Origin of the sequence: Lysinibacillus sp. FSL K6-0102, assembly GCF_038003545.1 — a bacterium.
Classification (GTDB): Bacteria; Bacillota; Bacilli; order Bacillales_A; family Planococcaceae; genus Lysinibacillus; species Lysinibacillus capsici.
The window spans coordinates 2,361,659-2,592,344 of record NZ_JBBOPH010000001.1; the positions used below are offsets into that span (position 1 = coordinate 2,361,659).

General features: G+C 37.7%; 228 protein-coding genes, 6 riboswitches and 1 other annotated feature (1 of these 235 only partly in view). Of the genes, 146 read left to right on the forward strand and 82 right to left on the reverse strand.

What is annotated here, in order from left to right; all coding sequences use genetic code 11:
* Positions 1 to 133: 133 nt before the first annotated feature.
* The 3 genes from NYE73_RS11965 to NYE73_RS11975 are packed head-to-tail and all read left to right on the forward strand — an operon-like array spanning position 134 to position 1,637.
* Complete coding sequence (locus NYE73_RS11965; RefSeq protein ID WP_066036847.1) at positions 134 to 721, forward strand: SMI1/KNR4 family protein; 588 nt, start codon at positions 134 to 136, stop codon at positions 719 to 721.
* Between the two features lie 2 nt (positions 722 to 723).
* On the forward strand, positions 724 to 1,206 hold the full coding sequence (locus NYE73_RS11970) for a GNAT family N-acetyltransferase (protein WP_048394606.1): 483 nt from the start codon (positions 724 to 726) through the stop codon (positions 1,204 to 1,206).
* Complete coding sequence (locus NYE73_RS11975) at positions 1,203 to 1,637, forward strand: GNAT family N-acetyltransferase (protein WP_259950666.1); 435 nt, start codon at positions 1,203 to 1,205, stop codon at positions 1,635 to 1,637. Before NYE73_RS11970 ends, NYE73_RS11975 begins: the two co-directional genes overlap by 4 nt.
* Before the next feature lie 14 nt (positions 1,638 to 1,651).
* Here the strand turns inward: NYE73_RS11975 and NYE73_RS11980 are convergent, their stop codons facing one another.
* Positions 1,652 to 2,389, reverse strand: a complete 738-nt coding sequence (locus tag NYE73_RS11980; protein WP_259950668.1) for a class I SAM-dependent methyltransferase — start codon at positions 2,387 to 2,389, stop codon at positions 1,652 to 1,654.
* 343 nt (positions 2,390 to 2,732) lie between these two features.
* On the opposite strand from NYE73_RS11980, the gene ccsB reads away from it, so the two are divergent.
* On the forward strand, positions 2,733 to 3,902 hold the full coding sequence (ccsB, locus tag NYE73_RS11985) for a c-type cytochrome biogenesis protein CcsB (protein WP_259950670.1): 1,170 nt from the start codon (positions 2,733 to 2,735) through the stop codon (positions 3,900 to 3,902).
* Positions 3,903 to 4,152: 250 nt separating this feature from the next.
* On the opposite strand, the gene NYE73_RS11990 is transcribed toward ccsB, so the two are convergent.
* A complete protein-coding gene (locus NYE73_RS11990) occupies positions 4,153 to 5,343 on the reverse strand; it encodes an amidohydrolase (protein ID WP_259950672.1) in 1,191 nt (396 codons plus the stop codon).
* 13 nt (positions 5,344 to 5,356) lie between these two features.
* Positions 5,357 to 6,886, reverse strand: a complete 1,530-nt coding sequence (locus NYE73_RS11995) for an AbgT family transporter (protein ID WP_048394502.1) — start codon at positions 6,884 to 6,886, stop codon at positions 5,357 to 5,359.
* A gap of 150 nt (positions 6,887 to 7,036) precedes the next feature.
* On the opposite strand from NYE73_RS11995, the gene NYE73_RS12000 reads away from it, so the two are divergent.
* The gene (locus NYE73_RS12000; RefSeq protein ID WP_048394501.1) at positions 7,037 to 8,335 is read left to right on the forward strand and encodes a hypothetical protein; all 1,299 of its coding nucleotides are present in this window, start codon (positions 7,037 to 7,039) and stop codon (positions 8,333 to 8,335) included.
* Positions 8,336 to 8,465: 130 nt separating this feature from the next.
* On the opposite strand, the gene NYE73_RS12005 is transcribed toward NYE73_RS12000, so the two are convergent.
* The 3 genes from NYE73_RS12005 to NYE73_RS12015 form a co-directional block, all read right to left on the reverse strand.
* On the reverse strand, positions 8,466 to 8,666 hold the full coding sequence (locus NYE73_RS12005) for a cold-shock protein (protein WP_004230248.1): 201 nt from the start codon (positions 8,664 to 8,666) through the stop codon (positions 8,466 to 8,468).
* 229 nt (positions 8,667 to 8,895) lie between these two features.
* Positions 8,896 to 9,522, reverse strand: coding sequence for a response regulator transcription factor (locus tag NYE73_RS12010; protein WP_048394499.1), 627 nt, complete (start codon positions 9,520 to 9,522; stop codon positions 8,896 to 8,898).
* Positions 9,497 to 11,689 carry an ATP-binding protein gene (locus NYE73_RS12015; RefSeq protein ID WP_259950676.1) on the reverse strand — a complete coding sequence of 731 codons (2,193 nt, stop codon included), beginning with the start codon at positions 11,687 to 11,689 and terminating at the stop codon, positions 9,497 to 9,499. The genes NYE73_RS12010 and NYE73_RS12015 overlap by 26 nt, the downstream gene beginning before the upstream one ends.
* 190 nt (positions 11,690 to 11,879) lie before the next feature.
* On the opposite strand from NYE73_RS12015, the gene NYE73_RS12020 reads away from it, so the two are divergent.
* The 8 genes from NYE73_RS12020 (at position 11,880) to NYE73_RS12055 (ending at position 18,631) form a co-directional block, all read left to right on the forward strand.
* Positions 11,880 to 12,788, forward strand: a complete 909-nt coding sequence (locus NYE73_RS12020) for a hypothetical protein (protein ID WP_115674610.1) — start codon at positions 11,880 to 11,882, stop codon at positions 12,786 to 12,788.
* Between the two features lie 47 nt (positions 12,789 to 12,835).
* Entirely contained in the window at positions 12,836 to 13,813 is a 978-nt protein-coding gene (locus NYE73_RS12025; RefSeq protein WP_115674609.1) for a thymidylate synthase, read from the forward strand.
* Between the two features lie 148 nt (positions 13,814 to 13,961).
* Positions 13,962 to 14,183 carry a hypothetical protein gene (locus tag NYE73_RS12030; protein WP_259955504.1) on the forward strand — a complete coding sequence of 74 codons (222 nt, stop codon included), beginning with the start codon at positions 13,962 to 13,964 and terminating at the stop codon, positions 14,181 to 14,183.
* A 44-nt stretch (positions 14,184 to 14,227) separates the two neighbouring features.
* Entirely contained in the window at positions 14,228 to 14,434 is a 207-nt protein-coding gene (locus tag NYE73_RS12035; protein ID WP_115674608.1) for a thymidylate synthase, read from the forward strand.
* Positions 14,435 to 14,539: 105 nt separating this feature from the next.
* Positions 14,540 to 14,953 (forward strand): Rrf2 family transcriptional regulator, encoded by a 414-nt coding sequence (locus NYE73_RS12040; protein WP_259950677.1) that lies wholly within the window; start codon positions 14,540 to 14,542, stop codon positions 14,951 to 14,953.
* Positions 14,954 to 15,023: 70 nt separating this feature from the next.
* Complete coding sequence (locus tag NYE73_RS12045) at positions 15,024 to 15,653, forward strand: NAD(P)-dependent oxidoreductase (protein ID WP_066036841.1); 630 nt, start codon at positions 15,024 to 15,026, stop codon at positions 15,651 to 15,653.
* 155 nt (positions 15,654 to 15,808) lie between these two features.
* Positions 15,809 to 17,227 (forward strand): aspartate ammonia-lyase, encoded by a 1,419-nt coding sequence (aspA, locus tag NYE73_RS12050; protein ID WP_004230240.1) that lies wholly within the window; start codon positions 15,809 to 15,811, stop codon positions 17,225 to 17,227.
* Between the two features lie 159 nt (positions 17,228 to 17,386).
* Positions 17,387 to 18,631 carry a methyl-accepting chemotaxis protein gene (locus NYE73_RS12055; RefSeq protein WP_259950678.1) on the forward strand — a complete coding sequence of 415 codons (1,245 nt, stop codon included), beginning with the start codon at positions 17,387 to 17,389 and terminating at the stop codon, positions 18,629 to 18,631.
* Positions 18,632 to 18,877: 246 nt separating this feature from the next.
* Here the strand turns inward: NYE73_RS12055 and NYE73_RS12060 are convergent, their stop codons facing one another.
* On the reverse strand, positions 18,878 to 19,156 hold the full coding sequence (locus NYE73_RS12060; RefSeq protein ID WP_255601633.1) for a hypothetical protein: 279 nt from the start codon (positions 19,154 to 19,156) through the stop codon (positions 18,878 to 18,880).
* 101 nt (positions 19,157 to 19,257) lie between these two features.
* Between NYE73_RS12060 and NYE73_RS12065 the strand changes: the two genes are divergently transcribed.
* Positions 19,258 to 19,638, forward strand: coding sequence for a PH domain-containing protein (locus tag NYE73_RS12065; RefSeq protein WP_259418890.1), 381 nt, complete (start codon positions 19,258 to 19,260; stop codon positions 19,636 to 19,638).
* A 162-nt stretch (positions 19,639 to 19,800) separates the two neighbouring features.
* On the opposite strand, the gene NYE73_RS12070 is transcribed toward NYE73_RS12065, so the two are convergent.
* Positions 19,801 to 20,568: a GNAT family N-acetyltransferase gene (locus NYE73_RS12070; RefSeq protein ID WP_054549244.1), complete on the reverse strand. Its 768-nt coding sequence runs from the start codon at positions 20,566 to 20,568 to the stop codon at positions 19,801 to 19,803.
* A 211-nt stretch (positions 20,569 to 20,779) separates the two neighbouring features.
* A riboswitch (cobalamin riboswitch) is annotated at positions 20,780 to 20,963 on the forward strand.
* Positions 20,964 to 21,189: 226 nt separating this feature from the next.
* Between NYE73_RS12070 and NYE73_RS12075 the strand changes: the two genes are divergently transcribed.
* A complete protein-coding gene (locus tag NYE73_RS12075; protein WP_048395717.1) occupies positions 21,190 to 21,945 on the forward strand; it encodes a hypothetical protein in 756 nt (251 codons plus the stop codon).
* A gap of 117 nt (positions 21,946 to 22,062) precedes the next feature.
* On the opposite strand, the gene NYE73_RS12080 is transcribed toward NYE73_RS12075, so the two are convergent.
* Positions 22,063 to 24,000 carry an elongation factor G gene (locus NYE73_RS12080; protein WP_259950681.1) on the reverse strand — a complete coding sequence of 646 codons (1,938 nt, stop codon included), beginning with the start codon at positions 23,998 to 24,000 and terminating at the stop codon, positions 22,063 to 22,065.
* 182 nt (positions 24,001 to 24,182) lie between these two features.
* A riboswitch (cobalamin riboswitch) is annotated at positions 24,183 to 24,369 on the forward strand.
* A gap of 163 nt (positions 24,370 to 24,532) precedes the next feature.
* Here NYE73_RS12080 and NYE73_RS12085 point away from each other — a divergent pair.
* From NYE73_RS12085 to NYE73_RS12095, 3 genes are all read left to right on the forward strand, one after another.
* Complete coding sequence (locus NYE73_RS12085) at positions 24,533 to 25,525, forward strand: ABC transporter substrate-binding protein (RefSeq protein WP_259950682.1); 993 nt, start codon at positions 24,533 to 24,535, stop codon at positions 25,523 to 25,525.
* Positions 25,526 to 25,576: 51 nt separating this feature from the next.
* On the forward strand, positions 25,577 to 26,254 hold the full coding sequence (locus NYE73_RS12090) for a precorrin-3B methylase (RefSeq protein ID WP_259950683.1): 678 nt from the start codon (positions 25,577 to 25,579) through the stop codon (positions 26,252 to 26,254).
* A 71-nt stretch (positions 26,255 to 26,325) separates the two neighbouring features.
* Positions 26,326 to 28,317, forward strand: coding sequence for a S9 family peptidase (locus NYE73_RS12095; protein ID WP_259950684.1), 1,992 nt, complete (start codon positions 26,326 to 26,328; stop codon positions 28,315 to 28,317).
* A gap of 175 nt (positions 28,318 to 28,492) precedes the next feature.
* Here NYE73_RS12095 and NYE73_RS12100 read toward each other — a convergent pair whose 3' ends face one another.
* Positions 28,493 to 29,689, reverse strand: coding sequence for a class I SAM-dependent rRNA methyltransferase (locus NYE73_RS12100; protein WP_048395705.1), 1,197 nt, complete (start codon positions 29,687 to 29,689; stop codon positions 28,493 to 28,495).
* 62 nt (positions 29,690 to 29,751) lie between these two features.
* On the reverse strand, positions 29,752 to 30,669 hold the full coding sequence (locus NYE73_RS12105) for an alpha/beta hydrolase (protein WP_054549237.1): 918 nt from the start codon (positions 30,667 to 30,669) through the stop codon (positions 29,752 to 29,754).
* Positions 30,670 to 30,829: 160 nt separating this feature from the next.
* Here NYE73_RS12105 and NYE73_RS12110 point away from each other — a divergent pair, with 160 nt between their 5' ends.
* Entirely contained in the window at positions 30,830 to 31,306 is a 477-nt protein-coding gene (locus NYE73_RS12110) for a dihydrofolate reductase (RefSeq protein WP_054549236.1), read from the forward strand.
* Between the two features lie 43 nt (positions 31,307 to 31,349).
* Here NYE73_RS12110 and trhA read toward each other — a convergent pair whose 3' ends face one another.
* Complete coding sequence (trhA, locus tag NYE73_RS12115) at positions 31,350 to 31,985, reverse strand: PAQR family membrane homeostasis protein TrhA (protein WP_048395699.1); 636 nt, start codon at positions 31,983 to 31,985, stop codon at positions 31,350 to 31,352.
* Between the two features lie 275 nt (positions 31,986 to 32,260).
* On the opposite strand from trhA, the gene NYE73_RS12120 reads away from it, so the two are divergent.
* The 5 genes from NYE73_RS12120 to msrB all read left to right on the forward strand — a co-directional run bounded on the left by NYE73_RS12120 (position 32,261) and on the right by msrB (position 35,982).
* Positions 32,261 to 33,103, forward strand: a complete 843-nt coding sequence (locus NYE73_RS12120) for a DegV family protein (RefSeq protein ID WP_036080608.1) — start codon at positions 32,261 to 32,263, stop codon at positions 33,101 to 33,103.
* A gap of 396 nt (positions 33,104 to 33,499) precedes the next feature.
* A complete protein-coding gene (locus NYE73_RS12125; RefSeq protein ID WP_233732703.1) occupies positions 33,500 to 34,429 on the forward strand; it encodes a GDSL-type esterase/lipase family protein in 930 nt (309 codons plus the stop codon).
* Between the two features lie 4 nt (positions 34,430 to 34,433).
* Complete coding sequence (locus tag NYE73_RS12130) at positions 34,434 to 35,015, forward strand: YpmS family protein (RefSeq protein WP_048395694.1); 582 nt, start codon at positions 34,434 to 34,436, stop codon at positions 35,013 to 35,015.
* Positions 35,016 to 35,027: 12 nt separating this feature from the next.
* Positions 35,028 to 35,561 (forward strand): peptide-methionine (S)-S-oxide reductase MsrA, encoded by a 534-nt coding sequence (gene msrA, locus NYE73_RS12135; protein WP_048395693.1) that lies wholly within the window; start codon positions 35,028 to 35,030, stop codon positions 35,559 to 35,561.
* Positions 35,554 to 35,982 (forward strand): peptide-methionine (R)-S-oxide reductase MsrB, encoded by a 429-nt coding sequence (gene msrB, locus NYE73_RS12140; RefSeq protein ID WP_048395692.1) that lies wholly within the window; start codon positions 35,554 to 35,556, stop codon positions 35,980 to 35,982. The genes msrA (NYE73_RS12135) and msrB overlap by 8 nt, the downstream gene beginning before the upstream one ends.
* 503 nt (positions 35,983 to 36,485) lie before the next feature.
* On the opposite strand, the gene NYE73_RS12145 is transcribed toward msrB, so the two are convergent.
* A complete protein-coding gene (locus NYE73_RS12145; RefSeq protein ID WP_103118074.1) occupies positions 36,486 to 38,327 on the reverse strand; it encodes a methyl-accepting chemotaxis protein in 1,842 nt (613 codons plus the stop codon).
* 248 nt (positions 38,328 to 38,575) lie between these two features.
* Between NYE73_RS12145 and NYE73_RS12150 the strand changes: the two genes are divergently transcribed.
* Both NYE73_RS12150 and deoD read left to right on the forward strand, forming a co-directional pair.
* Positions 38,576 to 38,794, forward strand: coding sequence for a YozE family protein (locus tag NYE73_RS12150; RefSeq protein ID WP_048395688.1), 219 nt, complete (start codon positions 38,576 to 38,578; stop codon positions 38,792 to 38,794).
* A 111-nt stretch (positions 38,795 to 38,905) separates the two neighbouring features.
* Positions 38,906 to 39,613 carry a purine-nucleoside phosphorylase gene (deoD, locus tag NYE73_RS12155; protein ID WP_048395686.1) on the forward strand — a complete coding sequence of 236 codons (708 nt, stop codon included), beginning with the start codon at positions 38,906 to 38,908 and terminating at the stop codon, positions 39,611 to 39,613.
* A 106-nt stretch (positions 39,614 to 39,719) separates the two neighbouring features.
* Here deoD and NYE73_RS12160 read toward each other — a convergent pair whose 3' ends face one another.
* Both NYE73_RS12160 and NYE73_RS12165 read right to left on the reverse strand, forming a co-directional pair.
* On the reverse strand, positions 39,720 to 40,610 hold the full coding sequence (locus NYE73_RS12160; protein ID WP_066036829.1) for a beta-propeller fold lactonase family protein: 891 nt from the start codon (positions 40,608 to 40,610) through the stop codon (positions 39,720 to 39,722).
* Between the two features lie 566 nt (positions 40,611 to 41,176).
* Positions 41,177 to 41,302 carry a GNAT family N-acetyltransferase gene (locus NYE73_RS12165; protein WP_244205730.1) on the reverse strand — a complete coding sequence of 42 codons (126 nt, stop codon included), beginning with the start codon at positions 41,300 to 41,302 and terminating at the stop codon, positions 41,177 to 41,179.
* A gap of 374 nt (positions 41,303 to 41,676) precedes the next feature.
* Here NYE73_RS12165 and NYE73_RS12170 point away from each other — a divergent pair, with 374 nt between their 5' ends.
* From NYE73_RS12170 to NYE73_RS12185, 4 genes are all read left to right on the forward strand, one after another.
* The gene (locus tag NYE73_RS12170) at positions 41,677 to 42,129 is read left to right on the forward strand and encodes a hypothetical protein (protein ID WP_066036827.1); all 453 of its coding nucleotides are present in this window, start codon (positions 41,677 to 41,679) and stop codon (positions 42,127 to 42,129) included.
* A gap of 104 nt (positions 42,130 to 42,233) precedes the next feature.
* A complete protein-coding gene (locus NYE73_RS12175) occupies positions 42,234 to 42,608 on the forward strand; it encodes a hypothetical protein (RefSeq protein ID WP_066036826.1) in 375 nt (124 codons plus the stop codon).
* An 8-nt stretch (positions 42,609 to 42,616) separates the two neighbouring features.
* Positions 42,617 to 43,120, forward strand: a complete 504-nt coding sequence (locus NYE73_RS12180; protein ID WP_259950692.1) for an NUDIX hydrolase — start codon at positions 42,617 to 42,619, stop codon at positions 43,118 to 43,120.
* A gap of 71 nt (positions 43,121 to 43,191) precedes the next feature.
* On the forward strand, positions 43,192 to 43,746 hold the full coding sequence (locus tag NYE73_RS12185) for a hypothetical protein (protein WP_103118080.1): 555 nt from the start codon (positions 43,192 to 43,194) through the stop codon (positions 43,744 to 43,746).
* A 5-nt stretch (positions 43,747 to 43,751) separates the two neighbouring features.
* Here NYE73_RS12185 and NYE73_RS12190 read toward each other — a convergent pair whose 3' ends face one another.
* Entirely contained in the window at positions 43,752 to 43,895 is a 144-nt protein-coding gene (locus NYE73_RS12190) for a hypothetical protein (RefSeq protein WP_237900703.1), read from the reverse strand.
* A gap of 83 nt (positions 43,896 to 43,978) precedes the next feature.
* On the opposite strand from NYE73_RS12190, the gene NYE73_RS12195 reads away from it, so the two are divergent.
* The 3 genes from NYE73_RS12195 to NYE73_RS12205 all read left to right on the forward strand — a co-directional run bounded on the left by NYE73_RS12195 (position 43,979) and on the right by NYE73_RS12205 (position 46,231).
* Positions 43,979 to 44,548 (forward strand): group-specific protein, encoded by a 570-nt coding sequence (locus tag NYE73_RS12195; RefSeq protein WP_259950693.1) that lies wholly within the window; start codon positions 43,979 to 43,981, stop codon positions 44,546 to 44,548.
* Between the two features lie 495 nt (positions 44,549 to 45,043).
* Positions 45,044 to 45,457, forward strand: coding sequence for a GNAT family N-acetyltransferase (locus NYE73_RS12200; protein WP_259950695.1), 414 nt, complete (start codon positions 45,044 to 45,046; stop codon positions 45,455 to 45,457).
* A gap of 120 nt (positions 45,458 to 45,577) precedes the next feature.
* The gene (locus tag NYE73_RS12205; RefSeq protein WP_259950697.1) at positions 45,578 to 46,231 is read left to right on the forward strand and encodes a DUF2306 domain-containing protein; all 654 of its coding nucleotides are present in this window, start codon (positions 45,578 to 45,580) and stop codon (positions 46,229 to 46,231) included.
* 69 nt (positions 46,232 to 46,300) lie between these two features.
* Here NYE73_RS12205 and NYE73_RS12210 read toward each other — a convergent pair whose 3' ends face one another.
* Positions 46,301 to 47,002, reverse strand: a complete 702-nt coding sequence (locus NYE73_RS12210) for a DUF421 domain-containing protein (protein ID WP_259950699.1) — start codon at positions 47,000 to 47,002, stop codon at positions 46,301 to 46,303.
* 160 nt (positions 47,003 to 47,162) lie between these two features.
* On the opposite strand from NYE73_RS12210, the gene NYE73_RS12215 reads away from it, so the two are divergent.
* Positions 47,163 to 48,182 (forward strand): serine hydrolase domain-containing protein, encoded by a 1,020-nt coding sequence (locus tag NYE73_RS12215; RefSeq protein WP_259950701.1) that lies wholly within the window; start codon positions 47,163 to 47,165, stop codon positions 48,180 to 48,182.
* A gap of 52 nt (positions 48,183 to 48,234) precedes the next feature.
* Here the strand turns inward: NYE73_RS12215 and NYE73_RS12220 are convergent, their stop codons facing one another.
* Positions 48,235 to 48,912, reverse strand: a complete 678-nt coding sequence (locus NYE73_RS12220) for a hypothetical protein (RefSeq protein ID WP_231595642.1) — start codon at positions 48,910 to 48,912, stop codon at positions 48,235 to 48,237.
* Between the two features lie 134 nt (positions 48,913 to 49,046).
* Here NYE73_RS12220 and NYE73_RS12225 point away from each other — a divergent pair, with 134 nt between their 5' ends.
* Positions 49,047 to 49,532, forward strand: coding sequence for a hypothetical protein (locus NYE73_RS12225; RefSeq protein WP_054548636.1), 486 nt, complete (start codon positions 49,047 to 49,049; stop codon positions 49,530 to 49,532).
* Between the two features lie 8 nt (positions 49,533 to 49,540).
* Here NYE73_RS12225 and NYE73_RS12230 read toward each other — a convergent pair whose 3' ends face one another.
* Positions 49,541 to 49,738 carry a hypothetical protein gene (locus NYE73_RS12230; protein ID WP_009371305.1) on the reverse strand — a complete coding sequence of 66 codons (198 nt, stop codon included), beginning with the start codon at positions 49,736 to 49,738 and terminating at the stop codon, positions 49,541 to 49,543.
* A 471-nt stretch (positions 49,739 to 50,209) separates the two neighbouring features.
* Entirely contained in the window at positions 50,210 to 50,515 is a 306-nt protein-coding gene (locus NYE73_RS12235) for a hypothetical protein (RefSeq protein ID WP_259950704.1), read from the reverse strand.
* Positions 50,516 to 50,790: 275 nt separating this feature from the next.
* Between NYE73_RS12235 and NYE73_RS12240 the strand changes: the two genes are divergently transcribed.
* A complete protein-coding gene (locus tag NYE73_RS12240) occupies positions 50,791 to 51,315 on the forward strand; it encodes a GNAT family N-acetyltransferase (protein WP_259950706.1) in 525 nt (174 codons plus the stop codon).
* 32 nt (positions 51,316 to 51,347) lie between these two features.
* On the opposite strand, the gene NYE73_RS12245 is transcribed toward NYE73_RS12240, so the two are convergent.
* Positions 51,348 to 52,505 carry a Ger(x)C family spore germination protein gene (locus NYE73_RS12245; RefSeq protein WP_115673552.1) on the reverse strand — a complete coding sequence of 386 codons (1,158 nt, stop codon included), beginning with the start codon at positions 52,503 to 52,505 and terminating at the stop codon, positions 51,348 to 51,350.
* Between the two features lie 156 nt (positions 52,506 to 52,661).
* Here NYE73_RS12245 and NYE73_RS12250 point away from each other — a divergent pair, with 156 nt between their 5' ends.
* On the forward strand, positions 52,662 to 53,456 hold the full coding sequence (locus tag NYE73_RS12250; protein ID WP_259950708.1) for a PhzF family phenazine biosynthesis protein: 795 nt from the start codon (positions 52,662 to 52,664) through the stop codon (positions 53,454 to 53,456).
* Positions 53,457 to 53,731: 275 nt separating this feature from the next.
* Here NYE73_RS12250 and NYE73_RS12255 read toward each other — a convergent pair whose 3' ends face one another.
* Both NYE73_RS12255 and NYE73_RS12260 read right to left on the reverse strand, forming a co-directional pair.
* Positions 53,732 to 55,108, reverse strand: coding sequence for an MATE family efflux transporter (locus NYE73_RS12255; protein WP_259950710.1), 1,377 nt, complete (start codon positions 55,106 to 55,108; stop codon positions 53,732 to 53,734).
* Positions 55,109 to 55,128: 20 nt separating this feature from the next.
* Entirely contained in the window at positions 55,129 to 55,608 is a 480-nt protein-coding gene (locus tag NYE73_RS12260; RefSeq protein WP_016994140.1) for a DUF6530 family protein, read from the reverse strand.
* A 243-nt stretch (positions 55,609 to 55,851) separates the two neighbouring features.
* Here NYE73_RS12260 and NYE73_RS12265 point away from each other — a divergent pair, with 243 nt between their 5' ends.
* The 7 genes from NYE73_RS12265 (at position 55,852) to NYE73_RS12295 (ending at position 63,936) form a co-directional block, all read left to right on the forward strand.
* On the forward strand, positions 55,852 to 57,483 hold the full coding sequence (locus NYE73_RS12265) for a diguanylate cyclase (protein ID WP_259950714.1): 1,632 nt from the start codon (positions 55,852 to 55,854) through the stop codon (positions 57,481 to 57,483).
* Positions 57,484 to 57,506: 23 nt separating this feature from the next.
* The gene (locus NYE73_RS12270; protein ID WP_054548630.1) at positions 57,507 to 57,869 is read left to right on the forward strand and encodes a response regulator transcription factor; all 363 of its coding nucleotides are present in this window, start codon (positions 57,507 to 57,509) and stop codon (positions 57,867 to 57,869) included.
* Positions 57,862 to 60,654 (forward strand): ATP-binding protein, encoded by a 2,793-nt coding sequence (locus NYE73_RS12275; protein ID WP_259950716.1) that lies wholly within the window; start codon positions 57,862 to 57,864, stop codon positions 60,652 to 60,654. Before NYE73_RS12270 ends, NYE73_RS12275 begins: the two co-directional genes overlap by 8 nt.
* Before the next feature lie 526 nt (positions 60,655 to 61,180).
* Complete coding sequence (locus tag NYE73_RS12280; RefSeq protein WP_259950718.1) at positions 61,181 to 62,374, forward strand: MFS transporter; 1,194 nt, start codon at positions 61,181 to 61,183, stop codon at positions 62,372 to 62,374.
* 117 nt (positions 62,375 to 62,491) lie between these two features.
* Positions 62,492 to 63,028, forward strand: coding sequence for a TlpA family protein disulfide reductase (locus NYE73_RS12285; RefSeq protein ID WP_048392947.1), 537 nt, complete (start codon positions 62,492 to 62,494; stop codon positions 63,026 to 63,028).
* A 99-nt stretch (positions 63,029 to 63,127) separates the two neighbouring features.
* Positions 63,128 to 63,466 carry a hypothetical protein gene (locus tag NYE73_RS12290; RefSeq protein ID WP_048392945.1) on the forward strand — a complete coding sequence of 113 codons (339 nt, stop codon included), beginning with the start codon at positions 63,128 to 63,130 and terminating at the stop codon, positions 63,464 to 63,466.
* A gap of 245 nt (positions 63,467 to 63,711) precedes the next feature.
* Positions 63,712 to 63,936 carry a hypothetical protein gene (locus NYE73_RS12295; RefSeq protein WP_259950720.1) on the forward strand — a complete coding sequence of 75 codons (225 nt, stop codon included), beginning with the start codon at positions 63,712 to 63,714 and terminating at the stop codon, positions 63,934 to 63,936.
* A gap of 50 nt (positions 63,937 to 63,986) precedes the next feature.
* Here NYE73_RS12295 and NYE73_RS12300 read toward each other — a convergent pair whose 3' ends face one another.
* Positions 63,987 to 64,499, reverse strand: a complete 513-nt coding sequence (locus NYE73_RS12300; RefSeq protein ID WP_048392985.1) for a GNAT family N-acetyltransferase — start codon at positions 64,497 to 64,499, stop codon at positions 63,987 to 63,989.
* A 758-nt stretch (positions 64,500 to 65,257) separates the two neighbouring features.
* A complete protein-coding gene (locus tag NYE73_RS12305; RefSeq protein WP_259950771.1) occupies positions 65,258 to 66,133 on the reverse strand; it encodes a DMT family transporter in 876 nt (291 codons plus the stop codon).
* Positions 66,134 to 66,339: 206 nt separating this feature from the next.
* Here NYE73_RS12305 and NYE73_RS12310 point away from each other — a divergent pair, with 206 nt between their 5' ends.
* The 3 genes from NYE73_RS12310 (at position 66,340) to NYE73_RS12320 (ending at position 67,764) form a co-directional block, all read left to right on the forward strand.
* On the forward strand, positions 66,340 to 66,828 hold the full coding sequence (locus NYE73_RS12310) for an Lrp/AsnC family transcriptional regulator (protein ID WP_259950722.1): 489 nt from the start codon (positions 66,340 to 66,342) through the stop codon (positions 66,826 to 66,828).
* A 222-nt stretch (positions 66,829 to 67,050) separates the two neighbouring features.
* Positions 67,051 to 67,329 carry an ArsR/SmtB family transcription factor gene (locus NYE73_RS12315; RefSeq protein ID WP_054548639.1) on the forward strand — a complete coding sequence of 93 codons (279 nt, stop codon included), beginning with the start codon at positions 67,051 to 67,053 and terminating at the stop codon, positions 67,327 to 67,329.
* 51 nt (positions 67,330 to 67,380) lie between these two features.
* Entirely contained in the window at positions 67,381 to 67,764 is a 384-nt protein-coding gene (locus NYE73_RS12320) for a VOC family protein (protein ID WP_048392938.1), read from the forward strand.
* 46 nt (positions 67,765 to 67,810) lie between these two features.
* On the opposite strand, the gene NYE73_RS12325 is transcribed toward NYE73_RS12320, so the two are convergent.
* Together NYE73_RS12325 and NYE73_RS12330 are read right to left on the reverse strand one after the other, a co-directional pair.
* Positions 67,811 to 67,984 carry a hypothetical protein gene (locus tag NYE73_RS12325; protein ID WP_197078723.1) on the reverse strand — a complete coding sequence of 58 codons (174 nt, stop codon included), beginning with the start codon at positions 67,982 to 67,984 and terminating at the stop codon, positions 67,811 to 67,813.
* A gap of 91 nt (positions 67,985 to 68,075) precedes the next feature.
* Positions 68,076 to 68,921: a copper amine oxidase N-terminal domain-containing protein gene (locus tag NYE73_RS12330; protein ID WP_048392936.1), complete on the reverse strand. Its 846-nt coding sequence runs from the start codon at positions 68,919 to 68,921 to the stop codon at positions 68,076 to 68,078.
* A 299-nt stretch (positions 68,922 to 69,220) separates the two neighbouring features.
* On the opposite strand from NYE73_RS12330, the gene NYE73_RS12335 reads away from it, so the two are divergent.
* Positions 69,221 to 69,385 (forward strand): hypothetical protein, encoded by a 165-nt coding sequence (locus NYE73_RS12335; RefSeq protein WP_004230164.1) that lies wholly within the window; start codon positions 69,221 to 69,223, stop codon positions 69,383 to 69,385.
* A 521-nt stretch (positions 69,386 to 69,906) separates the two neighbouring features.
* Here the strand turns inward: NYE73_RS12335 and NYE73_RS12340 are convergent.
* Entirely contained in the window at positions 69,907 to 70,386 is a 480-nt protein-coding gene (locus tag NYE73_RS12340) for a DinB family protein (RefSeq protein WP_054548622.1), read from the reverse strand.
* Between the two features lie 87 nt (positions 70,387 to 70,473).
* On the reverse strand, positions 70,474 to 71,091 hold the full coding sequence (locus NYE73_RS12345) for a LysE family translocator (protein ID WP_004230157.1): 618 nt from the start codon (positions 71,089 to 71,091) through the stop codon (positions 70,474 to 70,476).
* Between the two features lie 212 nt (positions 71,092 to 71,303).
* Here NYE73_RS12345 and fabZ point away from each other — a divergent pair, with 212 nt between their 5' ends.
* The 5 genes from fabZ (at position 71,304) to NYE73_RS12370 (ending at position 73,766) form a co-directional block, all read left to right on the forward strand.
* The gene (gene fabZ, locus NYE73_RS12350) at positions 71,304 to 71,729 is read left to right on the forward strand and encodes a 3-hydroxyacyl-ACP dehydratase FabZ (protein WP_048392930.1); all 426 of its coding nucleotides are present in this window, start codon (positions 71,304 to 71,306) and stop codon (positions 71,727 to 71,729) included.
* Positions 71,730 to 71,746: 17 nt separating this feature from the next.
* Positions 71,747 to 71,929, forward strand: coding sequence for a hypothetical protein (locus tag NYE73_RS12355; protein ID WP_066036806.1), 183 nt, complete (start codon positions 71,747 to 71,749; stop codon positions 71,927 to 71,929).
* Between the two features lie 88 nt (positions 71,930 to 72,017).
* The gene (locus NYE73_RS12360) at positions 72,018 to 72,512 is read left to right on the forward strand and encodes a hydroxymyristoyl-ACP dehydratase (protein WP_259950725.1); all 495 of its coding nucleotides are present in this window, start codon (positions 72,018 to 72,020) and stop codon (positions 72,510 to 72,512) included.
* A gap of 48 nt (positions 72,513 to 72,560) precedes the next feature.
* Positions 72,561 to 72,956, forward strand: a complete 396-nt coding sequence (locus tag NYE73_RS12365; RefSeq protein WP_259950772.1) for a DinB family protein — start codon at positions 72,561 to 72,563, stop codon at positions 72,954 to 72,956.
* 63 nt (positions 72,957 to 73,019) lie between these two features.
* Positions 73,020 to 73,766, forward strand: coding sequence for a polysaccharide deacetylase family protein (locus NYE73_RS12370; RefSeq protein ID WP_066036803.1), 747 nt, complete (start codon positions 73,020 to 73,022; stop codon positions 73,764 to 73,766).
* Between the two features lie 43 nt (positions 73,767 to 73,809).
* Here the strand turns inward: NYE73_RS12370 and NYE73_RS12375 are convergent, their stop codons facing one another.
* Complete coding sequence (locus NYE73_RS12375) at positions 73,810 to 74,088, reverse strand: hypothetical protein (RefSeq protein ID WP_048392921.1); 279 nt, start codon at positions 74,086 to 74,088, stop codon at positions 73,810 to 73,812.
* 131 nt (positions 74,089 to 74,219) lie between these two features.
* Here NYE73_RS12375 and NYE73_RS12380 point away from each other — a divergent pair, with 131 nt between their 5' ends.
* From NYE73_RS12380 to NYE73_RS12420, 9 genes are all read left to right on the forward strand, one after another.
* On the forward strand, positions 74,220 to 74,993 hold the full coding sequence (locus NYE73_RS12380; protein ID WP_259950726.1) for a GNAT family N-acetyltransferase: 774 nt from the start codon (positions 74,220 to 74,222) through the stop codon (positions 74,991 to 74,993).
* Between the two features lie 300 nt (positions 74,994 to 75,293).
* On the forward strand, positions 75,294 to 76,808 hold the full coding sequence (locus NYE73_RS12385) for a lmo1851 family serine protease (RefSeq protein WP_048392917.1): 1,515 nt from the start codon (positions 75,294 to 75,296) through the stop codon (positions 76,806 to 76,808).
* Positions 76,809 to 76,876: 68 nt separating this feature from the next.
* Positions 76,877 to 77,779: a CobW family GTP-binding protein gene (locus NYE73_RS12390; RefSeq protein WP_259950727.1), complete on the forward strand. Its 903-nt coding sequence runs from the start codon at positions 76,877 to 76,879 to the stop codon at positions 77,777 to 77,779.
* A gap of 443 nt (positions 77,780 to 78,222) precedes the next feature.
* Positions 78,223 to 78,912, forward strand: a complete 690-nt coding sequence (locus NYE73_RS12395) for a CAP domain-containing protein (protein ID WP_259950728.1) — start codon at positions 78,223 to 78,225, stop codon at positions 78,910 to 78,912.
* A 102-nt stretch (positions 78,913 to 79,014) separates the two neighbouring features.
* A complete protein-coding gene (locus tag NYE73_RS12400; RefSeq protein WP_259950730.1) occupies positions 79,015 to 79,326 on the forward strand; it encodes a helix-turn-helix domain-containing protein in 312 nt (103 codons plus the stop codon).
* A gap of 241 nt (positions 79,327 to 79,567) precedes the next feature.
* Complete coding sequence (locus NYE73_RS12405; RefSeq protein ID WP_259950732.1) at positions 79,568 to 82,522, forward strand: EAL domain-containing protein; 2,955 nt, start codon at positions 79,568 to 79,570, stop codon at positions 82,520 to 82,522.
* A 121-nt stretch (positions 82,523 to 82,643) separates the two neighbouring features.
* Positions 82,644 to 84,077, forward strand: coding sequence for a spore germination protein (locus NYE73_RS12410; RefSeq protein WP_259950733.1), 1,434 nt, complete (start codon positions 82,644 to 82,646; stop codon positions 84,075 to 84,077).
* Entirely contained in the window at positions 84,074 to 84,958 is an 885-nt protein-coding gene (locus NYE73_RS12415) for a spore germination protein (RefSeq protein WP_259950734.1), read from the forward strand. Before NYE73_RS12410 ends, NYE73_RS12415 begins: the two co-directional genes overlap by 4 nt.
* Positions 84,959 to 85,090: 132 nt before the next feature.
* The gene (locus tag NYE73_RS12420) at positions 85,091 to 86,167 is read left to right on the forward strand and encodes a Ger(x)C family spore germination protein (protein WP_048392902.1); all 1,077 of its coding nucleotides are present in this window, start codon (positions 85,091 to 85,093) and stop codon (positions 86,165 to 86,167) included.
* A gap of 43 nt (positions 86,168 to 86,210) precedes the next feature.
* On the opposite strand, the gene NYE73_RS12425 is transcribed toward NYE73_RS12420, so the two are convergent.
* Positions 86,211 to 87,557 carry an MATE family efflux transporter gene (locus NYE73_RS12425; protein WP_048392901.1) on the reverse strand — a complete coding sequence of 449 codons (1,347 nt, stop codon included), beginning with the start codon at positions 87,555 to 87,557 and terminating at the stop codon, positions 86,211 to 86,213.
* 171 nt (positions 87,558 to 87,728) lie between these two features.
* Here NYE73_RS12425 and NYE73_RS12430 point away from each other — a divergent pair, with 171 nt between their 5' ends.
* Positions 87,729 to 88,805, forward strand: coding sequence for an undecaprenyldiphospho-muramoylpentapeptide beta-N-acetylglucosaminyltransferase (locus NYE73_RS12430; protein WP_048392899.1), 1,077 nt, complete (start codon positions 87,729 to 87,731; stop codon positions 88,803 to 88,805).
* Positions 88,806 to 88,885: 80 nt separating this feature from the next.
* Here the strand turns inward: NYE73_RS12430 and NYE73_RS12435 are convergent, their stop codons facing one another.
* Positions 88,886 to 89,434 carry a GNAT family N-acetyltransferase gene (locus tag NYE73_RS12435; RefSeq protein WP_004230128.1) on the reverse strand — a complete coding sequence of 183 codons (549 nt, stop codon included), beginning with the start codon at positions 89,432 to 89,434 and terminating at the stop codon, positions 88,886 to 88,888.
* A 542-nt stretch (positions 89,435 to 89,976) separates the two neighbouring features.
* Between NYE73_RS12435 and NYE73_RS12440 the strand changes: the two genes are divergently transcribed.
* From NYE73_RS12440 to NYE73_RS12480, 9 genes are all read left to right on the forward strand, one after another.
* A complete protein-coding gene (locus tag NYE73_RS12440) occupies positions 89,977 to 92,004 on the forward strand; it encodes a diguanylate cyclase domain-containing protein (protein ID WP_259950735.1) in 2,028 nt (675 codons plus the stop codon).
* Between the two features lie 111 nt (positions 92,005 to 92,115).
* On the forward strand, positions 92,116 to 92,790 hold the full coding sequence (locus NYE73_RS12445; protein ID WP_048392894.1) for a response regulator transcription factor: 675 nt from the start codon (positions 92,116 to 92,118) through the stop codon (positions 92,788 to 92,790).
* Positions 92,787 to 94,172, forward strand: coding sequence for a HAMP domain-containing sensor histidine kinase (locus NYE73_RS12450; RefSeq protein WP_054548609.1), 1,386 nt, complete (start codon positions 92,787 to 92,789; stop codon positions 94,170 to 94,172). The genes NYE73_RS12445 and NYE73_RS12450 overlap by 4 nt, the downstream gene beginning before the upstream one ends.
* Positions 94,173 to 94,404: 232 nt before the next feature.
* Positions 94,405 to 97,230 carry a 2-oxoglutarate dehydrogenase E1 component gene (locus NYE73_RS12455; RefSeq protein ID WP_048392890.1) on the forward strand — a complete coding sequence of 942 codons (2,826 nt, stop codon included), beginning with the start codon at positions 94,405 to 94,407 and terminating at the stop codon, positions 97,228 to 97,230.
* Positions 97,231 to 97,320: 90 nt separating this feature from the next.
* Positions 97,321 to 98,583, forward strand: a complete 1,263-nt coding sequence (gene odhB / locus NYE73_RS12460; RefSeq protein ID WP_048392889.1) for a 2-oxoglutarate dehydrogenase complex dihydrolipoyllysine-residue succinyltransferase — start codon at positions 97,321 to 97,323, stop codon at positions 98,581 to 98,583.
* 340 nt (positions 98,584 to 98,923) lie between these two features.
* Positions 98,924 to 99,110: riboswitch (Lysine riboswitch) on the forward strand.
* 119 nt (positions 99,111 to 99,229) lie between these two features.
* Positions 99,230 to 100,087, forward strand: coding sequence for a transporter substrate-binding domain-containing protein (locus tag NYE73_RS12465; RefSeq protein ID WP_004230114.1), 858 nt, complete (start codon positions 99,230 to 99,232; stop codon positions 100,085 to 100,087).
* A 170-nt stretch (positions 100,088 to 100,257) separates the two neighbouring features.
* Complete coding sequence (locus NYE73_RS12470; RefSeq protein ID WP_004230111.1) at positions 100,258 to 100,983, forward strand: amino acid ABC transporter permease; 726 nt, start codon at positions 100,258 to 100,260, stop codon at positions 100,981 to 100,983.
* Between the two features lie 12 nt (positions 100,984 to 100,995).
* Positions 100,996 to 101,727, forward strand: a complete 732-nt coding sequence (locus tag NYE73_RS12475; RefSeq protein WP_004230107.1) for an amino acid ABC transporter ATP-binding protein — start codon at positions 100,996 to 100,998, stop codon at positions 101,725 to 101,727.
* A gap of 263 nt (positions 101,728 to 101,990) precedes the next feature.
* Positions 101,991 to 102,188 carry a DUF6501 family protein gene (locus NYE73_RS12480; protein ID WP_048392887.1) on the forward strand — a complete coding sequence of 66 codons (198 nt, stop codon included), beginning with the start codon at positions 101,991 to 101,993 and terminating at the stop codon, positions 102,186 to 102,188.
* A 48-nt stretch (positions 102,189 to 102,236) separates the two neighbouring features.
* Here the strand turns inward: NYE73_RS12480 and NYE73_RS12485 are convergent, their stop codons facing one another.
* Together NYE73_RS12485 and NYE73_RS12490 are read right to left on the reverse strand one after the other, a co-directional pair.
* A complete protein-coding gene (locus NYE73_RS12485) occupies positions 102,237 to 103,304 on the reverse strand; it encodes a toxic anion resistance protein (RefSeq protein ID WP_009371332.1) in 1,068 nt (355 codons plus the stop codon).
* Positions 103,301 to 103,951 carry a 5-bromo-4-chloroindolyl phosphate hydrolysis family protein gene (locus tag NYE73_RS12490; RefSeq protein WP_004230101.1) on the reverse strand — a complete coding sequence of 217 codons (651 nt, stop codon included), beginning with the start codon at positions 103,949 to 103,951 and terminating at the stop codon, positions 103,301 to 103,303. Before NYE73_RS12490 ends, NYE73_RS12485 begins: the two co-directional genes overlap by 4 nt.
* 436 nt (positions 103,952 to 104,387) lie before the next feature.
* Between NYE73_RS12490 and NYE73_RS12495 the strand changes: the two genes are divergently transcribed.
* Positions 104,388 to 104,600, forward strand: coding sequence for a hypothetical protein (locus tag NYE73_RS12495; protein ID WP_115673571.1), 213 nt, complete (start codon positions 104,388 to 104,390; stop codon positions 104,598 to 104,600).
* Between the two features lie 94 nt (positions 104,601 to 104,694).
* On the opposite strand, the gene NYE73_RS12500 is transcribed toward NYE73_RS12495, so the two are convergent.
* The 3 genes from NYE73_RS12500 to NYE73_RS12510 all read right to left on the reverse strand — a co-directional run bounded on the left by NYE73_RS12500 (position 104,695) and on the right by NYE73_RS12510 (position 107,136).
* On the reverse strand, positions 104,695 to 104,961 hold the full coding sequence (locus NYE73_RS12500) for a CPCC family cysteine-rich protein (protein WP_016994024.1): 267 nt from the start codon (positions 104,959 to 104,961) through the stop codon (positions 104,695 to 104,697).
* A gap of 120 nt (positions 104,962 to 105,081) precedes the next feature.
* On the reverse strand, positions 105,082 to 105,363 hold the full coding sequence (locus NYE73_RS12505; protein ID WP_016994023.1) for an acylphosphatase: 282 nt from the start codon (positions 105,361 to 105,363) through the stop codon (positions 105,082 to 105,084).
* A gap of 45 nt (positions 105,364 to 105,408) precedes the next feature.
* On the reverse strand, positions 105,409 to 107,136 hold the full coding sequence (locus NYE73_RS12510) for a globin-coupled sensor protein (protein ID WP_259950737.1): 1,728 nt from the start codon (positions 107,134 to 107,136) through the stop codon (positions 105,409 to 105,411).
* 87 nt (positions 107,137 to 107,223) lie between these two features.
* Here NYE73_RS12510 and NYE73_RS12515 point away from each other — a divergent pair, with 87 nt between their 5' ends.
* From NYE73_RS12515 to NYE73_RS12525, 3 genes are all read left to right on the forward strand, one after another.
* Positions 107,224 to 107,544, forward strand: a complete 321-nt coding sequence (locus NYE73_RS12515; protein ID WP_233732723.1) for a DUF1033 family protein — start codon at positions 107,224 to 107,226, stop codon at positions 107,542 to 107,544.
* Between the two features lie 222 nt (positions 107,545 to 107,766).
* A complete protein-coding gene (locus NYE73_RS12520; RefSeq protein WP_004230088.1) occupies positions 107,767 to 107,967 on the forward strand; it encodes a cold-shock protein in 201 nt (66 codons plus the stop codon).
* A gap of 274 nt (positions 107,968 to 108,241) precedes the next feature.
* Positions 108,242 to 108,733, forward strand: a complete 492-nt coding sequence (locus NYE73_RS12525; protein ID WP_259950738.1) for a YkvA family protein — start codon at positions 108,242 to 108,244, stop codon at positions 108,731 to 108,733.
* A 61-nt stretch (positions 108,734 to 108,794) separates the two neighbouring features.
* On the opposite strand, the gene NYE73_RS12530 is transcribed toward NYE73_RS12525, so the two are convergent.
* Together NYE73_RS12530 and NYE73_RS12535 are read right to left on the reverse strand one after the other, a co-directional pair.
* A complete protein-coding gene (locus NYE73_RS12530) occupies positions 108,795 to 109,610 on the reverse strand; it encodes a S1C family serine protease (RefSeq protein WP_103118108.1) in 816 nt (271 codons plus the stop codon).
* 58 nt (positions 109,611 to 109,668) lie between these two features.
* On the reverse strand, positions 109,669 to 110,307 hold the full coding sequence (locus NYE73_RS12535; protein ID WP_103118109.1) for a hypothetical protein: 639 nt from the start codon (positions 110,305 to 110,307) through the stop codon (positions 109,669 to 109,671).
* A 169-nt stretch (positions 110,308 to 110,476) separates the two neighbouring features.
* Here NYE73_RS12535 and NYE73_RS12540 point away from each other — a divergent pair, with 169 nt between their 5' ends.
* The 4 genes from NYE73_RS12540 to NYE73_RS12555 all read left to right on the forward strand — a co-directional run bounded on the left by NYE73_RS12540 (position 110,477) and on the right by NYE73_RS12555 (position 113,796).
* Complete coding sequence (locus NYE73_RS12540; protein WP_103118110.1) at positions 110,477 to 110,947, forward strand: DinB family protein; 471 nt, start codon at positions 110,477 to 110,479, stop codon at positions 110,945 to 110,947.
* Positions 110,948 to 111,027: 80 nt separating this feature from the next.
* Positions 111,028 to 111,585 (forward strand): TetR/AcrR family transcriptional regulator, encoded by a 558-nt coding sequence (locus NYE73_RS12545; protein WP_048392873.1) that lies wholly within the window; start codon positions 111,028 to 111,030, stop codon positions 111,583 to 111,585.
* A gap of 27 nt (positions 111,586 to 111,612) precedes the next feature.
* On the forward strand, positions 111,613 to 112,848 hold the full coding sequence (gene fabF / locus NYE73_RS12550) for a beta-ketoacyl-ACP synthase II (RefSeq protein ID WP_259950739.1): 1,236 nt from the start codon (positions 111,613 to 111,615) through the stop codon (positions 112,846 to 112,848).
* A gap of 201 nt (positions 112,849 to 113,049) precedes the next feature.
* Positions 113,050 to 113,796 (forward strand): amidohydrolase family protein, encoded by a 747-nt coding sequence (locus tag NYE73_RS12555; protein ID WP_259950740.1) that lies wholly within the window; start codon positions 113,050 to 113,052, stop codon positions 113,794 to 113,796.
* Between the two features lie 57 nt (positions 113,797 to 113,853).
* Here NYE73_RS12555 and NYE73_RS12560 read toward each other — a convergent pair whose 3' ends face one another.
* Together NYE73_RS12560 and NYE73_RS12565 are read right to left on the reverse strand one after the other, a co-directional pair.
* Positions 113,854 to 114,573, reverse strand: a complete 720-nt coding sequence (locus tag NYE73_RS12560) for a metallophosphoesterase family protein (protein ID WP_048392870.1) — start codon at positions 114,571 to 114,573, stop codon at positions 113,854 to 113,856.
* Between the two features lie 129 nt (positions 114,574 to 114,702).
* Positions 114,703 to 116,307, reverse strand: a complete 1,605-nt coding sequence (locus NYE73_RS12565; protein ID WP_004230062.1) for an ABC-F family ATP-binding cassette domain-containing protein — start codon at positions 116,305 to 116,307, stop codon at positions 114,703 to 114,705.
* A gap of 597 nt (positions 116,308 to 116,904) precedes the next feature.
* Between NYE73_RS12565 and NYE73_RS12570 the strand changes: the two genes are divergently transcribed.
* The 5 genes from NYE73_RS12570 (at position 116,905) to recQ (ending at position 125,254) form a co-directional block, all read left to right on the forward strand.
* Positions 116,905 to 118,791, forward strand: coding sequence for an FAD-dependent oxidoreductase (locus NYE73_RS12570; RefSeq protein ID WP_311198633.1), 1,887 nt, complete (start codon positions 116,905 to 116,907; stop codon positions 118,789 to 118,791).
* 81 nt (positions 118,792 to 118,872) lie between these two features.
* Positions 118,873 to 119,092: a binding site (T-box leader), on the forward strand.
* A 44-nt stretch (positions 119,093 to 119,136) separates the two neighbouring features.
* The gene (gene argS, locus NYE73_RS12575) at positions 119,137 to 120,810 is read left to right on the forward strand and encodes an arginine--tRNA ligase (RefSeq protein ID WP_259950741.1); all 1,674 of its coding nucleotides are present in this window, start codon (positions 119,137 to 119,139) and stop codon (positions 120,808 to 120,810) included.
* Positions 120,811 to 120,940: 130 nt separating this feature from the next.
* Positions 120,941 to 122,116, forward strand: coding sequence for an MFS transporter (locus tag NYE73_RS12580; RefSeq protein ID WP_066036784.1), 1,176 nt, complete (start codon positions 120,941 to 120,943; stop codon positions 122,114 to 122,116).
* Positions 122,117 to 122,370: 254 nt separating this feature from the next.
* Positions 122,371 to 123,474, forward strand: a complete 1,104-nt coding sequence (locus tag NYE73_RS12585; protein ID WP_259950742.1) for a TcaA NTF2-like domain-containing protein — start codon at positions 122,371 to 122,373, stop codon at positions 123,472 to 123,474.
* Between the two features lie 7 nt (positions 123,475 to 123,481).
* Positions 123,482 to 125,254: a DNA helicase RecQ gene (recQ, locus tag NYE73_RS12590; RefSeq protein WP_259950743.1), complete on the forward strand. Its 1,773-nt coding sequence runs from the start codon at positions 123,482 to 123,484 to the stop codon at positions 125,252 to 125,254.
* 61 nt (positions 125,255 to 125,315) lie between these two features.
* Here the strand turns inward: recQ and msrA (NYE73_RS12595) are convergent, their stop codons facing one another.
* Positions 125,316 to 125,837 carry a peptide-methionine (S)-S-oxide reductase MsrA gene (gene msrA / locus NYE73_RS12595; protein WP_081011039.1) on the reverse strand — a complete coding sequence of 174 codons (522 nt, stop codon included), beginning with the start codon at positions 125,835 to 125,837 and terminating at the stop codon, positions 125,316 to 125,318.
* Positions 125,838 to 126,011: 174 nt separating this feature from the next.
* Between msrA (NYE73_RS12595) and NYE73_RS12600 the strand changes: the two genes are divergently transcribed.
* The 3 genes from NYE73_RS12600 to NYE73_RS12610 all read left to right on the forward strand — a co-directional run bounded on the left by NYE73_RS12600 (position 126,012) and on the right by NYE73_RS12610 (position 128,693).
* Positions 126,012 to 126,962, forward strand: a complete 951-nt coding sequence (locus NYE73_RS12600; RefSeq protein WP_259950744.1) for an LCP family protein — start codon at positions 126,012 to 126,014, stop codon at positions 126,960 to 126,962.
* Positions 126,963 to 127,026: 64 nt separating this feature from the next.
* Positions 127,027 to 128,226: an AI-2E family transporter gene (locus NYE73_RS12605; RefSeq protein WP_048392857.1), complete on the forward strand. Its 1,200-nt coding sequence runs from the start codon at positions 127,027 to 127,029 to the stop codon at positions 128,224 to 128,226.
* A 101-nt stretch (positions 128,227 to 128,327) separates the two neighbouring features.
* Positions 128,328 to 128,693, forward strand: coding sequence for a cupin domain-containing protein (locus NYE73_RS12610; RefSeq protein ID WP_048392856.1), 366 nt, complete (start codon positions 128,328 to 128,330; stop codon positions 128,691 to 128,693).
* 55 nt (positions 128,694 to 128,748) lie between these two features.
* Here NYE73_RS12610 and NYE73_RS12615 read toward each other — a convergent pair whose 3' ends face one another.
* Positions 128,749 to 129,924, reverse strand: a complete 1,176-nt coding sequence (locus NYE73_RS12615) for an aminotransferase class I/II-fold pyridoxal phosphate-dependent enzyme (RefSeq protein WP_259950745.1) — start codon at positions 129,922 to 129,924, stop codon at positions 128,749 to 128,751.
* Between the two features lie 232 nt (positions 129,925 to 130,156).
* On the opposite strand from NYE73_RS12615, the gene NYE73_RS12620 reads away from it, so the two are divergent.
* Both NYE73_RS12620 and NYE73_RS12625 read left to right on the forward strand, forming a co-directional pair.
* Complete coding sequence (locus NYE73_RS12620; RefSeq protein WP_048392852.1) at positions 130,157 to 131,038, forward strand: aminoglycoside 6-adenylyltransferase; 882 nt, start codon at positions 130,157 to 130,159, stop codon at positions 131,036 to 131,038.
* Between the two features lie 14 nt (positions 131,039 to 131,052).
* Positions 131,053 to 131,868 (forward strand): ATP-binding protein, encoded by an 816-nt coding sequence (locus NYE73_RS12625; protein ID WP_048392850.1) that lies wholly within the window; start codon positions 131,053 to 131,055, stop codon positions 131,866 to 131,868.
* 46 nt (positions 131,869 to 131,914) lie between these two features.
* Here NYE73_RS12625 and NYE73_RS12630 read toward each other — a convergent pair whose 3' ends face one another.
* On the reverse strand, positions 131,915 to 132,709 hold the full coding sequence (locus tag NYE73_RS12630; protein WP_048392847.1) for an enoyl-CoA hydratase/isomerase family protein: 795 nt from the start codon (positions 132,707 to 132,709) through the stop codon (positions 131,915 to 131,917).
* Between the two features lie 367 nt (positions 132,710 to 133,076).
* Between NYE73_RS12630 and NYE73_RS12635 the strand changes: the two genes are divergently transcribed.
* On the forward strand, positions 133,077 to 133,952 hold the full coding sequence (locus NYE73_RS12635; RefSeq protein ID WP_259950746.1) for a tyrosine-type recombinase/integrase: 876 nt from the start codon (positions 133,077 to 133,079) through the stop codon (positions 133,950 to 133,952).
* A 43-nt stretch (positions 133,953 to 133,995) separates the two neighbouring features.
* Here NYE73_RS12635 and NYE73_RS12640 read toward each other — a convergent pair whose 3' ends face one another.
* The 3 genes from NYE73_RS12640 to NYE73_RS12650 form a co-directional block, all read right to left on the reverse strand.
* On the reverse strand, positions 133,996 to 134,850 hold the full coding sequence (locus tag NYE73_RS12640) for a transglutaminase family protein (RefSeq protein ID WP_048392841.1): 855 nt from the start codon (positions 134,848 to 134,850) through the stop codon (positions 133,996 to 133,998).
* Between the two features lie 61 nt (positions 134,851 to 134,911).
* Positions 134,912 to 135,877 (reverse strand): alpha-E domain-containing protein, encoded by a 966-nt coding sequence (locus tag NYE73_RS12645; protein ID WP_259950747.1) that lies wholly within the window; start codon positions 135,875 to 135,877, stop codon positions 134,912 to 134,914.
* The gene (locus NYE73_RS12650; protein ID WP_048392838.1) at positions 135,831 to 137,321 is read right to left on the reverse strand and encodes a circularly permuted type 2 ATP-grasp protein; all 1,491 of its coding nucleotides are present in this window, start codon (positions 137,319 to 137,321) and stop codon (positions 135,831 to 135,833) included. Before NYE73_RS12650 ends, NYE73_RS12645 begins: the two co-directional genes overlap by 47 nt.
* Before the next feature lie 76 nt (positions 137,322 to 137,397).
* On the opposite strand from NYE73_RS12650, the gene NYE73_RS12655 reads away from it, so the two are divergent.
* The 13 genes from NYE73_RS12655 (at position 137,398) to NYE73_RS12715 (ending at position 151,716) form a co-directional block, all read left to right on the forward strand.
* On the forward strand, positions 137,398 to 137,811 hold the full coding sequence (locus tag NYE73_RS12655; protein ID WP_103118120.1) for a hypothetical protein: 414 nt from the start codon (positions 137,398 to 137,400) through the stop codon (positions 137,809 to 137,811).
* A gap of 312 nt (positions 137,812 to 138,123) precedes the next feature.
* Positions 138,124 to 139,086 carry a tyrosine recombinase XerC gene (locus tag NYE73_RS12660; protein ID WP_257960989.1) on the forward strand — a complete coding sequence of 321 codons (963 nt, stop codon included), beginning with the start codon at positions 138,124 to 138,126 and terminating at the stop codon, positions 139,084 to 139,086.
* 57 nt (positions 139,087 to 139,143) lie between these two features.
* The gene (locus NYE73_RS12665; RefSeq protein WP_016992675.1) at positions 139,144 to 139,638 is read left to right on the forward strand and encodes a DinB family protein; all 495 of its coding nucleotides are present in this window, start codon (positions 139,144 to 139,146) and stop codon (positions 139,636 to 139,638) included.
* Between the two features lie 161 nt (positions 139,639 to 139,799).
* Positions 139,800 to 139,949 carry a hypothetical protein gene (locus NYE73_RS12670; protein WP_004230023.1) on the forward strand — a complete coding sequence of 50 codons (150 nt, stop codon included), beginning with the start codon at positions 139,800 to 139,802 and terminating at the stop codon, positions 139,947 to 139,949.
* A gap of 214 nt (positions 139,950 to 140,163) precedes the next feature.
* The gene (locus NYE73_RS12675) at positions 140,164 to 140,334 is read left to right on the forward strand and encodes a hypothetical protein (protein WP_048392829.1); all 171 of its coding nucleotides are present in this window, start codon (positions 140,164 to 140,166) and stop codon (positions 140,332 to 140,334) included.
* Positions 140,335 to 140,725: 391 nt separating this feature from the next.
* A complete protein-coding gene (locus NYE73_RS12680) occupies positions 140,726 to 142,444 on the forward strand; it encodes a putative bifunctional diguanylate cyclase/phosphodiesterase (protein WP_259950748.1) in 1,719 nt (572 codons plus the stop codon).
* Positions 142,445 to 142,812: 368 nt separating this feature from the next.
* The gene (gene proS, locus NYE73_RS12685) at positions 142,813 to 144,249 is read left to right on the forward strand and encodes a proline--tRNA ligase (RefSeq protein WP_048392823.1); all 1,437 of its coding nucleotides are present in this window, start codon (positions 142,813 to 142,815) and stop codon (positions 144,247 to 144,249) included.
* Positions 144,250 to 144,550: 301 nt separating this feature from the next.
* Entirely contained in the window at positions 144,551 to 145,624 is a 1,074-nt protein-coding gene (locus NYE73_RS12690; RefSeq protein ID WP_259950749.1) for a hypothetical protein, read from the forward strand.
* A gap of 14 nt (positions 145,625 to 145,638) precedes the next feature.
* Positions 145,639 to 146,325, forward strand: a complete 687-nt coding sequence (locus NYE73_RS12695) for a Dph6-related ATP pyrophosphatase (protein WP_259950750.1) — start codon at positions 145,639 to 145,641, stop codon at positions 146,323 to 146,325.
* A 288-nt stretch (positions 146,326 to 146,613) separates the two neighbouring features.
* On the forward strand, positions 146,614 to 146,940 hold the full coding sequence (locus tag NYE73_RS12700; RefSeq protein ID WP_048392816.1) for an ArsR/SmtB family transcription factor: 327 nt from the start codon (positions 146,614 to 146,616) through the stop codon (positions 146,938 to 146,940).
* Positions 146,937 to 147,347 (forward strand): SRPBCC family protein, encoded by a 411-nt coding sequence (locus NYE73_RS12705; RefSeq protein WP_048392814.1) that lies wholly within the window; start codon positions 146,937 to 146,939, stop codon positions 147,345 to 147,347. The genes NYE73_RS12700 and NYE73_RS12705 overlap by 4 nt, the downstream gene beginning before the upstream one ends.
* 103 nt (positions 147,348 to 147,450) lie before the next feature.
* Complete coding sequence (locus NYE73_RS12710; RefSeq protein ID WP_259950751.1) at positions 147,451 to 150,621, forward strand: ATP-binding cassette domain-containing protein; 3,171 nt, start codon at positions 147,451 to 147,453, stop codon at positions 150,619 to 150,621.
* Positions 150,622 to 150,765: 144 nt separating this feature from the next.
* Complete coding sequence (locus NYE73_RS12715; RefSeq protein WP_259950752.1) at positions 150,766 to 151,716, forward strand: nucleoside hydrolase; 951 nt, start codon at positions 150,766 to 150,768, stop codon at positions 151,714 to 151,716.
* Here NYE73_RS12715 and NYE73_RS12720 read toward each other — a convergent pair whose 3' ends face one another.
* The 3 genes from NYE73_RS12720 to NYE73_RS12730 are packed head-to-tail and all read right to left on the reverse strand — an operon-like array spanning position 151,717 to position 155,486.
* Positions 151,717 to 152,841, reverse strand: coding sequence for a Ger(x)C family spore germination protein (locus NYE73_RS12720; protein WP_259950753.1), 1,125 nt, complete (start codon positions 152,839 to 152,841; stop codon positions 151,717 to 151,719).
* Positions 152,834 to 153,949, reverse strand: a complete 1,116-nt coding sequence (locus NYE73_RS12725) for a GerAB/ArcD/ProY family transporter (protein ID WP_259950754.1) — start codon at positions 153,947 to 153,949, stop codon at positions 152,834 to 152,836. The genes NYE73_RS12720 and NYE73_RS12725 overlap by 8 nt, the downstream gene beginning before the upstream one ends.
* Before the next feature lie 16 nt (positions 153,950 to 153,965).
* Positions 153,966 to 155,486, reverse strand: coding sequence for a spore germination protein (locus NYE73_RS12730; protein WP_259950755.1), 1,521 nt, complete (start codon positions 155,484 to 155,486; stop codon positions 153,966 to 153,968).
* 418 nt (positions 155,487 to 155,904) lie between these two features.
* On the opposite strand from NYE73_RS12730, the gene NYE73_RS12735 reads away from it, so the two are divergent.
* The 4 genes from NYE73_RS12735 to argH all read left to right on the forward strand — a co-directional run bounded on the left by NYE73_RS12735 (position 155,905) and on the right by argH (position 161,483).
* On the forward strand, positions 155,905 to 156,786 hold the full coding sequence (locus NYE73_RS12735; RefSeq protein WP_259950756.1) for a GNAT family N-acetyltransferase: 882 nt from the start codon (positions 155,905 to 155,907) through the stop codon (positions 156,784 to 156,786).
* A gap of 185 nt (positions 156,787 to 156,971) precedes the next feature.
* Positions 156,972 to 158,267: a hypothetical protein gene (locus NYE73_RS12740; protein WP_259950757.1), complete on the forward strand. Its 1,296-nt coding sequence runs from the start codon at positions 156,972 to 156,974 to the stop codon at positions 158,265 to 158,267.
* A 292-nt stretch (positions 158,268 to 158,559) separates the two neighbouring features.
* Positions 158,560 to 160,131 (forward strand): APC family permease, encoded by a 1,572-nt coding sequence (locus NYE73_RS12745; RefSeq protein ID WP_048392799.1) that lies wholly within the window; start codon positions 158,560 to 158,562, stop codon positions 160,129 to 160,131.
* 32 nt (positions 160,132 to 160,163) lie between these two features.
* A complete protein-coding gene (gene argH, locus NYE73_RS12750; RefSeq protein ID WP_048392798.1) occupies positions 160,164 to 161,483 on the forward strand; it encodes an argininosuccinate lyase in 1,320 nt (439 codons plus the stop codon).
* 254 nt (positions 161,484 to 161,737) lie between these two features.
* Here the strand turns inward: argH and NYE73_RS12755 are convergent, their stop codons facing one another.
* Both NYE73_RS12755 and NYE73_RS12760 read right to left on the reverse strand, forming a co-directional pair.
* On the reverse strand, positions 161,738 to 162,595 hold the full coding sequence (locus NYE73_RS12755) for a PhzF family phenazine biosynthesis protein (protein WP_259950758.1): 858 nt from the start codon (positions 162,593 to 162,595) through the stop codon (positions 161,738 to 161,740).
* A gap of 166 nt (positions 162,596 to 162,761) precedes the next feature.
* Positions 162,762 to 163,970: an MFS transporter gene (locus tag NYE73_RS12760; RefSeq protein ID WP_259950759.1), complete on the reverse strand. Its 1,209-nt coding sequence runs from the start codon at positions 163,968 to 163,970 to the stop codon at positions 162,762 to 162,764.
* Positions 163,971 to 164,103: 133 nt separating this feature from the next.
* Here NYE73_RS12760 and NYE73_RS12765 point away from each other — a divergent pair, with 133 nt between their 5' ends.
* Positions 164,104 to 164,658 (forward strand): helix-turn-helix domain-containing protein, encoded by a 555-nt coding sequence (locus NYE73_RS12765; protein ID WP_259950760.1) that lies wholly within the window; start codon positions 164,104 to 164,106, stop codon positions 164,656 to 164,658.
* A 385-nt stretch (positions 164,659 to 165,043) separates the two neighbouring features.
* Here the strand turns inward: NYE73_RS12765 and qoxD are convergent, their stop codons facing one another.
* The 4 genes from qoxD to qoxA are packed head-to-tail and all read right to left on the reverse strand — an operon-like array spanning position 165,044 to position 168,783.
* Entirely contained in the window at positions 165,044 to 165,328 is a 285-nt protein-coding gene (qoxD, locus tag NYE73_RS12770; RefSeq protein ID WP_036079092.1) for a cytochrome aa3 quinol oxidase subunit IV, read from the reverse strand.
* Position 165,329: 1 nt separating this feature from the next.
* Positions 165,330 to 165,926: a cytochrome aa3 quinol oxidase subunit III gene (gene qoxC, locus NYE73_RS12775; protein WP_048392792.1), complete on the reverse strand. Its 597-nt coding sequence runs from the start codon at positions 165,924 to 165,926 to the stop codon at positions 165,330 to 165,332.
* Positions 165,923 to 167,872, reverse strand: coding sequence for a cytochrome aa3 quinol oxidase subunit I (gene qoxB, locus NYE73_RS12780; RefSeq protein WP_048392790.1), 1,950 nt, complete (start codon positions 167,870 to 167,872; stop codon positions 165,923 to 165,925). Before qoxB ends, qoxC begins: the two co-directional genes overlap by 4 nt.
* A gap of 20 nt (positions 167,873 to 167,892) precedes the next feature.
* Positions 167,893 to 168,783 (reverse strand): cytochrome aa3 quinol oxidase subunit II, encoded by an 891-nt coding sequence (qoxA, locus tag NYE73_RS12785; protein ID WP_259950761.1) that lies wholly within the window; start codon positions 168,781 to 168,783, stop codon positions 167,893 to 167,895.
* A 352-nt stretch (positions 168,784 to 169,135) separates the two neighbouring features.
* Between qoxA and pdxR (NYE73_RS12790) the strand changes: the two genes are divergently transcribed.
* The gene (pdxR, locus tag NYE73_RS12790) at positions 169,136 to 170,566 is read left to right on the forward strand and encodes a MocR-like pyridoxine biosynthesis transcription factor PdxR (protein ID WP_054550146.1); all 1,431 of its coding nucleotides are present in this window, start codon (positions 169,136 to 169,138) and stop codon (positions 170,564 to 170,566) included.
* Positions 170,567 to 171,587: 1,021 nt separating this feature from the next.
* Entirely contained in the window at positions 171,588 to 173,117 is a 1,530-nt protein-coding gene (locus NYE73_RS12795) for a DHA2 family efflux MFS transporter permease subunit (RefSeq protein WP_237900835.1), read from the forward strand.
* Positions 173,118 to 173,245: 128 nt separating this feature from the next.
* Here the strand turns inward: NYE73_RS12795 and NYE73_RS12800 are convergent, their stop codons facing one another.
* The gene (locus NYE73_RS12800; protein ID WP_259950762.1) at positions 173,246 to 174,154 is read right to left on the reverse strand and encodes a C40 family peptidase; all 909 of its coding nucleotides are present in this window, start codon (positions 174,152 to 174,154) and stop codon (positions 173,246 to 173,248) included.
* Positions 174,155 to 174,693: 539 nt separating this feature from the next.
* On the opposite strand from NYE73_RS12800, the gene NYE73_RS12805 reads away from it, so the two are divergent.
* Positions 174,694 to 175,302 carry a DUF4304 domain-containing protein gene (locus NYE73_RS12805; protein ID WP_259950763.1) on the forward strand — a complete coding sequence of 203 codons (609 nt, stop codon included), beginning with the start codon at positions 174,694 to 174,696 and terminating at the stop codon, positions 175,300 to 175,302.
* Positions 175,303 to 175,349: 47 nt separating this feature from the next.
* On the opposite strand, the gene NYE73_RS12810 is transcribed toward NYE73_RS12805, so the two are convergent.
* Positions 175,350 to 175,952, reverse strand: coding sequence for a YczE/YyaS/YitT family protein (locus NYE73_RS12810; RefSeq protein WP_131520219.1), 603 nt, complete (start codon positions 175,950 to 175,952; stop codon positions 175,350 to 175,352).
* A gap of 127 nt (positions 175,953 to 176,079) precedes the next feature.
* On the opposite strand from NYE73_RS12810, the gene NYE73_RS12815 reads away from it, so the two are divergent.
* On the forward strand, positions 176,080 to 176,598 hold the full coding sequence (locus NYE73_RS12815; protein WP_259950764.1) for a GNAT family N-acetyltransferase: 519 nt from the start codon (positions 176,080 to 176,082) through the stop codon (positions 176,596 to 176,598).
* Positions 176,599 to 176,643: 45 nt separating this feature from the next.
* Here NYE73_RS12815 and NYE73_RS12820 read toward each other — a convergent pair whose 3' ends face one another.
* Positions 176,644 to 177,261, reverse strand: coding sequence for an FMN-binding negative transcriptional regulator (locus NYE73_RS12820; RefSeq protein WP_237900843.1), 618 nt, complete (start codon positions 177,259 to 177,261; stop codon positions 176,644 to 176,646).
* A 166-nt stretch (positions 177,262 to 177,427) separates the two neighbouring features.
* Between NYE73_RS12820 and pdxR (NYE73_RS12825) the strand changes: the two genes are divergently transcribed.
* Positions 177,428 to 178,843, forward strand: coding sequence for a MocR-like pyridoxine biosynthesis transcription factor PdxR (pdxR, locus tag NYE73_RS12825; RefSeq protein WP_103118135.1), 1,416 nt, complete (start codon positions 177,428 to 177,430; stop codon positions 178,841 to 178,843).
* 69 nt (positions 178,844 to 178,912) lie between these two features.
* Complete coding sequence (locus NYE73_RS12830) at positions 178,913 to 179,344, forward strand: DUF2935 domain-containing protein (protein ID WP_054550154.1); 432 nt, start codon at positions 178,913 to 178,915, stop codon at positions 179,342 to 179,344.
* Between the two features lie 79 nt (positions 179,345 to 179,423).
* On the opposite strand, the gene NYE73_RS12835 is transcribed toward NYE73_RS12830, so the two are convergent.
* Positions 179,424 to 179,789 carry a hypothetical protein gene (locus NYE73_RS12835; protein WP_048392769.1) on the reverse strand — a complete coding sequence of 122 codons (366 nt, stop codon included), beginning with the start codon at positions 179,787 to 179,789 and terminating at the stop codon, positions 179,424 to 179,426.
* A gap of 347 nt (positions 179,790 to 180,136) precedes the next feature.
* On the opposite strand from NYE73_RS12835, the gene NYE73_RS12840 reads away from it, so the two are divergent.
* From NYE73_RS12840 to NYE73_RS12855, 4 genes are all read left to right on the forward strand, one after another.
* A complete protein-coding gene (locus tag NYE73_RS12840; protein WP_259950765.1) occupies positions 180,137 to 183,184 on the forward strand; it encodes a sensor histidine kinase in 3,048 nt (1,015 codons plus the stop codon).
* Positions 183,181 to 184,287, forward strand: coding sequence for a response regulator (locus tag NYE73_RS12845; RefSeq protein ID WP_259950766.1), 1,107 nt, complete (start codon positions 183,181 to 183,183; stop codon positions 184,285 to 184,287). The genes NYE73_RS12840 and NYE73_RS12845 overlap by 4 nt, the downstream gene beginning before the upstream one ends.
* Before the next feature lie 73 nt (positions 184,288 to 184,360).
* Entirely contained in the window at positions 184,361 to 184,864 is a 504-nt protein-coding gene (locus NYE73_RS12850) for a GNAT family N-acetyltransferase (RefSeq protein WP_259950767.1), read from the forward strand.
* A 48-nt stretch (positions 184,865 to 184,912) separates the two neighbouring features.
* On the forward strand, positions 184,913 to 185,380 hold the full coding sequence (locus NYE73_RS12855) for a DinB family protein (protein WP_259950768.1): 468 nt from the start codon (positions 184,913 to 184,915) through the stop codon (positions 185,378 to 185,380).
* A 27-nt stretch (positions 185,381 to 185,407) separates the two neighbouring features.
* Here the strand turns inward: NYE73_RS12855 and NYE73_RS12860 are convergent, their stop codons facing one another.
* Together NYE73_RS12860 and NYE73_RS12865 are read right to left on the reverse strand one after the other, a co-directional pair.
* Complete coding sequence (locus NYE73_RS12860; protein WP_227744874.1) at positions 185,408 to 185,689, reverse strand: hypothetical protein; 282 nt, start codon at positions 185,687 to 185,689, stop codon at positions 185,408 to 185,410.
* 48 nt (positions 185,690 to 185,737) lie between these two features.
* On the reverse strand, positions 185,738 to 186,148 hold the full coding sequence (locus NYE73_RS12865; RefSeq protein ID WP_227744873.1) for a DUF3888 domain-containing protein: 411 nt from the start codon (positions 186,146 to 186,148) through the stop codon (positions 185,738 to 185,740).
* Between the two features lie 90 nt (positions 186,149 to 186,238).
* Here NYE73_RS12865 and NYE73_RS12870 point away from each other — a divergent pair, with 90 nt between their 5' ends.
* Entirely contained in the window at positions 186,239 to 186,658 is a 420-nt protein-coding gene (locus NYE73_RS12870; protein ID WP_259950769.1) for a hypothetical protein, read from the forward strand.
* 31 nt (positions 186,659 to 186,689) lie between these two features.
* On the opposite strand, the gene NYE73_RS12875 is transcribed toward NYE73_RS12870, so the two are convergent.
* On the reverse strand, positions 186,690 to 188,171 hold the full coding sequence (locus NYE73_RS12875) for an Lsa family ABC-F type ribosomal protection protein (protein WP_048392759.1): 1,482 nt from the start codon (positions 188,169 to 188,171) through the stop codon (positions 186,690 to 186,692).
* 562 nt (positions 188,172 to 188,733) lie between these two features.
* A riboswitch (cobalamin riboswitch) is annotated at positions 188,734 to 188,913 on the forward strand.
* Between the two features lie 174 nt (positions 188,914 to 189,087).
* Here NYE73_RS12875 and metE point away from each other — a divergent pair.
* The 15 genes from metE (at position 189,088) to NYE73_RS12950 (ending at position 203,912) form a co-directional block, all read left to right on the forward strand.
* Entirely contained in the window at positions 189,088 to 191,385 is a 2,298-nt protein-coding gene (gene metE / locus NYE73_RS12880) for a 5-methyltetrahydropteroyltriglutamate--homocysteine S-methyltransferase (protein WP_066036745.1), read from the forward strand.
* Between the two features lie 149 nt (positions 191,386 to 191,534).
* Positions 191,535 to 191,727: riboswitch (cobalamin riboswitch) on the forward strand.
* A gap of 149 nt (positions 191,728 to 191,876) precedes the next feature.
* Positions 191,877 to 193,493 carry a nickel ABC transporter substrate-binding protein gene (nikA, locus tag NYE73_RS12885; RefSeq protein ID WP_066036744.1) on the forward strand — a complete coding sequence of 539 codons (1,617 nt, stop codon included), beginning with the start codon at positions 191,877 to 191,879 and terminating at the stop codon, positions 193,491 to 193,493.
* Between the two features lie 71 nt (positions 193,494 to 193,564).
* Positions 193,565 to 194,518, forward strand: coding sequence for a nickel ABC transporter permease (gene nikB / locus NYE73_RS12890; protein ID WP_115673607.1), 954 nt, complete (start codon positions 193,565 to 193,567; stop codon positions 194,516 to 194,518).
* A 2-nt stretch (positions 194,519 to 194,520) separates the two neighbouring features.
* Positions 194,521 to 195,330: an ABC transporter permease subunit gene (locus NYE73_RS12895; RefSeq protein ID WP_227744871.1), complete on the forward strand. Its 810-nt coding sequence runs from the start codon at positions 194,521 to 194,523 to the stop codon at positions 195,328 to 195,330.
* 13 nt (positions 195,331 to 195,343) lie between these two features.
* The gene (locus NYE73_RS12900; RefSeq protein WP_259950770.1) at positions 195,344 to 196,114 is read left to right on the forward strand and encodes an ABC transporter ATP-binding protein; all 771 of its coding nucleotides are present in this window, start codon (positions 195,344 to 195,346) and stop codon (positions 196,112 to 196,114) included.
* A gap of 9 nt (positions 196,115 to 196,123) precedes the next feature.
* Complete coding sequence (locus tag NYE73_RS12905; RefSeq protein WP_131520206.1) at positions 196,124 to 196,930, forward strand: ABC transporter ATP-binding protein; 807 nt, start codon at positions 196,124 to 196,126, stop codon at positions 196,928 to 196,930.
* 190 nt (positions 196,931 to 197,120) lie between these two features.
* A complete protein-coding gene (locus NYE73_RS12910; protein WP_004229931.1) occupies positions 197,121 to 197,486 on the forward strand; it encodes a DUF2089 domain-containing protein in 366 nt (121 codons plus the stop codon).
* Between the two features lie 12 nt (positions 197,487 to 197,498).
* Positions 197,499 to 197,885 carry an SHOCT-like domain-containing protein gene (locus NYE73_RS12915; protein WP_016991732.1) on the forward strand — a complete coding sequence of 129 codons (387 nt, stop codon included), beginning with the start codon at positions 197,499 to 197,501 and terminating at the stop codon, positions 197,883 to 197,885.
* Positions 197,886 to 197,894: 9 nt separating this feature from the next.
* On the forward strand, positions 197,895 to 198,176 hold the full coding sequence (locus tag NYE73_RS12920) for a hypothetical protein (protein WP_048392756.1): 282 nt from the start codon (positions 197,895 to 197,897) through the stop codon (positions 198,174 to 198,176).
* Positions 198,177 to 198,546: 370 nt separating this feature from the next.
* A riboswitch (cobalamin riboswitch) is annotated at positions 198,547 to 198,724 on the forward strand.
* 117 nt (positions 198,725 to 198,841) lie between these two features.
* Positions 198,842 to 199,066: a glutaredoxin family protein gene (locus NYE73_RS12925; protein ID WP_205443572.1), complete on the forward strand. Its 225-nt coding sequence runs from the start codon at positions 198,842 to 198,844 to the stop codon at positions 199,064 to 199,066.
* Positions 199,063 to 199,422: a class Ib ribonucleoside-diphosphate reductase assembly flavoprotein NrdI gene (gene nrdI / locus NYE73_RS12930; protein WP_205443573.1), complete on the forward strand. Its 360-nt coding sequence runs from the start codon at positions 199,063 to 199,065 to the stop codon at positions 199,420 to 199,422. The genes NYE73_RS12925 and nrdI overlap by 4 nt, the downstream gene beginning before the upstream one ends.
* Positions 199,419 to 201,512 carry a class 1b ribonucleoside-diphosphate reductase subunit alpha gene (nrdE, locus tag NYE73_RS12935; protein WP_054550167.1) on the forward strand — a complete coding sequence of 698 codons (2,094 nt, stop codon included), beginning with the start codon at positions 199,419 to 199,421 and terminating at the stop codon, positions 201,510 to 201,512. The genes nrdI and nrdE overlap by 4 nt, the downstream gene beginning before the upstream one ends.
* Positions 201,500 to 202,468 carry a class 1b ribonucleoside-diphosphate reductase subunit beta gene (gene nrdF, locus NYE73_RS12940; RefSeq protein ID WP_259950137.1) on the forward strand — a complete coding sequence of 323 codons (969 nt, stop codon included), beginning with the start codon at positions 201,500 to 201,502 and terminating at the stop codon, positions 202,466 to 202,468. Before nrdE ends, nrdF begins: the two co-directional genes overlap by 13 nt.
* A gap of 12 nt (positions 202,469 to 202,480) precedes the next feature.
* The gene (gene dut / locus NYE73_RS12945) at positions 202,481 to 202,918 is read left to right on the forward strand and encodes a dUTP diphosphatase (RefSeq protein ID WP_259950138.1); all 438 of its coding nucleotides are present in this window, start codon (positions 202,481 to 202,483) and stop codon (positions 202,916 to 202,918) included.
* Between the two features lie 145 nt (positions 202,919 to 203,063).
* On the forward strand, positions 203,064 to 203,912 hold the full coding sequence (locus tag NYE73_RS12950) for a copper amine oxidase N-terminal domain-containing protein (RefSeq protein WP_259950139.1): 849 nt from the start codon (positions 203,064 to 203,066) through the stop codon (positions 203,910 to 203,912).
* A gap of 82 nt (positions 203,913 to 203,994) precedes the next feature.
* Here NYE73_RS12950 and NYE73_RS12955 read toward each other — a convergent pair whose 3' ends face one another.
* Positions 203,995 to 204,486 (reverse strand): PaaI family thioesterase, encoded by a 492-nt coding sequence (locus NYE73_RS12955; protein ID WP_048392750.1) that lies wholly within the window; start codon positions 204,484 to 204,486, stop codon positions 203,995 to 203,997.
* Between the two features lie 300 nt (positions 204,487 to 204,786).
* Between NYE73_RS12955 and NYE73_RS12960 the strand changes: the two genes are divergently transcribed.
* The gene (locus tag NYE73_RS12960; RefSeq protein WP_259950142.1) at positions 204,787 to 205,383 is read left to right on the forward strand and encodes a hypothetical protein; all 597 of its coding nucleotides are present in this window, start codon (positions 204,787 to 204,789) and stop codon (positions 205,381 to 205,383) included.
* Between the two features lie 109 nt (positions 205,384 to 205,492).
* Here the strand turns inward: NYE73_RS12960 and NYE73_RS12965 are convergent, their stop codons facing one another.
* Entirely contained in the window at positions 205,493 to 205,879 is a 387-nt protein-coding gene (locus tag NYE73_RS12965; RefSeq protein WP_257960965.1) for a hypothetical protein, read from the reverse strand.
* 194 nt (positions 205,880 to 206,073) lie between these two features.
* Here NYE73_RS12965 and NYE73_RS12970 point away from each other — a divergent pair, with 194 nt between their 5' ends.
* The 6 genes from NYE73_RS12970 (at position 206,074) to NYE73_RS12995 (ending at position 211,919) form a co-directional block, all read left to right on the forward strand.
* The gene (locus NYE73_RS12970; protein WP_054550171.1) at positions 206,074 to 206,568 is read left to right on the forward strand and encodes a DinB family protein; all 495 of its coding nucleotides are present in this window, start codon (positions 206,074 to 206,076) and stop codon (positions 206,566 to 206,568) included.
* A gap of 47 nt (positions 206,569 to 206,615) precedes the next feature.
* Positions 206,616 to 207,170 carry a GNAT family N-acetyltransferase gene (locus NYE73_RS12975; protein WP_016991743.1) on the forward strand — a complete coding sequence of 185 codons (555 nt, stop codon included), beginning with the start codon at positions 206,616 to 206,618 and terminating at the stop codon, positions 207,168 to 207,170.
* A gap of 14 nt (positions 207,171 to 207,184) precedes the next feature.
* The gene (locus NYE73_RS12980) at positions 207,185 to 207,946 is read left to right on the forward strand and encodes a glycosyltransferase (RefSeq protein WP_259950146.1); all 762 of its coding nucleotides are present in this window, start codon (positions 207,185 to 207,187) and stop codon (positions 207,944 to 207,946) included.
* 193 nt (positions 207,947 to 208,139) lie between these two features.
* Positions 208,140 to 209,084 carry a serine hydrolase domain-containing protein gene (locus tag NYE73_RS12985; RefSeq protein ID WP_259950148.1) on the forward strand — a complete coding sequence of 315 codons (945 nt, stop codon included), beginning with the start codon at positions 208,140 to 208,142 and terminating at the stop codon, positions 209,082 to 209,084.
* 330 nt (positions 209,085 to 209,414) lie between these two features.
* Positions 209,415 to 209,981, forward strand: a complete 567-nt coding sequence (locus NYE73_RS12990) for a TetR/AcrR family transcriptional regulator (protein ID WP_259950430.1) — start codon at positions 209,415 to 209,417, stop codon at positions 209,979 to 209,981.
* Between the two features lie 57 nt (positions 209,982 to 210,038).
* Positions 210,039 to 211,919, forward strand: coding sequence for an alpha/beta fold hydrolase (locus tag NYE73_RS12995; RefSeq protein WP_259950149.1), 1,881 nt, complete (start codon positions 210,039 to 210,041; stop codon positions 211,917 to 211,919).
* Positions 211,920 to 212,591: 672 nt separating this feature from the next.
* Here the strand turns inward: NYE73_RS12995 and NYE73_RS13000 are convergent.
* Entirely contained in the window at positions 212,592 to 213,479 is an 888-nt protein-coding gene (locus NYE73_RS13000) for a LysR family transcriptional regulator (protein WP_259950150.1), read from the reverse strand.
* Between the two features lie 118 nt (positions 213,480 to 213,597).
* Between NYE73_RS13000 and NYE73_RS13005 the strand changes: the two genes are divergently transcribed.
* The 3 genes from NYE73_RS13005 to NYE73_RS13015 all read left to right on the forward strand — a co-directional run bounded on the left by NYE73_RS13005 (position 213,598) and on the right by NYE73_RS13015 (position 216,266).
* Positions 213,598 to 214,995, forward strand: coding sequence for an MFS transporter (locus NYE73_RS13005; RefSeq protein WP_259950151.1), 1,398 nt, complete (start codon positions 213,598 to 213,600; stop codon positions 214,993 to 214,995).
* An 84-nt stretch (positions 214,996 to 215,079) separates the two neighbouring features.
* Positions 215,080 to 215,355: a hypothetical protein gene (locus tag NYE73_RS13010; protein WP_259950152.1), complete on the forward strand. Its 276-nt coding sequence runs from the start codon at positions 215,080 to 215,082 to the stop codon at positions 215,353 to 215,355.
* Between the two features lie 281 nt (positions 215,356 to 215,636).
* On the forward strand, positions 215,637 to 216,266 hold the full coding sequence (locus NYE73_RS13015) for a tyrosine-type recombinase/integrase (RefSeq protein WP_259950154.1): 630 nt from the start codon (positions 215,637 to 215,639) through the stop codon (positions 216,264 to 216,266).
* 458 nt (positions 216,267 to 216,724) lie between these two features.
* On the opposite strand, the gene NYE73_RS13020 is transcribed toward NYE73_RS13015, so the two are convergent.
* From NYE73_RS13020 to tmk, 10 genes are all read right to left on the reverse strand, one after another.
* Positions 216,725 to 216,898 carry a DNA translocase FtsK gene (locus NYE73_RS13020; RefSeq protein WP_374805551.1) on the reverse strand — a complete coding sequence of 58 codons (174 nt, stop codon included), beginning with the start codon at positions 216,896 to 216,898 and terminating at the stop codon, positions 216,725 to 216,727.
* A 184-nt stretch (positions 216,899 to 217,082) separates the two neighbouring features.
* Positions 217,083 to 218,966, reverse strand: coding sequence for a hypothetical protein (locus NYE73_RS13025; RefSeq protein WP_259950155.1), 1,884 nt, complete (start codon positions 218,964 to 218,966; stop codon positions 217,083 to 217,085).
* Between the two features lie 680 nt (positions 218,967 to 219,646).
* The gene (locus tag NYE73_RS13030; protein WP_259950156.1) at positions 219,647 to 220,618 is read right to left on the reverse strand and encodes a thymidylate synthase; all 972 of its coding nucleotides are present in this window, start codon (positions 220,616 to 220,618) and stop codon (positions 219,647 to 219,649) included.
* Positions 220,619 to 220,655: 37 nt separating this feature from the next.
* The gene (locus NYE73_RS13035; RefSeq protein WP_259950157.1) at positions 220,656 to 221,324 is read right to left on the reverse strand and encodes a 4'-phosphopantetheinyl transferase superfamily protein; all 669 of its coding nucleotides are present in this window, start codon (positions 221,322 to 221,324) and stop codon (positions 220,656 to 220,658) included.
* Entirely contained in the window at positions 221,317 to 222,084 is a 768-nt protein-coding gene (locus tag NYE73_RS13040; RefSeq protein ID WP_259950159.1) for a hypothetical protein, read from the reverse strand. The genes NYE73_RS13035 and NYE73_RS13040 overlap by 8 nt, the downstream gene beginning before the upstream one ends.
* A 2-nt stretch (positions 222,085 to 222,086) precedes the next feature.
* Entirely contained in the window at positions 222,087 to 222,758 is a 672-nt protein-coding gene (locus NYE73_RS13045) for a C1 family peptidase (protein WP_279495079.1), read from the reverse strand.
* Positions 222,759 to 222,775: 17 nt separating this feature from the next.
* Positions 222,776 to 223,732 (reverse strand): ImmA/IrrE family metallo-endopeptidase, encoded by a 957-nt coding sequence (locus tag NYE73_RS13050; RefSeq protein WP_259950161.1) that lies wholly within the window; start codon positions 223,730 to 223,732, stop codon positions 222,776 to 222,778.
* Positions 223,733 to 223,759: 27 nt separating this feature from the next.
* The gene (locus NYE73_RS13055) at positions 223,760 to 224,071 is read right to left on the reverse strand and encodes a helix-turn-helix domain-containing protein (protein WP_259950162.1); all 312 of its coding nucleotides are present in this window, start codon (positions 224,069 to 224,071) and stop codon (positions 223,760 to 223,762) included.
* Positions 224,068 to 224,322, reverse strand: coding sequence for an acyl carrier protein (locus tag NYE73_RS13060; protein ID WP_259950163.1), 255 nt, complete (start codon positions 224,320 to 224,322; stop codon positions 224,068 to 224,070). Before NYE73_RS13060 ends, NYE73_RS13055 begins: the two co-directional genes overlap by 4 nt.
* Positions 224,323 to 224,327: 5 nt before the next feature.
* Complete coding sequence (tmk, locus tag NYE73_RS13065) at positions 224,328 to 224,975, reverse strand: dTMP kinase (protein ID WP_259950165.1); 648 nt, start codon at positions 224,973 to 224,975, stop codon at positions 224,328 to 224,330.
* Between the two features lie 164 nt (positions 224,976 to 225,139).
* Between tmk and NYE73_RS13070 the strand changes: the two genes are divergently transcribed.
* Positions 225,140 to 225,478 carry a hypothetical protein gene (locus NYE73_RS13070; protein WP_259950166.1) on the forward strand — a complete coding sequence of 113 codons (339 nt, stop codon included), beginning with the start codon at positions 225,140 to 225,142 and terminating at the stop codon, positions 225,476 to 225,478.
* A gap of 51 nt (positions 225,479 to 225,529) precedes the next feature.
* On the opposite strand, the gene NYE73_RS13075 is transcribed toward NYE73_RS13070, so the two are convergent.
* The 6 genes from NYE73_RS13075 to arsA form a co-directional block, all read right to left on the reverse strand.
* Positions 225,530 to 226,039, reverse strand: a complete 510-nt coding sequence (locus NYE73_RS13075; protein ID WP_259950167.1) for a DUF1643 domain-containing protein — start codon at positions 226,037 to 226,039, stop codon at positions 225,530 to 225,532.
* Positions 226,040 to 227,259: 1,220 nt separating this feature from the next.
* On the reverse strand, positions 227,260 to 227,742 hold the full coding sequence (locus NYE73_RS13080; protein ID WP_259950168.1) for a GNAT family N-acetyltransferase: 483 nt from the start codon (positions 227,740 to 227,742) through the stop codon (positions 227,260 to 227,262).
* 57 nt (positions 227,743 to 227,799) lie between these two features.
* Positions 227,800 to 229,155, reverse strand: a complete 1,356-nt coding sequence (locus tag NYE73_RS13085) for an FAD-dependent oxidoreductase (RefSeq protein WP_259950169.1) — start codon at positions 229,153 to 229,155, stop codon at positions 227,800 to 227,802.
* Between the two features lie 104 nt (positions 229,156 to 229,259).
* Positions 229,260 to 229,484, reverse strand: a complete 225-nt coding sequence (locus NYE73_RS13090; protein ID WP_054550188.1) for a hypothetical protein — start codon at positions 229,482 to 229,484, stop codon at positions 229,260 to 229,262.
* 59 nt (positions 229,485 to 229,543) lie between these two features.
* Complete coding sequence (locus NYE73_RS13095) at positions 229,544 to 229,825, reverse strand: Fe-S cluster assembly protein HesB (protein WP_103118156.1); 282 nt, start codon at positions 229,823 to 229,825, stop codon at positions 229,544 to 229,546.
* Positions 229,822 to 230,686: the final stretch of an arsenical pump-driving ATPase gene (arsA, locus tag NYE73_RS13100; protein WP_259950170.1), read on the reverse strand. 905 nt of this gene lie beyond the right edge of the window; 865 of the gene's 1,770 nt are visible here — the last part of the coding sequence; its start codon lies beyond the right edge, outside the window; it ends in the stop codon at positions 229,822 to 229,824. The genes NYE73_RS13095 and arsA overlap by 4 nt, the downstream gene beginning before the upstream one ends.

Below are 230,686 nucleotides of genomic sequence, written 5' to 3' on the forward strand. Positions count from 1 at the left end.
ACGTCTACTGCATCTTTCACACTCATAAATCCACCCCTTTTTTTGTGCATACTTCCATAGTAGCATGAGGGACTAAGAGAATGGAAGAAATTATGTTAAAATATGTCATAGTTAAAGAGAGAGAGGGATTAAGATGCGCACAACATATTTTGCGAATTTATTACAATACTTACCACAAGAAGAGCAGCAACAATTACAACAGGCTTTTGGTGCTTCAGAGACACAAATTCAGGCCTTGTTAGAAGTATTTCCGAACTGCCCACAAGCTTTGGTGGAGCTATTACAGGATGTCAATGGTACATATTATTGTCAGCATGGGCAAGAAACGATCTGTGTTTTAGTGCTAGGCTCTGATTTAGGGGATTATCCGTATTATTTAAAATCGGTGGAGCAAATCGTGAAAGATTATCATGACAAGCGTGAAACAATTTATGAGCGCTATCAGGAATTTTTAGCGTATGTGGAAGTAGATGAAAAGATTAATATGCATGTCCCGTTAAATGAACGGCTATGCTTTGCAGATTGTATGAATAATGGGGGCACATCAAGCCTATATATTGATTTTACGCCAAATGAAGCGGGACAAGTTGGCCAGGTGGTTCGTTATGTCCATGATCCTGATAGCTTTGAGGTGATTGCAGCTTCGTTTGAGGATTATTTACAGCAACTTATAGAGGGAGAATATGAATTCACCGCTATTTACGAGGAGGAATTCGAGTGACTATGCAGCTCATGTTCTATGAGGACAAAGCAAAAAATTTAGTAGAACAATATACCCTAACAGAAGAGCAGCTACGCTATACAAAGTCTCCAAAAGAAAGCATTGCACTTGCTAAGCAGGATAATAGTCGGCATGCCATTTTAGCAATGGACGGTAACAAGCTAGTCACGTTCTTTGTCTTACATGAAAAAGAGGGGGTGACGCCGTACTCCTCCAACGAACAGGCGCTATTAATCCGTTCCTTTTCCACTGATTTTTATGAGCAGGGCAAAGGCTATGCCAAGACAGCACTCCAATTATTGCCTGACTTTGTTCGCAAGCATTTCCCATACATCAATGAGCTGGTGCTCGGGGTCAATGTACCAAATAGAGCTGCTCAAGAACTTTATAAGCGATGTGGCTTTGTCGATGAAGGCAGACAGGCAATGGGACTTCGAGATGAGCTAAAGGTGATGAGCTACTATATGAAGGAGGTTGAAAATTGAGCCATCATATAATTGAAGCAAGAATGGAGCATTTACAAGCACTTTGTACAATCGATCAAGAAGTAATTGGAGATTCATCCAGAGCGGAAGAAATTCAGCAAGCTATCAAAGAGAAACGCTGTTTGCTATACCAATCCGCCAATACCATTGGGGGGTTTCTGCTATTTAGCAATGACTTTTTTGGCTATAGCTTTATTTCCTTAGTCATTGTCAAGCCGTCCGAGCGCAGAAAGGGGATCGCATCTGCCTTAATGACCGCTTATATCCAAATGGCTAAAACAGCAAAGGTTTTCTCCTCTACAAATCAGTCCAATAGGCGTATGCACCAGCTTTTTCATAACCTAGGCTTTGTCAAAAGCGGTTTTATCGACAACTTGGATGAGGGAGACCCAGAAATTATTTATATGAAACAAGCCTCACCACAAAAATAGGGTGAGGCTTTCGTTTATTTTTTTGCTTTGATGAATAAAAAGGATGGCCTGCGTAGCTCCTTTTCAATAGAAGGAAGCTGTTGAATGGCTTCTGTGCTTGGAATTGGTTCTAGGATTTTATTAATGGTTAACCCATGGGTAATCAATGTATTGACCAGCGTCGATATGGTGCGATGATATTTGACAACACCATCCACCAACCATGTTTGCTCACGCAAGCCTTCTTCCTGGTAATGATCCACAGCATAGTGCAGACGTTGATGATTGTCATCATATACCCAATTATCATCCGTTGTATGACGAGCTGTAGCAATAGGATGCTCCACAGAGAAAATAAAAACACCGTTAGGACGTAGCATGTGAGCAATTTGACCAATGACCGCAACGAAATCTTTAACATAATGAAGAGATAGGGAGCTGGTTATACAATCAAAGCTATCTGAAGGGGCTTCATAATCCTCTATTGCCTGTAGCTGATAGTCAATTTGTGGGTGGGCATTTGCCTGCTTGGCAATGGTCAGCATATTGCTCGAAACATCTAATGCGGTTACGTGCTTGGCTTGATGGTCGATACAATACTTGGCGAAATCCCCCATACCACAGCCAATATCGAGTATCTGTAAATTTGTCAAAGGTGGAAGTAAAGCCTTCATCGTGGGCTGCTCTAAAAGACGGTTATAATTATATGCTTTTTGTCTCAATGTCTTGTAGTGATGAAAAAATATCGGATTATCATAAATATTTTGTTTCATTAAAAGCCTCCAGTTTATGAAACATAACGTTATGTCATTTGTGCGCATCATTATTGTCCCATGTAGATAGAAAAAGAAATAGACTTTTATTACAATTTTTTGTAAGATGTAGATAGAGGCATACCATTTTTTGATACAGTTATCTTCCATTTAATGGGATATTTTATCGTTCCCTCTACATAATGATTGATCCTACCAAGCACATCCCCATTTCCATGTCATAAAAATGTAACAATTTGAAAAAATAAAAATATTTAAAGGGAAAACATGGCACTTCTTACACGCTATAACGTTCTTACTATTTGGAAGCATATTCCGAAAAAGAGACGTTGGAGGGATTCTATTGAATCAAGAAAGTTTATTATCCATTAGTAGCAATGCCTTATTTATTGCCTTTATTCTACTACTCATTGCTATTGTGCCATTAGGGCTAGCAGTCAAATCAAAGAGAAAAACATTCGGTAAGCTAGGACTATTGCTCACTTATATAGCCTTTGCCCTACAGCTCGTGTACTTTGTTGTCAGATGGGTGGCGGTTGACCATGCACCTGTCAGTAATATGTATGAATTTATGACGTTCTTTGGCATCATGCTTACAGGAAGTTACTTAATTATCCATTTCTTATATAAGCAAATCGTGGTAGGCTTATTCACGATTCCTGTATCCTTAATCATCCTTGGTTATGGAAGCGTTTTCGCGAGGGAAGTATCGCCGCTTGTTCCATCATTACAAAGTCACTGGTTAACAATTCATGTCATGACTGTGGCCTTTTCTAGTGCCATTTTATCTGTATCCTTTGCTACAGGTTTAATTTACTTATTAAGAACGCTGGATGTTTCCAAAAAATCTATCAGTACATACGGGCTTGAGTTTGTGTTGTATTGTTTGGTGGTTGTCATTGGCTTTATTGGCGTATCGACGTTTTTCAGCCTTGCCACAGAAGAGGTGCAGGTACAATTCGATAATGCACAGGGACAGCAAGAAAAAGCCACTTACTCCATGATGCCCCTGATTGTCAGTAAAGGAGCCGTCACCGAGAAGGGTGAATCAATCGGTGGTGTCGAAATCACAAATAAAATAGATGCCAAGAAATTAAACTCGATTGTCTGGGCATTTATCGTGGGTACTATTTTATATGGTGTCATTCGATTCATCACAAGAAAATCAGTGAGTGCCTTATTAAAGCCATGGACAAGCCGCGTACAGCCACAATTAATGGATGAGATTTCCTATCGCGCAGTTGTTATCGGCTTCCCATTATTTGCATTAGGTGGCCTGCTATTCGCCATGATTTGGGCGCAAATTGCCTGGAGTCGCTATTGGGGCTGGGACCCGAAAGAGGTGTGGGCATTAATTACCTTTTTATTCTACGCAGCCTTCCTCCATTTCCGCTTATACAAAGGCTGGGAAGGAGAAAAAACAGCCTGGTTGGCCATCATCGGCTTCGGCATTATTGTGTTCAACCAAGTATTTGTCAATCTAGTCATTGCCGGCTTACATTCTTATGCCTAGTTAGAGGTAGGGGGTCTTGACTCCTAAGTAATCCTGACTGAGTGAGGAGGAGCCCGCTCTAAAGTGAGGAGAGAGCGCCCAAGCTAGTCAGGTAATCGCTCCAAAGTGAAAAGAAAGCGCTCAAACTAGTTAGGTAACTGCTCCAACTAGTGAGAGAACCTCTTAGCTTTGACCATCCTTTTCTTCTTATTAAAATATTCAACCGAAAAAAGCATTACGAAATGCATGTAGCACTTCGTAATGCTTTTTATTAATTATTTTTTGCGAAATAGTCTAGCGTTGCTTGACCTAAAACGTTGGCGGCAATTCGTAATGAGCGCTCGTCGATATCGAATTTCGGATGATGGTGTGGATAGACTTCCTCCCAATCAGGGTTTTTCGCCCCTGTGAAGAAAAACGCACCGGGGATTTCCTCTAAGAAATAGGCAAAGTCCTCACCGCCCATATTGGGATCAACTATTTCAACAGTCTCAACATCTGCAATTTTCTCTGCGGACGCCATTATATGCTCAGTCTTTGCATCATGGTTCACAACAGGCGGATAGCCTCGCACATACTCATACTCGTAATCAGCTTTTGTTAAATAACAAGTTGCCTTTAAAAGCTCTTCGATTTCATGCTCTAACAAACTACGCTCCTCCTCGTGGAAAGTGCGCACCGTACCCTTCATGTACACTTGATCAGCAATGACGTTGAATGGATTTAATGCCTCAATATGGCCAATTGATACTACTGCTGGACGTAATGGGTTGATGCGACGTGCCACAAGCTGCTGTAAATTTGTAATAAACTGAGCTGCAAGGACAATGGAGTCCTTGGTGTCACTTGGGTTTGAACCATGGCCGCCCTTGCCTTTTATCGTTATATAAATACCATCTGCTGCAGCCATTAATGGTCCTTTAGCTGTTTGCACTTTGCCAAGATCAGTGGGTGCCCATAAATGTGTCCCAAAAATAACATCTACACCTTCTAAGCAGCCATCTCTAATCATCGAAATAGCTCCACCTGGCGCAAGTTCCTCAGCATGTTGATGAATAAAGACGATTGTTCCTTCTAAATCATCCTTCATTTGATTAAACGCCTTCGCTAAGATTAAGAGGGAAGCTGTGTGTCCATCATGGCCACAAGCATGCATACGCCCTTTAATTTTCGATTGGAAAGGTAAGCCGGTTTCTTCCGTAATGGCTAAAGCATCAAAGTCTGCTCGTAACGCTACTGTTTTCCCTGGTTTTCCACCAACTAGCTTTGCCACAACTCCATTGCCACCTACACCTTCACGAACCTCATGACCTAATGCACGATGAAAGGCAGCAATGGTTTTTGGCGTTTCAACTTCCTCAAAGGAAAGCTCAGGATTTTCATGGAAATGACGACGAAGCTGTATTGTCTCTTCTTCATAATGTTTTAATAAATCTGCTAACTGTTGTTGTAATGTTGTCATTCTCTAACACTCCTTATTTTAAGTAAATATAATCTCCAGGGCCAAGCGGTAAACCTAGTAGGAACCAAATGGCGAAGAGGATAATCCAACCGATTGCGAAAAACACCGAGAACGGTAATAAAGAAGAGATAAGCGTACCAATTCCGATATTTTTATCATAGCGCTTTGCAAATGATAGTAAAATCGCGAAATACGGTAACATAGGGGTAATTGGATTTGTAATCGAATCCCCTACACGATAGGCCATCTGCGTAACCGCTGGGGAATAGCCTAAGTATAAGAACATTGGTACGAAAATTGGTGCAAGTAAAGCCCATTTTGCAGAAGCACTGGCGATTAATAGGTTGACAAAGGCACATATTAAAACAAAACCTATCATCATTGGTAAACCTGTAAAATTCAATGCTTGTAAAAGCTCTGCACCTTTAATGGCTAAAATAGAACCAATATTGCTCCAGTTGAAAAAGGCAATCATTTGTGAAGCGGCAAATGCTAATACAATAAATGGTGCCATATCTGCAATGGATTTAAAAATTTTCTCTGCAACTTCCTTATCGTTTTTAACCTCCTTCGCTGCTATCCCATAGGCAAGCCCAGGTAATAGGAAGAAGAATAACATGATAGGTACAATGCCTGCCATGAAAGGTGAGTTTAAAAAGCCACCTGTGGCAGGATCTCGTAAAAGACCGTTCGACGGTATGACTGTAAAAGCAATGACTAAAATATAAACTAGCGTTACGATTCCAGCCCACTTTAATCCTCTCTTCTCTAAAGCTGTCAATGGCTCTAGCTTTTCAATTTCACCGTGAAAAGAACCAAAGCGAGGCTCTGTAAACTTCTTTGCAACCCATGTACCAATAATGACTAATAAAAACGTCGAAGCAATTAAGAAATAGTAGTTCATCGTTGCACGACCAGTGTACGCGGGGTCTGCTATTTGTGCTGCTGATTCTGTAATCCCTAATAATAATACATCTAGAGAGCTAATTAATATGTTCGCACTGAAGCCCCCAGCTACAGCTGCATATGTAATAATTAAGCCTGCTAATGGATTTCGACCAATACTCATAAAAATCATGGCTGCAATTGGTGGTAAAATGATAAATGCCGCGTCAGCCGCTAAGTTACCAACTAAACCTGTAAAAATGATAAAAGGTACAATTAATTTTGTAGGTGCTGACATCACAATTTTCTTCATGACAGCTGAAATTAAGCCTGTTTGCTCAGCTAAACCAATACCAATCATGGTCACGATTACTAGCCCTAATGGAGCGAAACCTGTAAATGTTGAAACCATCTGCGTTAAAATTAAGATAAGTCCTTCTTGACTTAGCAGATTTTTTACTTGAATGACATCTTCGGTCCCAGGTTGAACTGCTGAAATACCGAGCATGGATAAAACCCATGATAAAACTAGTACTATACCTGCTAGAATAATAAATAACGTGATAGGGTCCGGTAGCTTATTACCTGCACGCTCGATTTTATCTAACATATTGTCAATCCAAGATTTTTTCTTAATTGTTTGTGAATTCCCTTGCATAAATTTCATCTCCTTTTATACTTTATTAGACTTAACCTTTAAGAATCCAATGTCTCTATTTTAAGACATTGAAAATCTATGTCCTTTATACAAAGAAACCATATTTTCTGACTATTTTCAATATTTATTTTTTATTAAGGAGCTATATGTATGTATAAAATTAATGTTTTTACCGCAAAACGCTCACTTTCATGGGTTCAACAGCTTGAAAAAATTAAACCCTCTTTTTGTGAATTTCATTACTATGCTTATACTGATTTTGAACATTTGAATGAGCTTTTAGAAAAGTATTTGGAGGGGGGAGATGGAGCGCTTTTTAGCGGACAAATTCCATATTTTTATGCTCAAACGCATTTTCAAGAAGCAACGGTACCTATGCATTATTTTGATATTTCAGAGCGTGATTTTTACCGTACCGTTACGGAGCTTTTTTATGAGAAAAAGATTGCTATGAATCGCATTGCCATCGACTTTTGCTATGAGGAAAACGGCTATTTGGGCATTCATGAATGGTCGATAGGAAAAAAACCTTATCTTTTTAGCCAAACGATGAGCGAGTACGCAAGTAGCGATATTGTCGATAAAGCTGCTGAATGGCATCTACAATTGCATAAGGAAAACAAGGTTGATTTGAGCTTTACCCGCATTGCAGAAATACGTGAGCGCTTAGCTGATCAAAATATACCATTTATCGCTTTTTACCCGTCTCAATATGCCATGCAATTAACATTAGATCATTTTCTCAATCAACTGCGAATTCGACAGCTTAACCAAAATAAAGTAGTGGTAGTGCATATTTTAATTCCGATCGATAAATCGAATATAGAAGACCTAGAATATCGGCAAATTGCCTTATATAAAACTATATTAGATTTCAAACAACTGTATGCTAGCTCATTTATCGTACATCGTGAGGCATCGTTTATTGCCATTATCACGACGTATAAGCAATTTTTAAGTACAACGAATCGTTATTCACATTGTCATTTAGTTGATTTTTTAAATGAGAAGCTATCGTTTCCTGTTAGAATAGGGTGGGGAATTGGTGACTCTCTAATTGAAAGTCAGGAGTTTGCTAAAAAAGCCGCAACCCTCTGCTCTTCAAAGGAAACACAGGGATACATTATTGAAAATTCGCGAGAAATCGGGCCTTTACTATATGGAACGATGCTACAGTTTGACGATGAAAAACAACAGCATCTAAAAAATTTAAGTACGACATATGATATTCCCTTATTACAATTACAAAAAATAGAAGCGATGCTGGAAAAACTAACGACAACGATCGTCAGTGGAGAACTGCTCAGTACACATCTTGGCATTACGGTACGCTCTGCAAACCGCATTTTAAAGCAGCTCCATGAGAAAAATTTAGCACACGAATTACCAAGCAACACGTCCACCACGCGTGGACGCCCAAAAAAGTATTATCAAATTCATTTATATTAGTCAGGATGGAATGGTTCATACGGTGGGGCTACCTGTGCAAGTTGATAGGATGAATAAATCCTGACACAGGAAAAAGAGACATCCATTTACGAATGTCTCTTTTTATATGCACGTCTATGTTAAGTGAAGATTATAGTTTCACTACATTCGTTGCTTGAGGTCCACGGCTGCCTTCTTCTACGCCGAATTCAACTTTTTGGCCCTCTTCTAAAGTTTTGAAGCCATCAGATTGGATAGCTGAGAAATGTACGAATACATCATTGCCACCTTCAACTGCGATGAAGCCAAAACCTTTTTCTGCGTTAAACCATTTTACTGTACCTTGTGTCATGTAAACACCCTCCCAAAAAAATTCAACAATCAATTGCTTCTATCACATATAAAAAACGTATTCAAAAGCTCGTATTACTTTTGAATACGTGTTTTTAATCATAGCAATGAAGTAATGTAATTATTACCCTTATTATAGTACAGAATTGTTTGTATATCCAGTAAATTCCGTTTTTAGTAAGGAAAAATTTACATTTGTAATCTAATAGTAAAGAAACACTATTTCCTCATTATTTAATCCATGCTTTTTCCTTCGCAACAATGACCGCCTCTGCCCGCGATTCTACATTCAGCTTGACGAATAGCTTCGATAAATAGTTCTCCACCGTGCGCTGGGTGACACCAATTGCAGAGGCGATGGCTTTATTTGTACAGCCTTGGGCAACGAGCTGTAGTATTTCCTGTTCCTTATCGCTCAGTAGAACCTCCTGCTGCACATTCGGCAGGTTGGTGCGTTGCTGAACAAAGTCTAAGAAATCGGCTGCCAGTAAAATCTCACCTCTTATGGCTGCTTGAATGGTTTGGATCACTTGCTCCTTTGTCGCTAGCTTTGATAATAGACCGTCAATTTTTTTCTCAATCAATAGCTCATAATAATCGGAAAGTTCGTAGCCTGTGTAAAGAATAATCAATGCATCTGCTTGTTTTTTCTTAATCATCTCTGATAGTTGAATGCCGTTGATTGGCTTCATATTAATATCAATGAGAAACAACTGAAAGGTAGCTGTATCCATTCTTGATAAAACGGCTGCGCAATCCTGTTCTGTTTCGATTTGAACATTGGCTAAATCCTGCAACAATGTTTTCGTACCATCTAAAACGACAGGATGGTCATCTATAATAAGTATGTTCATCATATGAATCCCCGTCCTCTTGTATTTGTATATAAATATGCATGCCCTCGTTAAGGCTCGATTGAATGGTAATGTCACCATTAAAAGCACGGACACGTTCGCGAATGCCATTAATGCCCATTGATGCAGAGGACTGTATTAAATCGTCAATGTCGCAGCCTATACCATTATCATCGTATCGAAGGATAAAGCCTTGAGGGATTGCTTGTAATTGAAGCGAAACCTCTGTTGCTTCAGCATGCTTGATTGCATTATTTAACAGCTCCTGAACAAGACGATAGACTACGAGATGCAGGGTGACATCCTGAAATTCTACACGATCAATTTGGGCGCTTAATAAAAAATCAGCCCTTATTTTTACCTTTTGAATGAGTTTTTTTAATGCCATTTGTAAACCAAAGGTATCCAATAGTGGGGGACTTAAGTTCTCGCAATATTCTCGTAAGTCCTTCGTTGCATTCAATAGCTGCTCGCGTATAGCTAGCACTGTCTCCTTCTGAATAGTAGGGGAGCCAGCTAGGACATCAAGCTCTCTGGCTAAATGAAGCTGCTCCTGCAAAATGGTATCATGTAATTCCTGTGCTAAAATACTCTTTTCCTTCTCAATAATATTCCATAGCAATTTATCGAGCCAAGGAAGCGGTGTATCGCTGGTATTTTTTATATGCTGAATTTCACGCACTAAATCCTCAATTTGCTGTAAGTTATTGATAAACATGGACACATACAGTGCAAGCAATTCTAACCAAAGTAGCTCTTCCTTTTGCAGAGCATGGCGTATTTCTAACATAATCTTTTCCTCACCAGCATCATGTAACAGTAATTGCGGATAGTAGCTTACATGCTGTGGAGAATCGTCTGTTATTGTCCGAATATGAAACGCTGTGGTTCCAAGCTTCTCGGTGATTTCATATTTAAAACGATCCAATAATTCTTGTTGGTTTTTTGCTTTGCCCATACGCTGAACGGCTGCATATAAATTATGTACATAATTTCCAGTAGAAGAGAAGATAATTTTTCGATACTTAAAATCAATGCGTTCTTTTATATAAAAGCTTGCAATGATCACCATAAAGACAAGTAAAAAAATACTTGTGACATGGACGATGGATAGCTCCCCCATAAATAACAGGGCAATCCCTGCTGTCAACAGAAGCGCACTGAAAAAGGCTAGCGTTGAATAATAGCGTAATCGTGATAATTGGTATTCAATATCAAATAATCGTTCGTTCACCTGAATGAACAGAAAAGAGAACGGAATAAATAATAAAAACAATGCGGCGATTTCAGCGTGTAATATCGGCTTATGTCCTAATATTTCAGGTGTAACGAAGAATAATAAAAAGGGTAAAAACGGCACGATAAAGGCAAGCGCAATTAAACGAATTTTGGCCAATTTAGTACGTAAATAACTCGTTACTAAAATAAAAATTGCATAGACTACCAGGACAGCAAATAAACTTAGGTTCAATATAGGTGTGAACTCACGTAATGATGGCTCAACTTCCTCCATTAGATAAAAGCCAGGGATGAACAGTATTAATAAGTACAGCCATTTGCTGTGAGGGTAGGTCCACTTAATTTGTAGGTATTTGAAAAAGTGTTGTAAAAAGTGAATAAAGAGAACCATGCATAAAATAATACAGCTACTAATGACAAACATCCCAATCATATTTCCTCTAGCTGATGCGCCGGTACTGATATAGGCGGTCGAACAAGTTAATAAAAATAGGATCAATAAAAACGTTGAAAGATTATTTTGATTGCGTCGCCAAACATAAAGTGCGACACCAAAAGCTAGGAAAAAATAAAAGATAGGGAACAAAATTTGCAAGTATAATTCTTCTGGCATGTCTCGATGTTTGACAGCAATGGTTTGAATACTCTTATCAGCCTTTTGGATCGTTAATGCATTGGCGCTTCTAACGATCATTTGCTGTTGAACGTAGCGATTCTCCATGGCTGGCTGCCCATCGATAGACACAATAATATCCCCTTTTTCAATATTTTTTTGCTCTGCCCATTGAGGGTAATAGCTGTCCATAATAACAGGCTGACCGTTTGTTGTATCGAGAGTGAGACTCACAAAGGGTGTTTTGATGGTAATACCTAACACATAAATACCGAGTATTAAGTATGTAAGAAAAATACAATAAGTACATTTTTTCATTGTAAAACCTCTTATTTGCTTATGATCATAATCTCCTATATATTATCGCTAATTATTGATAAATTTGGAATACCGAAATAACGAGTTTCGGAAAACCACTATTGTTTTTTCGGAATAACGAAATAGTGTTTTCGGACATGGCTATGATAGGGTAAATTTAATCATTAGTGACGAATAGGGGGACTTTTGCGTGAAAAAAGGCATTTTAACACTTATTCTTTTTTTTCTCATCGCTATGATCACCATTCCATTGACCACGAAGGCCAAAACGGTGAATCAGGATAAAGTCGAGGTAGAAATTGGTCTCATAGGTAGTGATCATCATTTTGTTTATAAGATTCCGAAGCATTTACATAAGGATATGCCCTATACAGAAATGAAAAATGGCATTCAAGCTTCCTTAGCTAATCATTGGAAAATTGGTGAGACTCGTTATGAGGCCAATAAATCCGATGTTGCCTATACCTTTTATATTCAGGATTTATTTCAAGAAAAGCAGGATGGTCAGCTAAAAGTAGCCATTCCCTATCGTCATCTAGTAGGGATGTTTGGCGAGCAAGATCCTATTCAATTGCGTATTTTAGCAAGTAAATTATCCAAGTGGACTGTCAATACAAAGGATTGGACAGCGCTTGGCTTTATGGAGCCCTTTACTTTTTTAAGTGAACGTGAATATGTCTATGAGGGGGCAGTCCAAGAGTTATTAAACCAAAGAGTGGGCCATTTTGATGGCACCATTCAAAAAAGTCAGTTGCTTTTATACAGTGTCATTTATTTTTGCTTTATGGCTATCCAACTGCTTGCTTGTCTTATTTTATCCAGACGGTTAAAAAGGAAAATCATTAAAAACCCAGACAATATGCATCAGTTCCGTAAACTCAATTACCTGTATCAATTGGTGCCGATTTTGATCATTGTCGCACAAATCGTGTTCCTTGTATTATCGGGTCTGATTACAGCATTTGGATTATACTTTAGTCCTGGCATTGATTTATTAGTGATTGTTGGACCTGTTTTATTAAATATCATCCTGCTGCCCACTTTTTTCGTCACAACAGAGAGTGAAATTTCAAGGGAGCTCAACAATAATTCGTTGTGAAATGGTATAATGATCAACAGCAAACTTGAAGGAGCTGTTGAAGAAAAATGACGCATCCAGAATTCGCGTACTTAAATTTACTACAACATATATTAGAAAATGGCACAAAGAAAGAGGATCGAACGGGGACAGGTACATACAGTGTCTTTGGGTATCAAATGCGTTTTGATTTAAGCAAAGGTTTTCCTCTTCTAACGACAAAGCGTGTGCCCTTTAAGCTTGTAGCAAGTGAATTATTATGGTTTATTAAAGGGGATACCAATATCCGTTACCTATTGCAGCATAATAACCACATCTGGGATGAATGGGCATTTAAAAAATGGGTGGAATCTGATGAGTATAAAGGTCCTGATATGACAGATTTTGGTCGACGCTGTTTAGTAGACGAGTCATTTAACACATTGTATCAAAAAGAACTTGCCTCATTTTGTGAACGTGTCTTAACAGATGATGACTTTGCACAGCAATATGGAGATCTCGGAAATGTCTATGGCAAACAATGGCGCCATTGGACAACCTCTGATGGCGATAGCCTTGATCAGCTACAGGATGTCATTCATCAGATTAAGCATCAACCTGATTCACGCCGTATCATTGTCAATGCATGGAATCCTGAGGATGTCATTAATGCGGGCGCAAAGGGCAGTAAAGCTGCATTACCACCGTGCCATGTGATGTTCCAATTTTATGTAGCAAATGGTAAATTAAGCTGCCAGTTAATGCAAAGAAGCCTTGATACATTGTTAGGCTGTCCATTCAATATTGCGTCTTACGCCTTATTAACACATTTGGTTGCACATGAGTGTGGCCTAGAGGTTGGCGAATTTATTCATAGCATTGGGGATGCACATATTTATGCAAACCATGTGGAGCAAGTGAAAGAACAGCTATCACGTGAGCCAAGAAACCTACCAACATTGCACATCAATCCAAATAAAGCATCCATCTTTGATATAGAGCTTGAGGATTTATCGATTGAAGGATATGATCCACATCCTGCGATTAAAGCACCAATTGCCGTATAATGCTAACAGCAGCCATTTTGGTTGCTGTTTTTTTCAAACAAAGATCTAGGACTAACTATTTGTTTTACGAAATAGGCAAGTAGTTGGATGACTGGATGAAAAGAAATTAATTATAGTTATTATGGTATAATTAGCATTATTTGGTATAATGGGAATAGTCCATTATATTGTAGGGGTGATAGTTGTGAAAAATACAATGGTACTTCTAGTAGATGAATATGATCGACAGCAAAGCGAGCCAGAACAAAGCATGGGTTCTGTGCAACATGCATATTCTTGTAACAAGATCGAATTGTCGCAGCAGCAAATTCAAGAAATGATGCAAATCATCGAAGAGATTCGTTTGAAAGGTTATAAAGATACACTATAAATGTAAGCGCCTCCTAAGCTATAATGGCTATGGAGGTGTTTTTTATGAACATTATTTTTATCGATTCTTATTCTGGGGAAGAGCTGCTACATATGGTGTCACAAGATGTAGCAGGCATTTTGGCAGCAGCGCAAGGAGAAAGTGTGACATTTCCTGTAGGTCACTTTAAATATGAATTTCATAATTTAGATTTTTATGAGGACAACGGTCAAATACGACAGGAATTAGTCATTTACGTAAAAAAAATATAAGCGATACATTAGCAACAGCATAACGGGGAACAATATATACAGGTGACAGTGCTTGACTTTTTTCTGCACCTGTAACTATAATAGTTACAACAGGTGGTGATACATATGGTGAACAGTCGATTTTCGGTGACGATCCATATTCTTTCGCTCATTGCTACAACCTCTGATAAAAGTCTCCTTACGTCCGATTTTATAGCTGGAAGTGTGAATACCAATCCAGTAGTCGTAAGAAGAATGATTGGTGTGCTAAAAAAAGCAGGCTTACTTTCTTCTCATTCTGGCATGGCTGGCTATGAGCTATTAGTAGAGCCAAAGGATTTAACACTGCTAGCGATTTATCAGGCAATTGATGGGCCAGAGCAGCTATTTGCCATTCATGATGAGCCCAATCCAGCGTGTGCAGTAGGTCAAAAAATCAAGCATACATTAGAGGGTGTCTATACATCTGTGTGGCTGGCAATGGAAGAGCAATTACAAGCACAGACGCTACAGGATGTGCTAGATCAGCTTCGTACTTAGACGGAGATGGTCTTCTTGTATCTAACCTGTAACTAAAATGGTTACAACTAAACCTTAGGAGGAATAAATCATGAAAATTGCCGTAATTGGTGCAACAGGAAAAGCTGGACAAAAAATAGTAGAGGAAGCGGTACAACGTGGTCATGAGGTCACAGCCATCGTTCGTTCAGCAGCAAAAGTGACAGCTGCTATTCCAGTAATTGAAAAAGATGTGTTTGATGTGACGCAAGATGATGTAAAAGGCTTCGATGTCGTTGTCAATGCATTCGGTGCTCCAGCTGGACAAGAAGATTTACATGTCAAAGCTGGTCGTCATTTGATCTCGATTTTCCAAGGTATTCCTACAAAATTAGTGGTTGTAGGGGGAGCGGGCAGTCTATTTGTGGACCCAGAGAAAAAAGTACGTGTGATGGATACACCAGATTTCCCAGCCATGTATTTAGCAACAGCGCAAAATCAAGGACAAAACCTACAGGATTTACAACAATCATCCATTACTTGGACATTTATTAGTCCATCTGCATTTTTCGATCCAGAAGGACCACGTACAGGTCACTATACAGCAGGAGTCGACCACTTATTAGTAAATGGCGCGGGGGAAAGCTATGTCAGCTATGCCGATTACGCAGTGGCTGTCGTCGATGAATTAGAAAACCCACAGCACGTTAATAGCCGTTTCACAGTAACGTCAAATAAATAATAAAATGCAACCGAGCGTAGGAAATGCGCTCGGTTTTTTGTGATTTTTTTGCTTTTTTGAAGGATTTTTTTCGTTTACAGAAAAATGACTGTTTACAATACGACTTTTATTAGCTACTATCAAGTGTGAGTATTACATAAAAGGAGACGACAATAATGTCAACACAACGAATAGAAAAAGATTTTTTAGGTGAGCGCGTATTACCAGCAGAGGCGTATTACGGAATTCAAACACTACGTGCTACGGAAAACTTCCCAATTACAGGCTACACAATTCACTCTTCACTTATTAAAGCAATGGGGATTGTGAAGAAGGCAGCTGCATTAAGTAATATGGAAGTACACCTATTATCAAAAGAAATTGGTGAGGCAATTGTCGAAGCAGCGCAAGAAGTGATTGATGGCAAATGGGATGCTGAATTTATTGTAGACCCAATTCAAGGTGGTGCAGGTACATCCATCAATATGAATGCCAATGAAGTCATCGCTAACCGTGCCCTAGAAATTTTAGGGAAAGAAAAAGGTGACTATCACACAGTAAGTCCAAACAGTCATGTCAATATGTCACAATCAACAAATGATGCTTTCCCAACAGCTATTCATATCGCTGTGTTAAATTTAATAGATGAATTATTAGTAACGATGGATTATATGCAATCTGTTTTCCATCAAAAAGCAGAGCAATTTGCTCATGTCATTAAAATGGGACGTACGCATTTACAGGATGCCGTGCCAATCCGCTTAGGACAAGAGTTTGAAGCTTATTGCCGCGTGATCAATCGTGACATCGTACGCATTCGTCAAACTCGTCCGAATTTATATGATGTGAACATGGGTGCAACGGCTGTCGGAACAGGCTTAAATGCCTTCCCAGACTACATTAAATCTGTTGATGAGCATCTTGCTGAAATTTCTGGTTTACCATTAAAAGGTGCAACGCATTTAGTGGATGCAACACAAAATACAGATGCCTACACAGAAGTATCAGGCGCTTTAAAAATCTGTATGATTAATATGTCTAAAATTGCTAATGACTTGCGTTTAATGGCTTCTGGTCCTCGCGCAGGCTTAGGAGAAATCCTGTTACCAGCTCGTCAACCAGGTTCTTCAATTATGCCAGGCAAAGTTAACCCAGTTATGCCTGAGGTGCTGAATCAAGTAGCCTTCCAAGTAATTGGGAATGACCATACAATTTCTCTAGCATCAGAAGCTGGTCAATTAGAATTAAACGTAATGGAGCCTGTATTAGTGTTCAACCTAATCCAATCGATTAGCATTATGAATAATGTATTCCGTGCGTTTACAGAAAACTGCTTAAAAGATATTGAAGCAAATGAAGAGCGCATGAAAGAATATGTAGAAAAAAGTGTAGGCGTGCTAACAGCAGTTAACCCTCACATCGGTTATGAAGTAGCTGCTCGTCTAGCACGTGAAGCTATTTTAACAGGTCGTTCAATTCGTGAGCTTTGCATTGAAGAAGGCGTCCTCACAAAAGAACAATTAGACTTAATTTTAGATCCATATGAAATGACACACCCAGGTATTGCGGGTTCTAGTATCATGAAATTAAAATAAAACGAGCAATGATGGACTGTAGACATGCCCTAAAAGGCTGTCTATAGTCTTTTTTTGTAGACCTTTTCTCATATAAAATAGAGCGTATCCTTATGTATTTTAGGATTATTCAACTATAATAATGGTATGGAAGACATATTTTAGTTGGGGGAATTTGTAATGAGTTTACGAAAAAAGAGTTTACTTGGCTTTTCCGTTTTAAATGTTTTAATGATCGTTATTTTATTTATCGATTTAGCCAATGTAACGACATTAGATTGGTTTTCTACCGTGTTAACGATTGTAGGCATCGCTATTACACTATCTTACACAGTGTATGTCCACTACAAAGTGATACAGCCTATCAAACAAATCACAGAGGCTGCACAAGGAATTACGGCAGGTCAATTAGATACCGTTGTCATTGAGGTTCGTGATAATGGTGAAATTTCTCAACTAGCACAATCCTTTTTAGAGATGCAGGAACAATTACGAACAATGACACAAAAAATTGCGCACAGCTCTACAGATTTATCAGCAAGCATCGAGGAATTATCTGCGAGTACGAATGAAATTACACTTGCTGTGGAAGAAGTAGATCAACAAATGGAGAAGACGTCAGAGGGCTTGAAGCAAGCAGCACAATCGGCTAATGATAGTGCTAAATCTATGCAAGAAACCGTTGATGGCATTGAGCGAATTACAGTAGCCACACAAGATGTGTTTGTGCATGCGAAAGATGCTAGCGAGATAGCAGGAAATGGTGCAAATATTTTACATGTGGCAAAAGAGCAAATGCAATTTATTTCCTCTTCAACAGAAAAAACAAGTGGATTGATGCAGCAATTATCCCTTAAAATGTCAGATATTAAATCAATGACAGATATGATTACTACCATTACAGATCAAACAAATCTACTAGCATTAAATGCGGCCATAGAAGCAGCACGCGCTGGTGAGCATGGTAAAGGCTTCGCCGTTGTAGCTGAAGAAGTGCGTCAATTAGCAGAACAATCAAAGCACTCTGCTACGCAAATTGTGGATTTAGTTGTAGGAATAGAAAGTGATACAAAACAAGTAGCCTCATCAGTAGAAGATGATTTGAAAAATGTTCAACAAGGAGTGTATGTCATTGACGAAGCGACAAAATCATTTGGCACAATTTCACAGCATGTTAGTCAGATGACAAGTCAGCTGGAGGATATTTCGACGACAGCTGAGCAGCTTTCAAGTAGCGCCAATGAAGTGGCATCCACTGTGACAACCATCGCAGCTGGCATGGGCAAGCTATCGAATTATACAGAAGCTGTTTTACATTCAATGGATGAGCAAACAGCCTCAATGCAAGCAGTTAATCATGTCACACAGGATTTAAGTGTCCAAGCGGATAACTTACAAAAGTTAACTAACCAGTTTCAGGTTTAGGCAATGAAAAGGTATGTTGCTAGGTTTTTAAGCCCTAAATAAGCCTTTTCATCAATACTACGAAAAGCCGCACAATGGCACTAATTGACCATAAAAACACTTTCCTAGAATACATGGAAAGTGTTTTTATGGTCGAACCAGCGCAATTAGTTTCCCAGTGAACTCCTCAGATAGTGTGTAGATCGTATGCGTATCCTAGACATGCATCAAACTACTGTTTTGACCTTTATCACCTAACCAAAGATGCTAGCCATATTTGTTTCCTGCCTTGTCCACTATTTGTACATTATGTTCTGGTGAAGCCATATTGACGGTACCCTCGTTTTTGACAGCTGTTGCAATGGCTTGTTGGAATAGTGTAAGTAATTCTTCATCCTGATATTTTTTACTAAAATCACGGTTTATCTTGCCAAATTCAGCACGATTAGAAATGCTGACCTTAGCTAAATCATCATCTGGTTTTTCATTACATCCTAGTAAAACAACGGCTAGTAGAGACACTAAAGCAACTATCATTATTCGCAACCACTCACCCCCTCAATAGGCAAAATAATACCACCATTTCCTGTCGTAGCCCTCACTTCTTTGTAATACATTAAATAAACGAGAGCGAAAGGGGACAGATAGTGGGCTTATTTGATGGATTGATCGGCAATGCAAGTGAGGTGAATTTAGAAAAACTACAGGAGGAGGTCCATGATTTATTAATTCCAAATGAGACAGTCAAGAACGCCTATAGAATTATTAGAGACACGTTTATTTTTACCAATAAACGATTGATCCTCATCGATAAGCAAGGAGTGACTGGCAAGAAAACGGAGTATCATTCTATTCCCTATAAAAATATCGTGCATTTTTCAGTAGAAACAGCTGGAACATTTGATTTAGATGCAGAGCTCAAAATATGGGTGTCTGGCAGTTCATTACCGATTCAAAAAAACTTCAATAAGGCGACAAATATTTATAAGGTGCAAAGCGTCTTAGCACAGTATGTGTTGGGGACGTAATGAAGGTGCTAATAGTACATGTGCACAACCAAAAGCCCGCAAATATGCGAGGCTTTTTTGTCGTGCCAGAAGAGGACGGCGTAAGGGATTTTAAGTCGGCTTCATGATTACGGTAAGCTCGAAAATACTGTCAAGTGTAAATAAGAGCGCCTTGGCGAAGTCTTATTCAAATACAATCATTTCTCCGACTTCTTTAAACCCGAAGCGTTTATAAATATTTTTTCCATCCTCTGATGCCTGTAAGACTACGGGCTTTTGCTTATCGATTGTTTGACTGAGTAGGAATTGAAACATCTCACTGCCATAACCCTTGCCCCTATACGCATCTTTTGTCATCACATCATAAATCCCATAGCTATGTTTACTGTCGATTAATAATCCCGTAGCGATAGGTACTTCCTTTATACAACCAATAAACATGCGAGCATTTGATGCTAGTTTTTCCTGTGAGAATTGATGAAAGTAAATTTCTAATGCATCTCTTTCTGCTGTTTCTCCAAATAAACTTAGAAAAACTTCCTTATATTGTAGAAGCTCTTCCTTGTTACTTACTTCTGTGATGGTAAGATAATTGGAAATTCGTGGACCTGTGTGAAGTGTATGGTCAAGCTTCATCATCATATTTCGTTCAGCTTCCTGTAAATTGCAGTCTTTTATCAGTTGTAGCCAATCATCGCTTAGATAGTTGGCATCCACCCACGTGCTGAAGGGAAGTTTATTCACAATGAAATGATTAATCCTTTGTTTAAGATGATTTTCCTTATGAATTATAGGCGATTTCGCTACTAACAAATTAAATGTATCAGTTGGAATATTTGTATTGGCTATGACAAAATGAGCTTCCTCTATAATTTGTCCAGAAACGGCTCGAGTAAATAGTTTCATTTTTTCCTCTAAATTACTCGTTACTAATTGTTGACTTGTTTTCATATTTTTCATCCTTCCCCTATTAGAAGTTCACTATCTTTCATTATAAAGTCAATGAAAGATAAAAAATACGCAGTTCACCTTTTTTATATCCCGCTATAACTTTATTAGTAGTTTGGAAAATATTGTGATATTTGACTTTAGAAAAACACTACTTTACAATTGATTTTAGTAATCTAATAGGAATGTGCATATACTCATTCCTATGACAACTGAATAGCGTGTAGTAATAGGTGTAAATTGCGTGCAATTTGCTTAAAAGTGAAGTCGGTGCGAATCCGACACTGTCCCGCAACTGTAAATGTGAGCGACTTTTCAGTATCCACTGTCTTTGGACGGGAAGGAGAAAAGAAGCGATGATCATGAGTCAGGATACCTGCCTGTTACGAGTACACACCATAAACCTACGAGGAATAGGAGGTGGCATGTTGACAAAACAGAATGCTCTGTTCGTCACAGTACGTCAAACGCCCATAGTAAATGAAAGGGTTCACAATCGAACTCGTTCACACATACTTAGGGTTTGTTTGGCATTGTGTGATGAAAGAAGATAAAATGAAGGATTTCCTCAAAAGTAGGGAGTCCTTTTTGTTTTGAAAATATGTACGCAAAGGGGATGCACGTATGACAAATATTCATGTAACGACAACGTTGGAAACGCCTTATGAAGATCTGAACATTTGTAAGCAACCACGCACAGAAGTTGCCAAGAAAGCGAAAACAAGAATGGTGGTCGAGTCTCTGATCGATCAATTATTAGCAACGAAGCTGATTCGTAATGATCGCTTCTTTGAGCAAATCTTATATAATAAAGAAATTATTTGGATACAAAATGGGGATGTGGACGGTCATCTTTTAGCGAAAGCAGCCATAGCAGATGAACTAAAAACAAAGACGAATAGTTTTATGATGTACATGCCGACCAATCCGATTGTCTATGAGGTCAACGGAGAAGCGTATCACTTAATTACGCGCATTGATTCTACACGCGCAAAGCCCAACCTCGACCGTCTATCATTGGAGCCAAAGCCTGTTTTAAGTGCCGCTCGTGTCAATGACTTATTATGCTCGATTGTCATGCGCTTTTACGAAACATATTTATATGATTTAGCATCTCATCATGACAAACTCATTGCATTTGTGCAGCAGGAATATGCCCAATTTATTGAAGCGGTGCAAGCGTTAAATGATTATCATTTCAACTGGCATCCACGTGGCAACGGTCACGAGCTTTTACTGCAATTAATTGATCATCTACAACTATTAAAAAGTCAACCTGGTAAGGTACTAATTGATTTTACGAACAAGCATGACTATGTAATAGTTGAACCCGCATATTTGTTGGACAATCCAACAAAGAAAGCTGTCGGTGCACTATAAAAACAAGCCCTCCATTTTTTGGAGGGCTTGTAATATCTTATGGCAGGGTAGAGATATATTTATGCCCAAGAAAGAAATACCCGCGGAAATACCCGAAGCGAGCAGGCTCATCCCATCCTACAGGCAATGCATGGCTGCCTGTGCTTCTTGCCATGGAACCGAATATCCTTTGCCCTTAGCACAAAAGATACTAGAGGAACTATACTCAGGGTCGGCATTTTTATCGTAGCCAATCTGTGCAATCACATCCTCTGTATTATGGCACACATCATAGCCATCAAATTGGAGTGTGAGTGCACCTTTCCCATTTGTATAGGCGGCAAAGGTTGTGCTGTAGCTCATTAAAGTGGCAACAGGTGCACGACCTGTTAGGATAACATCCGTTTCGGATAAAATCGGGTCATCGAACGTGCCTGCTGCTTGCTGAATATCAGTCATCATACGACCGATAAAGTCGTTTGAAGCTTTCATTTTAAAGCGATAATAGGGTTCAAGTAGAACATTTTGTGCCTGCTCCAGCCCCTGACGCAGGGCACGGAAACTGGCTTCACGGAAATCTCCCCCCGATGTATGTTCATTGTGCCCGCGACCTGTTAGAAGTGTAAAATGAATATCTGTTACAGGGAAGCCTGTCAGTAGCCCATGATGGTCACGCTCAAACAGATGCTTTTCAACAAGGCGCTGATTGCCTACAGATAAATGATCGGCATGACAGGCATTGGTGAAGGTATTACCTGTTCCACGTGGATTTGGCTCCATTAATAAATGAACTTCTGCATAATGCTTGAGGGGCTCGAAATGACCATAGCCCGTTACGGTCGTCGCAATGGTTTCCATGTATAAAATTTGCGGCTCACCAAAGGAGACAGCTAATGAAAAACGCGTCATTAATACCTCTGTCAGGACCTCCAATTGAATGGCACCCATAATATGCACATGGATTTCCTGAAATTTTTCCTGCCAGACCACACGCAAGGACGGCTCTTCTGCTTCGAGTAAACGGAAAATCTGTAGCACTTCCTTGATATGCTGATCACCCTCATATTGAACCTTTGCCTGTAAGGTTGGGACAAGCTCATAGGGCTGTGATAGCATCGTTGTACCGATTCGATCCCCAATGTTTGCCTGGCTCAGTCCTTTGACAGCGAAAATTTCTCCTGCCTCTACCTGTTGAACGGTCTCAAAGCGACTGCCGTTATAAAGGCGAATTTCGGTCACTTTTTCTGTTACTTCGTCAAATGAAAATTCATCTCGTACATGCAACGAGCCCTTGGTTGCCTTCATAAAGGTTAAACGCTGGTGCCCATCATGACGAATCTTAAAAACCTCGCCCTCAAACGGGGCATCCTTGTCAAAATGGGAAGCCGTTAACAGCGGGAGCTGGTCAAGAAATTCCTGAATGCCCTCATCCTTTAAGGCCGAGCCAGCAAAGCAAGGGAAGGCACCTTCATTTTTAATCATTTCCTTTAATTGAGCAAGACACTGTTCATGCTCCAATGACTCATTTAGAAAGGCATCAAGCAATTTTTCGTCGCGCTCCGCCAGCCATTCCATAATATTATTTGATACATAGTCTGCTCGCAGTGGCTCATCGATGAACAATACATGCTGAGAGCAATCTTTGCGAAGCTGTCTGATGACAGCCTCCATATTGGCACCCTCACGATCCATTTTATTGATAAAGAAGAAGGTAGGGACATGGTATTGACGTAAAAGTTGCCACACTGTTTCTGTATGGCCCTGTATCCCTTCGACAGCGCTAATGATAATAATGGCATAATCCATCACACGAATGGCACGCTCCATCTCAGGGGAGAAATCGACATGCCCTGGCGTATCAATCAATGTGTATGTATCATCGCCAATATTCATGCGCCCTTGCTCGGCAAATATCGTAATGCCCCGTCTGCGCTCTAGCTCATGATGATCAAGAAAGGTATCCTGATGATCAACACGCCCCCGTGCTTGAATACTATTTGTATGAAAAAGCACTTGCTCAGAGAAGGTCGTTTTTCCTGCATCCACGTGCGCAAGTACACCGATCGTTTTGTACATAAGAAATCCTCGTTTCTATAGAATGCTATCTTTTTATTGTAACAGAATACTAGCTTCTATATTTCTTGTAAAATAGTTCGTCTTTATGTCGAAATAGTGCTAATATAATGATGATTATACTTTTAGTGTCATACTACTGATTGCGCGATAAATTTTCTTCTGCTAGTCTATCAATAGTATTGACCATTATAGAACGTATTGGTGCAAATGGCATTTGTCATTTGCTTAAAAGGGAAATCGGTGCAATTCCGATGCTGTCCCGCAACTGTAAATGGGGAGTCTATACAGCATGCCACTGTAGTGAAACTATGGGAAGGCGTATAGATGATGAACCTAAGCCAGGATACCTGCCAGTATGTATTTTTTGACTAAGAACCACGAGGATGGGGATAGTGATGAAGGTAATGATACCGTTATTTCACTATGCTACTCTCTTGGCGACAAGAGGGTTTTTTTATGCCCTTCCAACTACCTTAGTAGTAAAGAAGTCTCTGATTTCTTTCTATATTTTAACAGCAAAGGAGAAAAGGACATGAAGAAATGGAAAAGTATATGGCTGATGATGATCATTGCCTTGGTCGCTGTTTTAGGGGCTTGTAACGCAAAGGACAAAACGGAATCAGCTGCACAAGGTGAAAAGGTTGAGCCATCTGAGGCGGCAGCAGAAGTAACCATTAAAAATAATGACACAACTCAAACATATACGGAAGCACCAACAAAAGCGATTAGCTTAAATCAACATGTGACAGAAATTATGTTAGCACTTGGTTTAGAGGATTCTATGGTAGGGACAGCTTACTTAGATGATAAAATCTATGAACCACTGCAAGAGGCATACGATAAGGTCCCTGTTCTTTCCGATCAATACCCAACGAAGGAGCAAGTCATCGATGCCGAGGCAGATTTCCTATATGCTGGCTGGAAAAGTGGCTTTGGCGAAAAGGGTGTAGGCACACCAGAAGAGCTTGAAGAATTAGGCATCCATACGTATTTACATACGGCTTCCAACATGACAAAGCCAACCATAGAGGATATTTTCACTGATATTCGCAATATCGCAAAGATTTTCCGTATTGAGGATCGTGGCGAAGCTTTAATTGAGCAAATGACGAAAGATGTAGAGGCAGTACAAGCTAAATTACCAAAAGATAGCGAAAAATTACGTGTTCTTGTGTTTGATAGCGGTGAAAAGGATGTATTTACAGCTGGTCAAAACTTTATGAATGAGCTTGTGACAATCGCGGGTGGACAAAATATCTTTGGTGATGTGGAATCAGGCTGGACAACTGTGTCGAAGGAAGATGCAGTAGACCGCAACCCAGAGGTAGTTGTCGTGATTGATTACGGTGAAACAACGGCAGACCAAAAGATCCAATTCTTAAAAAATGATCCAGCCTTAAAGGAGATGGAAGCGGTCAAAAATGAGCGCTTTGTCATCCTGCCACTTTCAGCAGCGTCTGAAGGGGTTCGTGCGGCAGAGGCCATTGAAATTTTAGCAAAGGGCTTCTATCCTGAAAACTTTTAATCCATTCGAGCTAGCGTTTTGCTAGCTCCTTTTTTATAAGGAGCGATAAAAATGAACGCATTTCAAAAAAATGTACCAGATCAAACATTTGAAACACTGAACCGTCATGGTGAGTTTACCCGTCTAGCCGTTAGCCCTGGCATTATTAATAAGCATTATACTCCTGCACAATTCCAAAAGATAGCCGAAATTGCTGGCGAAAAGGGGGCGATAAAATATTCTGCTTCCTATAGTATACTCGTATCCATACCAACGTGCGATGCCACAGAAGCGGTGCAAGCCTTACAGGAAGCAGGTCTTTATGTTGCTCCCTCTGGTTCAATCATAGCCATGAAGGCCTGCGATTTTTGTGATGGGGAGAAAATGGAGGCTGCTCCGATAACCGAACAGCTCTATCATGCCATAGAGGGGATGAAGGTACCTGCAAGAGTGCGTGTCAATATTAATGGCTGTGCATCAGCTTGCTACAATGCAGTCTATGATGATATTGGACTCGTTTACCAACAAGAAAGCTTTGATGTCTATTTAGGGGCAGTACCGATGGGAGCAAAGGCACAGGCTGGCACGTTATTCGCTAAGAGGGTAGACGTCACACAAATTGAAGATTTTTTACTGCACCTGATAAACCTTTATAAGGAGCATGCTCGCCCAAATGAGCCCTTTTATAAATTTTATCGCAGAACAAAGTCAGCAGAATATTGGGAACTAGTAAAAAATTCAATTAAATAGCAGGAATATTACTTAGGGTGTCGAAGTATTGTAATAAGGCACAGAAAATTACAATACAAAGGAGCAAGAACATGACATCGAAACAAGGGATTCAACCAGAAGATCTTTATCACTTAAAATCAGTAGCAGATCCACAGCTTTCACCAGATGGGACAGAGGTAGTTTATGTAGAGACTCGTATGGACGAGAAGAAAAATGACTATATATCGAATTTGTTTTACATAAACTTGAAGGACAAAACACCACAGCAATGGACATTTGGTGAAGATAGAACGACGAGTTCCCCTGTTTGGTCACCAGATGGCAGTCAAATTGCATTTTTGTCAACGAGAACAGGTAAGTCGCAAATTTATGTTCTTTCGAGAGCAGGTGGAGAGGCAAAACAGGTGACACATTGTAAAAATGGAGCGACCTCCCCTGTCTGGTCACCATGTGGCAAGAAAATTGCTTTTTCAGTCGTGCTAGGGAAAGATGAAACCATCCTAGATAAAGCGGAGGATGAGAAGAAAAAGGATAAAGAACTAAAGCCACTAGAAATCGAGAAAATGAAACACAAATCGGATGCTGGTGGATTTATTGATATGGAGCAGTTTACCCATATTGCCATTGTCAATGTGGCATCAGGAGAGCTAGAACAAGTGACAGAAGGCAAAGAGTACTGCCATCTGGGTACTTGGTCGCCAGATGGCAAATACCTTACGTACTTAGCAGATAAAGCGGAGGATTTAGATTTCTCATTTAATGTGGATATCTATTTATTGGAGTTAGAATCTAAGCAGAGTCACAAGCTAACAGAAGGTTCGGGTGCTTATTACCAAACAGCTTGGTCTCCGAATAGTCGCTATCTTTCTTTTGTAGGTGGAGAACGTGAATTTGAAAATGCCACACAAGCAAAGCTTTGGATTTATGACATGGAGCAAAAACTACTAAACTGTGTAACAAGTGAATTTGATGCGCCTGTTGGTGATTATGTCATCGGTGATTTCCTGCAAGGTGTAGCGTCACCACGTGTGCAATGGATGAATGATAATCATAGCTTCTACTTCCAAGTCACAGATCACGGCAATGCGGCGATTTATTACGGAAATGTAGATGGCGAAATTTACCCAGCTATCCATGATGATCAATATGTCTATGGCTTCTCACTTGATGCGCAAAATGATCAGGCTATTGCGGCTATTAGCACAACGACCAATCCAGGCGATCTGTTTTATGTGAACCTAAAAACAGGTGACAAAGAACAGTTGACGTCCATTAATGAAGATTTTTTAAAAACCAAAACATTAGCTGTTCCCGAGAGTATCGAATTTGAAGGTGCAGAAGGCTGGAAGGTCAATGGCTGGATTATGAGGCCAGTTGGCTATGAAGCAGGGAAGAAATATCCTCTCATTCTTGAAATCCATGGTGGTCCGCATGCAATGTATGGCAATACCTACTTTAATGAATTCCAAATCCTTGCTGCACAAGGCTTTGCAGTGCTTTATACTAATCCGCGTGGTAGTCATGGCTATGGCCAAAAATTTGTGGATGCAGTACGTGGCGATTATGGTGGTAATGATTATGCAGACTTAATGGCAGCGGTAGACTACGCTCTGGAGCACTATGATTTTATTGATCAAGATCGTCTAGGTGTAACTGGTGGAAGCTACGGTGGTTTTATGACCAACTGGATTGTGGGCCATACAAATCGCTTTAAAGCAGCTGTGACGCAGCGCTCCATTTCGAACTGGATTAGCTTTGCTGGTGTCAGTGATATCGGCTATTACTTTACAGACTGGCAAATTCAAGCAGGACTCGATGATATAGAGAAGCTATGGCATCATTCGCCACTGAAGTATGTAGACAAAGTGGAGACACCATTATTGATTTTACATGGTGAAAAAGACTATCGTTGTCCAATTGAGCAGGCAGAGCAATTGTTTATCGCCTTAAAATATCGTAAAAAACAAACAAAGTTCGTGCGTTTCCCTGAGGCGAATCATGAACTTTCAAGAAGTGGAAAGCCTACATTACGAATTAATCGACTTGAATATATCCGTGATTGGTTTGTGAAATATCTATAATCGGGTGGCCTAAGAAGAGAACAGTCTTCTTAGGCTACTTTTAATAGAAAGGCTCTGTTTGTTTATAACGTTTCAATCTTTTGGAGTCTTTATTGTAGAGATACCGAACCTCCTTAGGTAGAATCAACTTTTCCTTACATAAAAAGAATCACACCTTGGTGTGATTCTCGATTGGTTAGTCGATTTTCTGGATGAACACGACCTTCAGATAATTAAATTCAGGGTATTCACGTGGTACACGGAAATCCTTCGGTAAACCGTATTCCTCGACAATTTTATAGCGTGTACGAGTCTCTTTAAATGCTTGGTCAATAAAGCCTTTGAACTTTTTCATGCCAAAGCTGGCATTATTTGTGGAAGCCACGATGATGCCGTTTTTAGCGGTAATGGCAATCGTGTCCTTTAGTAATTTAGGGTAGTCCTTTGCCGTTGAAAAGGTCATTTGCTTCGTACGTGCAAAGCTAGGTGGGTCTAAAACGACAAGGTCAAACTGTAAAGCATGGCGTTGTGCATATTTAAAATAATGGAAGACATCCATGACTTTTATATCCTGTGCCTCATAATCAATATGATTGACACTAAATTGCTCAATCGTTTTGGCTAGACTGCGCTTTGCCACATCTACACTCGTTGTCTTGATGGCTCCTCCTAGAGCGGCTGCCACAGAAAATGCTCCTGTATAGGAAAATGTATTCAGCATGTCTGTATTGTTGGCATAACGCTCACGAATAGCCAATCGTACCTCACGTTGATCGAGGAAAATCCCTGTCATGGCGCCATCGTTTAAATGCACCGCATAGGTCATACCATTTTCCTTCACCATGATAGGAAATTCTCCTGGCGTGCCCATTACAAAATCATCTTGCTCGATATATTGTCCTTTGCTATCAAAGCGTTTTTTCTCATAAATCGCTTGGTAGTCTACTGTCTCAGCAAGCGCCTCATACACCACTTCTTTAAATGAGTAAATGCCCTCACTATACCAGCTTACCATGTAGTAGCTGTTAAAAAAATCAATCGTAAGACCGCCGATGCCATCTCCTTCACCATTAAACACACGAAAGGCTGTTGTGTTTTCATTGCTAAAAAATGCAGCACGATTGTCGATGGCTTTTTTGAATTTTTTTATAAAAAAAGCTTTATCAATTGTTTCATTCGTATCGGTCGTTAGCACCCAGCCAATCCCTTTGTTTTGGATGCCGTAGTAACCTGTTCCAATAAAACGGTTATGATGATCCATGAGCCTGAGGAGTGTTCCTTGCTCAGCAGGTAAACGTCGTGCATCAACCGCATCCTTTGAAATAAGTGGGAAGCCTTTTTTTAATTGATCAGAAAAGGGCTGTTGTATTTGTAGAGCTATTGTTTGTGTCATAGTGTCATCCTTTAAAAAACGTTTTGCTCTATTATCGCACTGTTTGCGCGGGATAGCCAAACTTATTTCAGGAATTGCGCAATTTTTGTCACGGTTTCAATCGTTGCTTCTTCAAAATAGTTCATTTTACTGAAATAACTATGGATTAAACCTGGCATTGTAATATGTTCCACTACCACACCAGCAGCCTTTAACTTTTGTGCATAGCTTAGACCCTCATCAAAGAGAACATCTGCCTCTGCAGCTATAATGAATGTTTTCGGCATGTTACGGACTTCCTCTAGCTGAAGAGGGGACACAAGTGGATTTGTGAAGTTTGCTTCCTCTGTATAGTGATGAGAGAACCACTGCATGGCTTGTGTATCTAAGCCGTAATCTTCACCATATGCCAGATAAGATACTGTTGAAAAATCGACATTTGTGACAGGATAGATGAGTGTTTGAGCGTGTAACGATGGTCCCTCGAGTGCAGTAGCTAAGTATGCAACTACAGTAGCCAAATTTCCGCCAGCACTGTCCCCAGCAACTGATAATCGACTTGCATCGCCACCTAAGGCTTCCATATGATCGTGCACCCATACTAAGCTATCGTAGGCATCATGTAAGGGTGTTGGGAAAGGATATTCAGGTGCTAAGCGGTAATCCACTGATACCACAATCGCCTGTGCCTGGTCTGCTAATAACTGGCAGCCTGCATCGACAGATTCTAGATTGCCATAGACCCAGCCTCCACCATGATAATAAACAATAACAGGTAATGTTTTACCGAGAACGGGCGTATAAAGCCGAACTGTAATTTGTTCGCCATCTCGCACTGTAATTTTGTGATCCTCAATGGATGCTAGCTTCGGTTTGTGTGCAGATTGCCATTGTGTAACCGTCCGCATGGCTCTCGCTTCCTGCGGTGAAACTTTGTAATAAGGTGTACCAGTACGCTGAGCTTCTAGATATTGAACAGCTTCTTTTCTTAAAGTTATCATCTTCATCATTCCTTTATTGAGAGGTTTGTTATTCCTATTATAAACTATTCATATAATTTTACTAGGATTTAGGTGTAACAAATGTTTATTTATTTAAAAATAGGTGAAATAAGCGCATTATGTTTATAATAAAAGGGACGAAAGTATTTGGAGGGACAGTATGATTTCTTTAATTGTGGCACATGATGACAATCACGTCATCGGATATAACAATGGGATGCCTTGGCATTTACCTGGGGATCTGCAGTATTTTAAACAAAAAACAATGGGCAAGCCTATGATTATGGGACGTAAAACATTTGAATCCATTGGTCGACCACTTCCAGGGCGACGCAACATCGTCATTACACGTGACGAAAACTATCAGGCAGAAGGCATTGAAATTGTGACTAGCTTGGAAGGTGCTTTAGCGCTAGCTGGAGATGTACCTGAGGTGATGATTATTGGCGGCGAGCAAATTTTCCGTTTAGTGATGGAGATGGCTGATCGCTTGTATATCACAAAAATTAATCATGCCTTTCAGGGAGACACCTATTTCCCGAGCTATGAGCAAGATTTTGTTCAAGTCTCTTCAGAGGAGCCTGAAACAGCACCAGAAGGTTATACATTCCAATATCAAATTTTTGAACGTAAATAATCGAAAAAGCAATCGCTCCCTTCACAATGAGCGATTGCTTTTATTATAGATAAAAATAAACACACGCATACATGGAGGCACAGCCAGCTAGCACAAAGAGATGCCAGATTGCATGGTTAAAGGGCAGAGAGCGCCATGCATAAAAGATGGCTCCAATCGTATAGAATAGCCCACCTGCTAGCAGTAAAGCAAAGCCATGTAAACCTAAATACAGATAAACGGGCTTAATGGCAAATATAATTAACCAGCCCATGCCAATATAAAAAATTAATGAAAGTACTTCAAAGCGATTAATAAAGAAACATTTAAACAATACACCAAGCACAGCCAATGACCAAATAATACATAGTAGCGTCAATCCAAGGGAACCACCAACGGCAATTAATAAAAACGGCGTATAGGTGCCGGCAATTAAAATATAAATGGACGAATGGTCCAAAATAGCGAAAAAGTGTTTATATTTTTCTGGCATACTGTGTAGTAATGTAGACATTAAAAACAGAATGATGACAGACGCACCGAAAATGCTGAAGGTTGTAATATGTAGGGCATTTCCTGTTTGTACGGCTGCTAACAGTAGAACAACCAGTGCTGGAATACTAGCAATGAAACCAATACCGTGTGTTATGGCATTCCACAGCTCTTCCCTCCATGATTTATAGTCAAATGAATCAACCATTTGAAACACTCCTTTCGTTCATACATTTACTATACCCCAATAATTTATAGATGAACATTTACATTTGTCATATAGTTCATATCAAAAATGTCATAAGCCTGTCATATTCTTTGAGGGGCATTGATAGACAAGAGGTAGGTGAAAACGCTATAGTATCCAAGGTAGCGTTTACATGCTAGCTAGGACAGAGCTTTGTCTAATGACAAATGTCATGTTTACATAATGATTCATTAGTCTATATAATAAATTTTAATGAAGTAAAAGGATGTGTCGAAGTGAGACGAATTCATATAGTAACGGACTCAACTTGTGATTTAACAAAAGAAGAAGTAGCACAACATGGCATACATATCGTGCCTTTAACGATTCAAATTGATGGTCAAACATATACAGATGGAGTGGACTTAGAGCCACAATCTTTTTTAGGCTTAATGAAAAATGCAAAAAATTTACCGAAAAGTTCACAACCAGCACCAGGTAAATTTAAGGAATTATATGATGAGCTCGGTAAAGATGGCGATCAAATTATCTCCATCCATATGACTGGTGGTATGAGTGGCACAGTAGAATCAGCTCGTCAAGCAGCTCAAATGACAGACGCCGATGTGACAGTCATTGACTCACGCTTTATCGCGATTGGTTTAGCTATCCAACTACGAGAGGCCATCCGCATGCGAGATGAAGGCGCCACTGTGGAGGACATCGTGGCACGTTTAGAAAAGGTACGAGACAATACACATTTATACGTTATTGTAGACACGCTCGAAAACTTAATCAAAGGCGGTCGAATTGGTAAAGGCACAGGCTTTATCGGTTCCCTCCTAAACATCAAAGTCATTGCCAACCTTGAAGGTGGCGTATACAATCCTGTGTCAAAGGTACGTAGTCATAAACAAGTAGTTAATTTTTTATTTAAACAATTCCAAGCAGATACAGCTGGAAAAACAGTTAAGGCAGTCGGCATTTCCCATGCAGATGGCCTAGTAACGATGGGCAACCCATTAAAAGCGCTAATCGAAGAAACTGGCTTTAACGATGTTGAAATTGCCTTTACATCTCCAATCATCTCGACACACACAGGTCCAGGAGCAATTGGTTTTATTTATTTTGCAGAATAACAGGAAGGAGCTACTACATAAGTAAATGTAGTGGCTTTTTTATTATGCGTGGATCTCCTAGCAGGATGAGCAGATTATTCAAAGATGAGCAGTTTTTGTTTAGCTGTGATCAGTTTTCGACTAACTATGAGCGTGAGCGGCTTTAAATAGTAATCGTGTTGAACAGTAGCTTCAATCAAACAGTGATCACGTTGCCACCAAAAATAATCAGACATCCTACTAATTATCATCCCTTCTGCATAAAGGCACACTGTATAAACACACATTTTTCCATACATACACCTGAGGAAATTTGGCAAGCACACAAAATTATGGAGAACTAAGGGGAAGTCACTTTTCATTGCGGCATGAACTATTCTATAATAGAAGTAATAGAAAGGGATGGAAGGTGGTCAAATGGACATTTGGCGATTTATGTTGTCATGTTTGACCGTCTTTGTACTAAGTGGTTGTGCAATATCAATCGATGAACCGAATCCGCAAGCAGAACCTGAAGGTGAGCAAGCAGGGACGGAGCAAGATATACCGCAGGATGAGCAACAAACAGAAGATGAGGAAAAAACATCTAAGAATATGTTGACGCAAATTTTTGAACATTTTTTTGAGCCATCAGCAGAGGATTTATCGCAAATTGATGAAGAACAAGCAAAGCAACTACATTACTTGGCACTGGGAGATTCGTTGACAGATGGTGTCGGTGATGAGTATAGTCAAGACGGTTATGTTGGAAGATTAGCAGATTCATTGCTCGCATGGCCTTCGATTTCGGAAGTAGAGGTTGATAATCGGGGCAAACGTGGCAGACGCAGCGATCAGCTACTAAAATTAGTGAAAAAAGGGCATTATGATGAGGAGCTGCAAGAAGCACAGCTAATTTCCTTAACAATGGGTGGCAATGATGTCATGAAGGTCGTCAGGCAGGATTTATTTAACCTGAAACGTGATGCTTTTGATAAGGAATTACTGGCATACAAGGAACGTTACAGCAAAATCGTAGAAGGCATTCGTGCTAAAAATCCGACAGTGCCCTTATTACTCATTGGTTTTTACAATCCATTTTCGATTGTAACCAATGAGGCGAATGAATTTGATACGATTATCACAGAATGGAATAATGTGATAGAGGAAGTAGCCAGCAAGGATTCCAATGCTTGTTACGTATCAGTAGAAGATTTGTTTGATTCAAATGAAGAGCTCGTCTATCATACAGACTTTTTCCACCCGAATGCAAAGGGGTATGAAAAAATGACAGAGCGTATACTAGCAGCAATGGAGCAGTGTGGTATGGAAAAAAAGATTAACAAGGCAATAGGCTTCGAGGAGTGACAAAATGAATAAATGGAAAGTCGCGTTTTTCGCCTTAGCGGGCACAGTGCTTTTTGCAATCCTCCTCGTCGTTTTTTTAGCAACTAGACCAGTGGATGGCGTCCATGTTGCGAAGAGTTCAGCAGGTGAAAGTGAAAGCAAAGGAAATGTACTCGTGGTGCAAACCACAACAAAGGAATTAGAATCGATCTCAAAAAAATACCTAAAGGATGCAGCGAAAGGCTCACCTTTACCACTTGATTTCACAATTGGGGATGATATTCAACTACGTAGCACACTGACGGTATTCTATACGGAAATCCCCATTTCCATGAATTTTGATCCTATTGTGGATGACAAGGGGAATATTATTTTAAAACAGACAGGCATGAATGTAGGGTTATTAAACATTCCACCAGAAACGACAATGAAAATCATGCGCGATTCGGTGGAATTTCCCTCATGGATTACCGTGAATCCGAATAAAGCAGAAATATATATTGATTTATCGCGCATTAACATTGCCTCTGGTTCACGTGTACGTGCTAAAGAGTTGGACTTACCAAAGGATAAAATCTTATTGGAAATTATTGTTCCTGGTGAATAAGGAGTGAAATAAATGACAAAGCAATATGCAACATTTGCGGGAGGCTGTTTTTGGTGTATGGTCAAGCCCTTTGACGAAACACCTGGGATTGATTCCGTAATCTCAGGCTATACAGGTGGACATGTTGTAAATCCTACCTATGAACAGGTTTGCTCGGAAACAACAGGGCATGTGGAAGCTGTACAAATCACATTTGATGATGAGTTATATAGCTACGAGCAGCTACTTGCGATTTATTGGACTTTAATTGACCCAACAGATGCAGGGGGTCAATTTTACGACCGTGGAGAATCCTACACAACGGCCATTTTTTATCATAACGAAGAACAGCGTGAGCTAGCTGAACGTTCAAAGTCAGATTTACAAGCGTCTGGCAAGTTTGATAAACCAATTATGGTAAAAATTTTACCAGCCACTACGTTTTATCCGGCTGAGGATTATCATCAACAGTATTATAAGAAAAATCCAATGCACTATGAGCGCTATTCGATTGGATCAGGTCGTCGAGCGTTTCAGGAGCAACACTGGGGGAACAAACATGAATAAGGAACAACGTTTAAAAGAACTAACAGAGATGCAATACTATGTCACACAGGAAAATGGCACAGAGCCACCATTCCGTAATGAGTTTGATGACCATTTTGCAGAAGGTATCTACGTAGACATTGTGTCTGGCAAGCCTTTATTCAGCTCACTCGATAAATACAACTCAGGCTGTGGCTGGCCAGCCTTCACAAAGCCGATTGAAAAAGAACAGGTAACCGAGCATTTCGATACATCTCACGGTATGCGTCGTGTGGAGGTACGCAGCAAAGAAGCGGATTCGCATCTAGGACATGTCTTCCCAGACGGCCCAAGTGAGCAAGGTGGCTTACGCTACTGCATTAACTCAGCAGCGCTTCGATTTATCGCAAAAGAAGATTTAGAAAAGGAAGGCTATGGCGAATACCTAGCACTATTTAAATAGTAAAAACCTAGCAAGGTAGCTCCTTGCTAGGTTTTTTTATGGTCATGAGACACAGCAGGTTAGAAGGATAGAAATCTAAAAGTGGAGGATAAACCTGAAAAAGTAGCGGATAGCATGCTCAAAGTGAGGGATAGCCCCACAAATTAGGGGGATAGCCCTCAAATAATTGGATAGAAATCTGAAAGTGGAGGATAAACCTGAAAAAGTAGCGGATAGCATACTGAAAGTGAGGGATAGCCCCGCAAATTAGGGGGATAGCTCTCAAATAATTGGATAGAAATCTAAAAGTGGAGGATAAACCTGAAAAAGTAGCGGATAGCATGCTGAAAGTGAGGGATAGCCCTGCAAATTAGAGGGATAGCCTTCAAATAATTGGATAGAAATCTGCAAGTGGAGGATAAACCTGAAAAAGTAGCGGATAGATTGCTCAAAGTGGGGGATAGCCCCGCAAAGTTAAGGGAGAACCAATAAAAAATTGGTTCTCCCTCTCTCTTTCAGTTCGCTTAAACTTTAAACTCGCTCACGAGGTTGCGTAGGCTATCTGCTTGTTGGGCAAGCTCAGTGGCTGCAGCGTTGATTTCCTGCATGGAGGCGGAGCCTTGTGTGGCTGCTGCCGCAGATGTCACAGTGTTGGCCGCAGATTGTTCTGCGTAGGCATTGACATGAATGAAGTCACTTGCCACCGCATTGCTATTTTCAAGCGTTGTCGCAATTTTATCCACCATGGCCGCGATGATTGACGTTGTTTCTTCGGTATGCGATAAAATGTTGGCTAAGGATTGATTTGTTTCGTTTGTTACTTCAACGCCTCTGATGACCGTTGTCACACCCTCGTGATTTTGAGCAATGATGGATGTGACCTCATCTTGGATAGATGTGACAATCGATGTCACCTCTTTCGCTGCACTTTGAGATTGCTCTGCCAGTTTGCGAACTTCATCGGCTACGACAGCAAAGCCTCGTCCATGCTCACCAGCCCTTGCCGCTTCAATCGCCGCATTTAAAGCAAGGAGATTCGTTTGCTCAGAAATGGCCGTGATCGTACCAATAATAGAGGTAATATCCGCAGATTTACGACCTAACGCCTCCACAGTAGATGTTGTAGAAGCCATTGTTTCTTCAATGGATTGCATGACGAGTGATGATTGCTCCACAGAGCGGCTACCTTCATCGGCTGCTTGCTGCATGGCGATAGAGGCACGATGGACAGCACTCGCTTGCTCATTTAATTGATGCATTGAATGCTCTAAGTCGCTCATTTTTTGCTGCGCACTATTCATACTGGAAATCGTATTGTCACTATCACTCGCAATATCTGCTGTCGCATCCGCAATATCCTGAATTGTACGCGCATTTTCATCTGCTAAGGACATTAGCTCCTGACTGCTGCTTGATACATGATCCGCCAACTCACTTACGCGTCGAATTAAGTTAGAAATCGACTCAATTAACGTATTTGTCGAGGCTGCAATAATCGAAAATTCATCACGATTACGCACATTTACACGTCTTGTCAAATCGCCTCCTGCTTGTGCAATATCAAGGATAGAGTCATTAATCGCTTGTGTATTACGTTTTAATGATTTAAATAGCATAAAGCCAAAAATTACAATCGCTAAAAAGCCAACGATTGAAACGAGAAAGAATGTAGTGATAGAAATATTTACCTGCTGGTTAAGCTTGTCTAATTTTGTTTTATTGGAATCGTCCATGACAGTATTAATGGTCTCAATGTTTTGATCGATATGTGTTTTCATTGTTTCCCCAGTAGCACCCATCATCAGTTTACGAGCCTGCTCAAGACCGAGCTCATCACGCATTGTCATGACTTTATCTGAATAATCAAGGTAATTTTTATAATATTGCTCGATTGCCTGCATATGACCGAGTTCCACTTGGCGATCTTGAAATTGATCTTTCAAAGCGGCTAGCTTTTTATTAATGGTATCTATTTTTAAATGATAAGAAGTAGAATAAATGCCGTTACCCGTAATTAAATACGATTGCTCTAAATTGGTCAGTCTAGCAATCTCATAGGCAAGTTGATTCACCGTTAGTTGCTCCTGCACATTTTTCTTTGTGAAATCTTCCATTTGGTGCTGCAAGTTTTGTATATTGACATAGGACAATATACCCATAATGCCGTTAATTACAATAAGAAGTGCAAACATAATAAGCACTTTACCCCGAATTAAATGGTAAAAACGTTGTCGTTTTTCTTTAATAGGAGGGGGATTTTTCCCAGTTTCCCCTTGTGTAGAAGCTTTCCTCTTCTTAAAAAAGCTAAAAGTAAAGAGAGACGGGCGTTTTTTCGCTGTACCATGGGTTTTTTTAGTCTTTTTCATCGCCATCACCTTCCTATTTTTTAAATAATCGATTTCAATTTTATCTTATTTTGCTAGATTTTTCTATCTTTATTTCTAAAAATTAAAATTTTTCAGATAAAATAACTATGACAAAAGTCAGGATTGACCATGAAAATAGTTCTAAAATCATAAGTGGGTAAAATATAGTAGTAGTGGAATTTATGACGAATGCTATTTTTTTTGATACACTAGCGAAAAGCCAATGCATAAAAAGGGGAATTTGTTCGATGAAGAAAAGTTTTTATTTATATGTCCTAACCTATCGAGGTGGCGATTGGTCTGACCCTAAAGTACGCTTTGCAGAGGAAGTGTTTCATGAGCATAATTTTCCAAAGCAGAGCACAGACTTTAATGAGTTGTCCGACTATATAGAAACCTATGCAACGGAAAACCTAACAATCCAGACCTTTGATACTTTGTGGACACTTTATGAGGAACAAGCATAATTGTACGAAAACTATAAATAATTTTGTAGTTGCTAGACGTCTAGCATTGCGTAAATGACAGAAACACAGTATTATTTATAGTGATAACTGACAGAAAAGAGGGATTGCAGTATGAGTATTCATATTAATGCAAAAAAAGGTGAAATCGCTGACACAATTTTACTTCCAGGAGATCCATTACGTGCAAAATACATTGCGGAAACATTTTTAGAAGATGTAATTTGCTACAACGAAGTACGTAATATGTTCGGATACACTGGTACGTATAAAGGGAAACGTATTTCTGTACAAGGAACTGGTATGGGTGTGCCATCTATTTCAATCTACGCAACAGAATTAATGCAAGAATATGATGTTCAAAAATTAATACGTGTAGGTACTTGTGGTGCAATTCAAAAAGATGTAAAAGTACGTGACGTGATTTTAGCACAAGGAGCAACATCTGATACACGTATGAACCAAATCATCTGGGGCGGTGCTATCGATTTCGCACCAATCGCTGACTTTGATCTTTTATTAAAAGCATACAATGCAGGTAAAGATGCAGGTCTTAACTTACAAGTAGGGAATATCTTCACAGCAGATTTATTCTACTCAGATGAGCACCAAAACGAAAAATTAGCTCAATACGGCGTACTAGCGGTAGAAATGGAATCAGCAGCTCTTTACACATTAGCGGCAAAATTCGGCCGTAAAGCACTTGCTGTTCTAACAGTAAGTGACCATATCATCACTGGTGAAGTAACGACAGCTGAAGAACGTCAAACAACATTCAATGACATGATCGTGGTCGCTTTAGACGCAGCGATTCAAGACTAAGCTAACTTTAGCCATAATTAACTTTATAAAGAATGCAGGCAACCGACAAAAAACAGCCCATTTTCTAAGATGGGGTGGAAGTAGTCGGTTGCTTTTTTTGGTGTAATTATAGACAGATTGTTCCAGTTTTGATACCAGTAGGCCCGTTAAATCCTGGGATTGTGGCAATTACCATGTTTGTTGCTATGTCGATGACAGACACCGTATTGTCTACTTGATTTGTTACATAGGCAAAAGTACCATCTGGCAAGATGGTTACTTGGTCTGGAGATGCACCTACAGGAATAGTTGCAATCACCGTATTGGTGGCTGTATTGATGACAGATACGGTATTATTGCCTTTATTCACAATGTAAACAAGCGTTCCATCAGGGGTAATCGCTGTTCCTACAGGTCCTGTACCAACAGGAATGGTAGCCACTACTGTATTGGTAGTGGTATTAATAACCGATACGGAATTGCTATTTTCATTTGTCACATAAGCAAATTGCCCGCTTGGAGTCAAAACAATGGATCTAGGACGAATTCCCACAGGGATTGTAGCAATCACCGTATTGGTTGCAGTATTGATAACAGATACTGAATTGGAATTCTCGTTGGCAACATAAGCAAACGCACTGTTTGGCGTAAAGGCAATACCTTGAGGTTGTAGCCCTACTGGAATAGTGGCTGTTACGGTATTGGTGGCTGTATTAATGACCGATATAGTGTTCGATCCGTGATTGGATACATAAGCAAGTGTTCCATTTGGTGAAATGGCGACACCAAGGGGGTCAATGCCTACAGGAATGGTAGCGATTGGCAAGTTTGTGGCAGTACTAAAAACCGTTACATTATCCGAGAAGAGCGCTGGAACATAGCCGAAAGCGCCATTAGGTGTAATCGCTACTTCTAGCGGAGCAGATCCTACTGGAATGGTAGCGACGATTGTGTTTGTTGCGGTATCGATCACAGAAACTCTATTATCAGGCGTTGCGAGCTGCCCAGCATCTGTCACATAGACGAGATAATGACAACTTGGTGGTATGGGTAAAAATGGCGGCTTACATTTACAACGACAACAAGGACAACAAGGACAACAACAGCGACAATGACAATTTGGATTTGACGTAAACTTGAATTTTTGAAAATATTTATGTTCTTTCCCCACACAGGACATGCTTTCAGTCATATATGGCTACTTTATGCGTAAAGAGCTAGGCTTGTTGTACGTTTACCTAGCCATTCTCTTTTACCATTTCTACTTGTTATTGGAATAGTTCTAAACTTCTGAGTACGGTTCTTCTAAAAAATGCAGTATGATGAAACTAAAAAGCAGAGGAGACATGAAGATGTTTAGCTTGATTAAAAATGATATAAGATTCATTGAAATTGAATATGATCTTCGTTATAAGGGATCTTCGAAAACATTTTCCTGATTTGACGATAAAAATCAATTTTATTACATTAGCTTTTCAATAGCTTCTTCGTTATCTTTTCATTCTTACACTAACTCTTTCAACACTTTTCCACCAATTGTAATTGCTAAGCTTTGCCCCATAATGTTCATAAAAATAACGTGTTTTATTCTATAGCTAAGACTTCGACAAATATAGTTTGGTAGTTCTTTTGATAAAAGCAATGAAAGATTTCCTTCAACAATTGTTTTCCTATCCCTTTTCCGTGATAGTTTTCTAAAAGATAGAGCATTTCTACATAATTGGAATGGGGAAGGGTTTGAATCTCTTTTACTTGCAGATGTGAAGCCAATAATGTCGTCTAATTCATTTTCAGCTACTAGTACATACTTCGTTTTGTCAGCAATTTGTTGCGTCCATAATTGCGTTTTTGTTCGTAGGATAATTTACTTTAATATTTTGCTGGCACAATATGCTTATAGGTTGTTCACCAACTATCAACATGTACTTTTCCAATACCTTTCGCATCTTTATAGTTGCCTTTCTAATGATCAAATTTATCACCTCCTATTAAATCTTTATAAACAGAATGATAACATCTTCTATAGTTTATTTACTTAATAAGGTAAAATATGAAATGTATAGGTTTATAGAGGGGGTATATTTTTGAAAAATAAGTATATGTGTACGATTAAAATTAATTTAGAGGGTGGTGATATTCAATTTGATGTGTCAAATGATGAACAACTATTTAGTTTTAGATCTGGTTTAGCCTTTATAGCCATCCCACAATTTTTCTCCACGCTCACCAGTTTTTATCAAGGTAATACAAATGAAGTAAAAATAGATTGTCACGGAAACTATGATTACTATATTTTTTCCAGCGATGGTGAATACATATTAATTGAACATAAAAGTCATTATCCTATCGAAAGAATATTTAATTATCAATTTTCTCTTAAGGGGTATATGGAGGCTATAGATCAAGGCTTCAAGAAATATTTGGAGCAGTTAGAGAATGAAGGCATCTTCCCATTGGAAAATCATGCATTTGCTGATCCTTTAGGAGAAGATGTTTTAAATGCTTTCTATAACTTTTCTTCATTATTAAAAGCTTGAAGAGCAATGAAAAAATTAAAGTATGACCGCTTCAAAATAGAAGCTCTCTTTTACAGATAAATTTTAGCAGCCGATTCTTAACCAGACAAGGAGGAGGGTGAACCTTGAAAAAAATAGGTTTACTAATAGTAGCTCTTTTCGTAGTAAGTGGGGTCTTTATTGATAGCAATAAATTATTATATCCTCCTTTGCCAATCGATTCCCTTACACCAAAGGAAGCTATACAAAAATTAAATGCATCCCCCTTTGATTTAGTGGCGCTCTCCAATGATAAGCAGGCAACTTGGTACCTCGCAGCCATTTCAGCTAGGGGCATACAGAAGGTGGACGAGGACATTCAGCAAATGATGGCTAATGAAGGATGGGCATTTCTTGAAAAAGAGGGGAGCGGGTTATTTTTCGAAAAAAATGGGGAACGTTCCATTGTGACAACGGAAATGTGGACGAAGCAGTATGTGCTTGTTCAAATTCAGAAATGAGGTGCTCTATGGAAGTCTGGGATCTCTACGATAAAAATCGCCAAAAAACAAATAAGCGTCATGTGCGAGGGACAAAATTAGCAGCTGAAGATTACCATATCGTTGTGCACGTATGGATTCGCAATAACAAAGGAGAATTCCTTTTAACAAAAAGACATCCCAATAAACATTATCCTCATTTATGGGAATGTCCAGGAGGCTCTATAGTAACGGGTGAAAGTAGTTTGGATGGGGCTGTTCGTGAGGTGGAAGAGGAAATAGGGATACCATTATTGAGGACCAATGGACAATTAGTAAAGAGTGAACGTCGTGATTGCTTCAATGATTTTTACGACGTGTGGTTATTTGACCAAAGCTTTGAAATTAGTGACACAAAACTTCAGGAGGAGGAAGTGACAGCAGTTCAATGGGTCACAAAGCTAGAGCTTGAAAATATGCTTCACGCGAATAACGTAGTACCGACACTTCGCTACTCTACGTTCATTTTTAACGATAAGACTACGCCATGTTAGTGTTATGTGTCAGCATAATTCTGATTCTGTAGGTTAACCTATACCTAAATAGGTTAGAGGAGCGGTAAAATGTGACTAAGCGTATTCTTATTGGACTAGCTTTATTTACGTATGTTTCCACTTTTAATTTGGTTTTTGCAAAGGACAGTGAGTCGCCACAACCTTTTGAAGAATTTCTTCCTGAAATCGGCTATAAAACAGTAGAAATAGCCGTAAAAGAGTTCGAACACCACTATAATAAAGAGCTGAAGCTACCCCTACGAGTACCGCCAATCAGCTTTACGCATCACTTTGGAAGGTTTAGTGATTTAGAAGGAGAAATGAATGATCAGCTGGAGGTGGTAATGATCAGTGATCAATTGCCACAAAATCATTTCAAAATCAAGGTTCGACCAGTTCAGCATAAAATGTCATTTGAAAAATATAAAACAGATGTATTTAAGTTGAAAAATGGCAGTGAGGCAGCCTATATTGAAAATCCACGAATTGGTTTTCATCTACTTGTATTTGAAAGAGACAATTGGCAATATGTCTTTAGTATTGATCGAGATGTGGCAGATCAAGTAACGGCTGAAGTCTTGATTGATATTGCTAATTCAATTGATTATCCAAAGCAAAAGTATTAGCCCCTCTAATTTTTATTCTTACCTTTCAGCTCTTCTCGTAATTTCTTTAGTTCCTCCGTTTGCTCCAAAATAGTATTGTTAACTCGTCTAATCGAATCATATATAGCAAAAATCCCCGCAAAAATAAGAATGATAACTAATAATTCCATCTTGCACCTACTTTCTATTTATACAATGATTGTAACAGGAATTTCTAAATGTTCGAAGAATTAGTTAGGTGGAGGTGCTTGTCATGCAGAGATATGTTTATCATATGGTTCCAAGGGAAATGGTGGGTCTTGAGCTTATGCCATTAAATAGGTTAGGGGCAATGTATCCACATTTATATGAACGATATTCGAAAAAATATTTTGATCATCCTGAGAGACCGAAATTATTCATGAAAGAAATTCCTCACTTAAATTGCTTGTGGAATGATGTTGTTCATTTCCTACCAATCCATCCTAGTCATCTATATAAGGCTTTAACAGAGCTTGGTATTGCAAAGAGAGAAAGCCTAATGTTTTATCAAATTCCAATCCAAAAACTAGCGGCAAATCGTAATGCGATGTACCTGTATTCCAAGGAACACTATAAAGGGCCAGCAGGGGCAATTGCTGCAGAGGATATAAAACTACTGTCGTTACCTGATTATAGAGAACTAGAACAGCTACCATCAGCAACAGTAGACTATTTCCAAACGGAGAAAGAAAAAGGGAAGAACTTTGGGCTTTTTGCGTATATTCCGCATCTCTTCAGCTTAGGCAATGTCAACGTAGATGAAGCGGAAATCATTACATGGAATCACTTCAATCCTAGCTGAGGTGGAAAAAGAAATAGGGTATGCCGAGTAGTTGGCTACCCTTAAATGTCATAATTTCTTCCTCCTACTCATTAGCTATGATTTCTATTAGACTGTCGAAATACTAGTTGAAGCAAATAGACAATCAATCGAAAAATGAGTAGATAAATAAAAGCTTCAATCAAGCTTGTTGCTAGTATCATTACATAACGACCGAAATCTTCTAATTCATGAAAAGTATATGTTTGTATGTGCCAATCAAAAAATAATGCTTTGTAACTCGTCCCCAAAAAGATGGGTATGAAAAGTAGCCAATAAAAGGGCGGTAAACTAAATTTATAGCCTTTAACCAGCAAGGGACTCCCCTCCTCAACTTTTAAGTGATCATAACATAAAAGAAAATATTTTAGTATATTATGGAAGTATTAAATGATAATACGAATACATTATTTACAATTATAGTAATTTAAAGGTATTATTAGTAAGTTGACATAATGCCCAGAAAGGTATAATTCCATGAAAATGATCCATTCAAGCAAGATTCAACCCGAAGTGAAAACATTATTATCCTATGCTACTTCCGAAAAGAAAGTGGATAGGGAATATCCATTGTATATCGAAAATCCTGAAAGAGTGTTGTATGGCTATACCATCGAGCAAGATTTAGTCGGTTGTATAGGAATCGTTAAAGGAGAGGCAAATCGCTGTGAAATTAAACATATTGCCGTATCGCCCGTTTTTCGTGGAAAGGGCATTGGACGTGAGATGATTCGGTATGTAGAAGAACATCATGCTTTTTCTTCCATTTATGCAGAAACAGATCAAGAAGCCGTCCTCTTTTATAAAAATCTCGGCTTTCACATTACAAGTTTAGGAGAAAAATACCCTGGAGTGGAGCGTTTTGGCTGTCTATTAACCTGCACTATCTAATGGTCAATTCGTTGTACTGTCGATAAACGTCCACTTATATGCTTTTTACGCCCTGTTATTTGTCTGTGTTAAAAGATCGGAGATTTGAATGGTACGCTAACATAGAAAGGAGCTATAAAAATGAAACAAAAATTGTGGTGGATTGTATGTGGCTTGGCATTGTTCATAGCAGGCTATTCGGTTGTTCAATATTTACTATTCGATGCACGGCAGGCGGGATTTGTTCAATTAAAGCTTATGCTTAGTGCAACATTGCATTCATTTTGGTATATCATGCTCTATATACATATTGTATTCGGTATATTAGCCCTCGTCATCGGTCCTTTTACGTTGTCATCAAAGTTACGAGAGAAAAATGTGAAACGCCATAGACTACTAGGCAATATCTATATGGTTAGTATTTTGTTTGGTGGCGTGGCAGGACTTTATTTAGCGCTGAACGCAACAGGGGGATGGGTAGCACAGCTAGGCTTTGCTTTATTAGCCATAGGGTGGCTCTTCACCATGTTTCAAGCGCTGGTCCATATTAAAAAAAGAAATATCCAAGGCCATCAGAAATGGATGCTAAGAAATTATGCTTTAACCTTCGCAGCTGTCACATTGCGAATTTGGCTCCCTTTGTTTACGGTAGTATTTGGCTTTGAAAATTTTGAATCTAGTTATGCCTCTATCGCTTGGCTATGCTGGGTACCCAATTTAATCGTGATGGAATGGTATATCCAGCGTAAGCTGCATGCATTTATAGACAATCGACATGTAACAAAAACGACTTGACTTGAATGTCTTCTTCGAGCATTGGGATTAAATAGAGCCTAATGCTTTTTACGTTTGCAATAATTTTAATTAGTATCTAAATACATGCAAATTGTTCTTTTGGTCCATAGTGGCAAGAAGGACATCTTTTATTTCTAGCTTATAAGTTGTTTTCAGTTGACCCATCAACCATTGCTCAGAATGCTTGGTTTTGCTTAACTCATGGTAATCAATTTTTCCCTCTTTAATAAGAACCGTGGGAAGAAAAAAAGGATTAGACTGTACACTTATATCTGCTCGTGTTGGTGTTTGGTAGGGTGTATGCAAAAAACTAGAGATCGATCCGTCTGGTTCCCATAAAGCGAGTGCTACATTTTGAACTTCTTCAATTTTTTCTTTTCTTAACTCTGATAAAAGTAAATCAACAGATATTCTAGCCTTTTGTAAGTTGGCGCTAATAATTTGCCCATTTTTAATCAGGGGAATCGGCGGGGAGTCTATCAAATGACGAAAGGCAACCCATTTTAGGCTCAAAAAAACACCGATGAGGTAGAGCGCAACTAAAACGGCCATGGTAATCATGGAACCCTTCATTCCTAAACCTTCATCAGATAAGGGATGTGCGATAATATTCCCAAGTGTGATAGCCATTGCAAAATCCAGCATTCTTAACTGAGAAATAGAGCGCTGTCCCATAATTTTTGTTGCGAAAAGTAGGAAGAAAAAAGCGACAATGGCTCGGAGAATCCATTGAATAGCAGTAAGTGATTCTTGACTATGAAAAAATTCCACAGCGACACATCCTCTTTTTTCTTATTGTTTCCTTCCGTTACATGATTATGCGAATCCTCAGGATTGAAACGAAATAGACTTGTAAAAATATGTTCAAAACGATATTGTTAAAATAAAAAAGCTATTATTTAGTAATTTTAAGAAAATCAGGAGAATATCTATGCAAACAAAATTACAAAATATTCTTATCGACATACAAGAGAAGGTTAATTTTTCAGGAACGGTGCTAGTGGAAAATCAGGAGAAGGTTGCCTTATTCAGCCAAAGTTTTGGCTATGCGAATCGCTCAGAACAAATCGACAATCATGCAAAAACTCGTTTTGGCATTGCCTCTGGCTGTAAAATTTTTACTGCAGTCGCTATTTGTCAGCTTATTGAAAAAGGGAAGCTAGCATTTGATACGAAATTATGCGATTGTCTGCCTCAACTATTTAAGCACTTCGATGAGCAAGTAACCATCGCTCATCTGCTAACACATACGTCAGGAATACCCGATTATTTTGATGAGGAAGAAATGGAGAATTTTGAAGCGTTATGGGTTGAAAATCCGATGTACCAGCTTCGAACATTGCGAGATTTCTTACCATTATTTCAGAATCGTCCAATGAAGTATAAAGTTGGTGAGCGATTTCACTATAATAATGCAGGATATATTGTATTAGGGTTAATTGTAGAGCATGCAACTGGTATGGATTTTTCCGCTTACATTCAACAACATCTTTTCGATCGGGTGAATATGACGGAATCAGGCTATTTTTCGTTAGATTCTTTGCCAGCTAATACAGCATTAGGGTACATAGATAACCCAGATGGAACTTGGAAAACAAATATCTATTCTTTACCTGTAAAAGGGGGTTCTGATGGGGGAGCATTCGTAACAGGGAAGGATATGGCAAAGTTCTGGAGTGCACTTATGAATTTCGAACTTTTAAATGAAGAGTTAACGAATCAACTGTTAATGCCTCATGTCGAACTGAATGAAAATGATTGTTATGGCTATGGTGTATGGATTAAGAAGAATAGTGAACAAGCAATACTGAAATACCATGTGATGGGGTATGATCCTGGCGTGTGCTTCCATTCAGCCTATTATCCTGCTTCTTCCATCAAAGTTGTCGTATGTTCCAATAAATCTAAGGGCGCTCTTGATATGATGAAAGGAATAGAGGCTATCCTATAAAAGAATAAGGCTTGTCTGTGAAAAAGATTACAGGCAAGCCTATTGCTAGTTATTAAGTAATGCCACCATGTATATTACAATAATACTCGATCTCAATAATATGAGGTGAGGATACACCATTATATGAATAGTAACCACCGATTGCAATATTGTAAGCACTGCCATGATCTTTAATGGAAGGGTCATACCCCGTTTGCGTCCAGTAGCCTTTACCCTGTTCAATTTTAGAAGACAAGGAATGCATAACCGAAAATAACTGTCTTCCACCAGGAATGTCCATGCTTAGTTGGGTGTCAAATGAACCATCAACACGAATGATTGTTCGATGTGCCCCCATATGTAATTCAACGAATTTTGGTACTTTAACTGGAGAAAAAACTTCCTTATTATCGGCCACGACATAAGAAGTGTCTATTCTGCCTTTTAACATGTCTTCAAAATCTTTTAATTCAAGCCAATAATTTGCTGAAAATGTTGTAATGGGATCTAGCTTAAAGCCTGTACCATATTCTTCATTTAGTTTATTGACAATAGCCGAATATTCTTTATAGTAGTATTCTTTCTGTGGTAGCGTTAAAACTAATGGAACAGGTGCCATGACAGATTCCATTGCTATTATTTGTTTATCTACTGATGTAGATAGTGGTGAGGCTGCTTTGTCATCCTTTTCACAGCCTGTTAGGAAGATGGCTCCTACTACAATGCTTGTCACCAAATATCTTTTCAACACCTTCACCTCCCAAAAATGAATAAAATCTATTATACCATACATAAATATGTATAATTTCGTTTTTTTGGTAAAATGATAATTTCCTAGTATATTGTAGAGAGAACAACGATTAAGCAAGTGTAAGGGGCGGTATAGTGGCAATTTTAAAAGATGATTCGAGTCATCCGAGTTGTGAGGTAGAGCTAGATATTTTAATGGTGAACGAGGAAAGTGTAAAGTTTCGTATTGAATTTCGCTTTGGGCCAGCTTTCCCAGCGATAAATACTGAGATTTATTGTTTAAAAAGAGATTTCCTTCAATTATTAGAAGACATAACACAATTGGAGCCTGCTTATTTAAGTATGCTGGAGCCGCATGATCCTGGCCTATGCATCTATCATATCCCTCATTATGGTGAATATTTTTTTCCTGGATACGGTATCTTTCAAATTCCTGAAGAGGAGAGAGAGGAAGCAGAGCAACGTTATAAATTAGTGTTTGTACTAGATGCTTATGAGAAGAATCATCATGGTGCAAGAGAATGTGGGCCTGCATTATGTATTATTGTGACGATGGAACAAATCCGAGTCTTCATAACCACTTTGCGAGAACAAGTAAAGAAATTCAAAAGTAAAAGGTGATACAACGGTCATTCATTCTCTTCTACAACGATGCTATAGGATAGGTTGAGACGATCACATACCCAATTTTTAAATAGATGATCAATTTGTTTTTTTATTTCATCGCTAGGTAATTGCTCATTAATCCCTAATTGTTCAAACGAAAATGTTTCCTGAATTTGATCGGTATATTTCGTATTAAAGGTAAACGTAATGAGTTTAGACACGTTGATTTTCCTCCGTTTTCTAGCGTGTACATTTATGAGCCAATTATTAGAAATTGAATGTCGTTGATATTTGTAAATAAATTTTTTATCTTTGGGTAAAAAGAATAGAAAATGCTGTCGGCTGAATCATCATGAATATAGACAGTGTAAGTAGCATAATTTTCTAGCAATTGTTTTAACGGTTAGATTATTTGTTCATTCGGTGTTTCAGCTTTTGTTTCTTTTGCTAATTCAAGAGTGATTGCTGCCGTCATATTTAGTATATCTAATTGGCTTGCAGGGCGCTTGAATTTTTTCTGTCTAGCTCAAATAGCATTGTTTTCTTTAGGTGTAAGATCTCGTTCAGAAATATTTTTTCCTCCTCTCCAATTCATTGTTTGTCAAAAGGTAATGTAACAAGTATGAAATTTATAAAGTATTTTTGTTGAAATTTAGTATAAGCTTTTGTACATGTAGGTGTAATAGTCACCATTAAGGAGCAGTATACTTCTGTTTTCTTCTCTTCTTTTGCTTATAGGTAAGATAAGAAGTTTTTAAGGAGGCATAACTTCCAATTGCTGCATAGCCATAAAACCAGCCCATGAATAGTCCTGCAAGAAGATTATGTCGGTGGCTGATGAAAATAGAAATGAATAAGCCGACAACTAGTGCAATGGTTGGAACCCAAAAAGGCTTTAGATGACACATTTTCTTAATGAGTTGGGTAATCATCATAACTACAGGGACTGCAACGACGGCATCCCAAAAATTTGTATGTATGAGTGGAAAGTGTTCCATTCAAGTTCACCTCTCATTGACTATTTTGAACTTATTGTGAACATATAGGGAAGTTTTATACAGTAGTGTAGTGTGCAATCATTGGGGATTTGTAGAGAGAATGCTCTGGTAGACTTACTCTGTCGGGATGCACAAGCAAACTAACACGCACAAAAAGGGTAGGACAACTAGCCTTGTCCTTTTAACAAAGTGGCATCAAATGGAAATAGTGATTGCAATAGCTAGTTGACAAATGTAAAATTTGATTAATAAATCTACAATAAAAGAGGTATATGATGTTTCCAATTTTACATACTGAACGATTAGTGTTAAGGGAATTGACGAGTTCTGATGGACAAGCTCTTCTTGCGTGCTTTTCGAATCCTGAAGTTTTGCGCCATTATGGACAACAACCTTTAACCAGCTTAGTTCAAGTGCAGCAAATCATTCAAAATTTTGCCAACAATTTTGCCGAAAAACGTGGTATTAAATGGGGCATTGCATTAAAGGATCACGAAGGAATTATTGGTACAATCGGCTTTCAAGAGTGGTCAATAGAGCATCGAAGAGCGGAAATCAGCTACGCCCTTTTTCCTGAATATTGGGGAAATGGCTATGCTCAGGAAGCTGTTAAACGAGCTATTTCCTATGGTTTTGAAGAAATGGATTTAGTACGTATTGGAGCCATTGTATTTAAAGAAAATGAAGCTTCCAATCTACTATTGCAAAAAATAGGCTTCGAACAAGAAGGATTATTAAAAAAATATATGCATCAACATAATGTGCCCCATGATACTTATATATACTCACTTATAAAATAATAAGGAGACCAGATTCCTATGAGGACATCTGGTCATTTTTTTATTGTTTCTGTAAAAGTTTTTCGACCTGGATTGATTTTGGCTACATCCACATCAATTTTACTAATTGAATCCTCTGATAATGGGATTTTTCCATCTTTCTCAAGCTTTTTCCAAGCCTTGACGTTATCGCGGTAGAGATATTCTGACAATCGATAGATATCCACATCTAATTTTAGACCTTCTTTATAGGTTTCCTGAATTTCCTTTTTCACTTCTTTTACAATAAGCTCTCTCAGCTCCTGTTCGGTTACTTTTCCTTTAAAACCATTGATGGTCGCATTGATTCTCAATTTGACTTCAAATGTAACAGCCTCTTGTTTGACAAGTGGTTCCACATCGACATGTATTTTCTCAATACTAACCGTTAGTTCTTCCTGGTCACTTGTGTTTAATTGAAAGGTAATCTCCCCGCGATTAGTATAGTTATGCATCCATTGACTGCCGCGAGCCGCAGTGTCTTGCACGAACCCCTTAAAGCCATCTTTCGATAGGACACCAACCCCTGAAAAATAGGTTTCCTCAACTTGCTCCTCATCTGTTTCCCAATCGTCTTTAATGGACACATAAGGAATTGTTACTTCATAACTTGGCTCATTTAAGCCAATGACAACATCTCTTAAGTCTTTTGGTTCGATAAATGTTTCTTGTTCTGTTGGGTTGATTGGGTTACTTAATTTTGATGAGGATAACGAATTTCTTAAGATTGGTGTGACAAGCAATATATCTTCAACTGGGTTTTTTGTACAATACACCCAGATTTGATACCTAGTATCACGAAAGCGTATGAATGTATCGATGACAGGAATAATGTGTTCATTTTCCATAGCCTGCTCTGAAAAAATCATATATCGCATATGCCCCCAAAAAATTTCTTGATCCGAGGAGCGATATAATTTGTAAATTGCCTCTTCTATTGTTTTACCAGTGGCACGTCCTACTTCAGCAGGCGCCACCGTTGCGCTAGGTTGTATAGATTTCGCGACATCAGCGAAATTAATCACTTGTAAATAGACAATATACTCGTCGTTTTCGTAGTCTACACCTACTGCATTTATATAGTACATTCTTTGCGGCTCCGTAATATCCCAGCATCCTGCGAGTAATGTCGTCAATCCGATGATCAATAAAAATTTGAAATAAGTTTTCATGGTTTCTCCACTCGAATTGCTCTTCAGTTGTATTTTATAGTGTTAGCTTAGACAAAAGATGGCTTTTTTATAAAGTGCTAGCTGAGGAAATAGTATTTGGAAAATTATATCCAATGAAACAATTTTCAGGTATGATGAGGCAAGGAGGGGAGAACGGTGACTAGTATTTCATATTGGCTAATTAATACATTTACGAATGAGCTATATAAAGGGAATCCTGCAGCAATATGTCTATTAGATGAAGAAGTTTCTGAGGAGACCATGCAAAAAATTGCACAGGAGATACCTGTCCCGACAACACCCTTTATTGAAAAAAGACAGGTTGAATTTACGCTGAAATGGTTTACGCCAAATAGGCAAATACCCATTTGTGGTCACGGCACCCTTGCTAGTGCCTTTGTCCTTTGGCAACAAGGAATTGTGCCAAAGGAGCACACAATTACATTTCATACAGCAAGTGGTCCTTTACATGCCAAGTGGCAACATGAACGAGTGGAAATCGCCATCAAAACGTATCCAATTGCTGAAATGGAATGTCCTTCAGCATTGGAGGACTGGTTAGGATGTAAGCCCATCTTTGTAGGGAGGACCGAATTGGATTATATCGTGGAAGTAGGCAATGAAGACCTAATTGTACAGTTTGAACCTGACTTTTCTGCGATGAAGCAGTTTCCTGTTCGAGGTATATGTCTAACTAGTCAAGCGAAGGAAGAAGACATCGATATCGTATCTCGCTTTTTTTCTCCAGCACAAGGCATTGATGAGGATCAGGTAAATGGATCAAGTCATGGCGCACTAGGCCCTTATTGGTGTGAGAAATTATCTAAACAACAACTTGTCAGCAAGCAGCTTTCTAAACGTGGAGGTGTAATCTATGTGGCTCCTCATCCCAACAAGGTATTGATCGCAGGCGCAGCAGTTACAGCATTGCAAGGAGAATTAAACATCTAGATACGGTTTAGAAGGAGATTTGTATTCAAAGTATACAGTTCGTTTTCTATATTTCGCCTTATTTTGGTAACTGCTAAAAAGTGAGAAAAAAATTCGAAATTTGTTGTAACCTTTTTCAATGTTAAACGACTACTCTATTAGTAGAATACAAAAGAACTAAAGCAAGTAGTAACATTCACTTTTCACAAAATGACCAGGGCTCAATTTTGAGTGCCTGGTTATTTTGTTGCCATAATAAAAAGAGGGCACGCACATATGGCATGCCCTCTTCCATTTTATTCGCTCAGCATAGCTTTTAATGTTCGTTTTTGCCAGCCTAGCTTGAAGTATGCATATTGCATAATGAAGTGGACGCAGAAGGTGATTGGATAGGCTAACCAAACGCCATTTAGTTCTAGTGACGTATGGTGAGATAATAGGAACGCTAATGGTACCTGTACAACCCAAATCGTAATGACTAAGAAGATAGTTGGCCATAATACGACACCAGTGGCACGCATTGTAGCAGAAACAGTTTGTGTGTGTCCGAAAATTAAATAGCTCCAAAAGGCGATATATAAATAATTCTTGGCAATAAGCACAGTCTCATGTGAATCGATAAAGAAAGCCAAAATAGGCTCTGCAAACAGATACATAATGAGTATGATCGCGCCACCTAGAAGATAATTAATGCGCACACCCATTTGACGGATTTTTTTAATCATCTCTGTAGAATTAGCCCCTAACGCCTGTGCTACAAAGACAGATGTTGCAATGGCAATACTCATTGCTGGGACTTGTGCATAGCTAGCTACCTGATTGACAACGCCATAAGCGGCAGTAGCATCCGAACCATAGCCATTCACAAAGCCAATAACGGCAATTTCGGCTACTGAAATGGCAACCATGCTAATACTGGATGGAATGGCTAGCTTTAATAAGGACGATAAAATATCTTTCTTTAATTTAAAATGCTGTAAGATTGTTTTATCAAAACGTAGTAAATGCTTTGTCTTATGCAAATAGGCTAACAACAGAATCATTGTCACCAGGTTTGATAACACAGAAGCATAGGCAGCCCCATTTAAGCCGAACGCAGGCAACCCCAACCATCCGAATACTAAAGGGGGGAGGAAGGCGATATTTAACACAACACTAATTACTAAGAATAGAAAAGGTGTTTTGGAATCGCCGACTCCTCGCATAAAGGTTGTATACACCAAATACCAAAACATAATTGGTAACGTGAAGAAAAGTATTTGGGCATAACTAATACTCATGTCTAAAATATTCGCAGGTGTCTGCATAAAACGTAAAATCCATTCGATGAAAAAGCCACCAAAAATCGCGACAGCGATGGATAAAATAGTTGTAAAGGCGAGTGTTACACCAACAACCTCTTTCATTTTGGCATGATTACCAGCCCCAAATGTTTGCCCGACTAAAATAGAGCTTCCTGAACCAATGCCAATTGCAAAGGCCATTAAAAAGAAGAAAAATGGAAAAAATGCCGAAATGGCTGCTAGGGCATCGACCCCTAAATTGCGTCCGACGATAAACATAGCAAAAACTTGGCCAACAGATTGCAGCACATTCGCTAGCATCACGGGAATTAAGAAATTAAAAAAAGCTTTGCGTAGCTGTTGATCATCCTGTAACATTTGTTCGTTCATTAATAAGTTCCTCTTGAGTTTTAATAACCCATTTCTTTTAAGATTCTTGAAAGTGTGCGTAGGCGTTCACCAATTAGCTCACCATCATTATTAAGTGCTTGCTGAAAAAGCTGAATATCCTCTTTAATCTGTTCATTTTCTGTGCAAACTTCCACTGTCATGGCATCTCCCTGTAAGCCTACACGATTAATTACAGGGTTTTCTTCATCATATAAATGCTCATGACGATAAGCCTCCTTAAAATAAAGTTCCGTTTCACACACTAAAATAGCGAGATCAAGTACGCGGTGTAGGGGAAGTTCTTCTGATTGGCGAGACCACTTGCCACCTGTATGCCGCCAAACCTTCGCAGAAATATCAACCTTTCCTCGATCATTCCATTGTGCCAGACCAAGGGAAAGCCCTTGTGCATCTGTTTGATAAGCCGTGCGCCCATCAATATTGGCATAATTTTCTGCCACGATGACAGGTTTATGTTTTAAATGTGTTGGAATTTTCATGTATCCGTACTCCTTATCATTTCGAATTTAGTAATTTAGTAAATTACTGCTTTAGTAAATTTAACATTAAACGTTTCTATAAGTCAATCCAAAAGAGCAAAGTTTGAACCCTTTCTTTTAAGACCAGCTAAAGATGGGCTTAGAGTAAGGGATTCATTACAATAAACGTTCAAAATCTGCCGTGGTTTTTACAAAATAGTAAGTTATAATTTATAGAAGTATGATTGATTGGAGAGAAATAGGATGGAAACAGCTAAATATCACCGAATGGTTTATACACGTATATGTGAAAATTTACAAAAATGGGATAATAGTGACTTTGTTAGAGAAGACGAGCTCTATTCATTTTTACATACGTTAAAAGGCACCGCTGGATCAATCGGTTTACATGAATTAACGTCGATTGCTCGTGAAAAGCTAGAGCTTTTGAATGAAGACAGTAACAAGCAATGGACCCAATCAGAATGGAGAAAGTTTCTTGCTCCATTTATTGAAAGCGTTCATTTTTATAAAGAAAATGATTCAATGACACAACATATGGAACATCCTACAACCATCATTAAAAATCCAGCAAAACAAGATTTTATTCTGATAATAGATGATGATGTTGTATTTATTTCCTATTTAAAAAATGTTTTAGAGAAAAAGGGCTACTCTGTCATTGCAGCTCATAATGGTAAACGAGGATTAGCGTTAATTTATGAATTGCAACCATCCATCGTATTTCTAGATATCATGCTTCCAGATTCTAATGGCTTTTCTATTTTAGACAATATTAAAAAGACGAAAAAAGAGCTTATGTTTGTGACAGTGATTAGTAGTAATGATTGTAAAGAAAATCGTATTCGCACATTGGAGATGGGTGCTATGGATTTTATGGCAAAGCCCATTGATGAAGAGCTATTAATCGCTTATGTTTCCAATCGCTTAGCCTATAAAAGAGAATTAGAACAGGCTATCGTCATTGACGAATTAACCCAAATTTATAATCGTAAATTTATGGAATCGCAAATGAAGCTTTTCATTAAACACCATCAGCAAAACAAAGAACATTTTTCAATTGCGATGATCGATTTAGATTATTTTAAAAAAGTAAATGATACATATGGTCACCTAGTGGGGGATGAGGTGCTTAAGGGTTTCGCTTCATTGGTGAAGGAGCTAAAAGAAGCTGAAGAAATTGCTTGTCGCTATGGTGGAGAAGAATTTGTAATTTTAATGCCTCGTACAACTAAAAAAGAGGCATTTATTTTTATTGAAAAACTTCGTACCTCCATGGAGAAAAAGACATTTACAGCAAATGGAACTAGCTTCCATGTTACATTTTCGAGTGGAATTGCGGAAGCCACTTCTACCAATTTACATCCTAAAAAGATGCTAGAAGAGGCAGATCAAGCACTTTATACGGCCAAGCAATTAGGGAGAAATCAAACGATCATCTTTGATAACGTAGCTGCTGTGGAGAAAAGAAAGGTGAAAATTAAGATCGTTGTCATTGATGATGTGTATATTATTCGTGATCTGATTACCAATCATTTTAAGCATTTGGAGGAAAATGACGATTATAGGATTGAAACATTATCATTTCCTGATGGCATTAGTTTTCTGGAATCCAATTGGTATGACCCTGCATGCAAATACATTATCTTATTAGATTGGATATTGCCGCAAATGGACGGCATCGAGGTGCTGAGTAAGATAAGAGAGCAGCATGCTTCAAGTAATGTAATCGTCTCCATGCTAACTTCACGTGTGGGGGAAGAATACGTCATGAAGGCTTTCATTAATGGGGCGGATGATTATATTGTGAAGCCGTTTAATGTGGCTGAAGTATCGGAACGTATTGTTCGTTTAATTCATCAAATGTTTCTTTAATGGGAAAGGGAGAAAAAGACAGGATGGCTAGAATTTTAGTAGTAGATGATGAAGAAATATTACGCATGTTAATACGTGAAACATTAGAAGATTTAGAATTTGATATTGATGAGGCAGAGGATGGCGAAGAAGCCCTAAAAAAAATGATGGAAAGCTCCTATGATTTAATGATACTCGACTATATGATGCCGAATTTAACAGGAATTGAGGTGATCGAGCTTCTCCCACAAGAGATTAAAATGTCAATGCCTATTCTCATGCTGACAGCAAAATCACAGGAAAGTGATCGTCAAAAGGTATTTGACTTAGGGGTAGATTACTTTATGTCCAAACCGTTTAGTCCCATTAAGCTAATGAACCTGGTGGAGGACATCTTAAATGATTAAGTCGACACCCTTGCTGAATAAAAGTATACGCAGCCAATTCTTTAAAATGCTGCTTTTTCTAGTTGTTAGCTTTTTAATCATCATTGCTGCCTTTCTTGTCGTAGTCAATGCAAGTCAAAATGCCTTACAGCAGAAGAGAGAGCAAATGTATGAAAAATCAATGCTTGTGGATGAATTGGAAGAAAATTTTAATGGCATATTTTTTCGAGCAAGGGGCTACTATGCCTTTCAAAATGAGCAGGAATTAAAGCTATTGTATGAAAATTTGGAGAATTTCGAAGTTCTATTACAGCAGTTTTCGCAACTGGATTTAACGGAAGAAGAACGAGGGCTCTATAATGAGCTAGTTGATTTTCATTATAATTATAAAACGGTTACTCTCCCAAAAGGGTTAAGCTTTGCGAAGATGGGGGATTATGAGGCTTTGCGAGAGCTTTCGAATAGTGGCGCAAATGACCTTGTCAATAAATTTATTGCCTATACAAAATCCTATAAGAAAAAAACAGACCACTCCTTAAACCAAATTTTTAGCAAGACAGTGGAGCAGGGGCAATTATTTACTTTTATTTCGCTCATGATTAGCGGTCTCATTTTACTATTTGTTGGGGTCATTTTACGAAGAGTGCTGAATAATATGATTCGACCAATTGAACAATTAACACTTGCGACAAACGCTTTGGCGTCAGGGAAATCCATTGATTTAGGTAATCTTGTACAAAAGGAGGATGAGTTAGGCATTCTAGCGAACTCATTTCTTAAAATGATACTCTCCATTCAGGATAAGGAAGAGGTACTGACCACTCAAAATGAGGAGCTTTTAGCGCAGCAGGACGAGCTTCAAGAAAATCAGCTACAATTACAAAATTCATTAAATTATTTAGAAAAGTATAATCAATTAAATCATGTACTAACCTTTACGTTAAATAAACAGAAACTAATCGATAATCTCCATAATTATTTAAACGACATTTATCAATATGATACGAGTGTGCTGTATTGGATGGAGGGCAATGTTTATGCGACAAAAGGTTTATCACACCAATCTGCTGCAGCCCTAGTTGAAAATTTTGACATGGATAAACAAGCACGATTAAAGCAGGAAAAATCCTTTGTTATTACACGTCAATTGACAGCAAATGAAAAAGGAATTGCACAAGAGTCTTATTATGCCTATGACTTGTATTCTTCCGTGTTTAATTCTAAACGAGAGCTAGTCGCTATTTTAATGGCGACACGAGAGGGGCATCCCCATAATGATCGGGATATAGATAGTTTAAACGGACTATTAAATCGTGTGTCCATCGCATTTGAACGTATTCTTATGTATGAAGAGGTAGAAAAATCGAGGACGTTAAATCAAACGATTATTGATAATGTCAACGAAGGAATCCAGTTAGTTTCTGCTACAGGCGATACCGTTCTTATCAATAGAGCGCTATGTGGTATTGTCAACCTCCTTAACTTGACAACAGAAACAAGTATCCCTAAAAAGGATTGGCTACAGCATTTTCAAAAATGTAGTGCCCAACCTGATGAATTAATTGAATTTTTAGAGGCATCTATTATGGAGAGCTTTGAGGAGACACGAAAATGCCGCTATTGTATGACGGCTGAACATGAAATCTTTGTCGAGGTGTATGCAACTTGTCTTTTTGATGGACAGGAAAAAGTAGGCACCATTTTTGTGCATCGTGATATTACAAGAGAATATGAAGTAGATCAAATGAAATCCGAATTAGTGAGTACGGTAAGTCATGAACTGCGAACGCCTTTATCGAGCGTACTTGGCTTTACAGAGCTTCTGTTAACGAAAAATATAAAACCCGAACGACAAAATAAATATATCGATACAATTCATAGAGAAGCGGTACGACTAACCAATCTTATAAATGACTTCTTAGATTTACAGCGAATGGAGTCAGGCAAGCAGCAATATAACATGGAGACACTACAATTAAATGAAATAGCCTTTGAAATTGTCAATCGCTTCCGACATGAGCAAAAGCATAATGTCCATCTAATTGATAAGGCAAGAGAGGTCTATGTCAATGCAGATCAAGATAGACTCGTCCAATTATTTATTAATTTAATAGGAAATGCGATTAAATTTTCTCCACAAGGTGGGGATGTGGAGATTTTGTTAGAAAACAAAAATAATAGCATCCAAGTGAGTATAAAAGATGAGGGCATTGGCATATCTAAACAGGATATTGCTCAGTTGTTCCAAAAATTCAAACGAATCGATAATAGTTTAAGACGTAAAATAGGAGGAACTGGACTGGGTCTTTCCATTTGTAGAGAAATCATCTTAAAGCATGAGGGAGAAATATGGATAGAGTCAGAAGAGGGACAAGGTACTACTGTGTACTTTACTTTACCACTTGCAAATAACACTATCACCTTCGATGAAGAGGATGTAATGGGGGATAGCAATGGCTTAAACATTATGCTTGTTGAGGATGACTTAAGCTTAGCTCTACTGTTGTCTGAAGAGCTAAAAAGCAATGGCTTTACCGTGATTCATCATCATGACCCAAAAAAAGCTTTTGAAGATACACTCAATACGCCTTTACTTGGTATTGTGATTGACATAATGCTGGGCGAAGAAATGAGCGGCTGGGATTTAGTCCGTGCACTAAGAGAAAGAGAGCATACAAAAGAGATACCGATTATTATATCCTCAGCATTAGATGAGGTAAAAGAAATGGTGGACCAATTTCAAATTATAAAATACTTAACCAAACCATATCCGCCTGAAGAAATATCAAAACTGTTTGTGAAATAATAGGATAGCTTGATTCATTGTCCGTAGCATTATATTGTAAGGAAAATGTGAGCAGTAGCTTAAATTCATAAAAACTTTAATAGGTGAAGCCAAAGTGTTTGTCGCAAGTTGCTCCTTACAAGCAGGCATTAAAGGCGAACAACTTAAAACAAGAAAAATAAGTTTCGTGAATTTTTCTTCAAAAATGTGTAACCTTTGCCAAGCTGGCACGACTACTGTACTAGTAGAATACAAAACACTAAAGCAAACTAGTAGGTTTCACTTTTCACAAAAAGACCAGGGCTCAAATTTTTTGAGAACACCTGGTCTTTTTGCGTGCTGGCAACAAAGTGAAAGTAATGCTAAAATAAGATAAATACTTTAGAATTTTCATGAAATTTAATCAAAATCACGCATAGAAATTTGAAAAAAATGAAATCCCCCATCGTTTTTTCAACTAGGCGTAAAAAGGAGTTCAGACATGCAGGTTCGTCCAATTTAAAAATCTCCCAAGAAAAAATAAAATCTTAATTTTGGGGGATAAAACGTGTTTAAAAACCGATCTTTTTCACTTTTATTGACAGGTCAATCTTTAGCGGATATTGGTGATATTCTCTATATAGTAAGCGTGATTAGTATAATTTATCGTTTCACCAACTCGGCGATTGCTACTTCCTTCGTACCGTTTATTATAACTACTTTTATGTTGATTTCCAGTTTGCTAACACCTCTTATTACGACAAAAGTGTCGTTGAATCAATTGCTAACTATTTCTCAAGGCTTTAAAACCGCTGTCATTTTGGGCCTTGCCTTGTATGTACAATGGGTAGGCGACCAGCCGATGATTGGCTTTGTGTTTTTATTGATTGCGATGGTTGCGTTTTTGGATGGTTGTGCCAATCCTATTCGTCAATCCTTGCTGCCTCATTATGTGGAAGAAAAGGATTTATTGCGAGCAAATAGTATTGCAGAAACGGTTATCCAATCCATTCAGGTGGGTTCTTGGTTTGTTGGCAGTTCCTTGCTGCTTCTCTTTACACCATCACAGCTTATATGGGGCGTTGTCGTCCTTTTTTTCATGGCAACATTGCTTTTAAAGCTTTTACCAGATGTGGCACGTATGGAACGTCCAGAAAAAAAGAAATGGGTGTTATTTATGCAAGGGTGGCAATCCATCCATCAAACACCTGTACTAAAGGTAGCTGCACGAATGGATTTACTGGAATCGATGGCAGGTGCAGTGTGGGTCGCAGCGATTTTACTTGTTTTTGTAGAAGAAGCATTACAGGCTTCTTCTCAATGGTGGGGTTATCTCAACGGCATTTTTTTTATTGGCATGATTATAGGGAGTATGATTTGTTTAAAATGGACCAAATTTATTGAGCGTAAGAAAGCTATGTTCATAAGTGGAGGTGCGCTGTTATCCGCTATTTTTACATTATTCTTTGCGGTTAGTATCACACCATTGATGGCTTTACTCTGTTCTTTGCTGATTGGCTTATGTGGACAATTAAAAAACATTCCACAGCAAACTATCATTCAAACAAGTGTCTCAAAGGAGAAATTACCAACGGTGTATACATCGTTGAATGTCATTGTGACAGGGGTATTCGGCCTTTCATCTTTAATGATGGGCATGTTGTCAGAATGGTATGGGATACGAGTTGTTTTTTTCCTTTCAGCTAGTATGCTACTTCTCGTAAGTGTGATTGCCTATAAAAATAAAACATCTTTCACGTAAGAAAGAGTAGCCCTTACTTTTAGAGTAGGGGCTATTTTTTATAAAAAGTTCATATTCTGTTAGTTGATAGTATGGTAAAATATACAAATATTTGTATATTTTAAAAGGAGAGTTAGTATGAATCGTAAAAAAATAAGTTTCATTATCTCTGCACTTATCATAGCAATCTTTATTGGTGTGGCATTAAAAAATGTTTTTTTCCAAGCATCTCTTACACCATCTATGACTGTTTTGGAGGATGGCACCAAACAAATTAATTATGAAACTGCTTTAACAAAGCTAGATCAATCCTCCACAACGTTTGAAGCATATAAGGGCAAAATAGTAGTAGTGAATTTTTGGGCGTCCTGGTGTGGGCCTTGTCAACAGGAAGCACCTGAACTAGAGGCATTCTATCAACAAAAATCAAAGGATGTCGAGCTGCTAGCCATCAATGCCACAGCCTATGATAGCTATAAGAAGGCGGCAGCATTTAAGGATACTTATGCTTTATCATTTCCTATCTTCCTAGACGAAGAGGGAGTACTACAGAAAACGTTTGAAGTGGTGAATTATCCTAGTACCTTTATCTTTGATAAAGAAGGAAAATTACAGCACAGCGTGAAAGGCGAACTCACTCAACAACAATTAATACAATTGATTGATGATCTCTAAGAACAAAATAAGTCTTATAGACAATATATTTAGAAAAATGAAACTTTTTCTAAAAAGATGCGTAGAAGTAGCTAAAGAAAAAATGAAGGGGCTCCTTTAATGCCACGGAAACACATGATTATTATCATCATTGCATGGATTGTAGAAATATCGTTGACGTACTGGGTTGCCACAATATTCTCTGTGCGATTTATCGAAGTGATGTTTTTCACCGGCATTGCCTTTACCTTAGGAACGTTTTACTTTTCGAGTAGCGGTGGAGCGATGTCAAGGCTTTATACATCCCAAGTGAGTGCACAAACAGGGATCATTCATGAGCGAGAACGGTTCAAGGTTAAACTTGGGCCCGTATTTATAGCGTCACTGATATTTTTCCTTATTGGATTGGTATTCTTTATTTTACTTGTAACAGGCATTATTCCACCACAAAAGGTGTGAAAGTTATTGGCTTCCACCTGCAAAAAATCAAGATGGCTAGGTGCTCATTTTGATTTTTTTGCGTTGTATAGAATTTGTAGAGTGCTATATTATAAAATAGGCTTCGATAATTGTATTTTTACAATTATAAAGGGATAAAAAGGTAACTATTATACTATAATTACCCTTCGTTATTAGTAATTTGTCATGCAAAATATGTATATCTATGGAGGTATACAAGATGTTAAAGGAGCTATCAAACCGCAGTGCCCCAAAATCGAAACCAACAAAATAGAGAGAAGAGTAGACACCAAGAACCTGACGTTCAGTATAATGCTATGCTAGAGATTCAAACAATGGAAAGTAGCATAAAAAGATACATAACAGTGCATGGTGATCACTTGAATGCAGCTGAATATCATTCTTTACTGCAAATGATTAAGAGTTTAGAGGAATTGAAAACAGCGATTAAAGAGGTCTCATTAGATTAGGCACATTCTTTTAAATTGGATGATCTGACAATACGGTTTGTCAGATCATCCTAGGAATTAATCCACCGGTAATAAGTAAAAGTGAAGTTTTGACCATTCATTTCAAATGATTCTCCGCTTCTATCCACTTGTTTAAAACCGTTTTTTTCTAATACTTTTTGAGAGGCTATATTGTTCGTTGTTGTTTGTGCCTCAATGATGAGCATGCCTTGCTGGCGCATAAGGTCTAATACTAATTCTAAGGCTGTATGGGCAACCCCTTTCCCACTAAATTCTTGTCCTACTCTATAACCGATATGGCCTAATCGTTGATCCTTATCAATATCGATTACATTGATTCTTCCTATAATTTCTTCAAGTTCATTTTTTATTAGATAGAAATAGGATAGCTGTTGTGCTTGTTCCTCTAAAAGCATGTCATTTTTTCTTATGAAACTTGGTAATTCGTAATAGTCATCCCCTCGACTTGGGACTGTTTTTTCAAAATAGGCCCTATTTTTAACCTCAAATGCATATAAGTTTTCAAAATCACCCTGTGTTAATGTTTCTAATCGAATTTTCATGGCATCTCCAATCAATTTTGGTTTTTCTTTCATTATACCTGTAGTCTAGGGTTAATCTCACCCAGTTTATGGATTGTTCAGATTTTGTAGATGTGCGGATAGACATGAATACTGGTTTGCTTTTTCAGCCATCCACTAAAAAAGGACCGTCATTAAAAAGACCCACTTCCTGTCGGGTTTAGTGAATTAAATAGTGAGCGGACAAGTAAATTAGTAGAGGCATTGAGATTTTTTTAGAGAGTCCAGTAATTTTCAAAATGTGGAAGCACTTGTTCTACTAGAAAATGAACTTAGGTTGGTTCAAGTCTACCTCTATATACAGTAGGAGCGTTTTGGCAAGCGTATTCAGGTTGTATGGCAACTAAAGTCGGAGACAACTGTCCTCATCCCATCACTGACTAACCAGCCATTAATTGAAAATGCATTAAAGCATGGAATGTTAAAGCGTTCTGACGGGGGAACGATACATATTCGTATTATCAATTTTGATACCCATCTCGAAATCACCGTAGCGGATAATGCGTTGAAATGGATGAAGAGCAATTGGCAAAACTACTACAGCCTAAAGAACTTTTATCCATCAGATTGCAACACCATTAAGCCAAGGTTTACGTATGACAAGCAAGCTTCACGAAGGAACGGTGTTTCATTTGTGGTAGTAGCAAAAAAACATCTACATCATTAGATGCATTGCCTCTCGATGAGTTTTAAGAGGGGGAATGCATCTTTTATTATTTGCAAGTTTGAAAAATAGAAATTTAGAGCACAGCCTGAGGCGTCTTCGTTTTAAAATGTGTGAATAAGTAGCATCCCAAAATCACGATGATTCCCCCAATGCCTTGCAGCCAGCTTAGCTGTTCACCGATAAATAAAAAGGCGAGCAATGCTGTAAAAATAGGATTAAAGTTTAGAAAAATACCAGAGGTGGTGGCACCTAATTGTTGAACGCCAATATTCCAAAATACCATACAAACTACTGTAGAGATGACCCCTGTATAAAGAAGCGAAAGGATGAAAGAGGAGTCGATTTCGGAGAAGGTAAAATCCGTAATCGTGAATGGGACTAGGATGAGTACCCCAAACAAACCTGCATACAATGTCGCCATTAACGGAGAGGTTGTTTGCATAGCCCACTTACTACATACAGAATAAAGTCCCCATACGCAAACGGCTGCCACCATCCATAAATCTCCTGTATTCAATTGGAAGTGCCATAACAGCTGCCAATCTCCTTTCGAAAGGACAAGAAAAACACCAATTAAAGAGAGTACCATCGCCAGAAGTTGCCAGCCATTTATTTTTTCTTTCAGAAAGGCGAAGGAAAAAAGGGCGATGGACATGGTATTCATTGTAGAAATAAGACCAGCATTCGTGGATGTTGTTCGTTCCAACGCTAAAAATTGAAATATATTAAATAAGGCAACACCTGTAATGCCCATCAGGAATAATGGCACAAGAGCGGCTTTAGCAGGAACCAATCTCTTCTCTTTCCACCAAACTAACGGTAGCAGGACGATCACTGCGATCAGCCATCTGACCAACGTTAAGGTCATTGGAGAGGCATGAGCCACTAGCGTCTTAGCCACAACAAAATTGCCTCCCCATAGTAAGCTCGTGACAAGCATTAAGCCCATATAAAATTTAACCACAGTATAGGTACACTCCTTTTGCTTTTATGTATAATAAGAATCATAGCACTATTAGTGATTTATCAGTATAATATTTTGTATAATTGAATAAAATCAAAATAATCGAAAGTTATTTAATGAATATCAAAATAATATTTTGAAATCGCATTAAAAACTTCCTTGTCTAAAAATAATCAAAAGAGGAGAAAACAATGGAGGATATAAAAAATAAAGGATTAGATAATGTCGATCTGCAATTATTAGCGATTTTGCAGCGAGAGGTTCAGATTAGCAATGCGGAATTAGCTAGACGGGTGAATTTGTCCCCACCAGCAACCCATACAAGGGTGAAACGTCTAGAAAATGAAGGCTATATTGATCAACAAGTCGCAATTTTAAATCAGGAGAAACTAGGGTTTGATTTATTGTGCTATATATTTATGAGCACAAATATTCATCAGGAGAAGGAAATAGAGGAGTTAGAAAACAGCTTGAAAACAATGACCGAAATTTTGGAATGTCATTGCTTAACAGGTGCCTATGATTATTTGTTAAAGGTCGTAATTCGAGACCGCCAAGACTTAAATCAATTTATTCGAAAATTAAATAAGCTTGGCGTTTCTAGAATTCAAACGAATTTATCCTTACGAGAAATTAAATATTCTACAGTGTTACCGATCGAAGAAAAACAGCAAGTCTGAGTAAGCTAACTCAGGCTTGCTGTTTTTTACTCATGATAGGTAAGCAGCCGCTTTAAACGAGTATAAAGTCGTCCTAAAAAGTTAGTTACCACTCTAAATGAGTAGAGCCCCGCTCCTAAAGATTCACCCTGTTCAAATAAGGAGACCACACGTACAAAAATCATACAACCCACAAGTTGCTTATAGTTGACATGCAACCATAGAGTTGCCTATAATCAAGCTATGAATTGGGATAAAGACGCTGTTTTTAAAGCACTAGGGGACTCGACTCGGAGACTTATATTAGATGAACTGGCTGAGTGTGATGAGATGACGTTGTATGAATTGACGGTGCGTCTTCTAATGAAACATGAACTTTCCATTTCGAGGCAGGGGATTGCTAAGCATCTGTCTGTCTTAGAGAGTGCTGGACTCGTCCTATCACAGCGAAAGGGAAAATATAGAGTCATTCTTTTCAATAAGGAACCACTTAAAGATTTACTGAAAGGATGGGTAGAATAAAGTTTACGTGTGAAGGATGCTTCTTAAACGACTTAAAAGGAGGAAAAGCAATTGAATATTATTGTCAACAGTATCTTTGTACAAGATCAGGAAAAGGCACTGGCATTTTATATGGAAAAGCTAGGGTTTGTAAAAAAGGAGGATGTCCCAGTAGGAAAACATAGATGGCTAACGCTTGTGTCGCCTGATGATTTAGAGGGCACTGAGCTATTACTTGAGCCAGATGAGCATCCTGCAGCAAAGGACTATCAAAGGAGGATTTTCGCTGAAGGCATTCCAGCAACAATGTTTGGAGTTGCTGATTTAGAAAAGGAGTATAGCCGTTTATTGGAGAAAGGCGTTGAATTTACACTTAAGCCGACAAAAGCGGGAGAAGTCACAATAGCAGTTTTTAATGATACATGTGGCAACCTTATTCAGATTATACAAAAATAGTGTAGAAAAGCGTGTTTGATATTTTTTATCAAACACGCTTTTCTCATTACTCAGCCATTACCCAACCTTGATCATCGTTCAAAACGTTTAGATTTTCTTTTGGCTGCGCATTTACGGTCTGTTCTTTGGCTTCTGCTTCCTCGCTGGGCGGAGCTTCTTCCGACGAACAAGCAGATAAAAGGAATAGTAGCGCTATACTTAATGATAGGAATTTCTGCATGAGGCAAACCTCCATCAATCAATCGTTGATATGAATATTTTGCACATCTTTTTACAGAATATGTTGTGTATAGCTGCCATTAAAAATTTTTTTAAGCGACTGTATTACTAATTATTTTGCTAAAGCCATTATTATATGCACTATTAATCAGTTGCTGTATTGACTTCACTGCTTGCTCAGAGAAAATATACCAGTTATCGCCATCGAAATCATGGAGTAAATACTCAGGATAGCCTTGTAATAATTCCTCTGGGAAAGGTTGATTTAATGTATAGATATCATATTGTCGAACACTGTTTTGATCATGGCTCATAAAATCAAATTGACCAAGCTTGTAATAAGATCCAGGAGTTTCTAGATTGAGGTGCCAATAATAATCTTTCGGAGCCTCTACTTTGTCGCCTTTCTTTTCTTGGAAAATTTTGAAAAGTGCTTGGTGATAGGCATTGCCCTTGATGTCCTGAATGACACCACCCATTGTCATATGGTATTCATAGCGTAGTACCTTGATTTTTTCATCTTCAATTAGCAATGGTTCAGTCGTAATATTCACTGTGCCATCATTATAATGCACTTGACTGCCGAATGTTTCAGCAATAAAGCGAATTGGTACATAGGTGCGATTGTTTTTCATGTATGGTTGTACATCCAATTGTTCTTTTTGACCATTTTTAATGACTGTTCGGTTATTAAGATTCAATTTAATGGTTGTTTGATCCATTGAAAGGGTGATTTGTGAATCCTGCCAATGAACTTGCGCACCAAGATTTTCACTGATCACTCGTAATGGCACCATTGTTCGATTGTTTTTTTGCTCGGGTGCTGTATCAGATTTTACCACAACATCGTCGATTTTGATTTGTGTCGTTGCGGCATCAGCAGGTGTTGCTACAAATAATGTAGATGTTAAAAATAGCCCTGTAAAAAATTTTTTCATGGTATATAACCTCCTTATACTTTAACACTTACCACCATCGGAAATTTTACCATAATATTCTTATGTATATAATAAAAACTTTACTATTTTTTCTTTTGGCTGGAAAAGGTTGTGTATCATCATCAATATTTTGGACTTGATTTCGCAGTGTGTCATTTAGATTAAAACCATCGTGTTGCTAGATATCAAAGTAAAGAAGTTGAAATAAAACACAAAATCACCACCGCTATTAGCAACTTTTTGACAGTGTATAATCTGTATTTGTTCTCGAATACTAATGCTGAAAGGAGGTTTTTTAAATGAAGTTTTTGACATGGGGCATTGTTGGTGCAGCATTATTTGCTGTGATGAAAGGCTACGGAAAATCGAATCAAGGACAAAAGGATAGCTTTCAACAAACAACTACGCCTGTACAATTAGTAGCCAATGCAAATCCGCTGACAGCCAATACACCGAAACAGTAGAACAAAAGCTTATAGATTATAGGGATCTATAAGCTTGCTATATTTTTATATAAATAACTATTATTGGCATATAGATGGTGAGAAGAACTCAATTTTACAAACGCTCACGACGATGGCTTGGAAGAAATTTTGTAATTATTTTACGGAACTGTACATAGGTATTCACAGGCCAAATTGTAGGCTTGTGCACCGTTAGCAATGCAACCATTTAAAGTAGCGGCTTTGGCAACAGTCTTTAAGAAATAATAAGACCTATGTCGCAAGGGAGCATCATCGAATTGACAAATTTGGATCAGCCTTCATGTCACATAAGGATTTTCAGGGACAAGGGAATAGAAGCAGACGCAAAAAAGCTTGGTCTAACACATATTTACACGGATGCTGGTCTTACAGCGGGACCATTTTTTGAACGGAAAGGATACCAAAAAACAAATGCATATCGCGTGATGAAAAGGACGGGTGAAAAGCATGAGTTATGTAAAGATTTTTGTTCTATTAAAACAAGAACAACAGACCCAGTATCAAACTCGGTCTGTTGCTTCGTTTAGGCATCGATAAATGGTTAAAATCGCTTGTAAATGCATACCTTCATGAAAGATGGTGCGTAACAGTACTTGTTCAATGGTTTGCATACCCATATCAATAGGAGGGAATTCCTCTGACAATCGATGGCCATACTGTTCCTTTAATTGTTCAGGCTGCTGAGCTAAATACTTCTTTAATTCCTCGAAGGATGGCGTTTCGTCGTCAAAATGCTTTGGCGATGTACCAAAGCCAAACCATTTCTTGAGAGCTTCTAAATCTGTATCCTTTTCCTTTGTTAATGCCTCTATCCATAAATATTGATCGAGATAAACATGACCCATATTCCAGCGAATATTATTATGAAATCCAGCTGGGATGATGTTCGCTTTTTCTTCTGATACATGCTCGAGTAAGTGAAGCAGCTCGCCACGATAATTGGCTAGCTGCTGAAATAGATTTTCTTGACGTTGATTCAAATGTAACCCTCCTTTTTAATATTATTGGCTATTAAAACTCCATTTTCCTGCAAAAAAAGAAGAACACTTTTTGTGTTCTTCTCCAATTTATCTACTTTGTGTCTGTAATGCTAAACGGACACCGAGACCGATATAAACGAAGCCAACTGTCTTTTCGAGCCAGCGTGAGCTACCGCTTGTTTTTGTAAAGATTTTTTCGCCAATGAAGCTTGTAATTACTGCGAGTAGGATTGTATATAAAGCACTCATCACGACAAATGTTATACCGAGTGTTAGCAATTGGCTTGTGACAGATTGCTCGTTATGCTGAACAAATTGCGGTAGGAAGGCTAGGAAAAACAGTGCCGTCTTTGGATTGAGGATTTCTGCTAAAAAGCCTTGACGGAATGAAGTACTAGCAGGACTTTGTTCGACAGTCGGTTGCTCAATTTTCTTTGGCTTTGTGAGGAGCATCTGAATGCCTAAGTAAACAAGGTATGCCACACCAATATATTTCACCACTTCAAAGGCAGTGGCTGATTTCATTAAAATAGCAGAGAGACCTAAAACAGCCGCTAATGTATGAACCAAGTCACCAAGACCGATACCTAAAGCTGTATAAATACCATTCTTTTTTCCGCTTTTTAATGTTTGTGTAATGGTAATAATTACTGCAGGACCTGGAATTAAAAATAATAAAAGAACTATTGCGATAAAAGATAACATGCGAAACCATCCTATTCTAATAAACTAATCATTCTAGGGTGAATGCATGGAATATTATATTCTAGCTATTGTGTGGCTGTCGATAAAGAAATATTGAAAAAATAATGAAAAATAATTCAGAAAACTAATGAATAATACTAATGAAATTTTATTACCTAGTACTAATATTTAGTGTTAGAATAAGATTATAAAAATACGTTGGAGGAATTCATATGTTAACAAGTCAACAATTACAAGCTATTTTGCCACACCGATATCCATTTCTTTTGGTAGACCGTATTGTGGAGTTAGAAGAGGGCAAGCGCGCAGTGGGGTTGAAAAATGTAACGATTAATGAAGAGTTTTTTAAAGGTCATTTTCCGCAGTATCCTGTGATGCCAGGTGTGCTAATTGTTGAAGCATTAGCACAGGTTAGTGCAGTGATTATGCTGACAAAGGCTGGGAATGAGGGAAGATTAGGTTTATTGGCAGGAATCGATCATTGTCGCTTTAAAAAGCAAGTAAAGCCTGGTGATCAGCTACATCTAGAAGTGGAGATTACACGTGTGAAGGGCGCTGTTGGGAAAGGCAGAGGGATTGCAATGGTAGATGGAGAAATAGTTTGCGAGACGGATCTTGTTTTTGCTTTTGGATCTTAGAAAATGGAGGCTCTCGGTTGAATTACACATTTATGCTTTATATCGCCGTTTGTATCATGCAAATAGCGCTATTAGCGAATATTACGATTGCTAAAGGCGCTTGGAATGGGGTGACAATGTGGCTTTGTACGGTAGTTTTTGTTTTCGCAACAGCTATATTTGGATTAAGTAGAGCGCGGCAAAAAGACACTCAAAAATAAACGACTTTGCTTCAATTCGTACTACACGGCTCTCTTTCCTTCATATAGTAAATGGAGTGAAAGTTTTAATATGAGAGGGTGAGGAGGTTTGAGGGTCGCTTTTATAGAACATAAAGAAGAACAGCTACAGCCAGAGCAAGCGTTGGCGCACGATTTCTGTGATCAATTTGTGCAAAAGATGCATAAAAATATATTGCATAAAAAGCTTGATGAGGATGTGTATCAGTCCTATTTTGTTATCCTTCAGCAACAATATACAAGGCAAGAGCTGCGATTTATTGTCCATCTGTTAAAGGTACAGGCAAATGAGATAATACGCATGAAGCCCATGTTTATTACCATGAGTGGTGTTATTTTATCCATGTTTACATTGTTTGCTACAACCATGAATAGCAAGCTCATGATAGGCATGTCGCTTGTCCAAATCGTTGCATTAGCCGTCTTGAGTTTTAATGTCGCCATTATATGGATTTCCTTTAAAATTGAAATCGAACATAAGCGGGTGCAGGAAGTGATTGCATTATTAGATTATTACGTAACAATTGTTTCAAAAGGGAGTGACCTTCGTGCAAAAGACAGTTGAACAATTACATTATTGGCTTATAAAAGTACCAGAAGTATTTCGTGTGTGATGACAGAAGCGGAAATAACACAACGACCTGCTCCAAAAAAATGGTCCAAAAAAGAAGTAATCGGTCATTTATGTGATTCGGCTATTGTCAATCTTGAACGATTTCTTCAAGTTCAGAATGAAGCTTCACCCTATGTAGTGACTACATACGACCAAGTACAATGGGTCGCGTTACAGGGCTATCAGGAATTACCGATAGAAGATATTTTAATGTTGTGGACAAGCATCAACAAAAAAATCATGTATGTACTGAACCACCTTGATGAAGAGACATTGGCCCAGCCATGTGTGATGAATCAACAACAAAGGACATTGGGATGGTTGATAGAGGAGTATATGCAACATCTGGCACATCATATCCACCATCAAATTTTAATGAATGAATGCGAAACATAAGCATTTTTTTAGGAAATCCTCAAATAATAAAGTACGAAAATAATTATTTGGGGACGTGAAAATGTGAAAAAGTTTTTATTGCTTTTACTACCACTTAGTCTAATCACGGTGTCGCTTTTTTATGTAAAAGTGAGTTCTTCTGAAAATAAAGGAAGAAAGTATTATGAGGAAGCAGGTCAAATTCTTTGGGAAATTCAGACAGATGAAAAAATCATTGCCTTAACATTTGATGATGGGCCACATCGCAAATATACAGCGGATATCCTTGATGTATTGGAAAAATATAATGCAAAAGCAACCTTTTTTATTGTCGGTCAAAATGCAGAAAAAAATCCTGAGCTGATTACAAGAATGTACGAAGAAGGACATGAATTGGCCAATCATACCTATACACACCCTTTAAGAACAAATGTTACCAATTTAATGAAAGAAATACAGCAAACAGATGAAGTGATTGCAGGGATTACAGGCTATCAGCCAACATTATTTAGACCAGTTGAAGGACAATATACCGATGCGATGATTGATGCAATTTCAAAAAAAGGCTATAAGGTTGTTATGTGGTCTTGGCATTTAGATACGCTTGACTGGAAAAGCCCAGGTGTTCATCGCATCGTGAATACCGTTTTAAAAGGTGTAAAAGCAGGCAATATTGTCCTATTTCATGACGGTGGGGGAAATCGAGCACAAACGGTTCAGGCAATGGAACAAATCATACCGGAGCTTGAAAAACAGGGCTATCAGTTTGTGACGGTTTCTGAATTATTGGAAATCCAAAGGACACATAAGAAAATGGAAAAAAAACAGTAGTGTTGAAGCAGAAACGTCTTCAACACTTTTCTTTATGTAAAGGTTATTTAAACATTTTTTTGATGTGTTTAAGCTCAGCAATTAAATAATCAATTTGTTTCTGCATATTATCTATTTTAACTGTTTGATGCCCATTTCCATTGCCATTATTCGTTTGAGAAGAATCATTGTTCGCGTTTTGGAGCGCTTCTAATGCGAGTCCCGCTGCAATGGTTTGTAAACCATCCCCTAATGTTGAAATGGCTGTGCCAATATAGGATAGCTTAGCCGCATAAATTTCTATGGATTCATTGCCTTGGCTCGGTTTATTATTTCTCCCCATTGTTTTTCCTCCTTACATTTGTCATTACTTGCATCATATGCGACAACAAGTGAAAAGGCGATTCCGATGATCGTTGAATGATTCACTAAAAATGGTAAAATTAGTACAATTAACGGATTGGGGGACTAGCATTGACACACCATGTAGAGCTGATTGAAATGAATAGTGAGCTGTTAGAGGGGAAGGGCAGCTTTTGTTTACGAAGCAAGAAAAAAACAGAGGGCTATCAGAACAAAAACAAATGGCTTAATCAACAATTTGAAAAGGGCTTACATTACATACAAGTACTTGAAAATCAAAAACAAGTAGGTTTTATAGAATATACAGACGCGGAATACTCTTCAAGAGTTGTACATGCAGATGGCTATGTGGTGATTCACTGTTTATGGGTAAGTGCAGTGGGGAAGGGCTATGGTACACAATTACTGAAGAGGTGCTTAAAGGATGCCAAGGAACGTGGGAAAAAGGGAGTGGTGGTCATTACAAATGACCAAACTTCCTGGACGCCAAGCAAGGATTTATTTTTACAGCACCAGTTTCAACATCTGGCAACAGCACTCAATGATTTTGAATTATGGGTCTTTCCATTTCATGAAAGCGTTGAACGGCCATACTTTCCTGATAATTGGCAGGAACGATTAACGAGATTTCCTCATTTAACGATTTTACGTTCCTTTCAATGTCCATATGTAGACGTCGCCACGGAAAATATTCAATTAGCTGCCGAAAAATTAGGATTGCAGCCAGTGCTGGTGGATCTTCAAACGAGAGAAGAGCTGATGGAGAAATCACCGACACCATATGGTATTTTTTCAGTGGTTTATAAAGGACAATTGATTGCCTTTCATCGATTAACCGTGCATTCCGTATATAAAAAACTGCAAAAACTCATGAATAATTTCTGATAGGATGCAACTTTTTTGGACACTGGCACGTTATATTCTTATAGCATTTCTATGATTCTTTGAGTTTTTTGTTGACTGCTACTAGGAAATGAGTAAAATTAAAAGGCAGTACCATAATATGCCTAAACTTAGTAGTATGATGGCTGAATAGGTGCTGGAATGCTAGTTAGAATGAAGCATGATCGGACAAGGTCTGTCATGAAATTTTGACAGTCTTTTTCTTTTCGTCTTCTGGATAACCTGTTAAGATGGTAGTAGTGTGACAACAAGTTAGTGTAAATGAGAGTGGTGACAATCAAGATGGATGAACAGAAAAAAGAAAGTACAGAACAGCAGCAGGAGCCGACTCCAGCTGAAATAAAGCCGGCAGGACAATTTATACAACTGAAACCGTTTAAATTTATCATGCTAATGTTCTTTACAATTCTTATTACGGCAGGTTTAACAATATTTGCGTTAACCTTTGGTGATAAGAAAGTAGTAGAAGTGAAAGTTCCGATTGAACGAGAGGAATTTACAAAATTATATGAAGCATTTGATTTACTGAAAAATAACTATTACCAAGATATTGACGATGAAAAAGTGGTCGATGGTGCTATCAATGGTATGTTTGATGCATTAGGCGATCCTTATTCCGATTTCATGGTAAAGGAAGAAGCGGATCAATTTAATTCTGGCTTATCTTCAAGCTTCCAAGGAATTGGTGCAGAAATCCAAGAACGTAATGGTTATATTACAGTAGTGTCACCTATCAAAAATTCTCCTGCTGAAAAGGCAGGCTTATTACCAAAAGATATTATCTTAACAGTTGATGGGAAAAGTATTCAGGGCTTAAGTGCAACAGAGGCAGTTGCACTGATTCGTGGCGAAAAAGGAACACCCGTAAAATTAACGGTAAAACGTGGCGAAAATACGGAACCTATTCAAATGACGATTGTTCGTGATGACATCCCAGTCGAAACCGTTTATGGTGAAATGCTGGATGGCAATATTGCCCATATTCAAGTTACATCATTTAGTGAACAAACTGCCCAAGAGCTTGAAAAAATCCTTACTGAGTATGAAGGCAAAGGAATGAAGGGCATTGTATTAGATTTACGTCAAAATCCTGGTGGCTACCTAAAGGCTGCAGTCGATATCTCTAATTTCTTTGTACCAGAAGGAAAGGCGATTGTGCAGGTACAAGAAAAAGATGCGGAGCCTCAAATTACAAATGCCATTGCAGGTAAAAAATATAACCTACCGATTACAGTACTAGTTGATAGTGGCAGTGCTTCAGCCTCTGAGATTTTGGCAGGAGCATTAAAAGAGTCAGTTGGTGCTAAAGTTGTTGGTGAAACATCATTCGGTAAAGGAACTGTCCAAAATGTTACACCATTAAAAGACGGCTCTAATTTGAAATTTACGACAGGTAAATGGTTAACACCGAAGGGCAACTGGATTAATGAAAAAGGAATTGAGCCTGATGTCAAAGTTGCGTATCCATCCTATGCCTCTTTACCATACTTGAATGCCTCTTTAGAAATGAAGACAGGCCTACAATCTGACTCTGTGAAAGCAGCAGAGGAGATGCTTCAGGTGCTAGGGTATGAGCCTGGTGAAGTAGATGGGATCTTTGATGACAATACCGCACAGGCAGTAGAAAAACTACAAGCAGCGAACAACCTTGAAGAAACAGGCATTCTAACAGGTAATACAACGTATGCTTTAATGGATGCATTACGTGCAAAAATGAAAGCCGATGATCCTCAGTTACTAAAAGCGAAAGAGCTTCTTGTAGGAACAGCCGAAAAAACAGAGGAAACAACAAACTAACAATGTAGCTGTCGCAACAGTTGTCTTTCACGGCATCTGCGACAGCTTTTTTTATGGGAGGAACTAATATGAAAGATGTGTACCTATTTAGTGGCTTTTTAGGGAGTGGCAAAACATCCATGCTGACAGATGTCATTCGCCAGCTAAAAGAAAAGAAATTAAAGCCTGCTGTTATTATGAATGAGCTCGGGAAGCTGCCATTTGACTCGCAGGCAGTGGAAAAGGATATCCCGCTAAAGGAGATGCTAGAGGGCTGTATTTGCTGTTCGGGTGCTGAAAAAACAGAGGCACAAATTCAATCTCTTCTATTAGATAGTGATTTTGATGTGCTCATTATCGAGACAACAGGTGCAGCACATCCTGTAGAAGCTTTGGATGCCGTTTTTTCACCGCTTTTTGCAGATCAGCTCAATGTGAAAGGCATTATCACGGTGGCTGATTCTAAGCTCTGGCTACACCGTGATACATTAACACCACAAGTGCGCTCTTTATTTCTGGAGCAAATTCGCCATGCACATCTATTGTTAGCAAATAAAACAGACTTATTAACAGAGGCAGAGCAAGGTCAGGTCGTCTATGAACTGCAGGGCTTGAACCCTCATGCCTTTATATTGCAAACGACAAATGGACGCGTACCACTCAGCTTATTAGAGGGGCTGAAGGCAACAACACAGGTCGATAAAGCAGATATAGTTAAAGCGCCAATAGCCTCAATGCAGCTGGGCTCTCGCTTAGTAGATTTTACAGATCAGGAATTTACACAGGAGCAGTTTGAAGATTGGGTGCGTGCATTACCTGAAACGATTTATCGTATGAAAGGCTATGTACCAATTAAGGGCATCAAAAACCCAATGTTGTTCCAATATGCTTATGGAATGGTGCAATGGCTCCCAGAATATCTGAAAATGCCAGCAAAACTTGTTATTATTGGAGAGAATGTTAGTGCTTTACCTGTTATTGGGATTAATTGAAGAATAAAGCAACCAGTGAATTTCTGCACGTGAACAACCTGTGTAGCTTTACACAGGTTGTTTTATTTTTATGTAAATGAAATGTAACGCTCTTGTAACACAATTGTAATATTAGGCTAACATGAGGCTACGACACTAGCCATCTCTAGGGTGATGCAAAGAAAGTAATGAAGAAAGGCGATGAAAAAATGAGTGTATAAAACATACATTTTTTATTCATATCAGCTGTTTATTTTCTAAAATATTTACGAGTTTAGGAGGGGTGTCAACCCTCTTTCAAACGTAAGTATTTCATAGATTGGTGAAACCTGCTAAAAAATAACGCGAAAAAAACGTGATTTTTCGCGCATTTTCTTCTTCGTTGGCGTAGTTAGCAGATGTTGGTAAGATTTTAATGAAAATCATCCCTTACGATTAGTGGCAGAGAAGGAGGAATTGCAAACATGAAAAAAACACTAACTGCAATTTGTGCAACATTTCTTTTAGCAGCTCCAATTCAAATAGCTTCTGCTGCTGCAAATACAACAGAGGGGAATTCCGTACAGCAATCAACAAACTGTAATGTTTATTATTATAAATGGTCAAACAATAATCATAAGTGGACGATTAAACTTCCACAGGTATCTACACCATCTAATGAGACGCCAACAACAAATAATACAACACCAACAAAGCCAAATAATAATCAATCATCACAAAATGAAAAGCCAGCAACACCACCAACTACTTCAACACCATCAACAACAACTTCAGATGTGGACGCATTTGAACAAGAAGTAGTAAAATTAACAAACGCTGAGCGTACAAAAGCTGGTTTATCACCACTTCAAACAGATGCAAAATTAATGGCTGCAGCTCGTGAAAAATCACAAGATATGCAAACAAATAAATATTTCTCACATACGAGCCCAACATTTGGTTCACCATTTGATCGTATGAAAGCTTTAGGTATCGCTTATAAAGCTGCAGGTGAAAACATTGCTCAAGGTCAACGTTCACCACAAGAAGTAGTACAAGCGTGGATGGAGTCACCAGGACACCGTGCGAACATTTTAAACGGTAAATTTACACACATCGGTGTAGGTTATGTGAAATCAGGTAACTACTGGACACAACAATTTATCCAAAAATAATCATTTATTAATAGAAAGATGCTCTATAAGTCTATAAAGGCTTAGAGAGCATCTTTTTTTATTGAATTAATGGTAAAATTTGATGAGAAAGGGAGGATAGAATTGAAACAATATAGCATAGCAATGGCGATTTTCTCATTAGCCGTGTCGTTTTTAATAGGAAGCTGGCACATCGCCACTAGTTTAAAAGAGCAGCCAAAGGAATCCGTGCAACACCAGCTATTGTCACAACAAGAGGCAGCTGATTATTTAGGAATCAGTTTAGTGGAAGTGCTAAAATTAACAGAAGTGCCAGATGGATCAAATAGTTACATAAGCGAAATCCCTCATGTAAAGGTAGGGGACAAAGTCTATTATCCAAAGCAAGCCATTGATCGCTGGCTATTGGATATGGAATTAATCGTAGTACCTTAAGAAAAACACTTAAACTATTTCTTTGGCTAGAGGCATCCCCTAATAAAAAAGAGCGATTCTCCCTCTTAAATGGAGCGAATGTTCAAATAAAAAGAGCAATCCCCCTAAAAAAAGAGCGCTTCTCCAGCGAAAAACGGTCGATGAAACTTTTCTTTCTCTTTTATAAATAGTAGTTTTTAAACTGTATTTTGGGGGAATTGATAAATAAGTAGTGGGTAAAAAGTAGGGAGAGGTGAGATGGATGAAAAAGCCGAATCTATTAAAGCAGTTTTTTACAAAAGAAGAAAGACCGCATACGTTTGCGCTGGCAACAGCTCAAGACCATCGTTTATTTTCATATGCCATGTCCTTTGCCAAGTATCACCCCGATATGATGATTGTGTTTGCGGCAGATGGCGAAATTATTTACGTCAATCAAGAAGCACTCTATGAACTATTACAATATCGACCTAGTCATGCAGAAGATTTCAAGAAAATTCTGACTGATGTAGATTATAAACGATTAAAAAGAGCGTTCAATCGAACATTACGAGGAAAGTCGGTCAAGATTGATATTGAAAGACTACAGCATCAAGGACAAAACCTAAGCCTCGTACTGACGTTTATACCAATCAAAAATGACGACAATCAGGCCGAGGGGCTCTATTTAATCATTGAAGATATGTCCACGTATTCAGCCATGAAGCATCAGTTAATGCTACATGAGAAGCATTTAAATTACGCCCAGCATATTGCGGCAGTTGGGAGCTGGGAGTACTTTATTCAGCATGACAAACTGTTTTGCTCAGATAACTTTTATCATATTTTTGGCTTTGCACGTTCAGATAACGATGGTATTGATCACGTTTTCCAGTTCATTCATCCAGATGATTATGAAAGGACATATGATGCATTTAATCATGCTCGAAAAGGGACTAATTTTGACAGTGACTTCCGAATTTATCACGGTAAAACCAATGAGCTGCGTTTTCTACAGGCAGCCGCCGAAGTCATATGGAAGGATGACAAGCCCTTTAAGATGATTGGGGTTGTCAAAGACGAAACGGCTTTCAAACTACTTGAGAAAACACTAAATGATACATTAGCCAACTATCATTCTATCTTTGACAATTTAGATGCAGGGATTTGGATGCGAGATTCCATTCGTGGCAATATGCTGTTCGCCTCTAAAGGATTGGAAGGAATTCTTGGTATTCCATTAGCTAAGCTTTATGATGACTCAGAAGTATGGATTAATATGATTCATCCTGCACATCGTGAGGAGGTATTAGCGTATACTGATCATCTCGCTTCAGGCAAAAGCTATCAAGTGATTTATCGTATCCTAACGGGGGAGAATCAGACAAAGTGGTTGCTGGAGCAAATTGTGCCGAGACTAGATCAGCAAGGGGAGGTCAACCATATTTTCGGCTTAGTAACTGATATTACAAAGGAGATTGAACGAGAAAAGAAGCTTAATTATTTAGTGTATTATGATGAATTGACAGGTTTACCAAATCGCTTGAGCTTACATGATAAAGTTGATACCCTATGCTTAGCTGGCGAACCCTTCGCACTATTATATATTTCGATTAACCGCTTTCATATCTTAAATAATGCGCTAGGTACGAAAATCGGTGATGAGCTTCTGCGCACGGTGACCAACTACTTTTCAACACTAACAGATGATCACAGTTACATGGCACGTTTAGACAATCAGCATTTTATCATTGTCATGAAAAAATATGTGAGCAAGCAACATATTTACGCGCTGGCTAGCCGTATACTGAAAACCTTTGATACACCTTTTTCGATAAAAGACTATCGCTTGCACCTATCTGCTAGCATTGGTATTGCTTTTTACCCAGAGGAGGGCTTAACGAGAAACATTTTATTAGAAAATGCATATTCAGCTTTATGCTATGCGCAACAGCAGGGAAGGAATCGTTTTCATATTTATGCCTTTACAGAGGATATTACTTCCTATAAACAGTATGTGTTAGACCGAGATATGCGACAAGCCATGTTAAATGAGGAATTCGAATTATATTTCCAACCATTGGTGGAGCCGCAAAAGGGGGTTATCAACGGTGCAGAAGCGTTAATTCGTTGGCATCATAAAGAATGGGGCCTTGTGTCACCTGGTGAATTTATTCCATTAGCGGAAGAAAACCATATGATTCACATCATTACAGATTGGGTGATTAAAAAAGCATGTGCGTTGTTACAGCACTGGAAGCAGCAAGGGCATGTGCTGCGAACAATTAGTATTAAGATATCGCCAATCCGTCTGATGAAAAAGGGCTTTATTCAGTTTGTCCAAGAGCAATTACAGGTAAATTCGATTGACGCGCATTATATACAGTTCGAGATTAGCGAAAGTACCATCTTAAAAAATAGTACAAGTGTGATGACCGTTCTTAAAGAATTACAAGACATCGGTGTCAAAATTGCTATTGGTGATTTTGGAACAGGCTACTCTTCCTTAGAATCATTGCGAACATTCCAACCAACGACACTCCATATCTATGAAGCGTTTATCCGTGAAATTCGTCATGATCGTCCGATTGAAAATGGACTCATTTCAGCAACGATTTATTTAGCCAAAATGCTTGGTATTCAGGTTGTGGCAAAAGGAGTTGAAAGTTACGAGCAATTTATCTTTTTAAAGCAGCAAGAATGTGATTATTTGCAAGGTAGTATTTATACGAAGGCTGTTCCCTCGAAAGCCTTTGAAAAAATGCTGGCACAAGGCATTTTAACACCACAAAAAGCGATTGTTCATAAAAAACCTGTGGTGGAGCGACGCAAATATTACCGTTTTCAATTCCCGGCCTATGTGAAGGGCTTCATGACAATTATCGAAATGAATGAGCAAAAAATTAATATCGGTCATACACCTATCATCATTGAAAATATTAGCTTAGGCGGCATGAAGATTCGCTCTTCTTTGAAGCTACCCGTTAATCAAACGATGAAATTTAAATTTAGCTTTATTTTAATGAATCAATCATTTAACCTAGAGGGTACTTTTAGATGGACCTTAGAAGAAAAATACCAAATCTATTCTTATGGCGTCGCCTTTAATTTGACGCAGGAGGATGAAGGAAAATTAGCCCCGATCATCAATCGAATGACAGCCTTGCATAATCACCATGAAAAAATAGAGGGAACGCCCTTTATGTATGAGGATATTGAAGCTTATTTTAAAAAATAGCTGATCATGAAGATGCCCAAATGTTCTAGAGGGCATCTTTTTTTCATGGCGTGGAATCACACGAACTAAGCGTTTGAAATACACGAAAAATGCTTATACTCTCCAGTAGAGGAGGCGTTTTATGGATAAAGTGGAGTATATGATCAAAAGCCTACAAAAAGCATTCTACCATTCCTCGGATTTGACCGTCAGACAAATAGATTGGCATGAAGGGGACACGGCTATTTTATGCTTTTACGCTTCTCTTGTTGATGCGAAGGAAGTACAAAAAATACTGGATACCATTTATGCACGTTTAGATACAGAAAAACCTTTTTGGAGTGAAACCCTACTTACAACACTCGATAATTTTGCGCTACCGCAAGCGATTGAACGGGTTTGCCAAGGTGAAACGCTCGTGATTTTGCCTGATACGGGAAAAATGCTGACGTTAGCGATTACCAATGAAGTTCGTCGTAATCTTGAGGAGCCAAACAATGAACATATTCTGCGAGGCTCCCATGAGGGTCTTGTGGAGCGTGCGGATACCAATTTAACATTGATACGAAAACGAGTGAATAATCCCGCTCTTGTGGTCAAATCTTTTACAATTGGACAACAAACTAACACTAAAGCTTATTATCTCTACATGGATGGGGTTATACAGCCTGAAACCTTACAAGAGATGGAAAAGCGGATTGCGGACATTAAAATCGACTATTTTTATAGCATTGGCCAGTTAAGTGATGCACTAGAGGATTCCGTGTTATCGCCATTTCCACAATTGTTAAATACAGAGCATCCAGATCGTGTGGTAGCCCACTTAGTGGAGGGTAAAGTTGTGGTCATGACCAATATTTCGCCGTCTGCCATGATTGGCCCTGTGACATTTTTCTCTTTCTATCAAACACCTGATGACTATAATAGTCGGGTAGTGGTTGGCTCTTTTTATAAAATAGTGCGTTTACTGTCGTTTGTAACGGCGGTTTTTTTACCAGCATTTTATATTGCTGTGATTAGCTTTCACTTTGAGGTATTACCCTTAGAATTAAGTAATCAAGTAAAAAATGATGTTAATGATATACCTTATCGACCGTTAATTGAAGCACTGATACTTGAGATTATTATGGAGCTCATTCGAGAATCAAGTATTCGGTTACCACAATCAGTAGGGCAAACGATTGGGATCGTAGGGGGATTAGTGATAGGAGATGCCATTGTAAGTGCGGGACTCGTGTCGAACTTAATGGTCATTGTTGTCGCCTTAACGGCCATTTCAAGCTATGTTGTCCCGTCCGTTGAATTGAATAGCACGATTCGCATGATCCGTTTTCCGTTTATGCTACTTGCCTCATTATTTGGGTTTTTAGGCATTGTGGTAGGAGTTGTCATCCTATTAATTCATTTAATTAGTTTAACGTCATTGAAACAGCCGTATTTTTCACCTATCGTACCATTTCAACCGAAAGCTGTTTATAAAATTTTTTTACGCTGGCCATTTATTAGACCGACAGTCCAAGTTACTTCCTTTCAACCACCGAAGGATGAAAAGGGAAAAAATGAGGATACACCATGAATTTTTCTCTATCAAAGGCTCAATTTTTTTTACTACTCTTTATCATTCAGACAGGTGTTGTCTACATTGCCTTTCAAACACCGTTAATCATATACAGTCAACATAGTGCATGGTATGTCTTCTTCCTTGCTAGCATCTTCCATTACGGCTTGCTGTTATTTTTTGAACGCTATTATCAATTTTTCTTTTTAAATGGGTTCTTTCGCTGGGTCTATCTGATCTATTGGTTATTAATAACAGCTGTATTAATTGCCTATATGGGGTATGTTCTGGCCTCATGGGTCTTGCCCCGAACACCTGAATGGATTGTTGTCATGATGATTGTAGGGCTATCTTTGTATGCCAATTTAGTTAGACCAGAAACCATCATCAATATTGGTGTCATGCTAATTCCTATCATTTTCCTCTTTGTCATTTTTTTAATGCTGGCTATTCCAGATTTAACGTGGAGTAATCTTTTTCCCGTTGAGTGGAACAATACTAGGCAAATCATGGCGGGCATGATTCATAGCATGTATGCCTTTTTTGGGATTGAAATGTACCTCCTTTATCGTCCATTTCTCAAACAGGATTTACAGGTGAAGGGAAAGCCCTTATTGATTTATCAACTCGTCATTTTTTTCTTTTATTTTATTTCGGTTGTCTTTACACAAATGTTCTTTGCTTTGGAGGAGGTTCAACTAATACCAGAGCCTATTATGTATATTTTAAAATCACAGGAAGTGAATTTTGTAAAACGGCTGGATATTTTTTTCATCTATATTTGGCTTTCTTGGTCCATTGTTACGGTCATGATCTACGGTTTGTCCCTTCGTGTGCTTTATTTGTCAAAAAAACGGAAGCATCCGAAACGAAGTATTGTTTTTTTCATCTTCTCTTAGCCATCCTGCCGCTATTTGTCATGCAATTTCAGCGCATTGAGTTTATCAAAAATTCTATACACTACGTACTCATTGTGTTTACGATTCTACTACCAATGATGATAATTTGTTGGAATAAATGGAGGGGAAAACGTGTATCGTAAAGGGATTATGCTCCTCTTGTCTATGTTACTTTTAGCTGGCTGTTGGGATGAACGACTTTATAAAAACGCTTCCGTTGTGACGCTCGTTGGGGTGGACGGATATATAGGGGCATACAAGGGATATTATGCCTATCCGAATACAGCAGCTCAGCAAAATGAAGTGATTGAAGCGGACGGCATTTCACCAAGAGATGTACGGAATCAAGCCAATTTAAAAGTAGAACAAACACTTGATTTATCTGAGTTATCGACCATCCTTGTATCGGACCAAACGGTAAGAGAGCCTCTTTATGATATTTTGGATATTTATTTTCGTGATCCCCAAAACCCGATTTCGATAAAAATTGCTGTAACAGAAGGGGATGTCAAGCCGTTTATAGAGCTAACAAAGGATTTAGCAGGGGGGGCAGGAGGCTATTATGAACGTTTTATGGAAAGCACAGAGGAAAATACAATTTTTCCAAAATTAGATTTACAGACGGTTGGCTCCATGCTATTTGAACAGACAATTGATATAGCACTTCCGTATATTCAGTTAAGTGAGGATAAAAAGCATGCTGTTGCGGCAGGTGTCGCTTTGTTCTCAGGTCAAACGTTTACGGGTACAATATTAACACCAAAACAATCTCTCACGATGCTTCTCTTAATGAATCAACCTAGCAAACAAGCGCGGATGAGCTATATGTGGAAGCATGATGGAAAATCGATGCCAATCACGGCTGATGTTATTCATATCAAGCGTCAATGGACGGTGAATGAGGAATTAAAAAGAATAGACATGGATTATCTCATAGAGGTAGAAATTGAGGAATTTGCACATGACCATTTATATAAAGACCCCGTTTTCAAGGAGGTTCAGCAGTTGATTCAAGATCATGTGCAGGGAGAGTTTGAGGAGGTTTTGCGGATTCTTCAAGGTCAGCAATCGGATACGTTGGGGATTGGTCGATATATTCGTGCTTATCACCCCAAAATGTTTCAGAAGGATTGGCATGCTGTCTATGCATCCTTACAGCTAGTGCCGTCTGTTCAAGTGAAAATCATTCGCACAGGTGTTTTACGCTAAAAAAATCGCCTTTCTCAAGTTAGAGAAAAGCGATTTTTTGTTGTTAAACAGTGACTCTTTTTTGAACAACCAATAGACGAATTAAAAGAGTAATTGCGCCCATTGTTAAACCTGCCACAAGGCCAATCCAATAGCCAAATGGGCCGAAATCCGTATGTGTGGCAAGGGTATACCCAACTGGCAAGCCAATTACCCAATAAGATATAATGGCCATGATAAACGTGATCATAACATCTTTATAGCCTCTCAATGCGCCTTGTACTGGTGCTTGTATTGCATCAGATAGCTGGAAAATGGCTGCGTAGACTAAAAATTGTACGGCATACTCAAGTACCATCTGATCTGTCGTATACATATGTGCTACAGGTTCACGTAAAATAAACAAGATGCAAGCTGATATAAAGCTAAATAAAATGGCTGTGCCGACACATAGATAACTATACATACGAGCATCTCGCATGCGACCAGCGCCGATCTCAAAACCTACTAATATTGTGACACCCATAGAAATACTGAGCGGAACCATGTATAACAGAGAAGTGAAATTGATGGCAATCTGATGGGCTGCTATGATTTCTGTGCTAAAATTACTCATCATCATGGTCACAGCAGAAAAAATACTTGTTTCTGCAAATAGGGAAATACCGATCGGAACCCCAATCAATAAAATTTCCTTCCATCGAAGCCATTCAAGCTTAGGCCAATCGTGAAACAGACGGAATCGTTCGAACGGTACTCGTTTAGCGATGATCCATACTGTAATCATGAATATTAGCCAGTACGTTATTGCTGTCGCTACACCAGCTCCGACGCCGCCAAGCTCAGGCGCACCAAATTTGCCGAAAATAAAGATATAGTTCAGCACGATATTAATGGGTGTTGTCATTAAGGTAATGATCATCGTGACCCGTGTCTGACCAAGGGCGTCAATAAAGCAACGCATAACAAAAAATAAGAAAAGTGGCAAAAGACCCGCACACATCGCATAGATGTAGCCTTTTGCAATGCTATGTACAGCAGACTCTAAGTTCATCTTACTAAGTATCCAATCAATGCCAAAGAAGAGTCCTGTAAAAATAAGGATCGCCAGCAATATGGCGACATAAATGCCTTGCTGGACTGCCTTTTTTGCATCCATCTCTTTTTTCGCTCCCACAAGCTGTGAGACAATTGGCGTAATAGCTAGGAGTATACCTGAAAGTCCAGTATAAATCGGCATCCAGATAGAGGAACCAATCGAAACACCTGCTAAATCAACCGTCCCGTAACGACTGGACATTAAAATATCAAAAAATGAAATAAGATAAATAGCTACCTGTGTCACTAAAATAGGGACAATCATTTTTAAGAGTAGCACGTATTTTTCCTTAATTGTGGATGTTTGATACATATTTTCTACTTCCTTCATGAACATAATGAACAAGTATAGCATATGTAAAGAGAGAAAAGCTGAAATTTTCATGCTTCATCTATATCTTTTCGTCAGCATATAGTAAAATAGAACACTGTAAACAAAAAGTAGTGCTAACTACAATGGTTTTTAAGGAATAGGAGAATTTGTGTGAAACAACAAACAATCATTTTAACCGGTGGTGGGACAGCTGGCCATGTATCGTTAAATCAGGCGATACTCCCGTCTTTACTAGAACTTGGTTATGATGTCCACTATATTGGCTCAGAGCAAGGTATTGAAAAAGAATTAATTGGCGAGGCGTTCCCCGATGTTCCGTTTTATGGCATTGCGAGTGGTAAATTGCGTCGTTATTTCTCCATGAAAAATTTTACAGATCCATTTAAAGTGCTTGCTGGAATGATGCAGGCTTTTCGTATTATTAAAAAAGTGAAGCCACAGGTTGTCTTTTCAAAGGGAGGGTTTGTCTCTGTACCCGTTGTGATGGCAGCGAAATTAGCAGGTGTGCCAGTCGTCATCCATGAATCTGATGTAACACCTGGTCTTGCTAATAAAATAGCCTTACCTTTTGCTTCGCATGTATTCACAATTTTTGAAGAAACTCTGAAGCATTTACCTCAAGAGAAGGCTACTTGCACAGGCTCCATTATTCGTCCTGAGTTATTTGAGGGAGAAAGAGCAAGGGGGCTAGCTTTCTGCGGCTTTTCTACTTTAAAGCCTGTTTTACTTGTTATGGGAGGGAGTTTAGGCTCTGTTGTCTTAAATGAGGCACTACGTAAAAACTTACCAGAGCTCCTCAAGCAATTTCACATCATTCATTTATGTGGGAAGGGGAATTATGATGAAGCACTGGAGGCAATGCCAGGCTACAAGCAATTTGAGTATGTGACAACAGAGTTACCTGATTTATTGCATGCTGCAGACTTTATTGTGTCACGAGCAGGCTCTAACTCCATTTTTGAATTTTTAGCGCTTCACAAGCCGATGCTATTAGTACCTCTCTCAGCGCAAAAAAGCCGTGGAGATCAAATTTTAAATGCCAACTTGTTTAAAAAACAAGGTTACGCAGAAGTGTTACAGGAAGACGAGTTGACAAAGGAATCTTTTATGAAGTCTGTTCATACACTAACAGAGCGTAAAGTGGAAATGGTGGAGACAATGGCAAAAACGCAAAAACCAAAAACACCAGATGAAATGGCGTCATTAATTTTACGGTACAAGAAATAAGTGCTATTTGAAAAAAGAAAAGAAGCTATGAGGTAGGTCGAAATGACAAAACCTTATAGCTTCTCTTTTATATATACACACTACATTGCTTGCTCTTCGCCTTCTTGCATTTGATGTGCCGTTGTTAGGTAGAATAAATCTTTTGGAATTTTAAATAAATTAAATTGTGCCTCACCGCTATTAACCTGCGCTAATAATGTTGGATGACTTTCATTGGCACTCACCACATAGGGAAGCTTTAAAGCAGCACGCTGTGATTTTAAATTTTCAACACGTATACGGAGAAAGACCGTATGAAAATTATAGTCAAAAAATAACTCGTTCAAAAATAACATTTTTGCTTTTTGATTATAACCTTTACCTTGGTAAGGGAGTCCAATCCACGTTCCTAGAAAGCCTGCACCGTCCTCCACATCGTGAATACTAATGGTGCCGATTGGTTGACCCCAATCATCAGTTATGGTCCTCGAGATAGCGAGTCCTCTCGCTTCCTCTTCAATCAGTTGTTTTGTCATAAACCAATATTCATCAGCGGATGTGGCTTTTTGACGGACAAAAGGGAATACAGAAGGGTGTGATAATAGCTCATAAAGCTCTGTACATTCATGCAGGTCTCGATGTTTAAGCATACGAAACGCCTCCTTTACTAGGGTAGTTAAAACAATTCCGTTGAAGCATAAAGAAGAAAACTAAAATTCGTACTGGAATTAAAACCCAAAGAACTAGACGTTATAACTATGATATTCCATAATCTCCCGCTGTCTTACTGATTTCGACCATACCGAAAAAAGGCTAGTTTTTTAAATATAATATAACATATAAACTGCTTGATGCAATCATTTTGCTCGTAAAAAAACAAAATTTGAGTTTAATAGTCAGTAAATTCTGATAAATGAAATGTGATTATCCATAATATTGTTGTTTTTTAGCATTAAGACTAACCTATCAATTTTAACTAATATTAATCATTTATCTACATCTTTAGTAGGATTGTTGGCTTGTTATAATAGGTAATATATCAAATATTATCCTTAAAAGGATATAATTTTTACGATTCTAGAAAGGTAATTTTTTATTTTTATGTTATAATAGTAGTATTATTTTTAATCTAACAACACATACATACGAACATTTCTATCATGATGGCAATGGCTTTTCTGGAGGTGACAGCATGGAGTATATTTTAAGCGAAGATTTCTTTAACTCATTATTTATTGGCAAGGATTTTGTTTTTCTCGTGAAAAAAGTAGGGGACGATTATCAATATATTCGCTTAAATCAAGCAGCTCAGGATCTGTTATCGAATGAGGCGATTGGCAAAATGATTTCGACCGTTACCTCAAAGCGTAATTTTTTGATCATTCAGAAAAATTACCATGAGGCCATTAGAGAACATAAACAGGTTGACTATGTAGATTATGCATATGTTCAGTCGGAGGTTTGTAAATATGAAACATCCGTCAGACCGTTGAAATATAAGAACGAAGACTATATTTTAGCCATCACGAAGGAAATACTTTATGACCGCAGTATTGAAGATAAATTTTTATTTATGCGGTCCATGTTTGACCATGCCTTTTTCTCAACAGTCATTTTATCGGCTGAAGGAATGATATACGAAGTGAATTCAAGCTTTATGGAAGATTTTCAATTAGATAATGAAACCGTCAAACAGAAAATGTTTGTGGATTTACCGATTATTCCAAAGGAAGAAGTTGAACAAATAAAAATTTGTTTGCAGAAAGCTGCAAGAGGGGAAAACGTTGGCGAGAAGTTTATTAAATTGCATACATTGGACCAACAGGAACGCATGTATTTACTGTCACTATCACCAGTGATGCAGGATGATAATTCATTTGCCATATTTCTTATCATGCAAGATTTTACACAATTTACTTTACAAAAAGCAGAATTACGCTCAAAGTCTCACGGGCTAGAAGTATTTAAATCTGCATTAAATTCAGCTACAGCCATTGCTGTATTAGATCATAATTGTAACATTACCGAAGTGAGTGAGATGTTTTTACAGGCTTCTGGCTACACGGCGGAGGAGTTAATCGGTCAGCCCTACGCATTGATTGAACCACGATTCCGTGGGCAAGACCTTTTTCAAATAATTGAAGATAAGCTGGACACGATGGGAATGTGGCGTGGAGAACTTTGCTATCGAACGAAATATCATGCAGATTACTGGGTAGAAACTACCATCGTTCCATTAAAAGATGAGTTTGGTCAAATCGAACAAATTTTAACCATTAACTATGATATTACGGATAAGAAAAGAATGTTCACAGAATTAAAAAATATTGAACGTACTTTCAGACTCATTACAGAAAATACAAATGATTTAATTGTGATTACAAATGAGGATGGCATCATTATTTATGCTTCCCCGTCCTATGGTATTTATTTAGGTTATGAAAATGTAGAGCTACAAGGACAGTTTTACAGTGACATTATTGATCGAGAAAGTAAAGGCGAATGGCAAACATTCTTGAATAATTATACAGGGCAAACAGATTCACAGTTTGAGCTTTTACTGAAGGCGAAAGATGGAACGCCGATTTGGACAGAAGGAAATGTCACGGTTGTGCACGACCCTGAACGTGAAAAAGTTTCTCAAATTATGATGGTGTCTCGTGAAATTACACATCGCAAAGAAAGGGAAAATGATTTGCTGTATTTAGCCTATCACGACGCTTTAACACAGCTACCTAATCGGCGTTTTTTAGAAAAGGAGTTTCCTAAAATCCTAGCAGAAGCAAATGAAAATCAAACCTGTGTGGCGATGCTCTATATAGATGGTGATGATTTTAAAGAAGTAAATGATCGCTTTGGCCATGAGACGGGCGATGCGTTTATTCAGCGATTCGGCAGTTCCTTGAACAAAACAGTTCGAAGCCATGATATGGTTATTCGAATAGGTGGCGATGAATTTATTGTCATCTTAACTGGCTTAACAAGAGATCAGAAAAAAAGACATCATCAAATTATGCATATTATTCGACGGATTCGCGATGAATTAGCAGAAGGCTGGATGATAGAGGACCATCTTTTTACACCAACTGCTTCAATTGGCATTGCCTATTACCCAGACCATGCTCGAACATTGGATGAGCTAATGGATTTAGCTGACCAAGCATTATATAAATCAAAAGAGTCGGGGAAAAACAACCTCTCCATTTCAGATATACACTAAAAAGTCTGTCCACAAGTTTTCCTTGTGAGACAGACTTTTTATTTGATGTTATGCTATAACAGTATAGGGATAAAAATCCTACATCGTTATTTTGGAATAGAAGGTGATATGATGCCTAAGAAGATATTGTTGGTAGAAGATGAAAAGCATATCGCTCGCTTTGTCGAACTTGAATTACAACACGAAGGCTATGAAGTAAAAACTGCCTTTGATGGTCGAGAAGGATTGGCTTTGGCAACATCGGAAAATTTTGATGTACTTTTACTGGATGTGATGTTACCAAGTATTAATGGGATTGAGATTTGCCGTCGTATCCGAACACAATCACAAGTACCGATCATTTTATTAACGGCACGAGATGCTGTGATGGATCGTGTAGCAGGACTCGATGCAGGGGCTGATGACTATATCGTCAAACCTTTTGCGATAGAAGAGCTGCTGGCTAGGATACGGACGATTTTACGTCGTGTCACGCCAGAGCAGACAAGCAGTGAATCTTTATGCCTACGGGATATTGAAATAGATGTAGCTGCCTATGAAGTTTTCGTTCAGGGGAATAAACTTGATCTAACAAAGACAGAATATGACTTATTGAAACTATTAATCGAGCACAAAAATAGAGTATGTACACGAGAGCATATTTTAACATCCGTTTGGGGCTATGATACGGATATCGAGACCAACGTGGTAGATGTTTATATCAGACATTTACGTACAAAGCTCCCTGGGGCGATGAATGATTATATTGAAACCGTTCGTGGTGTTGGGTATGTGATGCGAGAATGAATAAGTTAAGAAATTATTTACGTCAGCAGTCCCTGCAAAAAAAATGGATGCTGACCTCAAGCAGTGTCATCTTTATTAGCTTTACGATAATTTGTGTAGTCGTCTATCTTTCTCTGCATACATGGTTATTAAATGATGAGGAGAGTAAGGTCAATCGGACAAGTAAGGATATCATCTCTTTTTTAGAGTCCCAAGGTCCTACAATTACCATTCAGCAAATTCAGCAAAATACAGGCTTGCTCAAATCGATTGCGGATCGTGATGAGACGGTCCGAATATTTAATGCTGATGGGGTGGATATTTTACGTATCAATGATACCTCTGCTGCTGCACCACTTAATTCGTTGCAGGAAATTTTTGAGATGACCATTGATAAGCAGGATGTGCTGGTCATCAATGAACCGATTCGGATGGGCTTTTTCCAAGGCTATATTCAGGTGATTCATCCGTTAACTAGTTTTCAATCTCTCATGCATTATCTTTTGACAGCCATGCTGATTGCAGGGTTAGGAGCCTTAGTGTTATCTGGCTCTATTGGCTATTATCTAGCGAACTATTTAATGAAGCCACTACACGAATTGCGTGCATCCATGAAAACTGTGATGGATCAAGGATTTAAGGAGCCTATACAGCTAACCTATACATCACATGACGAAATTGGTGATTTACTGAAGATGTATAATGCCATGATGAACGAGCTGCAAATCTCATTTACCCAGCAGCAGCAATTTGTCGCCGATGCTTCTCATGAGCTGCGTACACCGATTCAAGCAATTGAAGGGCATCTTTCTCTTTTAAAAAGATGGGGCAAACATGATCCTGCCATATTAGAGGAATCCATTGATACCTCCTTAACAGAAATTGCTCGTATGCGCAAAATGATTGAGGAATTATTAGAACTTGCACGGCGTGAAGAAAAAGATGAAACAAGTGAGGCCAATGCATTAGTGGTCATCGAAGCAGTGATGGATGAGGTAAAGCTTGTTCATCCACAAGCGCGAATATCGCTGTCGAAACATGGTGAAATTGGTCCGTTATTTATCACCGAAAATGCACTAAGTCAAATCGTTCGTAATATAATAGAGAATGCCATTCGTTATTGTGAAAAAATTCCTGAGATACAAATTTCTATTTCTGTTGCTGGAAATTATGCATGTTTAGAAATTACTGATAATGGTATAGGAATAGCACAAGACAATATTCCGTTTATCTTTGATCGTTTTTATCGAGTGGATGAAGCAAGAAATCGCCAAATTGGTGGAACAGGCTTAGGGCTTAGTATTTCGAAGATGTTACTTGAAAAATACAATGCCACAGTAGAAGTCAAGAGTGAGGTTAATATTGGAACCGTTTTCTCGCTGAAAATCCCGCTAAAATATTAAGAAAAATACACGCTTTATTTCATTATTCTATCCTTTGCGAAAAAAATTGCTTAATTTGCTAAAAAGAGTTGTATTTTTTGTGAAGAGTAGTAAGATTGAGATGGAAAAAACGTTCTTTAAAATATGGAAAAGTAGTGAGAAACATTCTTTTAAAGAACGGCTAAATATTATATAATTAATTGCAATTTAATTAATGGAACTGCCGAAAGGCAAAATTTGGAGGTCATTTTTCATGTCGAACAACGTTACAACTGTAAGTTCTCCATGGTCAGCTTTCTCTGGTCCTAACCTAGGATATGTGATGGAGCAATACGACTTATTCTTACAGTCTCCTGAAGAAGTAGAACCGGAGTTAGTTTCTTTATTCCAACAATTTGGTGCACCAGTAGTAGTAGAAGGTGAAGTAGCTGTAGCTAGTCATACAGCAGCGGCTCCTGCTGGCGATTACAAAAAAGTGTTAGCCGCTGTAAAACTAGCAGATGCAATTCGTTCACGCGGTCATTTAGCAGCAGATATCTATCCTCTGAAAAACCGTGAACTACAAACAGCTCAAATTGAAGAAAGCGCGTTCAACTTAAGCGCTGCAGATTTAGCTGAAATTCCTGCAGCAATCTTCTTCAAAGATGTGCCAGCAAACGTGAAAAATGGTAAGGATGCAATCGACTATTTAAAAGCTATTTATACAGATAAAGTAGCATTTGAATATGGTCACGTAGTAGCTACTGAAGAACGTGATTGGATTCAAGCGCAAATCGAATCAGGCTCATTCAAACAAGCATTATCTGCGGATGAGAAGAAAGCCTTATTAGATCGTTTAACTCGCGTTGAAAATTTCGAGAAATTTATTCATAAAACTTTTGTAGGACAAAAGCGTTTCTCTGGTGAGGGCTTAGATACGCAAATCGTTCTATTTGATGAAATTATTAAAACGGCAGAAGCAAAAAATGTGGAAAACGTACGTATTGGTATGGCACACCGTGGTCGCTTAAACGTTTTAACACACATTTTAAATAAACCTTATGACATGATGTTCTCTGATTTTGCACATGTTTCCAATGATTTATTTATGCCAGAGCATGGCCGCCTTGAAATTACAAAAGGTTGGACAGGTGATGTGAAATACCACATGGGTGCTTCTTACAACCGTGAATCCGGTATGAATGTAAAATTGGCTTACAACCCATCTCACTTAGAAGTGGGCAATCCAGTAGTACTTGGTGCTACTCGTGCAACACAAGATGATACATCTAAACCAGGGCAACCTATTTTTGACCGTACAAAGGGCTTAGGCATTCTTGTACACGGTGATGCTGCATTCCCAGGTCAAGGGATTGTAACAGAAGTGTTAAACTTCGCTAAAACAGAAGGCTTTACAACAGGTGGAACAATCCATATTATCGCAAACAATATGATTGGATTCACAACGGAACATTATGATTCTCGTTCTTCTGTGTATTCTTCTGACCCTGCAAAAGGCTATGAAGTACCAGTAATCCATGTCAACGCAGATAGCCCAGAGGCAGTAGTGCAAGTTGGACGTTTTGCGGCAAACTACCGTCAAACATTTGGCAAAGACATTATTGTGGACTTAGTAGGTTACCGTCGCCATGGTCATAATGAAACAGATGACCCAACAGTGACAAACCCAGAAACATACAAATTAGTGTCTAAACATGAAACAGTGCGTGCATTATATGGTGCACAATTAGTGGCAGAAGGTCTTGTAACTGCTGATGATGTAGCTGCACTAGATACAGCTATCTATGCAGAAATGCAAGCAGCCTATGACCACGTCAAAGAAATGGCAGAAAAAGATGATCATCATCATTTAGAAATGCCAGAAGAATTAAAAGTAGAGTTCCCACAAATTGATACAGCAGTAGGTGCGGAACGTTTAGAAAAAATCAATGAAGAGCTTTTAGTGTTTGAAGAAAACTTCGAACCACAGAAAAAGCTTGGTAAAATCTTAGAAAAACGCCGTGATGCTTATGCGTCTGCAAAAGTTGACTGGGGTCATGCTGAAACTTTAGCGTATGCAACGATTATTCAAGATGGAACACCAGTACGCTTTACAGGTCAAGATGCACAACGTGGTACATTCTCTCAACGTCACTTAGTACTGCATGATAAAAACAATGGCAATGTCTTCACACCACTACACCATATTTCTGGTGCGAACGCATCCTTTACAGTACACAACTCTCCACTGACTGAAGCTGGGGTGGTAGGCTTTGAGTATGGTTACAACCTAGAAAATAGCCATGTACTAACAGTATGGGAAGCACAATTCGGTGACTTTGCGAATATGGCACAAGTGATGTTTGATAACTTTATTTCAGGGGCACGCTCAAAATGGGGTCAAAAATCTGGTCTAGTTATCCTTTTACCTCATGGTTATGAAGGTCAAGGTCCAGAGCACTCTTCAAGCCGTATGGAACGCTATTTACAAATGTCAGCTGAAAATAACTGGTTTGTAGCGAACTGTTCAAATGCAGGAAACTACTACCACTTATTACGCCGTCAAGCAGCATTATTAGGTACAGAAGGGGTACGTCCACTTGTAGTCGTATCACCAAAATCATTATTACGTCACCCATTAGCTGCGGCGAATGCTGAGCAATTAGCAAATGGTTCATTCCAAGAAGTGATTGAACAACCAGGCTTAGGGGCTAAACCAGAAGCTGTAGAGCGTATCGTTTTAGGTACAGGTAAAGTGATGATCGACTTAGCAGAGCGCGTGAAAGACGGCGAAGGCTTCGATCACCTACACATTATTCGTGTAGAACAACTTTACCCATTCCCAAAAGAGCAAGTAGCTGGTATCATTGCTAAGTATCCTAATGCAAAAGAGATTGTTTGGGTACAAGAAGAACCTAAAAACCAAGGCTCATGGAATTATGCATTAGAAACATTATATGAACTTTCAGAAGGTAAAAAACTTCGCTATGTAGGCCGTCCTGCAATGAGCTCAACTTCTGAAGGGGATGCAGATTCTCATAAAGCAGCACAAGCAGCTCTTATTGAAGAAGCGGTTGCTGAGCCAGTAAAGGTTAAATAACATATATCAATTTTTGAAACCGGGCTACTTGCCCTTAAGCAGTAGCCCTTCTATGTGCGTCATGCACGTTAATCAAAGGAGGAAATGAAAGTGGCTGAAATTAAAGTCCCTGAATTAGCAGAATCGATTACAGAAGGTAGTATCGCACAGTGGGTAAAAAAAGTGGGCGATCGCGTTGAAAAAGGTGAATTCATCGTTGAACTTGAAACAGATAAAGTAAACGCTGAGATCATTTCTGAAGAAGCAGGTGTATTAACACAAATTTTAGCTGAAGAAGGCGATACTGTACTAGTTGGTCAAGTTATCGCAGTAGTAGAAGCAGGCGAAGGCGCAGCAGCAGCTCCAGCAGCGGCAGCACCAACTGAGGCAGCACCTGCACCAGCAGCGCCACAAGCAGCACCTGCACCAGTTGCAGCAGCTCCAGTAGTAGAAGAAACTTCTGGTGAGCGTGTAGTTGCATCTCCAGCAGCACGTCGTCTTGCACGTGAAAAAGGTATTGACCTTGCAGCGGTATCTCCAGTAGATCCACAAGGACGTGTACGTGTACAAGATGTAGCAGCTCATGGTACAGCACCAGCTGTAGCACCAGCAGCAGCACCTACATCCGTAGCAACTTCAGGAGGCCCAGTAGTATTCACACCAGCAGCTAATTCTGACCGTGTAACAATTGAAAAAATGAGCCGTCGTCGCCAAACAATTGCAAAACGTTTATTAGAAGTTAAACAATCAACAGCAATGTTAACAACATTCAACGAAATTGACATGACAAACATCATGGCACTTCGTAAACGTAAACAAGAAGAGTTTGTAAAAGCAAACGACATCAAACTTGGTTTCATGTCATTCTTCACTAAAGCAGTTGTTGCAGCACTGAAAAAATACCCATACGTAAACGCTCAAATCTCTGGCGATGAAATTCATTTAAATAACTTCTTTGATATCGGTATTGCTGTATCGACTGAAGAAGGTTTAGTCGTACCAGTTGTACGCGATGCAAATAGCAAAAACTTTGCAGAAATCGAAAAAGATATTGCTAACTTAGCGACAAAAGCTCGTGATAAAAAATTAGGCTTAAATGACATGGCTGGTGGATCATTCACAATCACAAATGGTGGTGTATTCGGTTCATTAATGTCAACACCAATTATGAACGGTACGCAAGCTGGTATTTTAGGTATGCACTCAATTGTAAACCGTCCAGTTGCAGTAAATGGTGAAGTTCAAATCCGTCCAATGATGTATGTAGCACTTTCATACGATCACCGTATCATCGATGGTAAAGATTCTGTAGGATTCTTAAAAACAGTTAAAGAATTAATCGAAAATCCTGAAGATTTATTATTAAATTCATAATTCCATTAAACCCTGCGAACAATGTTCAGCAGGGTTTTTTGTATGACGAAAGGTATTGACCGATTCTATGCTTGAAAGAGTACGAATGGTACATCGTTTAGAGGAGCAAAGAAAGAAAAATACGCAACTTTTCTCACGTATAGAACATACTCTATAATAAATATTTGTTGTAATTTTCAGAAATATCAACAAAAGTTCAACGATTTAAAGTGGAAGCAGAACGCACAATATCCTAATATTGTCATAAGTCAGAAAAATGTTAAAATCGTCTTGACGAACATATTAGTTTTATAGTAGTATCTAAATATCAATTAAATAAACAAACCTCACGAATTGTTACCAGTGAGGTAGAGGCGCGGTATTTATTAGTTCATTGTTGAGTAAAAGCAAGCGAAGACGCAATGAAGAAGGAAATATCGCCGAAGTATAAAAGGAGCTCGTACTTTTATACTGGGTCTGCAGTGAATAAGTGCAGGACTGTCCTAGTAAATGGATTTCCAGATTTACTAGGTTGTGCTATCTCGGAAACATGGAAATTATAGTGAGGATTTGGGCAACTGTCATAAAAGGTAAGACCTAAGTTCAATAAACTTAGGTCTTTTTTAGTACAGTTGTCTTATTTTTTTACAGAAAAGGGGAGTTTTTCATGAAAAGAAAATGGTTGTTAGTAATGATCTCTATCATGACGGCAATTGTGCTAGCTGCATGTGGCACAAGTGACAAAAAAGAGGGCGGTTCAAGTGATGCTGGAACTGACAAAGAAGAAGGTGGCGGTGAATTCCGAATTGGAATGGAGGCTGGCTACCCACCGTTCAACTGGACACAGCAAGACGATGCGAATGGCGCAGTGAAAATTGCGGATAATGCAGAGTATGCAGGTGGCTATGATGTACAAATGGCAAAGAAAATCGCTGAAGGTCTAGGCAAAGAGTTAGTCATTGTTAAAATGGAGTGGGACGGTTTAGTTCCAGCGCTACAATCAAACAAAATTGATGCAATTATTGCAGGTATGTCACCAACAGAAGAACGCAAGAAAACAATTGATTTTACAGAAAACTATTATACTTCTGATTTTGTTATGGTTATTAAAAAAGGTAGCAAATATGAAGGCGCAAAATCGATTCAAGACTTCTCAGGTGCTAAAATTACATCACAATTAAATACATCAAACTACACAGTTATCGATCAAATTAAAGGCGTAGAAAAGCAAACAGCAATGGAGAGCTTCCCAGCAATGCGTGTGGCGTTAGAAGCAGGTAAAATTGATGGCTATGTAGCTGAACGTCCAGAGGGCATTTCCGCTTCTGCTGCCAACGATAAATTCACATATGTAGCATTTGAAGAAGGCTTTGATACAGACCTATCAAATACTTCAATTGCTGTAGGCTTACGTAAAGATGACGCAAATCGTGAAAAAATCAATGAAATCCTAAAAGGCATTTCAGAAGATGATCGTCAAGCGATTATGGAAGAAGCTATTTCTCAACAACCCGCAGCACAATAATGACATGGCACGGACTAGCAATTAGTCCGTGCATGATCATTTCATCATTATCAAAATGAGAACCTCTCTACATAATGATAATGTCCTAGCGTGACAAATCATAGAATGGTAGAAAGAGCTAGGACACAAAAGAAATAAGCGAGCAAGATGACATTGTTAGGAGGAACATCATGAGTCTTGAATGGATACTTTCAATTATTGAAAACAACTGGCAAATGTTTTTACGAGGTGCGTATTATACGTTACTGATTTCGAGTATTAGTACAATTATTGGTGCATTTATCGGATTTTTCATCGGAATTATGCATACGATTCCAGTTCGTAAAAAAGGTGTGAAATTTTATAGCTTAAAGCTCATTAATTTTATACTAACATGCTATGTTGAATTTTTCCGTGGTACACCAATGATTGTACAAGCTATGGTTGTCTACTACGGATTAGATATCGCATTCGGTATCGATATGCACTTTATTACAGCAGGTATTTTAGTCGTTTCCCTCAATACAGGGGCCTATATGGCAGAAATTGTTCGTGGCGGTATTGTATCCATTGATAATGGTCAATACGAGGCAGCATCAGCAATTGGCATGAACCACTTCCAAATTATGCTTCATGTTGTCTTACCACAAGTAGCGCGTAATGTTTTACCAGCGACAGGTAACCAATTAATCATGAATATTAAAGATACGGCCGTATTAAATGTCATTGGAGTAACGGAATTATTCTTCCAAACAAAATCAATTTCGGGTAACAACTTCCGTTATTTCGAATCATTCTTCGTTGCATGTGTTCTTTATTTCATCATGACATTTACCGCATCTCGCATCCTTCTGTATGTTGAAAAACGTCTAGATGGTCCTGATGCCTATCAAAAAGAACAAAAAGAAGCCGTATAGGGGGACGCACAAATGGCAGTCATTAAAATCGAGCATTTAAGTAAATCATTTGGACGTAACCAAGTGTTAAAAGATGTGAATTTCCAAGTGGAAAAAGGGGAGGTAGTTTGTTTAATTGGCTCATCTGGCTCTGGTAAATCCACATTGCTTCGTTGCATAAATTTATTAGAAACGCCAAGTGGCGGTCAAATTATTTATAAAGGGGAAGACATCCTAGATGAAAAGCACAATATTCAAGAATATCGCACACATTTAGGCATGGTGTTCCAGCAGTTCAATTTATTTAACAACCACAATGTCATAAGTAATTGCACAGTGGGCCAAATCAAAGTGTTAAAACGTTCGAAAAAAGAAGCAGAAGAAACGGCGCTTAAATACTTGAAAATCGTTGGCATGGATCAATATGTGAATGCCAAGCCCCGTCAACTCTCAGGCGGACAAAAGCAGCGTGTGGCCATCGCTCGTGCCTTATCAATGAATCCTGATGTAATGCTATTCGATGAGCCAACATCCGCATTAGACCCAGAAATGGTGGGTGAGGTATTAAAGGTAATGCGTCAGCTAGCAAACGAGGGCAATACGATGCTCATCGTGACACATGAGATGGAATTTGCCAAAGAAGTAGCAGATCGTGTTGTCTTTATGGATAAAGGTGTAATTGTGGAAGAAGGCCCTCCAGCACAAGTATTAGTCAATCCACAACATGAACGTACGAAGGAATTTTTAAAGCGTACATTAAAATAAGCACAAAAAAGTGAGTCCAACCTGTTGGACTCACTTATTTTCTAGAATTCCATTCTGCATAAAGTACAAAGCAGATTGCGAATGCTACAGCAATGATAAAAAACCATTGCGGTACACCACCAAAACTCATCATAACACCTCAAATATTCATTTTTTTTGGATAGAATAGGTATAGTATTTCTTTTTTCTCCACAAAAGACCAAAAATATTATAAAATAAGCAATAGACATTAGCTTTTGCTAGTAAAGAGAGGTAGAGAGAATATGTTACATTTAAAATGGAAAGATGCGCCAACATTACGAACGGTTACTTGCAAACATACAAATGCATCGAAATACTTAGTATCAAACGTATTAACAGTAGGAAAAGAGTATGAAGTGAAAAATGAAACAGAAGAGTTCGTTTTTATCATCGACAACACAGGTAATGTCGGTGGCTACTATAAAGATTATTTTGAATAAAAACAAACAGGGTGGTTCAGAACATTTGCTGAGCCACCCATTTTTTTGTTAATCTCGCTGATAGCTGCTAGCACCCGCCACATCCTGTAGCTGTTGTTTCTCTTGTTCAGTTGCGGTATGCAGGGCAAAGACATCTTTAATTGCTGTTTGCAGCTCTTGCTGTGTTTCTTTAAACTTCGAAACTTGCTGTTCAAACGTGGGACTTGAGAAGCGATCATGAGCCCTTGATAATCGCTCCTCTAAACGTGCATAATGATGATCCATATGCATCGATAGCATCATCGCCAGTTGGTTTTTCCAGAGCGGAATCAAGGTAACGATAGAAAACTCAATTTTTTCAGCTAATGTTTGATTGGCCTGCTGAATCATACGGATTTGAGGAGCTGTTTGCAGAGCGACTTGCTGTGATACTTGTAAATCATAAATACGTTGATCGAGTCTTTCGATTTGAGCAGCAAAGTCATTTAATTGCTGGATCGCAAGTGGCTGTTTGGTAGCTTGGACACTCGTTATTTGTGCAGGTAGCTCTACCTCAATGGCTTGCTGCTTTTTCATTTGACCTGCGGCAATCGCCGTTGCCAATTCCTCAAAAAATCCTCGATTATGGGCATAAAGCGCCTCTAAGTTTTCAACATCTTTTATCAGCTGAAGCTGTGCACGTTCTAGCTGAACGCCAATGCGTTCCACCTGTATACTAATACGTTCAAATTCTGTGAGTGTTTGCTTCACATTAGGCTCGGTTTTGCCAAAGATTTTTTTGAAAAAGGTTTGCTTTTTTGGTTCCAAAGCAGTCGGATCTACTCGATCTAACGTCTGCATTAAAGAATCCAGCATTTGACCAATTTTAGTGACATCCTTTTGCTTTACTTGAGCAAGCATGCGGTCGGCAAATTGAGACAGAGCTCGCTGTGAATCTTGCCCAAGGGACAGCAATGATTCAAAATCAGTCAAATCGATTTGACTGGCATACAGTAATGCGCGACTTTGTGCAAGAGGCGATAGCGTTTCATAAGTCGCCATCGCCTCGTTTTGCGGAGTTGTTTCTAAATAGGATTGGACTAGTGGAGAAAGCCCTGGTATGGTATTTAGTTGAAATGCGTGTTCGTTTGCTGTCATTTATCATCGCCTCGCCAGTCCAATTGTTCTCTACGTCTAAGATTGGAACGATTTGCGAATTCAATCTCCATTTGCAGATGATCGATATCATTTGCAAGTGCATCCTTTAAATCAATTTGAATTGTGTCATTCAAATCAGTTAGGGTTTCACGTGTTTTGGATAAAGTTAATTGAATTTCCTTATCCTTCACTGGCTGCTTGGAAAGCATTGTATATTTATCCGTTAATTCTACAGCAGAAGGTAAGTGTGCATAGAAAAATGGTTCCACATTATAAAATTTACGTGGGTCTGTCTTGACGATTTTGACGATATTTTTGGAGATACGCGTCATTTCAAGTAGTTGTTTAAACGCTGAAACAGAACGTACACGTAAATAGTTTTGACTCAATGTTTGAATATGCTTATTAGCTGTTAATACTTGTGTTTCAATGTGTTTGAATTCTTCTTTTGTGATGCCTGCTATTTGCATGACTTTCTTTTTTTGTCTATGTTTCAGCAACGCTGTACTCGTCGCATAGGAACCCGCAAACAGTAAACCACCAAGGAAGAATCCAGGATTTGCCGCAATTGCTGCGATAGAAACAGTTGTGAGCGAAATAAGAAAGCTGGCACTATGTCTAGAGAAAAACTGTCCGACACTAAGCATTGTTTCATCCTCCTTGCTTTTCAATATGTCTATCTTCTTATACGAAATAATCGACATAAAGTTTCATTGAAAATTAATCCCTTACATAAATTTTACTGCTATTTGTGAACTTTCTCAATGATAATACATAGAATAAGTGAGTTGTTTCGATGAATAAGTCGGTTTTGCTATCCTAAGGAGCCATTCTGACATGGGAATGAGGATTTTTTGCATCTAGGTTACTGAATAGAGGAGTGTAATTTGATTCAAGAGCGGCTTCTGCCTCAAAGCGAGCGGTATTACTCATATTGCGAGCGGTTAAGTGAGATCCATGAGCGGCTCCAACTCGAAAAGGAGCGGTTTATTCTCTAAGAAGAGCATCTTCATCCAAAATGAATGAGTCTTGTATGAAACTTTTTCCAAATGAATTCGTAACTGATACAAAGGGGGATACAGGATGACGAAAATTTTTCTGGTGTCTATTACAAAAAATAGGGATGAACCAGTAAGTGAACAGAAAGTGAAAGAAAAAGTCTTTGAGAAAAAATCAAAATTAAAAGCCTATTTAAACAAAGAAGGCTATATGAAGGAATCCAAAAATCAATATGTGAAAATCACTGATGAATCGATATTAGTTGCTGCCATTCAAAAAATAAAAATCAAAAAATGATGATAGGTCATGTTCTTAAGAGCATGACTTTTTTGATTTCAATAACTAGGAGAGGAGGTATCATTCAAAGAACCCATAGCCCAGTGTCAGCTCTCTAGAAAAACGGCTTCCAATTTGAATCTTTTTCGTCTTTTTCGTTTGGTTTTCTTACAAACGCAATACATCGTTCTTCGCATGCACCAAATATATTAAAATTTTTCTGTGCTTGCCTTAAGGATAGCGTATTAGCTCCACCTCCAAAGTCATAATCATAAAATTGAACGCCGTCATCTTCCCAAAAACAAATTTCACATATCTCGTATGTACCTGGTGGTTTTCCTTTCATTGTCTTATATCCGCAACAAGGACAAGTAAATTTCATTATAATCACTCCCAAATATTTTTCGATAATTTTATCATACTTCCTATATGACAAAATGCAGTGTTAAGATTAAAAATTGTTGAACCCCTCTCTAAAACAACACTACAAAAAAGCCAGACATTAAACAATGTCTGACTCCATACGTATATAGCCTTTTAAATCATCGTATAATTCTAAAGAAAATGAATTGGAATCGGCTTGGGGACTAACGCCTTTTTGGACAAAAAGGAGAAATTCATTGAGTGCCTTTTCTGAGCCCTCCACTTCCACTTCAATTTGCTCTGCGTCATTCAATCGACAGTATCCTTTTAACCCTAATTCAATAGCTTTTTGCTTGATGAAGAATCGGTAGCCTGTGCCATAGACATCACCAAAAAATTTTATACTTGCTCGTTTGTTCAAGGGAATACCTCCTACTTAATAGAGGAGAGGGGCGAACCTCTCCTTTTATTGCATGACACGTTCTTTTTCTAAATAGGCAATTAAGTTATTAATGTGATAAAGTACATGCTTAGATGCCTCATCGACTTCTTTTAGATGAATATCAGCTTGTTCGATATGACCCGCTTTATGGGCTTCAGCCGCAAGCTTCGCTGATTCATGGACGCGTAAATGATAGCCATCTAATTCATGATAGTCCTGTAAATGACCGAAACGTTCGACTGTACGAGACGCAGTGTACCATTTGCCAAGTCGACAGTCTCTATGAGAAGAAACATCGCTTGGATCAACGTTTTCTAGGCCAAGGAACATGTTATAAATGCGCCATTTCCATAAAATATGATCAGCCTTCGATAATTGTAGTAGGGCAATAGATGAAAGCTGTACATTATTGTTAGCAATAAGATCATTACGGAAACGGTTAATTTCTTTCCCTAATAAATGAATATCGCTGGATGTATTATGACTATAATCACGAATATCTTCCTGCAAGCTTGAAATTTCAATCATTCTTGCTGAAACTTCATCAATCGCGGCTGCTTGTTCCTGGGAAATGGCAGCCGTATTTGTCACATCTAAATTAATACCCTCAATCGCTTGAACAATGGCATTTAATAATGGTAACGAATCTTTTGCTTCAACGGTTGCTTCTTTAATAATAGCTGTCGTATCGGTAATCGAGTTAGAAACATCATTCGAATAACTCTTTAAATGATGAACATTTGCGGATACTTCACTTAGCGCAGCTACCGTGTTTTCAGCAAGCTTTCGTACTTCCTGTGCAACGACCGCAAAGCCTTTCCCATGTTCACCTGCACGCGCTGCTTCAATGGAGGCATTAAGTGCGAGTAGATTCGTTTGATCGGCGATTTGATTGATTAATGTGACAACCTGTTCAATATCATTTACCCTTTTTTGTAATTCTGAAAATGAGTCAACAATGGATGTAAAGGTCTCCTCTGTTTTAAAAATCTCCGATAGGGCATGCTCAATAGCGTTTTTACCTTTTGTAGCATGGTCAACAGATTCAGTTGTTTTCTCTGATATATGAGAAGACATGCGTGCAACCTCATTGATAGAAGCTGCAATCTGTTCTGTTGCAGCAGTAGAGGATTGAATCTCTTCATTTTGCTTATCTAGGCTAAAAACTAAATCCTTCATGTACATAATTTTGGCATTGACATCCATTAAAGAAGATACTTCTCCTACCACATTTTCAATAATGCGTTCTGTTAACACTTCCACTAATAATTCTTGATCGACATTGACAGCGGATTGGAAGGATTTCATATATTGAAATGCTTTATTTGGCTTGATACCAAAATTGTATAAAATATATGTAGTAATATAGAAGGCAAATTGGTTGAAGACAACAATTAATTTACCAGGCTCGTATTGATGCTTGCGGAATAGATTGAAAAATTTGACAGTTTCATCTACATAATGATCATCACGAGTTGCTAAGAAAAACTGTGTTAAGTATTGATTAATATTTTCTTCACTAATGATTAATTGAGAGGTAGGGGATATCTCGCTTAAATAATGATGAAAAATGGCATTCATGGAAGGGGTAATGTCTTTGAGCTTTTGATAGAGTGCCTTTAAGTGCTCCTCATCTTGTGAAGTGAAATGATTGAATGCCAGTGTTTGGTAAAATCGGCCTGTTGCATGTAAATCTGTACCACGTTTGAGTAGTTCTTCTAGCTCTGCTTTAGGTCGAATACTTGAAAACATAAAAATACCTCCAAAAAGTATGTATAATAAGGTAATAATAGCATAATTCAGGTGGTTTTAATAGACATTTCAGTTGTGTTTGCTAAAATGAAACTATCTTATGACAGCAAGGAATGGGCAAATATGTATACAATTATTTACATGAAAGCGGACTATGAGCCTTGGTGGAAATTTGAAGGCTGGGAAGCTTATATTCAAACTGAAGATACATTTGACACGAAGGAGCTCTTTGAACGTGCATTACAGCAAAAATTAGCGCATTTTCGTTCCTCTTACGATAATGAGGCAACGAAAGAGGAGCAGTATTGGGCTTTTTGGTCTGAGGATGAGAGCTTTTACTGTGAGGCTTGCGATGATGATGCACAAGTATATCATGGAATAATTGCGTGTAAAATAGAAGAGAAGTAAAAAAATTTTGAAAAAAAGTAAAAAAGATTTTTTCTTTATTTGACAAAATTATGGATGGCAGTTATACTTAACTTAACAATTTAATTGCTTCACCGGAAACATGAATTCACATATTACAAAAAGTGATCGCGTTAGTTCGGTACTCTTTGTAATATGTGAATTTTTTTCAATCGCTGAAGAAATTACATATTGTTCACTTTTATTTTTTGGAGGTTTTCTTAAATGAAACAAGGTACAGTAAAATGGTTTAACTCAGAAAAAGGTTTTGGATTCATCGAAGTTGAAGGTGAAAACGACGTATTCGTACACTTCTCAGCTATCCAAGGCGAAGGTTTCAAAACTCTTGACGAAGGTCAAAAAGTGGAATTCGAAGTTGTAGATGGCAACCGCGGACCACAAGCTGCTAACGTAACTAAACTTTAATTCTCAGTAATTAAAATTACTTTCGTTAAACCCAAGACATCCTATGCAAATAGGATGTCTTTTTTGTATCATTTGCAAGTTTAAGGATTACAAATCCTATTTTAGGTTAAATATATAGTAGTGGCGGATAGCCATGCAAAAGTAAAGGATAGCGCTATAAAAGCAGCGGATAGCCATGTGAAACTGGAGGATAGCTGCACAAAAGTAGCGGATAACCCCATAAAATGGAGGGTAGCCCCGCCAAAATAGCGCATCGCTGTAAAGAAGGAGGCAGATGAATGTGAATAATGAAGAAAAATTGCCTGAAGAACAGGAGCAACAGGATTTTTATCAGAAACTACGTACAAAATTAGTAGCTTTCCTTGGGTCGAAAAAGGGAAAAAGTAACAAGTTTACTCCGTATTTAATGTTTGTGCCTGATTTATTTCATTTGTTAATTAAAACACTAACCGATGCGGGTGTAGATAAAAAGAGTCGTGCATTAATTGGGGCATCCATTGCGTATTTTGTATTACCGATGGATTTAATGCCAGAAGGACTGCTAGGCTTTGGTGGCTATTTAGATGATGTTGTACTAGCAACTTTTGTGGTAAATACCATTATTAATAAGTTGGGTCCAGATGTAGTGGAAAAGCATTGGACAGGGGATGACAAGCTTTTACATGTGCTACAAAAGGTTGCCGAAGTGAGTGATGAGGTTGTCAGTAAAATTCCTGTAAAATCGCCAATTGCTCAGTTCGTCAAGCAAGAAAGTAAAGATAAATAATAATATTATGTAAACCTAAGACACCTTATAAAAATGAACCTGCTTATTACAGGTTCATTTTTTATTGCTCTTCTAATAAATTCCGGAGTTGTTGTACAGGTACAAATAGGCCAACATTTCCAATGGGCTCATATTTCATCGTGGCAAAGATAACCCCAATGACCTCACCATGTTGATCGATTACAGGGCTACCACTATTGCCCCGATAAACAGGAGCTTTTAGCATCCTAACTGGCTCCTGCCAATCTTCTAATTGAATGGCTTCTAGCAATGTTCCTTCATTAGCGATGCCGGTGAAAGCAAGTGGATTTCCAATAAAATAGACATGTTCATTAACAGTGTAAGGTGGATCTTCTGCAAGAGGTAGATAGGGAAGTTGCTCAGCTTGCACCTGTACAAAGGCTAAATCTACGGCTGGATAGCTTTCGATTAATGTTGCTTCCATCAGTCCCTCATCAGGAAAGACGACTGATAATGTTGTGGCATGTTCGACAACATGGGCGTTGGTGACAATCAGACCATCTGGTGAGATGGCAAAACCAGTGCCTTTACTGGAGCCTGTTGAAATTTCAACGACTGCCTTTTTATAGGTTTGTATATCCTCTTGTGCAGAGAGTCGCGTTGAAACCTTGATAAATTCAAGCGCGGGTATGGAGTAGATTTGAAAAATGAGGGCAAATGTATTGAAAAACAGCACTAGTGCCATACCCCACACGATCCAGCGTACAAGAGGCTTTTGTTTTTTGGGCTTTTTTCCATAAATGCGTTCTTCTCGCGCCTGTGCTAAGGCTTTTTGCTGTTCCTCGAGTACAAGTTCAATAAATTCTTCTTCCGTTAATTCATCTTGCTTTGGTGTTGCATTATGTATATCACTCATTGATTGGCCTCCTTTGCTAAAAAACAGACGCCCAAGCAGGACGCCTGTTTTCTTTCAATTATTCTATTTTTTGCAAGGTTGATGTCACAACAAATGGCTCATCTTGCTCTGTTTCCATCGTATCCTCTTTGCGAATTAGACCAATGTCCTTTGCAAAATATTTGGTTGTGGTCATTTGATCTTCAGAGCGACTTAGCTGGATGACATCTTGATAGACTGTTGTACCAGTATCAACAGTAGCAGTCGTTGATTCAATGGTCCAACCTTGAAAGCTTGTCCCGACTTGTAAAGGCTTTTGAAGTACGGTTTCCAGGACAGGATAAGAAGCTGCCTCAGCTGCACTTGGCATGCTTGGATTACTGTCAACAGGTTCTCGATAGACAAGATCAATACTTGTATCCGTTATGCGGTAGATTTTTGATAGTGTCACACCACCATTATCCTCTATTTGTACGATATGCTGTGTATCGAGGTAGGTAGTTTTTAGTGTGAAGCTAGCAAATTCATTTCCTTCCCCTTGAAAAGAAGCAACAGATCCATCAGGTGGAAAATAGGAGAGAAGTGACGTTTGATCTTGTTCCACTGCTTGCTTGTCTTCCACAGATGGTGTTGGAGCTGGCACAGGCTCTTCCTGAACTTCTTCACGACAGCCAGCCAGCAAAAATACTACAGAAAGTACTAGAACAGGGTATCTCATGGGCACACTCCTTCGCTATTTTCTTTCATTATACGTGAACGAGGAGTGTTATACGAATAATATGAGATTGTATAAATAATATTATTATGTAAACTATTTAATGAAAACTTGTAACAGCATGGAAAATTATCTATGATAGAAATGAAGTGAAAAAATGGGGGGCAAAGACATGTATAGACATGTAGATGATTTCTTACAAGAATGGTCAAATGCATCAAACGGGACACTACAGGTATTACAGGCTTTAACAGATGACAAGCTTCAGCAAAGTATTGTAGAGGGTCATAGTACACTTGGTTGGTTAGGCTGGCATTTAGTTGGAGCAGCAGGTTATTTTAGCTATCTAGCAGGCTTAAAAGTACCAATGATTCGCCAAGAAGATCCTGTGCCATCGACTGCGGCTGAGATCGTGACAGCCTATGAAAGCGTAGCAAATGGTATTAAAGAGGAAGTGGCTAAGCTTTCGAATGACGAGTTACTAGAGGTAGTAACAGGCTTTAAAGCGCCGATGCCAAAAGGGGCTTTATTACGTGTATTAATTGACCATCAAACACATCATCGTGGACAAATGACGGTCCTACTACGTCAAGCAGGTTTACCAGTACCTGGCGTGATGGGACCAACAAAGGAAATGCAATAATCACGCAAGCAGCAGATAAATCGTTTATCTGCTGCATTTTTTAGATTGACACTTACCTACTAGTAAGTTAGTATAAAGCCATGACAAATAGAAAAATGCAAATTATAGAATTAACATTGAAGAATATTCAGGAAAAAGGATTCACATCATTTAGTTATGAGCATTTAGCAAAGGAGCTTGGCGTCACGAAAGCCAGTATTCACTATCATTTCGAGAAGAAGGGAGACTTAGGGATTGCTGTTTGCGAAAGAATTCAACAAGGATTAGAGAGAACTTTTACATTGATGAAGGAGTCCACTTTGCCAGCTGAGGAAAAGCCATTTGCCTTTATTATGCAGCGAATAAAATTTCTAGAGCAAGACGGCATTTGCCCTATATCAGCTTTACAGGCGGATTATCAAGAATTACCGCAACCAATGCAAGAAAAGCTTCAGCAGCTTAGTCAAATGGAAATCGATGTCTTTGTTGAGCTATTGAAAGAAGCTAAACAACAGGGCGCACTCCAAGCTACTAATGATTTGGAGGCTCTAGCTGTATTACTTATTTCAAGTACGAAAGGGGCATTACAATATAAACGTGTTGTAGGAGAAGCGTTCTTTCAAAAGATGCTGGAGCAATTAAAGGAACTGTTAAAGTAAGACATGATACGAGAAGGAGCGATGTGCATGGTACGAAGAGTCGTTGTTACTGGATATGGTGTTGTTTCCCCGTTAGGTAATTCGGTATCAGCCTTATGGGAGAATATTAAGGCAGGAAAATCAGGGATTCAAAAAATTCAAGGGGAGGCATTTAGCGGCATTAATACGCAAATTGCTGGGACGAGTAAGGATTTCGATGCAACGCTGTATATGGATAAAAAAGAAATCAGTAAATATGATCTATTTGTGCAATATGCTGTTGCCGCTGCCCAGCAAGCTCTGACACAAGCCAATTTAAATATTGATCAGGTAGATAAGGAGCGTTTAGGCGTTTACATTGGGTCTGGCATTGGGGGCATTGAAACGATTTTAGAAAATCATCAAGCGATGCTCAATCAAGGGCCTAGGAAGGTGTCACCATTTATGGTGCCGATGATGATTAGCAATATGGCTGCAGGAATACTAGCAATCAAAACGGGCTTTAAAGGACCAAGCTTTTCACCTGTTTCTGCCTGTGCGACAGGAAACCAGGCGATTGGAGAAGCTTTCTTAGCGATTCGACATGGCTATGCGGATGGCATTTTAGCAGGCGGAGCGGAGGCACCGATTAATCCACTTAGCTTTGCAGGATTCTCCCGCATGAAAGCCATGTCCACTAGGAATGAAGAGCCAACAAAGGCCAGTCGACCATTCGATAGCGAGCGGGATGGCTTTGTCATGTCTGAAGGAGCTGGCATCGTATTCCTAGAGGAGTATGAACACGCCAAACAAAGGGGTGCTACGATTCTGGGTGAGATTGTTGGCTATGGTGTGACAACAGATGCTTATCATATTACAGCTCCTGATTTTACGGGTGCTGCCAATGCCATGAAGCTGGCATTAAAAATGGGTGCTATCGATGGGTCAGCTATCGATTATATCAACGCACACGGCACAAGTACTCCAGAGGGAGATAAATCTGAAACAAAGGCTATTAAACACGTTTTTGGTGACCATGCCTATCAACTAAAGGTTAGCTCCACAAAATCGATGACAGGACATCTCTTTGGCGCGGCCGGTGGAATTGAAGCCATTATTACATTGAAAAGTATAATGGATGGCATTATTCCACCAACCATCAATTATGAAACACCAGATCCCGAATGTGATTTAAACTATGTTCCTAATGAGGCACTTCATCAAGACGTTAACTTTGCGCTATCGAATGGGTTTGGCTTTGGTGGTCATAATGCTGTGCTAGCATTTAAAAAATTTGAGGAATAAGGCATTAGCTATTAGCTAAAAAGAATGGTATGAATTTAATCGTTCATACCATTTTTTACGTTTGTTTTATCAACTTGAAAAGAGAAGAAGGAACTTAAGCTATTGCAATTCAATAAGTTTTCCTTATGATAAATAGCTAGAAATTCGTATTATAACTTATAGTTAGAGTATGGTAAATTCAAAGGTAAAGGGGGACAAATGATGCGAATCTTTGATGCACACTTTCATATCATTGACTTTAATTTTCCGATTATCGAAAATCAAGGTTATATGCCACCAAGCTATGTAGTAGAGGATTATCAAAAGGACACAGTGAGTCTCCAGATAGCGGGAGGCGCCATTGTATCAGGATCTTTTCAAGGATTTGACCAAGCCTATCTTTTAAAAGCATTGAAACAACTTGGTCCCACGTTTTGTGGGGTAACGCAATTATCTAATACGGTCACGGATGATGAAATTGTACATTTACATAACAATGGGGTACGGGCATTACGCTTTAATAGTAGACGAGGTGGCTCAGAGGATTTATCACAGCTAGAAACCTTTGCACGACGGGTTTATGATTTGGTGGGCTGGCATAGTGAATTATATATCGATGCGAAGGAAATACCGGAGATAGCCTCGACAATTGAAGCATTACCAGCCATCTCCATCGATCATTTAGGGTTGTCGGAAGAAGGGCTGCCACATTTATTAAAGCTTGTTGATAAGGGAGTACGTGTCAAGGCGACTGGCTTTGGTCGTGTGGAGCTGGATGTGAAGCATGCTTTACAAGCGATTTATAATGCTAATCCAGATGCCCTCATGTTTGGAACAGATTGCCCGTCTACAAGAGCTAAACGACCTTTTAATTATGGGGATGTGGAATTGATTCAACAGCTATTTGATCAACAGGCTGCTGATAAAATCCTCTACAAGAATGCGCTGCAATGGTATTTTCAGCGTTGAATATAAAAAAGAATCCATGTTGGCATGAAAATGGATTCTTTTTTAATTATGACGGTACTAAGCATTTCGATAGTTGGCAAACATTATTTCATTATAATACTGATCTAATTGAGGCATACCCAGCTCTTTTGCGATCATTAGCTCAGCCTCTCGGTCATATGCTACTCTAATAAATTGGATGGCATTGTTTGACTGTGTTCCATCTAGAATGGCATAGGAAGCAGAAGTTAGGTCAAGTGAATTACCAACACTCCCTACATTACAAAGAATTCCTTGTTTATATGTATGTAAAAAAGTTGTATGGATATCGCCATAGAACACAATATCAGGATGTTTCTTGTAATGGCTTGAATTGGTTACTGCCGTATTCTCAAACATAGATAAACGCTTTTCAAGTGGATGATTTGGTAGGATACGTTCAAATTCACTTCTTGGAGACGCATGGAAAAATCTTATGAGCTGTTCATTTAATTCAAGATCAATATGGAAGGGTAATGACCCGAGATATTGATAGTCTTTTGCTGTTAATCGATCTTTAAACCATTGGAGAAAATCATTGTCAGTAGGGGATTGAATAAATACGTCCCAATTGCCTCGTACGACTTGTTCACAATTCTGTTGGATAAGTTCTATACAGGCAGAACCTTGAGGGCCCTTGCCGATTAAATCACCTAAACAAAAAATTCTGTCAATCTTTCTTAAGCGAATGTCTTTTAATACGGCCTCTAATGCCGTTTTATTCCCATGAATATCTGATATAATTGCAATTTTCTTCACGAAGATTACCCCCTCATTAATGCTATACTATATAATTCAATAAAAATCCTTTTAATCCTTTAAAAACCATATAAACACGAAAGACAAAAAAATCCTCTACCCACTATGGGTAGAGGATTTTTGTAAAGCTTAGCTTAAGCCTTGGCTATCTTTCCACTCTAGGAATTCATCATATGTTAACTGCTTATCTAAAATAGAGCCGTCTTCACGGATTTCGATGACACGGTTAGCAATTGTTTGGATGAACTGATGGTCATGTGATGTGAAAATCATTGCGCCTTTGAAACGAATTAAGCCCTCGTTCAATGCTTGAATAGATTCAAGGTCAAGGTGGTTCGTAGGTTCATCTAATAAAATAACATTTGCTGTCGCAAGCATCATTTTCGATAGCATACAACGTACCTTTTCGCCCCCAGAAAGAACAGCAGGGGATTTCTTCACTTCTTCACCAGAGAACAGCATACGTCCTAGGAAACCACGAAGGAAGCTTTCTGTTTCATCGTCTGGAGAATATTGACGTAACCATTCTACTAATGTTTTTTCAGAACCTTCGAAGTACTTGTCATGATCGTTTTCGAAGTAGCTTTGAGATGTCGTTACCCCCCATTTAAATGTGCCAGCATCCGCTTCTTTTTCTTCCATTAAAATATCAAGAAGTGCTGTTTTCGCCATTGGGCTACCAAGTAAAACAATTTTATCTTCTTTGTTCATCGAGAAGCGCATGTCCTTGAATAGCGTTTCGCCTTCATGACTTGCTGTTAGACCGTCTACTGTTAGGACATCGTTACCAATTTCACGCCCGATTTGGAAGTTGATGAATGGATATTTACGGCTTGATGGCTTAATATCATCAAGCTCAATTTTATCAAGCATTTTTTTACGAGATGTTGCTTGCTTCGATTTAGAAGCATTGGCAGAGAAACGTGCGATAAACGCTTGTAATTCTTTAATTTTCTCTTCTTTTTTCGCATTTTGGTCTTGTGCCATTTTTTGCGCTAATTGAGAAGATTCATACCAGAAATCATAGTTCCCTACATATAATTGGATTTTAGAGAAGTCCAAATCCGCAATATGTGTACATACTTTATTTAAGAAGTGACGGTCATGGGATACAACAATAACTGTATTCTCAAAGTTAATCAGGAACTCTTCCAGCCACTGAATTGCCTTTAAGTCAAGGTGGTTGGTAGGCTCATCGAGTAATAGTACATCAGGCTGACCAAACAGTGCCTGTGCCAGTAATACTTTAACTTTGTCAGAACCTTCAAGATCGCCCATTAGCATGTAATGAAGATCATCGGAGATACCTAAACCGTTTAATAGTGTAGCCGCTTCTGAATCAGCTTCCCAACCGTTTAGCTCTGCAAATTCACCTTCTAACTCTGCAGCACGCATGCCATCCTCATCTGAGAAATCTTCCTTTGCATAGATAGCGTCTTTTTCTGTTTTCACGTCATATAGGCGTTTATTCCCCATAATAACTGTGTCGAGCACTGTATGCTCATCGTATTCGAAGTGGTTTTGTTTCAGGACAGATAAACGTTCGTCCTTACCCATCGATACATTTCCTTCCTGCGCTTCAATTTCACCAGAAAGGATTTTTAAAAATGTTGATTTACCAGCACCATTTGCCCCAATTAAACCGTAGCAATTGCCTGGTGTGAATTTTATATTTACGTCTTCAAATAGTTTACGATCGCCATAGCGAAGACCTACATTACTAACTTGAATCATGCAAGTTCCTCCTTTTTTCACAATGGCTCTAGTATAGCATGAAATACGTTCCATAGTCTATAAACATTATTAAATCAAGGTTTGGCGTTCTTTCCACATTTTTTGTTAAACATAAACTGAATAAAGATACAATAAAAAATTTAAATTTGGTGTAACTTTCTTGGAGAGTGAGGCGTCTATTGTAGTGTGATTAACTATTTTTGAAAAAGAATAGAAAAATGACATCATTTACCACGGGGATTTTAGTTGCTTATTCATAAAGGTTTCGTCTAAAATGATTCTGACTGTTTATATATCAAGTAAATCATCACTGGTGCCCACAAGCCCATCCCCGTTTTGAATGCCAGCTATTCGTGGCTCTTTCATTTATACTAGATAGATGTTGCTAAAGTTAGACGAAAAACATCACAATCCTCATAAATGATTTCATTCATTTATCTTAATGATAATTTCATAGAGAATGCTGTAAGCTAAAGAATTATTCGTTTGTGGTAATGATATGCTATGCCTGCGTTCAACTAGGACATTCAGCCCTTGTGGCGGGAATGATGATTAAATAAACACATCAATGGAAATTTTAACAATTGGAGGTATATTATGGGTAAGGGCTTATTATGGACAGCCACTTGTGTAATAGTAGTTTTAGTTGGGTTTGGTAGCTACTATTTTATTAAAGAAATAACAAACTCTATGGCATACAATAAATTAGTAGATGAGTATAAAAAGCCAGAACCAATTGAACATATAGAGGAAGAATATGATGTTATTGTCATCGGTGGTGAGCCAGAGGGAGTGGCTGCGGCTGTGGCTGCTGCTCGAAATGGTGCGAAAACATTGCTGGTCGAAAAACGACAAGAGTTAGGTGGATTATTTACATATGGTATGCTGAATTTCCTCGACATTCCTCGTGATGGCCATAACAACTCGATTAGTGAGGGAATATTTAAGGAATGGCATGAGCTTGTTAGAGGGAATGACGCTTTTGGCATTGTAGGTGCTAAGGCAGCCTTTAAAAAGCTAATCGATGAAGAGCCCAACTTAACGTTATCCGTGCAAACCGAGGTTGTGAAAGCAAATGTCAAACAACAACAATTAACGTCTGTGGAATTAAAAAATGAGTACGGTACATATGTTGTGACGGGGAAATCATTCATAGATGCTACACAGGATGCTGATTTTGCAGCCTTGTCGGGCGTTCCTTTCTTTGTGGGCGGAGAAGATATTGGCATAAAGGATAAGCGTATGGCTGTGACTTTAATGCTACATTTAAAAAATGTCAATTGGGATGAAGTCAAAAAAGCGGCTAATTCCGGTGTATTTGGCGGTGCTAATTTAAATCATACGGTGATGTGGGGCTTTACAAAGCTACATGATGAATACAAGCCATTACAAGAGGGTACAAGATTACGAGGGTTAAACTTAGCTCGTGTAGATGATGAATATTTCATCAATGCCTTACAGATTTTTGGTATTGATGGCTTGAATGAATCCTCAAAACAAGCGGCGATTGTCGCTGGGAAGAAAGAAACGTTACACATTCTAAAATATTTACAAACAAACTTCCCAGGGTTTGAAAAAGCTGAAATTGTCAGCTATCCAGAAGAGCTCTACGTCCGAGAAACGAGACATATTTGGGCAGAGTATCAATTACCAATGGCAGACCTGTGGAAAAATAGTGATCAGTGGGATAGCATTGGCATTGCCTCTTATCCAGTCGATGTGCAAGCGCAAACGCCTCATGATTACGGCTATGTGATCGCTTCACCCAAGCAATATGCTATTCCTTTCCGCTCGTTAGTACCGAAGGATATTGATGGCTTATTGGTTGTCGGACGCTCTGCTGGTTATTCCTCACTTGCAGCTGGTAGTGCACGTATTGTTCCAACAGGGATGGTGACAGGTGAAGCGGCTGGGACTGCAGCTGCTCTTGCACAGAAGCACGATGTAACCTTTAGAGACATGAGTAAGGATAAACCATTAATCGCTACATTACGAAAGCAATTGGCTAAGCAAGGTGCCTATGTTGATTCATTTTCAATTGAGTATCCATATCAAGGAGAATGGTATGATGAAGCCATTCAAACCCTCATTAATTACGGCCTTGTTGTGGGCGGCTATGATAATGACCTAAAAGTAGACAGTAAGGCGACGAAAATAAAGTTTGCTAAAATGTTAAAAGAGAGCATGCAACGTGCTGGTGGAGAAAGTGCAGCAGGAATGAAGGACCAGCTCGAAATTGTCATCAATAAAGTTTATAATCAAGGCGATGAAGCTATTGAGCGAGATGAGCTAGCTCAATATTTGGCTGACGTCCTCATGGGTGAATCCAATGCGACTAGCTGGGATACATTAGTAGAAAAAGGAATTGTCACGGAGAAAGTAGCGAAGAAAGTCTCTGATAATAAGAAATTAAAATTAAAAGAGATGTATGCGATTATGGCTGATGTGATTCATTATGTAGAAAAAAAACGTTCCTCCTTGTGAGGAGCGTTTTTTGCTGAAACGGCAACGTAAAAAAGGGTTGACGCCAATTAGAAAGTCCTGTAATATATGTCAAAATCATAAAAAAATTCGATGAAAAAGAGAGTAATTGATGGAATGACTGGCTAGCGAGTTAGGGATGGTGGGAGCCTAATGCAGGAACCATGAACGAAGCGCACTTTGGAGAAGATTCTCGAACAAATAGTAGAGAATAGCGGGGCGTCACCTCGTTAACAACGGAAAGTGGTCATGTTACATGGCAACTAGAGTGGTACCACGGGATTATCATGCTCTCGTCTCTAATTATAGAGGCGAGGGCTTTTTTATTTGAACAGGAGGAGGAGCAAAATGAATCAACAAATCGCCGACAGTATAGCAGTCACATTAAAGCAGCAAATAATAGGAGAGGACATATTGTCATTATTAGAAAAACCCAAAAGCTTGGAGCTAGGGGACGTAGCCTTTCCATGCTTTACTCTAGCAAAAGTGTTGAAAAAATCACCGCAGAGTATCGCGGCACATATAGCAAGTCAATTAAATCATGACAGTATCGAGCGTGTGCAAGCTGTTGGTGGCTATGTCAATATTTTTCTTGATCAACAAAAGGTGACGCAACAGGTGTTACGCAAGATTCTGCGCGACAAGCAACAATATGGTACTACGCCAACAAAGATGGGAACGGTCGTCTTGGATTTTTCCTCTCCTAATATCGCCAAGCCTTTCTCGATGGGACATTTACGTTCAACGGTCATCGGTAATGCCTTAGCAAATATTGCAGAAAAAAATGGCTATCAAGCCATTCGTATCAATCATTTAGGGGACTGGGGTACACAATTTGGCAAGCTTATTGTTGCTTATCAGCTTTGGGGTGATAAACAAGCTATTTCAGCTTCCCCGATAGAGGAGTTATTAAAGATTTATGTGAAGTTTCATGAAGAGGCCGAGCAAGACCCAACGCTCAATGAACAGGCTCGTGCCACCTTTAAAGCATTGGAGGACGGTAATGAAGAGGCACAGGCATTATGGCAATGGTTCCGAGATGTGTCATTCATAGAATTTCAAACAATATATGAGCTATTAGGAATTCATTTTGATGCCTTTATAGGTGAAGCCTTTTACAATGACAAAATGCCGTCCGTTGTAACAGAATTAAAAGAAAAAGGGCTCCTTGTGGAATCAGAAGGTGCGTATGTTGTGGAGATGGAGGAGATGCCTCCATGTTTAATAACGAAAACGGATGGAGCCACGCTTTATGCGACGCGTGATTTAGCAGCAGCCCTGTATCGCCAACAGCACTACCAGCCCCATAAGATGTTCTACGTTGTTGGCAATGAGCAGTCCCTCCACTTTAAACAACTTTTTCAGGTCATCGAAAAAATGGGCTATCCTTGGGCAAAGAATCTGCAACATGTGTCATTTGGCATGATACTGAAGGATGGCAAAAAAATGTCGACGCGTAAAGGCAAAGTGGTGTTATTAGCAGATGTACTAGCAGAAGCTATAACGACTGCAAAGCGTAATATGGAGCAGAAAAACCCTTCTCTACCTAACAAAGAGCAAGTCGCAAAGCAAGTGGGGGTTGGAGCGGTAATTTTTAATGATTTAAAATCCCATCGTCTCAACGATATTGAATTTTCAATCGAGCAAATGATGAATTTTGAAGGCGAAACAGGGCCATATGTACAGTATACATATGCACGTATTTGCTCTATTTTAGATAAAAAGAAAGCTCCGACTCAAGATATGCTCTTCAAATCTTTAGGAGAGCAGGCTTGGCCGATTATTTCATTACTAGAACAGTTTCCTAAAACGGTAGCTATAGCTTTTGAGCAGGCTGATCCGTCCCAAATAGCGAAATATGCCTTACAACTGGCACGTTTATTTAATAAATATTATGCACAGTACAAAATATTAGTAGAAGATGAACAGCAAGCATCCCGTCTTGCATTATGTCAGAGTGTTGCTATTGTTTTAAAAGAGTCATTAGCCTTATTAGGTATTGAATCACCTGAAAATATGTAAGAAGCCTTAGCCATGTAAAGGTAAACTGTCCAATCATTGACCAACCATCGAAAACATGATAAAAGGATAGAGGAATCCATGCAAGCTTTTCATAAATGAAGGCTGCGTAATAACAGAGGGGATCAAACAATTGGTTAAAAAACATTGGACATTATCACTCACCTTCGTGGTCATTAGTATATTTTTTGTCGCTCTTAATATGAGGCCAGCTGTCACGGGAATAGGACCGCTTTTTAATGTCCTCATGACATCCTTACAAGTCTCGAATACAAGCATGAGCTTTCTCACAGCTATCCCCGTTTTTTGTATGGGATTATTCGCACCTTTGGCTGTCCCGCTTCAGCGAAAAATGGGCACGAAATCAGCTATCACCCTTTTAGTGGCCATCCTTGTAATCGCGAATGGGCTACGCTTTTTCCAAGCAAGCTATCTCTTGCTCATCGTGACAAGCTTTGCGGCAGGCTTAGCGATTGCAATGATTGGTCCTATCCTAAATGCTTATATTAAGAAAAAGTTTCCAGAACGTTTTACGACAGTAGTCGGTATCTATTCATTCGGTATAGGCGTAGGGGCTACTTTAAGTGCAGCCTTAACCGTGACTTTTTATCAGAGTTTCAGTAATAGCTGGACAATCGCCCTTGGTATGTGGTCAATCCTTGCTATAATTGCTCTCGTTATCTGGCTAGCGGCAATTCCATCCAAACACAACGAGCAGCTCCAACAAGTAACTACGTCAGAAGAAGTCCGTAATCCGTGGACATCTAGACGTGCCTGGGTAATTTTACTGTACTTTGGTTTACAAACATCACTCTTTTTCTCAATCATGTCATGGCTTACGCCGCTATTGCAGGATAAAGGCCTGTCATTAGAGGCATCCAGTGCTATGCTAACAATTATGTCTATTGTACAAATGATAGGGAATATGGCGGTACCAATTCTCATGGAAAAATGGCCAAGTCGAATGGCCTGGCTACTAGTGTTTAGCTTTGTCGGCATGATTGGATTTATGCTACTCTGGCTGACAGCGGGTATTTACCTATGGCTGGCTGTTTTATTAATTGGCATTGTGCTAAGCGGGCTATTTCCAATCGGACTATTGCTGCCTCTTGATGAAGCCAAAAATGATCAGGAGGCCACCAGTTGGTCATCTATGGTGCTGGCAGGTGGCTTTATGGTAAGTGCCATTATCCCCATTCTAATAGGCATTTGCTATGACCTAACGGGCAACCATACATGGACGTATCTGATCTTTGTATTATTAATGCTCGGCATTCTAGTAACGACTGGACTATTAAGAAAAAAATGATTGTAAGAGACATGTGTCAGGTTGCACATGTCTTTTTATGTGAAAATTATTTTGAGGGTATAATATCCTTCCATCCTCACAGCAAATTTTGTCTTCCATCAATATTAATGGGTAGAAAGAAATGACTTTAGGGAAGTTGCTGCATTTTTCTAATATCAATTATTCAATAATAATATTATGTAAACTTGAAACATTACTAGTCCTTGATTATGATAGAGAAGAGAGAATGTAGAATAGAAAGTTTTGGTGAAGGTATGTATAAAAAAGTGCTCATTTTAGGAGCGACAGCTTTTCTTGTAGCAGGCTGCGACAGTCAAATAGGAACAGGTTGGTTTCAAAATAAAAAGGCAGAGGTGGAAACAGAGGGAGCTGTGACGAAGCAACAGGAGAAAATTGTCCCAGAGGTCAAAGTGATTGGAGAGCATGGTGTTGGAGCAGGCATTATTATCAGGCAGCAGGATGATCAACTGTATATATTAACAAATGGTGCACTAGTGGCATCCAAACCAACTGCCCTTGTTCAATTTGGTCAGGACAAGCTGGTAGCAGCAACTATTCATGTCATGTCAACAGCCTATAATATGGCCCTGCTACGAGTAACCTATCAAGCGGATGTGCAAGTGCCTAATTTATATGAAGGTGAGCTAAATCAGCTAGCTGTTTATGTGAATGGCTTACCCTATACGATTCAAAAATACCAAGATAAAGTAGCGGCTTATTATATAAAAGCGGAACAATCGATACCTCTAGGAAGCCCTGTCATGGAGGCTGAAAACGGAGCTATTGTCGGATTATATTTTAATCGACAACAGCAAGGACAGTCGCAGCCATACATATTGCCTATAAAGGAATTCCAAGCATCCATCGATGAATGGATTGAGGAGGGCATGACAGCCAGTGTACGACTTTCCCAATCGAAAAACTTATATCCCTATATTGAACAAGGGGATAAAGAAGCTGTACAGCAAGCAATCGAACAATATGGAGAAAATATATTTGCGTATAATACCGATGAAATTATGCTATTTTTAGATACGTTTCACAAGCATTTAAAGGGGGCTGTGACAACCCAGGATGCAAGTGTTTTGAAACCGATTGTCGGGACAGAGGCTATACAGGAAACCTTGGCTAGTATGGTTGCCTATTATGCTTCCAAGCAAGCCAAGATTCATTTCTCAGACACGGATATTCAGGCAATTCGCGTAGAAGGGCAGCGTCTTATCGTACAGGCTAAAACGGAATATGTCCTGACGAATGCTGCTGGACAGGAGGCACTTGCCTACTCCAACATGTTGTATGAGTTAGAAAAAAATGAACAGGGCGAGTACAAGCTACTTGGTCTCACAAACAAGGAGTGAATTTTGCATGGAGCAAGCTAGACAAATGCTACAGCATCATTTTGGCTATGATACCTTTCGCCAAGGACAAGCCCAGATTATTGAACAAACATTACGAGGGCAGTCAAGTCTTTGTGTTATGCCAACAGGTGGAGGGAAATCCATTTGCTATCAAATTCCAGCGCTAATCCTTGAGGGGTTAACCATCGTGATTTCGCCACTGATTTCACTGATGCAAGATCAGGTGGAGGCTTTACGTACAGCAAATATTCCAGCAGCCTATATTAATAGTACGCTGACGGCACAGGAAGTGGATGAAACCATGCAGCTTGCTAGTGCGGGTTATTTAAAGCTCCTCTATATTGCACCTGAACGACTGGAAAGTACGACGTTTCTTCAAGCATTGTCGTATTTATCTGTCCCATTACTTGCGATTGACGAGGCTCATTGTATATCGCAATGGGGGCATGATTTTAGACCAAGCTATCGTTCGATCCACAAGCTTTTTACGCTATGGCCACAAAAACCCACTGTTTTAGCGCTGACAGCTACTGCAACGCCAACGGTTTGTGATGATATTCGTCAATTGTTAGCGATTGATGAGCAGGCAACGGTCATGACAGGCTTTTCACGTGAGAATTTGGCACTTTCGGTGTTAATTGGTGAAAATAAAGAACGGTATGTAAAAAATTATGTACAACAAAATAAACAGGAAGTGGGCATCATTTATGCAGCTACTCGAAAAGCTGTGGATGCCATTTATGATGTGCTGAGTCGCTCTGGTGAAGACGTTGCGAAATATCATGCAGGTCTATCAGAGAATTTAAGAATGGCTGAGCAGGAGCGGTTTTTAAAAGATGAGGCACGTATCATGGTGGCAACGAATGCTTTTGGTATGGGTATTGATAAAAGTAATGTGCGCTTTGTGTTGCATTATCAAATGCCTCGTAATATGGAGAGCTATTACCAGGAAGCGGGCCGTGCTGGCCGAGATGGTCTGCCAAGTGCTTGTATTTTATTGTATGCTTCAGGGGACGTTCAAACACAGCGTTTTCTTATCGAACAGTCACAGGATGAGGCTCGTATTACACAGGAGCTAGCTAAACTTCAAACAATGGTCGATTATTGCCATACCGAGGGCTGTTTACAGAATGCGATTTTAGCGTATTTTGGGGAAGTAGAGGAGGAGCCATGTGGGCGTTGTAGTAACTGTATTGACGGGCGAGCAGTGACAGATGTGACAGAGGATGCGCAAAAGGTGCTGGCCTGTGTTGTGCGTATGGGACAAAAATTCGGTAAGACCATGGTGGCACAGGTGTTAATTGGCTCTAAAAATCAAAAGATCGCTGAATTTGGCTTTGCCCGTTTATCGACCTATGGCATTTTAAAAGGACAATATACCTCTAAGGATGTCTCCAACTTTATTGAATTTTTAATTGCAGAGGGCTTGCTGGCTGTGAAGCACGGTACATTCCCTACAATTTATGTATCTGCTGAAGGCAAGGAAGTGCTGCTTGGCAATCGACAGGTCATGCGTAAGGAAGCTGTCACAGTGAAGAAGCTGGTGGATAATGATCCATTATTTGAACACTTACGGGTATTACGCAAAGAGATTGCCGACGAGGAAAAGGTCCCACCATTTGTTGTATTTTCCGATAAAACGTTACGTGATTTATGTGATAAGAGACCAACTGTACTGGAGGATTTACGACAGGTGAGTGGTATAGGGGAAGTAAAATTTGAGAAGTATGGTCAACGCTTCTTTGACGCACTTCAATCGTTTTTAGAAGCCTCTGTTTAATAAATTTGTTGCTATTGTATAAAAGAGAGGTGTCCCACAAGCTGGAGACACCTCTTTTATATTATTTTTCCCAATGCTTCGCAATGAACGTATCACGCCCAGAAACGGCACGGTCTTGCTGATAGTGTGCTGTCTCTTTTTTATAATAATCCTGGTGATAATCCTCTGCTGGATAAAAGCGTTCAGCATCGCGAATTTTGGTTACAATAGGTTTATCAAAGCGTCCGCTATTGGCAAGCTTTTCTTTCGAGGCCTCTGCGATTTGCTTTTGCTCATCTGTATAGGTAAAGATTGCTGTAGTATAGGATTCACCACGGTCATGGAACTGTCCATACGCATCCGTCGGGTCAATTTGCATCCAATAAATGTCAAGGAGCTGCTCATAACTAAAAATAGCAGGGTCGAATTCGATTTCGACTACTTCTAAATGACCTGACGTTCCTTTTTTGACATCTTCATAGGTTGGGTTTTCTAAGTGGCCACCCATATAGCCTGAAGTGACTTTATGTATACCGTCCCACTCGACGAATGGCTTGACCATACACCAAAAACAGCCGCCAGCAAATGTCGCTTTTTCTATCATTTGAATCATCCTTTCTTTTGTGAAAATATTATAGCATTGTTTTACGCCAAACTGTGCAAATGGGTGTAAAATAACGTTTAGATAGAAAAACATGGAATAGATCCTTTTTATAATGAAACTTTCTAGCTAATCAATCGTTACATTAACTATATCAAAATAGAGGAGTTAGTTGTTATGGAAGAGCAAGATTATACGAGACGCTCCCAACGTCCTAAAAAGCGTCGATTACGTAAAGGGAGAGCATTTTTTACACTATTACTATTGTGTATCATTGTGATTGTCGGCTATTCGGTCATGCAATATCGCAGTGGACTAGAGCTAGCCAATGACACGAAAGTAGCACCGGAAGATTTTACGGGTGATAGCATCAAAGGGGATATTGAAAACTATTTGATTTTAGGGGTCGATACACGTGGAGAGGAAAAATCACGTACCGATACAATGATGGTATTATCCTGGAATAAAGCAAATAACAATATTAAACTCGTATCCTTTATGCGTGATATTTACGCGGATATTCCAGGCTATCAATCCTATAAGCTTAATACAGCCTACTACCTAGACGGTGTTCAGCTATTAAAGGATACATTGACAAATATGTTTGGCCTACCGATCCATCATTATGCACTAATTGATTTTAAAAACTTTGAATCCTTAGTGGATATTTTAGCGCCAAATGGTGTGGAAATGGATGTTGAAAAGGACATGTCTGAAAATATTGGGGTAGAGTTAAAGCAAGGTGTTCATCGTTTAAATGGACAGGAGCTACTAGGCTATGCGCGTTTCCGTCATGATGCAGAAGGAGATTTTGGGCGTGTTGCACGTCAGCAAAAAGTGATTGAGGCATTAAAAACAGAGTTATTAACGCCTACGAATATGTTGCATTTACCAAAATTTGTTGGTGCGGCACAGGGCTATATCACAACAGATTATTCATCTACTGAGGAAATGCAGCAAGTGCTTAAATTGCTATCAAAGGGCAAGGTAAACATTGAGAAAGCAACCATCCCTATCGAGGGTAGCTATCAATTCCAAAACTTTAGCCATGCGGGCGATTCTATTGTCATCGATGTGGAGCAAAACAAAGCCTTTTTAAGTGATTTTTTAGGTATTTCACTAGAGTGATGTTTCGCAAAAACCAGCATTATCCTGTAATATAAAGGTAGAGCATTTGGATTGGGGTGGATATATGGAAAAAGAGAGACCAAAAGAGCGTTCAAGCCTGTTAGCAACCAAGTTTATTCGTTTTTTAGGTGGTAGAAACCTATTATTTACACTGGTAATTTTATTACTGGTGGCATGTGTTATTTTTATGTTTAATCAAGTTTCCTTTATCTTTACCCCGCTACAAGTTTTATTTGAAGTAGTCATTTTACCAGGGGTACTAGCCGTCATTGGTTACTATTTATTACGCCCATTGCTGGCGATTCTAGTACGATGGCGCATTCCAAGAATATGGGGTATTTTAATCCTCTATATTGCGGTCATTGGTGTCATTACGTTACTTGTGGTGCTAGTCTATCCGTTTTTACGCGATCAGTTCACGAATTTAGCACAGGAATTCCCAGAGTACTTCATGGCATTTACACAAAACATTGTAGAATTCCTAAATCATTCACGTTTTAATGAGTACTTAGATAAAATTAGTTTTAATTTTGATGAAGTTTTGAATAACTTCACAACGGATATGGTAAAAACAGTGAAGGATATGGCGACCAATGTAGCACAGGGTGTGGCATCTGGTATTACCGGCTTCCTTTCAACGTTAACAGGTATTGTGCTATCACTTGTAACGGTGCCATTCATCCTGTTTTATTTACTAAAAGAGGGCGAAAAATTACCGAAATTTATGCTGAAAGTGTGCCCACCACGTATGCGTAAAGAGGTAACTGACATTTTCCATGACATGGACAAGCAAATTAGTTCGTACATACAGGGACAGATTTTAGTATCCATGTGTATTGGGGCAATGGTAACGATTGGCTTCTTAATTATTGGCATGAAGTATGCTTTATTGCTCGGCTTCCTTGCCATGATTACAAGTGTGGTGCCCTATTTAGGACCCGTTATTGCGATCACACCAGCAGTCATTATCGCTCTTGTTACATCACCATTGATGCTGATTAAGCTGGCAATTGTATGGACAATCGTTCAGTTAATCGAAGGAAAGTTCATTTCACCGCAAATTATGGGGAAATCACTCAGTATTCACCCGATTACGATTATCTTTGTACTATTAACGGCAGGCTCGTTATTTGGTGTCCCAGGCGTTATTTTAGGGATTCCGGGCTATGCAATCTTTAAGGTACTTGTCACGCATTTATTCAAGCTCTTTAAGCAGCGCTATAATCGCTACGAAGATGACGTTCATCAAAAATATGATATCTAATAAACGACCAGCTACTGCTAGCAACGCAGTAGCTGGTTTTTGCTGTAGAAAACGGCATTATGCTATTCTAGTAGTAGAGTCAAAGCAAGGGGGAAAAGGAAATGGCATACATACCGATTAATTTTCAAGAGAAACTGGCTAAATTTCAAGAGCATTGGTCTCCAAAGGTCATTGCTGAAATGAATGATTATCAATTCAAACTCGTCAAAGTTCAGGGGGATTTTGTTTGGCATAAGCATGAGGATACGGATGAGGTATTTATCGTCCTTGAGGGGCAATTAATCATCGAATTCCGAGATGGCCAGGTAAGCTTGCGTGCAGGAGAGATGTTTGTTGTCCCACGCAATGTGGAACATAAACCCTTTGCAGCTTCGGAGTGTAAAATTCTCCTTGTAGAGCCAATGGGTGTCGTGAATACAGGTGAGGAGCAATCAGAGCTTACCGCTGAAAATGATGTGTGGATTTAACCATCATAGAAAAACCCTTCCAACAAAATGTTAGAAGGGTTTTTACATTGACTAATTATTGCTTTGCTAATAATTGTACTTTTGCTAAGCGATCCACGGCTTCTTGCAGAAGTTCCTTTGGTTGAACTAATGCTAAACGTAAATAGCCTTGTCCTGCTGTACCAAATACGGTTCCTGGAACTGTGACAACGCCTACTTGTTCAATCAATTGAAAGGCTAATTCTGTGCAATCGATAGCATAGGGATATTTAGCCCATACGAACATTCCACCATCAGAGGGTGCGGCTTCCCAGCCTAAAGCTTGTAAGCCATTCATCAGCGTTTTATGGCGCTCTGAGAAAGTGGCACGTAAGCTTTCCGTAATTTCCTCTGCGTTATCCAGTGCTACGACAGCCGCATCCTGAATAGGCTCGAAAATACCGAAATCTAAATTTGATTTTAATTGCTTAATAACAGCGATCATTTCTGCATTTCCTGCGATATAGGCAATACGCGTTCCAGCAAGGCTAAAGCTTTTAGAGAGGGAGTTAATCTCCATACCGACCTCTTTTGCTCCTGGTGCAGCTAGGAAGCTAATAGGGCCATCTCCCGTAAAATAGAACTCTGAATAGGCAGCATCATGGAGGACGATGATATTATACTTTTTAGCAAAGGCGATGACTTTTTCAAAGTATGCTAATGACGGCATCGCTGGTACAGGATTTCCTGGCAAGTTTAAAATCAATAACTTTGCTTTCTGTGCAATTTCTTTTGGTACAGCGTCTAAATCAGGTAAATAATCGTTGTCGGCTGTTTGAGGCATGTAATAAGGTGTTGCGCCAGCTAAGTGAATCCCTGCGTCATACGCTACATAAGCTGGGTTTGTGGATAAGACGATGTCTCCTGGATCACAAAAGGCAATTGGTAAATGCACTAAGCCTTCTTGCGAACCAATTGTTTGAATAATTTCTGTCGCGGGATCTAGATCAACATTACTACGACGCTTATAGTAGCGACTCACCGCGTCATAAAAACGCTGTGTGCCAGTCAGTGTATAGCCATAAGATTCGGCTAAACCTGCACGATAGGAAAGATGCTCACGTATTTTGGCATGTGGAGGAAGATCAGGGCTGCCTAAGCTTAGGTCAATTAAGGTCATGCCCTTTGCTTGCTGCTCTCGAGCAAAATTTTTCAAATCTCCGAAAATTGCTGGTGTAAATAATGACATTTTTTTAGATGGTACGATTTTCAAAACTAGTACACTCCTTGTAGTTGTATAACAGAATAGTAGTTCACATTTTATCATACTGAAGCGCAGAAAGGGACAGATATTCTGAAAAAAGAAAATATTTATATAATGGAGAGGATGTGTGCATAGACTAGCGAAAAAAGATTTTCTACCATTGGGAGAAGCTACTATAAATTCCTTCAAAGAGGAAAGTGTATTATACTATGTATAAAGCTTTTCAGGTGGGGTGAGTCTTATGAGAACAGAGCAAGAAATGTATGATTTAATCCTAGCCACTGCACAACAGGACAGTAGAATTCGTGCTGTTTACCTAAATGGCTCAAGAGCAAATCCGAAAGTACCAAGGGATATGTTTCAGGATTTTGATGTTGTGTATGTCGTAACAGATATAGCCTCTTTCTTACAAGATGATAAATGGATTCAAGTATTTGGTGAGCAGCTGATGGTGCAGGAGCCTGATCGATTGGATAAGGGGCTTGGCTTGGACAAAGACTTTTCTTATAGCTATACATATTTAATGTTATTAAAGGATGGGCATCGCATTGACCTTCGCTTATTATCGACACAAGCTATGCTGGATGAATATGGACAAGACAAGCTGACAGTCCCTTTACTCGATAAGGATCAGCTTTTGCCATCTATCTCTCCATCTTCAGATTGTGGCTATCATATTAGTCCACCGACTGTGGGGCAATTTGCCAGCTGTACCAATGATTTTTGGTGGTGCTTACAAAATATAGCCAAGGGCATTTGGCGAGATGAGCTCCCATATGCCAAGCAAATGTTTGAGGAAACGACAAGGCAGTCCTTACATCAAATGCTTAATTGGTGGATTGGTCAGCATCATCATTTTCAGATATCTACAGGCAAAATGGGAAAGTATTTAAAAAACTATGTGCCAGCTAATTATTGGGCATTGTACGTAAAAACCTATGCCGACGCTGATTATGCTAACATGTGGAATGCCCTGTTTGCGGCATGTACACTCTTTCGAAGCATCGCAAAGGAGGTTGCCCATCACTTCCAGTTCTCGTACCCTCACGAGGATGATGCTCGTATGTCAGCCTATTTGAAGCATGTATGTACATTACCACCAGATGCGAAAACGATTTTGTAAGGGGGAAGAGGGCATTGAAGGTTTATTCATTAAGTGGACCAAGCGGCACAGGCAAAAGTACAAGTGCGCTGGCCTTTGCCCATAAATTAGGGGTGGAGGCCATTGTTGATGATGGATTACTCATTGTGAATGGCGTCAGAGTGGCAGGTCTTTCTGCTAAATTCGAAAAGAATACAATTACTGCTGTACGACGTGCCATTTTTACAGATCCAGTTCATCGTGAGGCTGTCCAAAAGGCGCTAGCTCATCATCAGGTACATTCTATTTTACTGATAGGTACATCGACTAAAATGACGAATAGTATTGCCAAGCAGCTAGAGCTGGGTCCGATTGAACACTATTATAATGTAGAAGATGTCCGTTCATTGAAAGAAATTCAAAAAGCACGCTTTATCCGTCAAACACAGGGCAAGCATGTTATGCCGATTCCATATAGACAAGTGGAGCAAAATTTCTTTAAACGATTGGTGCAAAAGGGCATGGAGATTTTTTCTTCGAAACGAGAAAAAATCGGGGAAACGACGATTGTACGTCCTGATTTTCAGCGGGAATATATAGAAATCAGCAAGCATGTTTATGTACAGCTACTGACATACTGCTGTAGCCAACAGGCATTTGTACAAAAGGTCGAGCAAGCACAATTTGTGCTAGGGGATCAGGTTCAAGCTATCCTCACTATTCAAGTAAAGCTGCCGATCGATTATCCATTAGCAGCGCGTTTAGTGGAATTACAACAAGCTGTGCAGCAAGATTTTTATCTACATTTTGGCTATGAATTAGATGCTATTCATGTACATGTAAAAACGGCTTTGCAAAAGAAAAAAGCGTAAAAAACAGGTACTCCGCTCGCACGTTGGCGTTAAGAGTACCTGTTTTTTATTTAGGCTGGCGAGTGAACTGTGGCTGGCGTTTTTCCACAAAGGCACGACAACCCTCCGCGAAATCACTGCCTACAAATGGTGAAGAGCCTTGCCATAAGGTCGGCGCACTATCGAGACATTCTTGAACAGATTGCTTCACGGCAAGTAAGGATTCAGGCGACATTCCTGCAACCAGCTTACCCATTCGAATCATGTATTTATTTAAATCTTTTTCAGCTACTAGGTAGTTAAGCATTCCAAGCTTGAAGGCTTCCTCTGCTTTAAACATTCGTCCTGTAAAGACTAAATCCTTGGTTGTGGCAGGGCCAACAAGCTGAACTAAACGCTGTGCAAATTTGTTATTTAAGGTGATTCCTAATTTACCGACAGGAATGCCGAGCTTGGCCTTTTCAGAGCCAATGCGGATATCGCAGGCTAAGGCTAATTCCAAGCCAGCGCCCATCGCAGGCCCATTGATGACGCCAATCGTTGGAATCGGGAGGCGCTCAATGGTAGAAATGGTTTTTTCCATATGTACAAAGGCTTCTTCAGCTTGTTCAAGAGAAATGGCATTGAACTCTTTAATATCGGAGCCCGCTGTAAAGTTTTGGCCAGAGCCTCGTAAAATTAGTACTTTATTTTTCGGATTATCTAATACTTGTAGGGCAATTTTGGCTAATTGATCCCACATGTTTGCGGTTAATGCATTTTTTGCTTGTGGTCGATGAATCGTAATAATCGCTAGTCCAGCTGTTTCTTGATAAATAATTTTCGCATCTTCTGCTTCCAGTCGAGTCGTTTTTACTTGCATATCGGAAAGCCTCCTACATGTTAGTGTCTATCTTTATTATATAACACAATTAACCATAAACACGAAATGATACGAATTTTCACATAAAATTGTATTGTTATACAAGAATGTAGGGCATAGTAAGCATTTATTGTACTACAACAGGGGAGCGGAATTTACTATTGTAAGAAAGCAAAAATTATGAGAAACTACTTTAGGAACATATGTTTCTTCATTACGTAAAGGGCATTTGAATGGTAGAAGCGGGTTCCTGTTATAGAAATACAGATTATCCGACATTACAATATGATAAAATGAAGTTGAACCTACGCACCCAAAATATAGTAAAATATAAATAACACACGCAAAGTAGACAAGGAGGGGCTGTATGGTTACACTCAAGGACGCATGGAATAGCTATGTATTACTGCTGCAATCATTGAAAAAAAGTCCTGCCACAAAAAAACAATACAATATGGATGGACAGCAATTTTTAACTTTCGCCCATAAGCAAAACTACTTGTATGTAGATCATCAATTGAAAAGTTTATTACAGCTCTACTGCGAGTATTTAAAGGAAACCTACAGTAATATCAATACTTTTAACCATAAAATAGCGACATTACGAGGCTTTGTAGACTTTATTTTTTTACGAGAATGGGTGGAGCCTTTTGATTATCAGCATCTTTTACAGCCGAAAAAAAGACAAAAAGAGGCACTGCAAGCACTGACAAATAAGCAGATCATGCAAATTGCAAACGTATGGCCCACCTATTTTCAATATGCTAAGACAAAGGAGCATGCATGGCTGGCAAGACGCAATGGCTGTATCGTTCAAGTGTTGATGGAAACAGGTTGTAAGCCTGCCGAGCTCGTTCGCATGAAATGGACACACTTTAATGAAGAAAAAGCGACTCTTTTTATAGCCAACCGAAATGGACGTCGAGAAATAAAGTGTTCACCGATCCTCATGGACATGCTCGCACAGTATAAAAAAGAGACGACCAATTTACATGAGCAAGAGGTAGGGGAATGGGTTTGGGTAAGCGAGGCAAGTTTAGCGAAGCCGATTACTACGAAAACAGTTGAACGCATTTTTCAAACGATGTCACAAGATATAGGGAAGAATGTAAGAGCCACTGACTTGCGTTATACTGTGATGCAACGGGCGTTTCAACAGGCAAAAACGCTGGAGCACATTCAACAAGAAATGGGCTATGTACGGAAATGGGTGCTAACAGAAAGACAGCAACGCCTAGAATAAAAGCGTGCAGTAATCGCGATTTATCACCATTACTGCACGCCTTTTATAAATGATTCAATGCTTTGACATTTACTTTGACTGTTAAATCATGCTTGCCTCCTGTATATACCCCTTCCACAGGGCTAATGTCACTATAATCGCGTCCAATACATAAAATAATATGGTTTTCTAATACTTCCACATTATTTGTGGGATCAAGACCGATCCAGCCAATACCTGGAATCATGACTTCTACCCAGGCATGTGTAGCGATATCTCCGATGAGGGCTGAGTTTTCATCGACATATAGATAGCCACTGACATAGCGAGCTGGTATTCCTTTCGCCCGTAAAACAGCAAGCATGACATGGGTGAAATCCTGACAAACACCCCGTTTTAATGCAAATGCCTCACTTGCTATTGTAGTTACATTGGTCGCTGTCGGGTCATACTCAAAGCTAGAATATAAATACTGCATTAAATTAAGCGAAAAGAGCACAGGATTTTCAGCATGACCGATCGCATGATAAACTTCCTCTAGCTGCTGCTCTGTCATAAATGTAAAATGTGTTGCTTTTAAATACGGTAAATAATGCTCATAGAATAGCTGTGAGTGAAAGATGGTCTGCATTTCTGGCGAATATTGAATACGATGAATAAATGGTGCACGCTGAATACTTACAATTGAAGATGTATGAATTTCTAGTATTTGATGTTGCTCTGGTATATAAAAGGAACCAACAGTATTGCCCCAAATATCCGTATGCTCACGGGTTAGGGAGGATGGCGTTATGGCAATTCGATAAGATAATAATCGCTGTCGCTCATCGCTACGCGGCTTTAAACGAATAGTATTCAAGCTTTGATCGACTTCAGACTCATATTGAAAAATATTTGTATGCTGAATTTCAAATTTCATCGTGTCCGCTTCCTTCTGCTTACTGACTTGCCTGTTGAAAGGGAGCTGTGGTGAATTCCTTTCAAGGTTGTACGCTGGGTTCATATAAATGATAGATTGTCGAAAAGGCATCACTAAAAGCCATACATTGAGACAATCTTTCCTCCATCATTTTTAGGGTTTCCTCAATAGTCATTTGCCAAAAATCGATATGATCGATTGCAAGAACCAGGCTACTAATATCCGACTGAAGCGTTAAAAATCGTGGGGATAAAGAATCATGTTCAATAGCCGTTATGGCTTCTTCTATTTTCTTTACACAGAACATCACAGAACATGGGAAATGCGCATCTTGGACTAAATAACGAATGACCGTTAGTAAATTGGTCTGGCGATGCTTCCGCATGAAAGATTCTCTTGCTGCGGAAAGATCCAATAAAAAGATACCATCATCCTCTAACAGTGACGTACCTGTTCGCTTCTGTTGTTCTACGATTATCACGATCATCCGAATGGTTTTTTCTGCTCGTTCAAGCCATTTGCCGACCTGCATAAAATAGAAGGGAAGATCGCGATCCATCGAGCCCTCAATTAACCCTGTCTCCATCCATAAAGTCTTTCGTACATCCTGTAAAAAATCTTGAAGGGCAATGAGTGGAATCGGTCGTTCTCTTTTTAGTATGGACTGTTGCTTTGTTAAATAAAAGGAATTTTGAATTTCCCAAAGTTCCGTTGGCATACTATCACGTGTAACTCGTGCATTTTCCCGATTAGCACGCAATGTGGCATGAAGGGCATTGCCATTTTTCTCAGAAAACAGAAGATAATCAATCAAAGGGTTAACACGAATCGTTGTGTAATTTGCTAAATACTCCTCCTTAGAGGCACAAATATTTAAAACAGCCTCCCAATGATCAATATAATCATGTTCTTGCCCAGATTGCTCCAACATATTCAACAGCTGTACCTGTAATATATGTGCATTTGTTTGTGTACGTTCACTATAACGTGCCATCCAGTACAACGCGTCGGCTACTCGACTTAGCATGCTGCAATTCCTCCTTTAAAATCCACGTATCCTTTGCACCGCCCCCTTGAGAGGAATTTACCACAAGAGACCCTTCTTGTAGTGCCACTCTGGATAAACCACCAGGCAACACATAGCAATCCTCACCCTTCATGACATAGACACGTAAATCAACATGGCAAGGATAAAATCGCCCATTCTGGAAGGCAGGTGCTCTGGACAATTTAATCGTTGGTTGTGCAATGTATTGATAGGGCTGTTCAACAATTTTTTGCTTAAATAAAGCAATCTCTTCCTTACTCGCATGTGGACCAATTAACATGTCATAGCCACCAGAGGCTCCTACGTTTTTAATAACGAGCTCGTGTATATGCTCTAACACCCATTCACGCTGACTGTCATCTCCTAGATGATAGGTTTTCACATTCGGTAGAATAGGTTCTTCCTGTAAATAATAGCGAATCATCTCAGGCACATAGGCATACATTGCTTTATCATCTGCCACTCCATTCCCAACGGCATTCAAGATGGATACATGACCTGCTTGATAAGCAGCCATTAAATGTGGAACACCTAATAAAGAATCCTCACGAAAGACAGTAGGATCTAGAAAGTCATCATCAATCCGCCGATAAATAATATCGATTTGCTGTAGGCCATAAATGGTTTTCATATAGACCTTCAAATCCTGTACAACTAAATCACGGCCCTCGACGAGCTGGATGTTTAAATGCTGGGCTAAAAAAACATGATCGTAATACGCAGAATTGTACATGCCTGCTGTCAGAAGTACAGCTTTAGGCTCTCTTTCTGCTTGCATGGAAGGTGGACGATGGGCAAGAAGTGCTTTTTTCATATAAGCCATTTGTTTATCAAGAGGTCGAATCGTATGCTTGGAGAAAAATTCAGGGTATACTTCCTTCATCACATCCCGATTTTCAAAGACATAGGAAATGCCGGAAGGGTTGCGTAAATTATCTTCGAGTACATGATAATCACCTTTTTCATCCCGAATTAAATCAATCCCTGCTAAAAATATATGATTCGCAATTGGTACTTGAAGTCCTCTCATGGTTGGTTTGAAATATGGATTATTTTCAACAAGCTGTCTCGGAATAAGACCGTCCTGAAAGATCTTTTGCTGTCCATAAACATCCTGTAAAAATTTGTTGAGTGCCTCCACGCGCTGCTTGACACCTGCTTCAATCATGGCCCATTTGGTTTGAGGAATAATAATTGGGACACAATCAAAAGGCATGGTACGTTCTGTTCCATCTTGTGCACCATATACCGTAAAAGTAATCCCTTGTCTGAGAAAGCTCGCCTGCGCTTGTCGGTATTTTTCTTCAAGTTGCTCCCGCGAAAAAAAGGTTAGCTTATGATGAAAAGATCGATAATGAGGCTTTGGCTTATTGCCATCAAACATTTCATCGAAAAACAGACTAGAATCATATAAATTCATCATATGGAACGCCTCCGAATTCAAGTAGTAGTGAAAACATGTTACACTGTGAATAAATACATAAAAGGAGCTAACAACCATGACCATCATTAATTTAATGCAAGCATATGAATTAGATAAACTATCCAAATTAAATTTATCAGACGAGGAAATTTTACGAGCTTTGCGTTCGGGGGATGTATCAGCTTGGCAAGAACAAGTGCCAAACTATGAATTTAGCGAGACAATGGCTCTATATCAGGAAGGGGAACAACAGTTCTTAAATGCATACCATGGCCATTATCGAATCAAGTATGTAACATTACCAGGCATCCAACGTTTATTGCAGCTACGCTTTCAATTAGAAGAAGGGAAGGATTACCAACTATTAGAAACGGGTATCCAGCATTTAACGTGTGATGAGGAAACAGTCACAAGACTTCAGCAAATGTTATCGACAAACTGGTCACTAACAAAACAAGAGGATGGGAATTATTCAGTTTTTGTAAAATAATTCCATGCGTGTTGTGAGACGAATCGACTTGGACAGTTACCCATCTATTGTTTTTTCGAAGCGTCTCACACAGCAAATAAAGTCTACTAGATTTTAATATTCATTTACCGAGAACTTTATGCCTAAAATCCTATAACTGTCACAAAATAGTTATAACAAAAATCCTCTTTTTAAAAAGGGTTTTTTTTATTACCTTCGAACAGAACATTTGTTCTAACGTGCGAAAAAGGGCATTTTTTTTCAATAAAGTTCCCAAATTTATATTTGGGAACGTTTTTTCATGGTAAAATAGAGCAAATAGAGGTGATGAGCATGCAAAAAACAAAACAACCAAAATTCATGAAGGATTTTCTTGTCTATTTAACAACCATCAAAGGAAAGTCTCAGCGCACAAGAAAAGAATATGAATATGACCTGACCTTATTTTTCCGCTTCCACAAAGCTGTCCAGGAGGATTTGGATATAGAGAATTTATCCGCCATTGATATTGGCACTATTACAATAGAAGAAATACGCGAAATGACATTAGAGGATCTTTATTTATTCATGGAATATTGCGAAGTACAGCGAGGCAATTCAGCTGCTGCACGAGCACGAAAAGTGGCCACATTAAAATCCTTTTTTAAATACTTAAAAGGCAAACGTCGACTTATCGAGGAAAATCCTGCAGATGAATTAGAGACACCAAAGATAGGCAGAAAACGACCCATTTATATGAACCTACAAGAAGCTACACAATTTATAGATGGGATTAAAAGCAATCAGGCATCCCCGAGAAATTATTGCATGATGATGTTTTTCTTAAATTTAGGAATACGTGTCACCGAGCTATGTCAGCTTAATAAGACATCCATTCAAGGACGTTATTTAACCGTAATTGGGAAGGGCAACAAAGAGCGCACCGTCTATTTAAATGATAGCTGTATGCAGGCACTTGCTGACTATGAAAACAGTGGGAAGACACCCTATAAAGGCGAAGGTGAGGAGCCCCTATTTGTGTCTCAGAAGGGAACACGCTTTACACGTCAAACCGTTGCCAAAATCGTTAAACGCATTAATCAGCAGTCAGGTCTTCAAAAAGAACGACTTACACCACACAAACTACGCCATACATCCGCAACGATGATGTATAAAGCAGGGGCAGATATCCGTAGTTTGCAGCACATTTTAGGGCATTCTAGCGTCGCAACCACGCAAATTTATACACATATTGAAGATGAGCAGCTACAGCAAGTTTTAGAGAATAATCCATTTAATATTGTTCGTGAAAGATGATTTTCCCCTCTCCATATCGAATATATAGTAGAAGACCTAATGAAAGGGGAGCCAAGGATGTCAAACGTCAAAGAACATCTCGATACCACAAGAACACAATTGCTTCAGGAAATTCACTTATTGGACGATACAACCTTTAATAAGAAACCAGATGCACAAAGCTGGAGTGTGGCACAAATCTGTCATCATCTCGTATTAGTAGAGGAAGCAACAAAGAAAGCCATTACATGGGGATTAAAGGCAGAGGAACAGTCAACACCCGCTCGAAAAAATGTTCATCTCATCTTAGATCGATCAAGAAAGTTCCAAGCACCGCCTATTGTAGAGCCAGCAGAAGAGCCTTTCACTGTTCAAGCGATGCTGGATTTACTAGCTACAACAAGAAAGAACCTCCTCGCCTTTTTGCAAACAATCGAGGAACCTGAAGCATTAGCTAAGCGCGCTGTGAAGCACCCAGCCTTAGGAGAATTACCACTCGACCAATGGATTGAAATGGTCTATATGCACGAGCAGCGTCATATCAAGCAATTACAAGAAATCGTTAGAGAATAACATGTATGAAAGGAATTTGGCACAGGAGAGGAGCTAAATTCCTTTTATTGTTATTCAATTTTTCTGTTATAATCTCTTGACGTGCTACATAATCTGTTATATATTAAATAAAAATAATAACAACTGTTATAAAACAGATTTAGTTAGAGGAGGAAATTTAAATGTCAAAGTATCGTGATGGTTATGAATTTTATTGTGAAATGTGTGAGCGCTATGGATTGGAGCCAATTTCTTTCCGTTACTATGTATTACAATTATCACAGCAACAACTTTCGGCTTACAATATGCAAGCAAAACAATTAGGAATTTAAAAGGAGTGATTATGACGGAAGCCGCCGTGAATATTTTATGAAAAGCCCAGCCATACTAAATAAAATGGTCTGGGCTTTCGTGATTTCAGCAAGAAATTTCAGATAATTCATTGACAAGTACAGTAGTCTGTTATATATTTTTAAACAAATAATATTTCTGTTATATAACAAAAAACTAGACGTAAAATAGGGAATGTGAAAGGAAGTTATGAGGATGACAGATTATCGAGAAGGTTATGAATTTTATCGTCAAGTATGTGAGGAGCATGGGCTAGAGCCTATTAATTTTCACTATTACATTTCAAGTTTATCCCAAGAGCAATTAGATGCCTACAACATGCAGGCGAAATCAATAGGGGGTTCAATAGAATATGAGGTCTCTTAACATTTAAAATGCCTTACTTCCTATGTGGGACAGTAAGGCATTTTACTTTAACAAAAATTTTACAAGACATTCAAACATATTATATAAAACTTTTATATTTTGTATTAAAAAGATAAATAGCCTAAATAAACTATTTAATATAGTTCAAAAGTATTGAATAACAATATATTTAGACAATTACAAGGAGGTTATATCCACTAATTTTTGTCTATTTTATTAAAAACTATCAAATGCAGCTTTGAATGTTTTTGAGATTTGGGTTGAATTAACTGCTTTTCTAAGACTATAATATAATTACATAAAAAAGGGCGATATACCACAACTTTATACCTCGCTGTAAGATAAAGCAAAAGTACCAAACCCTTCATATTTTAATGAATGGAGAATGAAAATGATGAATATCACGCCTAGTAGTGTTAATCAAATGAACTACAGTCTAAAAGAATTACAAGATATCTTTTCCGCCATGAATAGTTCCATCATTGTAGCGATTACAGATCGTACCGGAAAAATTACTTTTGTTAATGATCATTTTTGTAAAATTTCGAAGTATACGCGTGAAGAATTAGTTGGTCAAGATCACCGTTTACTAAATTCAGGCTTTCATCCCAAATCTTTCTTTAGAGAGATGTGGAAAACAATCGGTAATGGCGATATGTGGAATGGCGAGGTGTGCAATCGTGCAAAGGATGGCAGTTTATATTGGGTGAAAACAACGATTTTTCCGTTCCTAGATGAACGAGGAAAGCCTTATCAATATATTGCCATTCGCGTAGACATTACAGCGCAAAAGGACATTAAAAAAATTACTCATATTGCCTATCACGATGAACTAACAGGGCTACCAAATCGTCGCAAATTAGAACAGCGTTTAGAAAATGAATTTCATCAATCTCGACGTACAGGAGAGAAGTTTGCGTTATTTTTCATTGATGTGAATCGTTTCAAACACATTAACGACGGACTTGGTCATATTATTGGCGATATGTTTTTAGTGGAAATGTCCAATCGTCTGCGCAATATTGATCATACTTCGAATTCTTTTTATCGCCACAATAGCGATGAATTTGTCATGATTCTAAATGATGTCAATCGCATTGATGAAATGGCTAAGGAAATTATTGGCGTCTTCAATGAAAGCTTTATTGTCGATACCTATGAATTTTATGCGAGTATTAGTATCGGCATCAGTGTATTCCCAGATCATGCAAACTCTGTGGAAGAATTATTGAAAAATGCGGATATTGCTATGTATGCTGCAAAATCTACACGAGGTAATCAATATCGACTATATCGTGATAATATGGACGAGGCCAATGATAAATGGCTTTTGCTGGAAACGAAATTACATCAAGCATTAAAGCAAGATCGTCTACAATTACATTATCAGCCTAAGATCGACTTAAAAACGGATTCTGTTATTGGTATGGAGGCATTGCTACGCTGGTATGATCCTGAATTAGGTCATATTCCGCCAGATCGTTTTATTCCATTTGCAGAGGATTGTGGATTGATTAATGATATTGGTGTATGGGTTTTACGTAAAGCCTGTGCTCAAGCTCGTCAGTGGAATGAATCACATGATTTATCATTGCGGGTAGCTGTAAATATTTCACCAATTCATATTAGTACAGGTGGCTTTGTAGATATGGTGCGTAGTGTCATTGCAGAAACAGGCATTGACCCTAATTTATTAGAAATTGAAATTACCGAGATGAGTATGCTTGATTATACGGAAGATTTAATTGATACTATCAAGCAATTACGAGAACTAGGTATAACTATTTCATTAGATGATTTTGGGACAGGCTATTCATCGTTAAATTATTTAAAAAAATTCCCAGTGGATGTACTTAAAATTGATCGTGCCTTTGTCCGTGATATCGTACCTGAGAAGTCTGGAATCGCTATGATTTCAGCCATGATTTCATTAGCACATGCCTTAAATCTCCAAGTAGTAGCTGAAGGTGTAGAGGAGGAAGCTGAATTAAATGTTCTGCGTGAGCATGGATGTGAGTATGTGCAGGGCTATTATTTTAGTAAGCCTTTATCTGTAGAAGATTTTACGAATCTCATTGTTAATACTGTCACAAATAAATCCAGTTATTAATTGCTATTCCTGAATGATTTTGCTAAAGTGGGATAAAGTAAAACTGTTAACATGATAAACCATTTGATGATGTGGCCAAGTAAGTAAGAATTGTGAAACAGAAAATATAGCACCTGCTGAGAGCTATATCACCGCTTCTTGACTGAACACCTACCACGGAGATGTTATGCAAACATAACCGAGTCGTTTTCGTTACCAAACGTGAGAGGGCTTTATAATCTACGTAAAGCTAAATCAAGGTGGTACCACGTCATTCCAGCACAAAGACGTCCTTATTCAGAGGACAGCTTTGTGCTTTTTTTCTTGCTTCAGCTAAATCTTTATACGGGTTGAACAAGTATTCATTTAACAAAATTGGAGGAGAAAACATGTCAAAACAACTAGAAGATTTTTCGAAATGGTATATCGAGACCATCCAAAAAGCCGATTTAATGGATTATACACCTGTTCGAGGCTGTATCGCCTTTAAGCCAGACGGCTATGAAATTTGGGAGCATATTCAGGAGGAAATGGATCGTCGCTTTAAAGAGACAGGACATCGTAATGCCTATTTCCCAATGCTTATCCCTGAATCCTTCTTTCAAAAGGAAAAGGATCATATCGAAGGTTTCTCACCTGAGCTTCCTTGGGTAACCGAGGCAGCAGGGGAACAATTAGAAGAACGGTTAGCCCTTCGTCCAACATCTGAGACGATGATTGGTCATCTTTACTCTAATTGGATTAAAAGCTACCGTGACCTACCAGTGCTAATCAACCAATGGGCAAATGTCTTCCGTTGGGAAAAGAAAACACTGCCTTTTATCCGGACATCAGAATTTTTATGGCAAGAAGGGCATACAGCGCACGTGGATGAAGCAGATGCTCGGCAGGAAACAATGCAAATGCTAGACATTTATAAAGAAGTAGTAGAACAGGTGCTAGCAATTCCTGTCTATGATGGACAAAAAACACCTTCTGAACGTTTCGCAGGGGCTGTCGATACGTACTCTATTGAGGCAATGATGAAAAATGGCAAGGCTGTGCAAGCAGGAACATCGCATTATTTAGGAACAAAATTTGCTGAAGCCTTTAATATCAAGTATTTAAATAAAGCGAACCAGCACGAATACGTACACACAACATCTTGGGGTACATCTACACGCTTAATTGGTTCAGTTATTATGGTGCATGGTGATGAGCAGGGACTTGTTTTACCTCCACGCATCGCACCAACGCAAGTCGTTTTAATTCCAGTAGGACCATGGAAAAAGAACCCTCAAATCATGGAGCATTTAGATGAGATTTTTGCAGCCTTAAAAGCGAAGGGTATTCGAGTACGTTTGGATGATTCAGACCAATCGCCAGGCTATAAGTTCAATGAATGGGAGCTAAAGGGCGTGCCTGTGCGTGTTGAATTAGGGCCACGTGACCTAGAAAACAAGCAAGCTTTACTGAAAGCGCGTGATGAAGAAGAAAAACGAACTGTTGATTTAGCTACAATCATTACAGCTATTGAAGAAGAATTAACAACCATGCAAACGCGCTTATTAGAAAAAGCTCGTCAATTCCGTGAAGCAAATGCTCACACAACAATTGACACACTTCCACAATTACAGCAGCACATTGACACAGCAAAAGACAATGGCACAATTCCAGGCTGGGTGCTTGCTGGCTGGTGTGGCGAGGATGCATGTGAGGAAAAAGTAAAGGAAGAAACGAAATACACATCTCGCAATATTCCTTTCAATCCACCAACAACGAAAACCACATGTATTGGCTGTGGAAACGAAGCAAAACATACAGTTTGGTTTGCACAAGCTTATTAATTAACAAAGCATGAACAGAACGCCCGAACAATTATGAAGCACACTAGGTTGTTTTATAATTTAGTTCGGGTTTTTGATGTTCTGCTAAAAAGACTTTATTTCCATTTAGATAGTCAAAATTCTCACTCTTGTTTCTCCATGGCTCCTCCAGATAACCTCCAAATAGGCATTGATCCAACGAGCTGTCTTAATCACTCATAATGGTGTTCCACCTTAGCATCTATCGCCAAGTTCTCATCATGATTGTGATAAAATAAAGGGACGTTCGCTTCTGAAAAATCCTAAAGAAATGGGGATATGAATGACAGTATTACAAGAAGTATTTGATCACTACCTAAATATCAAGTTTAATCGGGGTTTACCAGCTGTTCAAATGAAGGACTTCGAATATGTTTTATTAGAAGATACTAGCGCAGAGCTCTTTTTTATTGATCGCGAACAGGGGACATTTTTGGAATGGGCAGAGGCATTTCAACCACAAAATCCTCATTATGTTCAAAAGCCAGACTGGCAGCCTATGCTTACATCTTGCTTCAAGCAGCTAGATGTTTATGATGAGCAAGTTTGCTATTATTTGCTCTACACAATAAATGCAACGACTAGAATAATTCCACGGAACCCGTATAACAAAATGAATGATTTTATGAAAAACTATTGCTTCTTTCAACTTGCTCAATTAGAGCATGTCACGATACTCAGCAAAGAGCAGAAACAACAGTTAAAGGACTTTTTATTCTTTTTCTATCTGTATAGCCATCCAGTGAACGAGGAAACACTTTATGCTTTTTCGTTCAAAGAAGGAACTTTAATTCATGCTAAAACGAATATCAATATGGAGCAATATTTTTCTCATTATCATGATTATATTTGTCAGCATAAGCATGACAGAGCATTATTAACACCCCATGAGATAAATGCTTGCAAGAAGCTGACAATCGAACTTTTGAGAAGCATCGAAGGAAAATCAAAAAGACTCGTTATGCCTTTTGAAGATGGCATAGAGTACCTACATCTAATTAATAATGTAGATGATTTTTTACATATGTTTAATCAAAATAATAAGGCATTCTATCAATTGCTTCATAGCTTTCTATTCGATCATCAATCGAATCCTTATCGTGAGCATTGCTTTAGTATGCTATTACAGAATTATGTCACTTATATTTTGACTTTTCACTTTGATGACCTTATTCAGTTAATAGCGTATTTCCATGACTTACCATCAATATGTAGGAGGATTATCAATAAAATTTTTGTCGATACCATCTTTATGCAAAAGATATTGAAAGAGGCCAATATTAACATTAATAATTATCCAACGATCATAGAGTTTTTTGACGAGGATGCTAGAAATATATATCTTGATGAACAGTAAAAGGAGACACGGAAATGACCAACACAACAGGCTGGAAACAGAATGCACAAAATCGCACATTTATTGCTTCATTTAGTGGTGGCAAGGATAGTGTTTTAGCTTTATATAAAGCATCACAGGTGGGCCAAGCAATGGGGCTCATAGTGATGCTAGAGGAAGAAGGGAAACGTTCAAGGTCCCACGGGATGCCACCTGCGCTTATCCAGGCACAAGCTGACTCTATTGGGCTACCAGTCTATACTGCTGCAGCAAGCTGGGCGGATTATGAAGAAGTATTTGTAGGTTTATTAGTAAATGCAAAGCAGCAGGGAGCTGAAGTATTAGTAACAGGAGACTTAGATATGCCTGCACATGGCTGCTGGCACGATAAAGTCACTAAAAAGGTAGGTTTAAAGCTAGGCATGCCATTGTGGGAGATGAACCATCGTGAGGCTGTCGATGAATTTATTCACTTAGGATTTATTACAATGATTGTCACGGTCAACCTATCCTTGGGCATGACGGAGGACGATTTAGGGCGTGTGCTTACCCCTGAATATGTAAAGGAGCTTGAAGCCCGTAGCATTGACCCATGCGGAGAAGGCGGCGAATTCCATACGACCGTCATTGATGGCCCTCTATTCAAGCAGTCAATTGCGGTGCGTAAAGGTTCCGTTATAAGAGATGGAGACTACGCCTTTTTACCCTTAGAGCTAGCATAAATTCACATCAGAAAACCTTTATTGGGATGCGCAATTCATGTCAATAAGGGTTTTTCTTTTAAGGCGTATTGTTATTCTGTTACATGAATCCATAACAACTGAAGTTAACAAATGAATAATTACCCGAAAGTACATAGGCTCCTCCTCTGTACTTTTTTGTATTTTAGCTAGTTTTCCTTGTAGGTATAGAACTCCTACCACTTTGACCAAAATAGTATTTGACTGGACACTATTTGGTGTCATATAATTAAGACACCAATCAGTGTCCTATTAGAAAGGGTGGTGGTTTTGAATAACAATCATCAAGAGCGTGACGTTTATGTAGCCATTGCTGACCCAACAAGACGAAAGTTGATCCGTTTATTGGCAGAGGTAGATGAGTTACCGCTTCACGAATTAACCGCTCAATTTGATATGGGGCGTACTGCTGTCTCGAAACATTTAGCCATTCTAAAAGATGCAGGCCTTGTTCTTGCACGCAAGGAAGGTAGAGAGACGAGATATCGATTGAATGCAGCTCCATTGAAAGAAATACAAGATTGGGTATCGTTTTATGAAGGTTTTTGGAAAGAAAGAATCGCGAAATTACATCTATTATTGGAGGAAAAAAAATGAAACCAGATGTATCATTAGATTTTAAATTTACAAGTTCCATCGAACAAGTATGGCATGCTTTAACAGACTCAGATACACTAGCAAAATGGATCTGGAACAATGACTTCCAACCAATCGTAGGACATAAATTCCAATTCCGTGCTGAACCAAATGAATGGTGGGACGGTATTGTAGACTGTGAGGTACTTGAAGTGGAAGAGCCTCACAAATTATCTTATACTTGGACAAGTGCTGGCGAAACAACAACAGTTACATGGACATTAACACAGGTAGCAGATGGTACGACTCAGCTTCATCTTGATCAAGGTGGCTTCAGCGAAGAAACAAAGGCACGTCAAGGTGCAATCGAGGGAGCAAAATATGCTTGGACAAATATGAGTGCACAGCTTGAAAAAGTATTAGCGTAGAATAAATTAAATAACAGCAAGAAGAGCGCAATTCCGTAGCAAGAATTGTGTTCTTTCATGTTCAGTCTCATCTTTTAATTTTCTTAAATGGAAGGATAACTAAATGAAAATTAATGAACTAATTGCCAATAATATTAACCGTCTAGATGTCGTTTTATCCGACGATCAATCTTTAGCCATAGCAGGTTTGTCTGGTTCAGGGAAGACGACATTTTGTCAAACGATTGGAGAAGAATCCAAAAAACGTCTTGTTTCTTTATTGCCAAAGGCTGAATATCAATATTTGTTTCCAAACATTATGGAAACGAACTTCAGTGCCATCAAAATGGAGGACATGCCCCTTGTACTTTTTCTAGGAAAATCCTCAATCTCTAGCAATCCACGTTCCACAATTGGTACGCATACAGGTGTTTTTAAAGAAATTCGTAATCGATTGGCAGATGAGTTTCAGCTATCGCCAGAGATGTTTTCCTTTAACAATGCGTTAGGCTGGTGTCCTGCATGTAAGGGGCGAGGCACGACAAAAAATGTAGAATGTAAAAAATGTTTGGGTAAGCGCTATAGTCCAGAAGTGGAGCAGTATAAAATCACTTTATGGAATGAACTCTATAGTATTTCTGATATTCATCATTTAAGTATAGAGGCCATCTATTCCTTATCAAAAGAATTAAATATCAGTGAAGAAAAACAGCATATTCTGCATAATATTATGCAAATGAATATTGGCTACTTAACCTTAAATCGTATTATGGGGACTTTATCAGGTGGAGAATTAACAAGGCTGTACTTAGCAGAATTCATGGCAACAAGCGAAAACACCGTGATTATTGTTGATGAAATTTCTGTGGGTCTGGACCATAACACCTTACTAAAAATTTTAGAGCAAATACAACAGCTAGGCGCTAAAAACCAAATTTGGTTGATTGATCATTCTGATACTGTGTTAGACACGGCAGACGAGCATCTATTCTTTGGACCAGGTAGTGGAAAATACGGAGGAAAAATCGTTGAAGAATCTCCACGACCAAAGCCTATTTATTGGGAACGAAATCCAGCAGCACCAACATCCTATTATCAATTCGGAGATTTATATTGCCGTAATATCCACATGGATGCAATAGACATTCCACAAAATCGACTTGTTACCTTTACAGGAGAGTCTGGTTGTGGGAAATCAACGCTTGTTAATGAGTGTATTGCTAAAGATTTTATCAAACGCTATCCAAAGGACAAACTCGTGATGGTTGGGCAAGATCGTAACCAATCCATTACGAGTCGTTCCACTGTCGCGACATTCCTTGATATTAAAAAGAAACTAACAAAATATAGTGAGGACATTGATGATATTTTCCAGCGCTCGATTGAAGATATAATCGATGAACTACCTAATGAGGATATCGCACATAAACGCTTAAGCTTATTGATTAAGCTTGGACTGGGCTACTTAACGCTTGAGAGAAAAACGCAATCTCTATCGACTGGTGAATTCCAATGTGTGCATCTAGTCTCAGAGTTATTTGCCAACGCTCGTAATCCCCATACATTATTTATTTTTGATGAGCCTTCTAAAGGGCTATCTCAGAACATTTTAAACCAATTCATCGATAGTGTCAGGGACATCCTAGAGGATGAATCTATCTCCATCATCATGATTGAGCATAATGCCTATATGCTGGAAAGCTCTGATTTTGTTGTTGACTTCGGTAAAAGACAGCAGGAGCCTGTAACACATCTAAATGTAGTTAGCCATGAAGATTATTTTAATCAGGATAATCATTCAATGGGTTCAACTCCATTACAAATCACATCTACACTCGCATTAAGGCAGGGCATTCAATACTTAGAAGACAACCATATTAGCTATTTCAAAAATGCGGAAAATATATATAAGGGTGGCATCTTAAAAAGCTTATCTTCCATGGCTCGTCTGATTTACGGTGAATATGAATCGAACAAAATTGCCCCAGTTGTTGCCATTGATTTGGAAAGACATTTATATAGCCAATATAGCTTCCTGTATGAAATAGGTGGCCTAATCAATCATATTGTGGCTGCTCATCCAACAAATAAGGATACGAGAAGCTTCGATTTTTATAGCCAAGAAAATCATTGCCCTAGCTGCTCTGGTCGATTGGAAATTGAAAAATTCGATTTTGATCTTGTGGTACAAGACAAAAACGTGCCATTTTGGGACGGCCTACTACATCCCGATATAATGGAGGTTTTAAAATACTATCAACATTCTAAATTAGAATTTCTCTTTGAGCAGATTAAAATAGAGCTGGGTCAGGACATTAGTAAAAGCTATCATGATATGACTGAGGAAGAAAAGCATACATTTTTATATGGTTATTGGGACAAGTCCTTTTATGATAAGGCAACAAAATCCTCGAAAAAGTGGGAGGGCTTTAATTTTATCATTGGTCGTTATATCGTGATTTCAAAATCCATTATTAAAGAGCAAATGAAGGAAACAAGAGAAATGGTACCATGCCCAATTTGTCATGGGACTGTGCTCAACCACCAAAAGAAATTACGATTTGGGGACACAGATATTCGTGACTTAATTCGCCAGCCGCTTGATGAAGTCATCAACATTGTAGGCAACTTACCACAATTAGAAAAAATCAAAGCCATCGTGGGCGGAGACATGTCACTGCTACAGGATGTTTCCTTATTGCCAAGGGAAACACAGGTATCCCTAAAAATGCTGGAATTAGAGCTAGCAAGCTTTGTCGGCTATGAAATCGTACTACAAAACGCTTTTCCTTTTTGGGCCAAAATCAAAGATAATCTAGAGCGCATCAGCCATAAAAATCAAGTGACCATCTGTGATTTTGCCAATATACAGGAGACAAGAGAAACCATCATCGATCAATATTTTACGAATGGTAAATATAAAAAACTAACATATGTATATGAAGCATTTGGCTACAAGAAAATCGTAACCCAAATCAATAAAGTCAAAGCCAGTCATTCCTGTCCATTCTGTAAAGGGAAAAAGGTGCTCTCTGAAGATGGACTGCATGATGGAGTCCATAAATTAACCGTGCCCTGTGTAAGCTGTGGCGCAAGTGGCATTAATGAGGAGGGACGCCAGCAAATCGTTGATGGCATTGATGTGGAAACATGGCTAACTGGTACTGTAAGCGATGTTGTTACAGAGGGCTCCCATCTTGAAGCCGTTGCCAATATTCCTATTTTTAATCGTATACGCGAATTGAATAAGCAGGAAATGATGGCAGTCTATCAGTTCCTCCAATCAAATCACTAAATCATCAAACCCATGTGCTTCGGCATATGGGTTTCTTTCGTTGGACTAGAATTACTCACTCATTTTTCCACAAAAATTCATAATTCGTGTCATCTTTGATTACTATAAAGATAACAGTAATGGTAGTAAAAGGGAGGACATGGTTTGGTAAAAAAAGTGCTGTTATTCGGGGATATTGGCATTGATGATACGGTGGCATTGATCTATGCACGGCTTAATCAAGAAATAGAAATTGTGGGACTCGTTGCAGATTATGGCAATGTATCGCGAGAGGATGCGGTATCCAATATTTATTATGTCATGAAATTGTTCGACTTCCCTCAAGGAATTCCTGTGATTTTAGGAGCAGAAGTACCCTTAACAGGAGAGCAGCCGACCTATTACCCAGAAATTCATGGTAAACGAGGACTTGGACCCATCATTCCAAATGATAATCACGAATTAAAAATTGAGAACTTTTTTGAAATCGTCAACATTATTGAAAGGTATAAGCATGATGAGCTAATTATTGTCAATATTGGGCGATTAACTTCACTAGCCACGATGTTTATCCTTTATAAAGAGCTTATGAAAAATATCAAGGAATTTTATATTATGGGTGGAGCATTTTGGGTGCCAGGTAATGTAACGACAGTGGCTGAAGCGAATTTCCATGGTGATCCCTTTGCCGTTAATATTGTGCTTACCTATGCAACGAATGTGACAATCATCCCTTTAAATGCGACACAAAAGGCCATTGTCACACCTGGGATGGTGGACTATATTGACTCCTTTGGCAAAACAAAAATTCTAAAGCCCTTAATGGAATACTATACACGTTTTTATAAAGAACGGGACCCCTCACTTCTAGGAAGTCCCGTGCATGATGCGTTAACACTAATGGCAGTTATTTATCCTGACATGTTTATTTATGAGTCCTATCCTGTAACCGTTGTCGACAAGTTAGAAGGACCTGCAAGGGGGCAAAGTATTGCCGAGACAAGACCTTATGAAAATAATAATGGCGAAAAAAAGCATCGTATTGCCTTTGATATTCATTATGAACATTTTTTCCAAAACTTTTTATCGGTTATGACAGGGCAACCATTTCACTAGTTATTCAAAAACACCATCTCTTAAAATTGTAAAATCAACATGGACATTTACCTTCATGTCTTTATATATTTTTTGCCATTTATCCTTTGTTAGCTTAGAATGTCTTACTTCGCTTCGATATTTCTCACCAAAGCCAAAGATATCAGACTCAACTTCCTGACTATGAGCAATCACTCTACGTATTTCCTTTGACAATTTTTTCTCGATTGCTTTTTCCAGTGCCGCCACACTTTTTGGGTCCCCTTGATTGATATCAGGGTACACCTCTAATACTCTCGATTTGATTTTGATGTTCAGGTCAAATGTTGGCGTATCCGCATCAACTAACATCATTTCTCGTTTCGACTGGATTGCATCAAAAGCTACCGTTATTTTATTGGCAGGCTTTTGAAGAATTTCGGAAGGTACATCTTCGTTTTCCAGAACGGTTTCATATAAACCTACTTTAAAGGTATCTCTGACAATCTTTACGTAAAAGCTATCTTTTGCTGGAAGGGTACTGACCATTTTGCTGCCTTTAAAAAGTGCTATCCCACTTAATTCCACCAGCTCGTCATCTCTTTTAATAATAGGCATGGCAAATTCTTTTCCAGATGAATAATAATCATGGGCAATTTGATGAAGTGTAGAGGAAATCATATATTCCTGCTTGACATTTTGTTCAATCAACCTAAAAATATGCTGCCCAATATCCTCAATATTTTGATATTCGTATTTCAGTAATGTTTCTGTTTCACCTTCCACAATAGCCATAAAGATTCCATTGCTGACACTAGCATTTTCTAGGTTTGTATCAATATAATAGCGAAGGTCTTTTTTTGCCAATTCCTCTCCAAATAGGATGACTCTCATTTGACCAACCATGATTTTTTTCGAAAGCTTACGATTGGCTTCCATCCGATTTCCTTTACTCGTATCGTTTTCTGTAGACAGAACTTCCACATTGCTTTGAAATTCGGGGTTTACTTCACGAATAACAGCTGTTGTCTTTATTTTATCCTCTGTTCCTACATCATAGCCGACTAAAGTAGTTAATCCAACTTTATCCAAAATATTGGTTTGTGCACATCCATATAAAAAAACAAAGGATAGAAGAATCATCCATCTTACTCTAAGTTTATTCATTCTTTTTCACCTTCTTTGATGCGAAGTTCTTCTTTAGTCGTGCTATTGGCCAAAGTAAAATAGGGTAGACAAAAATTACGTAAAAGGCAATTTGTCCAAACACCGTGTTAATTGTATTAATCTGTGTCCGTGTTTGAACCAATATTGTTCCAATTAAAATGATGAATGAAAAGAGCCAAACAAACTTTTTTTCACTTATCGGGAATAAACGAATTGCTCCGCGGTACGCAGCCCATAAGTATAGACATAGATTCGGTAAAATGATTAGCATCCAAAAACAAACCGCTACAAATTCAAAGCGTTCCATAAAGGGGAAGCTAATAAAACTAAATAATGTCAAGGTTGCCCATATCGTTTTCAATAGCTTGCCCTCACTATAATAAGCAATGGACACCAGCATCACGGCTAAATAGATGATGGTTGTAACTAATAGTCCTAAATGAACAGGTTTTCTGATTTTTTTCTTGTCTTTTACAAAGGGGTAAATCACGTTTAGAATTTCAAAGCCGATAATCGTAAAGGTCATTGATTGTGCCCCTTTTAAAATGGAGCGAATATCATTTTCTAAAATAGGGAGAAGACTATCTACTGTAGCGTATTCCATCGGAAATACTAACATTGGAAGAATCCATAAGGAGAGAATGATACTAAAAAAAGACACACCTACAATGACACGAAGCCCTCCTGTAAAGGCATAGATAATAATAATTAATAAAGTTGCTGACAGGAACCAGGTCTCAATGCTAGGAAAAATCCATGCTTGTATAACTTCAATATAATTTCGTAAAACTGAAAAGAACGCTACGGAGCAATAGATGACATAAATTGCATTTAAAAAATTGCCAATCCATTTACCAAAAATATCAATTTGAATTCCGTAAAGATCATCAGAGCCGTAAATTTCTAACGTTTTAATCATACAAAACGTAACAAGATGTGTGGCAATCCCAGCCAGTAGAACAGAAATCCATGCATCCTGTCTAGCATCCTGATAGATAATGCGTTGAAATCCCTGTATACCAACCCCAATTTGAGCACCGTGTACCACAAAAAAAAGCAAATAAGCATTAATCATATCTTTAGGGCTAAGTTGTATAGGTTTTGCCATTTATTTCACCTTCAGTTCAACTTTTATCAGGTTTCACTGGCTCTGGCACAAATTTATGTTCATCTTTTGGTCTTGTCAAAGCAGGTCTTTTTGATGTTAATGGGACAGGCATTCTAATAATACTATCCCGCATTTCCTTCAACCTCGGTGGATAGAAGGGAGACATATACGGAGCACCCAAGCTTGACTGACGTAACAAATGAATCAGAATAAAACAAAAAGCCAACATGATACCATAAAAACCCCAAAATCCTGCAAGTATAATGATAGGGAAGCGAATAAGACGAATCACATTGCCCATCATATAACTTGGCGACGTAAAAGAGGCTAGAGCACTTAACGCAATGATAATCAGCAATATATTACTGGTAATCCCTGCCTGTACAGCTGCTGTTCCAATAACGATACCACCAACGATACCGATTGTTTGTCCAATTTTAGTTGGTAATCTGGCTCCTGCTTCTCTCAGTAGTTCAATAATAAATTCCAGCAGCAAAGCCTCAAATATGGGCGGGAAAGGAACTAAAGCCCTTGATTCACTTAATGGTACGAGAAAGGCTTGTGGAATCACTTCATAATGAAAGGTAAGAGCTGCCACATAAAATGGTGTTAAATAAACAGATAAAAAGAAGGCAGCCAGTCGTAATAAACGAAGAAAAGTAGCAATTTGCCATCTTAAATTTTGATCTTCTTGACTTTGAAAAAACTCAGTAAATCCTTGAGGGGAAACGATAGCCATTGAACTACCATCTACGAGAACCCCAATTTTTCCATCTAAAATGCCATCACAAAATCTGTCAGGTCTTTCTGTCAATAGCATTTGTGGAAAGACAGATAGTGAATTATCATCAATCATTTCAGCTAATACGGCACTATCGATAAGCTCATCGATATTAAGATCTTTGATTCGTTGACGCATTGTTTGAACCATTTGATCATTGGCAATGCCACGCATATATAAAAGAGAAACAGAGGTACTTGTCCGTGTACCAATTTTTACTTTTTCATTACAAAGATTAGGACTCACTATGTAGCGACGAATCAAGGAAATATTGGTAGATAGACTCTCATTAAATCCAACCTGTGTACCAATTACCTGCGATTCATTCTCAGGCGCTGACAATGCTCTAGACTCTCTGCTAGCGATATTGGCTAAAATAGTCTGCGGGAAGCCACCTATGTGAATCACAACATGACCATTGACCATCAATTCTACGGTTTCCCTTAGTAGACTGGATTGACTGACTTCTGCAATAGAAAGGGCCATCTCAATTGCCTCGGGTGTATCGTGAGGCTTGCTCTGTAAATTAGCAATAATATCATTATTTAAAGTCTGATCATCGATCAAATTATCGATGTAAATAAGGGTGACGTTTGGTGGAAGAGATTTAACGATTAAATCTGCCGGATTATTAGTAGCATTTTTAATCGATTGAATAAAATGATCTGTGGCATGTGCAACTCTCACAAGATTTTCTTTAGGCGCCTCTTGAACTGGTTGTTGTTGTTGTTTGTTGAAAGGTAGTTTAAATTTCATAGTAAATGGTAGGCTCCCTTCATTGCTAACTTCGTTTATAGAATAGGCTTTATAGGGGTATTCTATACTTATTTCATTTATTTTCATCATGTAGACATATCTAACAAATAACGGTAATATAATAGTATTCTTAAAAACAGAAGGGAGATTAGCCTTTTTTATGCTAAAGCTAATTATCGCAAATTAAATTCCAATGAATTTAATAAAGGGGTCATTCTATAATTTTTTTAAATTATAGGGTCTATTTAGTAATGCCCTTTTGCGATAAAAGAGAAGCATAATGATGTCTAATCCACAGTTATATTTTATATAACAAAGGACTTTATGAGCTTGTTCTCATAGGGTCTTTTTCTGTTTTTAGGAGGTGATGATTCCCACAAAAATTAGCGATTGAAACATAAAATAGGAGGGAATAGACGTGGCAAAATATGAATTAGTTAGTGATTATCGTCACAATGAAAATTTAAAGGCAAGTTTTAATGATTTAGCAATGAAAACATTTGGTTTGGATTTTCGAGGCTGGTATAACAAAGGCTATTGGAATGACCAATATATTCCTTACTCATTTGTACAAGCAGGAAAAGTAATTGCGAATGCTTCTATTTATAAGATGTCGATTCGCGTAAATGGTGAGCGATTAAAGGGAATTCAGATTGGTACAGTGATGACGGATGAACATTATCGTCATCAAGGCTTGGCAAAGCAGTTGATGCTGCATCTCATGAAAGAGCACGAAGGTGCCTGTGATTTCATGTATCTCTTTGCCAATGAAACAGTACTAGATTTTTATCCGAAGTTTGGCTTTACGCGAATCCATGAAAGTGAATACAGCTTAGATCTTACCACAAGACCTATTCAACCAAAGCAGACCAGCGTCCAACAGCTGACAATTGAGCAGAATCTAGCACTTCTTGAAGAGTATGCAAAAAATCGTTATATCCATTCTAGTATGATTGCTGTTGAGGAAAATGAAAGTTTATTAATGTTTTATTTTACGTTAGTTTTCCCTCATGCTATTTACTATTTAGAAGAATTTGACACAATAGTATTAATGGAGGAGGAGGAAGGGGTATTAAATATTTATGATATCATCTCTTTACAGGCAACCAATGCAGAGACTGTATTAGCAAGCATTATTAAGGATACAACAAAAAAAGTAGTATTCTATTTTACACCTGACTTTACAATCGAAGGCATGACAGCCACCATCACCACAAATGATGACGATGCCTTATTCATTCTCTCGAAAAAGCCCTTCTTTCAAGGGCACTTTATGTTTCCTTTAACATCCCATTGCTAGGTAGGGGTTTCCGAAGGCTGTCTCGGAGCGTTGTGAATTAAAGAATGAGCGCGCTTTTGGATAAAATATGTGCGACTTCTGTCACCTTGTCCTTTACCAAAACAGACTTTTTTAATTGACACTATAAATATTGGGCAATTCTCTATAGAATGGTATATATAAAGTAATTTTACTAGGAGGAAATAATGTATACAGTTGGAGTCATTGGCCCTAATTCATCTGTAGAGCGCATCATTCAATTAGGCAAAGAATACGAAATGACTATGAATTTCGTAGCATTTCCCTATCATGATTTTCATGAAACCGTAAATATCGTAAAGGATAATCATCACGCTGTTGATGCATGGTTTTTTTCTGGCCAAATTTCGTATATGGTTGCGAAAAATACGTTACAATCAGGTGAAAACTTAGTTTATATTCAACATACTGAATCCGGCATTTATAAATGTCTATTGCATATGGGCTTTTATCAGGGAGAATTTTTGAACAAGGTAAGCATTGATGAAATCACGACTTCACACTTGGAGCAAGCCGTCAAACAGCTAGATTTTGCGCCTAAAGAAATCTATGTGAAAACCTTTGATGTAAATACCAGTACAAAAGAATTAATGGATTTTCATATCGACTTATGGAATCAACAAAAAACAGCAGGTGCTTTGACTTGCTTTGAAGCTGTTTATCGCGGGCTGAAAGAGGCAGGTGTCCCTGCTTATCACATTTCCACTACAGATATGGAAATCCGCCAAACATTACGAATACTGGAAGAAAAACTCAGAGCCTTCTATTTTAAGGATACACAGATCGGTGTGCAAATTATCGAAATCGAACATTTTGATAAAATCTCTGAAAAAGCGAAGAGCTCCTATCATTTACAGTATTTAGAATTAAAATTGAAGGAAACGTTATTGCGATTTTGTGAGCAACTAGATGGCTCCTTGTTAGAAAGAGGAAATGGTCGCTATATCATTTTTAGTTCGAGAGGAGCCATTGAACGTAAAATCAAGGATTTACAGGATACCATCTATCAGCTATCACATGAATCCCATACAACAGTCACTGTCGGAATTGGCTATGGGGTAACCGTTCACTCTGCGGAAATCAATGCGCAGCGAGCCATCCAGCTCTCCAAGGAGAAATCGGAGCAACCAATTGTGATTGTCCAAGAAAATGGAACGATTACTGAATCGGCTGGTGAAGAAGATGAAGTGAGCTTTTCATACCGTATTAATGATGACATTTTATTAGAGAAATTAAAGAAAGCAAAAATTAGTTTAAAAAATTACAGTAAATTATACACACTTATTAAAAAAATGAATTGGCAGGAATTCACCATTAAAGATTTAGCAGCACATCTCTATTGGGATGAAAGTAATGCTAGACGCATTTTAGCTAGTTTATGTGAGGTTGATCTCGTCGAATACACAGGGAAAGACGCACAAATATCCAGAGGACGACCAAGTAAAATTTATCGTTTGAAATAACCATCTAAGTGAGATGGTTATTTTTTTTTGTAAAAAAGTGTTGAAAAATTCAAACGATTAAAATAAAATCATTTTAAGGTAAACACCTTTTAATAACCTTTAATTAATGGTACATGAAAAATGTGTGCAATGTTTCATCATCTAGAAAGGAGCACAATCTATATTAGTCACCTACACTACATTGCACTGCAGAGTAAAATATGTAAATTTTTTCTGTCAAAACGTAATTTTATTGAAGCGTCCAAATTAAAAGGGTCATACCAATATTCTCTTTTCAGAGAGGGGAACATTCATGAGTCAAGAACAATATTTGAAAAAGAAAATGGGGTTTTGGTCACTTACAACATTATCTCTAGGGGGAATAATAGGATCTAGTTGGCTCTTTGGACCATGGGTAGCTGCTAAATTAGCAGGCCCGGCAGCCATACTTTCTTGGATTATTGGTGCGTTTGTTATCACACTCATAGCGCTTGTTTATGCTGAATTAGGAAGAGTAAAACCTGAAACAGGAGGCCTAGCAAGATATCCGCTTTATTCTCACGGAAAAATGCTTGCTACCGTTACTAGTTATTCAATCTGGTTTGGCTATTGTGCTACAGCTCCCGTAGAATCATCAGGTGTTATTCAATATGCCAATCAGTTTTGGCCAGGGTTATATGATGTAGGAAAAGAACAACTGACAACATCAGGTATTCTTGCAGCGATGGTTTTAATGATATTCTTTGTTGTTTTCAATTATTTTGGGGTGAAATTATTCGCAGTCACGAACAATATCATTACAACAATTAAGTTTATAGTCCCTGTACTAACAATCATTGCATTTTTTATGACAGGCTTTCATCCAGAGAATTTTTCAAGCCAAGGATTTGCACCAAATGGCTATAGCGCTGGTTTAAGTGCCATTTTAACAACCGGAATATTTTTTGCTTATACTGGGTTTGGCAACGTCATCATGATGAGTGGGGAAGTCGTCAACCCTAGAAGAAATATTCCACTTGCCCTCATTACATCATTAGGTGTTGCGGCAGTATTATATGTGTTACTTCAAATTACATTTATCGGCGCAGTTCCAACAGAAATGTTAGCGAATGGTTGGAGTGGCATTAAATTTGATTCACCATTTGCTAATTTAGCAATGATGGCTAATATGGTTTGGCTATCTTGGATTATTACAGCTGATGCGATGGTTTCGCCAACAGGTTCAGCTCTTACTTATACAGCTGGTACGTCAAGACATGTATTTGGTATGGCGAAAAGTGGATTCCTACCATCTTATTTTGGAACAATTAATAAAAAATTCGGTGTTCCAACACGTGCACTTGCACTCAATTTCCTAGTAGGATTATTATTTTTATTCCCACTGAAAAGCTGGACAGCTATCGTTGCGATTGTAGGAGCTATCGGTATTTTTAAATATGCTTCAGCATGTGTAACGGTTATGGTTTTCCGTAGAGTAGGTCTGACAAAAAATAATGGGCTACCTGGTATGCAATTCATTGCACCAATGGCATTCGTTTTTGCCACACTGCTTATTTATTGGACAAATTGGAGTAAGGTACAGCTAGCCATTACTGGATTAATAATAGGTATTGTTTGTTATTTAGTAATTTTCTTTATTCAAAAACACCAATCAGTTGAATTTTTTGGTGGTATCTACATTATTATTTATATTTTAATGCTTGTATTGATGTCTTTCTTAGGGAATTTCGGTGGGAAAGGTATCATTCCTGACCCTTATATGTCCGTAATTGTCGCTATATTTGGCTTAGCCTTTTACTATTTTGCTGTTTACAATGGTGTCTGGTATATGCGTAAAAGAGGAAATATTGAGGAATTACAGGAAAGCATTTCTGAAATATCATAACGTTTAATAGATTGATTGAAGGAGAATGAATGATGAAGCTTTGGGGCGGTCGCTTTAGAAAAGAAGAAAACAAATTAATGGAAGATTTCAATAGTTCATTAAAGGTGGATCAAAGACTTTACAAAGAAGATATTAAAGGCAGTATTGCCCATGTCCATATGCTAGTACAATGCAATTTATTGACTGAGAGGGAAGGACAAGATATTGAGAATGCACTTCTTTCCATTTTAGAGGATATTGATAATGGCACATTACAAATTGAAGGAAATTATGAAGATATTCATAGTTTCGTAGAGTCGAATTTGACTCAACGGATCGGTGACACAGGGAAAAAACTTCATACAGCGAGAAGTCGTAATGACCAAGTAGCAACAGATATTAGACTTTATGCAAAAAACAAGGCGTTTGAGGTGATTGCCTCAATTGAAGCGTTACAACAGAGCTTAGAACAAAAAGCAAAAGACAATAACGTTATGATGCCAGGATACACACATCTTCAACGTGCGCAGGTTGTAACGTTTCAACATCATTTGATGGCTTATTATCATATGTTAAACCGCGATAAAAAAAGAATTGTGAAAGCGATAGAAATTATGAATGAAAGCCCGCTTGGATGTGGAGCATTAGCAGGAACTACTCATGCGATTAACCGTGAGATGACAGCTAATGAGCTAGGCTTCTCTAAGCCTGTAGATAATTTCTTAGATGGAGTAAGTGATCGCGACTATTTATTAGAGTTAATGTCAGATTTTTCAATCATTATGATGCATTTAAGTAGATTAAGCGAAGAGCTCATTTTGTGGAGTAGTCAAGAGTTTAGATTTATTACGATTGATGATGCCTATTCTACTGGCAGCAGTATTATGCCACAGAAGAAAAACCCTGATGCCGCTGAGCTGATACGAGGCAAAACAGGACGTGTATATGGTTCACTGACTTCACTTTTAACAACAATGAAGGGCTTACCACTTGCTTACAATAAAGATATGCAAGAAGATAAGGAGCCATTTTTCGATGCATTGGACACCGTATTATCTTGTCTACAAATTATGTCAAAAATGATCGCTACGATGAAGGTGAACAGTGAAAACATGAAAAAAGCAGTCAAAGGAGGTTTTCTGAATGCAACAGAGGTCGCTGATTATTTAGTGAGCAAAGGCGTTGCGTTCAGAGATGCACACAGCATCGTGGGTTCTATCGTTATTTATTGTGAAGATCATGACAAAGCCATTGAAGATTTAACAATGGATGAATTGAAAGAATTAAGTTCGTTCATCGATGACGATATCTATGACTATATTGACTATCAAAATATTTTAAATAAGGGGATTAAAGTAGGTTTATTATTATAATGAAGCAGGGAAAACGACTTTGTTGAAATGCATGACGGGCTTCTAGGGTGGAAAAAAGGCAAGGCATTCATTGAGGATGTGCCACTTAAGCAATGGAAACGAATCGGTTATGTCCCACAAGCTCATAAAAGGTAGCAGAAATTGAAGACAAACACATTGTTCAATTATAAAAATGTGTTTGTCTTTTTATCTATTTTTCTATTTTTAAATTAAAATTCAAAAAATCTACAGTCTGAGGTTGAGAAATTAATTGTTTACACCATATCTTCTACATTTAAATATTTTGTTTCACAGTAATAGCCTTTGCCGCCAACATAAACTTTTTCTATTTCATTCTTGCTATTGGTTGCTAATTTCACTAATATTTCGGAAGGAGAGTGTAAAGAATAACCTTGTTCAAATACATAGACTTCTTTTTGCAAGTGGTGCTGTTCATAAAGGTAGCAGGCTAGTGCACCATTTGAAGTTCCAGTTGCTGCTTCTTCATTGATGTCGTATAGTGGAGCAAAATTTCTACATATTATTCGATTGTCATTAAACGTATACAGATGCGTCCCGACAACATGATAATACTCGCTGATTTCTTTTATTTTTTCAAAATTAGGTTGCAGTGCATGTAATTGTGTTTCGCTTGTTATCGGAATTAAAATATCTTTTAAGCCAGTGGAAACAATTTGTATTGGGTAGTTATTGTCTATATCTTTAATGTCAAAACAGTCGATAAACTCGTTTGGAGATATAACATCATAGAATATCGGTTTGTTTTGTTCCATGAAAATGATGTCGTCTTTTATCGTAATAGTAAGAACACCGCTGTTTGTTTCAATCGTATAGCGATCCTTGAAAAGTTTATTTAAATGCATCAGTATCGTGAAAGAGCCTATTGTGGCATGACCACATAAATCAACCTCTTCTTTTGGTGTAAAATACTCAAATTTATAATCAGCCATTTCAGATGCTGATATAAATGCGGTTTCCGCATAGCCCAATTCTTTGGCTATCGCCATTTTTTGAGTAGTGGTCAATGTATTTTCATTCAATACCACTCCTGCTTTATTCCCGCCTTGATGATCCTTGCTAAATGCACTTGCAACATAAACGGATATTTTCATAAAACATCTTCCTTCCTCATTTATAGTGAATTGTAGCATAAAAAGAACTACGTAAAAATGTTGTTGGATAAATCTGCTGTAAAGCAAGAGACAAACTATTTTAGCAACTTAAATCTCCAAAAGTAGATTGTCTACTGTCTGAAAAACGGTTTAAAGACGCCTTACTTCATCTACTAGGAAGAACGCGAATAGTAGCTGATTCCGTCTTTGTTTTAACCTTTAACGTCAGACCCATGATAATGATGATGATCAATAATAAGGTGAAAAGGGCAACGTCAAATGTATTCGTCATATCTTTGATGACACCAACAAGCATTGGAATGATGCCACTAATGATATAGCCACCGAATTGAATCATCGCTGTCCATTCACTTGCCTCTTTTGGTGTAGTCGTAGCATCTAAAGGTAAAATCATTGCTAATGGGAACAAACCACCAGCACCGATCCCTGTCAACGTCGCACAGAAAATTGGCGAGATGCCGCCCATAATTAACATCAAAATGCCAATAAAGGAGCTTGAAGCGCAAAGTAGCATCCAAGGCTTTCTCTTGAAACTATTATTTATTAAGATGGGGATGATAAAGCTACAAATCATTTGCATGACAGAAAAAATAGTGACCGTTGTTGCGGCGTAGGCGTCACTATATCCCATATCCTGTACTTTTGGAGCGAGCCATGTCGCGAGGGAATAATAAACGCCAGATTGTAAACCGAACATGACCATAAGGAGCCAAACATATCGGTTTCCCCAAGGTAGGCGACTTTTTTGACCTGTAGATTTCTCTAATGACTCTTGAGATTGCTTGGATTTTTTGATAATTGGAATCCAAACAATAATACCCATAAAAGCAAATACCGACCATATTGCTAAAGCTGCGTTCCATGATTGATGAAAAGCATGCATAGCAGGCACAACTAAACCAGCACTTAATGACGCTCCAATTCCCATACCCGCAGAATATACACCGATCATCGTAGAAGAATATTTAGGAAATTCCTTTTTGATATAGCCTGAAATCAGTGGACCTGTAATAGCAATACCTATCCCACTAAGAATAGCTGTTACTAATAAAAATAAAGGAAAAGTTGCCACTAACCGTAAAGCTGTTGATACACCAATTAATAAAACGGATAGCCCAATCGTCCATTCGATACCCCATCGTTCACTTAGCTTGCCAGCCAATGGTGCAAAAATCCCCATACAAAATACGGGAAGTGCTGTTAATAAACTTACAACAACACTTGTCATCTGCAAATCCATTTGAATATTTTTCAATACCGGCGAGATAGATGTGATCGAAGCTCGTAAATTCATAGATAGTATAAACAAAGAAAAAACGCTCCAAATAATCGGAAAGTTTTTTGATTTCGCCATCACTGAAAACACCTCTTTTAGTTATTATTTGATATACTATAGTTAACTTTTAAATTTAAAAATAAACTATAATTAATCGACTTGTATACTATAATATACTATTTATACAAAGTCAATGGGAGGGGTGCGCAGAATGCAGGAGGAAAATATCGACTTATCTGGACAAGTTGGAGGAAATTTACGAGAAATTCGAAAAAGCAAAAGGATGAGTTTGGAGGAGCTGGCGAATGTCAGCAATGTTAGTAAATTGACGTTAGGGAAAATTGAACGAGGGGAAACGAATCCGACTGTCAATATTCTTTGGAAAATTTGTAGAGGGCTTAATATTCCGCTTGTCGCTTTACTATCTTTTGAAGAAAATATAGAGGTTCATCGTTTTGGCTCAGACTACCAATTCGCAGGTCATAATAACGACTGGTTTGTCGATCCATTATTCAAAACAAATGGGACTGAGTGGTTTAGAGGTCGTCTTGAACCGAATAGTGAATACAGCGAGTGTCACCTAGCAGGTTCCGAGGAAATTGTGCTTGTATTAAATGGGCAATTGGAGCTAAAGGTCGGAGAGAAAACCCATCAGCTAAACCAATGGGATGTCATTAAATTCAAGGGTGAAGAACTTCACACGTATATCAATCACTCGGATGAAAAAGTACATTTAATACTGTCATTAACATATACAACCCCATGATTGTTCCACAATAATCAAGCAGAAGATGATCCTATTTTGGGGAGGAAAAAAATAATTCTGATTATCGATTTCATCATTGTTTATTATTTTCATGAATATCATTAAAAGCTTGTAAAGGATGTGCTATACGCCAATCATTTAAAAGAAGAAATCGATAAAATTGGCATTATAAAAATAAACATTGATAAAGGCAATCCTATATTTATCCCATTCAATCAATCTCAACAATGATTACTTGATATCACAATGAATGAAAGCGTGGACTCTTACTTTGATGGTGAAAATTTCAAAGAATTGTTTACCCTCATTGTCTTTTGACTATATATCATGCATTTCCATACAAAAATCGTCCTTACTAAGTTAAGTAAGGACGATTTTTTTCTATTTAGATATAACCCCAAATCATACATAATAATGTTCCGAAAATGGTCACGAGCGCAATGATTAAGCCATAATAAATATTGGTATAGATGGCTGGTTTATCATTTGTTTCACCAGCATGCATAAAGACAACTAACTGCAAGCCTGCCTGAATAAATGCTGTGACTAATAAAATAGTCATGGTAATTGGAAAAGATAGATTGAAAAAATATACACATGCCGCAATGATCGTAAGGATTATGGACACACCAAACCCCATGACTTGTTTCATCGGGAATAAATCACTCATGTTACACCATTCCTTTCAAGTAAATGAAGCTGAAAATAAAAATCCAGACCACATCTAAAAAGTGCCAGTATAAAGAGAAGATAAACGATTTATTGGCTGTTTCTGGTGTTAAACCACGTTGGATGAGCTGATAGACGATGAACATTCCCCAAAATACCCCAAAGGTAACGTGTGCACCATGTGTTCCTAATGTTGTTAAAAGGGCAGCCGTAAAGGCACTCGTCTGTAAGCTCGCACCAACATGAATATAGTGCATAAACTCGTAAACTTCAAAACCAATAAATACGACACCGAGTACTAATGTCAAAACATAAAACCATATCATTGCTTTCGTATAGCCCTTACGCATAGCATGTATACCTAAGCCAATGGTAAAGCTACTTGTTAAAAGAATAAACGTTTCAAATAAAACAGGTGTAATTTCAAAAATCTCCGCTCCTGTTGGACCATTCCCAGTACGGTCTACTAAAACAAAATAACCTGCGAATAATGTGCCGAAAAGCATAATTTCAGCACCAATAAACACCCAGAAGCCTAATATATTCAATTGATTTTGCTGAGTACTATATTCTAAAGGAAGTGATTGATCGATTTTCATAATTGACTACCTCGCAATTTCGATTCCGTTGCTTTCACTTTTTCGACAGGTACATAGTGTCCTGGATCTTTTTCCAATGAACGGTGAGCCATGCAGATAAAAATACCAATGGTTGTGAGAATTGTTGGTATCCACATACCAAAAACAAAGGAGAAGCCCCATGCAAAGAAAATACAGCCTAATATAAAAGGTACACCGCTATTATTCGGCATATGAATCTTTTCATATGGCTCTGGGAACAGTTCATGCTGATGATATTTTGCATCCCATAACGCTTCTGTTGAAATTACGTGTGGAACCTTGGCAAAATTATAATAAGGCACAGGGCTTGGTGTAGCCCACTCTAATGTGCGAGCGTCCCATGGATCCGACCCAACATTCCTTGGTGAATAACGAATACTGTAAATAACATTGTAAACAATTAAGATAAAACCAATTGTTAAGCCAATTGCACCGATAAATGAAATCATATTCCACAGCCCAAAACCAGTAGAGGCAGAATAAGTGTACATACGGCGTGCTTGTCCATCTAAGCCAGAGACAAACATTGGCATAAAGGCTAGCAGCGTACTGACGGCAATAATCCAAGCCGTCCACTTGCCGATTTTTTCATTCAACATAAAGCCAAACATTTTTGGCCAATAGTAATGTAAGCCAGCTAGCATAGCAAAGACAACACCAGGAATAATCACCATATGGAAGTGGGCAACCAAGAACATTGTGTTATGGTATTGATAGTCAGCGGCTGACATGCCAAGCATTACACCCGTTACGCCACCTATTGTAAAGGTAGGAATAAATAACATGGAGTAAAGCATTGGCGTTGTAAAAACAATTTTTCCTTTCCAAAGGGTGAATAACCAGTTAAAAATTTTAACCCCAGTTGGGACGGCAATGGCCATCGTTGTAATCGAGAAAATACTATTTGTTAAAGCACCTTGTCCCATCGTAAAGAAATGATGTGTCCATACTAAAAACGAAAGGAAGGAAATGATTACCATGGAGCCGACCATTGATTTATAGCCATAGAGATTGCGTCCTGAAAAAGTAGAAATAATCTCACTGTAGATCCCAAACGCAGGTAAAATCAGGATATAAACCTCAGGATGCCCCCAGACCCAGAAAAAGTTTGCCCACAGCATATCCATACCACCATCGGATGTTGTGAAAAAATTAGTAGCAAATAGACGGTCAAAAGTTCCCATCGTTAAAGCTACCGTTAAAACTGGAAAAGCAAAAACGATAATCACGTTTGCTACTAATGAAGACCACGTAAACATCGGCATTTTCATAAGTGTCATGCCTGGTGCTCTCATTTTAAGTATCGTCACAATCATATTAATACCAGTAATTAATGTGCCAAGACCTGAAATCTGTAAGGCAAATAAATAATAGTTTGTTCCTACAGATTGGCTAAATTCATTATTTGCTAGAGGGAAATAATTCGTCCAGCCAGCATCAGGGGAGCCACCTATAACAAAGGATATATTTAGTAGCATGGCCCCCATGAAAAATAGCCAAAAGCTTAATGCATTCAATCGCGGGAAAGCAACGTCTCTTGCACCGATTTGTAAGGGCACAATATAATTCATAAAGGCCATAATAAAAGGCATGGCCATAAAAATAATCATGACTGTTCCATGTGTTGTGAAGATTTCATTATAATGCTGCGCATCAAGTAATGTATTGTCAGGTACAGCCATTTGGGCGCGCATCATAATCGCATCTGCTCCACCACGGAAAAGCATCAGAAGGGCAGAAATTAGATACATAATACCAATACGTTTATGATCAACCGTTGTTAACCATTCACGCCAAAGGTAGCCCCATTTTTTAAAGTAGGTTAAGCCAACTATAATTGCTATCACCGTCAGTCCAATCGCAACCATCGATGCATAGATAGCTGGGCTTGGATGGGGTATAGCAAATCGTTCGAAGTACTCCATATGACTATGTCTCCTTTTAATTAATGATCGTTTTGTTGAGAAGCATGATCTTTAATGTGTGATGTACCATGCTGATGTCCACCATTCTCACCCTCAGGGGCTGGCAGGAATGTTAAATGTGTACCAGTGTAGGTTGATTGGCCAACGTGTCCTGGTTCTAGCAACGTATTAAATTTTTCTTCTGTTAATGGTTCAGCTGTTGCTTTTACTTCCTTCACCCAATCATCAAACTCATCCTGAGTCACTGCTGTTACGTTAAACGTATTTTCAGCGAACCCTTTACCATTAAAGTTTGCATTTCTCCCCATATACTCCCCAGGTAGATCCGCAGCCAGATGCAATGTATTCACCATATCGGCCATTGCATATTTTTGACCACCCAGTTGAGGAATCCAGAAACTTGTAATTGGTCCGTAAGAATAAAGTTTAAATTCGATAGGACGCTCTGCAGGAATATACAAATAATTCACCGTTTCAATATCTTCCTCTGGATAGCTAAAATGCCATTTCCAGTTCGATGTTGAAGCATAAATGATTAACGGCTCTTCCTGTTTGTATTTCTCTGGTGTAGATTCCACCTTATAGTTACTTTCAACAGAAATAAAGGATAGGTACGCTACAATTAAAACGGGTATACCTACACAAATGATTTCCACCTTTGTACTCCCTTTAATGTGGGGAGGCTTATAGTCAGGGTTTTGCTTAGATGCACGAAATTTCACTAACATATAAGCTAACAACACAAAAACAATGAGTACGATAAAGGACATAATCCCTATCGAAAGCATAATATCTTTGGCTTGCACTTGAGCTTGAGGTCCTTTTGGATCTAATACTAACAATGGGTCACAGCCTGTTAGCATAGTGACAATAGTGGAAAGACCAATTAATCTGAGCCAACTTTTTTTCATAAACAAACCCCTTTAACTGTTTCATTGAAGTGCTATAGGCTACTACGGGTTTGTATGGAATTCGATTCACAATTGATTTTTATAATAGGGGGACTTCTTTTGAAAGACAAGGCGTTTTCCAAGATAACACAGAATGTTCTCAAACGAGAAAAATAATTTCAGTATAATTTTATAGAGGGAAATGCGCATCAAATAAGGGCTTTTATCAAAAAAAATGGATTGAAATTGAAAGTGGATGGTGAAATTAATAAGGAAATGGATGGTTAGTTTCAAATATTGTTATAGTATGATTGTCTTTTTAGCTTATTTACTAGAGCTAAGAAAGGATAAGGCATAACTGAGGTGAGTAAACATGGATTGGAAACCTGATCGAACAGTAAAAAAAGCGATTTATAAGCAGCTCGCAGAATACATTGAAAAGGGGATTGCAGATGGGACATTCCCACCCGATAAACCCTTACCATCTGAGCGCTATTTAGCAAACGCTTTGAGTGTAAACAGAAGTACGGTAGTTAATGCATACGATGAATTGGAAGCAATGGGGCTGATTGAACGAAATCGTGGAAGTGGCACAACCATTAGCAAAGACATCTGGGGCATTACGAGGAAACGAATTCCTAGCTGGAATCGCTATATTGAGGCAGGTTCCTTTTTACCGAACCTTCCTGTTACCCAAAAAATTAGAAAAGAGGCTATTGAACATAAATTAATTAATCTAGCTACTGGCGAATTATCCGAGGATCTTTTTCCCAAAAGCGCCTTGAGAGAAATTACCGCAACGCGTTCATTTATCGGTAGCCTTGGGTATGACCATCCTTTAGGGAGTGACATATTACGGACAACTCTTTCACGGCATATTAAAAAAAGCAGAGGAATTGAGACAAAGCCTTCCTCCATACTGATTACTTCAGGAGCACAGCAAGCCCTACATTTGATTGTCCAATGCCTGTTAAAGCCTGGAGATGCAGTCGCCATAGAAGATCCTTCTTACAACTTTAATCTGCCTATATTTAAAACAGCAGGCTTACAAATCCATTATCTTCCTGTCAATAAGGATGGCATTAACCCGGATGATTTGCAAGTATTATATAAAAAACATCGAATTAAAATGATTTTTCTAAATCCTGATTTTCATAATCCTACGGGATCTTCCTTAGATTTAAAGAAAAGAGAAGCTATTCTAGACATATCCTCTAAACTAGGTATACCAGTAGTAGAAGATGACCCCTATAGCCTAACAGCTTTTTCGGGGGATAAAATGCCTACGCTTAAATCTCTCGATAAGAACGGGAATGTTTTATATATTAGCTCTTTGTCCAAAATTGTAGCCTCAGGCTTACGAATCGGATGGATTGTTGGTCCTACATCTGTAATCGAACGACTATCCGATGCCAAGCAACAAATTGACTTTGGGCATTCTAGTTTCACGCAATGGATTGCCAATGATTTTTTAGAATCCCCTAATTTTAATTTGCATATTAAGCACTTAGTGAAGGAATTAGAAACACGACGAGATACCATTGTACAGAGCCTCGATATGTATTTAAAGGACGAAGTGACGTTTTCCATTCCTCAAGGTGGGATACATTTATGGTGTCATGTTCTCAAGGAATATAACGAGACGCAATTACTTGAGGAATCCATTAAGCGAGGCGTCATTTATGTTCCTGGATCTACGATGGGCTCCAAAAAGGGTTTTGTACGCTTCACTTATGCGAGGGAGGATGTTCATTCAATCAATGAGGGGATTAAAAGGTTTGCACAAGCTCTAAATAGCTTCTAGTAATTTTGTAAATTATAGCCAAGTGGATGGCTGAGAAAGTGCTTAAGTGGATGGTTTAAATTCGCTAGAAAGTATTTAAGATAGAGTCATGGATAACAACTATCCATCAAGGCTAACTACTATCATGGCAGTGTGGATTGATTCACAATTATTCACACAAGTAATGAAATTTTTTATGATCTGGAAGGTGATAGGACAAACCTATTAGTAGCAAGAGAAAGATATCAGTGAAGAGGTAGTTCACTTGATTCGCTATAAAAATAGGCAAACACTTTAATCAAGAGATTTAAAAAATTCACAACAAGTATCGTTGGTTTTCTCAGTTTTACCTGTTCAAACAGTCTCAATCGTTAGCTTTAGGCTGCTGATGAGAAAACATCAAGGCAGTCACACCTTATTATATTTTAATTCCCACAAAGGTATAGTGGGGAAATAGGCACCCCTTCTATACGGACACTTAAATCTTAGTTAAAAAAACACCATCCAGCCACTTAGTCTCGATATTCAATCGATGCTAGGTGGCTGCTTTTTTTCATTAAAAGTAGTTGAGTAGTGCAAGAAGACAATTTGGTGGAGCTATCATTAGTGTTTTGCATAATCGCCGCTACACTACAAGAAGCCGCCACTACATTATGAATTAACACTAGGGTAGGATTATTTAAAAAATAACGACAACAAAAAAAGTCGCATTCCTGTAGTTCAGGGATCGACTTTTTGGGAAAAAATTTATGAGAAATACATTGAAATATGTATAGTCTTGTGATAAATTTATAGAGATAGACACTGTATAATTATTATACCGCGCATTATCCCTATTTTAATTATACAATACAATCTATTGTGTCGTCAACAATTTTAATTTTAATTTTTTTGAGGGGTGGTTGCGATGAAATCAGCAGGGGCAAAACAGCAGATTGGGGGAACAAACACACGAAGAAGCTCCATTGTTTGAGACAATCAAATGGCTTCCTAAACATGTGAATGAAATTGAAAAAGATAAAGAAAGTAGGACTGATACTATATGTCAGAGAAAACCATTTCAGTTGAGACAAAAGCGCCTTATGGCATGATTGCCATTTTATTTATCGGGGCCTTTGTTGCTATTTTAAATGAGACCTTACTCAACATTGCACTACCAGCCATTATGGACGAATTCGATGTGAAAGCCACTGCAGTACAATGGCTTTCAACAGGCTATATGCTAATTAACGGTATTTTAATTCCTGCCAGTGCATTCTTCATTCAACGATTTACAGATAAAAAATTATTTATTACAGCGATGGCTCTGTTTACATTAGGTACATTTCTAGCTAGTATTGCACCTGCATTTGGTGTGTTATTAGCAGCACGTATGATCCAAGCTGCAGGCTCAGCAATCATGATGCCTTTATTAATGAATGTGATGCTAACTGCATTTCCAGTTGAAAAGCGAGGAGCTGCAATGGGGATGTTCGGTCTTGTCATGATTACAGCTCCAGCGATCGGGCCGACGCTTTCTGGTTGGATAATCGAGCATTATAGCTGGAGAATGTTATTTGATCTTGTGCTACCAATTGCCATTTTAACTTTAATTTTTGCAGCCTTTAAATTAAAGGATGTGACACCACAACGTGCCATTAAGCTCGATGTAATTTCTCTTATTCTATCAAGCATTGGATTTGGCGGCTTGCTTTATGGCTTTAGTTCCGCAGGTGAAAAAGGATGGGATCATATCCTTGTATATGGAACAATTATTATTGGGACAATTGCTTTAATTACGTTTACCCTTCGTCAGCTACGAATGGATGAGCCCATGCTTGAGTTTCGGATTTTCAAATATCCAATGTTTGCCTTATCCTCAGCCATCTCCATCGTTATTTCGGTGGCGATGTTCTCGGCTATGATTTTAATGCCTATTTACGTACAAACCATTCGTGGTATTTCCCCAATGGATTCAGGTCTACTCATGCTGCCTGGTGCCATAGTGATGGGAATTATGTCTCCGATTACAGGGAAGCTCTTTGATAAATACGGGGCAAGAAGCTTGGCTGTATTTGGCTTGATCATTACCATTGTTACGACATATTACTTCAGTAAAATTAGCATGGATACAGCTTATTCTACATTGGTGCTGCTGTATACATTACGTATGTTTGGGATGTCTATGGTAATGATGCCCGTGATGACAAATGGTTTAAATCAGCTACCAGCACACAATAATCCACACGGTACAGCTATGAACAACACATTACAACAGGTTTCTGGTGCGATTGGTTCTGCGGTGCTGATTACGATTATGAACAATAAAACAACTGCCAAGGCAGAGGAACTGGCTGCAGGTGCGATGAACAATATGAGTGCCAATGCAGCACAGGCTACGACACAGTCTGCCAGCGAAGTAAAACAGCAAATCTTAAACGAAGCCATGCTGCATGGCATCAATTATACGTTCTTCCTTTCCACATTGATTGCGGCCATCGCACTCATACTTGCCTTCTTTATAAAGCGAGTTAAGCCTAACTATGATAATCACACAGGTGGGGAAGTTGCTGGAAAACAGGTAGAGGAATAATAGTAGACGGGTGTTGCTTCAGTTTAGCAACGCCCGTTTTTTCTTAAGAAATTTTATATAGAGGTGGGGAAACCTAGTAAGAATAAAAAAAGGCATTCCATCCATAGATGAAATACCTATTCTAGTAGTTATTGAGCTAATCGTTGGATAAAGGCTTCTAATTGGACCAATGTGACATTGTCGTTCACACCGAATGTGCCGTCACCTTTACCTACGGTTACTTTATTCGAAGCAAGGATCCCTACATAATGATTTGCCCAATGTGAGCCTGGAACATCAATAAATTGTTCAGCTGTTCCTTGTTGTGTTAAATGAAATGCTTCCACTAAGACTTTAGATAGTTGTCCACGTGTCATTGGAGAACCAGGATTGAACTTTCCATTATCATCACCCGTAAAAACGCCAATTTTTTTAAGTGCCTCTGCAGCACCTGCATATTTAGACGATGGCTTAATATCTGGGAAACTTGAATTCGTATTACTCGTATCTAAATGTAATTTATTAGCTAATCGAAGAGCTACCTCTCCACGCGATGCATATAAGCTAAAATCAATTTCCGCATCTTTTACTTCTCCATAATCTGAGAAGTTGGCAATACGTTTTGCCCCTACATAACGTGAACCCCAATAGTATGGGTCATTCACTGTATCTACCTTAACTCCAGAACTTGTAGTAGCTGAGATAAAATTATTGTCACCTATGTATATACCAACGTGTGAAACACCGCTTCCAGATGTATTAAAAAATACGAGATCACCCGTTTTTAAATTGTCTTTTGCGATCGAAGTACCTTGTTGGTATTGAGCTTTAGATGTACGCTCTAATGAAATGCCTAGCTTAGAAAAAACTAACTGTGTATATGCTGAGCAATCCACACCTGTCTTAATATCCGTTCCTCCATATTTATAAGGAGCTCCTATATATGCTTTGGCTGTATTTGTTATATCTGCTATTGTTGCCGCTTTCGCATCATGAATACCCATACCTGTAAAGAACATAAACGATGCGAAAATGGGTAGTAACCATTTTTTCTTCAAATCAATCTTACTCCTCTCAAAAAGCTTTCGCCTTTGAACTAAAGTAAGAATAGCATGAAATAGGGCAGAGTTATTTTTCAATAATATTACCAATTACCCCTAATCACCAAAATTGAAACCTTAATTTTAATTGTGTAAAACTTTTGCAATAATAATGGGCAATTTTACTAAAAATATATGAAATTAATGGATTTATAGGGACATAAGTGTTAATTTAAACGTTTTATCCAATTGAAAAATCGTTATTGTAATAGTGGCTTTCCAGCATAACGGTTATTTAAACATTATTATTTTTTGGTGATACTACGTTATGACACTAAGGATAGTGGTAGGAAATTCTGCTTTTATGTAGCTCCCGTAACTGCAAAGTCGTTTACTGTTAGATAGGAAAAGTTAGCCTTAATTTATGTTTTTGAGCAATGGATACGTTAAACTATAATAAAATAAGTAGGTTCAACATGAAGAAATACAGCTGCGAGCTAATGAAATAATAAGGAAACATAAATCGAAAGAATACTAAACGAGAAGGAGGTATTCCATTGCAGCAAATTTTTAATGAATTATTAAAACAGGACATCAAGCCATTTCTAATCAAGCTAGGCTTTAAAAAGAAAGGATTGAATTTCTATCGAAAAACCGAAAACCTTATCTATCTGATCAATTTCCAAAAATCTTCTGGTAATACAGTCGATACTATGATGTTTTATGTGAACTGTGGGATATACGCGGCAGAGCTAGCACGACTACAATCAAGAGAAATGGTGACAGCACCCAAAGAAGCAGAATGTCACTTCCGAGCAAGGATTAACTCCATTGTCGAAGATGCACCTGATCGATTTTCCATCACAGCCACTACAAATTTGGACGAATTAACAAAATTATTGCTGCTGGGGTTAGAGGAGGTTCATAATTTCTATGAAACGATGATTTCTGCAAGATCCATTGTTGATTATTATATAGCAGGGCCATTTTTGCACTTGGGCGAAGAAAGTTTTCATTTGTTATTACAAGCCAATGATGTAACAACAGCAAAGCTCTATTATAATGCATTGCAGAAGAAGCATGGAACCGAACAGAGGTGGTCCATTTTTCAAAATAAATACCAAGCCATTTTCAATCAATACGGTGTGGAACTTGGGGAAAATTAGTCATCAAAACCAGAGCTCATTCTTGAACGAGAATCTGGTTTTATATTTTAGGAGTTGTTCAGTATATTATCTAGTATTCTTCCAGTTATCGGCATAAAAAAATGGAGGATATAACCACCTAAGCAAACTGTTAATAATGTCCCGACACCGATGGGGCCATTAAAAATGATAGCTAACATTAAAAATAAAATATAAATAAGGGTTCTTGAGAAGAAAACCGTTTTTCTTGTTAATTCTTTGATGATCAAAGTAAGTCGATCTACAGGAATTGGTGCAAAATTTGTATGTAAATAAGTTGCCGTTCCTAACCCAACCACAACTAATCCAGTGGTAAAACAGACAGCTTGGCTAAACCAAAGATCTGGGGATACTATATCATGTAATAAAAATAACCACATATCAATCCCTATGCCAGTGATCAATGCAGTAACCAACCCTAAAATTTCAGGTCTTTGTCTAGCTAATAGGGAATTACTACCTATTAATAGGAGAGCTAAGATGATTTCCCAACTACCTACAGTTAGCCCCACATTTTTAGATAATCCTACTAGAAGCGCATCGAAAGGTGATGTGCCGAGTTTAGATTGAATCGTGAGCGAAATACCTAGCGTTAAAATTAAAATGCCCACTACATAAAAGACATATTTCAACAAAAAGACCTCCTCCTACTATTTTTATTGCAAATACAACAAAATTGCGTTAAATTGACTATATACTCTTTTTATTGCATTTGCAATATAAAATCCAGAAAGAGTTTACAACAAAGGAGTGGAATCAATGTCTGTTAAATTAGAGAAGTGTGAGCACGCAGATTTAAAACAGCTTCAAGCAATAAGTATTGAAACATTTAATGATACATTTAAAGACCAGAACTCCCCTGAAAATATGAAGGCTTATTTAGAGCGTGCCTTTCATAAGCAACAGCTAGAGAAGGAATTGGCCAATTTGGATTCAGCATTCTATTTTATCTATTATGAGGAAGAAATAGCTGGTTATTTAAAAGTAAATATCAACGAAGCACAATCCGAACTAATGGGGGATGAGTCATTAGAGGTGGAGAGAATTTATGTTCGACATCAATATCAAGGAAAAGGGCTTGGCAAATACCTTATGAATAAAGCAATAGAGGAGGCTGTGTCTCAAAACAAAAAAAGCATTTGGCTAGGGGTTTGGGAGAAAAATGACAGTGCCATCGGTTTCTATCAGAAAATAGGCTTTGTCCAAACAGGCGCCCATTCATTTTATATGGGTGATGAAGAACAAATTGATCTTATCATGACGAAAACACTTGCCTAAATTTTATGGCAGAAACGTTGATTCACAACATTTCTGCCTGCTATTTTAATGGCTTCTATTTTTCTTCATCGCCTCAGCTAAAGCATCAGCATGTGGATTTTCCTCTTTATAAAGTTCCTTTATTATGTTGGCGTAATCACTAGCATTTCGATTTTGACTTAATTTATAGGCTGCCTGCACTTCTTCCACCTTTATTTTAAACCCTTTTATTCCTTTCATTTCTTGCTGCAAAAGCTCAGGAGATAGTTTATCCCACAACACAGGATTTTCACGGAATGACTCATATTTTTCAAGTAAGCTAGTCAAATCTTGTTCTAAAGCTATTCCTTCAATCAGACTTGCCTTTCCATATACATGGACAGCTTGATAATTCCAGGTTGGCACATTTTCATGCTCATACCAAGAAGAAGAGATATAGGCATGTGGACCATTAAATATCACGAGAATGTCTTGTACTTCCTCAAAGGTCTTCCATAAAGGGTTACCATAGGCTAAGTGTCCTGTCAGATAATAGTCATCCTCGATTTTTTTCAGCAACACGGGTATATGGGCTGCAATAGGCTTACCTTTTCGAATTGAAACGATTGTTGCAAAGGAATTATGTTGAATAAATTCTTTGATTTCTTCTAAATCCGATACTTTGTAATACTTAGGAACATACATGGAAACCTCTCCTTATACATAAAATCATCGTGAGTTTTTCGAATAAACAAATAATTGCGTAGGCACGTCTTTACATTTTCTACTCAACAATGTAGATTTTATTATAATCAATCACTGGCACCTCATAAAAGTGCCAATAACGCTATTTCTAAAGGAGCCAAGAATCATGCTCGAAATGACACCAAACCTGAATAATGAGGAACCACTTTACCTTCAATTATATAACTATATAAAAGCAGAAATTCAAAATGGAAAGATAAGGGCTCAAAGCAAATTGCCGTCTCAGCGTAGTCTAGCTAAACATTTACAGATTAGTCGCAACACTGTAGATGCAGCTTATCAGCAGCTCCTTGCAGAGGGCTATGTGATAAGTAAAGAGCGAGATGGACTATATGTGGTTGATCTTGAAAAAGGTTATTTTCAAGGAGGCCCTCATCATTTTGAACCACAATTAGCGACTCAGCAGAAACAAGAACGACCAGCAATTAAGTACGATTTTAATTATGGAGATATTAATTTAAAAGATTTTCCCTTTAAAATATGGCGTAAATTATCAATGCAGAGCCTTGATGAAGAACAGGCTCAACTCCTTTTATATGGAGATCCACAGGGAGAGCTGGAATTAAGAAATTATATGGCAAGCTATCTTTATGAATCAAGAGGGGTGCAATGCAGTGCAGAGCAAATCGTTATAGGAGCAGGCTTGCAGTTTCTTCTTGGTATCGTATGTAACCTAATTGGACGGAATGAGCTTTTTGCTATGGAAGATCCAGGTTATTATCGCGTTCGTTACTTGTTTAAAGATAATGGTATAAAGGTGAAACCAATCCCACTTGACGAGCATGGTATTCATATCGATCCCTTAAGAAACAATAACATCAAGGCTGTTTATGTCACACCCTCCCATCAATTTCCCCTTGGAACGGTTATGCCTATCTCAAGAAGATTAGCATTACTAGAGTGGGCTAAGGAAGAAGATGCTTATATCATCGAGGATGATTATGATGGGGAATTTCGATATGCTGGAAAACCGATTCCTGCACTACAGGGATTAGATTCAAGTGATCGCGTCATCTATATGGGCACCTTTTCAAAATCTTTGATTCCAGCCATTAAGCTAAGCTATATGGTATTACCTAGAAAATTAATGGATTTATTTCATCAAAACAATTACTATGTTCAAACTGTGTCTAGACTCCATCAGCATACATTACAGCTATTTATAGAGAGTGGGTATTGGGAGAGACACTTGAATAAAACACGAAATAGTTATAAGCGAAGATATGAGGCATTACTAAAGTCCATTCAACAAAAGTTCGGGGAAAATGGGAAAATTTATGGAGCCAGCAGTGGCTTACATATTTTACTTGAACCAAAAAATAAGATGACTGAAGAGGAATTGATTGATACAGCAAAAATGGCTGGTGTTAAGGTCTACCCAACATCTATTTTTTATGAAAATCCATTGGTTGTTCAGCCTGCAAAGGTATTACTTGGATTTGCTAATCTAGCGGAAGATGAGATTGACACAGGCATTAAGCTATTAAACAATGCTTGGTTTAACAGTTCTACTATGACGTGAATCTCTTTCAAAGTTCTATTTCCACATTTCTTGTATATACATAATAGAGATAAGTGGGAGGGGATTTTTATGCAATTTTACTATGGCCATCAAATGCCATTACGTGTATTAGATGAAGCTGAATTTTGGAAACATCAAGAAGAGGAGCATACAGTAGTAATAAGAGAGCTTGTGAAAGATTTGGAGCAGCAATATGTCGATGCGTTAAAGGAATGGGAAAAAGCTTTCGCTCAAACACATCAGCAAGTTGTGAGATATATAGAAACCGTCAATCGTTCCCAGGGACAAGTTTCTCCAGCTCTGTTTCAGGATATTTTACAGCTTACTTCCTTCTGTTTGCAACAGAGTGATCAATTTATCCAGTTTTGCCAAACGCTTATGCAAGAAAGTCAACCGATAAGCGCAAATCCTACAGCTAAAGTTGTATTAAATCATATCATTGTAGAATCCGAATATTTTATCGGAATTGCCCAAACCATTTTATATCAACAGAAATACTAGGTCTAGCGTCTGGAAAATGGAGTTTGGAGAAAAAACACTTGCCACACTCCATTTTTTGGACGTTTTCACCACCACAATATTAACTATTCGGAATTTTCTCTTTATATTTAAAGGAAAGGAGACTTAAAGAATAATTTTTAAGTGTATCTGTGTGAACAAAGTCATTTAGAATACTTTCAATTGAATGACAATGTTGATTGATTAAATTAATTTCTTCTATATAATTTGAATCAATCAATACTTCTTTTAATGTTTTAAACACTACTTTCTGCTCGTTAAATAAATAAACCAGTTCAAACCTAGTGTTCAATATTAAAGTGGTAATCTCAGGGAAAATAATTCGATCCTTTAGTACTTCAAGAATGGAATTCACGGATTTTACTCCATCAATAGTTTGTAAAGATGAAAAAACACCATTTAATAACTCTTCAAAATCAACCTTCATCAAAATCCTCCATCAATCAAAATCCTTTCTGATAATAACATTTTTTTAGAAAAATTTTAATGATTAATATTTTCCTTCAATAATGTGGAAAGTCTATTTAGACAATAGTAATTTATTGAAAACAATTCACTTCACATGTTTCCAGAGGTTAATAAAAATTTTTAATCCGCTCACAATCATTTTTTTAAAATAACAACAAACAAAACATCAAGAAAGGTATTATTATTGTTTGTTTAGATTTTGTTCAAACACAGTATGCTACTATCTCAAAAAGGGTTGATTGTAAAAACAGTGAGCAATATGATGTAAAGATACATCATAAATGATCGATCTTTGGGGGCACGAAAATGAAAAAAAATATCATAATTATTGTAAGTATAATCATGCTTTTTGTGATTGTTTTTTTTATTGGTAATTGGCATTATTTCTCCACTAATCAGCCAAAAATTATACATAAAGGTATAGGAAAGTTAGAGGAAGAGCAATTATTAAAGCCTGTAAAGCTAGAAGGAGAATGGGCCTTTTATCCAAATGTATTAATTTCTTTGGGGGAAAATTTTGATAGCTATCAACATAAAAAACTGGATTTAAATATACCCTTTAATTGGCAAGCATATGTAGAGCCAAATGAAGAGGGGCTTTCGGTGGGAACCTATCACGTCAACATAGAGGTACCATCAGATGGAGTTTACGGCCTATATATTCGAACGATTCGTCAAGCTAGTCGTGTATTCATTAATGGCGTTGAGGTGGGGGCTAAAGGAAATCCAAGTACTGTTTTAAGCGCATATGCATCTGAAAATGATGATAAATATACCGTTTTTTCTCCTAGTGTCAATAAAAGACTAGACATTGTCATCCATGTTGCAAATTACAATTATCCTCAGGCTGGAATTGTTTATCCTATTGAATTTGGTACGATGAAGGCTATTCAAAAGCATTATCACTGGAAAGTGTTTTTAGATATAGTAGTGAGTATAGGTCATATTATAGTTGGTGCGATCTATGTCTTTACATTTTTACAGAATCGCAAGCGTAAGGAAGAGTTATTCTTTGGTCTATTTACTATTTCATTAGGATTTTATATGTCGTTTATCAATCAAAAGGTGTTTTTCCTTTTATTCACTGATCTATCGACGGTCAATCAATTACGTCTGCAATTAGGAATCATTCCACTCGCACTGCTTGCTTTAACATTTTTTATAAATGCGATGTATCCACAATTACTAGAAAGAAAAATTTTATACACGCTTGCCATATTACTTGGTATCGTGTTTGTTATGTACGGTATCTATAATCCCTTTACAAAAAATGAAAGGGCCTCCTCAGAATTTGAAATGATTATGAGAAAAATAATCTATATCAGTGTCACGGCTCCAGTTATTTTCTATAATATATGGTTGCTTATAAAGGTCATGCTAAAACGTTTAGAGGCTGTGCGTTATGTGCTAATAGTTATTACAGCGATTAGTTGTTATTCTATTTTACTCATTTGTAACTTTTTATTTGGGATGCCTTTTGACTATACAGAATTTATGTTATTTTTACTAATATTATTTGGCTTTGCCTCATTATTAAATTATCGTGCCAATAAAGCTGTTTTAAAAATAGCAGCATTGTCAGAAGAATTGCTTGAACATAATCAAATGAAGAATGAATTTCTTCTGAAAACTTCGCATGAACTCCGTGCCCCCCTAAACGGAATATTAAATATATCCAGATCCTTAATGGAAGGTGCTCAAGGACCATTAAAACGATCTCAACAGGAGCAAGTTATTCTAATTCACAGCGTTACACAGCGCATAGGTCATTTAGTAGAAGATTTATTGTTTTCTTCTAATCAAATGACAGGGGAAGTAAGGATTAGTCTACGCAGTGTATCTCTATCTGTTATACATGAGGTAGTAGCCGAAATTCGTAGTCTTATGCCCAAAAATAGTCAAGTAAGGGTAACAGCAGAGATAAACTTAGATTTGCCAAAGATCTACACGGATGAATTACGCTTTAAACAAATTTTATATAACTTGCTGCATAATGCAATTAAATTCACACAAAATGGAACAATCATAGTCACTGCGCATGTTGAACAGGAGCAGATGGTCATCCAAGTAAGTGATACAGGCTGTGGAATTCCGACACAAGAATTAGATCGTATTTTTAACGCCTTTTATCAAGGAAACAATCATCATAATAAAGAAGGGCTAGGTTTGGGACTAAGTATCACTAAAAATATTGTTGAAAAATTAAATGGTAACATTTATGTGACAAGCACTGTAGGGGAAGGGACAACATTTACATTTACAATGCCCCTCTCAACACTAGAAAACGTAAGTAATGAACAAGCTACCATTACATCACATACAGATACAGAAATACAGCTTCGACTGCCCCTTATTTATAAAGGAAGTGATAAAAAAATACTGGTGGTAGATGACAACCATGTCAATATAAAAACTTTAACGGAAGCACTAAGTTTAAAGGGATATACAGTGATCGCCTTAGATAACGGCTTTGATGCGATCGATTATATTAAAACCAATCATGTAGATTGTATGTTAATCGACCTAATGATGAATGGGATGTCAGGTTATGAGTTATGTAAACGTGTACGTAAACAATATGATATGCTGGAACTACCAATAATTATCTTAACTACAGTTATGAAGCAATCTGACTTACTGCAAACGTTAAAAGTAGGGGCGAATGATTATCTACAAAAGCCGATTTCTACCGATGAACTTTTTATTCGTATTGAATCTTTATTGGCTGTTCGACAATCATCAATCGATGCAATCGAAGTAGAAATGAACTATTTATATTCACAGGTCACACCACATTTTGTATATAACACACTTAATACGATTATTGGTTTAAGTTATACAGATATGGAAAACACACGTGAAGCTCTTTATTGTTTAGCCACTTATTTCCGTGCAAAACTGAATGTTCATTATCGAAATAGCATTGTCCCCATTGATGAGGAGATGGAGCTTGTAAAAGCCTATTTATCAATTGAAAAAATGCGCTTTGGAGATCGTTTACGTATTAAATATGATATTGACGAATCGATACAATTAGGAATCCCTGCATTGTCCATTCAACCTTTAATTGAAAACGCAGTGTTCCATGGGATCTCTAAGAAAGTAGAGGGAGGGACCATAGAATTAAGCCTACAGAGAGAGGGACAATTTGTAAGAATTAAAATCTATGATAATGGTGTAGGAATTTCAGAAGAAAAATTGCACCAATTGCTAAATGAAGAAAGTACAAGAATTGGCTTTATGAATCCATTAAAAAAATTTAAATTAATAAAAAATGCTAGTTTACGAATTTACAGCGAAGAAGGAAAGGGAACAACAATTGTCATTTTATTACCAGAGGGTGGTGTCACATGAATATAATGATCGTTGATGATGAAAAATTGGCCATTGATGTTTTATCTATTATGGTTAAACAACTTGCCCAATTTCAGATTAACATTAAGGGAACATTTACAAATCCAACTGAGGCCCTCCAGTTTCTTGAAAAAGAAATAATTGATTTAGTGTTTTTAGATATTGAAATGATTGACACACACGGTATGCAACTTGCAAAGCATCTCCTACACAAGCAACCATCCTTACAAATCATTTTTGTTACAGCTCATACACAATTTGCCGTGGAGGCTTTTGAAGTTGAGGCAACAGATTATTTATTAAAGCCAGTACAGGAAAAACGACTGATTAATGCGTTAACAAAAGCACAGAAAAAAATGGTCGTGACGGTGGCGCCGAGGGATGAGAAGAAAAACTCATTATATGCGCATACATTAGGCAGCTTTTATCTACTGGATGTTCAACATAATGTGATTAAGTGGCGAACAAGAAAAGTACGTGAACTATTTTTATATTTACTATTTCACCAAAAACGGCCTATGTTAAATGCAGTTCTTTTAGAGGAATTGTGGCCAGATTTGAACTTTGAAAAGGCAGCTAGTAATTTACATACAACTATTTATCATTTAAGAAAGATATTAAAGGACAATGGTATTCAAGATCCCATACTCTTGGTCAATAATCACTATAAATTAAATGCGGAAATTCAAACTGATTATGATGAGCTGAATCAACTATTGGAGCAGGATCAACATGATGAGAAATCCATTCAGCAGTTATTGAATTGCTATGAGGGTGATTTTTTAATAGATGAGGAGTATTTATGGGTTAATCAAATCAGGCTCCGCTTAAAGCAATCTGTATTACATGTGCTTGAACAGTATATTGCACGTACAGACGTTGCCCACACTTTATTAAAGTATAATTGCCTACAAAAGCTTTTAGAGCTAGACGAATACAATGAACAGTATATGTTTCAATTGTTAGAATTCTTAATTCAACAAAATAGGAAACAAGAATGTATAAAATTATTTGAATCTATAGAGGCAAAATTAGCTGAAATTGATCTCCCCGTGCCAGAAAAATTTTATAGAAAATACAACGAGTTCTTACTCAACGTTTAGAAACGATTTCGGAAAAGTAATTTCTGTTTTAATAGTAGGTAATAATTTTATAAAAAGGAGATGCTCTTTCGGCATGCAAAAGATTGAAATAATTGAGCTTCACCATATTGAGCAAGATTTGGAGAAGCTTACTGAATTATTGATTATGGTCGTAGATGAAGGAGCATCCATAGGTTTTTTACCTCCACTCACACAAGAACAAGCGATAAAATATTGGCAATCTGTCTTAGCGTCAGATGTCTTACTATTCATTGCGAAAATAAATAATGAAATTGCAGGTAGTATTCAATTGCATTTAACTAGCAAACCAAATGGCATTCATCGTGCTGAAATTTGCAAGTTAATGACACATCCCAACTTTAGACGCAACGGTATTGGACGAGCGCTGATGCAACAAGCAGAGGAACGAGCAAAACAAGAAAACCGCTCCTTGCTAGTTTTAGATACGAGAGAAGGGGATCCTTCCAATAAATTATATAAATCATTAGATTATCAAGAAGTGGGGAAAATTCCTCAATATACTATTTCACCAGATGGAGAATTAGAAGCAACCGTAATTTACTATAAATTAATTTAATCCATGGTATTGAATATAACTGAAAACGTGTAGAAAGGGAGCTAGTATATGAACGAAGCACAATTATTTATGCAAATGAAAATGTGGCGTAATTGGACTGTTGAATTTCTACGTACGATCCCTGAGAATATTGCTGATCAGATACCCGCAGGACATCATAACAATATTCGTTGGAATGCTGGTCATCTATTAGTTGGTTGGGATCATACCATTTTTCCAGCTGTTACACAAGAAAGGCATTTGCCTCTATCCTATCATGTAATGTTTCCTAGTGGCAGTAAACCAGATAACTGGACTGAGCAACCGCCAACAATGGATCAAATTATTATACTCCTAGAGGAACAACCAATTCTGATTGAACAAGCTTGTGCAGGACATCTACATGAACCGCTTAAAGAACCTTTTTTAGGTATGAAAACATTAGGTGATATGGTTGTCTTTCATATGAACCATGAAAATTTTCACATGGGAATTATAAAAAGTATGATGCAAACGCTCTTAAAGAATGAAGCCTAACTGATGGAATCAGTTGGCTTCATTTTTCTATATATACCACGGTAACAGATCCTCCATTTTCTTACCTGGCTTACTTGTTTTATCTGTTACGATCCATGTGCCGTCTTTCTTTTGCAGCTGATAGCTTACATTTGTACCATCCGCTCTTTTAAAGAGCATATAACCTATATTACCCTTGATAAAAGTGACAGGGTCTATGACATTTTTGTAGGGAATCTTTCGCTCAGGAAATAAAATATGGGTCACTATTTCCTCTGCAATCATAGCAAGGGATTTCATATCATTATTAATTTCAGCTTGATATTGCAATTGATCGTATCGGTAGGAAGTATAAGATGCTAAGTCCAGCTTAAAACTCTACTGTATATCTAACAGTGTTGCCCTATAGAATGCGTTTATTGCCTTTTCTACATCATCTGCCTCATGTATATAGCGAAGTGTGATGACACCAGTTGGACTGACTTCAAACGTAATGATTTCCTTACTGTAGGGTGGGGAATGCGCATGCTCAAAGGTCGTAACTTCCACGCTAACTTTAAAGCTAAACTGACTTTCTTTGACAATTTTTAAAATTTTCACATCATACAAGCCATACTGCTTAGGATAGCCATAGTAATGATCAATTTCCTTTTCAATAAATGGATTAAGGATTGTAATGAATGTGTCCCTGATTAGTTGCTCATCAGCTTGTTCACTTTGCGCATAAATCTTACATGGCAGAATGAACATAGTGAAGATAAACATTAAAACATAAGCAAATTTTTTCATGGAATAGTGACCTTTCTGCAGGATGATACTTTATAGAGTGCACCAATCACAGCAAATTATCGAGCATTTTTAAAGAAAGGGAATTGAACAATGGGAAAAATAATACTGCCCTTTTTATGTATGCTTTTGTTATTTCCAACAGCTACTTCGGGGTCAGAACCTGAAGGCTTAAAATGTCCAAATCCAGATGTATTGATGAAAACAACGGTGAAAGACAAAGACGAGCTTAGTCAAGCATTAGCTGACATCATTCCAAAAGTATATGGCTCAAGCCCTGATTATCAGGAGTGGCAAATTGAGGTGATAAAGCCCATGCCCATATTAACTGGCATGGAGGAGAATTACTATAAAATGGCGGTGAACTTCTGTGGAGAAAATGTGGCTAATCACTCCTGGTTTGTTCGATTAAGGTTTCCAAGATTACTGCCAGCGCAAAGTGCATCACTAGGTGAGCTATATATCGTGAAAGAGACAAATTCTAAATGGATCCATTGGTTTCAATATCATTAAAAAGGAAGAATCCATAAATGGATTCTTCTCTTTATGACATAGCTATCGTTTTCGTTGCTACAGTTTGTTGAAATGCCTGATCATGCTCAACAATCACCATTGTGAGATGAGAGCTTTTTATGAGCTCTTCAATCTGCATGCGTGAATAGATATCAATAAAATTGAGTGGTTCATCCCAAATATATAAATGAGCCTTCTCACACAAGCTTTTAGCAATCAGCAGCTTTTTCTTTTGCCCACCAGAATAATGAGAGATATCCTTCTCAAATTGAATACGCTCAAAATCCATCTTGCGCAGGATTGATTTAAATAACGTCTCATCAATACCATGCTCTTCAATAAATTCCGATAGCAATCCCTTTAAATGGGATGTATCCTGCTGAACATAGGAAATGACTAGACCTGAAGCTAACTTTATCGAGCCTGTATGTTGGATGGGATTACCTAGAATAAGTTTTAACATACTACTTTTTCCGCTTCCATTTTTGCCATCTAAAACAACTCGATCCCCTTGTGCCACTTTGAAGCTAATAGGCTTATTCACGATATGGTCATCGTACCGAATCGATACATCCGTGACAACAACCATTTCTTTTGATGGATATGCCAATGGCTCTACTTTCAATGACTCGGTTTTTTCAACATTTTTTAGCAGTTTTGATTTTTCCTCAATAGCTCTTTGTTGTCTGGATTCTAGGTTCTTCGCTCGTTTCATCATCTTGGCTGCTTTATGTCCAACAAAGCCTTTGTCCAGTTTGGAACCTGAATTGGTTGTGCCGTTTTTGGAGGCTTCCACTTGATTAGACCAACCTGACGAACGCTTTGAGGATTGTTTTAATCGGTCGATATCTTTTTGCAGTCGTTGATTGGTTACTTCTTCGTGTTCCTGCTGACGATCAAAATTTAACTTCCAAGAAGAATAATTTCCACTTTGAACGTCAATATTGGCTCTATTGATCGATAGGATATGGTCAACACAGCCATCTAAAAAGCTTCTGTCATGTGAAATTAAAATAAATCCTTTTTTCCTGCGAAGATAATCGGAAACCGTCTTTCGTGCATCCGTGTCTAGGTGATTGGTTGGTTCATCAATTAATAAAAATTGACCCTCTGTCAAAAACAACGCAGCAAGCAGCACCTTTGTTTGTTCGCCATTGGATAATGTTTTAAAAGGACGATACATGACCTCCGCATCTACATGTAGGTAAGCTATTTCACGTAGACATTCCCAATCTTCTGCCTGAGGACAAATTTCCTCAAATATTTCATGGGTATATTTATTTGGATCAGAAACTGGATAGGGGAAATAAGTGAAGTCTACAGAAGAGATGATTTTTCCGCTATACTCATAATTTCCTAATAACAACTGAAAGAATGTTGTTTTACCTCGTCCGTTTCTACCGATAAATCCAAGTTTCCAATCCGTATCGATTTGAAAGTTGACATTCTCAAAAATATTGTCAAAGCTGCTTGGATAAGAAAAAGTTAGGTTTTGTACTTGTATCATGGACATGATAATTCCTCCTTTGTATTGCAACAGTTTACTTTTCATACAAAGTCGGTCTATCCATCTATGGTTGATTTCTCCGTATAAGCAGATGGATATTAACGACTTATACGGAGTGTTACATGCGTTACAATAGTTTTTGAATCGCTCATATTTTTCCTCTCCTTTATGGGTAAATGAAAGGTACAAAATCAACTATGAAAGCAAGAAAAAATCCCTCCAATTGTGCATTGGAAGGATTAGTCTTTCTCTGAATAAATGTGATTTGCCATTTGTCATGACAAATAAAATGCAAACTGATAGTTAAAAATGGATAGACTAACCCTATATTTTGTGTTTGAAATCATTCAATTCAAATAAAAATATAGTTTAGTTCTTCATTGTCCATTCATCAGTCCTCTCATAATTGTCTTTTTATAGTAACAAATTTTTTTACAGAATACAATGTAACCTTATTTTCACTTAGTACTATACAATAATTCCTATAATATTTATAGAAATAATTTATATAATAGTTGAAAAATAATTTCTACTATTCTGAAATATGTGCTATAGTAGGAGCATAATTGAATATTGTGTAAGACTTGGTGCCAAATGAAAGTTTGGCTTAAAAGGGAAGTCGGTGCAAATCCGACGCTGTCCCGCAACTGTAATTCGGAGCAAATCACAAATGCCACTGGGGAAACTGGGAAGGCTGTGAGGCGTGTTGATGGAAAGCCAGGAGACCTGCCAATTTCTAGTACACACCAAATACCTACGTGGAAATAGGTGGTGAAAAGTGACCAAATAGGCACTGTGCGATAACGTTTATGCGAAAGTAGATACTTTTTCGTATTGTTTTAGCATTATTAATTTTAACATGCAGCCATTTTCCTAATAGGAGAATGGCTTTTTATTTTTTCTAAAAAAGGAGCTTAAAAACATGAACTATACAAGTACATTGATCGGTTATCCCTATATAGGGGAGGAACGCGAATGGAAAAAAGCACTAGAAGCATTTTGGCGCAATGAACTTTCTGAGGAGGACTTTGAGGAAAAATTAAAGAAAATCCGTTTATCAAGAATAAACAAGCAGCTGCAACTTGGAATCGATATGGTGACAGTTGGCGACTTTACGTTTTACGATAGAATGTTAGATACAGCTTTGATGTTTGGTTTAGTTCCAAAGCGCTTTAACTGGCAAGGTGGTAAAGTCGATTTTCATACCTACTTCAGTGTAGCAAGAGGAGACAAAACAGCCGTAGCTAGTGAAATGACAAAATGGTTTAATACAAATTATCACTACATTGTTCCAGAGTATGAGGGACAAGCCTTACAACTAACAGAAAATAAAGTGTTAGCCGACTTTTTAGAGGCGAAGGAAACTTTCGGTATCATTGCGAAGCCGACACTAATTGGTCCCTATACATTTTATAAGTTAACGAAAGGCTACAACAAATTAACACAGGTTGAGTACTTATTAGCTTTATTACCACTCTATACGCAGGTATTAAAAGAATTAGTGGATGCAGGTGCCACTTGGATTCAGCTAGAAGAGCCATCCCTCGTCTTAACACTTGATCCAGCAGAGATAAAGCTGGTGAAAGAAATGTATGACCAGTTAGCCACTGCCGTTCCTGAGGCTAAAATAATGCTACAGACTTATTTCGAAGCTTTAAGTGCCTATGAAGCATTAAGTACATTGCCTGTTCAAGGATTCGGTTTGGACTTTGTTCATGGCTATAAAGGAAATATGGCGTCACTTCGTCAATTTGGTTTCCCGCAGGATAAAGTATTAGGAATAGGGGTAGTGAATGGCCGTGATATTTGGCGTTCAAACCTGGCGGAGGTCAATGCGACAATTCAAGCCATTGAACAGCTAAGTCATGCTGCTGAACTATGGATTCAACCATCAAGTAACCTACAGCACGTTCCAATCACAACCTCTCTTGAAAATGAACTTGACCCTGTTTTAAAGCAGTCTCTGGCCTTCGCAGATGAGAAAATCGTAGAAATCACGGGGCTGACTAAATATAGACGAGATAAAGATGGTTCCTTACAACATAATTTTTCAGAAAGTATGAAGGCGATTGAGGCTCTAAAAAATCATCCAATCCGCCAAAATAAGTTAATTCATCAAGCCGTTCAAACTGTGACAAAGCAAGATTTTGAACGACACAGTAATTTTACGAAGCGACAAACGATCCAACAACAAGCCTTAGGATTACCGCTGTTTCCAACAACTACAATCGGTAGCTTCCCGCAATCAGATGAAGTGAAAAGAAATCGTAATGCGTGGCGAAAGAATCAATTATCGAATGAAGCCTATGAAACATTTTTAGAAGACGAAACAAAGCGCTGGATCTCCATACAAGAGGAATTAGATATCGATGTACTTGTTCATGGTGAATTTGAGCGTACAGATATGGTCGAATATTTCGGTGAAAAGCTGACTGGCTTTGCCTTTACAGAGAAAGCGTGGGTTGTTTCATATGGATCACGCTGTGTGAAGCCTCCGATCATTTATGGAGATGTTGCATGGGCTTCACCAATTACCGTAAAAGAATCCGCCTATGCCCAAAGCCTAACGAAGCGATTTGTAAAAGGCATGCTGACAGGGCCAGTAACAATATTAAATTGGTCCTTTGTGCGAGATGATTTGTCCCGTAAAGATGTCGCTTATCAAATTGCATTAGCACTCCGTAAAGAGGTGGAAGCACTAGAAAACGCAGGTATATCAATTATTCAAGTGGACGAGCCAGCGTTAAGAGAAGGTTTACCGCTTAGAAAGGAGGAATGGGGGGCTTACTTAGAGTGGGCTGTCAATTCCTTTAAGCTTGCGACATCTAGTGTCAAAGATGAAACACAAATCCATACACATATGTGTTACTGCGAGTTTAATGATTTCATCGAACCAATTAGCGCACTAGATGCAGATGTGATTTCCATAGAAACATCACGAAGTCATGGGGAACTTATTACCTCACTACAAGCACAGCCCTATAAAAAAGGAATTGGCTTAGGCGTCTATGATATTCATAGCCCTCGTGTACCAAGCGAGGATGAAATGCTCGCTATTATGAAAGATAGTCTACAGGTGCTGGACCGTTATCAATTCTGGGTGAATCCAGATTGTGGCTTAAAAACGAGAAAAGAAGATGAAACCGTTGCAGCTTTAGCGAATATGGTTGCTGCTACTAAAACGTTGCGTCAAGCTGTACAACAATCTACATCAAGCTAACGAAATGATTTTTAATCTACTACATCTACTCTCCAATAACGAAGACTAGGGTAAATCCCTAGTCTTTTTATCTTACGTCGATATATATATATTATCTTCAGAAAGTAAAATTGACGTGAACATGCGAGCATGTTATGTTTATTACTAATTTCATAGCAATCATTACAAGTTTGAGTGAAATCGTCTTTCATTCAATTAAAAGGAAAATGGGTGAAAATCCCATGCTGTCCCGCAGCTGTAAATGAGGAGTTTTGTTTCAAATACCACTGAGTGAGTACTTGGGAAGGTGAAACAAAATGATGATTCATGAGCCAGAATGCCTGCTTGTAAGAAGATTCATTGATGATCTACGAAAGATAGGGAGATGGATGGAGACTTGCTCATCGTGGGTTTTTCTGTCCTTATTCTTTTTTAGAATAAGGTTTTTTTATGCCTTCTCTTCTTCAACAAGTAGATGTATTTGTACTACGAATAGAGATAGGAGACAGAAAATGAGATTGACAAAGTATTTACTTCCTTTCCTGCTTGTCCTGACGTTCAGTTTACTTGCTGGCTGTACAGGCACGGATGAAGAAAAGGAAAAGACCTCAGCAAACCAAACAGATGAAAAAATAATAACGATTGGCTGGCCATTAGATGTCGGTCCATTGAATCCTCATACATATTTACCGAATCAAATGACTGCCCAAGCAATGGTTTATGAATCCTTGGTGGAATACAATGATGATGGTACTGTTACGCCTAAGCTCGCCGAAAGCTGGGACATCTCTGAGGATAAAACTTCGTATACTTTCCATCTAAGAAAAGACGTGAAATATTCAGACGGCACTGCATTTAATGCAGATAATGTCATTCGTAACTTTGACGCCGTTTTAGCGAATCGAGACATGCATTCTTGGATGGGCATGGTTAACCACATGAAAGAGGTTGTAAAAGTAGATGATTTTACAATTCGTCTGCAATTGGATGAGCCTTATTATCCAGTCTTAAACGAACTTGCCTTCGTCAGACCTTTCCGTTTTTTAGGGGATAACGGATTCCCAAAGGATGATATGACGCAAGATTCTATCAAAGCACCGATTGGAACAGGCCCTTGGGTATTAACTGAATACAAAAAGGACGAATATGCATTATTTAGTCGCAATGAAAACTATTGGGGAGAAAAACCACTAGTTGAACAAATAAAAGTAAAAATTATTCCTGACTCAGAATCTATTTCATTAGCATTTGAAAACGAAGAATTAGATTTAATTTATGGGCGTGGCATTATTAGTTTAGATAACTATACGTATTTAAAAGACAGTGGCAAATACAAAACTGCTACCTCTGAGCCTTTATCTACGAAAGCACTGCTATTCAATACACAATCTGGTCCATTATCTGAGCTAAAGGTACGTCAAGCCATTCAATATGCTATTAATAAGGAACAAATGGTCGACAGTATTACACATGGTACGGAAAAAGTAGCGAACACATTGTTCTGGGATGCGATTCCTTATGCCAATATAGATTTAGCACCTATTGTATACAATCCAGAAAAAGCCCAACAATTGCTAGATGAGGCAGGGTGGTTATTACCTAAGGGTGAAAAAATTCGTTCAAAAAACGGACAGCTGTTGTCTTTAGATTTGATTTACATTGCATCTGATGCAATTCAAAAACCAATGGCAGAATTAATGCAAGGTGAACTCGCAAAAATTGGCGTTCAGTTGAATTTAGAAGGGGCAGATGTAATGGTCGGTCTTCAAAAATTGATGGATGACCAGGTGGATATTAATTTCTGGCGTACCAATGGACCACCTACAGATCCACATAGCTTTGCAAATGAATCAGCTACACCAAATGCTAGTGGTGTGTACGAGGCGAAATTAGGCCTAGCAAACGCCAAAGAAATCGATACGAAAATTCACCAATTATTAGTAGGAACAGATGAACAGGAACGCGTGCAGCTTTACACGAATATTTTAACGATGTTTCATGACCAGGCACTCTTTTACCCTATTTCTTACGAAACAAATAATGTGATTTATCAACCATCTCTAAAGGATTTTGCACCACGTGCATCTGAATATGATATACCTTATGCACAAATGGCTAAAGAAAAATAAAAGTGGAGGAGAGAGTGTGTCTAGCAGAGACAGCTCTCTCTTTATCATAGGATTGAGTAGGAAGTGACAGCATGTATGAATCAACATGGATCTTTTGTTTAAAAAGAATTTTAACATTGCCCTTTGTCTTATTAGGCGTTTCCATCCTAACCTTTGTATTTATTCGTTTTGTTCCTGTAGAGCCTGCTGAAGTCATACTACGTTTGGCAAGGGTTGCGCCAACAGAGGAAGCCATTCAGGCATTACGTGAGGAACTGGGAACGGACAAGTCGTTTTTTCTTCAATATTTGCTATGGGGAAAGGGCATAATCCAGCTAGATTTTGGAACATCTTTTGTTAGTAAATTACCTGTGGCACATGAACTATTCGTGAAATTACCCGCAACCATTGAATTAGCTATTGCTGCGTTTATCCTCATTTTAGGGCTAAGTATTCCATTCGGAGTAATAAGCGCATTGTATAAGCACACCATCATCGATAAAATCATACGATTCTTTAGCATATTGAGTGTGTCGATTCCAGCCTTTTGGTTAGGTTTCCTATTACTCTATTTATTTAGCTTAAAATTAGGACTCTTTCCGACAAACGGGAAGGGCACACCTGCTCATTTAGTTTTACCCGCCTTCGCACTGGCGTTACCAACAATTGGATTATTCGTTCAGCTTATCCGTTCAACCATCCTAGAAGAATTACAGCAGCAATATGTTCAATATGCACGGCTAAGAGGATTAAAAAGCTCCGTGATTCTTATCCGTCATGTTTTGCGAAATGCTGCTATTCCCTTGACTTCCTTGCTAGGCATGACCCTTGGCAATCTTTTAGGTGGAGCCGTGATTGTGGAGCAGGTTTTTAGCTGGCCCGGACTCGGCAGGTACTTAATAGAATCCATTATGAACAGGGATTATCCAGTTGTACAATGCTATGTGTTAATTATTGCGGTTATCTATGTGCTTGCCAATTTATGTACAGATATATTGCATCGTTTATTGGACCCTCATCTAATGATGAAGGGTAGGAGAGATTAAAAATGAAATTTGTACGAACAAAAAGTGGCAACTTAACAGGATTAATCAGTCTATTCCTCCTTGTCATTACTGGCTTATTAGGACTGTTGGCGCCAATTTTAATGCCACACGACCCTTTTGCTGTCGATATTGCTAAGAAATTTTCAGTCCCGTCTTGGGACTATCCATTAGGTACAGATCATTTAGGAAGGTGTATCTTGTCACGCCTTCTTTTAGGTATTCGTTATTCTTTAGGTTCAGCGCTCATCATTCAGCTAGTCGCTATTGTTTTAGCTATCCTACTGGGTGCTTTTGTAGCGTTGAAAAGAGGATTAATTGATTTTCTTTTTATTCGATTATGTGATATTTTATTAGCCTTTCCGACACTCGTACTTGCATTTGGACTGTTAGGTATATTAGGTCCTAGCTTAAAAAATGTTTTAATAGCGCTCATTTTCACACAGCTTATTTATTATGCAAGAATGATCCGAGGTTTGTTTATTGGCATCAATGAGAAAGACTTTGTTCAAGCTGCTAGGATAACGGGCACTACAGGTATCCAATTAATTAGACGCCATTATATACCCAATCTATTGCCATCTATTGTCACGATTGTCGCATTAGATATCGGGAAGGTGATTTTAGAAATTGCAGGCTTTTCGTTTATCGGACTTGGGGTGCAGGCACCGATCCCAGAATGGGGCATGATGATCAATGAAGGAAAGCAATACATGAGACAGCATCCTGAATTAATGCTTTATCCAGGACTTGCCATCATCCTTGTTGTGTTATTGTTTAATCAATTAGCAAATCGTTTAAAAAGGCTTGACTAGGAAAGGGGAAGTTATGGAGAAAGTTTTAGAAGTGATAGACCTCACAGTCAAAATAGGGGAGAAAAATATATTAACCTCTATCAACCTGACAGCTTATAAAGGGCGAGTCCTAGGAATTATCGGGGAAAGTGGCAGTGGCAAGTCCATGCTTTGCCATGCCATCATGCAAACATTACCGTCCTTTGCCCATGTCAGCCAAGGGGACGTACTCTATCTGCAAGAAAATTTATTAAACGTTTCAGCTACTAAATGGAGAGCTTATCGTGGCAGACATCTTTCGATGATTTTGCAAAACCCATCCGCTGCATTTGATCATATTCAAACGATTGAAAGTCATTTTCGAGAAACATTAAAAGCACACTTTAAGCTTACAAAAAAAGAAATGAGACAGATCGCCCTTGATGCTTTGAAAAAAGTTCATTTACCTCAGCCAGAGCAGCTCTTGTCCTACTATCCTTTCCAGTTAAGTGGAGGCATGCTACAGCGAGTGATGATTGCTCTGTCAATGGCGATACAGGCCTCCCTCTACATCGCAGACGAGCCTACGACTGCTCTGGATACCATCAATCAGAAACAAGTATTAACACTATTTAATCAAATTCGCTCAGAAACAGATGCTACCATACTCCTTGTCACGCATGATTTAGGTGTCATTGCTGAGCTTGCGGACGATGTGGCTGTGATGTATCAAGGAGAAATCGTTGAGCAAGCAAATGTTTTTGATTTTTTTGATGCGCCTCAGCATCCCTATACCAAGAAACTTTTACAAGCGAGAATGCTATGAGGTGATAAAATGACGCTACTAGAAGTAAAAAATATTGAGAAATACTATGCGCAAAGACCATTTCTATTCAAACGAGGACAGGAAGCCCCTGTATTAGAGAATGTGACATTTTCACTTCAGGAAGGAGAATGTCTTGGCATCGTCGGTCAAAGTGGTTCTGGAAAAAGCACATTAGGGCGCATTATTTTAGGGATTGAACGACCAACAAACGGAGAGCTGATCTTTCAAGGTGTCAATTTATACGAAGCACCCAGCAAAGAGAAAAAAATGATACGAAGAAATTTACAGGCTGTTTTTCAAAATAGTTATCATTCATTTAATCCAAAACAGACGATTTTCGAAATACTCGAAGAACCGTTTTTGAATTTCGAGCATTTTAGCAAAGCAGAGCGACAACAGAAAGTAAGGGAATTACTAGACTGTGTAGAGTTAGAGTGGGCAATGGCTCAAAACTATTCCTCACAGCTAAGTGGGGGACAGCAGCAACGAGTCAACATTGCTAGAGCTCTTGCATTAAAGCCGAAACTGATTGTTTTAGATGAGGCCATTAGTAGTCTTGATATGATTTTGCAAAAGACGATTATAGAGCTACTGCAAAGACTTCAAAAAGAGCTACAGCTTGCTTATCTATTCATTTCACATGATTTACAGGCCACACGTTTTATGTCAGATCGCATCCTTGTGATGCAGCATGGTCAGCTAGTGGAGGAGATAGGCAAGGATGGGACATATCAGCACCCCGCTTCACAAGCGTTATACAATGCAATTTTGCCATCACACCCGCGGGAAAGAAAAAAGAAGGATAGACCCAATTAAACAGAAACGCCATTTTGAGAAATTAAAAATGGCGTTTTCTTAATTTTTAAAGCAATATAGAAACAAAAATAAATAAAATTAATCAAGATATTAATTTTATTTATTTTTTAATTAAAATTATTAATTTTATTATTTACATCTTTAATTTCTTTATTATATAATCAGCTTAACTTAAAGGAAGGAGTTCACTATGGCTTATCAAGTAATCACAAATTGTCCTGTCTGCAGTAAAACATTAAAAATTACGAAGTTACAGTGTTCTCATTGTCACACGACCATTGAAAATGAGTTTGAATTGTCGAAGCTAGCATCCTTATCACAGGATCAGCTTCATTTTGTGGAAGTATTTTTAACCTGCCGAGGAAATATTAAAGAGGTTGAAAAGGAACTGGGGGTTTCGTATCCAACAGTTCGAGGCAAGCTAAATGATATTATTTCATCCCTTGGCTATGCTCAAAAGAAGAAAAATGAAGTAGATGAGAAAAAAATTGTAAGCATGCTTGAAAATGGCGAAATCACAACAGATGAAGCCATAAAGCTCTTAAAAGACGAATAGGGAGGAACGACCATGAAAGAGGAAATTACAAAAGTGTTAACGATGATTCAAGAGGGCAAAATTGATGCGGATAAAGGATCAGAGCTGATTCAAGTGCTACAACAGAAAGAAGAATCAGAGAATAAATTTGTGGAAAAAACAAAGTATTTAGATAAAACGTTAAAGGTCCGTGTTGTATCCACCGAAAATGATAATGTCACGGTAAATTTACCAATTAAACTTGTCAAAGCCGTATTGATGGCAGGACACAGCATCGCTGCAAGTATTCCGCAATCTGAAAAATACGTAAAAGATATCGACATCAATCTTCTTCTTGAAGCAATTGAAAATGAACTAGATGGACAAATTGTAGATATAAAATCAGCAAACGGAGATTCCGTTGCAGTCTTCATTGAGTAGAGGCGACGAATGATGCATGTAAAAGTGAAAGCAAAAGACGTTCGCTTTACCGTCCCTGTTCCCTATACTGTGCTAACCATTGTCCTCTCCATTTTAACTTCTAAATGGATTCAGCAACAAGCCAATAAGTGGACAAAGGCATACTTCGATAAAAAGAAAATAGACTTTACCTTTCCCCTCATCGACAAAGAAATGTTAAAGCCGATTATCAAGGAACTACAAAATTATAAAGGACTTGTGCTAGTCGATGTCAAAGCTCAGGACGGGACTGAGGTTAAGGTTAGACTATAATCCCAATGATAGAATGGTAAGAGCATGTTATGATAAAAGCATGCTCTTTATTAATGTAATGAGCATCATTTGAAATGGGTAAGAGATGATCATTATTTCAGGACTTACGATAGAGACAACTATTTTTCAATGGTACATAAAATAGAAGATTTCTTTAAACTCAAATTAGAATTCTAGATCCATTTTAATAGAAAATCACGTACATCGTTAAAAATAGATTTTTGATTTGGGTATAAGTGATTAGTGGTAATCTATTTGGAACTACATAATTAAAAATACTGAATAATCCAAAAATAAAGAAGTTTAGAATCTAGATTTACTTTTCATTTGAAGGATGGTAAACTTAAAACTATTGAACAACAACAATATATTGTGTTCGTTTTACTAAGGTACTACTATATGTAGTTTAAAAGGGAAGTTCGGTACAATTCCGACGCTGTCCCCGCAACTGTTAAGCTGACGATGATAGCATCCACTGTGCATGCGCATGGGAAGGAAATCAGAGAATGAAGCAAAGCCAGGAGACCTGCCTTTATAAAACAAATTAATCATTTCTTCGGGGATTAAGAGATGGGAACGTCGGTATTTTTAGTATGTTAACGTTTCCATTTTAGCTATCTCTCTTAAAGAGATAGCCTTTTTATTTTATGAAAAGAGGGATTTCTATGAAACTTTATACGAAAACAATTTGTCCAAAATGCCTGTGGGTAAAATCTGAATTACAACGTGCAGGACTTGAAGCAGAAATTGTTAACATTGATCACGATGAACAAGCTAAGCAAACCATTATAGATGCAGGTTTTTTAAGTGTGCCTGTTTTAGAAATGAATGAAACCTTTATAGGAGATGTTCAGGAAATTGTTTCTCAAATTGAGTTGATTACCCTATGATCGTTTATGCAAGTCGTACAGGCAATGTCCGAAATGTTGTATCCAAATTAAAGGCAGAAGCTATCGAGCTCTCTGAAGAATTGCGACTGAATAAGCCGTATCTTTTAATTACCTACACAGATGGTTTAGGTGACATTCCAGCGAAGGTGCAACGCTTTTTAGAAAAAAACAGAGATTTTTGTAAAGGAGTAGTTGCCAGTGGCAATAGTAACTTTGGCCATCATGTATTTGGCGCTGCTGGTGAGAAAATTGCTACTACCTATCATGTACCCTTAGTAAGGAAATTAGATTTACGAGGCAATCAAACAGATTATGAAGCAATACAAACGTTTTATGAAACGAGGGTAATGAGATGAAAACCTATTTAAAGCTTAATAATGACGTACTGAATCGTTATAGTACAACTGGATTACTTGAGTTAGAAAAAGATCGTGAAGCTACGCGCCGCTACTTTTTAGAGTATGTCAACGTACGTTTGCGTTATTTTATAGATATTGAGGAAAAAATCCGCTATTTAGTTGATGAGGGCTACTATGAGAAAGCATTTATCGACATGTACGAAATGGAATTTATTAAGAAGTTGTATAAAAAAGCCTATGATTATAATTTCCGTTTCCCATCCTTTATGAGCGCCAGCAAGTTTTATGATAGCTATGCTATGAAAAGTCGTGACGGCGAAGAGATTTTAGAAAAATATGAGGATCGTATTGTTATTATTGCTTTGTATTTAGCTCAAGGCAACACAGCTTTAGCAGAACGTTCTGTCGAAGCGATGATGGAAGCCTATCAACCTGCCACACCAACTGCATTGAATAGTGGCAAGAAAGCACGTGGTGAATTAGTAAGCTGCTTTAAATTATCAATGGATGACTCCATGAATAGTATTGCTGAAAATATTGGCTATTGTTTAGAGCTATCACGCCTTGGTGGTGGAGTTGGGGTCAACTTAACAGATTTACGTCCATTAGGTGATCCAATTAAAGAGATATTAAATCGTGCAAGTGGTGTCATCCCAGTAGCGAAACTGTTAGAAAATTCTTTCAGTTATTCTAATCAGTTAGGGCAACGAAATGGCTCAGGTGTTGTCTATCTAAATATTTTCCATGCAGACATAGAAAATTTCATTTCATCAAAAAAACCAAATGCTGATGATAAAATTCGCCTCGCTACCCTTTCAACAGGGATTATTATACCTAGTATTTTCTTCGAACTGATGAAACGTGATAAGGATATTGTTTTGTTTAGCCCATACGATATTTTTAAAGAATATGGCAAACGTATGTCTGAAATTTCTATTTCAGACATGTACTACGAGCTACTTGATAACCCTAAAATTCGTAAAATTAAACGTTTAAATGCACGCAAGCTTTACACAGAGGTGAAAAAAGCACAATTTGAATCAGGCTATCCGTTTGAAATCTTTGATGATAATGTCAATAAGGTACATCCTTTAAAAAATATTGGACGTGTCAAAATGTCCAATTTATGTACAGAAATCTTACAAGTACAAGAGACAAGTATCATTACGGACCAGGATCAACCAAATGACTATGGATTAGATGTATCGTGTAACTTAGGTTCCATCGATATCCATGCAGCAAGTAAAGTCAATGATTTCGGCGCATTAGTCGATACAGCCATGCACCTATTAACAAATGTATCGCAAATGACACACATTAAGAATGTTCCGTCTGTTGCAAAAGCCAATCAATTAATGCATTCTGTAGGGCTTGGCTGTATGAACCTCCATGGGCATCTCGTGACAGAAGGCATCCTGTACGGCTCAAAAGATTCCATTGATTTCATGGATCACTTTATGGAAGCGATGAACTATTATTCTCTGAAATCTTCGATGGAAATGGCGAAAGAAAAAGCTGCAACCTTCTACCGATTTGAGGACAGTGATTATGCATCAGGTAGCTATTTTGACCAATATATCAATAAAACTGAAGAAGAACTATCGCCTGCTGTGTTGAAGGCGCTTGGCAATATTCCAATCATCACAAACAAGATGTGGGAAACGTTAAAGCAGGATGTAATGCAGTACGGTCTATTCCATTCCTATCGTTTGGCTATTGCCCCAACTGGTAGTATTTCATATATTCGTAGCTGTACGGCTTCAATCGCACCATGTACAGAGCGCGTAGAGGTTCGTGATTACGCCGATAGTAGAACCATTTATCCAATGCCTCATTTAACAAATGACAATAGTCATTTATATGTGGAGGCGTATGATGTGAATCCTTATGATTTAATTGATTTATATGCAGCTTCTCAAAAGCACGTTGACCAAGGTATTTCCATGACGCTTTATGTAACGGACAATTGGACAACCGAACAATTGGCTAAAGTATACATTTATGCGTGGATAAAGGGCATTAAGTCTGTTTACTATGTTCGTCAACGATTACAAAGCTTAGAGGAGTGTGTAGCATGTCAAATATAATTTATGAGGCAGTCAATTGGAATAAGGCAACAAGTGAGCTTGCCAATATATTTTGGGACCAGCAATGGAAGCAAATTTGGTTTCCAGAAGAAATTGCGGTCAGTAAAGATATTAAACAATGGAAAAGCTTTGAGCATCAGGACACATATAAAAAAGTATTTGCAGGATTAACCTTACTGGATACTGTACAAACAAATATCGGGATGAATCGTGTTGCTGCTTATACAGACGATTTACAGGAAAAGGCTGTCCTAACCGTTTTTGATGCATTCGAGGCGATACATGCCAAGTCCTATTCTTATATTTTCACAACGCTTTGTACAAACGAAGAAATCGACGAGCTATTTGAATGGGTTAAGAAAAATGAATTTCTACAGTATAAAGCCAATAAAATAGCAGACATTTATAATAGTATTGAAGAAGGCAATCCAGAGAGCTTATGGAAAGCGATGTTTTCATCCGTTATGCTTGAATCTTTCCTGTTTTATTCTGGCTTTTTCTATCCACTATACTTAGGAGGACAAGGCTTCCTACGAAACAGTGCCGAGATTATTTCACTCATCTTGCGCGATGAATCTATCCATGGGGTAGCAGTTGGATTTTTTGCTCAAAATTTATTCAAGCAATTTTCAAAGGAAAAGCAAGAAGAGCTACATTTATGGGGCTATGAGCTATTATTAGATTTATATCAAAATGAAATGAAGTATACAGATGATATTTATGCGGAAACAGGATTATCACCTGAAGTTCGAGCATATGTACGTTATAATGCTAATAAAGCTTTAATGAATGTCGGCTTTGAAGCCATGTTCCCAGAAGAGGAAGTCAATCCAATTGTGATGAATGGTATTCGTAATGAAGGCTCCACATATGATTTCTTTTCACAAAAGGGTGCTACCTATGCCAAGGCAAAAGTTGCGCCAATCACAGATGACACATTCAATTTTAATCGTTAAGGATGAAGAACAATGAATCTAGAAGTAAAAATTAAAAAAGTTCACGCTGATGCCATGCTACCGATACAAGCCAACCCTGGTGATGCAGGCATGGACCTCTATTCCATAGAAGCAGTAGAAATCCCAGCAGGCGTAGCCAAACTCATTAAGACAGGTATTCAGATTGAATTACCTAAGGGAACGGAAGCCCAAATTCGACCAAGAAGTGGACTAGCATTAAAGCATAGTGTAACCGTACTGAATAGCCCAGGCACTATAGATGAAGGCTATAGAGGCGAAATCGGTGTTATTTTAATCAACCATGGTCAAGAACCGTTTATCGTAGAAAAATCAATGCGCATTGCTCAAATGGTTATACAATTTGTTCCTTCTATTCAATTAGTGGAAGCAGATGAATTATCTCAAACGGTCCGTGGAGAATCTGGATTTGGTGCAAGTGGTACGAAATAGCGTACCTATATATAAACCTCATAAAGTTTACTTAAAAATCCTGCGAAAATGCAGGATTTTTTTGTTATCGTAGCTCATAGCAGAAGGAAATAATAGGGTACATATGGAATGAAGTAATGATAGCGATGTAAAGGAGCTAATAATCATGAAAAAAATATGTTCAGGTATTTTCCTTATGTTGATTGTCATTCTTACATCTATCACAACTGCTGCAGCAGCTAGTAGTCAACTAAAAGTGGACGGTATGACAGTACAAACGGATGTGAAGCCCGAAATAAAAAACAATCGAACAATGGTACCTTTACGCGTGATTAGTGAAAATTTAGGGGCTAAGGTGCATTGGTCGGATGGGCAAGTGATACTGACCCAAAGTGAGATGAAAGTCAGTTTAAAGTTAAACAGTAGTAAAGCCACAGCAAATGGAAAAACGGTATTATTGGATGCAAAGCCATACTTAAAGAATGGACGCACCATTGTACCATTACGTTTTCTAGCAGAAATCTTTGGCTGTAAAGTTCATTATGATCATTTAACGATCTCTATCGATACAGAGCCATTGATGATTAAGGGTGTGGAAGTGAAAGCATTACTTCATGAATACCACATGACAATGGGGGGAGTAGTCGAGCAAATCAATGGCAATGCCTATATGCAAGAAATGCACCGTATATTTACTAAAAATATGGGCAAGAAGATAAAACAGCCTAACGACTACACATGGTCTGTCCATAGCACCGTAATTGGGGGCTATTATAAAATGGGCCAATATGATTTCCTGAACAAGGAAGGTAGTAGCATAGCACGTTATGATCTCTATTCGTTGGTGCAATCTTCAGATAAACCTTTGACTGGACAGCCAGACGTGTTGATTTATGACGCAGCTGTTGACCAATGGTATGAGTTTAACAAAACTGCCAGTGACTCTATTTATTCGTTAATGGAAACTGCTAAGAGAAATGGCTTTGTGACAGTTATTAGTAATACAGTTCCTTGATTATGAATCCATTAAAAACGCAATAGAAGAGCACATCTATAAATAAGATGTGCTCTTCTTATTTTAGTGAGGATAAAAAATGCTAATCATTTTTATTTAGAAAAGTACTAGGCATGACTACAAGAACTACTGTTCCACGAGCACAAAGCGTATCCTGCGCGTAAACTTCAGTTTCTACTTTCCATTTCTTCGGATGAATTTCTTCAACAGTGCCAATTGCCTTTAATGGAACATGTTGGGGTGTTGGCTTTAGGAAATCTACATTAAGGTTAGCCGTTACAAATCGAGGTGGCTCCGCTCCATCACCAATTTCATGTCCATTTTTACGATGCAAGGCAAGCGCTGCCGACCCTGTTCCATGGCAATCAATTAATGAAGCAATTAAACCACCATAGATAAATCCTGGAATACCCATATATTTTGATTCAGGTGTATAGATTGTAATCGTCTTATCACCATGCCACCCCGTGCGAAGATGATGACCATCATCATTCAAACGGCCACACCCATAACACCAAGCGATATCATCTGGATAAATATCTTGAATTGCTTTTTCTACTTTTAATTCTTCCATTCTTCTCTCCCCAATACTCTAGTATTATTTGTTTCTAATCGAACGTTAATCATTTAAGTATAATTAATCATTTCCATTCCATCAATAAAAATCTAAATATTCCATCTATTTAAACTATGTAAGAAAGCACTACCATAAAGTTGGACAAATTTTATTAGTGACAGATGGGGAGGGCTGGTATCAGAAAGTAGGAAAAGCTGCATAGCTTGTAAAACGCTGGCATGGTGCAACAATAGAAAGATGGTATACTATGATCGTTGCATTGCTGTGCTGAAGAAGGAATTAAAGGAGTCAAAAGGTATGTCATTAAAAAATATAATCGATTGTATTTGCAAGGAAGCAACTAATAAAGACAGTAAAAAATTAGAAGAATTACTAGAGCAATTGTATGATTATGAAAGTGCTAAAATACTTGATATTTACCCTTATCAGATAAAAAGTAATGAAAAATATAGTCAAGTTGAAGTATTCTTCGATAAATTAGAGATGGTCGATTTCCAACAAAAAACGCAGGATTATCATTCGTACCAGAAAAGCCTAGAAAAATTTGAGAGATTTTTTGAATTGATGTGGTTAAAATCATCTGAATTTTATGCATTTTATTATTTACCAGATCCTTTATATAAGGATCAATTGTATTATAAAGTCTACGAGAATGAGTGGGGTAAAATTATACCTAAAGATCTTACAGAAGGCATTTTATTAAACATTGATGAATACACAATGTTAATTTCACTAATAAAATTAGCTGTTTCGGACCATCTCCATTTACATTTTATTTTACCTGAGGAGAATATTGTATTTAGTGGGAATGGCTTAGCCTTTTTAATTTACAGCCAACATAATCTTGAGTTATTAGAAAAGGTTGCTAATACGGAGGGGCTCTATATCCGTTGAAAAAGTGAGAGAACATTCCCAGCAACAGGAAGCTAGATAATATAAAACATACCCTAAAAAATAGCAACAATCTATGTTTCTTACAGATCGTTGCTACTATTATTTAAAATCATTTATTTTGCTCTCGATAATTAATGGCCTCTTTAAATTCATCGGTGGCTAGGATATTGTAGAACATATTTCTACTGTTTACGTTTGCTATTGTCCCAGTGATTGTATTATCAATCCATAGATAGTATTCATCATCGTTTAGTTTGATCTTATACTGCGGAGCAATTTCGTTATCGACCTCACCGAATTCTCTAGCTTTTTTAAATGTTTTTTCTATAATTTTAATATCTTTCGCATCGGAGATTTGTTGTAAAGTATCGGGTTGCACTTCATCAAAATTAATTAATTCTTGAATTTCTATCACCTTCGATGCTTCTTTCTGATCGTTACAAGCAACTAACGCTAAGGAACAAATCATTAACAACAAAATTGTTTTTATTTTCACCTTGTCTTCACCCCTTTTTGTTCAATCTAGTATATTCCCTTATGAACATTTCTTCAAACTGCAAAACCCTCAAAGTATTTACATATTCTAACAGTCTAAAAAAAAGGTTTAACCATAGCATAAAAACTTATTTGAGAGCTTTCCCCTTGAATGGAATTTATAGTATGCTGATTAAAAGGGAGGAGAGGGATTTTATGGTTAAACAATTGATTGTTGGGGATACAACACAGGAATTGGCTTCTACTCGTCGCATGCTGGAACGCTTGCCCGACGAGCATATGACATGGAGGCCACATGAGAAATCAATGACACTAGGAGGTCTGGCCACGCACCTAATCAATCTGCTAAACTGGCAAATGGCTATTTTACAGTACTTAGACTTTGATCTTTCCACCGTTCCGTTACGACGAGAGGCATTAGAAAAGCGAGCTGACATTCTGGATGAGTTCGATACAAACGTAAGAAAACTGGAAATGATGCTTACTGAATGTGATGAGAAAACGCTCGGAGAGGAATGGGCACTACGTCATGGTGACCATATTATTCGCCAAGAGCCTCGAGCAATTGCGTTCCGCACCTTCGGATTAAGCCACATGGTCCATCATCGGGCGCAGCTTGGGGTATACTTGCGACTTCTCGATATTCCAGTACCAGGCATCTACGGCCCCTCTGCAGACGAAGAAGCCTAGTAAACTACTTCCATGAATCGCTATTTAGAAAGGTATGAGGTGTTCGATTGACTAAGATAATGACGAAAACAGAACGATTAATTATTCGATTAATGGAAGAGGGAGATTACTCTTCTTGGCTTACGCAATATGAAAATCGTTTACCTTCCCAGCATAAATACGATGAAGGTAAATTAGATATGAGCATCTGTACGAAAGAATGGTTTCGTGATTTAGTTACTAAGCATCATCAGATGGCTGAGGATGATAAGGTGTATGTATTTGGAGTATTTAGAAAAACAGATAATACGCATATTGGTTTTGTAGACTTTTCCACAATTATGAGGGAAGAATTTCAATGGGCTAGGTTCGGGTATACCATTCATAACCATTTTTGGAGAAAAGGTTATGGTAAAGAGGCTGTAAAGGCAGCGATTGATCTAGCATTTGAAAAATTAAATTATCATCGAATAGAAGCTCATATAAACCTCGACAATACGGCATCTATAAAATTAGCAGAAAATGTTGGGATGCTTTATGAATGCACGAGGAAAGGATTCATATACGAGGACAACAAGTGGACTGATCAGCTGGTTTATTTTATAAATGCAGAAGACATTTAAAAGGGAGGAGCTGTATGTACGACATGGAGAACTCTTTAGAAGTGCAAAAGAAAGAGGATATAAAAATTTCAATAGTCATACCAGCCCATAATGAAGAAAAATACATTGGAAAATGCTTAGAATCTATTTTAAAGGCTTCCAAATCCTTTGAAAATCAAGTAGAGATTATTGTTGTTTTAAATCGCTGTACAGATAGAACAGAGGAAATTGCAAAATCGTATAATTGTATCCTACTAAAAAATAGCGATAAGAACCTTTCGAAGATTAGGAACGCTGGCGTTGATATAGCAAGAGGGGAAATCATCGTCACAATTGATGCCGATACACAGATGAACGAACATGTGTTATCGAAGGCAGTGGAGAACTTAAGCACAGGTAAGTACATTGGTGGGGGCGTTACAGGAAAGTTTGAAAGAATGTCCTTAGGAATTTTTGTTTCAGCTTTGTTGTTAATCGGACCAATATTTTTAAAATATGGTGCAATTTCTGTAGGCATCTTTTGGTGCTACAAAAAAGATTTTCAAGCAATTAATGGATTTAATGAAAATATGCTCATGGCAGAAGATGCCGATTTTGCTAAACGATTAAAAGATTGGGGAAAAAAGAACGAAAAAAAATACGGAACAATTCAAAATGGAATGATCACTTCAAGCAGAAAATTTGATAAGCATGGAGACTGGGTTTTACTTAAACGTCCTAAAATGATCCTAGCATACCTTAAAGGTACAGATCAGAAACATGCGAATGAAGCATATTATGAAAATGAAGATAGATAAAAAGAAACCGTAACGTTAATCGAACAAGGATTAACGTTTTTTTGTTATCACACTAGCTGGAAAAAAGAAAAGAATTGAATAATTTTTTATAATAAATTATTCTTTATTACATCAATATTGATGATTCATTTTAGCGAAAGGATGGGGATTGATATAGCTGACGTCAATGTGTCAAACCCTAACAATCAGAATGATGAATAACTTTGAAGATTTAATAGAAAAAGAGTATTCCAATATAGCAGGCATCGCTATTAGAAAAGATAATCATTTAATTTACGAAAAATATTTTGATGAGTACACCCAAGATGATGCTTTGCATATAGCATCTGTCACTAAAAGTATCATCTCCATTCTTATTGGAATGGCAATTGATAAAGGATATATGAAAAATATAGAACAGCATGTGTTAGATTTTTTTCCAGATTATACAGTGAAACGTGGCGAAAAAACCATTCAAAACATCACCATAGCAAATTTGTTGTCAATGACTGCACCCTATAAATACAAGTCAGAGCCTTATACGAAAATATATTCAAGTGATGACTGGGTAAAAGCTGCATTGGATTTGCTAGGAGGCAAAGGTAGTATTGGGGTGTTTAACTATTCTACCGTTGGCACACATATTTTATCAGGTGTTCTTACAACTGCCACTGGTCAATCTGTTCTTGATTTTGCTACAGAAAACTTGTTTAAACCTCTTTCAATCAAAGCTCCCACAAATACAACTATACAAAATAAAGAAGACTATTTCGCTTTTCTGAAGGATAAATATGTCACTGGCTGGATAGTAGATCCTAAGGAAGTAAACACCGCTGGTTGGGGACTTACGTTAACAACCCGAGATATGGCCAAAATAGGTCAGCTCTATTTAAATGGGGGTGTATGGAACGGTCGCCAAATTCTTTCTTCTCAATGGATAGAGGACAGCACTAAAGTACAAAGTCGATCAGGAAAGCTGACCTATGGTTATTTGTGGTGGATACTTGATGATTGCTATGCAGCTTTGGGGGATGGTGGAAATGTAATATTCATAAATCCTCAAAAGAAGATGGTCATTTCGATTGCTTCGCGCTTTATGCCACGTGCCAAGGATCGTGTTGAATTGATTAGAAAGCATATAATACCATTGTTTGAATAACAGCTAAGGATAATAAACAATTATGTTAAATACACTCCATTTTGATCATCATCAATCAAAATGGAGTTTTTATATTGAATAAAGGATATTAATGAATCAATTTTGTCAATCATCCTTAATGAGCATAAAAGCATCTACTTTATTGACTACAAAATAACATTACAAGCCATCCAAAACAGTTTTGGGGATCCGTTCAACTTTGTTCAAAATGACATTTTTAAAATCAATTAAAGTTTCGCATTTTTAATCAAAATTTTTTTAAACTAACAAAAATACTTGCAACACCAATTGTAGTACTGTATAGTACTAATTATGACAAAGGTAAAATTAATGAATCAAAAACGTGTAATTGAAGTAGCTGCAACATTATTTTTAGAAAAAGGGTTTGCTTATACAAGCATGGATGAATTAGTTCGTGTAAGCAAAGTTTCAAAGTCTAATGTGTATTATCACTTCTCTAATAAGGAAGAATTGTTGGAAGGGGTCGTTGATTATTGGATTGAAATGTATCAATCTGCAATAGATGACTTACTATCTCAAAACCATTTATTAGTTGAAGATCGTATCAAACTGTTTTTAAAGCAAATATCACAAGGAGTTCAGACGAGAGAATATAAGGGGAGCTGTCCATTTATTACGCTTTATATTCAAAGTCCTACAAATGCCACAAAAGTAAAAGAAAAAATAGGTCTTTTTTTTAAAGGCTTACAAACGAAAGTTTCTCTATTCCTTAAACAAGGGGTAGAGAATGGTGAATTTAGAAAGACAATAAATATTGACGAGGTTGCATCTCTTTTTATTACAAATCTTGAAGGAGCGCTATTTATTTCAGAAACACTGGAGGATGCAACTGTAATCATGAAAACAGCAGATCATTTGTTTAACTTGCTTCGGTAAAAGAAGCATTTTTTTTACATCAAATTAGTACTACGTAGTACTACTAGGAGGATTTTTATGAGAACAGTATTTTTAACAGGTGGAACAGGTTTTATTGGAAAGCAATTAGTGAATGAATTAGTCAAAGAGGATGTGAACATTCTTCTTTTAGTGAGGTCGAAAAGTAAAGCAACACAGATTTTTCAGGAAAGAGGCATCTTAAAAGAGGAAAATATGCACTTTATTGAAGGTGATTTAACGAAAATAGACTTAGGTCTAAGTGCTGAAGATAAGGAGTTGGTATTGAAAACGGATGTGATTATTCACGCAGGAGGCTCCATGGATATTCAAGCGACAAACAAAGAGGCAACTTCTGTATTTTTGAATGGCGCCAAACATATTAGTGAATTCGCTAAAAGTATTCATCAATTGAAGGGCTTGCAGCAATTTATTCATGTTGTAGGTTATATGAGTCCCTTTGATGATAATAATAGCAAGGTTGCGATAGATGTATTTAAAGAAGGAAACAAATTTTTAAAAATAAAAAACCCATATGAGAAAACAAAATTTTTAGCAGATCTTTATATCCGTCAACAGGCATCAGCTGTAGGTTATCCGCTGTCTGTCATTAATCCGCCAACTGTGGTTGGTAGTAGTAAAACAGGGAGTACAGAGCAGATAGCAGGATTAGGTTTGCTTGTGACAAGTATGCGAAGAGGGCTCATGCCAGTGATTCCTGGAGATAAGGGATATAGGTTGCCACTGATTTCAAACGATGAGTTTGCGAAGTTTATTTTGCAGGTTTTCAAATTGGAGCAGCCGGCTATTCAAACATATACACTTGTTGATGACAAAGAGAACGATCCGAACATTGCTGAATTATTAAGTGTTATGTCGGAAAGTATGAATATGAGGGCACCAAAAATCTCTGTTCCAATGCCGCTTATGAAAACAATAATGAAAAGTGGAGTAAGTAAAATAACAAACATTCCTTCTGATGGACTGAATTTTATCACAAAACGAACATTTTCAAATGGTTCGGTGAAAACCATGAGGGGTGGAGATTGGTTTAAGAAGATGAGTGTCATGAACTTTTTCCCTGCCGTAGTAGCTGATCTGGATTATCGATTGATGTATCAAAATGGTGAGCATCATCATTTATTTGAGCGAACATTATGCGATAACAATACCCTTTACCAATTACACGGAGAGGGAAAACCGTTTATTTTATTACATGGTTTATTGAGTGATGGGGAGGATTTATTTCCTTTAGCGCTAGAGCTTCATGAAAAAACTGGTCAACCTGTATGGATCTTGGATCTTCCAGGTTTGGGACGTTCACCTTTTAAACGCGAGAAAAATCTTTTAAATATCTATTTGAATGTAGTAAAAAAGTTATTGGAGAAAGCTACTAACGGCGCCCATCTAATTGGCCATTCATTTGGTGCGTATATTCTTTTGGAAGCATTAGTACAAAAGTACATAGATAAGAAGTATACAATTACTTTACTTCAGCCACCTATTACTAAAAAAAATGCTAAATCGATAAATGTTCCTCAATTTATGAACAAATGGACATTGAAATTGGCAACTACTAATTTGATAGAGCGATATTTATTAAGTAATGGTTTATTTGAAAGTACAGAGAGCATCCCTGAACATTATATTGAAAAACTAAGTAAAAGTTTTACTTCTCCTAGAATTTTAAATACTACGGTTCAGCTTAACAGTTTACTAACGAAAAACGTTCAAGGTGATTTCAATGAAGTAACAACGTATAATCTTCACATTATTTGGGGGGATTCTGACAGAGGCTATTCTGCTCCTTCACATCTGGGTAAGGTTGATTTTGTTCCATATGGTCATCATTTTCCTCTTAGCCATCCGAGTGAAACGGCTAATTTGGTCATAAAAAACAGTAATGCATTTGCAAAAGAAGCTGAGATCTTGCTTCGGTAAAACTACTATTTAGTGTCCTTTCTACAGGTAGCAGTGAAAATTACTGATATATTACAGCCGAAAAAGTATACACCTAACCAGTTGTCAAAATTTATTTGACGACTGGTTATTTAGTATTATTCTTCAGAATTAAGGAATCAAGAAGAACGATTTAATAAAAGGAAACTCGATGCAGTATATTGTTTTATTTAAAGAAAATTCTTTTTTAGAGTATGGGGAAGACGAAAGGGACTACGAAATTATTCATATTCCAACAGAGACATTAAAAGAATTATTTGAAGATAATTCAAGATCTAATTGCATTTTTATAAAACGATTTAATAGATATCGAGGTGATTGAGGATTAATATCTTTTTCAATGAGCATTCGTAAATAATCCCTTATGTTCATTTGTCCTCTTATTGAATATGGCAGCTGAAAACAACTTTTTTATTATATGAAATGGGGAAACTATTTTTTAAAGTAATACTATCTTAGGCACCAATGTATTAAGTTTTTTTAACATATATTAAACTTTCATTCAACAATCGGGCCAGATTGTAGAGTAACTTCAGGGCATAACTTCTAACTAATAAATATATTATGCACGTTATTCGTTAGAAGTTATAATACTCAATTTAATAGTAGGTTGTTCCATAAGCTCATCGAATCGGTACGAGTCATGCAATAAGATTAATTGGACTGGTTTGATATTGCCTCAAAATAGTCTAGAACTACCTTGCGGAATTCCAATGAAGCTTGCGTCATGTATCGACTTTTATGCCATAATAAAGCGATATCACGTTCAATTTCATGATCCTCAACTTGCAAATATTTAATCTTTTCCCATGATATTTTTGCTGTGCTTGGTATGAAGGCAAGTCCAATTTCAGCTTCTACAAGAGTGATCAAACGTGTAGGTTCATCGCCCTCATACACATATTTAAGGTCAATTCCAGCCGATTTACATACAGCGTCTACTAAATCACGAGTGCCGTATCCTCTTTTCACACCGACAAAGCTTTCATCCTTAAGTTCTGTTAAACATACGCTACTTCGGTCTGCCAGCCGATGCCCATTAGGAACTGCAACAAGAATGGGATCAACAAAGACAACTTGACATTCGATGTCTTGCCCTTGAAAAGGAGAGGACGACAAGCAAAAATCGACTTCGCCTCGATGTAAAAGCGTGACCATTTCCAGTGTGGTCAGCATTTGCACATGAAATTGGATATTAGGACGTTTTTTACGAAACTCTCGCATTATCTGGGGCAAAGTGCTTGCTGTGGTTACCGCAAGCTTAAGTGTACCAGATTCTGCTCTGGACAAATCGCTAATCTCCTGCTTCCCCTGTTCCAACTCAAACAAAGCCCTTTCCGCGCGACGAATGAATTTGTTGCCAAATTCATTTAATCGCAGTTTCCTGCCTGTGCGATCAAATAAAGGTACCCCTAAATCTTCTTCCAGACGCTGAATCGTTTTGCTTAGCGACGATTGCGTAACGTGGAGACTTCGGGCAGCTTCGGTTACATGCTCTAATCGAGCTACCTCAAGAAAATATTGTAGTTGAAGAAGTTCCATTTCTTTTTCTCTCCAATCATTCCTTTTGGTCAATGATATCATAACTTTAAATGCGTTGGAATGAATGTAAAATTTCAAGTAAGATATCAATGTAACAAATATAAAGGGGGGGTAAAATATGAATTCTCGTAGCAGGTGGTTAATGATATCCGTTGGACTAGGAATATTATTAAACCCTTTAAATTCATCAATGATTTCTGTTGCTATTGCTAGGTTGCAACATGTGTATAGCATTGATTTTACTACTGTTTCCTGGATTGTGTTTTCATTTTATATCGCTAGTGCTATCGCCCAACCTGTAATGGGGAAGGCTAGTGATTTATTCGGTCGGAGAAAGATATTTCTGGCTGGTCTTCTAGTATCCTTAGTTTCTTCTATTCTGGCTCCATTTTCTACAAATTTTGGATGGCTTATAGTGTCCAGAATTGTACAATCAATCGGAACTAGTATGCTGATTGCAGTTGGAACAGCTATCGTACGCATTCATATTACAGAAAAGCAAGCAGATGCTTTAGCAGGTTTATCGATTTTCCTATCCGGTGCGGCAGCTATAGGACCTTTTGCTGGAGGAGTACTTATTCAATGGTGGGACTGGCCAGCGATCTTCATCGTCAATATCCCGTTTGTTGTGGCGAGCTTTATATTAGCTTGGAAAATGATTCCTAATGATGGATCGGCAACAATTGTTTCACGTGACATGTCGTTTCAAAAATTACTGGGTGTGATTGATGTGCCAGGAATTCTGCTCTTTGCGGTGGGTCTGATTGCACTTCTAGTTGGCTTGCTGTCAGCGAAATCATCTGGGCATTTCTCTATGTGGAATGTCGTTGTTGTGCTAATCGGGCTCGTTGCGTTGGGAATATTCGTACAACATGAGCTAAAAACAATGTCGCCATTTATTCCTTTACGCACCTTCGCCAAATATCCAGGGATGACTTGGGTCAATATACAATACTTGCTAGTTAACTTACTTTATTATTCACTCTTTTTTGGGATTCCATCATACCTGCAAATGGTGCGTCATGTCAGTGGATTTCATACAGGAATTCTTATGTTAACCTTGGGCTTGAGCTCGATTGTAGCTTCGCCAATAGCAGGGAAATGGGTCGGTAAATCGGGACCAAGACCTGCATTGATTGTATCCTCATTACTGATGGTAGTGGGGGCAGTGTGGATTGTGACATGGACGCAAAGTTCACCAGTCATCAGTGTGTGCCTGGCGTTAGCCGCATTCGGTTTTAGCAACGGGCTAAACGCTGTTAGTATGCAGGCAGCTTTGTTTAAAAGCTCTCCAAAAGAAATTGCTGGTGTAGCATCTGGCCTATTTAATACATCGAGATACTTGGGAACAATTTTATCTTCACTGTTGACAGGTATCATTATGGGAGGTGCGTTCAACTTGACAGGATTCCGATTGCTGGGAGTTTTCCTAACGGTCATTGCATTGGTCTTAGTATTTATAAGTCTGCGCCTCAGATATTCTGAGCAATTGGATGAACCGAATACAAGCAATTAAAACAAAAAATAAAAATAGGAGTTGAATGTTATGACAACTGTTAGTATCAAGGAATGGTCCTCATGAGATCAAGCTTGGAAGGAAATGCAAAAGGATAAACAACCCCAAGATGAGAAAGTCATCCAGAAGTTGAATGCGAGAGCGCAAACTTTCGCCGCGAATACCCTTAGAAATGCAGGTCAAAAACGGATGGAGCAAGTTATTCAATGGTTCAATGGAATGAGGATTACGACAAAAGAATTGGTTCATACAGATGCAATAATAGAAGACCAATTGACTGTTAATTTGCTAGGTGAATTAATGTTGCACCAAGAGAGCTGGATTCTTTATTATTTGCCATCAATGACTATCTTGGAATAAAAGAGCAGTTGAAATGATGGTGGCTTTAGTTTTACATTTTAAATCCATTTTGTCTCACTATTATTAGTATACTTTTCATTGAAACGTAACTTCCTATAATTTATATTATGTAAACTAAAATTATTTTGCGTGGAGGAGGGCTTAGATACGTCAACTACCCATAATAATTTTCAAGTTCCTTATAATTTTCATGTGAACGATAACTCTCCTTTTTTACGATAATGGGATGATTTTGTACAGATAATAATTATTGTTTAATACGATATCTGGAGGTTTTATACTTGCAACTACACGCTGCCATTGACGAATTTGTATTGTATATTGAGATTGAAAAAAATTACTCGGTTAATACAGTCACTAGTTATGAATACGATTTACAACTCTTCTTGACCTTTTTATCGGATCATGGCTGTTCAACCTGTTTAAATGAGATTACCAAGACTCAAGTACGACGCTTTATCCAATATCTATTAGGATCATTAAAACAAAAACCTCGTTCGGTGAACCGAAAAATTTCTTCCTTAAAATCGTTCGCCAAATATTGTTTAATAGAACGATACCTTACTAATGATTTTACACACGGGATTGAATCGCCAAAGACCGATGATAAACTTCCTGTCTATATGACACTAACGGATCTAAAACAGCAATTTGACTATTTAGAGCGCTCCCAATCACGTTTTTCGATGCGGAATGAGCTAATGTTTAAATTATTAGCAACAACAGGTATAAGACGTTCTGAACTTGTTTCATTAACATGGGAACAAGTGGATTTGGTAAATGAAACGATTCGAATTGATGGAAAAGGAAAAAAAGAACGGATATTGCCCCTTCATCCACACTTAATGCCGCTTCTGGCATCCTATAAAGCTTCTTTAAGATCATATCAAAATTACCTTCTGCTGAACTAGTAAAATAATTAGTTGGTAAGTACTTAGATTCGATAACATCGTATCTTCCATTTTCGAAAAAGTAAAACGAATTAGCTGATCTTTAAATACTATATAAAGCTTTTCAACGTATCTAACTTTTCAAAGAACTCTTCATTTAATGGGTACTTTCTTGCCTTGTAAGTGAAACCTGCAAAAAAGACCATCAAAATGATGGTCCTATCTCAACAAACTGGTTAGTACAATTTGAACAATATTTACTTATCTGCCATTCTTTTTCTGATGTAACATTCGGCGTGTCAATTAAGGCAAATATGGATTGTCTTATATGTTCACAGTACAGAAAAAACACAGAGACTAACCTCTGCCTTTCCTTACTTATTAGTGAATTCTAATCCTACTATGGTATCTCGGATATTTTCAAGATCTTTTACTAATACTTCTCGTGGCTTACTACCATCAGGTGGAGAAACAACACCTCACTCTTCTAAAGTATTAACTAATCTAGCAGCCCTTGCATAACCAATTCTAAATTTTCTTTGTAACATTGAAACGGAAGCTGTTTGCTCTTTAATAACTAGCTCAATTGCATCCTGAAGGAAGGAATCCTCATCATCAGTTTTTTTATATTGATTCGATATTGAGTTATCCATTTCCTCTTTACAATCATCATTGCATTGTGACTGATATTAGTAATAACAACTGATATTAAAATTTGAAATAACAAAAAGTTTACACCCTATTAATTTCGATATTTTTATAATTTGGGTTTAGTCCACTCTATTTTATAATGAAAAAACTAGCTATCTGATCAATTTCAGGTAGCTAGTTTAAACTTTAGATATGCGCTGAACGTGCTGCAACGCGAGCATTATGCATTTTACACTCTTTTATGAAGCTATCCAAGAATGCGTCTACAAATAGAATGTGCATATTCATTTGAACACTATCGAAATAGCCCTCGAAATTATATACCTGTGTTAGCCATTCATTTACTTGTAAGTTCGTATCGCGCATAAACTCGCCATCAACAAACATTGGATTTTTCGAGACAACCTCTTTCATGAAGTCAGTCATATTCTCACCAGTATTTAACTTGTAATCTGTAGTGAATTTAATAAAGCTGTATGCGAATTTGTTGAGAATCTCTAAAAGTGCAATGGCCTCGTTACTGCCAGGTGTTACATTGAATAATTTTTGAACTTGGTTTTCACTCATTTTTGAAAATGACTGTGCGTACCCCGTTAAGAATCGGTTATACCAACGGTCATAGTACGTACCGTTGTAGCCTAAAAGACCGTATTCTAAATATTCCTTGTTTTTCCATAACGTTCTCGTGCTTTTTTTCAATGGGTCCCAATCTTTAGATGCTTTTACAAACATTTCTTTCATTAATTCGGTAATTTGCGCCTCAGCTGTTGGAATATGGTGACGTAATTTCTCGGTATCGATATTTGCCGTGCCTAAATGCTCTTTATTCACAATCGAAGTGAACAGCTTTTTGATTTGATAAGCGTTATTTTCTTGGTACTCAGCAACATTTTTTGAACAATACGAAATGATATTTTTCACCAGCACATCATAACGGCTATCAATTAATGTTTCTGGAATTTTCGCTTTATATAAAATGCGCTTTAAGTCTTTTTCGTTTTTTGAACCGGTAATATGGCTAACCGGCTTAAAATGATATTGGCTATTTAGCGCCAGTAAATCAATTTCAGTCTTGTTCGCTAAAATTTGGATTGCTTGATTTTCATCGATTTTTGTACAAACTAAATACGGTACTGCTGATGGATTAGCATCATAAATCGCTGGAATGGCTGTACTTAAATCTGACGGTGAATCCGTGTTAAGCGCGCGAATAAAGAAAACAGAATCAAGTTCTGGGTATTCATTAAATAATGTTTGGTAACGATCTGTCAGTCCATTAGTATCAGGTTGCTCACTATGATCTAAACCATACGTATCAATGAATTTCACTGTTTGAACCTGTAATAAATTTAACATCGGTTCAAATTGTGATAAAACTCTGTCTTTAATCACTACTTTTTTAAGTAGTCCTGTCACAGATTTTTGGTCATGAATTTTTAAAAAGTACTTTAACTGCTCCGTTAATTCAGGTGTAATCGTATTTAAATCAAATTCCTTTGGAAATGATCCCGCAGCCGTTTTGCACACTTTATAGACTGCTTTTAAATACAACTCCACAAGATCATTGAGTTTGTATACCTTTTTATCTGCAATTTTTAACGTCAATCCTTCAGCGAATTGACTCTTTAAGTAGTCTGCAACTGCTGACAACTGCTCTTTTGAATAGTCATTTGTTAGCGCTGTTTCTTCTTTATTAAGCGTATGTAAAATACCTGTCCACAACGTTTCGATCTTTTTAGAATTAGCATCGTCAACAAAATCGAATTCCTTATAATTAAAAAAGCCTTCTGTAACCAAAATTTGCTCACAAATGGATTCGTCGTATTTCTCCTTAGGGACTTCCGGCTCTTTTGCTAATTGCTTTTCCACAAACTCATCTTCACTTAAATATTCAACTGTCACTTTCGGTGATGGTTCATTTATTGAAAAATGATACTCTACAATCGTACGTGTTGTCTGGCCTTCCCCACTCGCTTGAATCTGATCGCGATGCGCAGCAAATGAGTTAATAAATTCAGATTTTCCGGCCCCTGATTTCCCAACTAATAAAATAGATACGCTTTTCTTCATTGTACATACCACTCTCCTTTGGAATATTATTTCAATCATAAATGATAATCACACGATTATATACATTTGTTGGAAAATAACTAAAAAATGGCGGAATTACGTCCAACCAATAATAAGGTGCACGTATGAATACAGGAGATTTCCGGTCTGCCGTTTGCCAAGGTTTTGTAGTTGAACTATAGATTTTTTCGCTTGCTTCAGCATATGTTATCTCACGTTTTCGTAATGCTTTTCAATTTTCTCCATTTTTGAATATACTTAGTTATCCCCCTGAATCTGTTGGCTTAAGTAAATTACCCTATATATTCCCATTAACTAAACTAAATTCGCTAAACTTCAAAAAAATTTATAGTTATTTATTAGGATTTAAATTTGAATAATATCTTTTCAACCAGGGGCTAATCCCCTCTAAACCACGATAAATCATTCTTTCATTTATATTCGCTTGATCTAACTTATCACGTATTCTAGTTTTAAATGTGCTGGGATAACTATTTTTTATATACATCAGGTCTTGTTTCCAAAATATCAGTTAAGTTTATATTAGGTTTTGACATTATTGTAAACATTGAGTGAGTCACATATGAATTTAGCCTCTATTTACGGAGGCTGATTTTGTTTTATTGAATAAATTATTTTATCTTCTAACCGTTTCTGAGTCGTTTCACTATGATTATCTATTATTTATTCTTTAAATAGAAATAATTTTCAAATGATTCGAAATTACTCTTCTCGCTAAACCATAAATATCCACTGTAACCAAGTAAGTTTTTTGGCAGTATGTCGATAGCCTGACAATAATTTCTGTCTGCTTTATATATTTCATATGAAAATAAAAAATCTTTATAGGGATTTTTTATTTTTTCATATTCACGGTTAAGAATGTGTTCCTGATTTTCATCAACATAGGTTGATAGATCCACTTTTTCGAATTGTTCAAAAACGGAGTTAATTTTATCTATATCATTATTTTTTATAATGACTTCTGCTTTCTCTAAATGTTTGGTATATAAATGGAGTGAGTCCGTAAAATGCCTTTGAGAACCTATGTTACATCCTATTTTTTTTGCAATATAGCACTGTAATAAGTAAAAAACAACTACATTGTATGGAACACCGAAATAAAGATCATTTGAACGGTTTATCACGGTCATATCCAAAAGGTTATTTCTAATTTTAAGCATTATTGAGATATTACAGGGTATATCTTTCGAAGAACTCCCTAAATCATTTATATGCCACATTGTTAAAACCACTCTTCTAGTAGAATTGTCTTCTTGTAATAATTTTATGGCTTTTTCAATTTGATCTATTCTGTGCAGTTCTCTTAGCCTATGGCCGTATGCTCCATTAAGAGTAAATCCATCATCTGAATATTTATCATAATCATTAATGAAATAGTTTAGTGGTCTCAAATCATTTGATCCACTTATAATCCAAGAGAATTCATTCAATGCGAAAAACGGATTAAAAGCCCTTTTTTTCAAAAATGGAAGTCTAATTAAATCATGATTCGTTATTTCAAAATAAGCAGGCCCTAAATCTTTTACAGGTCCATTTCTCGAATTAGTTACTTTTACTTCTTGCGTAACAGCTTCATTTAACAATTTTAAATAAATCTCTGAGAAGTTATCACCAGTTATTGTTATCAAGAATATATTCCACCTTTTATAAAACTCGAATATAATATTACAAAAGAACAGATATACTAATAATAAAATTTTTATATTTACTCCAGTAACCTAGTCCCTTTTTATTTTTATAAATAAAATAGAAATTAAAAAAATTACTAACTATAGGATAAATCCTTATATCTTTAATTGTTTTAGAATTTCCCATTAGACCAGTAAGACATTTGAAACTGGCTTCTTTACAACTCCAAGTTATTGTTAGAATAGTGTCTTTATCTTCATCTGCAATCTTCTCTGTCCATATTTTTTCTTCAGAACTACTTAAATAGTAGCTTGAGAATTTTGGATGCCTATTCCTAACACTTTCAATATCACATCCAATATTTTTAAAAAATTTGCTACTACAAGCAAATCCTATTTCATTGCAATGAGAAATAGATAATGCTAAATAATCTTTTCTTTTAGTCACCAAAATAGGTGCTCCATTGCTTTTATTTTTTATATGAAAATTTTTCATTTCCTCTAAGTTTATATTTAAACAATCAGCTATTACGTATTTTGCTGCTACTCTACCAGAAAACCAATTTTTACCATTCCTCAAAAATTTCTTTTCATTATTCCAAATTTTGAGTTCAATATCACTAAGATATCTATCATCGTCAATAGAAAACTCCCTTATACAAGTGAATATTTGATAATCATTTAATAAAATTAATTTTCTATTCATTAATATCCAAATTAAATTCAACTTGTTCTTCATTTCTACAAATTTGTAACATTTTCTCATAATTTGCTTTTGGTTTAATATTTCCGAGTGCCGCATGAGTAGCAATACATGTAAGTTTTCCAGTTTTATAACCAGATTCATTAGCGATAAAGTCCAAAAGCCTACCTAACCCTAAATAATTTCCATAAGCTTTTTGAACAAAATATTGGTTTCTATAAATTGCAGTTAAATCTATAAAATCTTCACGAATTTTGACACTTATAAAGCTCATACAAGGAAAACCCATCTGATTATTTTTATCCAAACAAGGATCATAAATAGACATTTCATACATGACCCTAATTCCTCTACCATTGTTTCTCTCTCTATCCAATTTAAAGATAGTATGTTCAACCTGATTAAAAGTTGTACCCTTGCCATAGTTCCACTCTACTAATCTCCCAAAGTATGTACCTTTATTATTTTCTGTTACTTTTCTTAAAATTGGATAAACTTTTTGAAATCTATTATAAAAATCAAATCGATTTTTACTTTTATTTTTCATTTCAAAAGGGAAAATTGTATTAGCAACAGTTTCGATTCTTTGATCATCCATACTAAATAGTATTTGGTTGAATTTATCTCTAACCATTTTATCGTCTGATGTTGGATTTTCTATTTCTACTATCAGATTATAATCATCTTTTCCGTTTCGAATGAGATGCTCTATTGCTTTCTTCCAGGCATCAGAGATGTTTTTACCTTTAATTACAGTATTCACATTTATGCCCCCTTTGGTATAATCCATGCACCACGATTATATTTATTAAAATAATCATAAGAAACATATGCATATCCATTATCTGCCCATTCAGGACCCCAACTATTTCTAATGATAAAAAAGTTTTTTCCATCATCTCTCTGACCATAGCCCATTATTAAAATAGCATGTAATCCTTCAAAGGTTTCTACTTGTGGAACATCTATAAAAACATTTTCATTTGAAAGCCAAAATGTTGGTTGAACTTCAACTCCTGTAATAACAGGTCTTTCCATAGATAAATGATTCTCTATTTCTTGAACATCAGCATTAATAAATTGATATGAAGAAATTTTTCTCCCTAAAGCATCTTTCTTAACATTTGTATCGATATCTGCAAATTTAAAAGGTGTTTTTAAATGTTGATTATAAGGGAAAATAGAATCTTTAGAATGACCATAGCTTTGAATCGCTTTAAAAGCACTAGGAATACTTATTCCATTTGAGTCGTCCTTCCCGTCTAAGTGTTTTGCTGAACTAAATACATATTCTTCAGATAGTCTAACATCTAAATTTCTATGATGTTCATGACAAGCTGTAACTGCAAATGCTGTACATGTTCCTCTACTTCCCTGATCTCTTACTATTGAAAAATTATTTCTTAAATCCACCATCAAATTATATTTGTCACTCATAATCATAATAGACTCCTTTAAGCAATCAATTGTTCTAGTTTTATACCATGTCGCTTATACTGTGTAATAATATTGATCTTAAATACCTTAATAGAATTTGATTTTGGCAACCATGGCCTGTTATAAAATAATTCTAACTTCATTTCCTTTATATCTTTAATTTGGAGTTTAATACATCTATCACCAACAGCTCCAAGTATATTTTCATCGGATGGACTCCAATTAGAATTAATATATCTAATTTCAGGAATCCCCATCCACTTATAACCTGTACTAGGGTTTTCTTCTAGTTTAATACGTACCTCATCTCCTAAAGCTGGGTATATAATAATATTGTTGTCTTGCTCATTTATATTCCAAATATTATTCCAATTGGTTTCTAAACCATCTTTGCCATAATGATTTTTTACATCTTTAGGACTGTAACTTTTTAGATCTTGGTATTGGCGTCCAGATTTAATTATTCTTAAACTTGCTAATCTATTTACAGTAGCTTGATAGCTTGTATCCATTCTTAATGAAAGTTCATATACAGAGAATGGAGTAAGCTCAACCACTCCCATTTGTTTCAAAATGTTGTTTACTAACTTCCTTGGCATAAGAATACAAGAAGCAAACACTTCAGCAATCTGTTCCTTTTCATCTCGCTTATATTCCTCCATAAACAATTCAGAAGATGTATCTAGACTAGGAGGATCTTTCCTAATATAGTGACAAAGCTCATGTGCAGCAGTGTACCTTTGTCTCGTAATTGGTAAGTTTTCATTAATAAGAATTCCCGGACGATTTTTTTGTGTTTCTGGAATATATGCCCCAGCCAATTTATCTATTTTTTGGAAATTTATGATAATGTTGTTTCCTTCAATTATTCTAAAAATATCGATTGGCTCTGTATATGAAAAATCAAATTTACTTAACACTCTATTTGCCTCTGCGGTTGCAGTTTTTATTATTTCAGCTTTGGATAAACCCATTGTTTTCACACTCCCCCTAGAATTACATTATTTCATTTCCGAAAGTATTTTTGAAAATCTAAGAATACTCTCACGGTCTTTTTCAGATAAGTCATCACTTGCTCTAGCGAGTAGTTCTACATCTTCATTTTCGCTATACACACCTTCAAGAAAATAACTTTCTGGATGTTTATATAATTTTGATAACATATGTATTTCATCAATGTCTGGTCTTTCTTGACCATTTTCGATACTCATGAGTTTTTCAATGGATATATCTAAAAAATTAGAGACTATCTCTATTGTTAACCCTAAATATTCTCTAGCATCTTTTAATCTATCATTGACATTCGAATTCATCGTTTAGCCTCCAATAGTTCACTTATTAGTTCACAAAATTCTTTAAAGGAAGATTTAACTCTCTTATGAACTTCTTTTATTGGTACTTTAATACCCATTTCTTCTTCTATTACACCGATAATTTCCATAAAAAATATTGAATCAACATCTGTGTCACCGAACTCGGTTATCTCATTAATAATTCTTTCTGAACTATCTCCACACCAATCTTCTAAATATTCCGCTATCTCACTCATTAATTTTTCCTGCACATAAATCACCCTTTATAAATAACTTCACCCTTTGCGAAGCATTTTACTATATCTACTATCGTTTGATGTAATTCTTCAACAGAAAGAGATCCGTCAACTATTATTATCCTTTTTGGATTTTGTTTGGCCATATATAAGAAACCATTGCGTACATTGGTTTGAAATTGAATTTTTTCTAGATCAAATTTATCTATATTAACATTATTTCGATTTATAATTCTCTGATGTGCTATTTCTGGATTTATATCTATTAAAATTGTTAGGTCTGGAGCCTTGTCTTCTGTTGCTAAAGAAGTTAGATAATGGATAACTTCTATTTCTAATTTTCTACCAAATCCCTGATATGCTACTGATCCGTCTATTCCTCTGTCACTTAAAACTAATTTACCTAATTCAATATTGGGATTGACGACCTTTTTTACAGTTTCATGTCTATCTGCTTCAAATAAAAATAATTCCGATAAACTTTCAAGTTTTAACTCAAAATTATTTACTAATATTTCTCTTAGTATTTCTCCAATAGCTGTACCTCCAGGTTCTTTAGTAAGTATCACATCACAAGTTTGATTTTTTAAATATTTATATAATAAATTTATTTGAGTTGTCTTCCCTGAGCCACCAATACCTTCAAATGTAATCCATTTTCCTGTCATACCAAATCTCCTCTAATTCTTAATTTGGTTATATTATACAGGTCTTTAATAGGTAAAAATACATGTTTTTAACAAAAAAATAAATTTGTGTTACAAATGATGGGAATAATAAGGTAATATTCATTATATAGACACTCAATCTAAATAAATAGGGGAATAAAATAATGAAAATAATTACTTTATGCGGCTCTACGAAATTTAAAAAAGAATTTGGAGAAGTAAATGAGGCCTTAACACTCCTTGGTCATGTAATATTAAGTGTTGGTGTGTTTGTTCATTCTAAGGAGTTAAAAATAAAGCCAAGCCAAAAAGTATTATTGGACGAAATACATAAAAAGAAAATTGATTTATCAGATGAAATATTTGTAATTGATGTAAACGGCTATATAGGTAGTAGTACTCGTAGTGAAATTGAGTATGCTAAACTCAAAGACAAAAAAATAAATTATTTATCAGATAACAATTGTCCTTATAACTTTAATTTAAAAAATATAAGTAACTAAAAATAAAGGGTAACTCGTCGATTCATTATAAATGACAAGTTACCCTTTATTTTATTTATAAAGCTCTGGTATCTTATTTGCTTTAACATAAAGAGGATGACGTGGATGACCGTCCTTTGTTAATTCTAATACAAAAAGTGGAATACTGTTTTGTCTGATTAGATTCAATACTTCTTTATCACGATCAAACAAAATTCCTTTAGTGCCCCATGCCAGTATGACCTTTTCAGACCTTGTTAGCGCATTAACAATATATTGATTATTTTCTTTTCCTATCGGATCATTAGCTGAAAGTAACATTTCCGGATTAGTTGACCTATACGCGAATAGATTAACAACCTCTAGTGACCCATAACCCCAGTTCATAGCAAACTTAATGCATCTACGTAAAGTTGGATCATCTTCTCTACTATCGGCTGTACTAGGGTTAAGCATGATGAACGTAACCCTCGGTAAAGTATCATCCCAAACTCTCCATAGAGAATAACGATACCTTTCAGTATCATCAATTATTGCCCCACTATTATTATCCAAAATATCACCAAAAAAAGTTAATTGCATAAATATCACCTAAGTCTATTATAAACATAAAAAACACAAATTGAGTACCCTTTACAATTTTTTGCCTCACCTATTCCTTATTTATCCATATTAAAAGTTCATCAGAATATACATCACATTATAAAAGAGGAAACGATTAAAATGAACATAAAGTAAACGGCACATATACTATATCAAATAAAATAATTTAATTTTCACTTATATTATCTACTTTAGGAGATTCTTTCTAAGCTATTTCCAAATCTTTAAAAGGTTCTTTACTTTATTGTTCTTTAACGCTATGAAACGTATCGAGATTCAGTAACCTGTACTGTTGCTCATCTCAATCGCCCTCACAGCGCACAATAAAAGTATTTCGCGTTTCCTTATTTTACGTAATCCAGGATGAACACCTCATTGATTTTCTATAACTATAGACTACAGCTTCTCCTTATTCCTTCAATATTTGTATGTATTAAATAACTCATAAGCAATATATAATACAATCTGTATTTCGGTTTCACTTTGTCTTCTATTAGATATTGCATAATCATACACAACTCTTTTTTTCAAAATACTTATTATCGAAATTTAAAGTGTCAAATTTAAAGATTACTGAAGGCTTGGAAGAAGACACCAAGCCTTCAGTAATCTTTTTCTTTAAAGTTGATAAGGAGATATACTCCATATCAACTTTTTATCTTTTGTTAAGATATAGTATCAACCAGCTTATTTGTTCACTCTTATGAATAATTCTTATTAATATTGGACAGATCTACATTAAACGATAATTTGCATTATTTAAACGAATAATTCCCTTTTGAACGATAAATTATAGGAACCAACCGATAATTAGAAAGTTTTAACCAAGGTATTTATATTATGTAAACTAAAATTATTTAGCATGGAGGAGCACTTAAACTACTGCTACTTGTTTGTACTTTGTTTCCTCCTGAATTAATTACCGTAGGATATCTTTTGATAGATCTTGTGAAGAAATCTGCAATAATATGACCGTTTAATGAAAACGAGCTCTAATCCTTGTTACAGAATCGCGCCTGATTGTTGAAGAAGGTAAAAATCACTATATGCAACAATTAGTAAAGCTCGTATAAATGGATGAGGTTTATAATTTCCATCCTTTTTTACCTGTAAAATTTTACATTAGAATATATTAACCTCATTGATTTATAATCAAACCCATCTAATCCAAAGTATTATAAAAATCGAAACTTTACCAGCTACATTCTTCTTTCCATTAAAAATGTATCATGCCATATCCCATCTAATTGAGCAATTTTTTCTCTTGTACCAACAATTCGAAAGCCCATCTTTTTATGTAATTGGATACTTGATGAATTGATCGCAAAGATGGATGATTGGAGTGTCCAAAACCCCTCCTTTTCACTCTCTTCAATTAGTACTTTAAATAGCTTAGAGGCAATACCTTTCCCTTTACTTTCACTCGATATATAAACACTAACTTCTCCAACTCCAGAATAGACGGAGCGTGTAGAGACGGGTGAAATGCCAATCCAACCAACCACTCTATTGTGTTCTTCTGCAACAAAACGCAAGGTCGCATGGTGTCTTTCATCCCATACCTGTTCACTTGGCACTATTGTTTCAAAAGTTGCCATTCCTGTTTCGATTCCCTCTTTATAAATCTTTAATACCTCTTGTAAATCCTTATTTTCCATTTTACGAATAATAAGTGTGTCCATTCCATTTCCCCCTTGAATTTTTAAAAGGACTGCTAGCTTTCGCTAACAGTCAAATTATTAACAACCTGTATTTGATTGATTGACAAGATTAATACTACATACGCCTGTTTCTGGTAATTCTAATTCCACACGTTTCGATGCTTCTTCATCACCTGATAAATAAGCTGTTATAGAACGAACCTGTTCGTAGCCGGTTGCCATTAAAAATGTTGGTGCGCGTCCATAACTTTTAGCTCCTACTATATAGAAGTCCGTTTCAGGTTGGCGTAGTATTTCTTCACCATGCGCTCTTACTGTGCCACAACTATGCTCATTAGGATCAATTAGTGGCGCTAATGCTTGCACACTTTCTGTTGCTGTATCGATAGATAAACGCAGTTCATTGTTCATGGTAAAATCAGGTCGATTTCCTGCATTAACAATAAGTTCATCGAATTCTGTAAGTACTTTTTGTTCTCCATTAATAGTACCTACAATATGGATATTTTCTTCTTTTTTCACCTGTGAAATATAGAAAGGTGTTACTACCTCAATTTTTCCTGTATCTACTAATTCATGGATGCGAATACCCAATGCGCCACGTGCTGCCAACGCATCTTTTTCCTCCCCGCCATAGGCCTCCTCTACAGATCTTTTACGCATAATCCACACAAGCTTTGTTGAAGGATTATCTTTTTGTAATTCAGCCAAAGCTAATAAGGTATTGATCGCTGAATGACCACCACCAATGACAGCAACCTTCTTATTTGCATATCTCTTAGGATTCGTATTTATATCTGGAATACCATACTCAATGTGATCTGCTAATGCTTTCTCATTTTTCAGCCAAACACCTGTAGAATTTGCTGGGTTTGGGTTCCCCCATGTTCCTGTTGCATCAATAACTGCTTTTGCCTCAATAATATCGATATCATCCTCTTTTTCAACATATATATTAAAGGACTGATTGAATCGATTTTTTGATTTCATTTTATCATTTAATTGTCGTGAAATACCTACTACTTTTGAGTTCAATCGGATACTTGGTTTTATTTGTCTTAACTCTGCCAAAGGTTTTAAATAAAGATCAATTAACTCATGCCCCGTAGGTATTGTTTCTAAGTTAGGTTCTATCCAATCAGACCCCTCTAATAATGATTTAGCAGCTTTATTGATGTTATAACGCCATGGAGAAAATAATGTGACATGCCCCCAAGTACGAATATTGTGTGCTATTTCTTTGCCAGCTTCAAGTAAAATAAATGACTGGTTCTGCTCTACTAGATGAGCTGCAGTAGCTAACCCTATAGGACCTGCACCAATTATGACAATCGGTAAATTCTTATTTGGGATATTAACACTCTCCTGTACTTCAATATCCTTAGTTGTAGTACAACAAGATTGATTTTGGTTGATTACTTTTAGTGTTTTCATATAAATTTCTCCTCTTTTCTCTATATAAGCATTTTCTTATATAAAATATATTTTTTTACGTCTAGCAGTTAGCTAGACGTAATTTATTTAAGCTTTTGTAATAGTTATGAACACACTTCAATTTCACACATGATTTTATCAATTTCTTTTATAGCTTTTTCAAATTGCAACCATGTAGAAGGGCCGTAACGCTCCATATCTCCTTTAAAGAAGAAATCAAAAGCAAATTCTTTAGCCTGTATCAATGTGTATTCTCTACTATTCATAATTAACTTTAAATAAGCGATAAAATAATTTTTAGTTAATACGCTAGCATGGTTAACTGTCATTATCGTATCCTCCATTCAACAGATTGAATATTTGCTAAGACAGTATTTAAGGTATCTGGTTAGCAAGATGTCGGAGAGTATCCAACTAATACTAAACCTAGTTCACCATTCTCTTCTTCTGCATGGATCGTAACATCTGTTAATTGCGGTGCAATATCAGGATGAATTGCGATTTCGATACCTTCAATTGTTTGAATCGCATCTTCTGCTGCTGGTGCTTCTAAGCCTACACCTAAATTAACCCCACAGCAGCCTGTAATACCAAAGAAACGAAGTGTTTTAACCTCGGAATCAGCTAATACCTGTTCTAAATAATTTTTACCTTCTGGACTCATTTTCATTTGATTTTCTCTCCTTTTAATTCATGTAAGCCTTGTGCTCCAACCAGTGGCGTTTTTACCCATGGAATGGCCACAAATTGATTATTACTGATGGATTTAACTTCTTTTAGCCATTTCGTTTCTGCTTGTTGTTTTTGAATTAATGTTGGACTTGTTGTATAGATAGATGAAAATGTCTGATTAACAACCCACCAATCAACAGTTAATCCAGCACGGTGTAAATCTTCTTGTAAGCGCGAAGCTTCATAGACAGGTGTTGCTTCAGGAAGAGTTACAATGGCAACACTCGTATAAGAGGCATCACGCAACCTTGGTAACAGGTTAGAAACAGCCGGAGGAATATCCCCTTGTGAACGGCTTATTTCCCGATGATAAGCTTCTGTTGCGTCTAATAACAGCAGCGTATGCCCTGTTGGTGCGGTATCAATAATAATGACTTCATCTTGATGGTTTTCTACAACGTTAGCAAATGCTCGGAATACAGCTATTTCCTCTGTACAAGGAGAAGCCAAATCCTCTTTCACAAATGCTAAACCTTCCTCATTCATCGTTTCACTTGCCTTTGCAAGCACTTCTGCTTCATAGTTTTCCACTTCTACTTTTGGATCAATACGACTGATTGTTAAATTTTTAACGTTGTCATCACCAAATGTCCAATCGAGGTGTGCGGCAGGATCGGTTGTAGTTAAATGTACATGAGTACCCTCTTCTGCTAATCGTAATGCAATATAAGAAGCCACAGTTGTTTTGCCAACCCCACCTTTACCCATCGTAAAAATGAGTTTCGGCTTACGTTCTAAATAATCTGCAATCATTTCTTCTATCTCTGGAATCTTAGTTTCTTCATTTGATTCATCTTCT

What these genes read in the sequence shown, in the direction of transcription:
- NYE73_RS13090 (WP_054550188.1), bottom strand. Translation starts at nt 229,484, where the DNA reads ATGACAGTTAACCATGCTAGCGTATTAACTAAAAATTATTTTATCGCT.
- NYE73_RS12285 (WP_048392947.1), top strand. Translation starts at nt 62,492, where the DNA reads ATGAATCGTAAAAAAATAAGTTTCATTATCTCTGCACTTATCATAGCA.
- NYE73_RS12385 (WP_048392917.1), top strand. Translation starts at nt 75,294, where the DNA reads ATGGATGAACAGAAAAAAGAAAGTACAGAACAGCAGCAGGAGCCGACT.
- NYE73_RS12510 (WP_259950737.1), bottom strand. Translation starts at nt 107,136, where the DNA reads ATGTTTTCAAGTATTCGACCTAAAGCAGAGCTAGAAGAACTACTCAAA.
- NYE73_RS12165 (WP_244205730.1), bottom strand. Translation starts at nt 41,302, where the DNA reads ATGCTCTATCTTTTAGAAAACTATCACGGAAAAGGGATAGGAAAACAA.
- NYE73_RS12035 (WP_115674608.1), top strand. Translation starts at nt 14,228, where the DNA reads ATGAACATTATTTTTATCGATTCTTATTCTGGGGAAGAGCTGCTACAT.
- NYE73_RS12530 (WP_103118108.1), bottom strand. Translation starts at nt 109,610, where the DNA reads ATGAGTGATATACATAATGCAACACCAAAGCAAGATGAATTAACGGAA.
- NYE73_RS12760 (WP_259950759.1), bottom strand. Translation starts at nt 163,970, where the DNA reads ATGGCGAAATCAAAAAACTTTCCGATTATTTGGAGCGTTTTTTCTTTG.
- NYE73_RS12260 (WP_016994140.1), bottom strand. Translation starts at nt 55,608, where the DNA reads ATGAAAATTCCAACACATTTAAAACATAAACCTGTCATCGTGGCAGAA.
- NYE73_RS12045 (WP_066036841.1), top strand. Translation starts at nt 15,024, where the DNA reads ATGAAAATTGCCGTAATTGGTGCAACAGGAAAAGCTGGACAAAAAATA.
- deoD (WP_048395686.1), top strand. Translation starts at nt 38,906, where the DNA reads ATGAGTATTCATATTAATGCAAAAAAAGGTGAAATCGCTGACACAATT.
- NYE73_RS12190 (WP_237900703.1), bottom strand. Translation starts at nt 43,895, where the DNA reads ATGGAATTATTAGTTATCATTCTTATTTTTGCGGGGATTTTTGCTATA.
- qoxB (WP_048392790.1), bottom strand. Translation starts at nt 167,872, where the DNA reads ATGGAGTACTTCGAACGATTTGCTATACCCCATCCAAGCCCAGCTATC.
- NYE73_RS12980 (WP_259950146.1), top strand. Translation starts at nt 207,185, where the DNA reads ATGTACGACATGGAGAACTCTTTAGAAGTGCAAAAGAAAGAGGATATA.
- nrdI (WP_205443573.1), top strand. Translation starts at nt 199,063, where the DNA reads ATGATCGTTTATGCAAGTCGTACAGGCAATGTCCGAAATGTTGTATCC.
- NYE73_RS12375 (WP_048392921.1), bottom strand. Translation starts at nt 74,088, where the DNA reads ATGGGGAGAAATAATAAACCGAGCCAAGGCAATGAATCCATAGAAATT.
- NYE73_RS12485 (WP_009371332.1), bottom strand. Translation starts at nt 103,304, where the DNA reads ATGACAGCAAACGAACACGCATTTCAACTAAATACCATACCAGGGCTT.
- NYE73_RS12465 (WP_004230114.1), top strand. Translation starts at nt 99,230, where the DNA reads ATGAAAAGAAAATGGTTGTTAGTAATGATCTCTATCATGACGGCAATT.
- NYE73_RS12365 (WP_259950772.1), top strand. Translation starts at nt 72,561, where the DNA reads ATGACAGAAGCGGAAATAACACAACGACCTGCTCCAAAAAAATGGTCC.
- NYE73_RS12690 (WP_259950749.1), top strand. Translation starts at nt 144,551, where the DNA reads ATGACAGTATTACAAGAAGTATTTGATCACTACCTAAATATCAAGTTT.
- NYE73_RS12105 (WP_054549237.1), bottom strand. Translation starts at nt 30,669, where the DNA reads ATGATAACTTTAAGAAAAGAAGCTGTTCAATATCTAGAAGCTCAGCGT.
- NYE73_RS12870 (WP_259950769.1), top strand. Translation starts at nt 186,239, where the DNA reads ATGGGAAAAATAATACTGCCCTTTTTATGTATGCTTTTGTTATTTCCA.
- NYE73_RS12630 (WP_048392847.1), bottom strand. Translation starts at nt 132,709, where the DNA reads ATGCAAGTAAAAACGACTCGACTGGAAGCAGAAGATGCGAAAATTATT.
- NYE73_RS12390 (WP_259950727.1), top strand. Translation starts at nt 76,877, where the DNA reads ATGAAAGATGTGTACCTATTTAGTGGCTTTTTAGGGAGTGGCAAAACA.
- NYE73_RS12555 (WP_259950740.1), top strand. Translation starts at nt 113,050, where the DNA reads ATGCGAATCTTTGATGCACACTTTCATATCATTGACTTTAATTTTCCG.
- NYE73_RS12265 (WP_259950714.1), top strand. Translation starts at nt 55,852, where the DNA reads ATGGAAACAGCTAAATATCACCGAATGGTTTATACACGTATATGTGAA.
- qoxD (WP_036079092.1), bottom strand. Translation starts at nt 165,328, where the DNA reads ATGAGTGATTTATTCCCGATGAAACAAGTCATGGGGTTTGGTGTGTCC.
- NYE73_RS12850 (WP_259950767.1), top strand. Translation starts at nt 184,361, where the DNA reads ATGCAAAAGATTGAAATAATTGAGCTTCACCATATTGAGCAAGATTTG.
- NYE73_RS12410 (WP_259950733.1), top strand. Translation starts at nt 82,644, where the DNA reads ATGGATAAAGTGGAGTATATGATCAAAAGCCTACAAAAAGCATTCTAC.
- NYE73_RS12425 (WP_048392901.1), bottom strand. Translation starts at nt 87,557, where the DNA reads ATGTATCAAACATCCACAATTAAGGAAAAATACGTGCTACTCTTAAAA.
- NYE73_RS12955 (WP_048392750.1), bottom strand. Translation starts at nt 204,486, where the DNA reads ATGGAAGAATTAAAAGTAGAAAAAGCAATTCAAGATATTTATCCAGAT.
- NYE73_RS12080 (WP_259950681.1), bottom strand. Translation starts at nt 24,000, where the DNA reads ATGTACAAAACGATCGGTGTACTTGCGCACGTGGATGCAGGAAAAACG.
- NYE73_RS12205 (WP_259950697.1), top strand. Translation starts at nt 45,578, where the DNA reads ATGAAACAAAAATTGTGGTGGATTGTATGTGGCTTGGCATTGTTCATA.
- NYE73_RS12585 (WP_259950742.1), top strand. Translation starts at nt 122,371, where the DNA reads ATGTATAAAAAAGTGCTCATTTTAGGAGCGACAGCTTTTCTTGTAGCA.
- NYE73_RS12000 (WP_048394501.1), top strand. Translation starts at nt 7,037, where the DNA reads ATGTATAAAATTAATGTTTTTACCGCAAAACGCTCACTTTCATGGGTT.
- NYE73_RS12180 (WP_259950692.1), top strand. Translation starts at nt 42,617, where the DNA reads ATGGAAGTCTGGGATCTCTACGATAAAAATCGCCAAAAAACAAATAAG.
- NYE73_RS12520 (WP_004230088.1), top strand. Translation starts at nt 107,767, where the DNA reads ATGAAACAAGGTACAGTAAAATGGTTTAACTCAGAAAAAGGTTTTGGA.
- NYE73_RS12055 (WP_259950678.1), top strand. Translation starts at nt 17,387, where the DNA reads ATGAGTTTACGAAAAAAGAGTTTACTTGGCTTTTCCGTTTTAAATGTT.
- NYE73_RS12925 (WP_205443572.1), top strand. Translation starts at nt 198,842, where the DNA reads ATGAAACTTTATACGAAAACAATTTGTCCAAAATGCCTGTGGGTAAAA.
- NYE73_RS12200 (WP_259950695.1), top strand. Translation starts at nt 45,044, where the DNA reads ATGAAAATGATCCATTCAAGCAAGATTCAACCCGAAGTGAAAACATTA.
- NYE73_RS12605 (WP_048392857.1), top strand. Translation starts at nt 127,027, where the DNA reads ATGGAAAAAGAGAGACCAAAAGAGCGTTCAAGCCTGTTAGCAACCAAG.
- NYE73_RS12025 (WP_115674609.1), top strand. Translation starts at nt 12,836, where the DNA reads ATGACGCATCCAGAATTCGCGTACTTAAATTTACTACAACATATATTA.
- NYE73_RS12450 (WP_054548609.1), top strand. Translation starts at nt 92,787, where the DNA reads ATGAATAAGTTAAGAAATTATTTACGTCAGCAGTCCCTGCAAAAAAAA.
- NYE73_RS12730 (WP_259950755.1), bottom strand. Translation starts at nt 155,486, where the DNA reads ATGAAATTTAAACTACCTTTCAACAAACAACAACAACAACCAGTTCAA.
- NYE73_RS12040 (WP_259950677.1), top strand. Translation starts at nt 14,540, where the DNA reads ATGGTGAACAGTCGATTTTCGGTGACGATCCATATTCTTTCGCTCATT.
- NYE73_RS13075 (WP_259950167.1), bottom strand. Translation starts at nt 226,039, where the DNA reads ATGCAATTAACTTTTTTTGGTGATATTTTGGATAATAATAGTGGGGCA.
- nrdE (WP_054550167.1), top strand. Translation starts at nt 199,419, where the DNA reads ATGAAAACCTATTTAAAGCTTAATAATGACGTACTGAATCGTTATAGT.
- NYE73_RS12820 (WP_237900843.1), bottom strand. Translation starts at nt 177,261, where the DNA reads ATGTATGTTCCTAAGTATTACAAAGTATCGGATTTAGAAGAAATCAAA.
- NYE73_RS13020 (WP_374805551.1), bottom strand. Translation starts at nt 216,898, where the DNA reads ATGGATAACTCAATATCGAATCAATATAAAAAAACTGATGATGAGGAT.
- NYE73_RS12795 (WP_237900835.1), top strand. Translation starts at nt 171,588, where the DNA reads ATGTCAGAGAAAACCATTTCAGTTGAGACAAAAGCGCCTTATGGCATG.
- NYE73_RS13005 (WP_259950151.1), top strand. Translation starts at nt 213,598, where the DNA reads ATGAATTCTCGTAGCAGGTGGTTAATGATATCCGTTGGACTAGGAATA.
- NYE73_RS12830 (WP_054550154.1), top strand. Translation starts at nt 178,913, where the DNA reads ATGCAATTTTACTATGGCCATCAAATGCCATTACGTGTATTAGATGAA.
- NYE73_RS12290 (WP_048392945.1), top strand. Translation starts at nt 63,128, where the DNA reads ATGCCACGGAAACACATGATTATTATCATCATTGCATGGATTGTAGAA.
- NYE73_RS11980 (WP_259950668.1), bottom strand. Translation starts at nt 2,389, where the DNA reads ATGAAACAAAATATTTATGATAATCCGATATTTTTTCATCACTACAAG.
- NYE73_RS11965 (WP_066036847.1), top strand. Translation starts at nt 134, where the DNA reads ATGCGCACAACATATTTTGCGAATTTATTACAATACTTACCACAAGAA.
- NYE73_RS12030 (WP_259955504.1), top strand. Translation starts at nt 13,962, where the DNA reads ATGGGAATAGTCCATTATATTGTAGGGGTGATAGTTGTGAAAAATACA.
- NYE73_RS12845 (WP_259950766.1), top strand. Translation starts at nt 183,181, where the DNA reads ATGAATATAATGATCGTTGATGATGAAAAATTGGCCATTGATGTTTTA.
- NYE73_RS12900 (WP_259950770.1), top strand. Translation starts at nt 195,344, where the DNA reads ATGGAGAAAGTTTTAGAAGTGATAGACCTCACAGTCAAAATAGGGGAG.
- NYE73_RS12665 (WP_016992675.1), top strand. Translation starts at nt 139,144, where the DNA reads ATGTCAAACGTCAAAGAACATCTCGATACCACAAGAACACAATTGCTT.
- NYE73_RS12915 (WP_016991732.1), top strand. Translation starts at nt 197,499, where the DNA reads ATGAAAGAGGAAATTACAAAAGTGTTAACGATGATTCAAGAGGGCAAA.
- NYE73_RS12085 (WP_259950682.1), top strand. Translation starts at nt 24,533, where the DNA reads ATGAAGAAATGGAAAAGTATATGGCTGATGATGATCATTGCCTTGGTC.
- NYE73_RS12495 (WP_115673571.1), top strand. Translation starts at nt 104,388, where the DNA reads ATGACGAAAATTTTTCTGGTGTCTATTACAAAAAATAGGGATGAACCA.
- NYE73_RS12335 (WP_004230164.1), top strand. Translation starts at nt 69,221, where the DNA reads ATGAAGTTTTTGACATGGGGCATTGTTGGTGCAGCATTATTTGCTGTG.
- NYE73_RS12755 (WP_259950758.1), bottom strand. Translation starts at nt 162,595, where the DNA reads ATGAAAATATCCGTTTATGTTGCAAGTGCATTTAGCAAGGATCATCAA.
- NYE73_RS12310 (WP_259950722.1), top strand. Translation starts at nt 66,340, where the DNA reads ATGGAGGATATAAAAAATAAAGGATTAGATAATGTCGATCTGCAATTA.
- NYE73_RS12960 (WP_259950142.1), top strand. Translation starts at nt 204,787, where the DNA reads ATGTCATTAAAAAATATAATCGATTGTATTTGCAAGGAAGCAACTAAT.
- trhA (WP_048395699.1), bottom strand. Translation starts at nt 31,985, where the DNA reads ATGGTTGATTCATTTGACTATAAATCATGGAGGGAAGAGCTGTGGAAT.
- NYE73_RS13070 (WP_259950166.1), top strand. Translation starts at nt 225,140, where the DNA reads ATGAAAATAATTACTTTATGCGGCTCTACGAAATTTAAAAAAGAATTT.
- NYE73_RS12070 (WP_054549244.1), bottom strand. Translation starts at nt 20,568, where the DNA reads ATGAAAACAAGTCAACAATTAGTAACGAGTAATTTAGAGGAAAAAATG.
- NYE73_RS12645 (WP_259950747.1), bottom strand. Translation starts at nt 135,877, where the DNA reads ATGCTAAGTCGAGTAGCCGACGCGTTGTACTGGATGGCACGTTATAGT.
- NYE73_RS12300 (WP_048392985.1), bottom strand. Translation starts at nt 64,499, where the DNA reads ATGAAAATTCGATTAGAAACATTAACACAGGGTGATTTTGAAAACTTA.
- NYE73_RS12395 (WP_259950728.1), top strand. Translation starts at nt 78,223, where the DNA reads ATGAAAAAAACACTAACTGCAATTTGTGCAACATTTCTTTTAGCAGCT.
- NYE73_RS13095 (WP_103118156.1), bottom strand. Translation starts at nt 229,825, where the DNA reads ATGAAAATGAGTCCAGAAGGTAAAAATTATTTAGAACAGGTATTAGCT.
- NYE73_RS12985 (WP_259950148.1), top strand. Translation starts at nt 208,140, where the DNA reads ATGAATAACTTTGAAGATTTAATAGAAAAAGAGTATTCCAATATAGCA.
- NYE73_RS12725 (WP_259950754.1), bottom strand. Translation starts at nt 153,949, where the DNA reads ATGGCAAAACCTATACAACTTAGCCCTAAAGATATGATTAATGCTTAT.
- NYE73_RS12325 (WP_197078723.1), bottom strand. Translation starts at nt 67,984, where the DNA reads ATGCAGAAATTCCTATCATTAAGTATAGCGCTACTATTCCTTTTATCT.
- NYE73_RS11990 (WP_259950672.1), bottom strand. Translation starts at nt 5,343, where the DNA reads ATGACAACATTACAACAACAGTTAGCAGATTTATTAAAACATTATGAA.
- NYE73_RS12315 (WP_054548639.1), top strand. Translation starts at nt 67,051, where the DNA reads ATGAATTGGGATAAAGACGCTGTTTTTAAAGCACTAGGGGACTCGACT.
- NYE73_RS13000 (WP_259950150.1), bottom strand. Translation starts at nt 213,479, where the DNA reads ATGGAACTTCTTCAACTACAATATTTTCTTGAGGTAGCTCGATTAGAG.
- NYE73_RS13080 (WP_259950168.1), bottom strand. Translation starts at nt 227,742, where the DNA reads ATGGACACACTTATTATTCGTAAAATGGAAAATAAGGATTTACAAGAG.
- NYE73_RS12515 (WP_233732723.1), top strand. Translation starts at nt 107,224, where the DNA reads ATGAAACTATCTTATGACAGCAAGGAATGGGCAAATATGTATACAATT.
- NYE73_RS12475 (WP_004230107.1), top strand. Translation starts at nt 100,996, where the DNA reads ATGGCAGTCATTAAAATCGAGCATTTAAGTAAATCATTTGGACGTAAC.
- NYE73_RS12525 (WP_259950738.1), top strand. Translation starts at nt 108,242, where the DNA reads ATGAATGTGAATAATGAAGAAAAATTGCCTGAAGAACAGGAGCAACAG.
- NYE73_RS12445 (WP_048392894.1), top strand. Translation starts at nt 92,116, where the DNA reads ATGCCTAAGAAGATATTGTTGGTAGAAGATGAAAAGCATATCGCTCGC.
- aspA (WP_004230240.1), top strand. Translation starts at nt 15,809, where the DNA reads ATGTCAACACAACGAATAGAAAAAGATTTTTTAGGTGAGCGCGTATTA.
- NYE73_RS12240 (WP_259950706.1), top strand. Translation starts at nt 50,791, where the DNA reads ATGTTTCCAATTTTACATACTGAACGATTAGTGTTAAGGGAATTGACG.
- NYE73_RS12970 (WP_054550171.1), top strand. Translation starts at nt 206,074, where the DNA reads ATGGTTAAACAATTGATTGTTGGGGATACAACACAGGAATTGGCTTCT.
- tmk (WP_259950165.1), bottom strand. Translation starts at nt 224,975, where the DNA reads ATGACAGGAAAATGGATTACATTTGAAGGTATTGGTGGCTCAGGGAAG.
- NYE73_RS12675 (WP_048392829.1), top strand. Translation starts at nt 140,164, where the DNA reads ATGACAGATTATCGAGAAGGTTATGAATTTTATCGTCAAGTATGTGAG.
- NYE73_RS12235 (WP_259950704.1), bottom strand. Translation starts at nt 50,515, where the DNA reads ATGGAACACTTTCCACTCATACATACAAATTTTTGGGATGCCGTCGTT.
- NYE73_RS12330 (WP_048392936.1), bottom strand. Translation starts at nt 68,921, where the DNA reads ATGAAAAAATTTTTTACAGGGCTATTTTTAACATCTACATTATTTGTA.
- msrA (WP_081011039.1), bottom strand. Translation starts at nt 125,837, where the DNA reads ATGATAGAAAAAGCGACATTTGCTGGCGGCTGTTTTTGGTGTATGGTC.
- NYE73_RS12865 (WP_227744873.1), bottom strand. Translation starts at nt 186,148, where the DNA reads ATGAAAAAATTTGCTTATGTTTTAATGTTTATCTTCACTATGTTCATT.
- NYE73_RS12905 (WP_131520206.1), top strand. Translation starts at nt 196,124, where the DNA reads ATGACGCTACTAGAAGTAAAAAATATTGAGAAATACTATGCGCAAAGA.
- NYE73_RS12920 (WP_048392756.1), top strand. Translation starts at nt 197,895, where the DNA reads ATGATGCATGTAAAAGTGAAAGCAAAAGACGTTCGCTTTACCGTCCCT.
- NYE73_RS12895 (WP_227744871.1), top strand. Translation starts at nt 194,521, where the DNA reads ATGAAATTTGTACGAACAAAAAGTGGCAACTTAACAGGATTAATCAGT.
- argH (WP_048392798.1), top strand. Translation starts at nt 160,164, where the DNA reads ATGAAGCTTTGGGGCGGTCGCTTTAGAAAAGAAGAAAACAAATTAATG.
- fabZ (WP_048392930.1), top strand. Translation starts at nt 71,304, where the DNA reads ATGTTAACAAGTCAACAATTACAAGCTATTTTGCCACACCGATATCCA.
- dut (WP_259950138.1), top strand. Translation starts at nt 202,481, where the DNA reads ATGAATCTAGAAGTAAAAATTAAAAAAGTTCACGCTGATGCCATGCTA.
- NYE73_RS12145 (WP_103118074.1), bottom strand. Translation starts at nt 38,327, where the DNA reads ATGAAAAAGACTAAAAAAACCCATGGTACAGCGAAAAAACGCCCGTCT.
- NYE73_RS12095 (WP_259950684.1), top strand. Translation starts at nt 26,326, where the DNA reads ATGACATCGAAACAAGGGATTCAACCAGAAGATCTTTATCACTTAAAA.
- NYE73_RS12490 (WP_004230101.1), bottom strand. Translation starts at nt 103,951, where the DNA reads ATGCTTAGTGTCGGACAGTTTTTCTCTAGACATAGTGCCAGCTTTCTT.
- NYE73_RS12620 (WP_048392852.1), top strand. Translation starts at nt 130,157, where the DNA reads ATGAGAACAGAGCAAGAAATGTATGATTTAATCCTAGCCACTGCACAA.
- NYE73_RS12100 (WP_048395705.1), bottom strand. Translation starts at nt 29,689, where the DNA reads ATGACACAAACAATAGCTCTACAAATACAACAGCCCTTTTCTGATCAA.
- NYE73_RS12470 (WP_004230111.1), top strand. Translation starts at nt 100,258, where the DNA reads ATGAGTCTTGAATGGATACTTTCAATTATTGAAAACAACTGGCAAATG.
- msrB (WP_048395692.1), top strand. Translation starts at nt 35,554, where the DNA reads ATGAATAAGGAACAACGTTTAAAAGAACTAACAGAGATGCAATACTAT.
- NYE73_RS12650 (WP_048392838.1), bottom strand. Translation starts at nt 137,321, where the DNA reads ATGATGAATTTATATGATTCTAGTCTGTTTTTCGATGAAATGTTTGAT.
- NYE73_RS12215 (WP_259950701.1), top strand. Translation starts at nt 47,163, where the DNA reads ATGCAAACAAAATTACAAAATATTCTTATCGACATACAAGAGAAGGTT.
- NYE73_RS12150 (WP_048395688.1), top strand. Translation starts at nt 38,576, where the DNA reads ATGAAGAAAAGTTTTTATTTATATGTCCTAACCTATCGAGGTGGCGAT.
- NYE73_RS12480 (WP_048392887.1), top strand. Translation starts at nt 101,991, where the DNA reads ATGTTACATTTAAAATGGAAAGATGCGCCAACATTACGAACGGTTACT.
- NYE73_RS12405 (WP_259950732.1), top strand. Translation starts at nt 79,568, where the DNA reads ATGAAAAAGCCGAATCTATTAAAGCAGTTTTTTACAAAAGAAGAAAGA.
- NYE73_RS12600 (WP_259950744.1), top strand. Translation starts at nt 126,012, where the DNA reads ATGGAAGAGCAAGATTATACGAGACGCTCCCAACGTCCTAAAAAGCGT.
- NYE73_RS13035 (WP_259950157.1), bottom strand. Translation starts at nt 221,324, where the DNA reads ATGAATAGAAAATTAATTTTATTAAATGATTATCAAATATTCACTTGT.
- NYE73_RS12855 (WP_259950768.1), top strand. Translation starts at nt 184,913, where the DNA reads ATGAACGAAGCACAATTATTTATGCAAATGAAAATGTGGCGTAATTGG.
- NYE73_RS11970 (WP_048394606.1), top strand. Translation starts at nt 724, where the DNA reads ATGCAGCTCATGTTCTATGAGGACAAAGCAAAAAATTTAGTAGAACAA.
- NYE73_RS12740 (WP_259950757.1), top strand. Translation starts at nt 156,972, where the DNA reads ATGTATACAGTTGGAGTCATTGGCCCTAATTCATCTGTAGAGCGCATC.
- NYE73_RS12270 (WP_054548630.1), top strand. Translation starts at nt 57,507, where the DNA reads ATGGCTAGAATTTTAGTAGTAGATGATGAAGAAATATTACGCATGTTA.
- NYE73_RS12815 (WP_259950764.1), top strand. Translation starts at nt 176,080, where the DNA reads ATGTCTGTTAAATTAGAGAAGTGTGAGCACGCAGATTTAAAACAGCTT.
- NYE73_RS12130 (WP_048395694.1), top strand. Translation starts at nt 34,434, where the DNA reads ATGAATAAATGGAAAGTCGCGTTTTTCGCCTTAGCGGGCACAGTGCTT.
- NYE73_RS12640 (WP_048392841.1), bottom strand. Translation starts at nt 134,850, where the DNA reads ATGAAATTTGAAATTCAGCATACAAATATTTTTCAATATGAGTCTGAA.
- NYE73_RS12345 (WP_004230157.1), bottom strand. Translation starts at nt 71,091, where the DNA reads ATGTTATCTTTTATCGCAATAGTTCTTTTATTATTTTTAATTCCAGGT.
- msrA (WP_048395693.1), top strand. Translation starts at nt 35,028, where the DNA reads ATGACAAAGCAATATGCAACATTTGCGGGAGGCTGTTTTTGGTGTATG.
- NYE73_RS12765 (WP_259950760.1), top strand. Translation starts at nt 164,104, where the DNA reads ATGCAGGAGGAAAATATCGACTTATCTGGACAAGTTGGAGGAAATTTA.
- NYE73_RS12660 (WP_257960989.1), top strand. Translation starts at nt 138,124, where the DNA reads ATGCAAAAAACAAAACAACCAAAATTCATGAAGGATTTTCTTGTCTAT.
- NYE73_RS12255 (WP_259950710.1), bottom strand. Translation starts at nt 55,108, where the DNA reads ATGAACGAACAAATGTTACAGGATGATCAACAGCTACGCAAAGCTTTT.
- NYE73_RS13010 (WP_259950152.1), top strand. Translation starts at nt 215,080, where the DNA reads ATGCAAAAGGATAAACAACCCCAAGATGAGAAAGTCATCCAGAAGTTG.
- NYE73_RS12990 (WP_259950430.1), top strand. Translation starts at nt 209,415, where the DNA reads ATGAATCAAAAACGTGTAATTGAAGTAGCTGCAACATTATTTTTAGAA.
- qoxC (WP_048392792.1), bottom strand. Translation starts at nt 165,926, where the DNA reads ATGAAAATCGATCAATCACTTCCTTTAGAATATAGTACTCAGCAAAAT.
- NYE73_RS12090 (WP_259950683.1), top strand. Translation starts at nt 25,577, where the DNA reads ATGAACGCATTTCAAAAAAATGTACCAGATCAAACATTTGAAACACTG.
- NYE73_RS12840 (WP_259950765.1), top strand. Translation starts at nt 180,137, where the DNA reads ATGAAAAAAAATATCATAATTATTGTAAGTATAATCATGCTTTTTGTG.
- fabF (WP_259950739.1), top strand. Translation starts at nt 111,613, where the DNA reads ATGGTACGAAGAGTCGTTGTTACTGGATATGGTGTTGTTTCCCCGTTA.
- NYE73_RS12435 (WP_004230128.1), bottom strand. Translation starts at nt 89,434, where the DNA reads ATGCTTAAACATCGAGACCTGCATGAATGTACAGAGCTTTATGAGCTA.
- argS (WP_259950741.1), top strand. Translation starts at nt 119,137, where the DNA reads ATGAATCAACAAATCGCCGACAGTATAGCAGTCACATTAAAGCAGCAA.
- NYE73_RS13055 (WP_259950162.1), bottom strand. Translation starts at nt 224,071, where the DNA reads ATGAATTCGAATGTCAATGATAGATTAAAAGATGCTAGAGAATATTTA.
- NYE73_RS12835 (WP_048392769.1), bottom strand. Translation starts at nt 179,789, where the DNA reads ATGAAGGTTGATTTTGAAGAGTTATTAAATGGTGTTTTTTCATCTTTA.
- NYE73_RS12995 (WP_259950149.1), top strand. Translation starts at nt 210,039, where the DNA reads ATGAGAACAGTATTTTTAACAGGTGGAACAGGTTTTATTGGAAAGCAA.
- NYE73_RS12670 (WP_004230023.1), top strand. Translation starts at nt 139,800, where the DNA reads ATGTCAAAGTATCGTGATGGTTATGAATTTTATTGTGAAATGTGTGAG.
- recQ (WP_259950743.1), top strand. Translation starts at nt 123,482, where the DNA reads ATGGAGCAAGCTAGACAAATGCTACAGCATCATTTTGGCTATGATACC.
- NYE73_RS12005 (WP_004230248.1), bottom strand. Translation starts at nt 8,666, where the DNA reads ATGACACAAGGTACAGTAAAATGGTTTAACGCAGAAAAAGGTTTTGGC.
- NYE73_RS12610 (WP_048392856.1), top strand. Translation starts at nt 128,328, where the DNA reads ATGGCATACATACCGATTAATTTTCAAGAGAAACTGGCTAAATTTCAA.
- NYE73_RS12695 (WP_259950750.1), top strand. Translation starts at nt 145,639, where the DNA reads ATGACCAACACAACAGGCTGGAAACAGAATGCACAAAATCGCACATTT.
- NYE73_RS12655 (WP_103118120.1), top strand. Translation starts at nt 137,398, where the DNA reads ATGACCATCATTAATTTAATGCAAGCATATGAATTAGATAAACTATCC.
- NYE73_RS12455 (WP_048392890.1), top strand. Translation starts at nt 94,405, where the DNA reads ATGTCGAACAACGTTACAACTGTAAGTTCTCCATGGTCAGCTTTCTCT.
- pdxR (WP_054550146.1), top strand. Translation starts at nt 169,136, where the DNA reads ATGGATTGGAAACCTGATCGAACAGTAAAAAAAGCGATTTATAAGCAG.
- NYE73_RS12875 (WP_048392759.1), bottom strand. Translation starts at nt 188,171, where the DNA reads ATGTCCATGATACAAGTACAAAACCTAACTTTTTCTTATCCAAGCAGC.
- NYE73_RS13045 (WP_279495079.1), bottom strand. Translation starts at nt 222,758, where the DNA reads ATGAGTGACAAATATAATTTGATGGTGGATTTAAGAAATAATTTTTCA.
- qoxA (WP_259950761.1), bottom strand. Translation starts at nt 168,783, where the DNA reads ATGAAAAAAAGTTGGCTCAGATTAATTGGTCTTTCCACTATTGTCACT.
- NYE73_RS12910 (WP_004229931.1), top strand. Translation starts at nt 197,121, where the DNA reads ATGGCTTATCAAGTAATCACAAATTGTCCTGTCTGCAGTAAAACATTA.
- NYE73_RS12500 (WP_016994024.1), bottom strand. Translation starts at nt 104,961, where the DNA reads ATGAAATTTACTTGTCCTTGTTGCGGATATAAGACAATGAAAGGAAAA.
- proS (WP_048392823.1), top strand. Translation starts at nt 142,813, where the DNA reads ATGTCAAAACAACTAGAAGATTTTTCGAAATGGTATATCGAGACCATC.
- NYE73_RS12680 (WP_259950748.1), top strand. Translation starts at nt 140,726, where the DNA reads ATGATGAATATCACGCCTAGTAGTGTTAATCAAATGAACTACAGTCTA.
- NYE73_RS13085 (WP_259950169.1), bottom strand. Translation starts at nt 229,155, where the DNA reads ATGAAAACACTAAAAGTAATCAACCAAAATCAATCTTGTTGTACTACA.
- NYE73_RS12635 (WP_259950746.1), top strand. Translation starts at nt 133,077, where the DNA reads ATGGTTACACTCAAGGACGCATGGAATAGCTATGTATTACTGCTGCAA.
- NYE73_RS12720 (WP_259950753.1), bottom strand. Translation starts at nt 152,841, where the DNA reads ATGAATAAACTTAGAGTAAGATGGATGATTCTTCTATCCTTTGTTTTT.
- NYE73_RS12540 (WP_103118110.1), top strand. Translation starts at nt 110,477, where the DNA reads ATGTATAGACATGTAGATGATTTCTTACAAGAATGGTCAAATGCATCA.
- NYE73_RS12545 (WP_048392873.1), top strand. Translation starts at nt 111,028, where the DNA reads ATGACAAATAGAAAAATGCAAATTATAGAATTAACATTGAAGAATATT.
- NYE73_RS11995 (WP_048394502.1), bottom strand. Translation starts at nt 6,886, where the DNA reads ATGCAAGGGAATTCACAAACAATTAAGAAAAAATCTTGGATTGACAAT.
- NYE73_RS12110 (WP_054549236.1), top strand. Translation starts at nt 30,830, where the DNA reads ATGATTTCTTTAATTGTGGCACATGATGACAATCACGTCATCGGATAT.
- NYE73_RS12015 (WP_259950676.1), bottom strand. Translation starts at nt 11,689, where the DNA reads ATGAAAAAATGTACTTATTGTATTTTTCTTACATACTTAATACTCGGT.
- NYE73_RS12705 (WP_048392814.1), top strand. Translation starts at nt 146,937, where the DNA reads ATGAAACCAGATGTATCATTAGATTTTAAATTTACAAGTTCCATCGAA.
- NYE73_RS12275 (WP_259950716.1), top strand. Translation starts at nt 57,862, where the DNA reads ATGATTAAGTCGACACCCTTGCTGAATAAAAGTATACGCAGCCAATTC.
- nikB (WP_115673607.1), top strand. Translation starts at nt 193,565, where the DNA reads ATGTATGAATCAACATGGATCTTTTGTTTAAAAAGAATTTTAACATTG.
- NYE73_RS12305 (WP_259950771.1), bottom strand. Translation starts at nt 66,133, where the DNA reads ATGGGCTTAATGCTTGTCACGAGCTTACTATGGGGAGGCAATTTTGTT.
- NYE73_RS12245 (WP_115673552.1), bottom strand. Translation starts at nt 52,505, where the DNA reads ATGAAAACTTATTTCAAATTTTTATTGATCATCGGATTGACGACATTA.
- NYE73_RS12125 (WP_233732703.1), top strand. Translation starts at nt 33,500, where the DNA reads ATGGACATTTGGCGATTTATGTTGTCATGTTTGACCGTCTTTGTACTA.
- NYE73_RS12570 (WP_311198633.1), top strand. Translation starts at nt 116,905, where the DNA reads ATGGGTAAGGGCTTATTATGGACAGCCACTTGTGTAATAGTAGTTTTA.
- pdxR (WP_103118135.1), top strand. Translation starts at nt 177,428, where the DNA reads ATGCTCGAAATGACACCAAACCTGAATAATGAGGAACCACTTTACCTT.
- nikA (WP_066036744.1), top strand. Translation starts at nt 191,877, where the DNA reads ATGAGATTGACAAAGTATTTACTTCCTTTCCTGCTTGTCCTGACGTTC.
- NYE73_RS12195 (WP_259950693.1), top strand. Translation starts at nt 43,979, where the DNA reads ATGCAGAGATATGTTTATCATATGGTTCCAAGGGAAATGGTGGGTCTT.
- NYE73_RS13050 (WP_259950161.1), bottom strand. Translation starts at nt 223,732, where the DNA reads ATGGGTTTATCCAAAGCTGAAATAATAAAAACTGCAACCGCAGAGGCA.
- NYE73_RS12710 (WP_259950751.1), top strand. Translation starts at nt 147,451, where the DNA reads ATGAAAATTAATGAACTAATTGCCAATAATATTAACCGTCTAGATGTC.
- NYE73_RS12075 (WP_048395717.1), top strand. Translation starts at nt 21,190, where the DNA reads ATGACAAATATTCATGTAACGACAACGTTGGAAACGCCTTATGAAGAT.
- NYE73_RS12950 (WP_259950139.1), top strand. Translation starts at nt 203,064, where the DNA reads ATGAAAAAAATATGTTCAGGTATTTTCCTTATGTTGATTGTCATTCTT.
- metE (WP_066036745.1), top strand. Translation starts at nt 189,088, where the DNA reads ATGAACTATACAAGTACATTGATCGGTTATCCCTATATAGGGGAGGAA.
- nrdF (WP_259950137.1), top strand. Translation starts at nt 201,500, where the DNA reads ATGTCAAATATAATTTATGAGGCAGTCAATTGGAATAAGGCAACAAGT.
- NYE73_RS12010 (WP_048394499.1), bottom strand. Translation starts at nt 9,522, where the DNA reads ATGATGAACATACTTATTATAGATGACCATCCTGTCGTTTTAGATGGT.
- NYE73_RS12440 (WP_259950735.1), top strand. Translation starts at nt 89,977, where the DNA reads ATGGAGTATATTTTAAGCGAAGATTTCTTTAACTCATTATTTATTGGC.
- NYE73_RS12745 (WP_048392799.1), top strand. Translation starts at nt 158,560, where the DNA reads ATGAGTCAAGAACAATATTTGAAAAAGAAAATGGGGTTTTGGTCACTT.
- NYE73_RS12565 (WP_004230062.1), bottom strand. Translation starts at nt 116,307, where the DNA reads ATGATTCAAGTTAGTAATGTAGGTCTTCGCTATGGCGATCGTAAACTA.
- NYE73_RS12535 (WP_103118109.1), bottom strand. Translation starts at nt 110,307, where the DNA reads ATGAGATACCCTGTTCTAGTACTTTCTGTAGTATTTTTGCTGGCTGGC.
- NYE73_RS12415 (WP_259950734.1), top strand. Translation starts at nt 84,074, where the DNA reads ATGAATTTTTCTCTATCAAAGGCTCAATTTTTTTTACTACTCTTTATC.
- NYE73_RS13025 (WP_259950155.1), bottom strand. Translation starts at nt 218,966, where the DNA reads ATGAAGAAAAGCGTATCTATTTTATTAGTTGGGAAATCAGGGGCCGGA.